This is a genomic window from Streptomyces sp. SAI-170 (genome assembly GCF_049739565.1).
Classification (GTDB): domain Bacteria; phylum Actinomycetota; class Actinomycetes; order Streptomycetales; family Streptomycetaceae; genus Streptomyces.
The window spans coordinates 2,420,001-2,650,686 of sequence record NZ_JBMGQD010000001.1; the positions used below are offsets into that span (position 1 = coordinate 2,420,001).

A 230,686-nucleotide genomic window follows, 5' to 3' on the forward strand; every position below is an offset into this window, starting at 1 on the left:
TGTCCCGCTCGTGCGGGGTGAAGCCGGGGACCTCGGCGTTCGTGGAGTCGGAGAGCAGGAGGTCGATGCCCTCCTCGCTCAGCCGCGCGAAGGCGTGCAGGTCCGTGAGGCGGTTGTCCAGCGGGAGCTGGTCCATCTTGAAGTCGCCGGTGTGGACCACCATGCCCGCGGGAGTGCGGATGGCGACGGCCAGCGCGTCCGGGATGGAGTGGTTGACCGCGACGAACTCGCAGTCGAAGGGGCCGATGCGCTCGCGCTGCCCCTCCGCCACCTCGAGGGTGTACGGGCGGATGCGGTGCTCCTGGAGCTTGGCCTCGATCAGGGCGAGGGTCAGCTTGGAGCCGATCAGCGGGATGTCCGGCTTCTCGCGCAGGAGGAAGGGGACGCCGCCGATGTGGTCCTCGTGGCCATGGGTGAGGACGATGCCCTCGATGTCGTCGAGGCGGTCCCGGATGGACGAGAAGTCCGGCAGGATCAGGTCGATTCCGGGCTGCTCCTCCTCGGGGAAGAGCACTCCGCAGTCGACGATCAGCAGGCGGCCGCCGTACTCGAAGACCGTCATGTTGCGGCCGATCTCGCCGAGGCCGCCGAGCGGGGTGACGCGCAGGCCGCCCTCGGGGAGCGGCGGGGGCGGGCCGAGTTCAGGGTGCGGATGACTCAAAAGACTCTCCTCACCACGCGCGCCACGTACCGGTGTGGCACGTGGCGCAGCGTGACGTTCGTGCAGTAGCAGTTGTTGTGGGATGCGGGCACCGGTGGCCCCGCTATTCAGTTGTGAAGCGTTTACGCGCGGTGGGGTTCCGCGAAGTCTGTTGTCAGAGCTGTACCCCGCCGGCGGCAAGATCGATCTTGAGCTGGGCAATCTCTTCCGGCGAGCACTCCACCATGGGGGCGCGCAGCGGTCCGGCGGGCAGGCCCTGGAGGGCGAGCGCGGCCTTGGTGGTCATGACGCCCTGGGTGCGGAACATGCCGGTGTAGACGGGGAGCAGCTTCTGGTGGATCTCCGTGGCCTTCTGTACGTCGCCGGAGGTGTACGCCTCGACCAGGGCGCGCAGGTCCGGGGTGACGACATGGCCGACGACGGAGACGAAGCCGACCGCGCCCACGGAGAGCAGGGGCAGGTTGAGCATGTCGTCGCCGGAGTACCAGGCGAGGCCGGAGCGGGCGATGGCCCAGCTGGCGCGGCCGAGGTCGCCCTTGGCGTCCTTGTTGGCGACGATCCGGGGGTGCTGGGCGAGCCGGACGAGGGTCTCGGTGTCGATCGGGACGCCGCTGCGGCCGGGGATGTCGTAGAGCATGACCGGCAGCTCGGTGGCGTCGGCGACGGCCGTGAAGTGCCGGTACAGGCCCTCCTGCGGGGGCTTGTTGTAGTACGGCGTGACGACGAGGAGGCCGTGGGCGCCGGTCTTCTCGGCGGCCTTGGCCAGCTCGATGCTGTGGTGGGTGTCGTTGGTGCCGACGCCGGCCACGATGTGGGCGCGGTCGCCGACCGCCTCCAGTACGGCTCGTACGAGGTCCGATTTCTCCGCGTCGCTGGTGGTCGGGGACTCGCCGGTGGTGCCGTTGACGATCAGGCCGTCGTTGCCTGCGTCCACCAGGTGGGTGGCGAGCCGCTGTGCGCCGTCGAGGTCGAGTGCGCCGTCCGCCGTGAAAGGCGTGACCATGGCGGTGAGGACCCGCCCGAAGGGGGTCTGCGGAGTGGAGGTCGGAGCCATGGGTTACACGCTACTCGTTGCTCAAGGCGCGGTCTGCCCTCGGGGGGCGGGATAAGTCATGACAAATGTGGAGCCCGGCACTGCCTGCTCGGGGGTTCAAGCAGTGCCGGGTCCGTTTGATCAGGCTAGATGAACTTCTCCAAATGCCGCAATACGGACACTTCGTGCGGCTGATCCGTACATCAGTCCCGCCCGGGGAAACCCTGTGCGTTACGGGGCGACGCGACCGTTGGCGTTGAAGGCGGCGTAGGTGAGCGGCATGAGCTTCGCCCACTCGGCCTCCATCTTCTCGCCCACCATCTCGATCTCCCGCTGCGGGAAGGACGGCACCTTCGCCAGCTCGTGCTGGGTGCGCAGGCCGAGGAAGTGCATCAGCGAGCGGGCGTTGCAGGTGGCGTACATCGAGGAGAACAGGCCGACGGGGAGGACGGCGCGGGCGACCTCGCGGGCGACGCCGGCGGCGAGCATCTCCTGGTAGGCCTCGTACGCCTGCCGGTAGGTGTCCTCCATGACGCGCCCGGTGAGCTCCTGCTGCGCCTGAGTGCCCTCGACGAATTGGTACTTGCCGGGGCGGCCCTCCTGGACCAGCTTGCGCGAGGCGTCCGGGACGTAGAAGACCGGCTGAAGCTCCCGGTAGCGGCCGGACTCCTCGTTGTAGGACCAGCCCACGCGGTGCCGCATGAACTCCCGGAAGACGAAGATCGGGGCGCTGATGAAGAAGGTCATCGAGTTGTGCTCGAAGGGGCTGCCGTGCCGGTCCCGCATGAGGTAGTTGATGAGGCCCTTGGAGCGCTCGGGGTCCTTCGTCAGCTCCTCCAGGGACTGCTCGCCGGCGGTGGAGACTCGGGCGGCCCACAGCACGTCGGAGTCGGCCGCGCTGTGCTTGACCAGCTCGACGGTGACATCACTGCGGAAGCTGGGCTTGAGGTCGTCGGCGGGGGTGTCGGTCACGGCTCGGAGGGTCCTTCCATCACTTCACTCGGGCGGCGCCCACTCTACGGGCCCCCACTGACAACAGGGCTTTCGGCCGGCCGGCCGGGCTCCGGCTGCTGGGGGCCTGCACGCGGCGGCACGCCGACCGGTTCGCTGGTCCTCGGCATGCCGGCGCCGCCCACCGCCCCCGCCGGTGGGGCGCAGCAGTCGCAGGTGTCGCAGGAGTGCTGACTCCATCGGACCCCCGAAGGTGGTCAGCGGGGAGCCGGGTCGATAGCCTCACCGGGCACAGCCCCTGCGTGGAACGAGTGAGGACCAGCCGTGCCCCTGCCCTTCCTGACGGCCGACCGTGCTTTCGAGGCAGCGGACGATGTCGCGCTGCCCTTCGACGACCGCGACCGCTGGCGGCGCCCCTACCGGCCCGGCCCCTGGCGGGTCGGCGCGGCCGCGGTGGGGCTGCTGCTGGCCTCGTACGTGCTGTTCGCGGCCGTCGTCATCGCGCTGACCGGCACGGTCGGCGGTGCCGGTGTCGTCTTCGGTTTCGCCCTGCTGATCATCGCCGCGGCGCTGCGGCTGCTGCGGATGGGCGTGTGGGTGAGCGCCCGCGGGCTGCGCCAGGTGGGTTTCTTCGTCACGCGGACGGTCGGCTGGGACAAGGTCGTCTCCGCGCGCACGGTGCAGCAGCCGGTGCGCTGGCTGGGACTGCCACGCACGGTGCAGGGGCAGGCCCTGCTCCTGGAGCGCCGGGACCGGGCCTCCTCCGACATGCCTCCGCTGCTGACCACCCACAACGCCGACTTCCTCGCCCGCTTCGAGGCCTTCGACCGGGCGGCGGACAGCGTCGAGGCATGGGCCGCGGAGTACGGGCGGAGCTGAGCCGGCCGGCGAGGTTCACACGGAAGGGGCCGGACCGCGGTGGACGCGGACCGGCCCCTTCGGCGTACGACGTTCAGACCTGGACCGGGCGGCCGTCGTGCAGGGCGATGGCGCGCTGCATGGCCTTGCGGGCGCGGGGGGTGTCGCGGGCGTCGTGGTAGGCGACGGCCAGGCGGAACCAGGTGCGCCAGTCGTCCGGGGCGGCTTCCGTCTCGGCCTTGCGGCGGGCGAAGACCTCGTCGGCGGAGTCGCGGTCGACCCGGCCGCTCGGCAGCCGCTTGAGCTCGTCGACCGGCAGGCCGCCCTCGGCGTCGAGTTCGGCGGCGAGGGCGTTGGCCCTGCGGACGAACTGGGTGTTCTTCCACAGGAACCAGACGCCGATGACCGGCAGGATCAGCACCGCCACCCCGAAGGTGACGGTCAGCAGGGTGCCGGACCGGATGAGCAGTACGCCGCGGCTGCCGACCAGGACGAAGTAGACGACCAGGACGGCGGCCGTTATGGCGTAGGAGATCTTCGCGCGCATGTCGTGCTGTCCTCGGGTCAGCCCAGGTCCAGGAAGTGCTCCAAGCCGAAGGTGAGGCCCGGAGTCGTCACCACCCGGCGGGCGCCCAGCAGGATGCCGGGCATGAAGCTGCTGTGGTGCAGCGAGTCGTGGCGGACGGTCAGGGTCTCGCCCTCGCCGCCGAGCAGGACCTCCTGGTGGGCCAGCAGGCCGCGCAGGCGGACGGAGTGGACGGGGATGCCGTCGACACTCGCGCCGCGCGCGCCGTCCAGGGCGGTCTCCGTCGCGTCCGGCGCCGGGGCGGTGCCCGCGGCGGCGCGGGCCTCGGCGATGAGCTGGGCCGTGCGCGTGGCGGTGCCGGAGGGGGCGTCGACCTTCTTCGGGTGGTGCAGTTCGACGACCTCGACGGACTCGAAGTACGGCGCGGCGATCTGCGCGAACTTCATCGTCAGGACGGCCCCGATGGAGAAGTTCGGCGCGATCAGCACGCCCGTCTGCGGGGATGCGGCCAGCCAGCCCTTGAGCCGCGCGAGACGCTCCTCGGTCCAGCCCGTCGTACCGACGACGGCGTGGATGCCGTGGCCGACGCAGTACTCGAGGTTGGCCATCACCGAGTCGGGCGTGGTCAGTTCGACGACGACCTGGGCGCCGGTCTCCGCCAGGACGTCCAGCGTGTCGCCGCGGCCGAGGGCGGCGACCAGCTCCATGTCCTCGGCGGCCTCGACCGCCCGTACCGCCTCGGAGCCGATCCGGCCCTTGGCACCGAGGACCGCCACGCGCAGCTTGCTCATGTTCCTGCTTCCCTATCGGTGGTGTTTCAGGCGACCGCGTCGTTCAGCCGGGCCGCCTGCTTGTCCTTGAGCGGGCCGATGACCGACAGCGAGGGCCGCTGTCCCAGGATGTCGCGGGCGACGGCACGGACGTCGTCCGGGGTCACCTCCGCTATCCGGGCGAGCATGTCGTCGACCGACATCTGCTCGCCCCAGCACAGCTCGCTCTTGCCGATGCGGTTCATCAGCGCGCCGGTGTCCTCCAGGCCGAGGACGGTGGAGCCGCGCAGCTGACCGATGGCGCGGTCGATCTCGTCGTCGGTCAGGCCGTGCTGGGCGACATGGTCGAGCTCGTCGCGGCAGATCTTCAGCACGTCGTGCACCTGGGACGGACGGCAGCCGGCGTAGACGCCGAACAGGCCGCAGTCGGCGAAGCCGGAGGTGTACGAGTACACGCTGTAGGCCAGGCCGCGCTTCTCGCGGACCTCCTGGAACAGCCGGGAGGACATGCCGCCGCCGAGGGCGGTGTTGAGCACGCCGAGGGCCCAGCGGCGCTCGTCGGTGCGGGCCAGGCCCGGCATGCCGAGGACGACGTGCGCCTGCTCGGTCTTGCGGGCGAGCAGTTCGACGCGGCCCGCGGTGCGGATGGTCCGCCTGCCGTCGCGCGGGGCGATGGGGCGGGCGTCGAGGTCCTTGAAGGCACCCGCCTTCTCGAAGGCCGCGCGGACCTGTCGTACGACCTTGTTGTGGTCGATGTTGCCGGCGGCGGCGACGACCAGGTGCGTGGGGTCGTAGTGCTTCTTGTAGAAGCGGCGGATGCGGTCGGCGGTGAGGGCGTTGACGGTGTCGACCGTGCCGAGGACCGGGCGGCCGAGGGCGTTGTCGCCGAACATGGTGTGCGCGAACAGGTCGTGCACACAGTCGCCCGGGTCGTCCTCGGTCATGGCGATCTCTTCGAGGATCGCGCCCCGCTCGACGTCGACGTCCTCCTCCAGGATCAGGGAGCCGGTCAGCATGTCGCAGACCACGTCGATGGCGAGCGGCAGGTCGGTGTCGAGCACGCGCGCGTAGTAGCACGTGTACTCCTTGGCCGTGAACGCGTTCATCTCGCCGCCGACGGCGTCGAGGGCGGAGGAGATGTCCAGCGCGCTGCGCTTCCGGGTGCCCTTGAAGAGCAGGTGCTCCAGGTAGTGCGTGGCGCCGTTCAGAGCCCGGGTCTCGTCGCGGGAGCCGACGTGGGCCCAGATGCCGAAGGTCGCGGAGCGGACGGAGGGCAGGGTCTCGGTGACGATGCGCAGGCCGCCCGGGAGCGTCGTCTTGCGGACGACACCGATGCCGTTGGCGCCCTTGATCAGGGTTTGGGTACGGGCGACGGCCCGCGCCTCCGAAGAGGTGCGGGCCGTCGCCTTGGAGCTCGTCGACGTCACTTGTCGGCGTCGTCCTTCTTGTCCTCGGAGCCTTCCTCGCCCTCGATCACGGGGATCAGGGAGAGCTTGCCGCGGGAGTCGATCTCGGCGATCTCGACCTGGACCTTCTGGCCCACACCGAGGACGTCCTCGACGTTCTCCACGCGCTTGCCGCCGGCCAGCTTGCGGATCTGCGAGATGTGCAGCAGACCGTCCTTGCCGGGCAGCAGGGAGACGAACGCGCCGAACGTGGTCGTCTTGACGACCGTGCCCAGGTAGCGCTCGCCGACCTCGGGCATCGTCGGGTTGGCGATGCCGTTGATCGTGGCGCGGGCGGCCTCGGCGGACGGGCCGTCGGCGGCACCGATGTAGATGGTGCCGTCGTCCTCGATCGTGATCTCGGCGCCCGTGTCCTCCTGGATCTGGTTGATCATCTTGCCCTTGGGGCCGATGACCTCACCGATCTTGTCGACCGGGATCTTCACGGTGATGATCCGCGGCGCGTTCGGGGACATCTCGTCGGGCCGGTCGATGGCCTCCATCATCACGTCGAGGATGTGGAGACGCGCGTCGCGGGCCTGCTTGAGGGCGGCGCCCAGGACGGAGGCCGGGATGCCGTCCAGCTTGGTGTCGAGCTGGAGGGCGGTGACGAACTCCTTGGTGCCGGCGACCTTGAAGTCCATGTCGCCGAAGGCGTCCTCCGCACCGAGGATGTCGGTGAGGGTGACGTAGTGCGTCTCGCCGTCGATCTCCTGGGAGATCAGACCCATGGCGATACCGGCGACCGGGGCCTTCAGCGGCACACCGGCGTTCAGCAGCGACATGGTGGAGGCGCAGACCGAGCCCATGGACGTCGAGCCGTTCGAGCTGAGCGCCTCGGAGACCTGACGGATCGCGTAGGGGAACTCCTCGCGCGTCGGCAGGACCGGGACCAGGGCGCGCTCGGCGAGGGCGCCGTGGCCGATCTCGCGGCGCTTCGGGGAGCCGACGCGGCCGGTCTCGCCGGTGGAGTACGGCGGGAAGTTGTAGTTGTGCATGTAGCGCTTGCGGGTCACCGGGGAGAGGGTGTCCAGCTGCTGCTCCATGCGGAGCATGTTCAGGGTGGTGACGCCCAGGATCTGGGTCTCGCCACGCTCGAACACCGCGGAGCCGTGGACCCGCGGGATGGCCTCGACCTCGGCGGCCAGGGTGCGGATGTCCGTCAGCCCACGGCCGTCGATGCGCTTCTTCTCCTTGATCACGCGCTCGCGGACGAGCTGCTTGGTCAGGGAGCGGTACGCGGCGGAGATCTCCTTCTCGCGGCCCTCGAACTCCGGCAGGAGCTTGGTGGCGGCGAGCTCCTTGACGCGGTCCAGCTCGGCCTCGCGCTCCTGCTTGCCGGCGATGGTGAGCGCCTGGGCGAGCTCGGAGCGGACCGCGGAGGACAGGGCCTCGAAGACGTCGTCCTTGTAGTCCAGGAAGATCGGGAACTCGGCGGTCGGCTTGGCGGCCTTCGCGGCGAGGTCGGCCTGGGCCTTGCAGAGCACCTTGATGAAGGGCTTAGCGGCGTCCAGACCGGCGGCGACGATCTCCTCGGTCGGCGCCTCGGCGCCGCCCTCGACCAGCTTGATGGTCTTCTCGGTGGCCTCGGCCTCGACCATCATGATCGCGACGTCGCCGTCCTCCAGGGTGCGACCCGCGACGACCATGTCGAAGACGGCGTCCTCGAGCTCGGTGTGCGTCGGGAACGCCACCCACTGGCCGCGGATCAGCGCGACGCGGACGCCGCCGATCGGGCCGGAGAAGGGCAGACCGGCCAGCTGCGTGGACGCGGAGGCGGCGTTGATCGCCACGACGTCGTACAGGTGGTCGGGGTTGAGCGCCATGATCGTGGCGACGACCTGGATCTCGTTGCGCAGGCCCTTCTTGAAGGACGGGCGCAGCGGGCGGTCGATCAGCCGGCAGGTGAGGATCGCGTCCTCGGAGGGACGGCCCTCGCGGCGGAAGAAGCTGCCGGGGATCTTGCCGGCGGCGTACATCCGCTCCTCGACGTCCACCGTCAGGGGGAAGAAGTCGAGCTGGTCCTTGGGCTGCTTGGAGGCGGTGGTGGCCGACAGCACCATGGTGTCGTCGTCCAGGTACGCCACGGCGGAGCCGGCGGCCTGCTTGGCCAGGCGGCCCGTCTCGAAGCGGATGGTACGGGTGCCGAAGGAGCCGTTGTCGATGACGGCCTCGGCGTAGTGGGTCTCGTTCTCCACTAGCAATTTCTCCTCGTCTTCGTCCCGGGCTGCCCGTGTGGCAGGGGGACGATGGTGGAGAAGCGCTCCGTGCGGTGCGGGCCGGTCTTCGATCGAAGCACCCGGGGCTCGCTTCCCCCCGGGGGCCACTACCGAGGACCGGCGGCGGCTAGGTGCGCTTCTCCCCTTCTTGTCGTCTCTGTTCGTCTGTCGTGCTGTGTCGTACGTAATGCGTTGTGCGTTGTGCTACCACACTACAAAGGGGCAGTGACAGTCCGCACGTTTCCGTACGTACGGCAAAGGGAGCGGTCCCGGTCTCTTCCCGGGAACCGCTCCCTTCACGGCGTCTTACTTGGCGCCGGCCGCACCGCGGCGGATGCCGAGACGGTCGACCAGCGCACGGAAGCGCTGGATGTCCTTCTTGGCCAGGTACTGCAGCAGGCGGCGGCGCTGACCGACCAGGATCAGCAGACCACGGCGGGAGTGGTGGTCGTGCTTGTGGGCCTTCAGGTGCTCCGTCAGGTCGGAGATCCGACGCGACAGCATGGCGACCTGGACCTCGGGGGAGCCGGTGTCGCCCTCCTTCTGGCCGAACTCGCTGATGATCTGCTTCTTCGTAGCGGCGTCGAGCGACACGCGTACTCCTCGATACTGTCTGAATGGCCACCGAGTGCCCCCGGTCCACATCTCGGGGGAGCTTCCGTTACTCGGGAGGCGGGGATCCGCTGAGCGCGACCTCCAGAGCGCGGCTCCGGGGGTGCGTACACATACGGCCGCCACCCAGAGTACCAGCAGGCGACGGCCGCTCTCGCCGGGGTCCCGGAACCGCTCCGCACGCGCGTGTGCGGCCACTAGGGTGACCTGCGGGATCGTTCGTACGTCGGGAAGGGGTCGCGTCGCGATGACGGAGACGGCTGAGGAGATCAAGGCGCGCAAGGAGCGGGAGCGCGACGAGCTGTACGCGCTCGACATCTCCGGCGTCGAGTGGCACAGCGCGCCGGGCACGGAGGAGCACGAGGAGCGCGTGGAGATCGCGTACCTCCCCGACGGGGCCGTGGCCATGCGCTCGTCGCTCGACCCGGACACCGTGCTGCGCTACACGGAGGCGGAGTGGCGTGCCTTCGTGCTGGGCGCGCGGGACGGGGAGTTCGATCTGGAGCCGGCGCCGGGCGAGAACGCGTAGGCGCCGAGCGGCTGCGACGCGGGGCGGGGGCCGGTCCGGGCTCCCGCCCCGCTGTCTTCACTCCTTGTTCTTCACCTTCTTGTTCTTCTTGTTGTTCTTCTTGTTGTTCTTCACTTCTTGCGCGGCGCGTCGGGTTCGATGCCGACGGCCAGCCAGACCCAGGCCTTGTCCTCGTCGGGGGCGCTCGCGGCCTTGGCGGCGAAGAAGACGCGGCCGTTCTGGACGACGATGTGGGCCAGTTCCGTCGAGGTGAGCGTCCAGGCCTCGGAGGGCAGATCGAAGTAGAGGTACGGGGTCTCGTCGCCGGTGCGCGGGTCGAGGGCGACCAGGCCCATGGGCGTGATGTGGTCGCTGCTGTCGCGCAGCGCGAGGAGCTTTCCGCCGCTCATCCGCAGGGGGTGCAGCAGGGCGTTGCGGCCGGACTCGAACTTCTGCATCGTGCGGCCGGTCTTGAGGTCGAAGCCGACGATCCAGTTGTAGTTGTGGATCGTGTCGCCCTGCTCGGCGGTGGTCAGGAAGACCTGTCCGGCGCCGACGGTGACGGTCGGGCAGTCGTCGGTGGCGAGCATGTCGGTCTCGTCGGCGCATGTGGCGACGTAGGCGTCCTTGCCGAGCGCGATGGTGCTGAGGTTCTTGCCGTGCTCGTCCAGGGCGAGGATGTCCGTGATGCCGATGTCGGCGGCGGAGACCGCGAGGACGGCGGGCCTGCTGGAGACCACCCGCACGTCGTGGATGCCCGCCTCCAGGGCGTACGTCCATCTCGTCGCCCCCGTGCCGGGGTCGACCTCGCGCGCCTTGTAGGTGATGCCGTCGTACGACCCGTCGGTCCAGCACTGCAGGCGCAGCACCAGCGTGGGGCCGCCGGCGGCGCCGTAGTGCTCGCACTTGTCGGCGGGGTCGGACTCGATGCGCCAGCGCCGCTCGCCGGTGTCCATGGCGTAGGCGTCGGTGCCGCCGCCCCAGGTGACGGCCACGATGCCGTGGACGAGGGCGACGCCCGGTGTGTCCTGGCCGCCCGCGTGCTCCGCGGTGCCCGCGCCGGTGCCGAGCTTGGAGGCCGGGATCTCGGCCTGCCAGACCTTCTTGCCGTCGTCGAGGTCGACGAAGGCGACCTGGTTGCACAGCGCGTCCGCGTCCTCGCCGGAGCGGAACAGCACGGCCGTACGGTTCTCTCCGGTGACCTGGCGGGTGACGCCGCAGAGGGGTCCGTCGAGGCGCAGCTTCCACGTCTCGTCGCCGACGGCGACGTCCTTGCCCATCGGGAAGCCGACCAGGGTGCGGTTGATGCCCTTGGCGAAGATCTTGTCCGTGGCCCAGGTGCCCGGCATCTCGTGGCGTTCGCCGGCGGCCATGTCGTCGGCGGAGAAGCGGAAGCCCATCACACCGCGCTGGTTCGCGGGCTGCTTCTCGACCGTCTCGCGCACGTCGAGCGGGCCCGCGCCGGCGGCGGCCGGTGCCTTGGGGTCGTCGCGCCCCGAGTCGTCACCGGTGCCCAGGACGAGCCAGCCGCCCACGCCGAGGGCCGCGGCCAGGACGACCGCCAGGCCGCCGCCGAGTACGCGCTTCCTTCGGCGCTTTTGCTGCTCCTGCTCCGCGGACAGCGCGGACTGGGTGTACATGGAGGGGGGCGGGCCGAAGCTCACGCGAAGAGGTCCTTGTCTGTGGGCGGTTGGGGGGTGGGCGGCGATGATCGGCTTCTACTATGCCCGGCGCCGTGCGGCGCGGCCGGGGCGGGTGCGGTGACCTGGGGCGGCGGCCCCGGAGCGGTGCGTCAGGGACGGCTCCGGGGCGGGTCGGGGGTGAGTCCGGGTCGGGTCGGGGGGTGAGGGCGGCGTCGGCGGGCAGGCTGAGACACGAGGGGCGGGTGCTCGGTGCGCGGTGCTCGGTGCTCGGGGGAGGACGGGCCTGCCGGGGTGACGTACACGGTGACTAGGCTGGGGCCGGGCGTGGCGCCAGACCCGTGGACCGGGCGTCGGCGTCCCAGGGGGAGAGCCGGTGGATCGGACGACCTCGGAAACGACCTCGAACGACATCGGAAGACGAGACATGGTCGCCCCGGCACGGCATGCGGGTGTCCGACCACACCAGGAGGAACTGTGAGCAGCGATCGGGACGGGATCCGCGGGGGCTGGGCGACGCCCGGCGACGACCAGCCCGACGCGGAGTCCGCCATCGAGACGACGGGCGAGTTCACCATCGATTACGCGCCGCCCGCCTGGTACACGCAGAACGCGTCGGCGGATTCGGCCGGTTCGGCGGGGTCGGCGGGTTCGGAGGAGCCGGCGGGTTCTGGGGCTTCGGCTGGTTCGGCCGCTTCGGCCTCTTCGGTGGGCTCGGGGGATTCCGGGGCTTCGGCTGATTCGGGGGCTTCCGCGGATTCGGCTCAGGGCGATGCCGGGGCGGAGGCTGACGCCGCTTCAGGTGGCGGGGCCGGTTCGGGGTCTGCGTTCGGCGGGGCTTCGGGGGACTGGGCCGGGGCTGCGTCCGGGGGTGGCGCCGTTTCGGGTTCCGGGTTCGGGGCGGCTTCGGTTCCGCCTGTGCCGCCGGTTCCGGGGGCACCTTTCACGCCGCCTGCGCCTGCGTCGGCTTCTACGCCTGCGCCTGCGCCCGGTGCGCCTTTTACGCCGCCTGCGCCTGCCGCGCCCGCTCCTGGGGCGCCCTTCACTCCTCCTGCGCCCGCGCCCGGTGCTGCGTTCACGCCCCCGGCGCCCGCTCCGGGAGCGTCTTTCACTCCGCCCGCGCCAGCGCCTGCGCCTGGTGCGCCGTTCACGCCGCCCGCGACTCCTGTGACGCCTCCGCCGCCGACCGGCAGCCCCATCGCCGTGCCCAAGCTGCCGGTGGGGAGCGGGTTCGAGCCGCAGCGGCCGCAGGAGGACGTCCCCGAGACGCCCGAGGTCGATGCCGCGTCCCCGAGTGCGCTGCCGAGCTTTGCCGTGAGCGGGTTCGGGGCGCGTGCCGAGGAGTCCAGGGACGCCGAGGAGACCACGGAGACCGAGTCCGGGGACTCCGGCAGCGGTGACCTGGAGAGCGGGGCCACCATGCGCTTCTCCGCCGTCGCGCTGAAGCGGGAGATCGCGGAGCGCGCGGCTGAGGTCGAGGCCGAGTCCGAGGCTCAGTCCGAGTCCGAGTCCGAGGAGAGGGACAGCCTCTCGGACGGTGATGAGGCCGAGGACAAGGTCGAGGTGGAGGCGGACTCGTCCGACACCGACACCGAGGCGGAGTCCGACCCCGACTCCGACGACTCCGCCGAGCCCGTCGACGCCGTGGACGTCGAGGATGAGGATGCCGCTCCGGCCGAGGACACCGCTGCCCCCGTGGCCGACGAGCCCGAGGACGCCGTGCCTCTGAACGTCGCCGTGGACGATGTCGAGGACGTCCAGGACACGGAGAGCACCGAGGACACCGAGGGCGCCGAGCCTTCCGACGCGGAGCCCGAGCCGGTGGACGCGGTCCCGGCCGATGCCGTACCGCAGGACGCTGAGCCGCAGGACGCTGAGCCGCAGGACGCTGAGCCGCAGGACGCCGTGACCGGCATCCCCGCCGGGGTCCCGGGCATCACGCCGCCCGAGTGGGCTCCCGCGGCGACGGAGGAGAAGGCGTCGCCGGTGGCGCCTCAGCCGTACCAGCCCTCCGCGCCCGCCCCGGCGGCTCAGTGGCCGGCTCAGCCGCAGGCGCAGCCCTCCGTGCCTCCGGCGCCCGCGCAGCCCCAGCCGGCCGCCGCCGCTCCGGCCGCACCGCAGGATCAGCCCGCCGTGCCCGCGCAGCAGCCGCCCTTCCAGCCGGAGGCTCCGCAGCCCGCGCCCGCCGCCTGGAACCAGCCGCCCGCGCCCACCGCGCCGCAGCCGCAGCCCGGCTACGGCTTCCCCCAGCCGCCCGCGCCCAACCCGCAGAGCGGCTACGGCTTCCCTCAGCCGCCGTCGCCCCAAGCCCAGCCCGGCTACGGCTTCCCGCAGCCCGGTGCCCCGGCGCCCGCGGCCCAGCAGCCGGCTCAGCAGCCCGCCCCGCAGGTACCCGCGCAGCCCGCGCCTCCTGCTCCGGCCGCGCCGCAGCCCGGGTTCGGCGTCCCGCAGCCCGGCGCCCCGCTGCCCAACGCCGCTGCGCAGCCCGGCGGTTACGGCTTCCCGCAGGCACCTGCCCCGGCGGAGGCCCCGCAGCAGCCGCAGGCACCCCAGGCCCCGCAGGCCTACGCCCAGCAGCCCTCGCCCCAGCCCCAGCCCCCGCAGCCCGACGGCGGCCAGGCGCAGCCCCCGCAGCCGCAGTACCCGCAGGCCGCCCAGCCGCTCCCCCACCAGCAGCCCGCCCCGGAGCACGGCCAGCCCGGTCAGCCCGGTCAGCACCCCCAGCCGCCGCAGCAGCCTCAGCCTCCGGTCGACCCCCGGGCCGGTGCCGCCTGGCCGCAGCCGATGCAGCACGATCAGCGGCAGCCGACCAACCCGGGTGCGGCGCCGCTGGGTTACACGGCGGCGGTCGAGCTGTCGTCGGACCGGCTGCTCAACAACAAGAAGCAGAAGGCGAAGAGCGGCCGCCCGGCTGCCGCGCCCTCGCGGTTCAAGATCGGTGGCAAGAAGGAGGAGGCCGAGCGGCAGCGCAAGCTGCAGCTGATCCGTACGCCGGTGCTGTCCTGCTACCGGATCGCGGTCATCAGCCTCAAGGGCGGTGTCGGCAAGACGACGACCACGACCGCGCTGGGCGCCACGCTCGCCAGCGAGCGGCAGGACAAGATCCTCGCGATCGACGCCAACCCGGACGCCGGTACCCTCGGGCGCCGCGTGCGGCGGGAGACCGGGGCGACGATCCGCGACCTCGTGCAGGCGATCCCGTACCTGAACTCGTACATGGACATCAGGCGGTTCACCTCCCAGGCGCCGTCCGGTCTGGAGATCATCGCCAACGACGTCGACCCGGCGGTGTCGACGACGTTCAACGACGAGGACTACCGGCGCGCGATCGACGTGCTGGGCAAGCAGTACCCGGTCATCCTCACGGACTCGGGCACCGGTCTGCTCTACAGCGCGATGCGCGGTGTGCTGGACCTCGCCGACCAGCTCATCATCATCTCGACGCCGTCCGTGGACGGTGCCTCCAGCGCCAGCACCACGCTGGACTGGCTGTCCGCGCACGGGTACGCGGACCTGGTCTCCCGGTCCATCACCGTCATCTCCGGGGTCCGTGAGACCGGCAAGATGATCAAGGTCGAGGACATCGTGGCGCACTTCGAGACGCGGTGCCGCGGGGTCGTCGTCGTGCCGTTCGACGAGCATCTGGCCGCCGGTGCGGAGGTCGACCTCGACATGATGCGGCCCAAGGTGCGGGAGTCGTACTTCAACCTCGCCGCGATGGTCGCCGAGGACTTCGTACGGCATCAGCAGTCGCACGGTCTGTGGACCAGCGACGGCAACCCGCCCCCGGTCGCCGCTCCGCCGCTGCCGGGCCAGCCCATGCCCGGGCAGCCCATGCCGGGCCAGCCCTACCCGCAGCAGCAGCCGTACCCACCGCAGCAGGCCCAGGCACCCCAGGCACCCCAGGCCCCGCAGCCGGGACAGCCCTACCAGGCCCAGCCGTACCCGGCACAGCAACCGCAGCACCCTCAGGCGCCGCAGCCCGGGCAGCAGGCGCAGCCGCCCTACGGTCAGCCGTATCCGCCGCAGCAGCCCGGCCAGCCGGGGCAGCCCTATCCGCAGGCGCCTCAGCAGCCGGGGCAGCCCTACCCGCAGGCCCCCCAGCAGCCGGGGCAGCCGCCCCAGCAGTAACCCGGTCGGCAACGCAAAGGGCGGCCGGTGCCCCGCAAGGCACCGGCCGCCCTTCGGCGTCGTAGGAGAGGCGCTCCGCAAGAGAGGCACTCCCCGCGAGAACTACTCCGCGGCGGCGATCAGCTCCCGGCACTTCTTCACATCGGCCGCCATCTGCTCCAGCAGCCCCTCCAGCGAGTCGAACTTGGCCTGGCCGCGCACGAAGGCGAGGAAGTCGACGGCGACATGGAGGCCGTACAGGTCGAGGCCGACGCGGTCGATGGCGTACGCCTCGACGGTGCGCTCGGTGCCGTCGAACTGCGGGTTCGTGCCGACGGAGATCGCGGCCGGCATGGCCTCGCCCTCGACGTGCAGCCAGCCGGCGTAGACGCCGTCGGCGGGGATGGCGGTGTGCGGGAGGGTCTCGACGTTGGCGGTGGGGAAGCCGAGCTCGCGGCCGCGCTGGGCGCCGCGCACGACGACGCCCTCGACGCGGTGCGGACGGCCGAGGATCTCCGCGGCGCCCTCGACGTCGCCCTGGCCGACCAGGCGCCGGGTCAGGGTCGAGGAGAACGGCTCGCCGCCGCCCGCCGAGCCACTGACGTACAGGTCGACGACCTCGACCTCGAAGTCGTACGTCTCACCCTGCTCGGTGAGGAAGGCGACGTCGCCGGCGGCCTTGTGGCCGAAGCGGAAGTTGGGGCCCTCGACGACGGCCTTGGCGTGCAGCTTGTCGACCAGCACCTTGGCGACGAAGTCGGCGGGCGACAGCTTGGAGAACTCGGTGGTGAAGGGGAGGATCAGCACCGCGTCCACACCCAGCGCGGCGCACAGTTCGGCGCGGCGGTGGTGCGGGGCCAGCAGCGGCGGGTGGCTGCCGGGGCGGACGACCTCGCTGGGGTGCGGGTCGAAGGTGACGAGGACACAGGGCACGCCCAGCTCGCGGGCGCGGTCCACGGCGTGCTTGATGATCAGTTGGTGACCGCGGTGGACTCCGTCGTAGGAGCCGATGGTGACGACGCTGCGCCCCCAGTCCTGGGGGATGTCCTCCAAGCCACGCCAGCGCTGCACTGTGACCGCTCCTCGAACCCGTGTCTGACTCATTACGGCTGCCTCTTATGCAGGTCTAAGGGTGCCATGCCGGGTGGCCGGTGCTCTCATCGGCGTCCGTGCTGTGACGGTTCGCACGTGGGAGCACGGGATCATGACGGGTCATGGCGGGGTCATCACGGAGTCATACGGATACGACGGCCCCCGCGATGTTCTCGATCATGCGGCGGGTGCTGGGGCCGACCATCGCCGACCACTCATGGGGGGCGTCGGTCAGCCAGCCGGTGACACGGGCGGCGAAGCCGGGCAGATGGCGGCCGAGGTCGACCAGGGCGCGGTCGTAGGCGGTGGCACCCTCGGGCGTGCGGACGAGCAGCAGGCCGACGCGGTGGACGAGGTCGCGCAGGCCGTCGCCGCCGTGTGCGGCCGCGGCGCGCAGCAGGGCGTCCAGGACGGCCGGGTCGCGCTCCCGGTCGAGGAGGAGCGCGCGCAGTTCGGTACGGAGCGGGCCGGGCGCGGCGATCACTCCGGCCAGGGCGGCCCGCACCGGAACCGGGCCGCCGTCCAGCAGCCCGGTGAGCAGCGGCAGCAGCACGGCCCGCGCCTGCGGGCCCTGGTCCAGGCGCCGGTCGGCGTACCCGGCGAGGTCCCCGGCGGTCTCCGGGCGCCGCTCGACGACCTCCCGCACCAGCGCGGCGACCCGCAGGGCCAGGCCGGGCGTGGTGGCGTCGGCGAGGGCCCGCAGGGCTTCGCCGACCTCGGACAGCGGGCAGCGCTGCTCCGTGAGGCGCTCGCGGAAGGCGGCCAGGACCGGATCCGGGTGGGTGTTGAGGGCGGCGAGCACGGCGTTCGGCGGGAGCTGGGGGTCGCCCTCGGCGAAGTGCCGCAGGGCCTCGGGGAGGTACCGGGCGCGGGTGCGGGGGTCGCGGACGAGGAGGCCGAGGGCGCCGCCGTGCAGGGTGCGGTCGGTGGGGCGGGCGAGCAGGGCGAGGGCGGCGTAGCGGAGCAGCTCGCGGTCGGCGTCGGTGTGCAGGTGCGGGGCGGTGCGCAGGCCGTAGGTGACGGCCGCGACGCGGCGCGCGGGCCGTTCGTCGTGCGCCCACCGGTCCACGGCCCGGCACACCGCCGACGGCTCCTCCTCGGCCAGAACCCCGAGCAGTTCGTCCCCGCGCCGGTGCGCGCTGTCGACGAGCGCCTCGGTGAGGTCGTCCAAAGCGCGGTGCCGATGGGTGTGCAGCAGCGCCTGCGCGGCCGTCGCGACGGTGGCGTGCGGCGTCGCGGGCAGCGGCCGCTCGTCGTCGAACCAGCGTGTCAGCTGCGGTTGTACGGCGGTGGGGTCGGCGGCGAGCAGCCTGGCCGTCGCGTCCAGGTATCGGTCCCCTCCGGGGTCGGTCTCGTGCGGGGCGGGGTCGGCGAGGACGAGGCGGCGCAGGAGGTCGAAGCGGTCGGTGTCGCCGAGCGCCAGGCCGGTCCAGAAGTCCGGCCCGAACTCCCGCGGCACGGGCCGCCCTTGGCGCCGCCGGTCCACGATCGTCTCGGCGAGCAGCCGCAGCACCGGGGTGTACGGCGTGGCGTCCGGCACGCGGGTGAGGACCTCTGCGAACAGCCGGGCGGCCCACCAGGAGTGCGGGTCGGCGTCCAGGGCGTGCGCCAACTCGGCCAGTTTCTCGGCCAGTCGGCCGCTGCCCTGCTGGCGGGCCACGAGCAGCAGGGCCTCGACGACGGGGCCGATGCGGTGGTGCGGGACCGGGACGGGGTGGGCGGTGTCCGGGGTACGGCGGTGGTGGACCAGGGCGCGCAGGGCCTCGTCGAGGTCGAGGTGCATGCCCTGGATCCAGTCGGCGAACTCCTCGTGGGCGAAGCGGTAGCCGGTGCCGGCCGGGACGAGGAGGCCCTCGGTGAGGACGGCGGACGCCCAGCCGGTGCCTCCGCCGAGCCGGGCGGGGGCGGGGCCCCACGGGAACACCGCTTCGAAGGACTCCCGGTCCAGCTCGCCCTGGCCGGGGCCGAGGCTGCGCCGGGCCGCCTCGTGGACCTGGCCGGAGACCCGGGCGGCGAGACGGCGTACGGCGGTGCCGCGCAGGCCGTTCTCGACGGCGAGACGGACGGCGACGCGCAGGCACATCAGGTCGAGCCAGCCGGCGAGGACGTCGTCGCGGTCGAGGTGGGGCGTGGGTGTGTCGGGCAGCGCGGCGCGCACCTCGGACAGCAGGCGCAGGGTGAGGGGGTGCCGGGCGTCGGCCTGCGCGAGCACGCCCTCGGGGATGCCGTAGCGGGCACGGGCCTCGCGGGCCTCGTCGGGGGTGAGGTCGCCCAGCGGCACACAGGGTGGGAGCCGCCCCGGAGCCTCGCCCCCGCCGCCCCTGCCCGTCCCGTCCCCCAGGGGCTCCGCCCCTTCCCGAGAAGCCCCGTGCAGCAGCTCTCGCGGGAACTCCGCCCCCGCCCCCTCCCAGTACTCGGCCCGGCACGCCACCACCAGCCGCGCCCCGGTCGCGCACAGCCAGTCGGCGGTGCCCCGGGTCCACTCGGGGAGGCGGTGGGCCAGGACCGGCGGCATCTCCTCGGGGCCGTCGAGCAGCAGAAGCAGCGGCCGGCCGGCGACGCGGGCGACCCGGGCGAGGCGCTCGGGGGTGAGGTCGCCGAGGTCGGCGGGCAGGGCGGGGGTCGAGGCGCGCAGGATGCGGGCGGCCCGGGTCAGCGCACGCCGTGCCGCGTCGGCGACCGAGACGTCGGAGTCCCGCAGGTCCGCGCCGCGCAGCCACAGCGTGGGCGCCGGTTCGGGTCCGCGATGCCGCCGTGCTGCGAGGGCCGCGAGTTCCGTCGTACGCCCGCTGCCGGGTGCCCCGACGAGGCCGAGAACGACGGCGGGGCCCAGGGCCGACGCGCGGTCGACGACCCGCTCCCCCGACTCCACCGGGCCGGACCCACCACTGCCACCCGGGCGGCACATGGCGAACCCAGCGGCGCCCCCGCCCTGTTCACCCGGCTCACGGTCGGCCCCGCCGAACCCCGCACCGACCCACTCCCCCGACCCAACCGGGCCGGACCCACCACTGCCACCCGGGCGGCACATGGCGAACCCAGCGGCGCCCCCGCCCTGTTCACCCGGCTCACGGTCGGCCCCGCCGAACCCCGCACCGGCCCGCTTCCCCGACTCCGCCCGGGTGAACTCCGCGAACTCCCCCGCCACGTCGGCCCGTTCGACCGGCGGCACCCCCACGTCGCCGGACGGCCCGTCGCAGCCGACCGAGGTGGCGGTGAGTTGGAGGACGCCCGCGAGGTTGAGGTCGGCGCCATAGGCGGGGACGGTGGCCGCGTTGCGGGTGAGGAGGTCGGTGAGGGCGGCGACGGGGCGTAGCGGGACGGCGAAGCCGGCCTCGCGGGGCCCGCACTGCAGGGCCGTGCCCAGGACGCCGATCACCGCGCCGGTCGTCGCGTCGAGCACGGGTCCGCCGGCCGCTCCCCCGCCCAGCCTGAGCGCGTCGCGCCCCGCCGTGCCGATCGCCAGCTCCAGGGCGTCGTCGAGGGCGTGGAAGCGGTCGGTGGCCGTGTACGTCACTGACGTGGAGCCCAGGACCCGTGCCTCGCGCCAGCGTCCCGCGGCCAGCCGCACATACGTGCCTGCGTCGATCCGGTCCCGCACGGTCACCGGGAGCGGGTCCACGCCGAGGCCGTCGGTGTGGACGAGGGCGAGGTCCAGGGCGGGCAACGGGGTCACCGCGTCGGCGCCCACGACGCACGAGCGCTGTGCCGCGGTCCGCAGCACCAGCCGGGGCAGTCCGTCCACGGCTTCATGGCTGGTGATCAGGGTGCCGTGGTGGTCGGCGAGGAACCCGATCCCGCGCGGCCGCCCGGCGAGGTCGTGCACCTGCACGAGGACGTCGTCGCGGGCGGTACCGGGAGGCGGGGGCGGCTGTCCGTCGCCGTACAGCAGCGCGGGGATGCCGGAATCGGCCGGGGTCGGCCCGGCGTCAGCGCCGCGCGGCGTGCGCGCCGTTCCCTTGCGGCGGTCGCCGTCCGCCCACGGGCCCCCTGCCGCCATGGTCGAACCTCCCCGCCTCGCACGCGTGCCCTGTTCCCGAAGGTAGGCGCGGGGTGATCAGGGGGACAGATCGCGCGGTGAACGCGCCCCCCTGCACTCCCTCGGTTCACTCCGAGCGCCTGCCCGGACGGGTGAATGGACAGGGTCGGGTGGATACACCCTAGGGGTGGGGGAACCGAGGGGGGACCGTGGAGCGGCGGCCAGAGGATGCCCCGTGATCGCCGCTCCACGGGCGGATGCCGGCCGGTGTCAGCCGAAGACCGCCAGGCTCTTCGCCTTGCCCTTGTGCGACTCGACGAGCGCCAGGAAACGGCCCTCGGGGTCGAACACGGCGACCGGCCCGGAGGCCGCGTACTCGTCCGGCATCTCCAGGCGTACGCCGTTGACGAGCAGCCGGGCGCGCCTGGCGTCGATGTCCCAGCGCCGGAACGCGGCCGCGGCGGCCTCGGCGATCGGCATCACCGTCAGCTCCTGCTGGAGCTGGTCCAGCGTCTTCGCCGTGTCCAGCTTGTACGGCCCGACGCGTGTGCGGCGCAGCGCGGTGAGGTGGCCGCCGACGCCCAGGTCGGCGCCCAGGTCCCGGGCGAGGGCGCGGATGTAGGTGCCGGAGGAGCAGGTCACCGAGACGACCAGGTCGAGGACGGGCGTGCCGTCCTCGGCGACCGCGTCGCGGACGTCGTACACCGCGAAGGACGAGATGGTGACCGGGCGGGCCGGGATCTCGAAGTCCTCGCCGTCGCGTGCCCGCTTGTAGGAGCGCACGCCGTCGATCTTGATGGCGCTGACCTTGGACGGCACCTGCATGATGTCGCCGCTGAGCCTGGCGATGCCCGCGTCGATGGCGTCCCGGGTGACCTTCGAGGCGTCGACCGACCCCGTGATCTCGCCCTCGGCATCGTCGGTGACGGTCGTCTGGCCCAGGCGGATCGTGCCCAGGTATTCCTTCTCGGTCAGCGCGAGGTGCCCGAGGAGCTTGGTCGCGCGCTCCACGCCGAGGACGAGGACGCCCGTCGCCATCGGGTCGAGCGTGCCGGCGTGGCCGACGCGGCGGGTGCGGGCGATGCCGCGCATCTTGGCGACCACGTCGTGCGAGGTGAAGCCCGACGGCTTGTCGACGATGACAAGGCCGTCGGGCGTGGTGTGCTTCTGGGTCATTCGGCGGCGTCGTCCGTCTCGTCGGCGTCGTCCGGCTTGCGGTACGGGTCCGCCCCGCCGGCGTAGTCGGCGCCGGCCGAGACCTCGCGCACCTTGGCGTCGGACTGGCGCGCCTTGTCGAGGAGGTCCTCGATGGTCTTGGCGGTGTCCGGCAGGGCGTCGGCGACGAAGGTCAGCGTCGGGGTGAACTTCACGCCCGCCGCGGCACCCACCGCGCTGCGGAGCACGCCCTTGGCGCTCTCCAGACCGGCGGCCGCCGCCTTCCGCTCCTCCTCGTCCCCGTACACGGTGTAGAAGACGGTCGCCTCCCGCAGATCCCCGGTGACCCGGGTGTCCGTGATGGTGACGTGCGAGCCGAGCCGCGGGTCCTTGATCCCGCGCTGCAGCTTCTGGGCCACTACTTCCCGGATGAGGTCCGCCAGCCTCTTGGCCCGCGCGTTGTCGGCCACTGGTCCGTCTCCTTAAAAGTTTCTTGCTTCTTGCTTCAGTCTTCGTCGCTGTGGAGCCTGCGTCGAACCGAGAGCAGCTCCACCTCGGGCCGCCCGGCGACCAGCCGCTCACAGCGGTCCAGTACGTCGCTGAGGTGCCCGGTGTCCCCCGAGACGAGCGCCAGCCCGATCTCGGCCCTGCGGTGGAGGTCCTGGTGGCCCGTCTCCGCCGCGCTCACTCCGTACTTGCGCTGGAGCTCGGCGACGATCGGACGGACCAGGGAGCGCTTCTCCTTGAGCGAGTGGACGTCGCCGAGGAGCAGATCGAAGGACAGAGTCCCCACATACATGTGTGTGTCCGGATGTCCCGCCGGTTCGGGGTACGGGCGCCGGGCCGAGAGTGCCGGCGCCGATACGGGAACCGTACACGCAACGGCCGGGGCCGATCGACGGAAATAACTTCCGCCGACCGGCCCCGGTCGCGTGTCAGGTCACGCGCGCGGCTTCTCGCGCATCTCGTACGTCGCGATGACGTCGTCGACCTTGATGTCGTTGAAGTTTCCGAGGTTGATACCACCCTCGTAGCCTTCGCGGATCTCGGTGACGTCGTCCTTGAAGCGACGCAGGCCCTCGATGTTGAGGTTCTCCGCGACGACCTTGCCGTCGCGGATGAGGCGCGCCTTGGTGTTGCGCTTGACCTCGCCCGACCGGATGAGCACACCGGCGATGTTGCCCAGCTTGGACGACTTGAAGACCTCGCGGATCTCCGCCGTGCCGAGCTCGACCTCTTCGTACTCCGGCTTGAGCATGCCCTTGAGGGCCGCCTCGATCTCCTCGATCGCCTGGTAGATGACCGAGTAGTACCGGACGTCCACGCCCTCGCGCTCGGCCATCTGCGCCGCGCGGCCGGCCGCGCGGACGTTGAAGCCGATCACGATGGCGTCGGAGCCCATCGCCAGGTCGATGTCGGACTCCGTGACCGCACCGACGCCGCGGTGCAGGACGCGGATGTCGACCTCTTCGCCGACGTCCAGCTGGAGCAGGGAGGACTCGAGGGCCTCGACGGAACCAGACGCGTCACCCTTGATGATCAGGTTCAGCTGCTGGATCTCGCCGGCCTTCAGGACCTTGTCCAGGTCCTCCAGCGAGACGCGACGCGTGCGCTTGGCGAAGGCCGCGTTGCGCTCACGGGCGGCACGCTTCTCGGCGATCTGACGGGCCGTACGGTCCTCGTCGACCACCAGGAAGTTGTCACCCGCACCCGGGACGTTGGTCAGGCCCAGGACCTGGACCGGCGTCGACGGGCCGGCCTCGGCGACGTTGTTGCCGTTGTCGTCGAGCATGGCGCGCACTCGGCCGTAGGCGTCGCCCACGACCATCGTGTCGCCGACCCGCAGCGTGCCTCGCTGGACGAGGACCGTCGCCACGGCACCGCGGCCGCGGTCGAGGCGGGACTCGATCGAGATGCCCTGCGCGTCCTGGTTCGGGTTGGCCCGCAGGTCGAGCGAGGCGTCGGCCGTGAGGATCACGGCCTCCAGCAGCGAGTCGATGTGCAGACCCTGCTTGGCGGAGATGTCGACGAACATGGTGTCGCCGCCGTACTCCTCGGCCACCAGGCCGTACTCGGTCAGCTGACCGCGCACCTTGGTCGGGTCGGCGCCCTCGACGTCGATCTTGTTGACCGCGACGACGATCGGGACGTCGGCCGCCTTGGCGTGGTTGAGCGCCTCGACCGTCTGCGGCATGACGCCGTCGTTGGCCGCGACGACCAGGATCGCGATGTCCGTCGACCGGGCACCACGGGCACGCATGGCGGTGAACGCCTCGTGACCCGGGGTGTCGATGAAGGTGATCGCGCGGTCCTCGTCGTTGACCTGGGTCGAGACCTGGTAGGCACCGATGTGCTGGGTGATGCCGCCGGCCTCGCCCGCGATGACGTTCGTCTTGCGGATGGCGTCGAGCAGTCGGGTCTTACCGTGGTCGACGTGACCCATGACGGTGACGACCGGCGGGCGGACCACCAGGTCCTCCTCGTCGCCCTCGTCCTCGCCGAACTCGATGTCGAAGGACTCGAGCAGCTCGCGGTCCTCCTCCTCCGGGCTGACGATCTGAACCTGGTAGTTCATCTCGCCCGCGAGGAGCTGGAGGGTCTCGTCGGAGACGGACTGGGTCGCGGTGACCATCTCGCCGAGGTTCATCATGACCGCGACGAGCGACGCCGGGTTGGCGTTGATCTTCTCCGCGAAGTCGGTGAGCGACGCACCGCGCGACAGGCGAATGGTCTCGCCGTTGCCGCGAGGCAGCATCACGCCGCCGACCGACGGGGCCTGCATGGCCTCGTACTCCTGGCGCCTCTGCCGCTTCGACTTACGGCCACGACGCGCGGGACCGCCGGGACGGCCGAAGGCGCCCTGCGTGCCACCACGGCCACCGGGACCACCGGGACGGCCACCGAAGCCGGGACGGCCACCGCCACCACCGGCGGGACCACCGGGACGGCCGCCGAAGCCGCCGCCACCGCCGCCACCGGGACCGGCGGGACGACCGGCGAAGCCGCCGCCACCGCCACCCGGACGGCCGGCGAAGCCGCCGCCACCGGGACGACCGCCGCCGCCACCGCCGGGACGACCGCCGCCACCGGGACCGCGGCCACCGGGGCCACCGCCGGGACGGGGGCCGGCAGCGGGACGCTGCGGCATCATGCCGGGGTTGGGACGCGGGCCGCCGGGGCCGCCGCCGGGACGGGGACCGCCCTGCGGACGCGGCATCGAGCCCGGAGTCGGGCGGGCACCGCCGGGAGCCTGCGGACGAGGACCGCCGCCCTGGGCGCCGGGCGCCTGCGGACGGGGACCGGCGCCGGGGGCACCGGGGCCGCCGGGACGCGGGCCACCCTGCGGGCGCGGAGCCTGCGGGCGGGCCATACCGGCGTTGCCGCCGGAGGTGAAGGGGTTGTTGCCCGGGCGCGGACCGGCCGGACGGGCACCGCCGGGACGCGGGGCCTGGCCACCGGGACGACGCTCACCCTGACCCGGACGGGCACCCTGGCCCTGGCCGGGAGCAGGACGGGAGCCGGGCTTCGGGCCGCCGGGACGCGCGGCCGGAGCGGCCGGGGCGGACGGGGCCTGCGCGGCGGGAGCCGGGGCGGACGGCGGAGCGGTGAACTCCGGGGCCGCCGGGGCCGGACGCGGCGCGGGCTTCGGGCCCGGCGTCGGGCGCGGGCCGGGGGCCGGCGCCGAGGCGGCCGGGGTCACCGGGGCCGCCGGGGCGGCGGGCGCCTGGGCCGCCGGGGCGGCGGGCGCCTGGGCCGCGGGCCTGGGGGCGGCCGGCCGCGGAGCAGCCGGACGTGCCGCCTGCGCCGGGGAGGGCGCGGGGGCGGGCTTGGGGGCAGCCTTCTTCGGGGCGGCGGGCTTGGCGGACTTGCCGCTGCCACCACCCTGGAAGGCGTCAGTCAGTTTGCGTACAACGGGCGCCTCGATGGTCGAGGATGCCGATCGGACGAATTCACCGAGTTCCTGGAGCTTGGCCATGACGACCTTGCTCTCCACACCGAACTCCTTGGCGAGTTCGTATACCCGGACCTTAGCCACTTCGCTCCTTTGAGGTCCGGGTTGCGGCCGGACCGTCGCTAGTTCATGGGCGTACTCATCGCGTACTCATCGAGTGCTCATCGCAATCTCGACCTGCTTTCGACTCGCGAGGTACCAGACCGCACGGGGTGTTCCGTACGGCGCTTCTTACGGTGTTGCCTCTTCGGCAACTGTCGACTGCTCGACGTATCGGCGCAACGCCTTTGTGTCGAGCGCTCCCGGGGCGCGCAGTGCCCGCGTGAACGCCCGGCGGCGTACCGCCTGGTCGAGACAGACGAGGGCGGGGTGCACATACGCACCCCGGCCGGGCAGCGTACCGCGTGGATCGGGGACGCACTCGTCCTTGATCGCCACGATGCGCAGCAGACCGGTCTTGGCCGTTCGCTCCCGGCACCCCACACAGGTGCGTTCAGGGCATGCGCGGGCGTGCGTCCGGCCAGACACAGTTAAGTCTACCTCCCCGTGCCGACCTCACCCTTTTGGGGCAAGAATCGAACGGTTGTTGTCGTGATCTCAGCGTCGTTCGGCTGGGATCTATTCCCCGGTCTGCTCGGTGTCGGGGCGGATGTCGATCCGCCAGCCGGTCAGCCGGGCCGCGAGCCGGGCGTTCTGCCCTTCCTTGCCGATCGCCAGCGACAGCTGGTAGTCCGGCACGGTCACGCGCGCGGAGCGGGCCGCCATGTCCACGACCTCGACCTTGGAGACCCGGGCCGGGGACAGGGCGTTGGCCACCATCTCCGCGGGGTCGTCCGACCAGTCGACGATGTCGATCTTCTCGCCGTTCAGCTCGCCCATGACATTGCGCACCCGGCCGCCCATGGGGCCGATGCAGGCGCCCTTGGCGTTCAGGCCCGAGCGGGTGGACCGTACGGCGATCTTGGTGCGGTGACCGGCCTCACGCGCGATGGCGGCGATCTCCACCGAACCGTCGGCGATCTCCGGCACCTCCAGGGCGAAGAGCTTCTTCACCAGGTTGGGGTGCGTACGCGAAAGAGTGACGGACGGGCCGCGCACACCCTTCGCCACCCGGACGACGTACGACCGCAGCCGCATGCCGTGCGGGTACGTCTCACCCGGCACCTGCTCCTGCACCGGCAGGATCGCCTCCAGCTTGCCGATGTCCACGAGCACGTTCTTCGGGTCGCGGCCCTGCTGGACCACACCGGTGACGATGTCGCCCTCGCGGCCGGCGTACTCGCCGAGCGTCGCGTCGTCCTCGGCGTCGCGCAGCCGCTGCAGGATCACCTGCTTGGCGGTGGTGGCGGCGATACGGCCGAACCCGGACGGGGTGTCGTCGAACTCGCGGACCTCCTGGCCCGGCTCGAGGTCCTCGGGGTCCTCCTTCGCCCACACGGTCACATGCCCGGTCTCCCGGTTGAGCTCCACGCGCGCGTGTCGGCGGCTTCCCTCGGTGCGGTGGTAGGCGATGAGGAGGGCCGATTCGATCGCCTCGACCAGCAGGGAGAAAGAGATCTCCTTCTCCCTGACCAAGCCCCGCAGGGCGCTCATGTCGATGTCCACGGCTACGCCTCCTCCTCTTCCTTCATGTCCTTCTTGTCCTTGCGGTTGAACTCGACCTGGACGCGCGCCCTGTCGAACTCGGAGAAGCCCAGCCGGCGGCTCGTGGCCTTGCGGCCCTTCACACCGGGGACCTCGACGTCCAGGCCGTCCTCGTCGACGCCGAGGATTCTCGCGATCAGCTCGCCGCCCTCGGTCAGCTGGAACTTCACGAGCCGGTCGACGGCGCGTGCGAAGTGCCGGTGCTCGGTGAGGAGGCGCTCCGCGCCGGGGGTGCCGACCTCCAGGTCGTAGGCCGCGTCACCCATCGCGTCGGTCTCGTCGAGCTTCGCCGAGAGCGCACGGCTCACATCGGCGATCGCGTCCAGGTCGGCACCCTCGTCCGAGTCGACGACCACGCGCAGCACACGCTTGCGGCCGACCGAGTCGACGGCGATCTCTTCCAGATCGAGGCCTTGGGAGGTGACGAGCGGCTCCAGAAGTTCTCGCAGCCTCTCGCTCTGGGTGGTGCTCATCCGGGTGACTCCTCGGCCGCGTGTGCTGTTGTGGGTTGGGGCGCGTGTCAGGTCAAAGGGTATCCGGTCCGGGGGTGTGTTGCCGTCCATGGGCGTTCGGGGCGCCTAGGAACTCGGGGGGCATGGTCGTCGTGCGAGTGCGGGTTGTCCGTGGTTGTTCGCGCAGTTCCCCGCGCCCCTGGCGGCATGCACCGAGGCGGTGACATGAGTTCCGGGTGGGCGCGGGTACCGTGATCACGTCCGGTCGTACGAATCCCGAGGACCACTGCCGTGCCGTTTCTGCGCAGAAGAAGCCTGCTCGCCTCCGCGGCCGGAGGCGTCCTGCTGGTCGGGTGCACCTCCGACGGCGAGGACCGGGACTCGGCCACCGGGGGGAGTCCGGCAGTGGGTGAGCGGGTACGCGTGCGTGCCGCCGCCGACAGTGCCGACCTGGTCGAGCGGTACGACGCCGTCCTCGCGGCCCATCCCGCGCTGGCCGAGCGCGTCCGGCCCTTGCGGGAGGAGACCGCGCGGCATGTGACCGCCTTCGGAGGCGTACGGCGCTCCCCGCGCCCCTCGTCGACACCGGCCCCGGTCACCCCCGAGGACGCCCTCGCCGGGCTGGCCGCCGCCGAGCGGGGGCTCGCCGACCGGCGGGCCGAGGCGTTGCTGGGGGTGCCCGGTGAGCTGGCGCGGCTGCTGGCGTCCGTGGCCGCCGCCGGAGCCGCGCACGCGTATCTGCTGACCCTGGCGCCGACGGAGGGCCACGCATGAGCCAGAAGGACGAACTGACCGCGGTGCAGGCCGCCCTGGCCGCCGAGCACGCCGCCGTCTACGGCTACGGAGTGGTCGGCGCGCGCATCGGCGAGGGCCGCCGCACCGAGGCACGCACGGCCTACGACGCCCACCGCAGCCGGCGCGACAGCCTGGGCCGCGAGGTGCGGGACCTGGGCGGTGAGCCGGTCGCGGCGGCGGCCGGGTACGCACTGCCGTTCCCGGTGAGCGACGCGGAGTCGGCGGTGCGGCTCGCCGCCGAACTGGAGGAGCGCGTGGCGGGGGTCTACTCCGACCTGGTGCGGGCGTCGACCGGCGAGCGCCGGGCCTCGGCCGCGCTGGCGCTGCGGGAGGCCGCGGTGCGCGCGGTGCGCTGGCGCGGCGGGAGCGTAGCCTTCCCTGGGCTCGCCGAGCGGTCTTCCGGGACCTCGGCCGCGCCTACGGGGTGACGGTTACGGGAAAGGACAACTCGCGCATGGCTTTCGAACCGCCGCGGCGTCTGGTCAGGGCGCTCGGTGAGAGCGCGCCGGACGGTGACGACTGGTTGGACAAGCTCCCCGAGACGCTCGACCGTGCCGTCGCGCTACGCGAGTTGACCGTGGACCGGATCCAGGTGCCCGGCGGCCGCAGCAGCCTGGTGGTGCTGGTGCGCCGGGCCGACGGGACGCCCGCGGTGCTGAAGCTGGCCCCGCCGCGCGCGCGGCCGGGCAGCGAGCGGGCCGCGCTGGCGCACTGGGCCGGACGGGGCACCGTACAACTGCTCGACGAGGACGGGACGGAAGGTGTGCTGCTGCTGGAGCGGCTGCATCCGGACGTCTCGGTGCGGTCGCTGCCGGAGGCGAAGGCGCTGCTGGAGGCGGCGGGGACGCTGCGACGGCTGTGGGTGGAACCGCCGGAGGGAGACGTCTTCGCGACGGTCGCGGAGCGGACCGGGCGGCAGGCGCGGGCCATGCGGGCGAGCGCGGACGCCGACGCCGAGCTGGTGCCGTTGGTCGACGCGGCGCTCGCGGTGCGCGAGGAGCTGCTGGAGGCGCCGCCGGAGCACCGGCTGCTGCACGGCACGTTCCGGCAGTCCAAGGTGCTCGCGGGCGAGCGGATGCCGTGGCTGGCCGTCGGGCCGGACCCGCTGGTCGGCGAGTGCGCCTTCGATCTGGCGCGGCTGGTCCGGGACCGGGTGGAGGACCTGATCGCCTCCCCGTCGGGCGCGGCGACGACCCGGCGCCGGGTGAAGCGGCTCGCGGAGTCGCTGGACGTGGACCAGGAACGGCTGCGGGGCTGGACCCTGTTCCGGGCCGTGGAGTCGGGCGTGCGGGCGCGCAGGGTGGGACGGCCGCAGGACGCCGAGCTGCTGCTGGAGTTCGCGAGCTGGCTGTGAGACACGGAAGGTGCGGGTTCCCGGACCGGGAACCCGCACCTTCTGGCTGCCTTACGCGGTGAGGCGCGCGACGGCCTCCTCGACCGTCAGCTCCTCGCGCTCGCCCGTCCTGCGGTCCTTCAGCTCGACGACGCCCTCGCCCGCGCGGCGGCCCGCGACGAGGATCTTCGGTACGCCGATCAGCTCCGAGTCGGTGAACTTCACGCCCGGGGACACCCCGGCCCGGTCGTCGACCAGGACGCGCAGGCCGGCCGCGGCCAGCTTGTCGGAGACGTCGAGGGCCAGCTCGGTCTGCAGGGCCTTGCCCGCGGCGACGACGTGGACGTCGGCCGGGGCGACCTCGGCGGGCCAGCACAGGCCCTTGTCGTCGGCGGTCTGCTCGGCGAGGGCGGCCACCGCGCGGGAGACGCCGATGCCGTAGGAGCCCATGGTGACGCGGACCGGCTTGCCGTTCTGGCCGAGGACGTCCAGCTTGAGCGCGTCGGTGTACTTGCGGCCCAGCTGGAAGATGTGGCCGATCTCGATGGCGCGGTCCAGCTTCAGGCCGGTGCCGCACTTGGGGCACGGGTCGCCGTCCTGGACGACCACGACGTCGACGTACGCGTCGACCTCGAAGTCGCGGCCCGCGACGACGTTCTTCGCGTGCATGCCCTCCTTGTTGGCGCCGGTGATCCAGGAGGTACCGGGGGCCACGCGCGGGTCGGCGAGGTACGTCACCTTGTCCAGGCCCTGCGGGCCGACGTAGCCGCGGACCAGATCGCGGCGCTCGGCGAAGTCGGCCTCGGTGACCATCTCGACGGTCGCGGGGGCGAAGTGCGCCTCGACCTTGTCCATGTCGACCTCGCGGTCGCCGGGCACGCCCACGGCGACGATCTCGCCGTCGACCTTCACCAGGAGGTTCTTCAGCGTGGCGGAGGCCGGGACGCCGAGGGAGGCGGCCAGGGTCTCGATGGTCGGGGTGTCCGGGGTGGGGATGTCCTCGGCGGCGGGCACCGCGGAGCCGTCGACCGGCTTCAGCTCGTACGTGATCGCCTCGGTGTTCGCCGCGAAGTCGCAGTTGGGGCAGTCGGCGAAGGTGTCCTCGCCGGCCTCGGCCGGGGCCAGGAACTCCTCCGACTTCGAGCCGCCCATGGCACCGGCGGTGGCGGCGCAGATGCGGTAGTCGAGGCCGAGGCGCTCGAACACGCGCTGGTAGGCCTCGCGGTGCAGGGCGTAGGACTTGGCGAGGCCCTCGTCCTCCAGGTCGAAGGAGTACGAGTCCTTCATCAGGAACTCGCGGCCGCGCAGGATGCCGGCGCGGGGGCGGGCCTCGTCGCGGAACTTCGTCTGGATCTGGTACAGGATGACCGGCAGGTCCTTGTAGGACGAGCACTGGTCCTTCACCAGCAGGGTGAAGATCTCCTCGTGGGTCGGGCCGAGGAGGTAGTCGCCGCCCTTGCGGTCGTTGAGGCGGAACAGCTCGGCGCCGTACTCGTCCCAGCGGCCGGTCGCCTCGTACGGCTCACGCGGCAGCAGCGCGGGGAGGGAGACCTCCTGGGCGCCGATGGCGTCCATCTCCTCGCGGACGATGCGCTCGACGTTGGTGAGGACCTTCTTGCCGAGGGGCAGCCAGCTCCAGATGCCGGCGGCCGTGCGGCGGACGTAGCCGGCGCGCACGAGGAGCTTGTGGCTGAGGACCTCGGCGTCCGCCGGGTCGTCGCGCAGGGTCTTCGCCATCAACTGGGACATGCGCTGGACCGGTGCGTTGGCCATGGTTCTCGTACTCCTGCCGGGTAAGGGTGATGGCTAGGAGGTTAGCCGGGGGGTGGGGGGCTGCGGAAATCGGTTAGCGGGGGCGGCGCAGCGGAAGCGGGGCGCCCATGACGGCGTACGGCTTGGGCGCGCTCGGGAAGTGGACGCGGCGGGCCAGGTCGACGTAGCCGAGGGAGTGGTAGAGGCCGCGGGCGGGGCTGTCGGTGTCGATCGCCGAGAGGATGGAGCGGGGTTCGGCAGCGCTGTCGGTGATCGTGGTGATCAGGGTCCGGCCGATGCCGCGGTTCTGGTACGCCGGGTGGACGTGGAGCTCGGTGATGACGAAGGAGTCGTCGAGCCAGGTCTCGTTGCCCTCGGCGCGGAGGTAGGGCTCCACCACGGTGGACCACCAGTGGGCGCGGTCGTTGGGCATGCCGTAGATGAACCCGACGAGCTGGCCCCGGCTGGTCGCGCCCAGCGCTCGCGCGCCCGGGTAGGTCATGTGGCGCAGGACGATCTGGCGGCGGACCGCCACCTCGTCCGCGTCCAGATCGAAGGCGACCGCTTGGACCGCGAGGGCCTCGTCGACGCGAGCGGACAGGTCCAGAGGGCCGATGGCGAGGTCCATGCCGGGGAGCCTACAGGGGTCAGAACAGCACGCTCATGAAAGCGCCGACCTCTTCGAAGCCCACCCGCTTGTACGTGCGCCTCGCCGCCGTATTGAAGTCGTTGACGTAGAGGCTGGCCACCGGGGCCACGTCCGCCAGGGCGTAGGCGAGGACCGCCGCCATGCCCGGGGCCGCGAGGCCCTTGCCGCGGTACTCGGGGGCCACCCAGACGCCCTGGATCTGGCAGGCACGGTCGGTCGCGGCGCCGATCTCCGCCTTGAACATGACCTTGCCCCGCTCGTCGAGGCGGGCGAAGGAGCGGCCGGTGCCGACGAGTTCGGCGACGCGGGCCTGGTAGAGCAGGCCGCCGTCGCCGGCGAGCGGGGAGACACCGACCTCCTCGGTGAACATGGCGACGCACGCCGGCATGATCGTCTCCATCTCGTCCTTGCGGACGCGCCGGACGTACGGGTCCGGGGTGATGTCGGCCGGCATGCGGTCGGTGACCATCAGGGGCTGGCGGGCGCGGACGTCGCGGGCCGGGCCCCAGTGCGGTTCGAGCAGCCGCCACAGCTCGGCGGTCTGCTCGGCGGGGCCGACGATCGAGGAGCAGCGGCGGCCGGACCTTCTGGCCCGGTCGCCGAAGGCCCGGAGGGCACGCGGGGTGGCGCAGATGGGGACGAGGTTGGCGCCCGCGTAGCACAGGGAGGTGAGCAGGCCGTCCTCGTACCAGCCCCACATCTCGCCGCCGAGGCGCCAGGGGTCCAGGCCGGCGACCTGGACCCGGGACGTCACGAAGGCGTTCACCACGGGTTCTCTGTCGAGGACGGCGAGTGCGGCGTCCAGGTCACTCGGTTCGAGGACCCGGGAGGTGGTCTGGGTCAACACGTGCGGGCCTCATCGTGGGGTTCTGCTGGTCTCCGCACTATAGCTGCGCGTGCTGAGCCGTGCGCCTTCCCATCTGCGGGGCTGAGCTTCGTCGGCGGGTTTCCGTGCGTCGTGGCTTGTCGCGCAGTTCCCCGCGCCCCTTGAGGGACACGTCCCCGCAGCTCCTGAAGAGGTTCAGCCCGCCACCGACACCGACGGCTCGCCGGACGGGACGCCCTCGTCCTGCATCTGTTCGGCGATCTTCATCGCTTCTTCGATGAGGGTCTCGACGATCTTGGACTCGGGGACGGTCTTGATGACCTCGCCCTTGACGAAGATCTGGCCCTTGCCGTTGCCGGAGGCGACGCCGAGGTCGGCCTCGCGGGCCTCGCCGGGGCCGTTGACGACACAGCCCATGACGGCGACGCGGAGGGGGACCTCCATGCCGGTGAGGCCGGCGGTGACCTCTTCGGCGAGCTTGTAGACGTCGACCTGGGCGCGGCCGCAGGACGGGCAGGAGACGATCTCGAGGCCGCGCTGCTTGAGGTTGAGGGACTCCAGGATCTGGTTGCCGACCTTGACCTCCTCGACCGGCGGCGCGGAGAGGGAGACGCGGATCGTGTCGCCGATGCCCTGGGACAGCAGGGCGCCGAACGCGACGGCCGACTTGATCGTGCCCTGGAAGGCCGGGCCCGCCTCGGTGACGCCGAGGTGGAGGGGGTAGTCGCACTGGGCGGCGAGCTGGCGGTAGGCCTCGATCATCACGACCGGGTCGTTGTGCTTGACCGAGATCTTGATGTCGCGGAAGTCGTGCTCCTCGAAGAGGGAGGCCTCCCACAGGGCGGACTCGACGAGGGCCTCGGGGGTGGCCTTGCCGTACTTCTGGAGCAGGCGGCGGTCGAGGGAGCCGGCGTTGACGCCGATGCGGATCGGAGTGCCGTGGTCCCGGGCGGCCTTGGCGATCTCCTTGACCTTGTCGTCGAACTGCTTGATGTTGCCGGGGTTCACACGGACCGCGGCGCAGCCCGCCTCGATCGCGGCGAAGACGTACTTCGGCTGGAAGTGGATGTCGGCGATGACCGGGATCTGCGACTTGCGCGCGATGGTGGCGAGGGCGTCGGCGTCGTCCTGCGTGGGGCAGGCGACCCGGACGATCTGGCAGCCGGACGCGGTCAGCTCCGCGATCTGCTGGAGGGTGGCGCCGATGTCGGACGTACGGGTCGTCGTCATGGACTGGACCGAGACCGGGGCGTCGCCGCCGACCGCCACGGAGCCGACCTGGATCTGCCGGCTCTTGCGGCGCTCGGCGATCTTGGTCGGAACGGACGGCATGCCGAGAGAAATCGCAGTCATCTGCTGTGCAACCCCAAGTCGTGGATCAAGGTCCGGACCCGTATCTGCGGCGGGCTCCAGGCTTCGAGATTACGGCACGCACCCCGGCCCGATCACATCCCGCCCGGCAATGCCACCCGATGGGAGGCGGCCGGACACAGAGAGTGCCCGACCGCCGTGAACCGCGGGTGTCTACGAGATGCGCACCGGGTTGACCACGTCCGCGATCAGGACCAGCACCGTGAAGCAGACGAAGATCCCGGCGACCACATAGGCGACCGGCATCAGCTTCGCCACGTCGAACGGGCCGGGGTCGGGGCGGCGCAGCACCCGGGCGGTGCCCCGGCGCAGCGACTCCCACAGGGCGCCCGCGATGTGGCCGCCGTCCAGGGGCAGCAGCGGCAGCATGTTGAACAGGAACAGCGAGAGGTTGAATCCGGCCAGCAGGAACACGAACATGGCGAGCTGCTGGGAGGCCGGGATGTCGAGCGTGGCGATCTCGCCGCCGACCCGGGCCGCGCCGACGATGCCCATCGGGGAGTCCTGCTCGCGCGGTCCGTCGCCGAAGGCGGCGTCCCACAGGGCGGGGATCTTGGAGGGCAGGGCGACGAGGGAGTCGACGGCGTCACCGACGCGGTCGCCCATCCAGGTCATGGAGTCGCCGAAGCCCAGGGTCTCGACGCCCTCGGCGGCGCTGAAGCCGAGGAAGCCGGCCTTGACGTACTCGCCCTGGACGTAGGCGCCGCTGGAGTCCTTCTTGGTGACCAGGTTGGTGGCGATCTTCGCGTGCAGGGTGACTTCCTGCCCCTTGCGGTCGACGACGATCGCCACTTCCTTGCCCGCGCTGTCGCGGATGAGGTCGGAGAGGGTGTTCCAGTCGTCGGTGCGGTGTCCGTCGAAGGCGACGATCCTGTCGCCGGCCTTCATGCCCGCGGCCTCGGCCGGGGAGGCCGGGTCGGACTTCTTGCACTCGTCGCGCTTCTCGCTCTGGGAGATCACGCACGGGGAGACCGAACTGACGGTGGTGGTCTGCTGCTGGATGCCGAAGCCCATCAGCACGGAGAGGAACAGGCCGAAGGCGAGGACGAGGTTCATGAACGGGCCCGCGAACATCACGATGACCCGCTTCCACGGCTTGCGCGTGTAGAAGAGGCGGTTCTCGTCACCCGGCTTGAGCTCCTCGAAGGCGGCCGAGCGGGCGTCCTCGATCATGCCGCGCCAGGGCGAGGTCGACCGGGCCTCCAGCTTGCCGTCGGGGCCTGGCGGGAACATGCCGATCATGCGGATGTAGCCGCCGAACGGGATCGCCTTGACGCCGTACTCGGTCTCGCCCTTCTTCCGCGACCAGATGGTCGGGCCGAAGCCGACCATGTACTGCGGCACGCGGATGCCGAACAGTTTGGCCGTGGAGAGGTGGCCCAGCTCGTGCCACGCGATCGAGAACAGCAGGCCGACCGCGAAGACCACTATGCCGAGGATGAACATCAGGGTCGTCATGCACGGGCCTCCGCCGTCTGTGCCGTCAGTTCCCGGGCTCGGGTGCGCGCCCAGGTCTCCGCTTCGAGGACGTCCGACACGGTCAGCGAAGTTCCCGCCCCCGGCGTGCCGTGCTCCTCGACGACCCGGGTGACGGTCTCCATGATCCCGTTGAAGGGCAGCGCACCGGCCCGGAAGGCCTCCACGCACTCCTCGTTGGCGGCATTGAACACCGCCGGGGCGGTCCCCGCGAGCTCGCCCACGTGCCGGGCGAGGTTCACCGACGGGAAGGCGTCATTGTCGAGCGGGAAGAACTCCCACGTCGAGGCCGTGCTCCAGTCGAAGGCGGGCGCCGCGTCGGGCACGCGCTCCGGCCAGCCCAGGCCGATGGCGATCGGGCCGCGCATGTCGGGGGGCGTGGCCTGCGCCAGGGTCGATCCGTCCGTGAACTCCACCATCGAGTGAACATACGACTGGGGGTGGACGACGACCTCAATGCGGTCGAAGGGAATGTCGTAGAGCAGGTGCGCCTCGATGACCTCCAGGCCCTTGTTGACCAGGGTCGCGGAGTTGATCGTGATCACCGGGCCCATGGCCCAGGTGGGGTGCGCGAGGGCGTCCTCGACGGTGACGTGCGCGAGCTGTTCCTTCGTACGGCCGCGGAAGGGGCCGCCGGATGCGGTGACGACGAGCTTGCGGACATCGGCGCGGGTGCCGGCGGCGAGGGCCTGGAAGAGGGCGGCGTGCTCGGAGTCGACCGGGATGATCTGGCCGGGCTTGGCGCGCTCCTTGACCAGCGGGCCGCCGACGATGAGCGACTCCTTGTTGGCGAGCGCCAGGGTGCGGCCCGCCTCCAGCGCGGCGAGGGTCGGGGCGAGGCCGATGGAGCCGGTGATGCCGTTCAGGACCGTGTGGCAGTCGGAGGCGGCCACCTCCGTGGCCGCCTGCGGTCCCGCGAGGATCTCGGGGAGCGGCTCGCCCGTGCCGTACTCGGCGGCCAGCGCCTCGCGCAGTGCCGGTACGACGTCCTCGCGGGCCACCGCGACCGTACGCACCCGCAGGCGGCGGGCCTGCTCGGCGAGCAGGGCGACCCGGCCGCCGTTGGCGGACAGGGCGGTCACCCGGAAGCGGCCGGGGTTGCGCAGGACGAGGTCGATGGCCTGCGTGCCGATCGAGCCGGTGGACCCGAGGATCACCACGTCCTTCGGCCCGTCTCCCACGACGGGGTCGTAGACGAGGTGCGGATCGGCGAGGGGGGCTGGGCTGTCGCTCATGCCCCCCATTCTTCCCGTACCCGGACCCCGGATGTGCTCAAGGGGTGCGCTCACGCCGTGGTGCGCCGGAACTTCTCCCACTGCGCGTCGACGACGTCCTGCGGTACGCCGCCGAAGTCCTCGGTCCCGAGCATGTCGGCCCGGAAGGAGAGGGTGGTCGAGCCGGAGCGGACGACCGTGAGGTAGTCGTACAGCCGGATGTCCGCGTCCTCGACGTCCTGTGTGGTGATGCGGAACGCGTACGCCTCGTCGCCGACGGCGGGCGCCTGGAGCGTCTCGACCTGCACGACCTCGGCGTCGACGAGCGCGCGCTCCTCGGTGAAGCCGTCCGCGCACTCCTCGCCCGCCTTGCCGAGCGCCTCCATGACGGCGGCCGCGTCCTGGCCGTCGTAGGAGCGCAGGTGCAGGTCGATGTCGATGCCCGGGTCGGCGGAGGGGTCCGAGACGTCACGGGCGATCTCGGCGACGGGGTCGTGCGCGGTCGCGCCCTCGGTGAGGCTGACGAGCGGCTGGCAGACCTCCGGCTGGGCGGTGTACTCGTCGCTCAGCGCGGCGACGGGCTCCTGCGCGGTGTACGCCCCGACGTCGCCCTCGGCGAGGGCGGCGGCCAGGAGCTGGGCCTCGGTGAGCGGCTTCGCGCCCGCGTCCTGCCCTGCCCCGTCGTCGCCCCCGCAGGCGGCCGTCGTCATGAGGACGGCCGCCGCGAGTGCGGCGGCCGCTCCGTGTCGTGCCCGTGTGCTGCGCATCCCCACCCCTGAGTTCACGTGCGGTTGATCAATCAGTGGCTGATTGTGCACCACACGTAAGGGTGAGGGGTGCCGGGGATTCAGCGGATCGAGCGGTGGACGTTCTCCCTCGTGGACGGGCCTGGGGTGGCGTCGGCGATCCACGGGCCGTCGTCCGAGGGGTCGAGGATTCCTTCCTCCAGCCAGGTGTAGGTGCCCGACAGGACGCCCTTGACGACCTGGCGGTCGATGTCGTCGGTGTTGGTCCACAGGCGGTCGAAGAGGGTGTCGACGCGGATGCGGGCCTGGCGGCAGAAGGTGTCGGCGAGCTGGTAGGCCTCGCGGCCGTGGTCGCCCCGGCTGCGCAGCAGCTCGGCGCGGACGCAGGCGGCGCTCATGGCGAAGAGCTCGGCGCCGATGTCGACGATCCGGGCGAGGAAGCCCTGCTTGGTCTCCATGCGGCCCTGCCAGCGGGACATGGCGTAGAAGGTGGAGCGGGCGAGTTTGCGGGCGTGCCGTTCGACGTAGCGCAGGTGGCCGGAGAGGTCGACCTCGTGGCGGAACTCGCCGTAGGAGACGGGGAGTTGACCTGCGCCCGCGACGAGTTTCGGCAGCCACTTGGCGTAGAAGACGCCCGCGTTCGCGCCTGCCTTCGCCTTGTCGGACAGGGACTTGTCGGGGTCGATGAGGTCGCCCGCGACGCTGAGGTGGGCGTCGACGGCCTCTCGGGCGATGAGCAGGTGCATGATCTCGGTGGAGCCCTCGAAGATGCGGTTGATGCGCAGGTCGCGCAGCATCTGCTCGGCCGGCACGGCGCGTTCGCCGCGGGCGCGCAGGGAGGCGGCGGTCTCGAAGCCGCGGCCGCCGCGGATCTGGACGAGTTCGTCGGCCATCAGCCAGGCCATCTCGGAGCCGTAGAGCTTGGCGAGGGCGGCCTCGATGCGGATGTCGTTGCGGTCCTCGTCGGCCATCTGGGAGGAGAGGTCCAGGACCGCCTCCAGGGCGAAGGTGGTGGCCGCGATGAAGCTGATCTTGGAGCCGACCGCTTCGTGCAGGGCGACCGGTTTGCCCCACTGCTCGCGGACCGCGGACCACTCGCGGGCGATCTTCAGGCACCACTTGCCGGCGCCCACGCACATCGCGGGCAGCGAGAGCCGGCCGGTGTTGAGGGTGGTCAGGGCGATCTTCAGTCCGGCGCCCTCGGGGCCGATGCGGTTGCCGGCGGGGACGCGGACCCGGTGGAAGCGGGTGACGCCGTTCTCGAGGCCGCGCAGGCCCATGAAGGCGTTGCGGTTCTCGACGGTGACGCCCTCGGAGGCGGACTCCACCACGAACGCCGTGATGCCGCCGGGATGCCCCTCGGACTTCGGCACCCGTGCCATGACGACGAGCAGGTCGGCGATCACGCCGTTCGTGGTCCAGAGCTTCACCCCGTCGAGGACGTACTCGCCCCCGTCGGGCACCGCCATGGTGGCCAGGCGCGCCGGGTCGGAGCCGACGTCCGGCTCGGTGAGCAGGAAGGCGGAGATGTCGGTGCGGGCACAGCGCGGCAGGAAGGTGTCCTTCTGCTCCTGGGTGCCGAAGATCTTCAGCGGCTGGGGCACGCCGATGGACTGGTGGGCGCTGAGCAGCGCGCCGACGGCCGGGCTGACGGAGCCGACCAGGGCGAGGGCCTTGTTGTAGTAGACCTGGGTGAGGCCGAGGCCGCCGTACTTCGGGTCGATCTTCATGCCGAGCGCGCCGAGTTCCTTGAGGCCGTCGACGACCTCGTCGGGGATGCGGGCGTCGCGTTCGACGACCTCCGGGTCGATCTTCGTCTCGCAGAAGTCGCGGAGCTTGGCGAGGAACTCCTCGCCGCGCTGGGCGTCGTCGTCGGCGGGAAGGGGGTGGGGGTGGATGAGGTCGAGTCGGAAGCGCCCGAGGAACAGTTCCTTGGCGAAGCTGGGCTTGCGCCAGTCCTGCTCCCGGGCCGCTTCCGCGACCTGGCGGGCCTCACGCTCGGTGACGTTGCGTGGGGGCGGTGCTGCGGACATGAGGCTCACCTCGCCGCGAAGAGGGATCAAGGGGACCGTGCGTTACCGATCGGTGCTACCGGATCGTTCGTACCCGAAAGCGGACTCCCCCACCAGTCCTCGGGCGGCCGTTCGGCCGATGCGGGCACAAAACAGCTATCGAAGCGCTTCGACTAGCTATGGACACCCACCCGGGCTGGAGCTACTGTCGAACCACCCTCACTCGCCATTGTTCACCCTGCGCACTGTCGAAGCGCTTCACAAAGCTTGGAGAGCTGGATGGTCACCCTCGCCGAGGTCGCCCAGCATGCCGGAGTGTCGGCGAGCACGGTGAGCTATGTCCTCAGCGGCAAGCGGTCCATCTCCGCCACCACCCGGCAGCGGGTCGAGCAGAGCATCCGTGAGCTGGGCTACCACCCGAACGCCGGGGCCCGCGCCCTGGCCGGCAAGCGGTCCAACATCATCGCGCTGATGATCCCGCTGCGTACGGACATGTACGTGCCGGTGATGATGGAGATCGCCATCGCGGTCGCCACCACCGCCCGCACCCATGGCTACGACGTCCTGCTGCTGACCGGCGAGGAGGGCCCCGACGCGGTGCGGCGGGTCACCGGCAGCGGGCTCGCCGACGCGATGATCCTGATGGACGTCGAGCTGGACGACGAGCGGCTGCCGCTGCTGCGCGGCACCGACCAGCCGTCCGTGCTGATCGGGCTGCCCGCCGACACCGAGGGCCTGACCTGCGTGGATCTGGACTGGACCGCGACGGGCGCGCTGTGCGTGGAGCAGCTGGCGATGCTGGGCCACCGCGACATCGCCGTCATCGGCGAGGCGCCCGCGGTCTACGAGCGGCACACCGGCTTCGCCGAACGCACCCTGGACGGACTGCGGTCCCGCGCCAAGGAGCTGGGCGTACGGCTGCTGCACCGGCCCTGCGAGGGCGGGTACGACGCGATGGGCGCCACACTCGCCCGGGTCTTCGACGAACGCCCCGGCACGACCGCCTTCGTCGTGCAGAACGAGTCGGCCGTCGAGCCGCTCCTCGCGCTGCTGCGCCAGCAGGGCCGGGCCGTGCCCGAGGACGTGTCGGTGGTCGCCGTCTGCCCCGACCAGGTCGCCACGCAGGCCTCGGTGCGGCTGACGTCCGTCGCCATCCCCGCCCAGGAGATGGGCCGGCACGCGGTGGAACGGCTGATGGCGAAGCTGGACGGGCGTGAGGGCGACGAAGTCGTGCTGATCGCGCCCGAGTTGACCGTCCGGGCGAGTTCGGGCCCGGCCCCCGCCGCTTCCTGACATCCCCGCCGCTTCCCGACACCCCCACACCCCCGCCCTCTCCGCACGTGTCCGCCCCGCCAGGTACGGGGCATCCCCATGTCCTCAGGAGTACGCCACGTGACTCAGCCTGCCGAAATCCAGCCCAAGGTCAGCCTCGCGCAGTCCTCCCCCACCGTCGGTACGTTCCGTGAGCGGGACGGGGCGCTGGAGTGGAGCGGCCGCCAGGAGACCGTGCGTGTCGAGCCCTGGGGTCCGGACGCGGTCCGGGTGCGCGCCCGGCTCGGCGGACCGGTCCTGGAGGGGCTTCCCGGGGCCCTGCTCGACGAGGCCCCGGCCACGTCGTCGAGCGTGAAGATCGAGGAGGGCCGGGGACGGCTGACCGTCGGCGCGCTCACGGTCGACATCGACGCCGAGGGCCTGATCCGCTTCCTGCGCACGGACGACTCCACCGAGCTGCTCGCCGAGGAACGCGCCCACTTCTGGTGGCCCGGACCCCGCCTCTACACGGCCGTCGGCAACGGCCACCACCGCCTGGAGCAGCGCTTCGCCGCCTACGAGGGCGAGAAGCTGTACGGCCTGGGCCAGCACCAGCACGGCCGGCTCGACCAGAAGGGTCTGGTCCTGGACCTGGTGCAGCGCAACGCCGAGGTGGGCATCCCGGTGCTGACCTCCAGCCGCGGCTACACCCTGCTGTGGAACAACCCGGCGATCGGCCGGGTGGAGCTGGCGCACAACGGCACCCGCTGGGTCGCCGACTCGGCCCGGCAGATCGACTACTGGATCACCGCGGGAGCCCCGGCCGACGCCCAGCGCCGCTACAGCGCGGCCACCGGACGTACGCCGATGCTGCCGGAGTGGGCGGCGGGCTTCTGGCAGTGCAAGCTGCGCTACCGCACGCAGGGCGAACTCCTCGCGGTGGCCAGGGAGTACAAGCGCCGCGGCCTGCCCCTGGACGTCATCGTCTGCGACTTCTTCCACTGGACGCACCTCGGCGAGTGGAAGTTCGACCCGAAGGAGTGGCCGGACCCGGCGGCGATGGTCCGGGAACTGGACGAGCTGGGCGTCAAGCTGGTGGTGAGCGTGTGGCCGTCGGTGTCGCCGCTGAGCGAGAACCACCCGGTCATGGAGCAGCGCGGCTACTTCATCGGCACCCAGTACGGTCCGCTCGCGCATGCCGACTGGCCGGACAAGGAGGTGGCGTCGACGGTCCAGGTGGCCTTCTACGACGCCACGAACCCGGACGCCCGGGAGTTCGTGTGGTCGAAGGTGCGCGACAACTACCTGCGCCCGTACGGCATCACGGCCTTCTGGCTGGACGCCTGCGAGCCCGAGCTGAAGCCCGGTTTCCCGGAGAATCTGCGCTACTGGGCGGGCCCCGGCCTGGAGGTCGGCAACCTCTACCCGGTGGAGAACGCCCGCACCTTCCACGAGGGGCTCCTCGCGGAGGGCGAGTCGGAGGTCGTCACCCTCAACCGCTCGGCGTGGGCGGGCAGTCAGCGCTACGGGGCCGCCCTGTGGTCGGGTGACATCGGCACCGACTTCGCGACGCTGCGCCGGCAGATCGCGGCCGGCCTCAACACCGCGCTGTCCGGCATCCCCTGGTGGAACACCGACATCGGCGGCTTCCACGGCGGCGACCCGGACGACCCGGCCTACCGCGAGGTGATGGTCCGCTGGTTCCAGTTCGGCGCGCTGTCCCCGCTGATGCGCCTGCACGGCTTCCGCGAGCCGGGCATGCCGCTGGGCCCGGAGATGACCGGCGGCCCGAACGAGGTGTGGTCCTACGGCGAGGAGGCCGGGGCCATCATGGAGCAGTACCTGCGGCTGCGCGAGCGGCTCAAGCCGTACGTCCTGAAGGTCATGCGGGAGGCCCACGAGGAGGGCCTGCCGGTGATGCGGCCGCTGTTCCTGGAGTTCCCCGGGGACCAGGCGGCCTGGCAGATCGACGACGCCTATCTGTTCGGCCGGGACCTGCTGGTCGCCCCGGTGCTCACCGCGGGCGCGACGGCCCGGACGGCCTACCTCCCGGCGGGCGCGCGCTGGACGGACGCCTGGACGGGTGCGACGTACGAGGGCGGTACGACGGTGACGGTCGACGCCCCGCTGGAGCGCATCCCGCTGTTCCTGCGCGACGGGGCGGAGCTGCCGATCGCCGGGTGAGACGCGTGGGGCCGGTCCCGTAGGGGAGGGACCGGCCGCACGTCCTGCTTTTCCTTGAGGTCAACTGCTGCTGACGGTCAGGTTGTCGGTGCGGAAGTCCAGTCCGCCGGACGACGAGGTGATCTCGTATCCGAACTGCACGTCACCGATGGTCTCGTTGCCGAACCAGCCCTTGGTGTCCTTGATCCACTTCAGGATCGGCAGGATGTTCACCGTGCCGGAGCTGGAGTCGGAGGTGCGCAGGAACGAGTAGACCTCGTTGGCGCCGTTGTTGCCCTTGTAGACGTTCCAGGTGTGGCCGCCGAGGCTGACGGTGCCCTGGGAGGTGCCGAGCGGGCCGACGGCGCCGTTGTAGTTGACCCACAGCATGATCTCGTGGTCGTAGTCCGTGTCCCAGATGTCGTACGACGTGTTGTACGCGCCGGAGGACGGGACCGTGACGTTGTAGCTGCTGGTCAGCGAGCCGATCGAGGTGATCGTCTTGTTGATCACCTTCTTGGCGTTGGGGTAGGACTTGATGCCGCCGGTGTTCGGGTGGTTCGCCCAGACGCCCCAGTTGGTGCCGGAGTTGGCCCAGACGCACTGGCTGCCGGCGCCGGAGCCCCAGATGTTGTTGTAGAGGGTGTAGCCGTTCAGGCTGGTGTTGCCCCACTGGTCGCAGCTGTTCCAGACGGCGGCCTGGGCGGGGGCGGCGGCGAGGCCGACCGTGGCGCCGAGCGCGAGGGCCGGGGCGAGCAGGGCGGTGAGGACCTTTCCGCGGATACGTCGTGCCATGGTGTCCCTTCCATGGGTGGGGGGAAGTGCGCGGTCACCACGGCCTCAGGCTGAGGACGTGGTCCTCTCCGGCGACGAGGTCGAGCGACAGCCCGTCGCCGGAGGGGGTTCTGAGGTCCACGCGGCAGGTGCGCGTGGGGCGGACGACGGCCCTCGCCTCGTCGCGGCTCCAGACGAGGTCGATCTCGGCGCCGAATCGCGTGCGTACGCCGTTCAGCCGGCCTTCTTCGAGGGCTTCGGGGCGGGCGGGGAGCAGCACGAGCCGGGTCGGGGTCGACTGGACGAGCGCCTCGATCAGTACTGCGGGCAGGGTGTGGGCGGCGTCCGCGTTGTAGACGTCGCGGTGCGGGTAGTGGGCGCTCATCAGGGAGGCGTGGAAGAAGTCGCCGCCGAGCACCTGGGCGAGGGCGTGGGTGACGCGTGCGGGGTCGTTGAGGCGTGCCGCGATCAGCGCGTGGTGGAGGTGGCCGTGCGCGGAGTCGTTCTCGGCGCCGCGCAGGGCGAGGGCCCGGCGGGCGGCCTCGGCCCACTCCGGGGTGTCGTAGGGGGTGATCTCCTCCAGGGGCCAGACACCGTAGAGGTGGCTGAGGTGGCGGTGGTCGTAGGTGTCGTCGAGGCCGGGCCAGGCCCATTCGGCGAGAGCGCCGTCCTCGTTGACGCGGTGGGGCGGGAGGCGGTCGGCGAGTTCACGGAGGCGTGCGGCCCGGTCCGGGTGGTAGTCGGCCGCGGTCAGCAGGGCGTGGCGGGCGGCGGAGAGGTCCATGGCCGCGTTGACGGCACCCCAGCTGCCGTTCGCGGGGCGGTTCTCGGGTGAGTAGGACGGGACGACGACGAGACGGCCGTCGCTGTCGGTCCGGGTGAGGAAGTCCTCGTAGAAGCGGGCGAGTTCGGCGAGGGCCTCGGCCGTGCGCGGGTCCTGGGCACCGCGGGTCTCGTCGTGGTCGACGAGCGGCTTGAGCAGCCAGTCGGCGCCCGCGGTCCACAGGTGCAGGGGGTACTCGCGGGAGAAGTGGTAGGCGTGGCCGGACTCACCGTCGGTGTGCGCGGGGGCGACGATGCCGCGCGCGCCGAAGACGGCTCGGGCGTTGTCCCGCCAGTCGTCGAGCTGGCTGTGGATCAGCCTGGCCTGGGCCTCGGTGACCTCGGGCAGGGCCGCCGCGGCGGCGGAGGCGGTCTGGAGGTTGAGGTTGGCGTCCGTGGTGAACGCGCCCGACCAGGCCGTGTCCCACTCGCCGGTCCACAGGCCGGTCAGGCGGGGCGGCAGCAGTCCGGAGGCGGACAGCAGGTGGTAGCGGCCCGCGGCGAAGAGGCGTTCCAGCAGGGCCGGGCTCTGCGGCCTGGTGAGCAACTCCGAGCCGGGCAGCGCCCGTTCGGCCGGGTCGGCGCCCAGGTCGAGGGTGACGCGGCTGTAGGCGGTGCGGTGCAGGGCGAGATGCCGGTCCAGGAGGGCGTCGTAGGTCTGGGGCAGGTCGCGCAGGGCGCGGAATTCCTCGATCGCGTCCAGTTCGCCGGTGTGCCGGCGCACCCGGGTGAGGAGCAGGACCGACTCGGCGCCCTCGATGTGCGTGCCGGGTGCGGCGAGGGTGGTGGTGCCGCCGGTGACCGCGGCCAGGGTCACTCCGGTGTAGGCGCGGTCGCTGCCGGGGTAGCGGGCGCGCAGGGTGAGGGCCGCGCCGTCGGGGGTGAGGTGGGCGCCGTGGCCGACGCCGAGGCCTGGGGGTACGCCCGGGAGGCGGTGGTCGAGGGCGAGGCCGAGGGTGAGGCCGGGGCCCTCGATGTGCTGGACGATCACGTCGTCGGCACGGGAGACGAAGACGCGGCTGGTCCGGTCGGGGGTGCGGGCGGTGACCTCGCCGGTGGTGAAGTCGACCTCGCGGCGGTAGCTGCCGCTGTGGGTTCCCGGCCGCTTCAGGCGCAGGGCGAAGGCGGGGTGGAAGGGCCGCACCCATTGCAAGGGGCGGCCGTCGGTGAACTCCTCGCCCGCGGTGAGGTCGCCGGCGAGCAGTCTGTCCTGGAGGGCGGGGAGTTCGGCGGCCAGCTCCGGAGGGTGGCGGTGCGTGCCGCCGCCGGGCCGGACCAGGGTGTGGTGGGTGACGATGACCCGGTCGTCGTTCGGGTCGCCGGACACGAGGGCGCCGTGGTGGCCGTTGCCGGTGAGGAAGGAGTCCTCCCAGCGGGCGGCGGGGCGTGGCTCCCAGGTGCCGTGGACAGGTGTGCCGCTCATGGCCTGAGCACCGCCACGCCGTGGCGGCCGAGGGTGATCCGGTCCGTGACCGTCTCGCCGGTCAGCAGGTCGTGGTGGGTGCCCGGCACGGTGACGGTGACCGGCTCGCGGCCGTGGTGGAGCAGGAACAGCAGCTCACCGCGGCGCACGGCCTCGACGTCGGCGGGGAGGCCGTCCAGCACCGGCCGGGCACCCGCCTCGGAGGCGATCCGCGCGAGCAGCCCGCGCAGCGCCTCCGGCTCGGGGAGGGTGGAGAGGTACCAGGCGCGGCCGTTGCGGAGAACGGCGGGCAACCCGTCGAGTTCGCCGGCCTTGTATGCGAGCGTCTCGTCCGCCTCGGCCTCCAGCTCCTCCGACCACAGCGTGCCGCGGAACCCGTCGCACTCCACGGTCTCCCCCGCGTCCAGCGGCCACCACTCGTGCAGCGTGCGGATGCCGAACAGCTCGCGCAGCCTGGCGTCCATGCCGCCGGGGCGCACCCGGTCGTCCTGGTCGGCGACGCCGGTGAGGAAGCCGCAGACGAGGGTGCCGCCCTGGGCGACGTACGCCAGGAGGTTCCCGATCGCCGTGTCGGTGAGCGCGTACGCCTGCGGGACGACGACCAGCTTGTACCGGCCGAGGTCGTGCTCGGGGTGGGCGAAGTCGGTGGTGAGGTGGGCCTGCCACAGGGCGCGGTGCCAGGCGCGCAGGACGTCGGGGTGGTCGGCCTCCGTGGACAGGCGGCCGTCCTGGGTCGCGGCCCACCAGGAGTGCCAGTCGTGCAGGATCGCGACGTCCGCGGTGATGCCGGTGCCGCTGACCTCGTGGAGCCGTCGCAGCTCGGCGCCGATCCGCTTGACCTCCTGGAAGGTACGGCCCTCCTCGCCCGCGTGGCTCACCATGCCGGAGTGGAACTTCTCCGCGCCCTGCCGGGACTGGCGCCACTGGAAGTAGCAGACGGCGTCGGCGCCGCGGGCGACGGCCTGGAGCGACCACAGGCGGTTGAGGCCCCGCGGCTTGGGGTGATTGACACCGCGCCAGTTGACGGGGCCGGCGGCCTGCTCCATCAGCATCCACGGGCCGCGGGCCTGGGAGCGGGTCATGTCCTGGACGAGCGCGCCCTGCTGGGCGCCCAGCCGGTCGCGCGGGTCGGGGTAGAGGTCGACGGAGACGACGTCCTCCTCCTCGGCCCAGCGCCAGGCGTCGACGCCGATCCACAGCGGCATGAAGTTGGTGGTCACCGGGAGGTGCGGGGTGTGCCGGCGGACGATGTCGCGCTCGGCGAGGTAGCACTCCAGGAGCATGTCGGAGGTGAAGCGCCGGAAGTCGAGCACCTGGCTCGGGTTGTTGAGGTAGTGGGCGTGACGCGGGGGCAGGATGCCGTCCCAGGTGTCGTAGCCCTGGCTCCAGAAGGCCGTGCCCCAGGCGGTGTTGAGGGCGTCGAGGGTGCCGTACCGCTCGCGCAGCCAGCGGCGGAAGGCGGCCGCGGCCTCGTCGCCGTGGTCGAAGGTGCAGTACTCGTTGTTGATGTGCCACATCGTGAGGGCGGGGTGGCTCGCGTAGCGGGCGGCGAGGTCCTCGGTGATGGCGGCGGCGTAGCGCCGGTAGGTGGCGCTGGAGTGGGAGAAGTGCTGGCGTCCGCCCCACCACTCGATACGGCCGTCCGCGTCGCGGGGCAGCGTGTCGGGGTGCAGCCGGCCCATCCAGGGCGGTGGGGCGGAGGTCGGGGTGGCCAGGACGACGCCGATGCCGGCCTCGTGCATCAGGTCCATGAGCCGGTCGAGCCAGCCGAAGTCGCGCTCGCCCGGCTGGGGTTCGAGTTTCGCCCAGGAGAAGACGCCGAGGGTGACGGAGTTGACTCCGGCGTCCTTCATCAGCCGGACGTCCTCGTGCCAGGTCTCCTCGGGCCACTGCTCGGGGTTGTAGTCGCCGCCGAAGAGGAGGCGGCCGCGGGTGGCGGTGGCGAGGGTGGCGGGGGCCGAGGTGGGTTCGGTTTCGGGTGCCGGTGTCATGCGGGGTCTCCGTACTGGATGCCGCGGCCGTTGGTGGCGAGGTAGACACGGCCGTACAGCCGGGGGTCGCCGGTGATGGCCTCGCCGGTCCAGCCCCACTGGTGGGCGTCGTCGTTGATGCGGGTCCAGGTCTTGGCCTCGTCGTCGGAGCGCAGGACGGCGGTGCCGCTCTCGGTCGAGCCGACCTGGTAGATCGCGGGGTAGCCGGCGCCGTCGGCGGCCTTGCCGAAGCCGAGGGTGTACGAGGCCCGGCAGCCGGCGACCTTCGCGAAGGAGGCGCCTTGGTCGGTCGACCGGAACAGCCCGTTCCCCTTGGCGCTCAGCCACAGGTCGCCGGACCGTCCGGGGGCCGCGACCAGCTTGAACTGACTGTCACCGGAAGGCAGTCCGGTCGCACGGGCGGTGAAGGAACGGCCACTGTCAGTGCTGGCGTATACCGTTCCTGTGTCGGTGTCGTACGCGTAGAAGAGCGTCGGGTCGGCCGGGTCGGCGACCGGCGTGGCGCCCTTCGGGAAGGAGGAGACCTCGGACCAGGTCGTGCCGTTGTCCGTCGAGCGGTGCGTGGGGTGTTTCGTGCCGTCCCAGTGCACGAAGGACCACAGCAGCGCGCTGCCGTCGGTGTTGGTGGCGATCGGCCCCGGTGCGCTACGGGCGATGTCGGGCTGGGCCGCGAAGGGCGCCCAGGTCCGCCCGCCGTCCTCGGAGTACGCGCCGTTGCCGTGGTCGCCCCAGCCGCTGCGGACGACGTACGCCGCTCTGGCCGCGGCCTGCGCGAGCCCGGTCGCCGACCCGAACACGGGGTTCGCCGCCATGCCGTCCGCCGGAGACGCCGTGAGCAGCTCGTGGTACATCACGCCGATGTCCCCCGACCCACTGAGCAGATGCGCCTCCCCGGCCGGGGGCGCGATCAGCTGCCGTACGGACGTCTCCTCCAGGCCCCGGATCTGCGGGGCCCAGCGCACCAGGTCGCGGGTGCCGTAGAGGGTGGCGCCGGTGCCGTAGACCACGTGCCTGGAGTCGTACGGGTCGACGGCCAGCGCCTGGATCCACCAGCCGAACTTGGGGCTCTTCTCGCCCCACTTGAGATAGGGGGTCTCGGACACATCGAGAACGGCGGAGTCCTTCAGGGACGTCCAGGTGCGGCCGCCGTCGGTGGTGCGGTACAGGGTGTCGACGGCCGCCCAGCGGTTGTTCGTGGACACGACGACCGTGCCGGGCCGGCGGGCGTCCACGGCGACCCCGCCGTAGCCGAAGGTGTCGGCCGACCCGTCGGGCGTGGTGCCGCCGGGCCGCACGGGCGTGACCTCGGTCCATCTCCCGCTGCCCGTGGCCAGCTTGTGCACGCTGCCGTCGGCCTGTCCGTTGGGCCCGGGTGCGTCGGCGTACGTCACATACAGCTCACGGGTGAACCGGTCGTAGGCGGCCCGGACCGGGACCTCGGCGGCGGTGCCGGAGGGCTGCCCGGGGGCGGCGGTCCAGGTGGCCCCGTCGGTGGTGCGGAACAGGTTCGGCCCGGTGCCGCCCGCGTCGCCCCACCCCGCGTACACGGCCCGGCCCGCCGCGACCAGCAGGGTGACGCCCTGCCCGGACGCGCTCGGGGTCGCCGGGAAGCCGGGGGCGGGGGCCCAGGTCGCGCCCCGGTCGGTCGACTTCAGCAGGCCGTCGTGCCGGGTGCCCAGCCACAGGGTGTCGCTCTCGCGCGGGTCGACGAGGAGCCGCTCGCCGCAGCCCCGCCCGTCCTCGTTCGCCCCGAGCTTGACCGGCAGGTCGGTCCGCGCCCAGGTCGCGCCCCGGTCCTCGGACCGCAGCACGGCGCCGTTGCCGGCCCAGGCCTGGGCGTAGGTGCCCAGGGCGAGGTAGAGCCGGTCGGGGTGCGCCGGGTCGACGGCCATCGCCTCCACCCCGAGGAGGTTCCAGTCGTCCCAGCCCAGGTGATCGGTGACCGGCGTCCAGCGGGCCCTGCGGTCGTCCCACCGGTAGGCCCCACCGATGTCCGTCCGCGCGTAGGCGAGCCCGCGCACGGCAGGGTGGAACAACACACCCGCGACGAACCCGGTCCCCCCGATGACGACGTTCCGCCACCGATAGGGGCCGGCGAGGGCGGGCGAGGCCTGGGCGGACGCCGAGAGGGGCAGCGCGGCGAGGGCAGCCGCGGCCGCACTGCCTGCAAGAACGGTTCGCCGAGACGGCCTGGACGCAAGCATGACATCCCTCGCTGTATGAGTAGGTGAAAGGGGAGGTGCCTGTTTCTAGGGGCGCGGGGAACTGCGCGACAAGCCACGACGAACCGGCACCCGCAAGACCACCGACAGCCCAACGGCGCTCACCCGCTCGGGCTTCAGCCCTTGACGGCGCCGGTCAACATGCCCTTCTTGAAATGCCGCTGCACGAACGGCGACAACACCGCCACCGGCAACAACGCCAGCACCATGACAGCCATCTGCACCGCCAGCCCCGACAGCTCACCCGTCTTGATGGCCTGCCCCAGCCCCACAGGAGCCTCCTGCTTCTGCACGAGCTGGATCATGACGTTCTGCAGCGGCATCATGTCCTGATCGTTGAGATACAGAGACGCGTTGAACCACGCGCTCCAGTACCCGACGGCGTAGAACAGGGTGATGACGGCGATCACCGCACGGGACAGCGGCATGACGATCTGCCGCAGGATGCGGAAGTCCCCCGCCCCGTCGATCCGCGCGGAGTCGATCAGTTCCTGCGAGATCCCCATGAAGAACCCGCGCAGAACAAGGATGTTGAAGACGCTCACCGCGCTCGGCAGGATCAGCGCGAGATAGGTGTCGGTCAGCCCCAGCGACTGCACCAGCAGATACGTCGGAATGAGGCCGGCGCTGAAGAACATCGTGGCCAGCAGGACCATCAGGATCCACCGGTGCCCGAGCGACCCGGTGCGCGAGAGCCCGTACGCGCACAGCACGGACACGGTCATGGAGAACAGCGTGCCGACGAGGGTGACGAGGACGCTGATGACCGCCGCGCGCGTCACCTGTCCGCCGCTCAGCAGCTCCTGGTAGGCCACGAAGGTGATGTCCTTCGGCACCATCACCAGCCCGCCGGCCTCGTCGATCGTCCTGCGCGAGGACAGGCTGGTGACGACGACGATCCACAGCGGGAACAGGATCGCGAGGCAGGCCAGCGCCAGGATCAGCCCCTTGGCCGCCAGGCCGGCCGGTGTGGGCTTCTCCTCCCACACCGGCCGGGGAGGGGCCTGCCACCAGCGGGGCGCGGCGGCGGCCTCGACGGTGGGCTTGTCGATGACGGCGGTCACTTCTTGTACACCCCCTGCTCGCCCATGAGATGGGCGACCTTGTTCGCGACGAGGACCAGGCCGAGACTGACGACGCCCTTGATGAGCCCGGCGGCGGCCGCGTAGCCGAAGTCCTGGTTGCGGACGCCGTTCCACCACACGAAGGTGTCGAGGACCTCGGACGCCCCGGGCCCGACGGCGTCGCGCTGGAGCAGGATCTGTTCGAAGCCGACGGTGAGCGCGTCGCCCACGCGCAGGACGAGCAGCAGCGCGATCACGGGGCGCAGCGCGGGCAGCGTGACGTGCCACATGCGGCGCCAGCGGTTGGCGCCGTCCATCGCGGCGGCCTCGTACAGGTCCGTCGGCACGGACGCCAGCGCGGCGAGGAAGACGATGATCCCCCAGCCGGCGTCCTTCCAGACGGACTGTGCGGTGACCAGGTACTTGAAGGTCTCCGGGTCGGTCATGATGTCGAGGCCGTCGTAGCCGTGCTGCCGCAGCAGCTGGGAGAGCAGGCCCGCACCGCCGAACAGCTGCTGGAAGACGGCGATGACCAGCACCCAGGAGAAGAAGTGCGGCAGGTAGAGGATCGCCTGGGAGACCGCCCGCAGCCGGGGCCTGACCACGCTGTTGATCAGCAGGGCGAGCAGGATCGGGATGGGGAAGTAGAGCAGCAGTTGCAGGAAGAACAGCACCAGGGTGTTGGTGACCGCGTTCCAGAAGTCCGAGTCGTCGAAGATCCGCTGGAAGTTCTCCAGGCCCACCCAGGGACTGTTCAGCATCGACACGACGCCGTTGTCGCTGATGTAGGGGTCGTAGTCCTGGAAGGCGACGATGTTGCCGAGGATCGGGACGTAGTTGAACAGCAGGACCAGGGCGACGGCCGGCAGGGTCATCAGGAGCAGCACGCGGTCGCGTCTGAGGCGGAGCCGCAGGCTCAGCTTCCCCGAGGATCGTGTCCGCCGGGGGCCGGTGGCGCGGTCGGGCGCCACCGGGTCCTTCTCGGTCGTTGCGGCCTCGGCCCTGCTCCGAGGCACCGTGCTGTGGGACACGGCTGTTCTCCCTTGCCTCAGTGCCAGGTCAGCCCGCCGCCGAGCCGTTCTCGTCGAGGATCTTCCGGTACCAGTCGCGCAGCTTGTCGCCGCCCTTGCTCTTCCAGTCGGAGACGGCCTGCTGCATGTCGCTGATCTTCTTGCGGCCGCGGACGATGTCGTCCTCCAGCTGCTCGAAGTTGCTGGAGAGGTTGGCGTAGCGGGAGGGCTCGGTGATCTGCATGCCGTAGAAGGAGGACTTCTTGGTGAAGGCGCCCATGCGCTGCTGCCATTCGACCTGGCCCCTGGCGACCTCGGGGAAGTCGGGGTGCGCGATGGTGGGAGCGGGGCTCGCGACCATCACGTAGGCGTTGAGCACCTCGTTGTTGCCCTGGTCGGTCTTGGTGGGGACGCCGCCCTTGACGGTGTAGTGGGTGCCCTCCACGCCGTAGTTGGTCATCATGTATTCCTTGGTGCCGTACGGCGCGGCGGTGACGTTGGCGACGGCCAGCACGTCACGGATCACGGACTCCGAGGCCTTCTTGTTGACGAAGGCGAAGATGCCGGCGGGCTGTTCGGCCCACAGGGTGGGGTCGCCGCCGTCGTGGCCGTACACGTCCATGCCCCAGATCTCGAACTCGGGGTTCTGGGTGGCCTGTTCGGCGGTGCGGCCCCACCACTGCGAGATGTTCTGGGCGTAGATCAGGAACTCGCCCTTGGCGAACTTGGGGCCCGGGTCGGGGGCGTTCTTGCCGAACTGGGAGTCGGGGTGGACGACTCCGGCGGCGAAGAGCTTGCGCGACCACTCCAGCGCTTCCAGGAACTCCTCGGTCTCGACGCGGTTGATCAGCTTGCCGTCGACGAGGTTCCAGCCGAGCGGCTTCTCGCTGCCGGAGAGCACGCCGAACATCTGGAACGCGGTCCACTTCATGTCCAGGCAGGCCCAGCGCTTGGCCCGGGCGTTGGTGATGTCCTTGGCGAGGGCCAGGAACTCGTCCGCGGAACGCGGGACTTCGTAGCCCTCCTTCTCGAAGATGTCGCGGCGGTAGAGGGGCACGATGCCGGTGACCGCCGGCGCCGGCTGCGGCAGGCCCAGCAGCTTGCCGCCGAAGATGGAGCGACGCCAGGCGTCCGTCGGGATGGCCGCGAGGTTCGGGAACTCCTTGACCGCGTCACCGGAGAGGTAGGGGCCGAGGTCGGCGAACTTGCTGATGATGGCGGTGGGTATGCGGCCGTTCATGTTCCAGCCGGGGACCACGACCACGTCGGGGACCTCGCTGGAGGCGAGGACCGCGCCGAGCTTCTGCTCGTAGGTGTTGCCGTCCTGGTTCTGCCAGCGTACGTCGACGCCGATGAGGTCGTTCATGCCGCGGTAGTAGGCGTTGTCCGCCTTCGGGGGCGAGCCCCAGAACGGCGACATGATGGTGACCTGGCCGCCCTTGCCGAGCTTCTTGGGCACCGAGGTCTTCAGACCGGCGATGTCGAGCTTGCCGGTGAAGCCGACGGCGGAGCCGTTCTTGGCGGGGATGTCCGGCACGACGACGTTGCTGGCGACGTAGGCCGGAAGGATCTTCTTGGCGTCCTTGCCGGAGGTGGTGCCGTCGCGGGAGCCGCCGTCGGAGCCGCCGCAGGCGGCGAGCAGCGGCATCCCCCCGGCCACCGCCACGGTGGCCACCGCGGTGGAGGCGAGGAAGCTTCTCCGGCTGGGGGCGGAGGAAGCGGCGTTCGGCGTCATTGCGTCAACCCTTCGTGGCGCACCAGGACACCCGGCGGTTCAGCCGTCGGCTGCGGTGTCTTCAGTGGAACTGGCTGAGCGGAAGCGGTTCTGCGGGCCTGCGGGCCCCTCTTCGTCGAAGCGCTTCGATGTTGCTGCGAGGTTAAGTGAACGCCGGAGGGCGCACAAGGGGCGCTCCCAAGATTCCTGCCCGGTGGGCCGCTGCACGGGAGGTCTTACGGTGCCTGGGCAGGCGGAGCCGATGCCGTGAGACGTCTTGACACCGGCCCCCGGATCGAATGAGCATCGAAGCGCTTCGAAAGGAACTCGTCGTTCCATCCCGAGGGGAACCCCAAGTGACCGCAGCCACGCCGCCCGTCCTGCCGTTCCGCGATCCGCGACTGCCGTTCGCGAAGCGCGTCGACGATCTGCTGTCGCGGCTGACGCTCGACGAGAAGGTGTCGTTCCTGCACCAGTTCGTCCCCGCGGTGGAGCGGCTCGGTGTCGCCGCGTTCCGCACCGGCCAGGAGGCGCTGCACGGGGTCGCCTGGATGGGCCCGGCGACGGTGTTCCCGCAGGCGGTGGGGCTCGGCGCGACCTGGAACGAGGACCTCGTACGCCGTGTCGGCGAGGCGGTGTCGCAGGAGGTCAGGGCGATGCGCGCCCGCGACGAACGGGTCGGCCTGAACGTGTGGGCGCCGGTGGTGAACCTGCTGCGCCACCCCCTGTGGGGCCGCAACGAGGAGGGCTACTCCGAGGACCCCAAGCTCACCTCCGCCATCGCCACCGCCTACACGCACGGCCTGCGCGGCACGGACCCGCTGTACTGGCGCACCGCCCCGGTGCTCAAGCACTGGCTGGCCCACAACAACGAGACCGCGCGGGACACCTCGTCGTCCTCGGTGCGTCCGCGGGTGCTGCACGAGTACGACCTGCGGGCCTTCCGTGAGACGGTCGAGGCGGGCGCGGTGGCCGGGGTGATGCCGGCCTACAACCTGGTCAACGGCCGCCCCAACCACGTCTCGCCGTATCTGCGCGAGCATCTGCGCGCCTGGACCGAGGAGGACCTGCTGGTCTGCTCGGATGCGGGCGCGCCCTCCAACCTGGTGGACTCCGAGCACTACTTCGACACCCACGAGGAGGCGACGGCGGCCTCGGTCCTGGCCGGCGTCGACAGCTTCACCGACCACGGCACGGACTCCTCGACGATCCTCGCCCGCGTGCGAGGAGCCCTGGAGCAGGGTCTTTTGACCGAGGCGGACATCGACACGGCCGTACGCCGCCAGCTGTCGGTCCGTTTCCGGCTCGGCGAGTTCGACGGCCCCGACGCCTACGACGCCCCGGGCGCCTTCGACACCCCCGGGCACCGCGACCTCGCCCGGGAAGCGGCCGAGCAGGCGATCGTGCTGCTGAAGAACGACGGCGTGCTGCCGCTCGCCCCCGACAGCCGGATCGCGGTCGTCGGTCTGCTCGCCGACGAGTGCAAGCTCGACTGGTACAGCGGCACGCTGATCCACCGCTCCACCCCGCTGGAGGGCCTGTACGAGCGGTTCGGCGCGGAGCGGGTGCGGTTCGCCGAGGGCGTGGACCGGGTGCTGCTCAAGGCGGCCGACGGGCGTTTCCTGCGCGTGCCGGAGGCCGTCGGGGTCGCGGAGGAGGTCCCCGGCGCCGAGGGCGCCCTGGACCCGGCGCTGCTGGCGGGCCGCACCGATCTGCCGCCGCTGACGGCCGACGCCGAGGGCACCGAACTGGCCCTCGTCGACTGGGGCGAGGGCGTGCTCACGCTGCGCGCGCCCGACGGCCGCCACCTCTCGGTCGCCGACGACGGCTTCCTGCGCGCCTCCGCCGACCAGCCCGGCGGCTGGATCGTGCAGGAGACGTTCCGGCTCGAACCCCATGGACAGGGCCACCTCCTCCGGCACCTGGGGACAGGGCGCCATGTGTCCGTCGCCGCAGACGGCGTGAAGGTTGCCGAGGAGTCCGCGCCGCACGGAGAGGTCTTCGAGCTGGTCGTCGTCGAGAGGGGCGAGGACGCCGTCGCCCGGGTCGCGGCCGACGCGGACGTGGTGGTGGTCGTCGCGGGCAACGACCCGCACATCAACGGCCGCGAGACCGAGGACCGTACGACGCTGCGGCTGCCCGGCCACCAGCGCCGGCTGCTGCGCGCCGCCCGCGCCGCCAACCCCCGCACGGTCCTGGCGCTGGTCTCCGCCTACCCCTACGCGGTCGAGCCGGGCCCCCTCGCGGCCGTGCTGTGGACCGCGCACGGCGGCCAGGCGGCGGGCACCGCGCTGGCCCGGGTGCTGGCCGGTGACGTCTCCCCCGCCGGGCGCCTGCCGCAGACCTGGTACGGCCGCGACGCCGACCTGCCGGACCTGCTCGACTACGACGTGATCGGCAGCCGCCAGACCTATCTCTACTTCGAGGGCGTGCCGCTGTTCCCGTTCGGCCACGGACTGACGTACACGACGTTCGCGTACGGCGACCTGAGCGCACGCGTCTCGGCCGACCTGGTGGAGGTGTCCTTCAGCGTCACCAACACGGGCGACAGAGCCGCCGACGAGGTCGCCCAGCTGTACGTCCGCGCGGCCGCCCCGTCGGTCGTCCGGCCGCGCCGGCAGCTGGTCGCGCACCGCAGGGTGACCCTGGCGCCCGGGGAGCGGAAGGACCTCGCATTCGCCGTGCCGCTCGCGGAGTTCGGCTTCTGGGACGTGGCCCTGGGCCAGTGGCGGGTCGAGCCGGGCCCGTACGACCTTCTGGCCGGTGCCTCCAGCGCGGACATCCGGATGCGTACGACGGTGACGCTCGACGGCGAGCCCACGGGGCCGCGCCCGGTACGCGAACGGGGCCTTCCCGCGGCCGACTTCGACGAGCAGGGCGGCACCGGGATCGTCGACCGCGGCAAGGTGTCCGGCGACGCGGTGACGGCCGTGGCGGGCGGCACGGGCGAACTCGTCTACCGCGACTGCGACTTCGGCCCCGGTGTCACCGGGGTGCGCGCCGAGGTCGCGGGCGAGGGCACGCTGGAGGTGTTCCTGGACGGCGGTCCGGTGCTGGCCGTCCTGACGCCGCAAACACCTACGTCAGGGCCGTACGACTACGTCGTCCTCGACGCGGCTCTGGTCACCGAGGGCGTCCATGACGTCCACCTCAGACTGCGCGGTCCGCTGCGGCTCGCGCATGTCGGCTTCTCCGGTTGAGGGTCCGGACGAGGCCGGCAGGTAGGCCGACGGCCTGAGCCCCCGCACAGTGGGCTCAGGCCGTCGGTGTCTGTGGATCCGGCTCAGAGGGCCAGACCGGTCAGGACCAGGACGCGCTCGTAGGTGTAGTCGTCCATGGCGTACTTGACGCCCTCGCGGCCCACACCGGACTGCTTGGCGCCGCCGTAGGGCATCTGGTCGGCGCGGTAGGAGGGGACGTCGCCGACGATGACGCCGCCGACCTCCAGGGCGCGGTGGGCGCGGAAGGCGGTCTGCAGGTCGTGGGTGAACACACCCGCCTGGAGGCCGAACTTGGAGTCGTTGACCGCGGCGAACGCCTCGGCCTCGCCGTCGACCTTGTGCAGGGTGAGGACCGGGCCGAAGACCTCCTCGGTGGCGAGGGTGACGCCCTCGGGCACATCGGCGAGCACGGTCGGGGCGACGGTGGCGCCCTCACGGGTGCCGCCGGTCAGGAGCTTGGCGCCGGCGGCGACGGCCTCGTTCACCCAGGCCTCGACGCGCTGGGCGGCGTCCTCGCTGACCAGCGGGCCGACGTCGGTGGAGTCGGCGGCCGGGTCGCCCACGCCCTGCGCCTCGACGGCCGCGACGACCTTCTCGGCCAGGCGGTCGTAGACGGAGGCGTCGGCGATCACGCGCTGCACGGAGATGCAGGACTGGCCGGCCTGGTAGTTGGAGAAGGTGGCGATCCGGGTCGCCGCCCAGTCCAGGTCCGCCTCGGAGGACCAGTCGCCGAGCACGACGGCGGCGGCGTTGCCGCCCAGCTCCAGCGTGCAGTGCTTGTGCGGCACCGACTGCTGGATGGCGTAGCCGACCTTGTCGGAACCGGTGAAGGAGATCACCGGCAGGCGCTCGTCCTGGACCAGGGCGGGCATCGACTCGTTGAGGACCGGCAGCACGGACCAGGAACCGGCCGGCAGGTCGGTCTCGGCGAGCAGCTCACCGAGGATCAGGCCGGACAGCGGGGTGGCGGGGGCCGGCTTGAGGATGATCGGCGCGCCGACCGCGATGGCCGGGGCGATCTTGTGGGCGCACAGGTTCAGCGGGAAGTTGAACGGCGCGATGCCGAGGACGACGCCCTTGGGGAAGCGGCGGGTCAGGCCCAGGCGGCCGACGCCGCCGGCGTCGGTGTCCAGGCGCTGGGCCTCGCCGCCGTTGAAGCGGCGGGCCTCCTCGGCCGCGAAGCGGAAGACGGACACGGCACGGCCGACCTCGCCGCGCGCCCACTTGATCGGCTTGCCGTTCTCGGCGGAGATCAGCTGGGCGATCTCCTCGGTGCGCTCGGCCAGCCGCTTGGAGACGTGGTCGAGGGCGGCGGCGCGTACGTGGGCCGGGGTGGCGGCGAACTCGTCGAGGACCGCGTGCGCGGCGGCGACGGCCTCCTCGACCTGGGCCTCGGTCGGGACGCTGACCTTGCCGACGAGACGGCCGTCGTACGGGTTCGTCACGTCGAAGGTGTCGGTGCCGGTGGCCTGGCGGCCGGCGAGCCAGAAGGCGTGGGTGGCGGTCATTCGAGTCCCGGCCCTTCCGCGTAGAGGTGTGCTTGTCGGCTCTACCGTAGGTGGGGGGCGTGAGCGGCGGGCTTGTCCGATTCGTAGCAGTCGGGGGTCGGCGTACGCCGGTTTGGACTTCTACTCGGGTGCGGTCGCCTTCAGCGCGAGCCACAGCTCCATCCGTACGTCCGGATCGTCCAGGGAGCGGCCGAGGATCTCCTCCACGCGCCGCATCCGGTAGCGCAGGGTGTGCCGGTGCACGCCGAGGTCGGCGGCGGCCGCGTCCCACTGGCCGTGCCGGGACAGCCAGGCCCGCAGGGAGGCGACGAGGTCGCCGCGGCCGGTGGCGTCGTGGTCGTGCAGGGCCCGCAGCAGCCCGTCGGCGAACGCCTTCACGGCGTCGTCGGCGAGCAGCGGCAGCACGGACCCGGCGGCGAGCTGCTCGTGCTCGACGAGGACGCGCCCGCGGCGGCGGGCCACGCTCAGCGCCTGCTCGGCCTGCTTGTAGGCGGCCGCCGCGGCGATCGGCCCGGCGGGCGCGGACAGTCCGACGACCAGCTCCTCCTCGTCCCCGGGCGCCTGGTCCCGTACGCCGCCCCGTGCGGCCTCGTGCTCGGCGGCGTACTCCAGGCACGCGCCCGCCGCGGCGCCCTCGTCCGCGGCCAGCACCACCAGGCGCTCTCCCTCGGGCACCACCAGCACGGCCTCGCCCGCGCGGGCGGCGGCCGACTCCACCAGCTCGGTGAGCGTGTCGAGGCGGCCCCCGGAAGGCGCCACGCTCTCGGCGAGGACGATCCGGAACGGCGCGTCCAGCAGCCCCCCGTACAGGTCACCCGCGACCGCGCGGGCATGGTCGGGTTCCCCGGCGAGCAGCATGCGCAGCACGGCCGCGCCGATCCGCTGCTCGGCGGCGTGCAGCGAGCGGGAGCGTTCGGTGGTGAGGGTGAGCAGGGCGATGGCGGAGTGGACGGCGTAGCGCTCGGCGGTGCCGAGGGCGGCAGCGGTACCGACGGCGAGGGCGGCGCGGGGGCGGCGGCCGGTGCCGATGGAGTGCAGCTCGACCCGGTCCTCGTGCTCGGGCCCGCCCACCACGGAGCTGGCGGGCGCGGGCCGCTCGCGCAGCCGCTCCACGTCGGCGGTGAGCCGGGCGGCGCGGCGGCCCGCCCAGTCCGGCGCGGCGGCCACGACCGCGCCCGAGGCGTCGTACAGCGCGGCCCACCCGTCGACCTGCGCGGCGAGCGCGCCGAGCAGCCCTTCGGGGCCCTCGCCGAGTGCCTGCTTGGTCAGTTCGCGCTGGGCGGCGAAGCCCGCGGTGACCGCCCGGTACTGGTCGGCGGCGATGGCGGCGGAGACTGCCTTGGTGATGGCGAGGAACGGGGTGCGGCGGGGCACCTCCAGCAGGGGCAGGCCCTCCTGCGCGCAGGCGTCGACGAGCGCCTTGGGGATCTCGTCGTAGTTGACGCCGACGGCGAACCCGAGCCCGACGACCCCCGCCCCGACCAGCCGCCGCACATACCGCCGCATCGCCTCGGGCTCCTCGGCGTCCAGCTTCAGCGCGGTGACCAGCAGCAGCTCGCCGCCCTCCATGTAGGGCACGGGATCGGCGAGCTCACTGACGTGCGCCCAGCGCACGGGCACGTCCAGACGGCCCTCGCCCGCCCGCACGGTCAGCTTGAGCGCGGAGTGGTGGACGAGCGAGGCGAGCGTGGGGGGCATGAGGCCTTCAGATCTAGGGGGACGCGAGCGTCCAGGAGACACGAGCGAGGCGCACGATCACTTGGCCGCCGTGTATGAACGACCACCTTCGATTCTGCCTCACCGTACGGTCCGGCCCCACCCGTGGACCCTCAGTTCCGCAGATCCACCAGCAACGGCGGCGCGTGCTCCCCCTTCACCGTCGTCAGCGACAACACGGCATGCCCCGGCGGCACCGCATGCGCCAGCTCGGACGCCGACCAGCGCTCCCGCTCGACCTGGCGGACGGTGACGGCCCGCGCGGTGGGCGCCTTGCCGGTGATCACCCGGCGCAGCATGTGCACGGCCTTGCCGGCCGGGGTCTCGGCGATGATCTGCCGGTCGGTGACGTCCCGGGCCTCGGTCCACTCCTTGCCCCACACCTCGGCGAAGTCCTGGCCGTCCCAGGGGGTGAGCCCGGACAGCGCCATCCGGCAGCCGGTGGCCCCGAGCAGCGGGCCGCGCAGCGGACGCGGTACGTCGTCGAGGGTGCGCAGGGTCAGCACGACCCCGGCGTTGGCCGACCGCAGCCGCTGGATGCCGCGCACCGCCTCGGGCGTGACGACCCCGGTGGCGTCGTCCAGCACCAGACAGGCGAACAGCGACCTGTCCTCCCGTACGGTCACGCTCGCCGTGAACTGGGCCAGCACCAGCCGGGCCAGCATCCGCGAGGCGTCGGCGTGGCCGCGCTCGGGCAGGTCGACCCGGACCCGGACGGGGTGGTCGAGGGCCTTGAGGGAGAAGGGCCGGGACTGGCCGGAGGTGTCGAAGAAGCCCGCGAAGGCGGGGCGGTCGAGCAGCGCGATCCGGTCCGTGAGAGCCCCGCCCGGGTCGCCCGGCTGCCCCGCCTGCCGCTCGCGCGCGTCCAGCTCCCGCAGCAGGGAGTCCTGTCCCTGCTCCCGCAGCGCCTCGCGCAGCTCGGCGAGGGGTCCCGGGTCGCCGTCCAGGAGCCGGCGCAGCTCGGGGACGCCGGGGAAGCGGCCGTGCACGGCCCGGAACGGCCCGAGGAGCTGGGCAAGGACGGTGGTGGCACGGCGGACCTCGTCGAGGTCCCCCACCAGCGCTTCGGCCAGTATGGCGGCCGCCTCGTCGGGGTCGCCGGTGCCGCCGTACAGGTCGAGGTCGTAGACGGAGTCCGGGTTGCCGATGCGTACGACGACGTCGAAGGCGTCGGCCGGACCCAGCCCGGCGCCCGCCGCGCCGACCGCGACGACGGCCGTGCGCCCGGCCAGCGCCTGCAGGCACAGCGACTCGGTGAGCGGCCGCGCCAGGCTCCCCGTCTTGCCGGAGCCGGCCGGGCCGACGGCGACCAGCGAGGTGCCGAGCAGATCCGGGCCGAGGCCGAGGCCGGTGCCGCGGTAGGAGTACGGGTTGCGGGGGTCGTCGGCGGTGGTGCCGAGCCGCACCTGTCCGGTGACCAGGTCGTGCCGGGCGAGCCGCGCGGGCAGGTCGCGCTCCCCGGAAGGGTGCAGACACGCGGCGGCGCCGTCCTTGAGCACGGCCCCGGTGAACGTGGCGAGGCTGAACCGGCCGGTCCGCACGCCCTGCCAGGCCCGCACGATCCGGGCGTGGTCCACGTCCCGCATCAGCCCCGTCCTGGCCTCGGCGGCCAGCCGCTCGGCGGCGTCGACGGCCCCGGCGGCCCGCAGGGCGGGCCATTCGGCGGGGTCCTGCTCGGGCGGCGGCGGGGGCGGGGTGCTCTCGCGGCGCCTGAGGTGCGGGGCGACGAGGCGCCGCCACACTTCACCCCAGCGACCGAGCCGGCCCATGCCGATGACGATCCCCAGGGCGACCACGACGTACCAGGCCCAGCCGAAGACCACCCGGCTGTACGAATTGGGGTCCGTCCATGACGTCGTCATGGCGTCCAGGGGAAGCAGCCACCAGCCGCCGAGGTATCCGTTCCACAGCAGCGACCAGATCAGCCAGCCCACCAGCAGTGCGATGACCGCCCCGCCGATCAGCTGCCGGGCCGGGATCTCCTCGGGCTCCTGCGCCGAGCGCGGCTTGTGCCCGAACCGCCACACCCCCGGCGCCGCCTCCGGCCTGGGCGTCCGCAGCCAGGTCAGGAACGCCGACCCGTCCGGCCTGGGCGGTACCGCCGGCATCGGCGGGGGCCCCGCCGGACGCGGCACCGGATTGGCCTGTGTGCCCCGTGCGTCCTGCGTGCCGTCGCCGTTCATCGCCCTTGCCCCCTGGCCAGCCGCTCGGTCCATCATCAGCGGTCAATCTAACGCCCTCCCAGGGGGAGTTCACCGGTACGCGCCAGGCGTCGCCGCCGGCCTCGCTCGCAGGGCTATGTCCATGACGGACAAGGGGCGGCCGCGAAAACGCCCACATGGAGCATGCCCACCCCTCCGCACCGGGCCTAGCCTGCGACAAAAGAAGGAAAGCGTCCGTAAAGACGTCCGTAAGACCCCACAGGAGCCCTCATGACCGCACTTCCGCAGGAGCGCCGCGTCGTCACCGCCATCCCCGGCCCGAAGTCGCAGGAGCTGCAGGCCCGCCGCCTCGCCGCGGTGGCGCAGGGCGTGGGCTCGGTGCTGCCCGTGTTCACCGCGCGCGCGGGCGGCGGCATCATCGAGGACGTCGACGGCAACCGCCTGATCGACTTCGGCTCCGGCATCGCCGTGACCTCCGTCGGCGCCTCCGCCGAGGCCGTCGTGCGCCGCGCGAGCGCCCAGCTCGCCGACTTCACCCACACCTGTTTCATGGTCACCCCCTACGAGGGCTACGTGGAGGTCGCCGAGGCCCTCGCCGAGCTCACCCCGGGTGACCACGCCAAGAAGACCGCCCTGTTCAACTCCGGCGCCGAGGCCGTCGAGAACGCCGTCAAGATCGCGCGTGCGTACACCAAGCGCCAGGCCGTCGTCGTCTTCGACCACGGCTACCACGGCCGGACGAACCTGACGATGGCGCTGACCGCGAAGAACATGCCGTACAAGCACGGCTTCGGTCCGTTCGCGCCCGAGGTCTACCGCGTGCCGGTGGCGTACGGCTACCGCTGGCCGACCGGCCCGGAGAACGCGGGCCCCGAGGCCGCCAAGCAGGCCATCGACCAGATCAGCAAGCAGGTCGGCGCCGAGAACGTCGCCGCGATCATCATCGAGCCGGTCCTCGGCGAGGGCGGCTTCATCGAGCCGGCCAAGGGCTTCCTGCCGGAGATCGTGAAGTTCGCCAACGACAACGGCATCGTGTTCGTGGCGGACGAGATCCAGTCCGGCTTCTGCCGCACCGGCCAGTGGTTCGCCTGCGAGGACGAGGGCATCGTCCCGGACCTGATCACCACCGCCAAGGGCATCGCCGGCGGTCTGCCGCTGGCCGCGGTGACCGGCCGCGCCGAGATCATGGACGCCGCCCACGCCGGCGGCCTGGGCGGTACCTACGGCGGCAACCCGGTCGCCTGCGCCGGTGCGCTCGGCTCCATCGAGACGATGAAGGAGCTGGACCTCAACGCCAAGGCGAAGAACATCGAGGCGATCATGAAGGCGCGCCTCGGCGCCATGGCCGAGAAGTTCGACATCATCGGCGACATCCGTGGCCGTGGCGCCATGATCGCCATCGAGCTGGTCAAGGACCGCGCCACCAAGGAGCCGAACCCGGAGGCGACCGCCGCGCTCGCCAAGGCCTGCCACGCCGAGGGCCTGCTGGTCCTGACCTGTGGCACCTACGGCAACGTGCTGCGCTTCCTGCCCCCGCTGGTCATCGGCGACGACCTGCTGAACGAGGGTCTGGACATCATCGAGCAGGCGTTCGCACGCATCTGAGCGACTGATCCGCACCTCTGACGGCCGCCTGCGGCAGACGTGTGAAGAACGTGTGGGGGGTGGATGGCAGGATGCTGTTCCTGCTGTCCACCCCCCACCTCCTGTCGTAGGTTCTTCCCAGATGAGAGATACACCCCGCTCGCAGGGTCCTGCGGGCGAACCCAGGCCGGGGCCTCCCCAGCTTCGACCTGGTCGTGCCCTCGCGCACACACACGGAGCCTCTGGCTCCGGATCTCCTCACCGATCGGACGGTCGCTCGCCCCAGACCCCCCGGGGCGCGCGACATTCCGATCAGTTCGGCCGTCCCGGAACCACCCCCCCTGTTCCGGGACGGCCGACCTTTTTCCTCCCCCTGCTGCTTCTTCTTCTCCTGCCCGTGCTCCTCTTCACGCTGAGCACCTGGCAGGTCGTCGCCGACGGGCCGCTGCTGCGTCTGGACGAACGCCTCAGCCGTGCCCTGGTCCACCCGGACCGCGCCTCGGAGCTCCTCGCCGACCTCGGGAGCGTGCCCGTGGCCGTCCCGGTGCTGGCGGTGGCCGCGGTGTATGCGGCCTGGCGCGCGCGTGGCTCCGGTACGGACCGTCCGTGGCTGCCGTTCGTCGCCGCGGGCCTACTGATGGCCCTGGTCCCGGCGATCGTCGTCCCCGTCAAGGAGCTGACCGACCGCCCGGGCACCTCGGCCATGCCGCCCGGCACCGGCTACTTCCCGTCCGGCCACACAGCGACGGCCGCCGTCGCCTACGGGACGGCGGCCCTGCTGCTCCTGCCGTGGCTCACGCGCGCGTACGCCCGCCGGACGGTGGTCGCGCTCGCGGCCCTCCTCGTCCTCGGCACCTCGTACGGCCTCGTCCGGCGCGGCTACCACTGGCCGCTGGACGTGGTGGCGAGCTGGTGCCTGTCGACGGCTCTGCTGACCGTGTACGTCGGCCTCGTCCTCGTCCTCAGCCGAAGTAGCCGTCGAAGGTCCGCTGGAACTCCCAGTTCGCGTACCGGTCCCAGTTGACCGACCACGTCATCAGGCCGCGCAGCGTCGGCCAGGTGCCGTGGGTGGTGTACGAGCCGCAGTTCAGCTTCTTCGTCAGGCAGTCGAGGGTCTTCACGACCTCGGCGGGAGCCACGTGTCCGTTGCCCGCGTTCACCGAGGCCGGCATGCCGATGGCGACCTGGTCGGGGCGCAGCGGCGGGAAGACGTTGTTCGGGTCGCCGGCGACCGGGAAGCCGGTGAGGAGCATGTCGGTCATGGCGATGTGGAAGTCGGCGCCGCCCATGGAGTGGTACTGGTTGTCCAGGCCCATGACCGGGCCGGAGTTGTAGTCCTGGACGTGCAGCAGCGTCAGGTCGTCGCGCAGGGCGTGGATCACCGGGAGGTACGCCCCCGCGCGCGGGTCCTGGCCGCCCCACTTGCCGGTGCCGTAGTACTGGTACCCGAGCTGCACGAAGAAGGTCTCCGGGGCCATGCTGAGGACGAACTTCGAGCCGTACTTGGCCTTCAGGGTCTTCAGGGCGGAGATCAGGTTGACGATCACCGGGGTCCTCGGGTTCCTGAAGTCGGTGTCGTCGGCGTTCAGGGACAGCGAGTGGCCCTCGAAGTCGATGTCCAGGCCGTCGAGGCCGTACTCGTCGATGATCCTCGAGACGGACGCCACGAAGGTGTCGCGGGCGGCGGTGGTGGTGAGCTGCACCTGGCCGTTCTGGCCGCCGATGGAGATCAGCACCTTCTTGCCGGCGGCCTGCCTGGCCCTGATCGCGGCCTTGAAGTCGGCGTCGCTCTCCACGTTCGGGCACTCGGTGACCGGGCAGCGGTCGAACCGTATGTCGCCGGAGGTGACGGAGGTGGGTTCGCCGAAGGCGAGGTCGATGACGTCCCAGCTGTCGGGCACGTCGGCCAGGCGGGTGTAGCCGGAGCCGTTGGCGAAGGTGGTGTGGAGGTAGCCGACCAGGGCGTGGGGCGGCAGGTCCGAGGAACCTCCGCCGCTCGGGGCGGTCGTGGCGGTGACGGTCGCCGAACGGGCGGACTCCCCGGCGTCGTTGAGGGCCGTGACCTGGAACGCGTAGGCGGTGGACGGGGTCAGGCCGGTGACCGTGGCGGAGGTGCCGGTGACGGTCTGGACTCGCGCGCCGTCGCGGTAGACCGCGTAGCTCGTGGCGCCGGTGACGGCCGTCCAGGACAGGGCGACGCCGGAGGAGGTGATCGTGCCGGTGCGCCGGCCGGTCGGGGCCGCGGGCGGCTGGGTCGGGGCCGCTCCGGGGCCGGTGAGGGAGATGTCGTCGGCGTGGTACGCGCCGGTGCCGTACCAGCCGTGGGTGTAGATCGTGACGCGCGTGGTGGACGGGCCGGTGCGGAACGTGGTCGTCAACTTCTGCCAGTCGGGGGCGGACTGGGTCCAGGCCGAGACGTCCGTCGTGCCGGTGCCGCTCGCGCCGAGGTACACGTACGCGCCGCGGACGTGGCCGGACAGCCTGTACTGAGCGTCCGGCTGCACGGTCACCGTCTGGGCGCAGCGGGCGTTGTCGCTGCCGGCCGGGGTCGCCTGCAGCGCGCGTGTGCCGCTGTGCACGGGTGAGGTGACGGTCGTACCCGCTGTGCAGGTCCAGCCGTCGAGGCCCGCCTCGAAGCCGCCGTTGCGGGCCAGGTCCGCGTCGGCCGCACGGGCGGCCGACGACAGCGCGGTGATACCGGGTACGGCCAGTGCCGTCGCCGCGACGAGAGCGACCAAGGGTCTGGTGCGGTCCACAAGTGCCTCCGGACATGGGGGAGATGGGGAGGGGTGGAGCGCGCCCAGCTTGGTCCAGACCAATTGAGTGGTCAAGACCTCCGGCGGCTAGGGCCTGTCTTCCGGATCAGGCCGGCTGCGAGGCGCTTCCGCCTCCTGGCCGGGTCGAGCGGGGTCTGGTGCGTGCAGCTGCAAGGCGGAGGAGGGCGTCGACGCGATGGGGGTCCGCCCGCTCGAGCGAAGCCGAGAGTGGGGGAGTCGGCGAGTGACGACAACGCGGCTGGGGGTCCCCCCACGCCCTTAAGGCAGTGGGGGAGTGCGTGCCAGACCCCGCGACGTCGGCATGATCCGGAAGACAGGCCCTAGCCGTCCCTGTCCCCCTCCTCCCTCGCCAGCCCCGCCGCCGCCTCGTGCATCGCCAGTTCCAGCAGCGCCGGGTCGGTGAGCGTGCCCGATCCGTCCGGCGGCACCAGCCAGCGCACCCCGCCGGTGGCGCGGCCCGGGTAGGGCACCACGATCCAGGTGCCGGCGCCGGCCGTGCGGATGCCCGTGCCGACCCAGCGGGCGGCCGTGCCCGGGGGCACCAGGAAGCCCATGCGGTTGTCGCCGAAGTCGACCAGGACCGGGCCCGGTCGGTCGAGGATGCGGGTCAGCACGTCGAGGGTGGGATAGCCCAGCTCGCCCGGCAGGATCAGCACGTCCCAGGCCTTGCCCGCGGGCAGCAGGGCGACCCCCATGGGGCTGCGTTCCCACTCCCAGCGGCAGGCGTCGGGGTCGGGTGCCACGGACGCCAGCCACTCCACCGCAGTCTTCGCGCCAGCCATGAAAAGACCTCCCTCTCGCTCGGGGACGCGGTCGCGTCATGAGGGAGAGGGAGGTCGGCGCCGAGCATTACGCGACTTCGGACAGCTTTCTCACAGAACCTCAGCTGTCGAAGCCCAGCCCCAGCCGGTCCATCGTCCGCAGCCACAGATTCCGCCGGCCGCCATGGGCGTCCGCGCGGGCCAGCGACCACTTGGTCAGGGCGATACCGGTCCAGGCGAACGGCTCCGGCGGGAACGGCAGCGGCTTGCGCCGCACCATCTCCAGCTCCGTCCGCTCGGTCCGCTCCCCCGCCAGCAGGTCCAGCATCACATCGGCGCCGAAGCGGGTCGCGCCCACCCCGAGACCGGTGAAGCCCGCCGCGTACGCCACCTTGCCCTGATGCGCGGTGCCGAAGAACGCCGAGAAGCGCGAGCAGGTGTCGATGGCCCCGCCCCACGCGTGCGTGAAGCGCAGGCCCTCCAGCTGCGGGAAGCAGGTGAAGAAGTGCTCGGCCAGCTTGGCGTAGGTCTCCGGCCGGTCGTCGTACTCGGCGCGCACCCGGCCGCCGTAGGGGTAGACCGCGTCGTAACCGCCCCACAGGATGCGGTTGTCGGCGCTGAGCCGGAAGTAGTGGAACTGGTTGGCGCTGTCCCCGAGCCCCTGCCGGCCCCGCCAGCCCACCGAGGCGAGCTGCTCCTCGCCGAGCGGCTCGGTCATCAGGGCGTAGTCGTAGACCGGCACGGTGTACGCCCGCACCCGCTTGACCAGGTTGGGGAAGATGTTCGTGCCGAGGGCGACCTGGCGGGCGCGGACCTGCCCGTAGGGGGTGGTGACCGCCATGCCGGCGCCGTACGGCTTCAACGTCAGGGCGGGCGTGTGCTCGTACACCCGCACACCGAGCTCGACGCAGGCACGCTTGAGGCCCCACACCAGCTTGGCCGGGTTGAGCATGGCCACGCCGCGGCGGTCGTACAGGCCCGCCTGGAAGGTGGGCGAGTTCACCTGCTCCCGCACCGCGTCGGCGTCCAGGAACTCGACGCCGTCGGCGAGGCCCTTTCGCTCCATCTCCTCGTACCAGTCGCGCAGTTCCCACGCCTGGTACGTCTCGGTGGCCACGTCGATCTCGCCGGTGCGCTCGAAGTCGCAGTCCAAGGAGTGGCGGGCGACCGCCTTCTCGATCTCGTCGAGGTTGCGGGCGCCCAGCTCCTCCAACTTGTGGATCTCGTCCGGCCAGCGGGTGAGCCCGTTGGGCAGACCGTGGGTGAGGGAGGCGGCGCAGAAGCCGCCGTTGCGGCCCGAGGCGGCCCAGCCCACCTCGCGGCCCTCCAGCAGTACGACGTCCCGCTGCGGGTCGCGCTCCTTGGCGAGCAGCGCGGTCCACAGCCCGCTGTAGCCGCCGCCCACGACCAGCAGGTCGCAGGTCTCGGCTCCGGTGAGGGCGGGCTCGGGGCGGGGCCTGCCGGGGTCGTCCAGCCAGTACGGGACCGGCTGGGCGTCGGAAAGTGCCTTGATCGAATTACTGCCACGGCTCATGGCGCTTGGGGCCATGATTTCAACTCCCTACGACTGCGCTTACGCCTTTTGCTTGGTGCGGCGATTGCTGATGACCATTGAGGTCAGGACGAACAGGACGGCGATGACGAACATGGCCGTGCCGATGACATTGATCTGGACGGGAGTTCCGCGCTGCGCCGAGCCCCAGACGAACATGGGGAAGGTGACGGTCGAGCCCGCGTTGAAATTGGTGATGATGAAATCGTCGAAGGACAGCGCGAAGGCGAGCAGCGCGCCCGCGGCGATTCCGGGTGCCGCGATGGGCAGCGTGACCCTGACGAAGGTCTGGAACGGGCCGGCGTAGAGATCCTGGGCGGCCTGCTCCAGCCTCGGGTCCATCGACATGACACGCGCCTTCACGGCCGTCACGACGAAGCTGAGGCAGAACATGATGTGGGCGATCAGGATCGTCCAGAAGCCCAGCTGGACGCCCATGTTGAGGAACAGGGTGAGCAGCGAGGCGGCCATGACGACCTCGGGCATCGCCATCGGCATGAAGATCAGCGAGTTGACCGCGCCGCGCGCCCGGAACCGGTAGCGGACCAGCGCGAAGGCGATCATCGTGCCGAGGGCGGTCGCGCCCAGCGTCGCCCAGAAGGCGATCTGCAGGCTGAGCGTGAGCGAGCTGCACATGCCCACCACACCGCACGGGTCGGTCCAGGCGTCGGTGGAGAATTTCTGCCACTCGTAGTTGAAGCGGCCCTTCGGGTCGTTGAAGGAGAACACCGTCACGACGACGTTGGGCAGCAGCAGATATCCGAGCGTGAAAAGGCCCGCGATGACGACGAGTTTGCTCTTGAGCCAGTTGACGAAGGCCATTTAAACCAGATCCTCCGTGCCGGACTTGCGGATGTACAGCGACACCATGACGAGGATCGCGAACATCAGGATGAAGGACAGTGCCGCCGCCGTCGGGTAGTCGAGAATCCGCAGGAACTGCGACTGGATGACGTTGCCGATCATGCGGGTGTCGGTGGAGCCGAGCAGGTCGGCGTTGACGTAGTCACCGGCGGCCGGGATGAAGGTCAGCAGGGTGCCGGAGACGACACCCGGCATCGACAGCGGGAAGGTGACCTTGCGGAAGGTGGTGGAGGGCCTGGCGTACAGGTCGTTCGCCGCCTCGTGCAGCCGGGGGTCGATGCGCTCCAGCGAGGTGTACAGCGGAAGGATCATGAACGGCAGGAAGTTGTACGTCAGACCGCACACCACCGCCAGCGGGGTGGCCAGCACACGGTCGCCCGCGGTCATGCCGAGCCAGCTGGTGACGTCCAGGACGTGCAGCGAGTTCAGCGCGCCGACCACCGGGCCGCCGTCCGCGAGGATCGTCTTCCAGGCCAGGGTGCGGATCAGGAAGCTGGTGAAGAACGGCGCGATCACCAGGATCATGATCAGGTTCCGCCAGCGGCCGGCCCGGAAGGCGATCAGATACGCCAGCGGGTAGCCGAGCAGCAGACACAGGACCGTCGCCGAGCCCGCGTACAGCACCGAGCGCAGGAACTGCGGGTAGTACTCGGTCAGCGCGTCCCAGTAGGTCGCGAAGTGCCAGGTGACCTCGTAGCCCTGCTCCAGGGAGCCGGTCTGCACGGAGGTGGACGCCTGGTAGATCATCGGCAGTGCGAAGAACACCACCAGCCAGGCCAGTCCGGGCAGCAGCAGGAGGTACGGCGTCCAGCGGCCGCGCTTGCGCGGGGGCTTCTTCTCGGGCGCCGGCGCCAGCGGCGGGGGCGCGTCGGTGAGGGTGGCTGCCATCAGACCGCCTCTTCCTCGGTGCCCGCGGAGCCCACTGTCCCAGCAAGCAGGGACTGAGCGGCGTCGAGACCGAAGGTGTGCGCCGGGCTCCAGTGCAGGACGACCTCGGCGCCGGGGACCAGCCGGGCGTCGCGGTCGACGTTCTGGACGTAGACCGCCAGCTCGGAGCAGACCGGGCTGTCGACGACGTACTGCGTGGAGACGCCGATGAAGCTCGCGTCGGCGATCGTGCCGGTGACCCGGTTGCGGCCGTCCGGGATCTCTCCGGCGTCGTCGGCGTGCGTCAGGGAGATCTTCTCGGGGCGTACGCCGACCAGCACCTTGCCGCCGGTCGTGGTGGGCGCGGAACATCGCGCCTCGGGCAGGACGAGCTTGCCGCCGCCCGCCTTCAGGACGATGTCGTCGCCGCTCCGGGAGTCGACCTCGGCCTCGATGAGGTTGGAGGTGCCGAGGAAGTTCGCGACGAAGGTGGTGCTCGGGTTCTCGTACAGGTCGGCGGGGGCGCCGAGCTGCTCGACGCGGCCCGCGTTCATCACCGCGACCTGGTCGGCCATGGTCATGGCCTCCTCCTGGTCGTGGGTGACGTGCACGAAGGTGATGCCGACCTCGGTCTGGATGCGCTTGAGCTCCAGCTGCATCTGGCGGCGCAGCTTGAGGTCGAGGGCGCCGAGGGGCTCGTCGAGGAGCAGCACCTTGGGGTGGTTGATCAGCGCGCGGGCGACCGCGACGCGCTGCTGCTGGCCACCGGAGAGCTGGTGCGGCTTCTTGCGGGCCTGCTCGCCGAGCTGGACCAGCTCCAGCATGTCGTCGACCTGCTTCTTCACGCTCTTGATGCCGCGCCGGCGCAGGCCGAAGGCGACGTTCTCGAAGATGTCGAGGTGCGGGAAGAGGGCGTAGGACTGGAAGACCGTGTTGACGGGCCGTTTGTACGGCGGCAGGTGCGTGACGTCCTGCTCGCCGAGGGAGACGGTGCCCGTGGTGGGCTCCTCCAGGCCGGCGATCATGCGCAGGGTGGTGGTCTTGCCGCAGCCGGAGGCGCCGAGGAGGGCGAAGAAGGAGCCCTGCGGCACGGTCAGGTCCAGCGGGTGCACGGCGGTGAAGCCGTTGTCGTACGTCTTGCTGATGCCCGAGAGGCGGACGTCACCGGTGTTGTCGTTCTTGTTCGTCACGTCGATCACGCCCCAGTCAGCTTCGCGAACTTCTCTTCAAAGGCCGTCTCTTCCTTCGAGCTCAGCGAGCGGAAGGCACGGGACTTCTTGGCCATGGCCTTGTCGGGGATGATCAGCGGGTTGTTCGCCGCATCCTCGTCGAGCTTCGCCAGCTCTTCCTTCACGCCGTCGACGGGACAGACGTAGTTGATGTACGCGGCGAGTTCGGCGGCCGCCTTCGGCTCGTAGTAGTAGTCGATGAGCCGTTCGGCGTTCGTCTTGTGACGGGCCTTGTTGGGGACCAGCAGGTTGTCGGTCGAGGTGATGTAGCCGCTGTCCGGGATGATGAAGTCGATGTCCGGGCTGTCCGCCTTCAGCTGGACGACGTCCCCGGCCCACGCGATACAGGCCGCGAAGTCGCCGCTGGTGAGGTCGGAGGTGTAGTCGTTGCCGGTGAAGCGGCGGATCTGGCCCTTGTCGACGGCCTTCTGCATGCGGGCGATGGCCGCGTCGAAGTCGTCGGCGGTGAAGGTGCCGGGGTCCTTGCCCATGTCGAGCAGGGTCATGCCGACGCTGTCGCGCATCTCCGACAGGAAGCCGACCCGGCCCTTGAGCTTGGGGTTGTCCAGCAGGTCGGAGACCGTCTTCACCTCGACGCCGTCCAGCGCCTTCTTGTTGTACGCGATGACGGTGGAGATGCCCTGCCATACGTAGGAGTAGGCGCGGCCCGGGTCCCAGTCGGGGGTGCGGAACTGGGAGGAGAGGTTGGCGTAGGCGTGCGGCAGATTGGCCGGGTCCAGTTTCTGGACCCACCCGAGGCGGATCAGTCGGGCCGCGAGCCAGTCGGTGACGCAGATCAGGTCGCGGCCGGTGTCCTGGCCGGCCGCGAGCTGCGGCTTGATCTTGCCGAAGAACTCGACGTTGTCGTTGATGTCCTCGGTGTACTTGACCTTGATACCGGTCCGCTCGGTGAACGCGTCGAGCGTGGGGTGGTGCTTCTCGCTCTCGTCGACGTCCATGTACTCGGTCCAGTTGGAGAAGCTGACGGTCTTCTCCTTCGCCGAGCGGTCCTCGGCGGACACGCCGCCCTGCGTGTTGCCCGCGGCGGGGATGCCGCAGGCACTGAGCGTCCCCAGACCGCCGACCGCGAGCGCGCCGCCGGCGGAGGCGCGCAGCAGGGAACGGCGGCTGAGGGAGGCCCTGCCGTTGCGGAGGCTGCGCCGCATGGCGGCCACTTGGGCCGGGGACAGGCGGTCGGGCTCGTACTGCTCCATGCGCTTGGTGCCCTTTCGGGAGGTCGTCGGCCACTGGTCGGGCGGCCTGGTTCTGCTATCGGTCCCCGAAGATCGTGCGGTGCCAGTCCTTGCGGGCGACCGCCGTGTTGTCGAACATGACGTGCTTGATCTGGGTGTACTCCTCGAACGAGTACGCCGACATGTCCTTGCCGAAGCCGGACGCCTTGTAACCGCCGTGCGGCATCTCGCTGATGATCGGGATGTGGTCGTTGACCCACACGCAGCCCGCCTTGATCTCGCGGGTGGCGCGGCCCGCCCGGTAGACGTCCCGGCTCCAGGCGGAGGCGGCGAGTCCGTACGGGGTGTCGTTGGCGAGCGCGATGCCCTCGTCGTCTGTGTCGAAGGGCAGCACGACCAGGACCGGCCCGAAGATCTCCGACTGGACGATCTCGCTGTCCTGGGCGGCGTCGGCGACGAGCGTAGGCCGGTAGTAGGCCCCCTTGGCAAGGTCCCCTTCGGGAATCTCGCCGCCGGTCACCACGCGCGCGTAGCCCCGCGCCCGGTCGACGAAGGCGGCGACCCGGTCGCGCTGCACATGGGAGACGAGCGGGCCGAGGTCGGTGCCCGGGGCGAAGGGGTCGCCGAGCCGGACGGTGTCCATGAGGGCGGCGGTGCGGGTCACGAACTCGTCGTACAGCGGGCGCTGCACATACGCGCGCGTGGCGGCGGTGCAGTCCTGCCCGGTGTTGATGAGGGCGCCCGCGACCGCGCCGTGGACGGCGGCCTCCAGGTCGGCGTCGTCGAAGACGACGAAGGGTGCCTTGCCGCCGAGCTCCAGGTGGATGCGCTTGACGGTCGCGGTGGCGACCTCGGCGACGCGCTTGCCGACCGCGGTGGAGCCGGTGAAGGAGGTCATGGCCACGTCCGGGTGGCCGACCAGGTGCTCGCCGGCCACCTTCCCGGTGCCGGTGACGACGTTGACGACGCCGTCCGGGATACCCGCCGCGGTGCACGCCTCGGCGAACAGCAGCGAGGTCAGCGGGGTGATCTCGGCGGGCTTGAGCACGATGGTGTTGCCCGCGGCGATCGCCGGGAGGATCTTCCAGGCGGCCATCTGGAGGGGGTAGTTCCAGGGGGCGATCGAGCCGACGACACCGATGGGCTCGCGCCGCACGTACGACGTGTGGTCGCCCGAGTACTCACCGGCGGACTGCCCCTGAAGGTGCCGGGCCGCGCCCGCGAAGAAGGCGGCGTTGTCGATGGTCCCGGGGACGTCGAACTCGCGGGTCAGCTTCAGCGGCTTGCCGCACTGGAGGGACTCGGCGCGGGCGAAGTCATCGGCGCGCTCGGCGAGCACCGCGGCCAGCCGGTGCAGCGCGTCGGAGCGCTCGCCCGGAGTGGCTGCCGCCCATCCGGGGAAGGCGGCCCGCGCCGCGGCGACGGCGGCGTCGACGTCGTCGGTGCCGGCCAGCTCGTAGCTGAGGACCGTCTCACCGGTGGCCGGGTCGACGACCGCGTGGGTCTCGCCCGAGGTGCCCTGGGTGAAGCGGCCCGCGATGTACTGCGCGCCGGCCGCGAACCGCTCCTGGGCCGGGAATCGTTCCGGGGTGGTGGTGCCCGGGTTGTGCATGTCGCTCTCCTCCGCCTTCCCCCCGCTGTCCACGGGGGCGGGTGGCGTAGCTCCAGCTCGATTTGAGTGCCGATCCTGACAGAGCACTGGCACTCCAACAAGGGATTCCGTTGTTGCCTTTTGGTTACGCGACGGAATCTGTCGACCAGGTGTCGAGTGGCCGACGAAAAGCGGGGACGGAGTGTCAGTGGTGCGTGCCAGACTCGCGTGCATGGAAAAGATCGATTCTCGGGATGCCCTGGTCAGGGAGGTCCGCGCGGGGGCGGGGGTCAAGTATCTGCACTTCTGGGGCCATCGTCCGCGACCCGACGGACGGGTCGGCGCGAGCTGTCTGAGCCAGTGGTGGCCGTCCCCGTTCACGGTGGACGGCACGCGGTACGCGACTGCCGAGCACTGGATGATGGCCGCCAAGGCGCGGCTGTTCGGCGACGCCGAGGCCGAGCGGCGGGCGCTGGCGGCGGAGCATCCCGCTCAGGCGAAGAAGGCCGGGCGGCTGGTGCGCGACTTCGACGAGGACGTCTGGGAGCGCGAGCGGTTCGGGATCGTCGTCGAGGGCAGCGTCCACAAGTTCGCCGCGCACGCCGATCTGCGGGAGTTCCTGCTGAACACGGGCGAGCGGGTGCTGGTGGAGGCGAGCCCGGTGGACCGCGTCTGGGGCATCGGCCTCGCGGCCGACGACGAGGCGGCCTTCGACCCGGAGCGCTGGCGGGGGCCGAATCTTCTGGGGTTCGCGCTGATGGAGGCCCGCGAGCGGCTGCGGAGCGGCTGAGCGGACGGCGACGGGGGCCGGTCGGTGACCGGCCCCCGTCGCTGTACCGCCGTCGGGTCAGGCCGCGCCGGCGGCACCCATCACGCTGGCGAACAGCAGGAAGCCGAGCAGCGGCAGCAGGACCGTGGCCACGATGCCGAGCACCAGACCGGCGGTCGCCGCACCCTTGTTGGTGGCCTCGCCGCGCTTGGCCTTGCCCCGGCCGACCGCGCCGAAGATGATCGCCAGGATGCCGAGGACGACGCCGAAGAACCACAGGAAGAACGTCAGGCTGCACACCACGCCGATGATGCCCAGCACGAGTCCGCTGGTGCCCATGCCGTTGCTCGGCTGCATCGGCATGACATAGCCGGGCGCCTGCACATAGGGCTGCGGCGCGGCCGGGTATCCCTGGCCGGGCTGCTGCGGATAGCCGTACCCCGGGCCGGACTGCTGCGGGTAGGCGTAGCCCCCGGCCGGCTGCTGCGGCGGCTGGTTGGGGGGCGGGCCGAACCCACCGGGTCCGGGCTGGCTGTTGGACATGTAAAGATCTCCCCTCGTCGTCAGTCAGGCATCGTAACGGCCCGCCTGCGACGGCATCAGATGTTCAGTGGGGCGGAGACCGACACGGAGCCGTGGGCACCGTACGAGTCGTCGTAGTCGGAGTCGTGGTCGTCGTCGTTGATGGCCGCCGTGATACCGACGATCATCAGCACGAGCACGGCGATGCCGAGGATCAGACCGATGATGCCGGTGATCAGACCGGCCTGCGCCTGACCGTGGTTGTTCGCCTCGCCGCGCTCCGCCTTGCGGCGGCCCTTGACGCCGAAGACGATCGCGAGGACACCGAGGACGATGGAGACCACGCCGTACAGGCAGAACAGACAGCAGGACAGGATGCCCAGCACCATCGCCGCGATTCCCATGCCGTTCTGCGGCGCGGGGGGCATGCCGGGCCAGCCGTAGCCCTGCGGGTAACCGGGGTATCCGTAGCCGCTGGTGGCCGGCCCCTGCGGGGCGAGGGGCGGCGGCGGGACCTGGCCGGTGTCAGCGACCGGCGGGGTGAAGCCCGCGGCGGGCATGGAGGTCACGGTGGCCTGGTCGTGCACGGAGGGCGGCCCGGCGTCGGCGGCCTTGCCGTCCGGGAACGTCCGATGCTCCGGCGGCGCCCAGGGGTCGTACCCCCCGTTCTCGCCGCCCGGCTGCGTCGCGTCCGTCATCTTCAAGCCCCCCGGGATCGATCGTCCGGGCCATGCTACGACCTCCCGGTGACACACCCCCCACCCGACCACCGTTGCCGCCCGCCGGCCGCTCCACGGCCCCTCCCGCCCCGGAGGCCGGCCCTCTGGGGGAGACCTCGGCGACCGCTTCCCGCCCCGCCTACGATGGCCCTATTCGATCAGCCGATCACCGCGCCGTACGGCCTTCGGGCCCGGCGCCCATCCCGGGAGGCCCCGTGACCGACCTGCACGCCTTCATCGCCGGACTGCCGAAGGCCGAACTCCATGTCCACCACGTCGGGTCCGCCTCCCCCCGGATCGTCGCGGAACTGGCCGCCCGCCACCCCGACTCGAAGGTGCCGACGGACCCCGAGGCCCTCGCGGACTACTTCACGTTCACGGACTTCGCGCACTTCGTGCAGGTGTACCTGTCCGTCGTGGACCTGATCCGCACCCCCGAGGACGTCCGCCTCCTCACCTTCGAGGTCGCCCGCGAACTGGCCCGCCAGCAGGTGCGCTACGCCGAGCTGACGATCACCCCGTACTCCTCCACGCGCCGCGGCATCGACGAGCGCGCGTTCATGGACGCCATCGAGGACGCCCGCAAGGCGGCGGAGGCCGAGTTCGGCACGGTGCTGCGCTGGTGCTTCGACATCCCCGGCGAGGCCGGCCTGGTCTCCGCCGAGGAGACCGTCCGCCTCGCCACCGACGACCGGCTGCGCCCGGAGGGCCTGGTCTCCTTCGGCCTCGGCGGCCCCGAGATCGGCGTACCGCGGCCGCAGTTCAAGCCGTACTTCGACCGGGCCCTCGCCGCCGGACTGCACTCCGTGCCGCACGCCGGCGAGACGACGGGGCCGGAGACGGTGTGGGACGCGCTGACCTACCTCGGCGCCGAACGGATCGGCCACGGCACCAGCTCCGCGCAGGACGAGAAGCTGCTGCGGCACCTCGCCGACCACCGCATCCCGCTGGAGGTGTGCCCGACCTCCAACATCGCCACGCGCGCTGTGGCCACCCTCGACGAGCACCCGATCAAGGAGTTCGTGCAGGCCGGTGTGCTGGTGACGATCAACTCCGACGACCCGCCGATGTTCGGCACCGACCTCAACAGCGAGTACGCGGTCGCCGCCCGCCTCCTCGGCCTCGACGAGGGCGGCGTGGCCGAGCTCGCGAAGAACGCCGTCGAGGCGTCCTTCCTGGACCCGGCCGGCAAGGCCCGGATCGCGGCCGAGATCGACACGTACACCTCCACGTGGCTGGCCTCCTGACGTCCCCTCACAATGGGCTCATGCAGAACGTGACCGCCGTGGCCCACCGCGGCGACCCCTACCGCTTCCGTGAGAACACCCTCGACTCCGTCCGCGCCGGGCTCGCGCTGGGCGCGGACGCGGTCGAGATCGACGTACGGCTCACCCGGGACGGCGTCCCGGTGCTGCTGCACGACGACACGCTCAAGCGGCTGTGGGAGCTGGACCGGCCGGTGCTCGCGCTGTCGGCGGAGGAGGTACGGGGGCTCACCGACGGCGCGGTGCCGACGCTGGCGGAGGCGCTCGCGGCGACGGACGGACACCGGGTGATGCTCGACCTGCCGGGCTCCCCCGACGTCCGGGCCGCGCTCAAGGTCGTGGACGTGGTGCGCGCGTGCGGCGCACAGGACCGCGTGTACTACTGCGCGGGCGCCCCCGCGATGCTCGCCGTGCGCGCGGCCGACAGCGCGGCCGAGATCGCGCTGACCTGGACGACGCTGGCGCCGCCGCGGGCCGCGCTGCTGGAGGCGGTGCGGCCGCGGTGGCTCAACTACCGCTTCTCGCTGGTCGACCGGGAGCTGGCCGCGCGCGTGCACCGCGACGGCTATCTGCTGTCGGTGTGGACACCGGACACCCGCCGCAGCATGCGCCGCCTCATCGACGCGGGCGTGGACTCGATCACCACGAACCGCGTCGACGTCCTGGCCCGCCTGAAGTCCGCCCCCGCACAGGCGGTCTAGCCCGCCGCGTACGCCAGCGGCGGTGCGATCGCCTGCGCGTCCGCCCCCTCCCCCACCCACAGCCGGATCAGCAGCGCGGCCGTCGCCTCCACCAGACCCGCCCGGTCCAGCCCGCCGGCGTGCACCGGCTCGCAGCCGATGTCCCGCACGAGCTGCCGTACGACGTCCAGGGCGGGCTCGTCGTCCCCGGCGAGCGGCACCGCGAGGGGGCGGCCGTCGAAGACGGGCGGCGTGCGGCGCCAGACGTCGACGTGGCAGAGGTTGAAGGCCTTGACCACGCGAACTCCGGGGGCCGCGGCGGCGATACGTTCCGCTGCCGAGGGCCCGCCCGAGGTCAGCAGGGCGAACCCGGCGCCGACGGGGTTGGTGCAGTCGATCAGCGTCCGCCCGCGCAGTGGCTCCGCGAGCCCGGCGACGAGCTGGGCCGCGGCCTCGTGGGGGACGGCCAGCAGCACCGCGTCCGTGCCGAACTCCGCGGCCTCCCGCAGCCCCGTCGGCCCGGAGCGGCCGCCGGCGAGGACCTGGTGCCCGGCACGCGCCCACTGGGTGCCGAGCGCGTCCGCCATGCCGCCGGTGCCGAGGATTCCTATGCGCATGCGCGCGTCTCCCTTGCTCGAGTCCGTTTTCCCCGACCGTAGAAGGGAGTTCAGGCACCATTCGGTACGTGACCAGCGACTCGACCTTCCTCGCCGACTGCCGTGCGCGGCTGGCCTTCGACCTGCTCGCCAACACCTGGAACTCGGTGGTGCTGTGGGCCCTGAGGGACGGCCCCCGCCGCCCCGGCGACCTGCGCGCGCGGATCGGCGGGATCAGCCAGAAGGTACTGACCGAGACTCTGCGCCGACTGGAGTTCAACGGGCTCGTGTCCCGGCGCGCGTACGGCGGCTCACCGCCGCGCGTGGAGTACGAACTGACCGGCCTGGGCCGGACCTTGCTGGCGCCGATCGACGCCTTCGGCGCCTGGGCGTTCGAGCACGGCGACGAGGTGATGGCGGCCCAGGAACGCTGGACCGAGGGGCACCCCTAGGGGGCCGCCCCGGGCGATCCCCTTGCGGGGCGGGCGAGTTGCTCGGGGTTTTCCGAGGGGCCGGTGCCCTCCTCGGTGATGATCCGCTCGGCGACGCTCTGCCGCAGGCTGATCACACAACGTCCGCACCGATCTTCCTCGGAGCCCGCCCATGCCTCTGCACCGCCGTACGACCGTCGTCGCCGCCTCTCTCGCCCTGGCCCTGGCGGCCGGCCCGCTGGCCGCCCCCGTGTTCGCCGCGTCGGACGGCCGGACACCGGCGGCCACCTGCTCGTGGACGACGGGGCCGGACACGGAGGCCCTCGCCGCCGCGCTCGCGGGGATACCGGACGACATGGTGACGGCCGCCCAGATCCGCGTGGGCGGCAAGGGGAGCTGGCACGGCGCGGCCGGGGTGCGCGATGTGCGGACCGGGGCGCCGGTGCTGGAGCACGGCCGGTTCCGGGCCGGCTCGACGACCAAGGTGGTGACCGCGTCGATCGTGCTGCAACTGGTCGCCGAGGGGCGCGTCGACCTCGACGGCACCGTGCAGGAGTATCTGCCCGGCCTGCTCACCGACGCCTTCGAGCCGATCACCGTACGGCAGTTGCTGACGTACACCAGCGGCCTCCAGCCGGGGGCGGGCTTCGGCGACACGACCGAGGAGATGTTCCCGCACCGCTTCGAGACGCTGACACCGCGGGAGGTGGTGGCGGCCGCGGTCGCCAAGGGCCCGGCGTACACGCCCGGTTCGCGGCAGACGTACGGCAACATCCACTACACCGTGCTCGGCATGCTGATCGAGAAGGTCACTGGCGACTCGTACGCCCATCAGGCGCAGGTGCGGGTCTTCCGTCCGCTGGGCATGCACGCCTCCTCCTTCCCCGCGGGCCCCGACCCGCGGGTGCACGGCCCGCACAACCGCGGCTACGAGTGGATCGACGGCGAACTGGTCGACGTCACGGAGTGGAACATGTCGGACCGCTGGGCGGCCGGCGACCTGATCTCGACGACCGCCGACCTGGAGCGGCTGCTGAAGGGCGTGTTCGGCGGCCGGGTCGTGCCGCCGGCGCTGCTGAAGGAGATGCTCACGCTCCCGGCGGTCGACGGGGCGCGGTACGGCATGGCGCTGGAGACCTTCGTGCTGGGCGGCCATCAGGTGTGGGGCAAGTCCGGCTCCCGCCCCGGCTACGCCACGGGCATCGCCGCCACGCCCGACCTGTGCCGGACGGTCGTCTTCTCCGTCAACTCCACGGAAGCACGCTCCGACGGCCTGGCCATAGCCCAGCGCTTCGCCTTCCCGGCGTTCAACCGCTGACAGGGGCGGCCGAGGGCGCGGGCGGTGCTTCCGTCAGCGCCTCCAGCCGCTTGATCCTCCGGCGTACGGCATACAGCGGGATCACTCCGAAGACGCCGAAGGACATGTCGACGACGCTCCACCAGAAGGGGATGCCGCGGATCGGTCCGCAGATCAGGGCGAGCGGGACGATGCCGGCGCAGGCGATCATCCCGGCCTCCACGACCCAGATGTTGCGGACCGGGTCGCGCAGGACGCCGTAGAAGAAGACGGCGATGACGAGGTGGGCGAAGGCGAGCCAGTCCGTGCCGTAGAGGAGGAACGGATAGTCGGCGTCGGCCCGGTCGAGACCCCGCCGCACGCGCTCGATCCACTCCGTCAGGCCCGGCAGGTGGTCCTGGACGGAGAGGGTGTGCAACAGGTCCTCGGTCCAGCGCAGTTCGTGGACCAGAGGGAACGCGGTGGCTCCGCTGAGCACCAGACAGACGACGAAGAGGGTCAGCCAGACACGGATGCCCTTCACCAGGGCGGCTCTGTCGTTCATGGGCACAGCGTAGCCCCGCTTTTGAACACGTTCAAAAGCGGGGCTGCCGTGCCGGGTCAGGCGGCCTTGAAGCGGCGCAGCCGCAGGGAGTTGCCGACCACGAAGACCGAGGAGAAGGCCATGGCCGCTCCGGCGATCATCGGGTTGAGCAGACCGGCCGCGGCGAGCGGGAGGGCGGCGACGTTGTAGGCGAAGGCCCAGAACAGGTTGGAGCGGATGGTGCCCAGGGTCTTGCGGGCGAGCCGGATGGCGTCGGCCGCGACCCGCAGGTCACCGCGGACCAGGGTCAGGTCGCCCGCCTCGATGGCGGCGTCGGTGCCGGTGCCCATGGCCAGGCCCAGGTCGGCCTGGGCGAGCGCGGCCGCGTCGTTGACGCCGTCGCCGACCATGGCGACCGAGCGGCCCTCGTCCTGCAGCCGCTTGACGACGGCGACCTTGTCCTCGGGCAGCACCTCGGCGATGACCTCGTCGATACCGACCTCGGCGGCGACCGCCTCGGCGACGGCCCGGTTGTCCCCGGTGAGCAGGATCGGGGTGAGCCCGAGGGCGCGCAGCCGCCGGACGGCCTCGGCGCTGGTGTCCTTCACCGCGTCGGCCACCTCCAGCACCGCGCGGGCCTCCCCGTCCCAGGCCACGGCGATGGCGGTCCGGCCCGCCGCCTCGGCCTCGTGCTTGGCACGCTGGAGCTCGGCGGGCAGTTCGATCGCCCACTCGGCCAGCAACCGCTCCCGGCCGACGAGGACGGCGTGGCCGTCGACGACGCCCTGGACGCCGAGTCCGGCGATGTTCGCGAAGTCCTCCGGGGCGGGCAGCGCGCCCAGCTTCTCCAGCGCTCCGGCGGCGACGGCCTGGGCGATGGGGTGCTCCGAGGCGTGTTCCAGGGCGCCGGCGAGCCGCAGCACTTCGGCCTCGTCCTCGTGGGTGTGGACGGCGAGCAGGGTCATCCTGCCGGTGGTGACGGTGCCGGTCTTGTCCAGCACGATCGTGTCGACCTTGCGGGTGCTCTCCAGCACCTCGGGGCCCTTGATCAGGATGCCGAGCTGGGCGCCGCGCCCGGTGCCCACCATGAGCGCGGTCGGCGTGGCGAGCCCGAGGGCGCAGGGGCAGGCGATGATCAGTACGGCGACCGCGGCGGTGAAGGCGGCGGTCAGTCCCTCGCCCGAGCCGAGCCAGAAGCCGAGCGTGCCGAGCGCGAGCGCGATGACGACCGGCACGAACACCCCGGAGATCCGGTCGGCCAGCCGCTGTGCGGCCGCCTTGCCGTTCTGCGCGTCCTCGACCATCTTCGCCATCCGCGCCAGCTGCGTGTCCGCCCCCACCCGGGTGGCCTCGACGACCAGCCGGCCACCGGCGTTGAGGGTGGCACCGGTGACGGGGTCCCCGACGCCGACCTCGACCGGCACGGACTCGCCGGTCAGCATCGAGGCGTCCACGGCCGAGGTGCCCTCGACGACGACACCGTCGGTGGCGATCTTCTCGCCGGGCCGCACCAGGAACCGGTCACCGGCCTTCAGGTCGCCGACGGGGATCAGCTCCTCGCGGCCGCCGCGCAGGACGGTGACCTCCTTCGCGCCCAGCTCCAGCAGCGCCTTCAGCGCGGCCCCCGCCCGGCGCTTGGACCGCGCCTCGAAGTACCGCCCGGCCAGGATGAACGCCGTCACCCCGGCCGCCGCCTCCAGGTAGATGTTCCCGGCACCGTCGGAGCGGGCGATGGTCAGCTCGAAGGGGTGCGTCATCCCGGGTGTGCCGGCGGTGCCGAGGAACAGCGCCCACAGCGACCATGCGAACGCCGCGATCGTGCCCACCGAGATCAGCGTGTCCATCGTCGCCGCACCATGGCGGGCGTTCGTCCAGGCGGCCTTGTGGAAGGGCCAGGCTGCGTACGTCACCACCGGCGCCGCGAGCGTCAGCGAGAGCCACTGCCAGTACTCGAACTGCGCCGCCGGGACCATCGCCATCACGATCACCGGCACCGCCAGCACGACCGCCGTCACCAGCCGCTGCCGCAGCGGCAGCAATTCGTCCGGCTCCGACGGCCCCCCGGCGGCCCCGCTCCCGGTCACGGCCGGCTGCGGCTCCCGCGCGGTGTAGCCGGTGGCCTCGACCGTGGCGATCAGGTCGGGCACGGTCACCTCGCCCGTGTACGTCACCTGCGCCTTCTCGGTGGCGTAGTTGACCGTGGCGGTGACGCCGTCCATGCGGTTGAGCTTCTTCTCGATCCTCGCCGCACAGGAGGCGCAGGTCATGCCGCCGATGGCGAGCTCTACCCGGCCGGCTGCGGTGGCCTCGGGGGCCGTGGTGGTCATGAGGAGTCCCTCCCGGACCGCGTTCATACCCCTGGGGGGTATCTGACTCCCACAGGTATACCCCCGGCAGGTATTTCACGCAAGACCTTGCGATACCCCTGGGGGGTATGTATGAATGGAGCTGCCGCCCGGAGCGGCAGCAGCCTCCGCCCGTACTCAGGAGCCCGAGATGAAGCCCGTAGTGAAGATCGGCGCGTTCGCCGCCGCCCTGGCCGCCACGTTCGGCACCGCCTACGGAGTCGGGAACGCCGTCGGACCGGTCTCCCCCGACGACGACGGCGGCCACGGCGCCCACGGGGAGACGGCCGCACACGCCCAGCACACCCCTGGCGCGAAGAAGCGGACGGCGACGGACGAGACACCCGGCGGCCTGCAGATCTCCGAGGGCGGCTACACCCTCGACCTGGAGACCACCCGGGTCCCGGCAGGCGGGCGGACCACCCTGCGCTTCGCCGTGCGCGGCGAGGACGGCCGCCCGGTGACCGAGTACCGGCGCGAGCACGAGAAGGAGCTGCACCTGATCGTGGCCTCGCGGGACCTCACCACGTTCCGCCATCTGCACCCGGCCCGCGCGGCCGACGGCACCTGGAGCACCACCGCGGACCTGCCCGCCGCCGGCAGCTACCGGGTCTTCGCCGACTTCACCCCGGCCGCGGGCCGGGAGAACCTGACGCTCGGCGCCGACCTCGCGGTCACGGGACCGTACGCGCCCGAGGCGCTCCCCGGGACCGGCCCGACCGCCACGGTCGACGGCTACACCGTCCGGCTCACCGGCTGGCTCGCCCCCGGCGCGGACAGCGACCTCGCCTTCGAGGTCACCCGCGACGGCAGGCCCGCCCGTCTCCAGCCCTACCTCGGCGCCTACGGCCACCTCGTCGCCCTGCGCTCCGGCGACCTGGCCTATCTGCACGTCCACCCGCACGAGGAGGCGCACGGCAGCGCCGCCTCCGGCCCCGAGGTCGCCTTCACCGCGGCCGCGCCCAGCGCCGGCGACTACCGGCTGTTCCTGGACTTCAAGGTCGGCGGCGAGGTCCGTACGGCCGCCTTCACCGTGCACGCCGGGGGCGACACCGCCGTACCGGAGGAGGAGCACGGCGACTCCGGGCACAGTCACTGAAGACACGACAAGCGCGGCCCCGGACGGATCTTCCTCCGTCCGGGGCCGCGCTTCTGTTGCGTGCGGGCGCTTACGCGTCCAGCGACGTCATCACGTGCTTGATGCGGGTGTAGTCCTCGAAGCCGTAGCCCGACAGGTCCTTGCCGTAGCCGGACTTCTTGAAGCCGCCGTGCGGCATCTCGGCGACCAGCGGGATGTGGGTGTTGATCCACACACAGCCGAAGTCGAGCTTCTTGGACATGCGCATGGCACGGCCGTGGTCCTTGGTCCACACGGAGGAGGCGAGGGCGTACTCGACGCCGTTGGCCCACTCGACGGCCTGGTCCTCGTCGGTGAAGGACTGGACGGTGATGACCGGGCCGAAGACCTCGTTCTGGACGATCTCGTCGTCCTGCTTGAGGCCCGAGACGACGGTCGGGGCGTAGAAGTAGCCCTTGTCGCCGACCTGCTGGCCGCCCGCCTCGACCTTGGCGTGGGCGGGGAGGCGCTCGATGAAGCCCGCGACCTGCTTGAGCTGGTTGGGGTTGTTCAGCGGGCCGAAGAGCACGTCCTCGTCGTCCGGCTGGCCGGTCTTCGTCTCGGCGGCGGCCTTGGCGAGGGCGGCCACGAACTCGTCGTGGATCGACTCCTGGACCAGGACGCGGGTGGCGGCCGTACAGTCCTGGCCGGCGTTGAAGAAGCCCGCGACGGAGATGTCCTCGACGGCCTTGGCGATGTCGGTGTCCTCGAAGACCACGACCGGGGCCTTGCCGCCCAGCTCCAGGTGGACGCGCTTGAGGTCCTTCGACGCCGACTCGGCGACCGACATGCCGGCGCGCACGGAGCCGGTGATGGAGGCCATCGCCGGGGTGGCGTGCTCGACCATCATGCGGCCGGTGTCGCGGTCGCCGCAGATGACGTTGAAGACGCCCTTGGGCAGGATCGAGCCGATGATGTCGGCGATCAGCACGGTGGACGCCGGGGTGGTGTCCGACGGCTTCAGCACGACGGTGTTGCCCGCGGCGATGGCCGGGGCGAACTTCCACACGGCCATCATCATCGGGTAGTTCCACGGGGCGACCTGCGCGCAGACGCCGACCGGCTCACGGCGGATGATCGAGGTCATGCCGTCCATGTACTCGCCGGCCGAGCGGCCCTCGAGCATGCGGGCCGCGCCCGCGAAGAAGCGGATCTGGTCGACCATCGGAGGGATCTCCTCCGAACGGGTGAGACCGACCGGCTTGCCGGTGTTCTCGACCTCGGCCGCGATCAGGTCCTCGGCGCGCTCCTCGAACGCGTCCGCGATCTTCAGCAGGGCCTTCTGCCGCTCGGCGGGCGTGGTGTCGCGCCATGCCGGGAACGCGGCCGCCGCGGCCGCCATGGCGGCGTCGACGTCGGCCTGCCCGGACAGCGGCGCGGTCGCGTACGCCTCGCCCGTAGCGGGGTTGACCACGTCCGTGGTCCGTCCGTCGGCGGCGTCCCGGAACTCCCCGTCGATGTAGTTGCGCAGACGACGCAGCTCGGTGCTCACTGCCGGCCCTCCTGTCGGATGTCCATTCCTTGAGATGCCCACCCTAGTCGCTCGACCCACGGTTTCAACACCCCCCAGCGCCATCAATCTGCGAAATCCGCAAGCTTCAAACTCGTAAACAACGAATTTCATCGATCTGGCCTTGCAAAACTGTCGAGTCCTCGTGCACAGTGAGGTCGTGGCCAGTCGAAGCGCAGACCAGAAGGACTCACGCGAGTCCAGGAACGGCGGCAATCCCCAGCTGGATGCCGTCTCCCTCGCCATCATCGAGCAGCTCCAGGAGGACGGCCGCCGGCCGTACGCCGCGATCGGCAAGGCCGTCGGCCTCTCCGAGGCGGCCGTGCGCCAGCGCGTCCAGAAGCTGCTCGACCAGGGCGTCATGCAGATCGTCGCCGTCACGGACCCGCTCACCGTGGGCTTCCGGCGGCAGGCGATGGTCGGCATCAACGTCGAGGGCGATGTCGAGGCGATAGCGGACGCGCTGACGGCCATGTCGGAAGTCGAGTACGTGGTGATGACCGCGGGCTCGTTCGACATCCTCGCGGAGATCGTCTGCGAGGACGACGACCACCTGCTGGACGTCATCAACAAACGCATCCGGGCCCTGTCCGGAGTGCGCTCCACCGAGAGCTTCGTCTACCTGAAGCTCAAGAAGCAGACCTACATGTGGGGAACCCGATAACCGTGAGGACCCGATAACCGTGAGCACCAAGGACCTCAGCCGAACCGCGTACGACCACCTGTGGATGCACTTCACCCGCATGTCGTCGTACGAGAACTCCCCCGTCCCGACCATCGTCCGCGGTGAGGGCACCTACATCTACGACGACAAGGGCAAGCGCTACCTCGACGGTCTCGCCGGTCTCTTCGTCGTCCAGGCCGGCCACGGCCGCACCGAACTCGCCGAGACCGCCGCCAAGCAGGCCCAGGAGCTCGCCTTCTTCCCGGTGTGGTCCTACGCCCACCCCAAGGCCGTCGAGCTGGCCGAGCGTCTCGCGAACGAGGCCCCCGGCGACCTCAACAAGGTCTTCTTCACCACCGGTGGCGGCGAGGCCGTCGAGACCGCCTGGAAGCTCGCCAAGCAGTACTTCAAGCTGGTCGGCAAGCCCACCAAGTACAAGGTCATCTCCCGCGCGGTCGCCTACCACGGCACCCCGCAGGGCGCGCTGTCCATCACCGGCCTGCCGGGCCTGAAGGCCCCCTTCGAGCCGCTGGTGCCGGGCGCGCACAAGGTGCCCAACACCAACATCTACCGCGCCCCGCTCTTCGGCGACGACCCCGAGGCCTTCGGCCGCTGGGCCGCCGACCAGATCGAGCAGCAGATCCTCTTCGAGGGCCCCGACACCGTCGCCGCGGTCTTCCTGGAGCCGGTGCAGAACGCCGGTGGCTGCTTCCCGCCGCCGCCCGGCTACTTCCAGCGCGTGCGCGAGATCTGCGACCAGTACGACGTGCTGCTCGTCTCCGACGAGGTCATCTGCGCCTTCGGCCGCCTGGGCACCACCTTCGCGTGCGACAAGTTCGGCTACGTGCCGGACATGATCACCTGCGCCAAGGGCATGACCTCGGGCTACTCCCCGATCGGCGCGTGCATCATCTCCGACCGCCTCGCCGAGCCCTTCTACAAGGGTGACAACACCTTCCTGCACGGCTACACCTTCGGCGGCCACCCGGTCTCCGCCGCTGTCGGCCTCGCCAACCTCGACCTGTTCGAGAAGGAGAAGCTGAACCAGCACGTCCTCGACAACGAGGGCAACTTCCTCTCCACGCTGCAGAAGCTGCACGACCTGCCGATCGTCGGCGACGTCCGCGGCAACGGCTTCTTCTACGGCATCGAGCTGGTGAAGGACAAGAACACCAAGGAGTCCTTCAACGACGAGGAGACCGAGCGCGTTCTGTACGGCTTCCTGTCGAAGGCGCTCTTCGACAACGGCCTGTACTGCCGTGCCGACGACCGTGGCGACCCGGTCATCCAGCTCGCCCCGCCGCTGATCTCCAACCAGGAGACCTTCGACGAGATCGAGCAGATCCTGCGCGCGACCCTGACCGAGGCCTGGACGAAGCTCTAGGCCCCCGCGGTTAGACCGATTTCCGGCCCGGGGTGCACCCGTTCGAGTGAGAACGGTGCACCCCGGGCCGCGTGCTGTCCGGCGTTCCCGATCCCGGTCCCTAGCGTGCCTGGTAACCGATCGGCCCTGTCTTCGTTCCCCCGGACGGGGGACGAGGCACGGAACTACGGATCTGAACGAAGGTGTACGCCCATGGAGGCCCCGCCGGACAACGACGTGCTCTGGGCACGGTCCCTGCACTACCAGCACAGCGACGGCTCGCCCGCGCTCAACGGTGTCTCCCTCGGCGTGCGCGAGGGCGAGATCCTGGCCGTCGGCGGCCCGCGCGGCAGCGGCAAGACCGCCCTGCTGGCCTGTCTGTCCGGCCTGGTGCCCGCGCGCCGCGGCGAGGTCTGGTTCAACAGCGTCCCCGTCCACACCATGGGTGCCCTGGCCCGCGAGCGGCTGCGCCGCGACCGCTTCTGCTGGATCGACCCGGCGCCGGTGCTGGTGCCCGAGCTGACCGTGTGGGAGAACGCCGCCCTGCCGCTGATGCTGCGCGGCACGAGCCGGCGCCGCGCCAAGACCGCCGCGCTGGAGTGGCTGGAACGCCTGGACGTGGGCGAGCGGTCGAGGAAACGCCCGCACGAGCTGACCCACGCCGAACGCCAGCGCGTCTGCATCGCCCGCGCCCTGGCCCCGGCGCCCTCGGTGCTCTTCGCCGACGAGCCGACGGCCCCGCTGCACCGCGCCGACCGCGCGCATGTGCTGCGCACCCTGACGACGGCCGCACGTTCGCACGGCATCACGGTGGTGCTGGCCACGCACGACGCGGAGACCGCGGCCCTGGCCGACCGCACGGTGTCCCTGCTCGACGGCCGCCAGGTGAAGACCGTCCACCTGCCGCCCATGGCCGAGTCGGAAGGCCGGGCCGCGTGCTCGCTCTCCGTCTGACCCGCGGCGCCCGTCCGGCCGTCCAGCTGCGCCGCCTGCTGGTGGCCGCGGCCTCGGCGGGTACGGGCTTCCTGCTGCTGTGCGCCCTCGGTCACGCCCTGTCCCACCCCGACGCGACCGGGTCCTCCCTGCTGCGTCTCGCCTGGTGCATGGTGCCACTGGCCGCGACGGTCCACTTCGCGGTGGCGGTCGCCCGCACGGACCCCGGCACCAGGCCCCGCCAGGGCCTGTCCGCGATCGGCCTGGGCCCCGCCCGTCAGATGGCCGTCTCGGCGACGACGACGGCCCTGTCGACCCTGCTCGGCTCCATGCTGGCCCTGCTGTTCTTCCTCCACCTGCGCGGCGACCTCACCGGCCTCCCCTTCGACGGCGACGCCGCCGACACCCTGGCCGCGGACCTGCCCCTGCCGCTCCCGGCGGCCCTGACCCTGCTCTCGCTCGTCCCGGTGATCGCCTCGCTGTCGGTGGCGGTCACCCTGCGCCCCCGCGAGCCGCGCCGCCCGGACGCCCCCCGCTTCTTCGGGCGCTTCGGCGCCTACGGCAAGAGCGCCGCGACGAGGGAGACCTTCGGGGCGTACGGCCGCTTCGGCGCGAGGTCGCCCGGATCGAGGAGGCCCACTCGGCCGACGGAGGGCCGGGGCGGCGGGGCGGCTGCTGCCGCGCGGGACGGCGACACCTTGTCGGGGCGGGACGGCGACGCCCCGTCGGCGCGAGCCGGAGACACCCTGTCGGCGCAGGACGGCGGCACCTCCTCGGCGCGAGCCGGAGACACCCCGTCCGTGCGGGCCGGCGGCACCCACCCCGCCCCCACCCCCGCCCTCGGTACCGATCAAGCCGACCCGCCGCACTCCGACCTCGCCACCCCCGCCCCGGCGCACAGCCCCGCCGCAGCCCACCCCCAGGCACCCGGCTCCGCCCCCGCCGCTCTGCCCTGGGGTGTCGCCACCCTCGCGGCAGGCCTGGCCGTGGAGGCCTACGCGACCCGTGCCACGGCGAGCCCCGGCCTCGCCCTGCCCGGCGGCCTCGTCGGCAACTCCCTGGGCGTCCTGATCGGCTGGACCCTCACCGCCGTAGGACTCGCCCTGGCGGGCCCGGGCCTCACGTACCTGTGCGGCAGGCTGCTGCAGGCGGTCCGTCCCGGTGCGCTGCGTCTGCTGGCAGGCCGCATCCTCATGGAGGAAGCCGTCCGCATCGGCCGCCCCTTGGGCGTGGTCTGCGCGGTGACCTCCGCCGCGTACGCCATGGGCACGCTGTACGACCCGGACGGCGCCACCATCGGCCCGCTCACCACGCTCGGCTCGCTCCTCGTGGCCGGCTGCACGCTGGCGACCCTGCTCACCGCGGCGGTGGAGGCCAAGCACGCCCGCGCCGACACCACGGCCGCCCTGCTCCGCCTCGGCGCCCCGTCGACGACCCTGCGCGCGGCCGCGGCCCTGCGCGCGGGCGCCCTGCTGGCACTGTTCGGCCCGCTCACCCTGATCGTCGCGGAACTCGCGGCCCAGCCGCTGACGCGCTGAGCCCCGTAAGCAGAAGAACAAGACGGAAAGATCGGCGGGGAGCGATGAGTTCCCCGGCGCGTCCCGGTCTACCCCCACGAAACAGCGCGACACCGTCGCGGAAGCCCGATGGGAGAGACCCGCATGTACCAGCAGATGATCTTCGTGAACCTGCCCGTGAACGACCTGGACGCCGCCAAGGCGTTCTTCACCGGGCTCGGCTACACGATCAACCCCCAGTTCAGCGACGAGAACGCGGCCTCGGTCGTGATCAGCGACACCATCGTGGCGATGCTGCTCACCAAGCCGTTCTACGCGACCTTCACGGACAAGGAGATCTCGGACGCGACGAAGACCAGCGAGGTGCTGGTGTGTCTGAGCGCGGAGAGCCGCGAGAAGGTCGACGAGCTGGTCGACAAGGCGATCGCCCTCGGCGGTACCGCGACCGGCAAGACGCAGGACATGGGCTTCATGTACGGCCGCGCCTTCGACGACCTCGACGGTCACACCTGGGAGATCATGTGGATGGACCCGGCCGCGGTGCAGGGCGAGGCCTCCGCCGACGAGGGCTACGCCCAGGGCTGAGGCCCGCCATGTCGAACACGGTGCCTAGCATGGGCGCGTGCAGACGATGCCCGCCCATGCGGCCCACCACAACGACCGCGAGATCGAGACGCTCGAGGAGTTCGACGCGACCGTCGCCGCGCGCGGCACACTCGCCGGATTCCGTGTCCAGGCCGTCGACCTGACGGACCGCACCCGCGAGCTGCTCACCACCGACACCTCCGGCGCCGTCTTCCTCGGCTGCCCGATGCGCGAGGACGCGGCCACCAAGGTCCGCGCGGACGGCGCACTGGTCTTCCCGCCGGTCCCGGACCTGCCGTTCGACCCGTACCGCGGCCAGGTCTACTCGCCCGACGAGCTGTTCGCCTCGCTCGCCGACGGCGGCTACGAGGCCACGCCCGACGCCCGCGCCTACGCGTGGTTCCAGCGCACGAAGGCCGACGGCGACATCTTCGCGTCCATGCTGCGCGCCGTCCACGACGACTCCGTCTCGGACGCGCTCGACGAACTGCTGTCCGGCGACCGGGTAGTGGGCGTCATGGGCGGCCACGCGATGGGCCGCGGCACACAGCAGTACGCCGGTGCCGCGCGGCTCGGCCGCGAGCTGGCCCGCGCCGGTTTCACGGTCGCCACCGGCGGCGGCCCGGGCGCGATGGAGGCGGCGAACCTGGGCGCGTACGCCGCCCCGTACGACGACGCCATGCTGACCGAGTCCCTCGGCATCCTGGCCGGGGCGCCGAAGTTCACGCCCTCGGTCACCGCCTGGGCGGCGGCCGCCTTCGAGGTGCGCGCCCGCTGGCCCAAGGGCGGCGGCTCGGTCGGCATCCCCACCTGGTTCTACGGCCATGAGCCGCCGAACCCCTTCGCCGCGCACATCGCCAAGTACTTCGCCAACGCCACCCGCGAGGACGGCCTGCTGGCCCGCTCCAACGCGGGCGTGGTGTTCCTGCCCGGCGCCGCCGGCACCGTACAGGAGATCTTCGACAACGCGACCCCGAACTACTACGAGTCGCGCGGTGAGCCGACGCCCATGGTGCTGGTGGACCGGGCGCACTGGACGGAGAAGCTGCCGGCCTGGCCGCTGCTGCGGTCCCTGGCCCGTGAGCGGTCGATGGACGCGCGGATCGCGCTGGTCGACCGGATCGAGGAGGCGCCGGAGGCGTTGAAGCGGCTGGGTGGCTGAAATGTCCCGGCGTTGAAACCTGTCGGCGATTAATAAGCAGGTAAAGCCAAGTCCCCTTGGTACACAGGTGCATTGACACTTCTTATGGGCCGCTTATAAACCAGTGAGCCTCAACCCCCCTCAATTGCACCTCACTTAAGGACAAACGTGTCCATAACCCCCCGTAACGCACGCCGTTCCGTGCGTGCCCTCGGTGTCGCCGCCGCTTCCGCCGCACTCGCTCTCGGTGTCGCGGGCACCGCGCTGGCCTGCGACATCAGCGAATTCTCGGCTGCCGCGGCGTGCGACGGCAGCAAGGGCGTCATCACCGTGACCGACAAGGACCCGTCCGGCGTCCTCGCCACGGTCTCGGTCTACCTGGAGAACAAGGGAGCCGACGAACGCCTCGTCGGCACCCAGGAGGTGAAGGGCTCCCGCGAGGGCACCACGATCACCTTCGCCGAGGACTGGAAGCCGAACGCGGAGTACCGCATCCACGTCCTGGCGCCGGGCTATGTCGACGAGGACATCGAGCCGAACCTCGTGACGCCGTCCACCCCCTGCAAGAAGGACGACACGCCGAAGCCCACGCCGCCGACCCCGACGCCGTCGGACACCCCTTCGGAGAGCGCCCCGGCTCCCTCCGAGTCGGCCACGCCCACGCCGTCGGCGCCCGAGAGCGAGAGCGCTCCGCCCGCGGAGACCGCCCCGGGCAACGCCCCCTCGCCCGCGGCCGGTGACTCCAACCTCGCCGAGACCGGCGCGAACTCCAACACCGGTCTGATCGCCGGCGTCGCGGCCGCCCTGGTCGTGGTCGGCGGTGGCGCGGTCTTCTTCGGCCTGCGCCGACGCGGCTCGAACAGCAGCCGCTGACGTCTCGGAGCGGGTCGCTTTCGATCAGCAGCCGCTGACCTCACAGCCTGACTCTCGGAGCAGGTCGCCCTCGATCAGCCCTCGGCTCGGTCGAGGGCGGCCCGCTCCAGCACCACGACCTCCTCCGCCTCGAACGCCACCCCCACCGCGTCCCCGACCTCCGGCGCGTCCCGCAGTGCACAGACCGCCTCGAGGCGGGGCGCGTCCTCCGGCTGGAGGTGGACCGCGACATGGGTGCCCTTGAAGGTGCGGGCGGTCACCGTGCAGCGCAGCCCGTCCGCCACGGGCACCAGCCGCACCCCGGCGGGCCGTACGAGCACGGAACGCGCGCCCTGCGGGGAGCCCTCCGGTACCGGCAGCTTGCCCCAGGGCGTGTCCGCGGCCTCTCCGGTCACGGTCGCCGCGACCACGTTGTCGAAGCCGAGGAAGCGGGCGACGAACTCGTCGGCCGGCCGCTGCCACACCTCAAGTGGCGTACCGGACTGGGCGATACGCCCGTCCCGCATGACCACGACCCGGTCGGCCAGCGCGAAGGCCTCGCCCTGGTCGTGGGTGACGGCGAGCACGGTCGTGCCCAACCGGCGGAACAGTTCCCGCAGTTCGACCACGAGCCGCTCGCGCAGCGACCGGTCGAGCTGGCCGAGCGGCTCGTCCAGCATCAGCAGCCGCGGCCTGGGGGCGAGGGCCCGGGCGAGCGCCACCCGCTGCTGCTCGCCGCCGGACAGCGCGGCCACGGCCCGCCGCGCGGCACCCGGCAGACCGACGAGGTCGAGCAACTCACCGACGCGCTCCTGCTGTTGCCGCTTGGACGCGCCGTGCATGCGCAGCCCGAAGGCGACATTGCCGCCGACGTCCCGCTGCGGGAAGAGCTGGTGGTCCTGGAACATCAGGCCCACGCCGCGCCGGTGCGCGGGCACGCCCGCCTGGTCGCGTCCGTCGAGCAGCACCCGGCCGGCGTCCAGCGGCTGCAGGCCCGCCACGGCCCGCAGCAGGGTCGACTTGCCGCTGCCGCTCGGCCCGAGCACACACACGATCTCGTGCTCGGCGACACCGAGGTCGACGCCGTCGAGCACGGCCCGCCCGCCGAACCGTACGGTCGCGTCCTCCAGGCCCAGCAGCATCAGAACTCCCCCGTCCGGTCGGTCCGCAGCCGCTCCAGGATCAGCAGGGCCACCGCGCACACCAGCATCAGAATCGTCGACAGGGCCATCGCCTGCCCATAGTTGAGGTCGCCGGGCCGGCCCAGCAGCTTGGCCACCGCGACCGGCAGGGTCGGGTTGTCCGCCCGCGCGATGAACACGGTCGCCCCGAACTCGCCCAGCGACACGGCGAAGGCGAACCCGGCGGCGACCAGCAGCGCCCGCCGCACCATCGGCAGGTCCACCTCACGCCACACCCGCCAGGGCGACGCCCCGAGCACGGCCGCGGCCTCCCGCAGCCGCGCGTCCACCGCCCGCAGCACCGGCAGCATCGTCCGTACCACGAAGGGCACGCCGACCAGCGCCTGCGCGAGCGGCACCAGCAGCCAGGAGGCCCGCAGATCCAGCGGCGGCTCGTCGAGCGCGATCAGGAAGCCGAAGCCGACGGTCACCGCGGACACCCCGAGCGGCAGCATCAGCAGCGCGTCGAACCCGCGTACGAGCCGCCCGGCGTCCCGGCGGGTCAGGGCGGCGGCGGCCAGTCCGCCGATCAGGACGGCGAAGGCGGTGGCCGCGGCCGCGTACTCCAGCGAGTTCCCGATCGCCTCGATCGGCGGGACGAGGAAGGCGCCCCCGTCCTCACGGGTCAGCGCCTTGAAGTAGCCGAAGTCCGGCGCGTCCAGCGACCGCTGCACCAGCACGGCCAGCGGCAGCACCAGCAGGACCGCGACCGTGACCAGCACCCCGGCGAGCAGTGCCCACTGCCCCGCCCCGCGCGGCCGGGCCGCGGTCACCGACGCGTCCACCAGCTTCAGAGCCGTCTCCCGCCTCCGTACGGTCCACGCGTGCACGGCGAGGATCGCGCCCACCGCGGCGAACTGGACCAGCGTGAGCACGGCGGCCGTGGTCAGGTCGAAGATCTCGGTGGTCTGCCGGTAGATCTCGACCTCCAGCGTCGAGAAGGTCGGCCCGCCGAGGATCTGGACCACGCCGAAGGACGTGAAGGTGAACAGGAACACCATCAGGGCCGCGGCCGCGACGGCCGGCCCCAGCGCGGGCAGCGTGACCGTGCGCCACGCGGCGAGACGGGACGCGCCGAGCATCCGCGCGGCCTCCTCCTGCCGCGGGTCGAGCTGGCCCCACAGCCCGCCGACGGTCCGTACGACGACCGCGTAGTTGAAGAAGACGTGCGCGAGCAGGATCGCCCACACGGTGGTGTCCAGCCGTACGCCCCACAGCTCGTCCAGCAGCCCGCCACGGCCTACGACGGCCAGGAACGCGGTGCCGACCACCACGGTCGGCAGCACGAACGGCACGGTGACCACCGCGCGCAGCACCTGCTTGCCGGGGAAGTCGAAGCGCGCGAAGACGTAGGCGCCGGGCAGCGCGATCGCCAGGGTGAGCGCGGTCGAGGCGAGCGCCTGCCAGGTGGTGAACCACAACACGTGCCGGATGCCGGGGTCGGCGAGCACCTCGCCGAGCCGCCCCAGCTGCCAGACCCCGTCGGCGTGCAGACCGCGCTCGACGATCGCGGCGACGGGGTAGGCGAAGAACAGCCCGAAGAACGCGACGGGCAGGGCCATCAGCCCGAGCCGCGCCGCGCTCCCGGTACGCCGCTTGCGGGCGGTTACTTCAGTACGAGCGAGGTCCACGACGTGACCCACTCATCCCGGTGCTCGGCGATCTTCGCCGGGTCCATGGTCTCGGGCGCCTTCGCGGCGGGTCCGTACTGGGTGAACTCGGCGGGCACCTTCGCGCTCTTGGTCACGGGGTAGACGAACATGTTCAGCGGCATGTCCTCCTGGAAGCGCTGCGAGACGAGGAAGTCGATCAGCGCCTTGCCGCCCTCGGAGTTCTTCGCGTTGGCGAGCAGGCCCGCGAACTCGATCTGCCGGAAGCAGGTGCCCTCCGCGACACCGGTGGGCGCGGTCTTCGGCCTCGGGTCGGCGAAGATCACCTCGGCGGGCGGGGAGGAGGCGTACGACACCACCAGCGGCCGGTCGGCCTTGGCCTTCTTGCCGCCGGCCGAGCCGGAGAACTCCTCGTTGTAGGCCTGCTCCCAGCCGTCGACCACCTTCACGCCGTTGGCCTTGAGCTTCTTCCAGTAGTCCGGCCAGCCGTCGTCGCCGTACTTCGCGGCCGTACCGAGCAGGAAGCCGAGGCCGGGCGAGGAGGTGGAGGCGTTCTCGGTGACGAGGAGGTTCTTGTACGCGGGCTCGACCAGGTCGTCCAGAGACGCCGGCGGGGTCAGCTTGTGGTCCGCGAAGTACTGCTTGTCGTAGTTGACGCAGATGTCGCCGAAGTCGACGGGCGTGACCCGGTGCTCGTCCTTGTCGAGCTGGTACTCGGCGCCGACCTGGTCGAGCCCCTTGGCCTCGTACGGCTGGAACAGTCCGTTGTCGAGGGCCCGGGACAGCAGGGTGTTGTCGACGCCGAAGAAGACGTCGCCCTGCGGGTTGTCCTTGGTGAGGATGGCCTTGTTGACGGCCTGGCCGGCGTCGCCGTCCTCCAGGACCTTGACCTTGTAGCCGGACTGCTTCTCGAAGGCGGCGAGGACGTCCTCGGACACCGCCCACGAGCTGTGGCTGACGAGGGTGACGGTCTTGGACCCGGATCCTTCGCTCTTGGTGTCGGAGTCGGACGATCCGCACGCGGACAGCGTGATCAGGCCGAGGCCGACGGCCGCGGCGACGAACGTCTTGGTGTGCACTGGTTTTCCTCCTGGGGCGGTCCAGGAAGAGACGCGGCCCTGCCCGGGACACCTGGGGTGCCCCGAGCAGGGCGCAACAGCTCGAGTGATGACCGAACTTCCTACCCAGAATGACCTGGGCGAGGTTCAGAGGGTCTGCGGCCCGATTGCCGCACTCTCAGCGCTGTGGCGCTCCCCTGTCGGAATATGAAGATGTTCGGGATATGAACTTGTACGGGATATGAAGTTGTACTGACGGGGTCAGACTACCGCTCGGTCGCCGCGAGCTGACCACAGGCTCCGTCGATCTCCTGACCTCGGGTGTCCCGGATGGTCACGGCCACACCATGGGCGGCGATGGCCTCGACGAACGCCTTCTCGTCCTCGGGCCGCGAGGCGGTCCACTTCGAGCCGGGCGTCGGGTTCAGCGGGATCAGGTTCACATGGACCGGCTTGCCCTTGAGCAGCCGCCCGAGGCGGTCGCCACGCCACGCCTGGTCGTTGATGTCGCGGATCAGCGCGTACTCGATGGACAGCCGGCGCCCGGACTTCTCGGTGTACTCGAACCCGGCGTCCAGGACCTCGCGCACCTTCCACCGCGTGTTCACGGGGACGAGCGTGTCGCGCAGCTCGTCGTCCGGGGCGTGCAGGGAGATCGCCAGCCGGCACTTGAAGCCCTCGTCGGCGAACCGGTGGATGGCGGGCACCAGGCCGACGGTCGACACGGTGATGCCGCGCTGCGACAGCCCGAGCCCGTCCGGCGCCGGGTCGGTGAGCGCGCGGATGGCGCCGACGACCCGCTTGTAGTTGGCGAGGGGCTCACCCATGCCCATGAAGACGATGTTGGACAGCCGGGCGGGCCCACCGGGCACCTCGCCGTCCCGCAGCGCCCGCATGCCGTCGACGATCTGGTGCACGATCTCGGCCGTCGACAGATTGCGGTCCAGCCCCGCCTGCCCGGTCGCGCAGAACGGGCAGTTCATCCCGCATCCGGCCTGCGAGCTGATGCACATGGTCACCCGGTCCGGGTAGCGCATCAGGACCGACTCGACGAGCGTCCCGTCGAACAGCCGCCACAACGTCTTGCGCGTGGTCCCCTCGTCCGTCGACAGATGCCGTACGACGGTCATCAGCTCCGGGAACAACGCCTCCCGCAGCTTCTCGCGCGACCCGGCCGGAATGTCGGTCCACTCCTGCGGGTCGTGCGCGTACCGCGCGAAGTAGTGCTGCGACAGCTGCTTGGCGCGAAACGGCTTCTCGCCGGCCTCGGCCACCGCCTCCTTGCGCTCGGCGGGCGAGAGATCGGCGAGATGCCGCGGCGGCAGCTTGGCTCCGCGCGGCGCGACAAAGGTGAGTTCTCCGGGCTTGGGCATGGTCCTACCAGTGTCGCAGATCGTTATGAGTGACCCACGACCCTGCGGTTCAGGCGCCGGTCTGCTCCAGCCGCTGCTTCAGCAGTGCCTCGTCGCGCGGCAGCTCCTTGCGGATCTGGGGGCGGACGACGAGGGGGACCAGGGCCTTGCCGAGGCCGTGGCCCTCGAAGTCGATCTCGATGGTCACGCGGGAGCGGCGTCCGTCGTCGAGCGGCTCGATCCGGCCGTGGGTGCGAGGACGTACGGGCCCTTCGATGCCGTGCAGATCCCAGCTGTACGGCGGGTCGAGCGCGTCGAACTCCACGGTCATCGGAATCTCGCGGGTGCCGATACGGCGGGTGACCCGGACCTGGGAGCCGGGGTGGAGCGGACCCGCTTCGAGCGGCTCCGCCGAGACCGCGCTCAGCTGCCATTCCGGCAGGTGGGAGGGGTCGGTGAGATAGGCGTAGGCGTCTTCGGGCGTGCAGTCGATGTCGATGGATTCGCGGATGGCGGACATGGGTGGACCCCCTTCGCGGGCGTACACCGAAATCGTCCCACCGGGTGCGGCCCGCGGCCACCGCCGGACAAGCACCGAGCCCCCGCCCGGCAACGGGCAGGGGCTCGACGACACGGACAACCGGTTCAGCCGGAGCCGACGAACAGCACCATCAGCAGCCACACCACCGGAGCGGTCGGCAGCAGCGAGTCCAGCCGGTCCATGATGCCGCCGTGCCCCGGCAGCAAGGTGCCCATGTCCTTGATGCCCAGGTCCCGCTTGATCATGGACTCGCCGAGGTCGCCCAGCGTGGCGCTGGCCGCGACCGCGAGGCCCAGCAGCAGGCCCTGCCACCAGCGGCCGTCGTCCACCAGGAAGTGCATGCACAGCGCACCGGCGACCATGGCGAAGCTCACCGCGCCGAACAGTCCCTCACGGGTCTTGCCGGGGCTGATCCGCGGAGCGAGCTTGTGCTTGCCGAAGCGCCAGCCGACCGCGTACGCCCCGGTGTCGCTGACCACCGTCAGCAGGAGGAACGTCAGCACCCGCCAGGGACCGTCGTCGGCGGCGAGCATCAACGCGACGAACGTGGCCAGGAACGGCACGTAGAACGCCGCGAAGACGCCGGCGGTGACGTCCTTGAGGTAGCCCTCGGGCGGCTCGGTCATCCGCCAGACGAGGACGGCAAGGGCGGTGAGGGCCATCGCCACCCACGCGCCCTCGGCGCCGCGGACGTACCCGGCGACGACCATCGCCGCGCCGCCCAGCGCCAGCGGCACGAGCGGCGCCTTGATCTGCTTGCGCTCCTGGAGCCGGCTGGTCAGTTCCCACAGACCGACGACCACGGCCACCGCGATCACACCGACGAACACGGCCTTGACGACGAACAGCGACGCGACGATCACCGCACCGAGCCCGACCCCGACGCCTATGGCCGCGCCCAGGTCTCGGCCCGCACTCTTCTTCTGCGGCGCGGGGGCCGGCTGCGGGGCGTCGTGCATGGGCTCCGGATTCTGCGGCACCGCCCCATAGGGCTGCGCCCGCGGCATGTCGTACGGCTGTGCCGGCGACGCGTCGTCGCGGAACAAGGGGCCGCTCAGCCGAGCGGCCCCCCGGTCGTCATCCTGGTCGCCGCCGTACGGGGGTACGGCGGATCCGTCGGGCACGATGGGCATGGGGCGAGTCTGCTGCGCCTCAGGCGCATCGTACGCGGGACCCGCCGGGGCAGCCCCATGGACATACCCCTGGCCAGGCCCCTGGCCGGACGGCTCCCAGTAGCCGGCTTGTCCGGCCCCGGGCGGCGCCCCCCAGGAAGAGTCGTTCATCAGACTTCGAGCAGCTCCGATTCCTTGTGCTTCAGGAGCTCGTCCACCTGGGCGACGTACTTCGCGGTGGTGTCGTCGAGCTCCTTCTCCGCACGACGGCCCTCGTCCTCGCCGACCTCGCCGTCCTTGATCAGCTTGTCGATGGCGTCCTTGGCCTTGCGGCGCACGGAGCGGATGGACACCTTGGCGTCCTCGCCCTTGCCCTTGGCGACCTTGATGTAGTCGCGGCGGCGCTCCTCGGTGAGCTCGGGGAACACCACACGGATGATGTTGCCGTCGTTGCTCGGGTTGACGCCCAGGTCGGAGTCACGGATGGCCTGCTCGATGTTGCGCAGCGCGCTCTTGTCGAACGGGGTGACGACGGCCATGCGCGGCTCCGGCACGGAGAACGAGGCCAGCTGGTTGATCGGCGTCGGCGCACCGTAGTAGTCGGCCACGATCTTGTTGAACATCGCCGGGTGCGCACGGCCGGTGCGGATCGCGGCGAAGTCCTCCTTGGCGACCACGACGGCCTTCTCCATCTTCTCCTCGGCCTCGAGGAGGGTCTCTTCGATCACCACTTGCTCCTGCGTGTCTTGAGTAAGGCCCGGCTGCGGTTCCTTGTCGGGGCGGCGGCCGGCTGCGTCGCGTCTTCTTCCTGCACGGTTCCCGACCGGCAGAACATTGTCCATCCCCCGGCCAGGCTCCGGAGGATTGCCCGGTCGGGCTCCGGGTGAATCCCGGTCAGGCCCGGTTGCCCTGGTCACCCACCAGCGTGCCGATCTTCTCACCCTTGACGGCGCGAGCGATATTGCCTTCGGCCAGAAGCTCGAAGACGAGGATCGGAAGCCTGTTGTCGCGGCACAGCGTGATGGCCGTGGCGTCGGCGACCTTCAGGTCGCGCGTGATGACCTCGCCGTAGCCGAGCGCGTCGAACTTCACGGCGTCCGGGTTGGTCTTGGGGTCGGAGTCGTAGACCCCGTCCACGCCGTTCTTGCCCATGAGCAGCGCCTCGGCGTCGATCTCCAGGGCGCGCTGGGCGGCGGTGGTGTCGGTGGAGAAGTACGGCATGCCCATACCGGCGCCGAAGATGACCACGCGGCCCTTCTCCAGGTGGCGCACGGCGCGCAGCGGGATGTACGGCTCGGCGACCTGGCCCATGGTGATCGCGGTCTGCACGCGGGAGTCGATGCCTTCCTTCTCCAGGAAGTCCTGGAGGGCGAGGCAGTTCATCACGGTGCCGAGCATGCCCATGTAGTCCGAGCGGGCGCGGTCCATGCCGCGCTGCTGGAGCTCGGCGCCGCGGAAGAAGTTGCCGCCGCCGATGACGACCGCGATCTCGGCGCCGTCACGCACGACGGCGGCGATCTCACGGGCGATCTTGTGTACCACGTCGGGGTCCACGCCCAGGCCCCCACCGCCGGAGAACGCCTCTCCGGACAGCTTCAGCAGATACCGGCCGCGCACTTTGCCGTCGTCGCTCTTCTGGGCCTTGGTGGTCATGGAGATCCCGCCTCTTTCACGTGTTGCACATACGAAGAAGGCCACTGCCGGTGGGGTGTGCTTCCCATGCTCGGCAATGGCCTCCTCGTCAGATCTGCTGTCGTCCGTCACACGCGCGTGCGACGGCGTACGCGGACGACTGCGGTCGACCTCGGCGGGGTTCCGCCGTCGGTCGCGCTTCGGTCCCGGTACGGACTCAGATGCCGACCTTGATGCGCGAGAAGCGCTTCAGGGTGACACCGGCCTCGTCCAGAACCTTCTGGACCGACTTCTTGTTGTCGAGCGCGTACGGCTGACCGAGCAGCGTAGCGTCCTTGAAGAAGCCGTTGACCCGACCCTCGACGATCTTGGCGATCGCGGCCTCGGGCTTGCCCTCGGCGCGGGTGGTCTCCTCGGCGATACGACGCTCGGACTCGACGACCTCGGCCGGGACGTCCTCCTTGGAGAGGTACTTCGGCGCGAAGGCGGCGATGTGCTGGGCGATGCCCTTGGCGACCTCGGCGTTCGGCTTGTCCAGCTCGACGAGGACACCGATCTGCGGGGGCAGGTCGGGCATCGTGCGGTGCATGTAGGCGAGCACGAAGCCGTCGGAGTACTGCGCGAAGCGGTCGAGGACGATCTTCTCGCCGAGGTTGGCGTTGGCCTCGTCCACGAACGCCTGGACGGTCTTGCCGGGCTCGATCTCGGAGGCGAGCAGGGCCTCCAGGTCGGCCGGGGAGGTCGCCGCGACGTGCTCGGCGATCTTGTTGGCGACGGCCTGGAACTTGTCACCCTTGGCGACGAAGTCCGTCTCGCACTTCAGCTCGACCAGGACACCGGTGGAGTTGTCGTCGGCGATGATCGAGACCACGGCGCCGTTCTCGGCGGAGCGGCCCTCGCGCTTGGCGACGCCCTTCTGGCCCTTGATGCGCAGCGCCTCGACGGCCTTCTCGACGTTGCCCTCGGCCTCGTCCAGCGCCTTCTTGCAGTCCATCATGCCGGCGCCGGTGAGCTCACGGAGCTTCTTGACGTCAGCGGCGGTGTAGTTCGCCATGAGTCTGTGAGTCTTTCTCGAAGTCTGGGTTGGATCCGCTCGGTCGCGACCCACATGTAGTCGCGGACCGCGTACCTCGTGCTGACCTACGGGTGAACGACGGGGGCGGACTTCTCCGCGCCGGAGGCGCTGCTGGATGCAGTACAGCCCCCGTCGTCAGCGCTGACGGTGTCAGGCCTGCTCGCCCTCGGCGGCCGGAGCCTCGGCGGCGGGGGCCTCGGCGGCCGGGGCCTCGGCGGCGGGAGCCTCAGCAGCGGGAGCCTCGGCGGCCTCCGCGGCGGGAGCCTCCTCGGCCTTCTTCTCGCCACCCTCGAGCAGGTCGCGCTCCCACTCGGCGAGCGGCTCGCCCGCGGCCTTCTCGCCCTTGTCACCGGTGGCGACGCGCGAGCGGGAGATGAGGCCCTCGGCGACGGCGTCGGCGATCACGCGGGTGAGCAGGGTGACGGAGCGGATCGCGTCGTCGTTGCCCGGGATCTTGTAGTCGACCTCGTCGGGGTCGCAGTTGGTGTCGAGGATGGCGACGACCGGGATGTTGAGCTTCCGGGCCTCGCCGACCGCGATGTGCTCCTTCTTGGTGTCCACGATCCAGACGGCGCTGGGCACCTTCTGCATCTCGCGGATACCACCGAGGGTCTTCTCCAGCTTGGCCTTCTCGCGCGAGAGGACCAGGAGCTCCTTCTTGGTGAGGCCGGAGGCGGCCACGTCCTCGAAGTCGATCTGCTCGAGCTCCTTCAGGCGCTGCAGACGCTTGTAGACGGTCGAGAAGTTGGTGAGCATGCCGCCCAGCCAGCGCTGGTTGACGTAGGGCATGCCGACGCGGGTGGCCTGCTCGGCGATGGCCTCCTGCGCCTGCTTCTTCGTGCCGACGAACATGACCGTGCCGCCGTGGGCGACGGTCTCCTTGACGAACTCGTAGGCGCGGTCGATGTACGACAGCGACTGGAGCAGGTCGATGATGTAGATGCCGTTGCGCTCGGTGAAGATGAAGCGCTTCATCTTCGGGTTCCAGCGACGGGTCTGGTGACCGAAGTGGACGCCGCTCTCCAGCAGCTCCCGCATCGTGACGACGGCCATGGCCGTTCTCCTCGTGTTTCTCGGTTGTGCCGCGAGTGCCGGACGGCACCCGCGCCTGACGCTCCCGATGCGCCTGCCGCGAAGGACCGAGTGGCGCGTGACACCGGTGGTTGACCCATCGGCGCCGGGGCGTGCGAAGTCGACCCGGTGGCCCGGGTCGCCATCAGAAGTGTACGGGACCGGAGAGGCAGCGGGTGACGCCGCTGTCCACAACCGGCCGTCGGTCCACAGGTCCGGGCGGGGTCGGGCGGCCGTGCGGGACGGTCGTGCCATGCGAACGAACCGATACGCAGGCCTGAGCTGGGCCGTGCTCCTGGCCTTGGCCCTGACCGTCCTCACGGTCGCGACCGTCCTCACGCGGGCCGCGCAGGCCGACGCGCCGCCGCCGACACCCGCGGCGACGGTGGATCCCGCGCCGTCGGTGGATCGGGTCCCGCCCCTGGCCCGCGCCTGGCCGGTGGGGCTACGGCCCCGGGTCCTGCGCGGCTGGCAGCCCCCGGCGACGCCCTACGGCCCCGGCCACCGCGGCGTCGACCTGGCGGCAGCGCCCGGCACCCCGGTACGGGCGGTTGCGGCGGGCGGGGTGTCCTTCGCGGGGCGGGTGGCCGGAAAGGGGGTGGTCTCGGTGGACCTGCCGGGTGGCCTGCGCACTACGTACGAACCGGTACGGGCGACCCTCCGCAAGGGCGTCGAGGTGACGCCCGGCCAGATCGTCGGCACGGTGGAACCGACGGGCTCCCATTGCACGCAGCCGTGCGTCCACTGGGGCCTCAGGAGAGGAGACACCTATCTGAACCCACTCGGCCTGCTGCCTCCATGGCTGCTGCGCGCCGGCCCGTCGAGACTGCTGCCTGTGTGGGGGGTGCCATTGCCGTGACGGCCGTCGTCCGTCCGCGGACCGTGACCGGCTGGTCGCGCAGTTCCCCGCGCCCCTGGGGAGATGCGCACGCACGCGCTGGACAGCCGCCACGGGCCTCAGCCCTGAACGCCCCTGAGCACCATCGCCACCGCAGCGTCCGCGATCACGCTCGGCTCCTCCGCCGCCCCCAGTTCGAGGCGTCGCACGGCCGCGTCCACGATGCCCTGGACGAGCATGGCCGCCAGGCGAGGCTCCGCGTGTCCCAGGTCCGCCAGCGCGGAGACGATCATCGCGACCAGGCTCCCGTGCGCGGCCCGGATCTTCTCCCGGGCGCCCGCGTCCAGCTCACTGGCCGAGATCGCCACTACGGCCCGGTGCCGCCGGTCCCCCACCAGTTCCAGCTGAGCGCGCACATACGCCTCGACCTTGCGCTGAGGGGACACCTCCCGCTCCATCGCGGCGGAAACCTCCGCCGCCCACACGGGAAAGTCGACCTCGCACAGCTCCTCGACAACGGCGGCGCGGGAGCGGAAGTACTCGTACACGGACGACCGCGCCAGCCCCGTGCGCTCGGCGAGGGCCGGGAAGGTCAGCGCCTCCGTCCCGCCCTCGGACAACAGGGAACGAGCCGCGTCCAGCAGGGCGGCTCGCTGCATCGACCGGTGCTCGGCCACGGAGGCCGCTCGAATCCTTGGCACGTCAACCACTGTACGGACGCGCCACCCGCAGCGGGAGAGACGAAGCCCGCCGGCTGTCTCACCTGCCGGGTCACCGCCCGAAGCTCGCCAGCTTCGCGCGCAGCTGGAGCACGGACTTGGTGTGGATCTGGCTGACCCGGCTCTCGGTCACGCCGAGCACGTTCCCGATCTCGGCCAGCGTGAGGCCCTCGTAGTAGTAGAGCGTGACGACCGTCTTCTCCCGGTCGGGCAGCGTGTTGATCGCCCGCGCCAGGAAGCGTCGCAGCTCCCGGTCCTCGGCCACCTCCACGGGGTTGTCGGCGGCCGTGTCCTCCAGCGTGTCCATGAAGCTGAGCCCGTCGCCGTCCTCGCCGCCGACGTGCAGCAGCTCCTCCAGCGCGACCACGTTGGCGAGCGACAACTGGCTGAAAACGGCGTGGAGTTCGTCCACGGCGATGCCCAGCTCGGCGGCCACCTCGCTCTCCGACGGGGTGCGGCGCAGGCGCGCCTCCAGGGTGGCGTAGGCGCGTTCCACATTGCGCGCCTTCTGCCGCACCGAGCGCGGGATCCAGTCCAGCGCCCGCAGCTCGTCGATCATCGCCCCGCGGATCCGGGTGATCGCGTACGTCTCGAACTTGATCTCCCGGCCGATGTCGAACTTCTCGATCGCGTCGATGAGCCCGAAGACGCCGGAGGAGACGAAGTCGGCCTGTTCCACATTGGGCGGCAGCCCCACGCTCACGCGTCCCGCCACGTATTTCACGAGCGGCGAGTAGTGCAGGATGAGCTGCTCGCGCAGCCGCTCGTCCCCGGTCGCCTTGTACGACCGCCACAGTTCGTCGAGCGTCGAGGGAGCGGGCGGCCGCACGCTGCCACCGTCGCGGGCGGCTGGGGGGACCGCCGCCGCCCGGTCGGACCCGGAGGTGTGCTGGGGCATTCGTCGCCTTGAGCCGTTCTGCCGTGAAGCTTGCGAAGTAGGGGTGCCTGGGTGAGCTGTCGGTTCGGTGTCGAGTTGCCGGTATGAGTCCCGGAACTTCGTGAGCGTAGCGTGACTGCAGTGTCGCGGTGCGCGAACAGTGGGCCGTGACCCGTGCGCAGATACGTTCCGCTGACCGCCCTGCCGAGGTAGGGCGGCCACGGGCCGTGACGGCCTCGACACGTCAACTCCGTGATTTCCCAAGGGGAGTACGGCTTCCCCCGGACGGACGAACACGCTCGGTCAGCTTCGTGGACGACCCCCGCGGACGGAGATCATCGCCTGGCGTGTCAACTTCCAGCCGTCGCCGTGTCGTTCGACGTAACCGAGTGCTCTGAGTTCGTACAGTCTCGCGATCGCGTCGTCCTCGGTCGTCTGTGCGCCGCGCGCGATCTCGTCCGGCGCGGCGGCCCGGCGGGCGGGCAGCGCGGCGAGGACACGCCGGGCGGCGGGGGCGAGCAGATCGCGTGGCAGCACCGGGCCGCGCCGCTCCGGGGCGAGCTGGCCCATGGCACCGACCAGCTCGACGACCTCGGCGGCGTCGGTGACGAGCACGGCCTCCCCGCGCAGAAGTTCGTGCACGCCGGCCGAGAGGCCGCTGGTGGCCGGCCCGGGGACGCCCATCGTGTGCCGGCCGAGCCGCGCGGCGGCCCGCGCGGTGACCAGCGAGCCGCTGCGGTGGGCGGCCTCCACGACCACGGTTCCCCTGGTCAGCGCGGCGATGACACGGTTGCGCAGGACGAATCTGCTCGGCGTCGGATGCTCACCCGGCGGCAACTCCCCCACCACCAGGCCCTGTTCCGCGATCCGGGTGATCAACTCGGTGTGTCCGCGCGGGTAGGGCCGGTCGACGCCGCAGGCCAGGACGGCGACGGTGGCGCCACCCGCGCCGAGGGCACCGCGGTGGGCGGCGCCGTCGACGCCGTAGGCACCGCCGGAGACGACGACCCAGCCGTGCTCGGCGAGGCCCGCGGCGAGGGTGACGGCCATGTGGGCGCCGTACTCGGTGCAGGCGCGGGCGCCGACGACGGCGACCGATCTCAGCGCCCACATCCGCAGACTCGGCCGCCCACGCACCCACAGCCCGATCGGCCGGGCGTCGCCCAGGTCGTCCAGCTGCCCGGGCCACTCGGTCCCGCCCGGGCACACGAACCGCACCCCGGCCTCCCGCGCGACGGCGAGATCCCGCTCGGGCTCGGCCCGCCGCGCCCGCGCCAGCAGCCCGCCCCAGCGCGTGGCACTCGCCCCCGGCAAGGCCTCCCCGCCGCTCCGCAACCGGGCCACCACCTCCCCCATGCCGACCTCTCGCAGCCACCGTCCGGCCATCTCGTCCCCCGGCTCGACGACCCGAGCGAGGAAGACCCGCTCGAGCAGTTCGTCGTCGGGCTCGTCGCTCATGCCGTCGCTCCGATGGCCATCGGCACGCCCCGCGGGACCCCGGTGCGCAGTTGCAGTGCCAGGCCGACGTCCAGGGCGGTGGGCCGGTCATGGCCGACGAGGTCCGCGACGGTCCACGCCACACGCAGCACCCGGTCGAGGCCGCGGGCGGTCAGCACGCCCCGCTCCAGACAGCGCTCGGCCTCGTCCATGGCCCCGCTCGCGGCGTACCAGCGGCTGCGCAGTTCGCGTCCGGGCACCTCGCCGTTGGTGCGCCACGGTGTGCCGGCGAGCCGGGCGGCGGCGCGCTCACGGGCCTGCCGGACTCGCCCGGCGACCACGGCCGTGAGCTCACCGCGCGCCCCACGATCGGTCAGCTCGGCCCGGGTGACGCGGTCGACCTCCACCCGGAGGTCCACCCGGTCGAGCAGCGGCCCGGAGAGCCGGGCCTGATAGCGGCGGATCGCGGAGGGCGGGCACTCGCACAGGTCGTCCGTCTGGGAGAACCGCCCGCACGGGCAGGGGTTCGCGGCGAGCACCATCAGGAACCGGGCCGGGAAACGGACGACCCCGGCGCTGCGCGCGATGACGACATGGCCCGCCTCCAGCGGCTGGCGCAGCGCGTCGAGGACCTGGCTGCTGAACTCCGGCGTCTCGTCCAGGAACAGCACGCCCCGGTGCGACAGCGACACCGCGCCCGGCCTGGCGATGCCGGGGCCGCCGCCCACCAGGGACTGCATGGTCGCCGAGTGGTGCGGGGCGCAGTAGGGGGCGACGTCGACCAGCGGCTTGCCCGCCGGCAGCAGCCCGGCCACCGAGTGCACGGCCGTGACCTCCAGGGACTCCTGCCGGGTGAGCGGGGGCAGGATGCCGGGCAGCCGTTCGGCGAGCATGGTCTTCCCGGCCCCGGGCGGCCCCTCCAGGAACAGGTGGTGCCCTCCGGCGGCGGCGACCTCCACTGCCGTGCGGGCCGAGAGCTGGCCCACGACGTCGGCCAGGTCGTGCCCCGTGTCGTGCTGGGCCGCGCCCATGCTGTGCATGCCGGTGGCCGCGCCCGTGCCGGGCATCCGGAGTCCGGCGAGCAGCGGGTCGGGGCGCCCCAGATCGTCGGGTTCCTCGTCGGGCACCGGCTCGTCCGCCAGGACGGCGATGAGCTGCCGCAGGCTCCGGACGCCGAGCACGGACACCCCGGGCACCAGGGACGCCTCCGCGGCGGCGCACTCGGGCACCACCACCTGCTCGTAGCCGGCGTCGGCGGCTGCCAGCACGGCCGGCAGCACTCCGCGCACCGGCCGTACGCGGCCGTCCAGGCCCAGTTCACCGATCATCACGATGTCGGCCAGGACTCGGGGGTCGATGCGTTCGGCCGCGCCCAACACCGCCGCCGCCACAGCAAGATCAAATCCGCTGCCGCTCTTCGGCACCGACGCCGGGCTCAACCCCACCGTCAGCTTCTTCTGCGGCCAGGCCGCGCCCGAGTTCACCACGGCCGCACGGACGCGGTCCCGGCTCTCGGTGAGGCTCTTGTCGGGGAGCCCCACGAGGGTGAACGCCGCGACGCCGGGTTCGAGGTCGGCCTGGACCTCGACGACCACGCCCTCGACGCCGACGAGGGCCACGGAACAGGTGCGTGCGAATCCCATGTCAGGCCACCCCCCGCGCGTGCTCGACGACGGGTGCGCCGCGCTGGGGCAGCAGGACGCCGACGAGGTCGATGCGGACGCCGCCCGGCGGTGCTCCTCCGTGCTGCTGGATCCAGCGCTCCGCGAGGTCCCGCAGGCGTTGCGCCTTCTCGGGGCTCACGCCGGCCATCGGATGCTCGAAGGTCCCGCCCCTGCGGGTCTTCACCTCGCACACGACCAGGACGTCCCCGTCCCGGGCCACGATGTCGATCTCCCCGGTCCTGCCGCAGCGCCAGTTGCGCTCCAGGACCGCCATACCGGTGTCGGTCAGCCGCCGTGCGGCCAGCGTCTCGCCGTACTTGCCGAGTGCACTTCGTGCGTTCATGTCGGCACCACCTCCGGCACCGACGATCGCGCAGCCCAGCCACCCCGAGTTGATCTTGGTGGACAGTCAGGTGACTGTGGAAAACTCCGTCACCCGTTCGGGTCCTGCCGCCCGAAGAGCGACCAGCCGCCGAAGAGCCACCGACCCTCAGCTGCCCGGCAGCTCCAGATCGCTCTTGTTCAGCTCCTCGATGTTCACGTCCTTGAACGTGAGCACTCGCACCTGCTTCACGAACCGAGCCGGCCGATACATGTCCCAGACCCAGGCGTCCGCCATGGACACCTCGAAGAAGACCTCACCCTGGACCGAGTGCACCTGCATCTCGTAGTCGTTGGTCAGGTAGAAACGCCGCTCGGTCTCGATCACATACTTGAACAGACCGACGACGTCGCGGTACTCCCGATAGAGCTTGAGCTCCTCCATCTCGGTCTCGTACTTCTCGAGGTCCTCGGCGCTCATGGCATGTTCCCCTTCAGCCGTGCGATCCACCCATTGTGCGCCAGTCCCGTGGGCCCCTAGACGATTTCCGTGTCAAGGGTGACGGGCCTGGCCGGGGGACCCTCGTCGAGCAGCTTGCGCAGCAGCCCGGCGAGCCTGGTCGGATACACCGTCTCATGCGTCCGGGTCAGTTCCTCGCACGCCCACCATCTGGCTCCGGCGACGCTCTGCCGCTCCAGCTCGGTCAGGGCCGCGGCCCGGGTCGCGGTCTGCGCCGTACGGGCCAGGTAGTACCACTCGTCCTGGTCCCAGCGGCGCCCCGCGAACGGGAACGAGCACCTGCGCCGCCACAGCACCGGGCCGAGCTCGACCTCGGTGATCCCGGTCTCCTCGGCGAGTTCCCGCAATGCGGCCTCTTCGCGCGTCTCGTCGCCCTCCACCCCGCCGCCGGGCGTGAACCACCAGTCGTCCGCCGGATCGCCCGGCTCATGGCCGTGCAGCAGCAGAATGCGGTCCTGCGGATCGAGCAGCACCACCCGGGCGACCTTCCGAAGCCCGCCCTCGTACGTGTCCCGAGGCGCGTCCGTCGCCTCAGCGGCCACGGCCGCCGCCTCCCACGCGCTTGGCGATCGGCCCGTACGCCGCGCCGAGCAGCACCAGTGCGGCCCCGCCGATGATCATGTAGACGATCAGCCGGTACGGCCCGGGCTCGGACAGCTCGGAGCCGAGCGCCTCGAAGCCCGTCGGGCGCTCCAGCAGGCCGTTCATGGGCCAGACGACGGCGTCGACGCGCCCGCTGACCGCCGAGCGCGCGACCGAGCCGCTCGCCGCGTCCTGGAGGTGGGCGGTGGAGTCCAGCGAGCCGTGCCGCTCGTCGCCGAGCAGGAACAGTCGGCCCTCGGGGACGGTCACCGTCGGGAAGGCGATGCTCTCCGCGGGCTCGCCCTCGGGCAGATACGGTTCGTCGATCTGCTTGCCGTTGACCGTGAGCTTGCCCTTGGTGCAGCACGCCACGGTGTCCCCGCCGACGGCGACGACCCGCTTGACCACGGGGGCGTTCGCCCAGTTGGGGTCCTTGAAGACGACGACGTCGCCACGGCGTATCTCGTCGCCGTCGACGCGCTGGGCCAGTACCCGGTCGCCCGCGTTGATCGTCGGGGTCATGGAGCCGGTGGGCACGGTGTACGGCCGGTAGACGACCGCTCCCCAGCCGAAGCCGGCGAGGAACAGCACCAGGCCCAGCGCCACCGCCAGCCCGGACAGCGTCTGCCCCGCCCGGCCGCCCGCCGCTCGGTTGTCTGTCCCGCTCCGCGGGGCCGTACGTGTCGCGCTCTCACCCATGGGTCCGCACCCTACCCGGCGGTACGGGAAGCGGTCAGCCCCTCCACCGCGACCGGGATCGCAGCGTGAGGGGCTGACGGAAGACGCGTGAGGGTCAGCTCTTGCGCCGGCGTCGCCACACGGCGATCGGCAGCACGCCCGCGAGCGCGAGGGCGGGCGGCGCGCCCGTCAGGGCCGGGGCGGCCGACGCCTGGTCGTCCAGGCCGGGCTGGTCGAAGGTGTCCGGCACCGGCAGGGTGCCCCAGCGGTTGATCGGCCAGGCCTTGACGATGGCACGGCCGACGACCTTGTCCACGGGGACCATGCCCTTGTTGGCGTCCGCCTGGTTGTAGCGCGAGTCGCGGGAGTTCTGGCGGTGGTCGCCCATCACCCAGATGAAGCCCTCGGGCACCTTCACCTTGAACCGGCCGCCGGAGGTGTCGTCGCTGCACGGGGTGTTGCCCGGGTAGACGTACGGCTCGTTCAGCGCCTTGCCGTTGACCTTCAGCGGGCCGGTGCCGGTGCACTCGACGGTGTCGCCGCCGACGCCGATGACCCGCTTGATCAGGTCCTTCTCCTCCGAGGACGGCATCAGGCCGATCCAGCTGAGGACGGTCTGCAGCGCGTTCGGGTCGGGCGTGGGCTCGCCGGCCAGCCAGTTGTCCGGGTCGTGGAAGACGACGACCTCGCCGCGCTCGGGCTCGGAGCCGAACCAGGGGGTCAGCTTGTCGACCAGCACCCGGTCGCCCTGCTGGAGGGTGTTCTGCATCGAGTCGGACGGGATCGAGAACGCCTGCACCAGGAACGTCTTGATCAGCAGCGCCAGCACCAGCGCGATACCGATCAGGATCGGCAGCTCCTTCCAGAAGGAGCGCTGCTTCCTCGCCTGCGGCTCGCCGGGCTCGCCGGGCTCGTCGCCCTGCTGTGAGTGCTCGCCCGTCACCGCGCCGTCCTCGGTCGTACCGGCGTCACTCCCTGAGTTCACGATGCTGTCCGCGGCCGGATCGGCCGCTTCCACGGGGCGTCCGCGGTGCTCCTCGCCGTCGTGTCCGGACCGTGCGCCAACCGCCACATCCCCCACGCCAACTCCTTACTCTGTGCCGCCGCCTGCGCCGTACCCGGTGCAGGCCCACCACTCCCATAACGAGCGGGAGTTCCGCAGGGCTCGGGAGCTGGGTCATTGCGTTCGGATCGTTCGGATCGTAGAGGCCAACCCTATGCGACAGCCGGGGACCCGCCGTCGACCCGGAGGCCGAGTCGGGCACGGAGGCGAAGGTTTCCGGCTCCTCCAGGCCGGTCCAGTGGCCGACGGGCCAGCCGATGACGATCGCGCGCCCCACCACCTCGTCGACGGACACGGTGCCGCCGTAGTCGGTGTCCTGGTGCGAGCGCGAGTCCGCGGAGTTGTCGCGGTGGTCGCCCATCACCCACAGCCGACCCGGCGGCACGGTGATGTCGAACTTGGATTCGGAGGGGGCGTTTCCGGGATACAGGTACTCGGTCTCGTTCAGCGCCACGCCGTTGACGGTCACCCGCCCGCGCGCGTCGCAGCACACGACATGGTCGCCGCCGACCCCGACGACCCGCTTGATCAGGTCCTTCTCGTCGTCGGAGGGCAGCAGGCCGATGAAGGTCAGTGCCTCCTTGACCTGCTTGACGACGACAGGGTCGTCCTTCTTCTGCGTGGGCTGCTCGTCCTGGAGCCAGCCGCCGGGGTCCTTGAACACCACGACGTCCCCCCGTTCGGGCTCGGAGCCGAACCAGGGGGTGAGCTTGTCGACCAGCACCCGGTCGCCGATCCGGATCGTCTGCTCCATGGAGCCGGACGGGATCACGAAGGCCTGGACGAGGAACGTCTTCAGGACGAGGGCTATGAGCACCGCCACACCGATCAGGAGCGGTATCTCCTTGATCGCCGAGCGCCTGCGGCGCCGCTTGACCTTGCGCTGCAGCTTGCGCCGCTCGGCCCGGGTCCGCCCACCGGAGGCCCTGGTGGAACCGGACGCGCGGCGGCTGCCGGTGGGCAGCAGCTCCTCGGCGGCGCTGCCGGGCGTCCCGCGCGGCTTTCCACGGTTACCCATGCGCACCCCCGGACGCGGGCACACGCGCGTACGCGGCCGGACGCTCCAGTCGCGTGAGATGGCCGACCGGCCATACGACGGACTCGGCGCGCCCGATCACCGCGGTGACGGGCACCATGCCGCCGCCCGGCGAGCCCAGATGATCGCGGGAGTCGCTGGAGGCGCTGCGGTGGTCGCCCAGCAGGAACAGCCGGCCGCCCGGCACGACGACGTCGAAGGGCACCGTGGAGGGCCGGTCACCGGGATACAGGAAGGCCGACTCGTCGACCGGCCGGCCGTTCACCTCGATCCTGCCCTCCCTGTCACAGCAGACCACGTGGTCTCCCCCCACCCCCACGACGCGTTTGATGTAGTCGGCGTCCCCGAAGTACCCGGTGCCGTCGAAGACCACGACGTCCCCCCGCTGCGGATCGGCCCCGAAACGGTACGCCAACTTATTTACGAGAACGCGGTCCCCGACCCTCAATCCCTGCTCCATCGAGCCGCTGGGGATCTGGAAGGGCTGCGCCACGAAGACGTTGACGAGCAGCAGGGACGACAGGCAGACCAGCAGGGCGAGGGTGAACCGTCCGCCGGGCAGCCAGGCGGTGATCCGCGGCAGCAACGCGAAACGCGACCGGCCCTCCGGCCCCCCGGTGTCCGAGGTCTCCTCGGATCCAGCTGGGCGGGAGGAGCGGTCGCGCTCCGTGTGCTGTGCTTCGGTGTCCATCGGGGCCAGATGCTATCCGGCCCCCATGAGAGCCCCGACGCGAGATCAGCTCTCGCGCTTCTCCTTGATCTTCGCCGCCTTGCCGCGCAGGTCGCGCAGGTAGTACAGCTTGGCGCGGCGAACGTCACCACGGGTGACGAGCTCGATCTTCTCCACGATCGGGGTGTGCACCGGGAAGGTGCGCTCGACGCCGACGGAGAAGGAGACCTTGCGGACCGTGAAGGTCTCGCGCACGCCGGAACCCTGGCGACGAATCACCACGCCCTTGAACTGCTGCACACGGGAGCGGTTGCCCTCGATGACGCGGACGTGGACGTTGACGGTGTCACCCGGGCGGAAGGCCGGGACGTCGCTGCGCAGCGACGCGGCGTCGACGGAGTCGAGCAGGTGCGACATTTCGTCTGCTTTCTTCGCTGATGCCACAGGTCATCAACGGAACCTAGATTTTCTGGCGGGAACTGTCGTGCGAGTCGGGGCGGGCGTCGTGTCCCCCTGTGGCAGGTGGGGCGCACGCCGGACGACGCACAACAGCGACCTATTCTTCCACGTCCTCGACCCGCCGCCAAAATCGGCCGTACTGCTCGCCCTCCGGGTCCGGGGCCCAGCCGAGGATGGACAGCATCTCCCGGTCCTTCTTGTCGAAGGCCTTGGGGTCGCAACGCTCGATCAGATCGGGCCGGTTGGCCGTCGTACGCCGAAGGGCCTCGTCGCGGCGCCAGCGGGCGATCTTGCCGTGGTGGCCGCTGAGCAGCACCTCGGGGATGTCCCGGCCGCGCCACAGCGGCGGCTTGGTGTAGACGGGGCCCTCCAGGAGGTTGGCCATCGCGCCGGGCGCGAAGGAGTCGTCCCGGTGCGACTCGGCGTTGCCCAGCACCCCGGGCAGCAGCCGGGCCACGGCCTCCGTGATGACCAGCACGGCCGCCTCGCCGCCGGCCAGGACGTAGTCGCCGATGGACACCTCGTAGACCGGTATCCGGGTGGCGTACTCGTCGATGACGCGCCGGTCGATGCCCTCGTACCGCGCGGGCGTGAAGATGAGCCAGGGGCGCTCGGAGAGCTCCACGGCCAGCTCCTGGGTGAACGGGCGGCCACTCGGCGTGGGCACGATCAGCGCGGGCGCGCCGGAGCCCGCCTCGTAGCCGTCGGCCAGGACGCTGTCCAGGGCGTCGCCCCACGGCTCGGTCTTCATGACCATGCCGGGACCGCCTCCGTACGGCGTGTCGTCGACCGTGTTGTGCCGGTCGTAGGTCCAGGAGCGCAGGTCGTGCAGCTGAACGTCCAGCTGACCACGCGCGCGTGCCTTGCCGACCAGGGAGACGTTCAGCGGCTCCAGGTACTCGGGGAAGATCGTGACGACGTCGAGCCGCATCAGGACTCGTCCTCCGCGGCGTCCCGGCTGGAGGCGATCTCCGCCCGCTCGTCGATCAGCCCGGGCGGCGGGTCGATGATCGCCCGCTGCTCCTCCAGGTCGATCTCGGTGACGATCTCCTGCACGAACGGGATCATCACCTCGCTGCCGTCCTCCCGCTCGACGATGAACAGGTCCTGGGAGGGCAGATGCGAGATCTCGGTGATCCGCCCCACCTCGACGCCGTCCTTCGTCACCACGTCCAGGTCCATCAGCTGGTGGTCGTAGTACTCGTCCTCTTCCTCGGGCAGCTCGTCCGGGTCGACATCGGCGATCAGCACGATGTTGCGCAGTGCCTCGGCGCCCGTCCGGTCGGTGACGCCCTCGAAGCGCAGGAGCAGCCGGCCGCTGTGGACGCGGCCGGTGGCGATGGTGAGCGGCCCGGCGGAGGCCGGGTCGGTGGCAAGGACGGCGCCCGGCGCGAGCCGCAGCTCGGGCTCGTCGGTACGTACCTCGACGGTGACCTCGCCCTTGATGCCATGGGCGCGACCGATCCGCGCGACTACCAGCTGCACGTGTACAGATCTCCTGTCAGAACGACTACGGGCCGGGGACGGCCCGGAGGCCTTCCCCGGCCCGAGCCGGATGCGGTAAGCGTCAGCGGACGTTGTCCACGTCGACGAGGTCGACACGGACACCGCGGCCACCGATGGCGCCCACGACGGTACGCAGAGCGCGTGCGGTGCGGCCGTTGCGGCCGATCACCTTGCCGAGGTCGTCCGGGTGGACCCGGACCTCGAGCACCCGCCCGCGGCGCAGGTTGCGCGAGGCGACCTGCACATCGTCAGGGTTGTCGACGATGCCCTTCACGAGGTGCTCGAGAGCCTCCTCGAGCATGCTCAGGCCTCGGCCGACTCGGAGGACTCGGCGGCAGCCTCGTCCTTCTTCTCCGCCTTCTTCTTCTGGGTGATGGCCTCACCCTTGCCCTCGTCGTCGCCACCGAGGGCCTCGAACGACGGGCGAGCCTTCTTGGGCTCGGCGACGAGCAGCGGAGCCGGGGCGGGCTCGCCCTTGAACTTCTGCCAGTCGCCGGTCTTCTTCAGGATGGCGAGAACCGGCTCGGTCGGCTGCGCGCCGACACCCAGCCAGTACGCCACACGCTCGGCGTCCACCTCCATGACCGACGGGTTGTAGGTCGGGTGGTACTTGCCGATCTCCTCGATCGCACGACCGTCACGACGGGTACGGGAGTCGGCGACGACGATGCGGTAGTGAGGCGAACGGATCTTGCCCAGACGCTTCAGCTTGATCTTGACTGCCACGGGAGTGGGTTCTCCTGGATTTGACGTGGTTGGGCACGGCGAGACTGCCGCGTGGGGTTGCGGTACCCGAGTGCCCGACGGACGCGTCAGCCGGAGGAGAGAGGGGTCCTGTGCGGCTGTCGAGTACAGCTAGCCATTGTGCCACACCCGGCGGGTCGCCTCCGACCCGAGGACGGGGCGCGCACGCGGGCACGACTGAGGGGCACCCGGCGTGGAGGTGAGAAACGCCGGGTGCCCTGGACCTCGGCCGCACCGGCAGCCACGAGATGCCGGTGATCCTGGCCGTCTTACGCCGCTCCGACCACCTCGGGAATCCGGAACGGCTTCCCGCAGCCCCCGCACACGATCGGCGCCTGGGCGAGGACGGAGGGGACCACGCGGACGTTGCGACCGCAGTCGCAGACGGCCTTGACGCGGACACCGCCGCCCGAGGAGCCGTGGCGCGCGGCCGGTCCCCGGAAGGTGCGGGAGGTGTCGGCCGAGGTCGCGGCCGTGTGGGCCTTCAGGGCCCGCTGGAGGCGCTCGATGGTCGGGCGGTAGCGCCGCTTGGCCTCGGGGTTGAGCGAGACCAGCGAGAAGCCGCTGCTCGGGTGCGGCTCCTCGGGGTGGTCCAGGCCCAGCTCCTCGGCGATCGCGAGGAATCTGCGGTTGTGGTACCGGCCGGCCCGGGAGGTGTCGCGCACTCCCCGGGCGGCGGCGATGCCGTGGACTGCCTCATGGAGCAGCCGTTCGAAGGAGAGTTCGTGACCGCACGCGGACGACGACTCCCCGATCAGGGACTCGGGCGCGGCAAGGTCCGGCAGCTCGGGGTGGTACCGCTGAATGTCGGCCCACGCCTGTGCCAGCTCTGCGGCGAGAACAGGTGGTGTCTGTGTCGTGCTCACGTAATGACAACGAGCCAGGGTCCCGCTGTGTTCCTATTCCGGGGCATCCCAAATAATTTGCACGTACCCGTCAGTTGCCGCTGATGCGTCCCGACGAGGGCGGGTGCGCCGATCTGCGGAGAAGCCACGCAGCTCCTACCAAGCCGGTGCGTAGTAACCCCTACGACCCGGCGCGTAGGGCCGTCGCCGACGCGGGCCCGCGGATGCGCAAGAGGCGTTTCGGCCGCCTCCCGGTAACTGGCCCAGCGCACGCGGCCCCAGCGACGTTACCGGGCGCGTCCGCGGCCCCCGACACCACCCCGCCCCGGCCCCAGGTTGCGGGCGCGTGAATTCTCGCCACATGCGCGGCCGGCCCCCAAGCCGGGCGACACGACCACTGGACGCCACCGCGAGCCGGGAGTTACCTGGCATACGGGGGAACAGCGAGCGCACGGCACGCGGGCCACGACAACGGGCCCGGCAGAAGACTCTCGGCGGATTGGGGCGCTTTAGATGACACCTACGCTCGTGCGGCAGCACCAGCCTCATGCGGGGGCGCGTCCCCGTGTGGACCTGCGTGCACGCGCGCGTGACTGGTCCGAGATCCAGGAGCGGATGCTGGTCCCGCTCTACGAGGCCGTCTACGAGCGACTCGACGTGGGGCCGCCGACCCGGCTGCTGGGCCTCGGCTGCGGCAGCGGCCTGGCCCTGCTGCTGGCGTCCTCGCGCGGCGCCGCCGTCACCGGTGTCGACGGCTCCTCCCCCGAACGGCTCGACCTGGCCCGGCAACGCCTGCTGCCCGGCGGCGGGTCCACGCACGCGCGCGTGGCCGCCCGGCTGGTCGAGGGCACGCCCGGGGACGCGGCCGACCCGCAGTCACCGCCGTACACCCTGGTGACCGCGTTCGAGCCGGTCGGCGGCCTGGCCGGCGACGCGGAGGGGCTCGGCGAGCTGCTCGCGGCGGCGGCCCCGCTGGCCGAGCGCGGGGCACCCGTGGTGCTGACCGGCTGGGGTCCGCCCGAGCGCTGCGCCACCGCCGGGGTGCTGCGCGCGGTCCTCGGGCCGGACGATCCCCCGCGCGGCGCCGGCGGCTGGCGTCCCGCCCTGCGCGACGACCTGGAGGAGGTCGCCCAGCGGGCCGGGCTCAGGCCGGACGGCTCGGGCCGGGTCAGCTGCGCCTTCGGGTACGCCGACCTCGACAGCGCCGTACGCGGAATGCTGTCGACGGGCCTGTTCGACGCGGCCCTCACGGCGGCCGACCGGGAGCAGGTCGACAAGGAACTGGCCGAGGCTCTGCACGCCCACCGGCGGGTGGACGGCACGGTGTGGATGCCGAACGTCTTCCGCTATCTGATCGCCCGGGTGTCCTGAACCGGCCACGGACCTCCGACAGTCCAGGCGGAAATTCGACGGTCCGGCCAGGGATCAGGCCGGCTGCGAGAGACCCCCGCGACGCCGGCGTGATCCGAACGACAGGCCCTAGATGCTCTCCTCGGTGTCCTTCGTCAGCCGGGCGACCCCCGCGATCCGGTACGCGTCCGCCTCCTCCAGGGTCTCCCGCTCCAGCAGCGCCTCCGCCAGGGCGTCCAGTTGCCCGCGGTGGTCGCGCAGCTTGCGGCAGGCCTCCTCGTAGCAGTCGTCGACGATCCGCCGCATCTCGCCGTCGATGACGTCGAGGGTCCCCGGCGCGGCCGCGAGCCCGTACGCCTGCTGGGCGTCGTTCGGCAGCGCGGACAGCCGGCCCACGCGCTCGCTCATGCCCCAGCGGGCGACCATGCCCCGCGCGATGTTGGTGACCTGCTCCAGATCGCTCTCGGCGCCGGTCGTGACGACCCCGAAGACGACCTGCTCGGCCGCCATGCCGCCGAGCGCGCCGATGATCCGGCCGCGCAGATACTCCTCCGTGTACGCGTACTTGTCCGATTCCGGCGTCGACAGCGTCACCCCGAGCGCCCTGCCGCGCGGCACGATGGTGATCTTGCGGACGGGGTCGGCACCCGGCTGGAGCATCCCCAGCAGCGCGTGTCCGCTCTCGTGGTACGCCGTCCTGCGCCGCTCCTCCAGTGGCATGACCAGCGGCCGTTCGGCTCCGAGCTGCACCTTCTCCAGCGCCTCCGACAGGTCGGACTGCGTCACCTGCTGCTGTCCGCGCTTGACGGCGAGCAGGGCCGCCTCGTTGGCGAGGTTGGCCAGCTCGGCGCCGGTCATGCCCGGGGTGGTGCGGGCGACCTGCGTGAGGTTGACGTCGTCGGCCAGCGGGATCTCGCGGGTGTGGATCTCCAGGATGGCCTCGCGGCCGCCCCGGTCCGGCGGTGAGACGTTGACGATCCGGTCGAAGCGGCCGGGCCGGGTCAGCGCCGGGTCGAGGACGTCGGCACGGTTGGTGGCCGCGATGACGATGACGCCCTCCGAGCCGGAGAAGCCGTCCATCTCGGTGAGGATCTGGTTCAGCGTCTGCTCGCGCTCGTCGTGCCCGCCCACGCTCCCCCCGCCGCCCCGCGCCCGCCCGATGGTGTCGATCTCGTCGATGAAGATGATCGACGGCGCCACCTTGCGGGCCTCCGCGAACAGCTCCCGCACCCGGGAGGCGCCCACGCCCACGATCATCTCGATGAACTCCGAGGCCGACGCCGAGAAGAACGGCACCCCCGCCTCCCCGGCGACCGCCCGCGCCAGCAGCGTCTTGCCGGTGCCGGGCGGCCCCGCGAGCAGCACCCCGCGCGGCATCTTCGCGCCCATACGGCGGTAGGCGTCCGGGTTCTTCAGGAAGTCCACGACGTCGTTGAGCTCGCCCTCGACCTCGTCGATGCCGGCCACGTCCTCGAACGTGGTGCGCCTCTCCCCCGCCTCCAGCTCGACCGGCTTCGGCGGCGGCTTGCGCCCGAACATGCCGCCCGCGCCGCCCAGCCCCTGACGCATCCGCCGCGCGATCACGATCCACACGACGATGATCAGCAGCATCGGCGCCAGCGAGATCAGCAGGTTGGCCAGAAAGCTGCGTTGCTGGACGACCGGCTCCGCCGTCACCGTGACCTTGTTCTTGCTCAGGTCCTCCCACAGCTGGTCGTCCGCGAAGGACGGGCGCTGTGTCTTGAACTTGGTGTAGCTGCCGTCGTGATCCGGTCTGTCCCGCTTCTCCTTGAGCTGCCCCTGGATCGCGTCGCCCTTGGAGTAGATCTTGCTGACGTTCCCGGCGTCCACCTGCTTGCTGAACTCCGTGTACGAGATCGTCGGCTCGTCCCCCTCGCCGAAGAACGACAGCACGAGGTTGGCGATCAGGAACACGATCAGCGCGGTGAGGGCCAGACTCCACCAGCCGCCCCGCAGCCTGCGTCCGCCCGGCGACGGCTTGGGCGGCTCCTCGGGCGTGCCCTCGGTGCGCCAGGGCTGTTCGGGGGACTTGCGCGGCGGCGCCGGGTTGGTCATATCCGGACGTTACGACAGGAAAGCCGCGGGGGCATGCGGATGTACGACGCCGGGGTGCGGCCTGCGCGAAGGGCGTCTGCGTGAACGCCTGGGGGCGCCCTCCACGACAGAGGGCGCCCCCAGAGGACGTACGACCGGACTCGGTCAGCCCATGAACTTCTTGAACTCGTCCGGCAGCTCGAAGTCCTGACCCGCCTGCTGGCCGGGCAGCCCGAAGGCACCGCCCTCGGCGGCCGCCGCGCGGCGGGCGGCCTCCTCCTGCTCCTGCTGCTTGCGCTTCATCGGGTTGCCGGAGCGCTGCTTGCCCTTGGCCTTCTTCGGCTGCTTCTTGGAGCGGCCGGGGCCGCCGCCCATGCCCGGGATGCCGGGCATACCCGGCATGCCACCGCCCTGGGCCATGCGGGACATCATCTTGCGGGCCTCGAAGAACCGCTCGACCAGGTTCTTCACCGCGCTGACCTCGACACCCGAACCGCGGGCGATACGGGCCCGGCGCGAGCCGTTGATGATCGTCGGTTCCTGGCGCTCGGCCGGGGTCATCGACTTGATGATCGCGGCGGTGCGGTCGACGTCCCGCTCGTCGATGTTGTTGATCTGGTCCTTGATCTGCCCCATGCCGGGCAGCATGCCGAGCAGCTTGCTGATGCTGCCCATCTTCCTGACCTGCTCCATCTGGGCCAGGAAGTCGTCCAGGGTGAAGTCCTGGCCCTTCTTCGACGCCAGCTTGGAGGCCATCTTGGCGGCCTCTTCCTGGCTGAACGTCTTCTCCGCCTGCTCGATCAGGGTGAGCAGGTCACCCATGTCGAGGATGCGGGAGGCCATGCGGTCCGGGTGGAACGCGTCGAAGTCGTCGAGCTTCTCGCCGTTCGACGCGAACATGATCGGCTTGCCGGTGACCTCGCGGATCGACAGCGCGGCACCACCGCGGGCGTCGCCGTCGAGCTTGGAGAGGACCACGCCGTCGAAGCCGACGCCGTCACGGAAGGCCTCGGCGGTGTTGACCGCGTCCTGGCCGATCATCGCGTCGACGACGAACAGGATCTCGTCGGGGCCGATGGCGTCGCGGATGTCCGCGGCCTGCTGCATCATCTCCTGGTCGATACCGAGGCGGCCCGCGGTGTCGACGATGACGATGTCGTGGACCTTGGACTTCGCGAAGTCGATGGAGTCCTTGGCGACCTTGACCGGGTCACCGACGCCGTTGCCCGGCTCGGGCGCGTACACGGCGACACCGGCGCGCTCGGCGACGACGCTCAGCTGGTTCACGGCGTTCGGGCGCTGGAGGTCACAGGCCACCAGCAGCGGCGAGTGGCCCTGCTCCTTCAGCCACCGGCCCAGCTTGCCCGCGAGCGTGGTCTTACCGGCACCCTGCAGACCGGCCAGCATGATCACGGTCGGCGGCTGCTTGGCGAACCTCAGCCGGCGGGTCTCGCCGCCGAGGATCCTCACCAGCTCCTCGTTGACGATCTTGAGGACCTGCTGGGCCGGGTTGAGCGCCCGCGACACGTCGGCCCCGAGCGCACGCTCCTTGACGTTCTTGATGAACGTCCGGACGACAGGCAGGGCCACGTCCGCCTCGAGGAGCGCGATCCGGATCTCGCGCGCAGTGGCGTCGATGTCCGCCTCGGAGAGCCGTCCCTTGCCGCGCAGGTTCTTGAAAGTCGCTGAGAGGCGATCGGAGAGAGTATCGAACACGGCGCTCGCGGTCCTCGGGGTCGGTGGCTGCGGATGAATCGCCCTCCAGGGTATCCCGGCGGCACAGGTCGCCGGAGCCCCCCGGTCAGCCCCGCAGCATCTCCTCCAGCTTCCGCGCCACCGACACCGCCTCCTCACCGGGCAGGGGCACGCCCTGCGGGCCGGTGACGTAGAAGGCGTCGACGGCGTTCGCGCCCAGGGTGGAGACATGCGCACTGCGCACCCGCACCCCCGCGTCCTCCAGCGCTCGCCCGATGCGGAACAGCAGGCCCGGCGCGTCCTGGGCGCGGACCTCGATCACCGTGGCCGAGTGGGACGCGGCGGAGGCGACCGTCACACGCGGGGGTGGGGCGACGACGCCCCGGCGCCTCGGATAGGCGGCGTCCCGCTCGGCGAGGCGGCCCGCCACGTCCAGGGAGCCGTCCAGGGCGCGGACGAGGTCGGCGCGCAGCCGGGCGGCCTGGGGCAGGGAGCCGTACTCGGCGGCGACGCGCCAGTTCAGCAGCAGGACCGAGCCGTCGACGCCGTCGGGCAGGTCCAGGGCGCGCAGCTCGGCCGTGCGGACGGTCAGGCGGTGCATGGCCAGGACGCCGGCCGCGGCGGGCAGCACGCCCCGCTGGTCGGGTACGGCGATCAGCAGCTCCACGCCCAGCGGCTCGGGCTCCCCTGACGGCTCCTCCCCAGGAGGCTCGGTCTGCGCGCGCAGCGCGAGCACCGGCCCGCCCGTGCGGAACGCCTCGACGGCGAGCCGCTCCTGCTCGGCGGTCGGCGCGGCCGCCTCGGGCTCCTCGGCGGCGTCCCCGGCGAGCACGGCGGCGACCCGTTTGACCAGGTCGGCCACCAGCGAGCCGCGCCAGGAGGACCAGGCGGCCGGGCCGGTGGCCAGCGCGTCGGCCTCGGTGAGCGCGTGCAGCAGCTCCAGCGTGCTCTGCGAGCCGACCGCGTCGGCGACGGCCCGCAGGGTCGCCGGGTCCTCCAGGTCGCGCCGGGTGGCGGTCTCGATGAGCAGCAGGTGGTGGCGTACGAGGGTCGCCAGGACGGCCACGTCCGCGCGGTCGAAGCCGATGCGTGCGGCGACGTCCTTGGCGATGATCTCGCCGGCCACCGAGTGGTCGCCGGGCCAGCCCTTGCCGATGTCGTGCAGCAGGGCGCCGACCAGCAGCAGGTCGGGGCGGGAGACACGGCGGGTGAACTCGGAGGCGCGGACCGCGGTCTCGATGAGGTGGCGGTCGACGGTCCACACGTGCACGGCGTTGCGCTGCGGCCTGCACCGCACGCGCTCCCAGTCCGGCAGCAGCCGGCTGACCAGCCCCTCGGCCTCCAGTGCCTCCCACACCTCGACGGTGGGGCGGCCGGAGCCGAGGAGGGTGACGAGCTGCTCGCGCGCCTCGGCGGGCCAGGGCGTCGGGAGGGGCCGTACGCCTGCGGCCATCCGGCGTACGGCGTGCAGGGAGAGCGGCAGGCCGGCCTGGGCGGCGGCGGCCGCGGCGCGCAGCGGGAGCACGGGGTCGCGGTCGGGGCGCGCGGCGCGGGCGAGCACCACCTCGCCGTCCTGCTCGACGACGCCCTCGGCCAGCGGCGACCGCTCGGCGACGGGCTTGCCGCCGCCGAGCATGGCGCGCAGCCGCGGTCGTACGGCACGGGAGCGCAGGACGCGGCCGACCTCGCGCCAGGTGACGTCACTGGCGTACGACACGACTCGGGCGGCCTCGTAGACCTGGCGCAGGAGGGTGTCGGCGTCGAGGAGGCCCAGTTCGGCGGCGACCTGGTCCTGCTCCTGGAGGGAGAGCCGGTCGGTGGCGCGGCCGGTGGCCAGGTGGAGGGCGTCGCGGACGTCGAGGAGGCGGCGGCGGGCGTCGTCGAGTCCTTCGCGCGGGGCGTCGGCGAGCCAGGAGGCGGCGACCGCGCGCAGGGCGGTGGCGTCGCGCAGCCCGCCGCGGGCCTCCTTCAGGTCCGGCTCCAGCAGGTACTGGAGCTCGCCCTGGCGTTCGGCGCGTTCGGCGCACAGTTCCTGGAGCTCGGGGAGGCGCCTGGGTGCCTGGTTCCGCCAGTCGGCGAGGACCGTCGTACGCAATCCGGCGGTGAGCCCGAGGTCTCCGGCGATGTGCCGGGCGTCGAGGAGGCCGAGCTGGACCTTCAGGTCCTCCCCGGCGGTCTTGCGTGCCTCGGCGGGGGTGCGTACGGAGTGGTCGAGGGCGAGTCCGAGGTCCCAGACCGGGTACCAGACCCGGTCGGCGAGCGCGGCGACCGCGTCGGTGTCGGAGCCGTCGTGCAGCAGGAGCAGATCGAGGTCGCTGCGCGGGGACAGCTCGCCGCGGCCGTAGCCGCCGACGGCGACGAGGGAGACGCCTCGCAGGTCCTTGGCTCCGGCGGCGAACAGTCCGGCCAGCCACTCGTCGGTGAGCTCGGCCAGGGCGGCACGGCGCGGCGGCCCGGACCGCGCCCCCTCGGTGAGGAGGCGCAGCCGGGCCGCCGCGTAGCCGCTGGGTCCCGAACCTTCTTCTTCTGTACGGATGTCCGTGTTCGTCACCCAGCGACTCCTGTTCTCGAAGTGTCAGAGCGCGTCGGGGCCGCGCTCGCCGGTCCGGACCCGTACGGCCGTCTCGACGGGGATCGACCAGACCTTGCCGTCACCGATCTTGCCGGTCCGGGCCGCCTTGACGACGACCTCGATCAGCTGCTCGGCGTCGTCGTCCTCGGCCAGCACCTCGATGCGGATCTTGGGGACGAGGTCGACGGTGTACTCGGCGCCCCGGTAGACCTCGGTGTGGCCGCGCTGCCGGCCGTAGCCGCTGGCCTCGGTGACGGTCAGGCCGTGGACCCCGAAGGCCTGGAGGGCTTCCTTGATCTCGTCGAGCCGGTGGGGCTTGACGACGGCGGTGATGAGCTTCATGCGTCCACCTTCTTGCTCGCGGCGGTCTCGGCCACAGGGGCCGGCACGGCGGTGCGGGCGGCACCGCCACCGGCGCCGCTGAAGTCGTATGCGGTCTCGGCGTGCTCGGCCTGGTCGATGCCGGCGATCTCGTCGTCCTCGGGGACCCGCATGCCGATGGTCTTGTCGAGGATGAAGGCGAGGATCGCGGAGACGACCAGGGAGTAGGCGAGGACGGCGAAGACGCCGGCGCACTGCTTCCAGAACTGCTCCAGGCCACCGCCGTAGAAGAGGCCCTCGACGTCGGACTGGCCCTTGCCGCTGGCGAAGAGACCGACGAGCAGGGAGCCGACGACGCCGCCGACCAGGTGGACGCCGACGACGTCGAGCGAGTCGTCGTAGCCGAGCTTGTACTTCAGGCCGACGGCCATGGCGCACAGCAGACCGGCGATCGCGCCGACGGCGATGGCGCCGAGCGGGGAGACCGCGCCACCGGACGGGGTGATGGCGACGAGGCCCGCGACCGCGCCGGAGGCGGCGCCCAGCGTGGTGAACGCGCCGTGGCGGATCTTCTCGTAGGCGAGCCAGGCGAGCATGGCGGCGGCGGTGGCGACCTGGGTGTTGACGAACATCAGGGAGCCGGTGCCGTCGTCGTTGCCGAGCCAGGAGCCGGCGTTGAAGCCGAACCAGCCGAACCACAGCAGACCGGCACCGAGCATGACCAGCGGGAGGCTGTGCGGGCGCATCGGGTCCTTCTTGAATCCGACGCGCTTGCCGATGACCAGGATCACGCCGAGCGCCGCGGCACCCGCGTTGATGTGGACCGCCGTACCGCCCGCGAAGTCGATCACGCCCATGTCGAAGGCCCAGCCGCCCTCGCCCCAGACCCAGTGGGCGACGGGGAAGTACACGACGGTCGCCCACAGCGTGATGAACAGCGCCCACGCGGTGAACTTCACGCGGTCGGCGAGCGCACCGCTGATCAGGGCGGGGGTGATGATCGCGAACATCAGCTGGAAGACCATGAAGACGAGGAGCGGGATGTTGTACGAACCCCACAGCTCGTTCTTGTCGACACCGCTGAGGCCGACCCAGTCGGCGTTCCAGCCGATCAGGCTGCCGGAGTCGGTGCCGAAGGCGAGGGAGAAGCCGTAGAGCACCCACAGGATGGTGACTATCCCGAGGCTGATGAAGCTCATCATCAGCATGTTCAGGGTGCTCTTGACGCGGACCATGCCTCCGTAGAAGAAGGCCAGCGCCGGCGTCATGAGCATCACCAGGGCGGAGCAGATGAGCATGAAACCTGTGTTGGCGGCAGAGAGCTCCGTCTCTGCGGCAAGCGTGATGGCTGGTGCCATCGGCGTCTCCTCGTCGTTGGTACGGCCCCGTGCGGGCGAAGCCTGAGCGGATTGAGGGGTGGGCCGGTTATGCGCCACGAGATTGGCGCAGCGCGGTTTCGGTGGAAGCCCCTCGTTGTTTCGCGGCGGTGACGAAGGCGCCGTGCGTGTTACGCGTCGGTGAATCGGCAGATCTCGGCGCGCGCGATCGTTATCGTGGCGCAACCTTCTGCGGACCCGTCCGCAAGGGGAGAACCGGCCGCGGTCGGCCTTCCGGATGACTGGCATGGGGGAGCCGAGTCGGGCAGTTCGGGAAGGCCGGCCGCGGCCGGGGTCTTTTCGGTGGTGCTCAGACCGCTTCCGCGGTCTCCGGCAGCTCGATCGCGAGCCGGTCGGTGAGGTCGACGACCTCGGCGAGATCACCGAAGTCGCGTACGGCGGTGTCGACGGTCTTTCGGATACGGGTGTTCACCCGCTCGGAACGCACCTTCTTGGCGACCTGCATGGCCTGCGCCGCCAGCACGGTGGCCTGCTCGGGCTCGCGCTGGAGCAGATGCACGGTGGCCATGCCGATGAGGTTGAGCGCATACGACCGCTGGTGCTCGCCGTCCTTCGCGAACAGGTCGACCGCCCGCTGCATCAGCGGCTCGGCGAGGGAGGCGTAGGTGGGGCTGCGGCCGGCGACATAGGCGAGGTCGCGGAAGGAGTGGCTGTTCTCGCCGTGCAGCTCGGCCTCGGAGAAGAAGCGGATCCAGTCGGGGTCCGGGTCGTCCCATTCGTCGGCCTCGGCGAAGGTGTCTTCGGCCATCCGCACTGCCCGCTTGGTCTTGCCGGGCTGGCCCATGTTGGCGTACGCGCGGGCCTCCATCGCATACAGCATCGCCTGGGTGCGCGGGCTCGCGCAGTCCCGGCTGCCGTACTGCGCGAGGTGGATCAGCTCCAGCGCGTCCTCGGGCCGCCCGAGGTGGATCATCTGGCGGCTCATGCTGGACAGGACGTACGAGCCGAGCGGCCGGTCACCGGCCTCCTTGGCGGCGTGCAGCGCGAGCACGAAGTACTTCTGGGCGGTGGGCTGGAGACCGATGTCGTACGACATCCAGCCCGCCAGTTCGGCCAGTTCGGCGGCGACCTTGAACAGCCGGCGGGTCGTCGCCTCGGGCTGCGCCTCCTGGAGCAGGTCGGTGACCTCGTGCAGCTGGCCGACGACGGCCTTGCGGCGCAGGCCTCCGCCGCACTGGGCGTCCCACTGCCGGAACATCACGGTGGTGGACTCCAGCAGGTCCAGCTCGGGCCGGGACAGCTCACCGCGCGCGCGGGTGGCGGGCGTTGACGGCTCGGCCTGTTGTGCGGCGGCCGCGGCGACGGGCACCAGCCAGCGCTGCATGGGCTCGATGAGGGCGGGGCCCGCGGACAGGGCGAGCGAGGTGCCGAGGAAGCCGCGCCGGGCGAGCATCAGGTCGCTGCGCGAGAACTCGCTGAGCAGCGCGACCGTCTGGGGGCCGGTCCAGGGCAGGTCGACGCCGACCGCGGAGGGTGACGGCCGGGCCGCGCGCAGCCCGAGGTCCTCGACGGAGACGACACAGCCGAACCGCTCGGAGAACAGCTCGGACAGGATCCGCGGGATCGGCTCACGGGGGTTCTCGCCGTCGAGCCAGCGGCGTACGCGGGAGGTGTCGGTGGAGATGTGGTTGGCACCCAACTGGCGGGCGCGGCGGTTCACTTGGCGGGCCAGTTCGCCCTTCGACCAGCCGCTGCGCACGAACCACGAGCCGAGCAGCTCATTGGGGCGCTTGTCAGCGTGCCCGCCGCTTCCGCCGTTGCCGCCCACTGGAACGCCCCCATCCCTGAAGACCGCTTGCCGCCCCTTTGCGTCAAGCCCTATCAGAATGCCCTTGGTTCGGGCTTCCCGTCCGGGAGTTCTCACCCTTCGAACGGGGAAGCGAGTTGCCTCCGGCATACCCACGAGCGCATGTGCCGCAGGGCTCGTGTACTCAAAGTAATCCTACGATCACCGGTCCAGCCATGGCGATCCCGGAATCGCCACCATTCGCCACCCCTTCGAATGAACTCACGGTGGCCTTCACAGGATTCACTTGACATAGGACAGCCGGGAGTGAGCGGAGCGATGCACACGGGGGCGCGCACCGCCGGGCGCACCACCCGGTGCACCCGAAGGCGCCACTTGCATCACGGCTCATGAGTGTCCGGCGGTCTCGTAACCACCGGTGCGTCGGACCCGTTGGAGGGGGCATGGGCTTCACGATCGGCAGCAGTCGGGGCATCCGCGACATCCGGTCCGGCACGCGTCGCCGCGGACGCTCGTCGGAGGGCACCGCCGTGGCCGAGTACACCGGACTGTGGGGCTGGGCCGTCGTCCCCGGTGCCCGGGCCGCCGCGGGTGCGTGCTCGTGCGGCCGCGACGACTGCCCCGCCCCCGGCGCGCATCCGCTGGACTTCGCCCCCGAGGTGCGGGCGGGGGCCACGCTGGACGAGGCGACCGGGGCCTGGGCGGAGTTCCCGGGTGCCGCGGTGATGCTGCCGGTCGGCCGGACGTTCGACGTCATCGAGGTCGCCGAGGCGGCCGGGCGCCGGGCTCTGGTCCGGCTGGAGCGCATGGGCCTGCCTCTCGGCCCGGTCGCCGCCACGCCCGACGGCCGCGCCCACTTCCTGGTCGCCCCCGGTGCCGCGGCCGAGCTGCCCGCGCTGCTCTACCGCATGGGCTGGGACGACCCCGGCCTCGACCTGCGCGGCCTCGGCGCGGGCGACTTCATCACCGCACCGCCCTCGGACCGCGCCGGCCTCGGCCCGGTCAGCTGGCTGCGCGCCCCCGACCTCGACTCGGCGACCCGGCCGCCGCAGGCGCGGCTGCTGCTGGGCACGCTGGCGTACGTGGCGCACCGCTCACGGGCGTGACCTGCCGGGCGGCGACAATAGCGAAGGGCCCTGCCGCATCTGCACCGTGCGACGGGGCCCTTCTCTTCTCTGCCCACCGGGCTCAGCCATCAATTGAGGAACCACGACGGCGAGCAACCACGTCCGCGAGAGCGGCGCCGGTTTAGGCGCAAAAAGGGGCTCACTCCCCGATGAGCGCGTCGACGAACGCCTCCGGCTCGAAGGGCGCCAGGTCGTCCGCACCCTCGCCGAGCCCGATGAGCTTCACGGGGACACCCAGCTCGCGCTGGACGGCCACGACGATGCCGCCCTTGGCGGTGCCGTCGAGCTTGGTGAGGACGATGCCGGTGATGTCGACGACCTCGGCGAAGACACGGGCCTGCACGAGGCCGTTCTGCCCGGTGGTGGCGTCCAGCACCAGCAGCACCTCGTCGAGCGGGGCGTGCTTCTCGACGACGCGCTTGACCTTGCCGAGCTCGTCCATGAGGCCGGTCTTGGTGTGCAGACGCCCTGCGGTGTCGATGAGGACCACGTCGACCCCCATCTCCTTGCCCTCCTTCACCGCGTCGAAGGCGACGGAAGCGGGGTCGCCCTCCTCGGGCCCGCGCACGGTGTGGGCGCCGACGCGCTCGCCCCAGGTCTGGAGCTGGTCGGCGGCGGCGGCCCGGAAGGTGTCGGCGGCGCCGAGCACGACCGTACGGCCGTCCGCGACGAGGACGCGGGCGAGCTTGCCGGTGGTGGTGGTCTTGCCGGTGCCGTTGACGCCGACGACCATCACGATGCCGGGCTTGCGGTCCTCCGGCTCGGTCTTCACGCTGCGGTCGACGTCGGTGCCGACCAGCTTCAGCAGTTCCTCGCGCAGCAGGGCGCGCAGCTCGTCGGGCGTGCGGGTGCCGAGCACCTTCACGCGCTCGCGCAGCTGCTCGACCAGCTCCTGGGTGGGCTGCACGCCGACGTCGGCGGTGAGCAGGATGTCCTCGATCTCCTCCCAGGTGTCCTCGTCGAGGTGCTCGCGCGAGAGCAGCGTGAGCAGCCCCTTGCCGAGGGCGTTCTGGGAGCGGGACAGACGGGCGCGCAGGCGCACCAGGCGCCCCGCGGTGGGCTCCGGGATCTCGATCTCGGTCGGCGGGAGCTCTTCGACGACGGGCGGTTCCTCGACGGCGGTGGCGCCGGCGCCGGGGAGGTCCACCTCCTCGATGGTGCGGCGCGGTTCCTCCCGCGGCGTCTCGGCCTCGTCGCCGACGTGCGGCTCGGCCGGAGGGGCGGTGATGTCGGGGGCGGCGGGCGGGGGCGGGGGCAGCGACTTCTTCCGTCGGCTGCCGACGACGAGCCCGCCGAGCGCGCCGAGCACGACCACGGCGATGACTACAGCAAGGATGACGATGTCCATAACGCGTCCAGTATCGGCCATGGGTCCGGATCGGACCCTCTTGTGCGTTCCTCCAACGGGTGAGCCTGCACACCCCTGGCCATCTGACACCCCGTCAGCTACGGTCCCCCTGCCGAGCCGCCGTCCGCCGAAGGGGGCCCCATGCCCGTCACGGTCGTACGCCTCAACCTGGTCGAACCGGGCGCCACCCCCGCCTCTCTCGCCGCTCGCTACCGGGCCGCCCTGGAGATGGCGGCGTACGCCGACGAGCGCGGGATCGCCACCGTGCAGACGGAGGAGCACCACGGCGTGGCGGACAACTGGCTGCCCTCGCCGTTCGCCTTCGCGGGCGCGGTCCTCGGCGCGACACGGCGGATCGCGGTCACGGTGTCGGCGGCGATCGGCCCCCTGCACGACCCCCTGCGGCTGGCCGAGGACATCGCCGTACTGGACCTGGTCGGCGGCGGCCGTCTGGTGACGGTCGCCGGGATCGGCTACCGGCCCGAGGAGTACGTGATGTTCGGCGTGGACTACACCCGCCGCGGCAAGCTGCAGGACGAACTGCTGGAGACCCTGCTGAAGGCCTGGACCGGCGAGGAGTTCATGTACCGGGGCCGTACGGTACGGGTCACCCCGCGCCCGGTGACGCGGCCGCACCCCCTGCTGCTGGTCGGCGGCTCCTCGAAGGCGGCGGCCCGCCGGGCGGCTCGCCTGGGCCTGCCGTTCTTCCCCAGCGCGCACCTGCCGGAGCTGGAGGCGTACTACAAGGAACGGCTCACCGAGTACGGCACCGAGGGCTGGACCATGATGCCCGCCGCCGAGACCCCCCTCCTGCACCTCTCCGAGGACCCCGACCGCACCTGGGCCGAGCACGGGAGCCGCTTCCTGCACGAGGCCCGCACCTACGCCTCCTGGCAGTCGGCCGACATCCGCTCGGCGGTCAGGTCGGCGGCCTCGACGGTGGAGGAACTGCGCGCGGAGGGCGTGTACCGGGTGCTCACTCCCGAGGAGTGCGTGGCGCTGGGCCATGACACCTACGTACTGCATCCGCTGGTGGGCGGGATGCCGGTGGAGGAGGGGTGGCGCAGTCTGCGGCTGTTCGCGGAGGAAGTGCTGCCGGCGCTGGGCGGCTGACCGGCGCGGATACTCGGTGGTCCCGGTGGGGCGGCCACTGATCCACTCAAGGCATGAGCCTACTGGTGGAAGTGTTCGTCCGGGAACCGGACGGGAGCATGCGGATCCTCGACGTGCCCGACGACGTCTTTCAGTCCGGCGGTTTCGAGTCCTGGCGCAGGACCGTGTGGGGCTCGGACCTGGTGCGCTCACTGGGAGCCCGCTTCCTCCCCGTCCTGGCGGAGGAGAACCTGGAGGTGGAAGCCGGTCAGGTGCCGGAGTTCCTGCGCGAGGTCGCGCTCTTGCGGGCCCATCTCGACTCGATCGCCCAGGGCACCGAGCACCCGCGGACGGTGGAGGAGCACCGGGGCCACATCGAGGTGCGCCTGCGGATCATCGAGGACAGCGCCCACAAGGCCCTGGAGATCGGCGGTGGCGTTCTGATCTGGTGAGCGGCATCTGGTGAGCGGCGCTGTGCAAGACCGCCGCCCCCGGCCCGGGGGGTGGCCGGGCCGGGGGCGGCGAAGGGACGAGGAGAGGGGCAGCGGGGACTTGGCCCTCCTCCCCGAGTTCGGGGGCCTCAGCCCATCTCCTCCAGGGACTTGCCCTTCGTCTCCTTGACGAACTTCAGGACGAAGGGGATGGAGAGCGCGGCCGAGACGGTGTAGATCACGTAGGTCGCGGACAGGTTCCAGTCGGCCAGGGACGGGAAGCTCGCGGTGATGGCCCAGTTGGCGATCCACTGCGCGGAGGCGGCCACACCGAGCGCGGCGGCGCGGATCCGGTTCGGGAACATCTCACCGAGCATGACCCAGACGACCACACCCCAGGACAGGGCGAAGAAGAGGACGAAGACGTGGGCGGCGATCAGGGCGGTCCAGCCCTGCGCGGCCGGGAGCTTGCCGTCGATCAGGTCGTAGGAGAAGGCCCAGGCCTCCAGGGCGAGGCCGATCACCATGCCGACCGAGCCGATGATGGCGAGCGGCCTCCGGCCGACGCGGTCGACGAAGATCATGGCGATCACGGTGCCGACGATGTTGATGATCGACGTCGTGAAGGAGTAGAAGAACGACTCCGTCGGGTCGACGCCGACCGACTGCCACAGCGTCGAGGAGTAGTAGAAGGCGACGTTGATGCCGACGAACTGCTGGAAGACCGACAGGCCGATACCGACCCAGACGATCGGCTTGAAGAAGAAGGAGCCGCCGAGCAGGTCCTTGAAGGAGGACTTGTGCTCGCTCTTCATGGCGTGCTCGATCTCGGCGACCCGGGCGTCGAGATCGATGTCGCCCTCCACCTCGGTGAGGATCTCGCGGGCGCGTTCGCGCTTGCCGACGGAGAGCAGGAAGCGGGGTGACTCGGGGATGGCGAAGGACAGCAGGCCGTAGAGGACGGCCGGGACGATCATGACGCCGAGCATGACCTGCCAGGCCTCCAGGCCCATCAGGCTGCCGCGCTGGTCACCGTCGGCGGCGTTGAGCAGACCCCAGTTGACCAGCTGCGAGACCGCGATGCCGATGACGATGGCGGCCTGCTGGAAGGAGCCGAGACGGCCTCGGTAGGCCGGCGGGGCGACCTCGGCGATGTAGGCGGGGCCGATGACGGAGGCCATGCCGATGGCGAAGCCGCCGACGACGCGCCAGAAGGCGAAGTCCCACAGCGAGAAGGGCAGCGCCGAGCCGACGGCGCTGACCATGAACAGCACGGAGGCGATCTGCATGACCCGGATGCGGCCGATGCGGTCGGCGATGCGGCCCGCGGTCGCGGCGCCGATGGCGCAGCCGATCAGGGCGATGGCGATGACCTGGGCCAGCCCGGCGGAGCCGATGTCGTAGCGGTCCCGGATGGCCTCGACGGCGCCGTTGATCACGGAGCTGTCGTAACCGAAGAGAAAACCGCCCATCGCGGCGGCGGCCGCGATGAAGATGACGTGCCCGAGGTGATCGGGATGAGCCGTTCCGGCTCCTGACTTGGATGCCTGCGCTGTGCTGGTCACGTTCAACTCCTCGGGCCATCGGCAGCGCTGCCGAAGGTAAAAACAACGTTGCCGAGACTATGCCTTCAAGTGTCGAAGTCAAGAGGTGCCGACTGTGACGTTTCAGCGCACGCGTGAGGGCAATGTGTTCAAGTCTTGAAGATGATCTTCAGCGGAGTCGTTGACTGATGACCTTCGACACGCCGTCGCCCTGCATGGAGACGCCGTACAGCGCATCGGCGACCTCCATCGTGCGCTTCTGGTGGGTGATCACGATCAGCTGCGAGGCCTCCTGCAGCTCCTGCATGATCCGGATCAGCCGCTGGAGGTTGGTGTCGTCCAGCGCCGCCTCGACCTCGTCCATGACGTAGAACGGGCTGGGCCGCGCCTTGAAGATCGACACCAGCAGCGCGACGGCCGTCAGCGACCGCTCACCGCCGGACAGCAGACTGAGCCGCTTGACCTTCTTGCCCGGCGGACGCGCCTCGACATCCACACCGGTGGTCAGCATGTTGTCGGGATCGGTCAGCACCAGCCGGCCCTCACCGCCGGGGAACAGCCGGCTGAAGACGCCCTCGAACTCCCGGGCGGTGTCCCGGTAGGCCTCGGTGAAGACCTGCTCGACGCGCTCGTCGACCTCCTTGACGACCTGGAGCAGATCCGCGCGGGTCTTCTTCAGGTCCTCCAGCTGCTCGCTGAGGAACTTGTGCCGTTCCTCCAGCGCCGCGAACTCCTCCAGCGCGAGCGGGTTCACCTTCCCGAGCTGCTGGTACGCCCGCTCGGCCGCCCTGAGCCGCTTCTCCTGCTCCGCGCGGACGAAGGGGCGGGGCTGGTTGCGCGGGTCCTCCGGGTCGTCGGGCAGCATCTCGCCCTCGGCGGGCGGAGAGGGCGGCACGAGCTGATGCGGGCCGTACTCGGAGACGAGCCCGGCCGGCTCCACACCCAGCTCCTCCAGCGCCTTGGTCTCCAACTGCTCGATCCGCAGCCGCTTCTCCGCGCCCAGCACCTCGCCCCGGTGCACCGAGTCCGTCAGCTTGTCCAGCTCGCCCTTGAGGTCACGGCCCTCGGCCCGCGCCGCGGTCAGCTCCTGCTCGCCCCGCGCCTTGGCGGCCTCGGCGGCGGCGCGCTCGCGCTCGGCACGGCCGAGGGACACCTCGACATGCGCCAGCAGGGTGCGCGCGCCCTGGGCCACCGCCCCCGCGACGGCCGCCTCGTGGCGCAGCCGGGCCTGCCGCTGCTCGGCACGCGCGCGTGCGTCGCGCTCCGCCCGTGCGGCGCGGTCCAGGGAGTCGGCCCGGCCGGCCAGTCCCTTCACCCGCTCCTCGTGCGTACGGACCTGGAGGCGGGCCTCCATCTCGGTCTGCCGCGCGTTGGCGCCGTCCGCGGCGAGACGGTCCCGTACCGCCGTGTCGGGCTCCTCCTCGAACGGCATCTCCTCCGCGACCGCCAGCCGCTCGGCGAGTTCCTCGACCTCCTGGAGGGCCTTTTCGAGGGCGTCCTGCGCCCGTGCGGCGGCGGCGCTGCTGCGCTCGGCCTCTCCGGCGGCGCCCCTCGCCTGTCCGGCGAGCCGGCCGAGCTGCTGGGCCACCGCCGACTTCTCGCGGTCGGCGGCCCTGCGCCGCTCGCCGAGTTCCTCCACGAGGGTGCTTGCTTCTCTACGTCGTTCGGTCGCCGTCTGCTGCTGTTGCTGGAGGGCCTCGCAGCGGGACGCCAACTCCTCCAGCTCGGCGGCGGCCTCGTCGACGGAGGCCTGGACCTCCAGGAGGCTGGGTGCGCCTGCGGAGCCGCCCTGCGCCAGGTGCGCCCCCAGCAGATCCCCGTCCTGGGTCACTGCTGTCAGCTCCGGCCGCGCGTACACCAGCTCCTCAGCGTCCTCCAGCGTCGCCACGACGACGACGCCGTGGAGGAGTTTGCGTACGGCAGGCATCAGCTCGGCGGGGCCACGGACGAAATTCGCCGCGGGCGGTGCCGGTTGCTCATCGGCCGCCGGTACGTCGTGGTTGCTCGCGCAGTTCCCCGCGCCCCTGAAGGGCGATGCCTCCGAGGCCCCCGCCAAGAGCAGGGTCGCCCTTCCCCCGTCCTGCTTGCGCAGCAATCGGATGGCCTCTGCCGCCGAGGACGGCGAGCCGACCGCGACGGCGTCTGCCGCCGCTCCCAGCGCTGCCGCCAGAGCCACCTCGTACCCCGGCGTGATCGTCAACAGTTCCGCCGCCGGGCCCAGCAGGCCGGAGAGGCGATCCCGTGCGCCCAGAAGTATTCCGGTGCCGTCCTTGCGGCGCAGGCCGAGCGACAACGCGTCCCGGCGGGCCTGGGTGGCCGCCCGCTGGCGTTCCGCCGCCGTGGCGGCCTCCCTCGCGGAGGTCAGTGCCGCCTCGGCCTCGGCCAGTCGCCGCTTGGCCTCATCGTGCTGTTCGGCCAGTTCCTCATCGCCCGCGTCGAGGGCGTCGACCTCGGCCTGGAGGGCCTCGTACTCCTCCTGGGCGGCGACGGCACGTTCGCGCGCCTCGTCGCGGGCGGCGGCGAGGCGGTCGATCTCGGCCTGGGCGGAGGCGGCACGGGAGCGGGCGGCGCTGACCTGGCCGGCGAGGCGGGCGAGGCCCTCGCGGCGGTCGGCGATGGCACGGGCCGCGTCCTTCAGGCGCCGCTCCTCGACGGCCAGTTCGCGCTCCAGCTCAGCGCGGTGCGCGACGGTGTCGTCCAGGGCGTGCTGGGCCGCCTCCAGGGCCGCCTCCAGCTCGGCCTCCTGTTCCCGGATGCGGGCGGCCTCGCGCTCCATGTCCTCGGGGTCGCGCCCGCGCCGCTCCTCGGGGGGCGCCGAGGTGGCGCTCTTGACCCGGGCGTCGGCCAGCGAGATCGTGCCGCGCACCCGCTCGGCGAGCTGGGAGAGCTCGTACCAGCTCTGCTGGGCCCGCTGGAGGCGCGGGCTGAGGCGGCGCACCTCGTCCTCCAGGAGCGCCTCGCGCTGGAGGGCCTTCTTCAGCTCCTGCTCGGCTGCTTCCTTGCGTTCCTTCAGCGCGGCCTCGTCGGCGACCTCGGCCTGGAGCGCCTGCTGCAGCCGTACGAGGTCGTCGGCGAGGAGGCGCAGGCGGGCGTCGCGCAGGTCGGCCTGGATGACGGCGGCGCGCCGGGCGACGGCGGCCTGGCGGCCGAGGGGCTTGAGCTGCCTTCTGAGCTCGTCGGTGAGGTCCTGCACACGCGCGAGGTTGGCCTGCATCGCGTCCAGCTTCCGCAGCGCCTTCTCCTTGCGCTTGCGGTGCTTCAGCACCCCCGCGGCCTCTTCGATGAAGGCCCGGCGGCCCATCGGGTCCGCGTGCAGGACGGAGTCGAGCTGGCCCTGGCCGACGATGACGTGCATCTCGCGGCCGATGCCGGAGTCGGAGAGGAGTTCCTGGATGTCGAGGAGCCGGCAGGTGTCGCCGTTGATCTGGTACTCGCTGCCGCCGTTGCGGAACATGATCCGCGTGATGGTGACCTCGGCGTACTCGATGGGCAGCGCCCCGTCGGAGTTGTCGATGGTCAGGGACACCTCGGCGCGGCCCAGCGGCGGGCGGCCGGTGGTGCCGGCGAAGATGACGTCCTCCATCTTGCCGCCGCGCAGCGACTTGGCGCCCTGCTCACCCATGACCCAGCTGAGGGCGTCCACGACATTGGACTTGCCCGACCCGTTCGGCCCGACCACGCAGGTGATACCCGGTTCGAACCGGAGCGTGGTCGCCGAGGCGAACGACTTGAACCCCCGGAGGGTCAGGGCCTTGAGGTGCACGCCGCTGGACTCTACCTTCCGGTCCCTGTCTCACTCCATGAACGCGCGGTTTCGCGGGTGAACGCCGGGGGCACACCAGACGTTGAAGAGGCTGAAAGGATGCGCGGGGGAAGAAACAAGAGGCGGGGGAAAGAAAGAAGGGACGCCGGAGGCGTCCCTTGCAAACTCTGACAACTTGAGCGGTTGGATACGGGCAGCCCAACCACCGCTTGTCGATGTGCTGCGATGCAGTGATCAGGTGAGCGCAGGCTCCGCCTGGTGTGCGTCGATGCTCTCCATGATCTCGTGGTGAGAAGCGGCAGCCGTCAGCGCGTCGTTCTCAGCCTGGATCCGTACGAGCTCCGATTCCAGGTCCTGTACACGCTGCTGGAGCCGTCGCATCTCGGCGAGGAGTCGAGGGTCGGAGCCGCCGACGTAACCGAGAAGCGCCTTTGCCATGATGGATGGTCCTCCACACTGAGTGACCGACCGATGCGGTTGGGTCGTGAGGGATTCGCACCCGCGGTGCTTGGCAGGATCAAGTGCTGCTCTGCCGTTGTTCCATGCCAAACAGCTAAGGTGCGCGGGGCTTTCAGCGTCTCACCAAAAAGTTTGACGGTCAACACGATCACGCCCCGTATTGGGGGCGACCCGGGGTCTGCGGCCGGAAAACGGCGGCGTCGCGACTCCTGCGGGGCCCTGGGGGCGTGGCGATCATCTTTCCGTGCGGAGCCTGCCAGGGCAAGGGGTTCTTGGCAACAACCAGGCGCTTTTCCCTTCGGGCGGCCTGTGGCGGAATGCCCCGGCGTGGCCTCCGGGGCCCTTTCGCGCCCGGGTTCAGCGAATGGCGAAGCCGTCGTAGCCGCCGCGCGGTGTGTCCCAGATCTCGGTGACACCGTCCACGCGCCCGGGCGTGTCGTCACCGCGGAGCCAGTCGAGGAGCCCCTCACAGCCCGTGCGCGGGCCCTCTGCGACGACCTGGACCCGGCCGTCGTCCAAATTGAGAGCAAAACCACTCAGGCCGCCGATCTCGAGCGCCTTGGCCCGCGTGAACCAGCGGAAACCCACACCTTGGACGCGTCCACGCACCCAGGCGACCATCCGTACATCCTCGCTCATGGGTGCAACCTAACCGGCCGATGTCTCTCGGCACACTTCACCCTCTTGCGCCATGCGGTACCGTCCCCACCCAATGCATCTCATATGAAACTCACCTGATCGGGTGAGTTGTGTCGACCGTTGGGGGACGCGTCGACGACAAAGATCGCAAGGACGAGGAAGGCCAGAACATGGGACGCCACCGACGCTCCGCCGCCGGCCGCGCCGCCAAGGGCCGTGCCACGGGGGTCACGCCGACGGGGAATTCCGTCGCGGGGGGCCGCGACCCGCAGCACTCGTACGGGGTCACCCCCACCGCGCCGGGCACCGCGCCCTATCTGAACCCCGAGGCGTACGCGGAGGTGTACGCCAAGAGCAACGCGTACCTCTTCGCGACCGATGACCCGGGGTCCGCGGCCGGGGCCGGAGCCGGAGGCTATGACGGGGGCGAGGACGGCACCGGGTTCACGCCGGACGACGGCTCGCGCCGCACCGGTGCCCCGCACTCCGCCACCGCCCACCGCCGCCGCAAGCGGGCCGTGACGCCGGTGAAGACCGGCCTGCTCGGTGTGTCCGCCGCGGTCGCGCTCGGCGCGGTGGCCGTCGCCACCGGTGTCCTGCCCGGCGGCGACAACTACCGGCTCGGCGGCAGCGGCTCCGACAAGGTGCAGTCCGCCGAGAGCCCCGGCAACGTCGAGACGCAGCAGGGCGGCACGTCCGGCGCCGCGACCGAGGAGGAGCCCAGCGCTCCGCGCACGACCGGCAGCAGCAGCCGGCGCTCGGCCTCCCCCAGCGCGTCCCCGTCCCCGTCCGCGTCACCTTCTGCCTCCACCTCCGCCTCTCCCTCCGCCTCCCCCTCCCGGTCGGCGACGCCGAGCAAGGCGCCGCAGCGGGAGCAGATGCAGAAGCCGAGGGCCACCCCCTCCCAGAAGCCGAGGGCGACACCGTCCGAGGAGCCCACCAAGGCCCCCGTCGAGCCGACCACCCCGGCGACGGTGTCCGCGGAGGCCGCCGCCGAGGCCGAGGTGCTCCGGCTGGTCAACGTCGAGCGCATCCAGGCCGGCTGCACCCCGCTCGCCGCCAACAGCGGGCTGAGCCAGCTGGCCCGTTCCTTCAGCGAGGACATGGCGGAGCGCGGCTTCTTCGACCACACCGACCCCGACGGCGCGACCCCCTGGGACCGCGCCGAGAAGGCCGGCATCACCGACCTCGGCGGCGAGAACATAGCCCGCGGCCAGGCCGACGCCGCAGCCGTCATGCAGGCCTGGATGAACAGCCCCGGCCACCGCGCCAACATCCTCAACTGCGACTTCAAGACCCTGGGCGTCGGTGTGCACTACGGCGAGGGCGGCCCGTGGTGGACCCAGGACTTCGGGTACTGAGCACGGCACTAACCGCCGGTTAGTGCCGTAGGCTCGACATATGACCACCATGCCCGAGAACCTGCCCTACGACGTCTTCGCCCGGGCCTGCCCCTCGCGGGGCACGCTGGAGCACGTCACGGGACGCTGGGGCGCGCTCACCCTGGGCGCGCTGCACGAGGGCTCGCTGCGCTTCAACGAGCTGCGCCGCCGGGTGGACGGCGTCAGCGAGAAGATGCTGTCGCAGACGCTGCACGCGCTGGAGCGCGACGGCCTGGTGCACCGCGAGGCCCAGCCGACGAACCCACCGCGGGTGGACTACGAGCTGACCCCGCTCGGCAGCGAGGTCGCCGAGCGGCTGCTGGGCCTGATCCACTTCGTGGAGGGCCGCATGGACGACGTGCTGGCCGCCCGCGAGCGCTACGACGCCACGCGCGGGGCCCGCTGACACTTCGGGCAGAAGTAGCTGGACCGGTTCATCCACGGCCGCCTGCGCATCGGCGTACCGCACCGCTTGCACGGCAGCCCCTCGCGGCCGTACGCGTCCAGCGACCGGTCGAAGTAGCCCGACTCTCCGTTGACGTTGACGTAGAGGCTGTCGAAGCTGGTGCCGCCGACGGCGAGGGCCGCGTTCATCACATCCCTTACGTGACCCAGGAGTTCGAGGGTGCGCGGGCGGGTGAAGCCGGCCGTGGGACGCTCGTAGTGGATGCGGGCGCGCCAAAGGGCCTCGTCCGCGTAGATGTTGCCGACGCCGCTGATCAACGACTGGTCCAGCAGGGCCCGTTTGATGGTGGTCCGCTTGCGCCGCAGAGCCAGATGGAAGGCCTCTTCGTCGAACAGCGGGTCGAGGGGGTCACGGGCGATGTGCGCGATGACGTCGGGGAGGCCGTCCTCGCCGGTGTCGTGCAACGACAGTCCGCCGAAGGTGCGTTGGTCGACGAAGCGGAGTTCCGTGCCGAGGCCGTCGGCGAAGCGGACCCGGATCCGCAGGTGCTTCTCGTCCGGCGCCTCCTGCGGCTGCACCAGCAGCTGCCCGCTCATCCCGAGATGCGCGAGCACCGCCTGCCCGGTGTCCTCCAGCGGCAGCCACAGATACTTGCCGCGGCGCCTCGCCACGCCGATGCGGTGGCCCTTGAGGCGGTGGGCGAAGTCGTCGGGTCCTGCCGTATGACGCCGCACCGCGCGCGGATGCAGCACCTCCGTCTCGGCGACGGCCCGGTGGGCGACCCAGCGCTCCAGGCCCCGCCGTACGACCTCGACCTCGGGCAACTCGGGCATGGCTCCCCCTGGAGAGAAGCGAGCGCCCGCACCCTTTCCGGGTACGGGCGCTCGGTGTTCGGTGTCGGTCAGGCGGAGGCGGACGCCTCGTCGGCGTTCGGGGCGGCAGCGTTCGCGGCTGCCTTGGCGCGCTCGTCCGCGTCGGCGCGGATGGCGCGCCACGCGGATTCCGCGGCCTGCTGCTCCGCCTCCTTCTTGCTGCGGCCGGTGCCGGTGCCGTACGAGACGCCTCCGACGCGGGCGGCAGCAGTGAAGGTCTTCTCGTGGTCCGGGCCGGTCTCCGTGACCAGGTACTCGGGGACGCCGAGGCCTTCGGTCGCGGTGAGCTCCTGGAGGGACGTCTTCCAGTCCAGGCCGGCTCCGAGGTTGGAGGACTTCTCGATCAGCGGGTCGAACAGGCGGTGCACCAGCTCCGCCGCCGAGTCCAGGCCCTGGTCGAGATAGACCGCGCCGATCACCGCTTCGAGGGTGTCGGCGAGGATGGACGCCTTGTCCCGGCCCCCCGTGCCCTCTTCACCGCGGCCGAGCCGGATGAAGGAGCCGAGGTCGAGCGTGCGGCCCACGTCCGCCAGTGCGCGCGAGTTGACCACCGCGGCCCGCAGCTTGGCCAGCTGGCCTTCGGGCAGGTCGGGGTGGGTGCGGTACAGCGTGTCCGTGACGACGAGGCCCAGGACGGAGTCCCCGAGGAACTCCAGCCGCTCGTTCGTCGGCAGACCGCCGTTCTCGTACGCGTAGGAACGGTGGGTCAGTGCTCGCACCAGAAGGGCGGACTCGACCTTGTAGCCGAGCCGCCCTTCCAGAAGCGTGTGGGACGAGGCTGTGTGGTCCGATGCGTTCTTCTTCGGCGTGGACACAGTGCCTCTCACCAGCCCGCTCAGACCGCGAGGACCTGGCGCTTGTTGTAGGTGCCGCAAGACGGGCACGCGATGTGCTGCTGCTTGGGCTCGTGGCAGCGCTCGCACGCAACCAGGGGGGTGACCGCAGCCTTCCACTGCGACCGGCGGTGGCGCGTGTTGCTGCGCGACATCTTCCGCTTCGGAACAGCCACGGCTACTTCTCCTGCTTCTCGTCGGCGCGTGCTGACTGAGGCGCGCCGCCGCTCATCTCGTCCTTATCGCCGTCTTCGATTGAATCGGCGAATCCCTGCAGTGCCGCCCAACGGATGTCGACGGCGTCGTGGTGGTGGTCCGGGTTGTCGTTCAGGCTGATTCCGCATTCGGAACACAGACCCGCACAGTCCTCCCGGCACACCGGCTGCATCGGCAGTGCGAGCACCACCGCATCGCGCAGCACGGGTTCGAGGTCGAAGAGTCCGTCCTCGATGAAGAGCCTGTCCTCGTTTTCTGCGGATTCCTCGGCGTCGTCGGTCGGTTCCGCCTTGGGGCGGCCCCGATCGTCGGCGTCAGGGTACGAGAACATCTCCTGGAAGTCCGCTTCGAGATCCATCTGAAGCGACTCCAGACACCTTACGCACTCCCCCTCGGCCTGTGCACGGGCGGTGCCTGTGACAAGCACCCCTTCCATGACCGACTCGAGCCGGAGTTCGAGCTCCACCGGGGCGCCTTCCGGCACTCCGATGACTCCCGCGATACCGAGGTCGTTGGGAGCGTCGATCGTGCGGGTGAGCCGCTGCAGCGCACCTGGACGCCGCCCCAGCTCGTGCGTGTCGAACACGAGGGGGTTGCGATGGTCGAGGCGAGCGTTGGAGGCCATTCCTGCTTTCGATCTTCTAGCTCAGAGGGACGCAGCCCTTCGGTGTTCCCGGGCAGCGCTGATCACGGACGTACTCGCGACCGAAGAGCCAGGATACTGGACCTTTCGCTCTCGGCCCAATCCGGGTGGCGGGCTACTGCCCCCGGCCCTGTTCGTACGCCCTGAGCTGCTCGGCACTGATCATGCTGGTGTCGAAGAGGCTGGTCTCGTCGAGCGCGTAGCCCGCCTGTTCGGGCTGGTGGGACTGGTGGGGCAGCTGGGCCTGCTGGGGCTCGTAGGCGGGCTGCGGAGGGGTCGCGTAGCCCTGGTAGGCGTACGGGTCCGCCTGGGCCGTCTGCTGGTAGCCGTACCGGTCCTGCTGCGGGTAGCCGCCGTAGGGGTCGGCCTGCTGCTGGTAGCCGTACACCGGCTGGGGCTGCGGCTCCGGGGCGTACTCGGGGCGCCGGGCCTGCTCCGCCGGGGCGTCCTGCTCGGCGAGGGCCGCGAGGTCGGCGAGGTAGTCGGCGTCGCTGGAGTGCTGGAGGGTGCTGGTGTCGTCGGCGAGGGCGCCGAGGTCGTCGGTGGCGATCCTGCCGTGCAGCTTCTGCCGGCCGCGGCCGACGGCCTGAAGGGTCTTGGCGAGGACCGCCTCGAAGGCGCCCAGCTTGACGTCGACATAGGCGTCGGCGTTGCGGCGCAGGGTCTCCGGGTCGTGGCTGCGCTCGGGGGCGTCCTCGTCCTCGTAGCCCTGCTCGTCCAGGCCCGGGCCGGTGCCCAGCAGCTTCTCGCGGCCGCGGCCGACCGAGCCGAGGGTCTTGGTGAGGACGACCTCGAAGTTGGCGAGCTTGGAGTCGACGTAGTCGTCGGCCTCCGCGCGGATCTCCTCGGCCTCCTGGCGGGCCTCGGTGAGGATGCGGTCGGCCTCGGCCTGGGAGCGGCGGGCGACCTCCGTGTCGGAGATCAGCGAGCCGCGCTCGGCGTGCGCCTGCTCGATGATCCGCTCGGCCTCCTGGCGGGCCCGCTCGACCATGTGCTCGCGGTCGCCGATCAGCTCCCTCGCCTGGGCGAGGGAGTCGGGCAGGGCCGCCCGTACCTCTTCGAGCATCGAGAGCAGGTCGGCGCGGTTGACCACGCACGAGGCCGACATGGGCATCGACCGGGCACTGGAGACCGCGGCGACGATCTCGTCGAGCTTCTTCTGCACGTCCACCGTGTGCTCGCCACTCTCTACAGCTGTGATGGAGACGGACGGGACGACTGTAGTCCCCTGCGTCCCATCAGGCGTCGCGCAGGCGCTCGTTGAGGGCTTCCAGGACGATCGGCGGCACCAGGTGGGACACGTCGCCGCCCCAGGTCGCGACCTCCTTGACGAGCGAGGAGGACAGGAAGCTGTAGGTGGGGTTGGTCGGCACGAACAGGGTCTCCACGCCCGAGAGGCCGTTGTTCATCTGGGCCATCTGCAGCTCGTAGTCGAAGTCGCTGACGGCGCGCAGGCCCTTGACGATGGCGGGGATGTCCCGCTCCTTGCAGTAGTCGACGAGGAGGCCGTGGAAGGCCTCGACCCGGACGTTCCCGTATTCGGCGGTGACCCGGCGGATCAGGTCGATCCGCTCCTCGATCTCGAACAGGCCCTTCTTGGCCTTGTTGATCATCACCGCGACGTACACCTCGTCGTAGAGGCGGGAGGCGCGGGAGATGATGTCGAGGTGTCCGTTGGTGATGGGGTCGAACGACCCGGGACAGACGGCGCGGCGCACTTGAGATCCCTCGCTCTCCGGTCCGGTCATCGTGCGTCTTCGCACGTAGAGGCGGCGCGACCGTACCAAAACGTTCCCTCGCCGTAACGACGGGCCCTCAGCGGCTCGAAGCCGTCGGGCCAGTGGAATTCGCCGCCTCTGGTGCTGCGCTCCACGGTGACGAGCGCTTGCTTATCGAGCCAGCCTTCCGAGCGGAGTGTGAGCAGAATCTCGCGAAGATCGTCGCCTGTGACCGCATATGGGGGGTCCAGGAACACGAGGTCGTACGGCTGTGAGGGCGCCGCCTTGATGATCTGCTCGGCCTTGCCGTGGCGCACCTCGGCGCCGGGCAGGCCGAGGCTCTTCACGTTCTCCCGGATGACGCGGGCCGCGCGGGCGTCGGCCTCGACCAGGAGGGTGTGGCCCGCGCCGCGGGAGAGGGCCTCCAGGCCGACCGCGCCGGAGCCGGCGTAGAGGTCGAGGACGCGGTCGCCGTCCAGGGGGCCGCCCAGGAGGGACTGCCAGGTGGAGAAGAGGCCTTCGCGTGCGCGGTCGGAGGTGGGGCGGGTTCCTGTCCCTGGCGGGACGGCCAGGCGGCGTCCACCTGCTGCGCCTGCGATCACGCGGGTCATCTTCGGTCCTCGGTAGGGGGTGGTTACCGATTCAGTTTGGCAGGCCGTTCGTCGTGGTTGCTCGCGCAGTTCCCCGGGCCCCTTCCAGGTACGTCCATGCTCACCCCTTTTCCAGGTACTGCTCCCTCTCCTCGTCCAGGAGGGCGTCCAGGGCGGTGCGCAGTCCCGGAAGGCCCGCCAGCTCGGGGTCCGCCGCCACCAGGGCCGCCGCCTCCTCCCGCGCCTCGGCGATGATCTCCTCGTCCTCGATGACGGCGAGGACCCGCAAGGAGGACCGCACGCCCGACTGGGCCTGGCCCAGGACGTCTCCCTCGCGGCGCTGTTCGAGGTCGATACGGGAGAGCTCGAAGCCGTCCAGCGTCGACGCGACCGCGCCCAGGCGCTGGCGGGCGGGGCTCGCCTCGGGCATCTCGGTGACCAGCAGACACAGGCCCGGCGCGGAGCCCCGGCCGACGCGGCCGCGGAGCTGGTGGAGCTGGGAGACGCCGAAGCGGTCGGCGTCCATGATCACCATGGCGGTGGCGTTGGGGACGTTGACGCCGACCTCGATCACGGTCGTGGCCACCAGGACGTCGGTGTCGCCCGCGGCGAAGCGGCGCATGACGGCGTCCTTGTCGTCGGCGGCCATACGGCCGTGCAGGACCTCCACGCGCAGGCCTTGGAGCGGGCCTCGGCGCAGTTGCTCGGCGACGTCGAGGACGGCGAGCGGGGGCCGCTTCTCGGCATCGTCCTCGGCGGACTTCTTGGCCTTCTTGGGGTGCTCCTCCTCGTCTCCGATGCGCGGGCAGACGACATACGCCTGATGGCCGTTCCCCACCTCCTCGCGGACCCGCTCCCAGGCGCGGGCGAGGAAGTGGGGCTTGTCGGCGGCCGGGACGACATGGCTGGCGATGGGTGAGCGGCCGGCCGGGAGCTGGTCGAGGACGGAGGTCTCCAGGTCGCCGAAGACGGTCATCGCGACCGTGCGCGGGATCGGCGTGGCCGTCATGACCAGCAGGTGCGGGGGCTGCTTGCCCTTGCCGCGCAGGGCGTCCCGCTGCTCCACGCCGAACCGGTGCTGCTCGTCGACCACGACCAGGCCCAGATCGTGGAACTGCACCTTGTCCTCGATCAGCGCATGCGTGCCGATCACGATCCCGGCCTCACCGGTCACGAGGTCGAGCAAGGCCTGCCGCCGGGCCGCCGTCCCCATGGACCCGGTCAGCAGCACCACCTTGGTCGCCTGCTCGGCCCCGCCCAGCATGCCGCCCTCGGCCAGCTCGCCCATCATCTCCACGACGGACCGGTGGTGCTGCTGGGCGAGCACCTCGGTGGGCGCGAGCATGGCGGCCTGGCCGCCCGCGTCGACGACGGCGAGCATGGCCCGTAGGGCGACCATCGTGTTGTGGGTGACGGTGAAGTTGTCGGTGATGTACGCGTGGCTGGGGTGCGCGACGCTGATGCACTGAACGGGCTTGCGACCCACGTGCTCCACTGCCCTGATCCCGCGCCGGAAGGTGTTGCACTTCGGCCGGGGCCGGACTCGGTCGGCCTTGCGCGAGAGTCGGAACGGGGCGTACTCGTCCGGCAGGGCCACGGAGACGTCGAACGCGTCGCGCTTGGGCAGGACTCGGGCGCGGCCGCCCAGCGAGCGCACGATCCACGCGACGTCGTCCGCGAGGCGGCGAGAGGCCGAGCAGAACGAGGTGCTCAGGCCGTCCGCGTGGATGGTGCCGTCGGTGTCCAGGAGGCCTTGCAGCAGCGCGAGGCGACTCTTGAGCGACGTGTTCTTGAACGCCTCCGGGATGAACTTGCCGTGGGACGTCACGCCCCATAGGCCGAGGTCGCGCAGGACCTGGATCACAGGATTGCGGACGCCCCCGGCCCGTTGCGCCAGCTGGATCGTGTAGTCGCAGCGGGATCCCTTCACCGGCACCAGCCGGCAGTCGGGCTCCAGGGCAGCGGCGACAGCCTCGTGGATCTCGTCGTCGGTGGTCGACAGACGCAGGTTGTGCCGGAACGAGCCGTCACCGAGGAGGACGCCGAACAGATAGGGATCCAGCGGGAGATCCGAATCGCCTCCGAGATCCACGGGGGTGGCCGCGGGGATGTACCACTTCGAGGAGCCGTTCGCCTTGAAGGTGTCCAGGCGGATCTCCCGGGTCGTCATGACCTTGGGGGGCTGGCCGCGATGCCATCCGCAGCTCGTCCCGACGATCCAGAGATGTTCGTCGTCGCATTCCACGGAGCTGCCGTCGGACAGGACCAGGCGCCAGACGTCGCGCTCTCCTTGCGGGAAGACCCCGTCGATCAGCGCGATCTCGCCGTTCGGAACGACGATCTCGTCGCCCACTTGCATGTCGCCCATCCGGCGGAAGCCGACGGGGGTGAGTACGAGCGAGTCGAGCGGCTGTGCCTTTCCCGAACCCACTTCGCCCTGGAGCAGCCGGTGCATCGGGTGTTCCGTGGCCAGGTCGTCGAAGATCTCCTTCGAGACCTTCTGCTGACCATCGGTGAGGGTGAAGGGCAGGCGGGCGTCGAAGGCGGTGAGGAGGCCGTCCGGCCTGGCCTTGCGGGCCACCGCGGGGAGTTGGGCGTCGGCGTGACGGCGGCGGGCGAGGGCCACCTGGAGGACGAAGGCCTCGTCCCACTTCAGCCGGGAGCGGGCGTCCTCGATGTCGGCCTTGGTGTGGGGGCGGTGGATCTTGAGGAGGGCCTCGGGGAGGGTCGGCAGGCCCCGGCCCTCGCGCAGGGCCTCGGGCAGCGGGTCCACGGCCTCCTGGGCGCTGGGCAGGACCGTCTGGACGGCCTTGCCGATCTTCCAGGACTCCAGCTTGGCGGTGGCGGGGTAGATCGGGATGAGTGAGCCGGCCCAGGTCTCGACCGCCTCCTCGCTGTCGCCGCGCAGCAGTTCGTAGGCGGGGTGGGCGAGTTGGAGGCGGCGGTTGAAGACGGAGACCTTGCCGGCGAACATCGCGCGGGTGCCCGGCAGGAGTTCCTTGTGGGGCTTGTGCACGCCGTTGCCGAAGAACACCAGTTGGAGCCGGCCGCTGCCGTCGGTGATCGTCACCTCCAGGCGCTGGCCCTTGCCGCGGGGCGCCTTGGCGGAGGCGAAGGTGTGCAGGCGGGCGTCGGCGACCTGGGCGACCACCGTGACGTGCTCGTCCATCGGCAGGTCGGCCAGGTGCGTGAGCTGCCCGCGCTCCTCGTATCTGCGCGGGTAGTGGTGCAGCAGATCGCCGACGGTGTGCAGGCCGAGGTGCTCGGCCATCACCTTCGCGGTGGCGGGGCCGAGCACCTTCTTCAGTGGTTCGTCCAGTGCGGGCACGAGATCCATTGCACACCACGCCACTGACAATGCCCCAAACGTGGCGGGAAACCCCTGGTCAGACGGCTCGGTGGGGCCCTAGGATGGCGCGCCCGGCCATCCCCCCGCGGTCGCCGCCTCACCGGTGCCGCCCGACCCCGCGCCGACGCCCCTCCCCCCTCCGGCGCTGCGACGATGGACTCCCAGACCTCACAGTCATCCCAGGCATCCCACTCACCTCATACGTTCCAGGTCGACCTGCGCGGTCTGGTGGACCTGCTGTCCCACCACCTCTACTCCAGCCCGAAGGTCTACCTGCGCGAACTGCTGCAGAACGCCGTGGACGCCGTCACCGCCCGGCGCGCCGAACAGCCCGACGCCCCGGCGCGGGTGCGCATCCACACCGCCGACGGCCGTCTGCGCGTGGAGGACACCGGCGTCGGGCTCACCGAGGCCGATGTGCACACGCTGCTCGCCACCATCGGCCGCAGCTCCAAGCGGGCCGACGGCATCCAGGCGGCCCGCTCCGACTTCCTGGGCCAGTTCGGCATCGGCCTGCTGGCCTGTTTCCTCGTCGCCGAGCGGATCCGCGTGGTCAGCCGCAGTGCCCGTACGCCGCAGGCCCCTCCGGTGGAGTGGACGGCGTGCGACGACGGCTCGTACACCGTGCGCACCCTGCCGGAGGAGGAGCACCGCGAACCGGGCACCACCGTGCATCTGGTGGCCCGGCCGGGCGCCGCCGAGTGGCTGGCCCCGCACAAGGTGCTCGAACTGGCGCGGGACTTCGGCTCGCTGCTGCGGTACGACGTGACGGTGGACGGCGAGGCCGTCGCCGAGCTGCCGGCGCCCTGGGACCGGGAGCACGCCTCGCCCGCCGCCCGCCGGGTGGCGCTGAGCCGGCACTGCCACGGGCTGTTCGGGTTCACGCCGCTGGACACGATCGACCTGTCGGTGCCGCTGGCCGGGCTGCGCGGGGTGGCGTACGTGCTGCCGGCCGCGGTGAGCCCGGCGCAGCGGGCGCGGCACCGGGTCCACCTCAAAGGCATGCTGCTGACCGAGCGGGCCGAACAGCTGCTGCCGGACTGGGCGTTCTTCGTGCGCTGTGTGCTCGACACGGACAGCCTGCGGCCCACCGCCTCGCGCGAGGCGCTGTACGAGGACGAGACCCTGGCCGCCGTGCGCGAGGCGCTCGGTGAGCGGATCCGGGCGTGGCTGCGGGACCTCGCGGCGGGCGATCCCGAGCGGCTGGGGGCGTTCCTGCGCGTGCACCACCTGGGGGTGCGGTCGCTGGCGCGGCACGACGGCGAGATGCTGCGGACGATGCTGCCGTGGCTGCCGTTCGAGACGACGGACGGGGAGTTGTCGCTGGAGGAGTTCGCGCAGCGGCACCCGGTGGTGCACTTCACGCGGTCGGTCGAGGAGTTCCGGCAGGTCGCCCCGATCGCTGCCGCGCAGGGCATCGGAGTCGTCAACGGCGGTTACACGTACGACTGCGAGCTGGTGGAGGCGCTGCCGTCGGTACGTCCAGGCACGGTGGTCGCCGAGCTGGACGCCGACACGGTGACCGCGCATCTGGACTCGGTCGATCCGGCGCAGGAGCTGGCGCTGTCGGACTTCCTGGCGGCCGCGCGGGCGGTGCTCGACCCGCTGGACTGCGATGTCGCGCTGCGGGCCTTCCACCCGGTGTCGGTGCCCGCGCTGCACTTCGACGACCGGGCCGCCCAACACGAGCGGGAGCGGGCCGAGGCCGAGGCACAGGCGGACGAGCTGTGGGCCGGGATCCTCGGCTCGCTGCGCGGCGGTGCCCCCCGCGCGCGTCTGGTGCTCAACCATCTCAACCCGCTGGTGCGGCGCATCGGTTCGCTGAAGGAGACGGGCCTGATCGGCACCGCCGTCCAGTCCCTGTACGGCCAGGCGCTGCTGATGGCGCAGCGCCCGCTCAGGCCGGCCGACTCGGCGCTGCTGAACCAGGCGTTCATCGGCCTGCTGGAGTGGGCCACCCACGAGGAAGGCGGCCGGTGATGACCGACGTCACGGACTTCGGTTCGCTGCGGCTGGCGATGGCGGAGAACGCCGGTCAGCCGGAGGGGCCGGCCCGCAACCGGCGGGCGGAGCAACTGGTGCGGGACGCCGAGCGGCTGGGCATACCGGCCGCGCTGGTCGAGGCGCTCGTGCACCACGTGCGCGTGGGCAACTACAGCTCCGAGAAGGACCGGCTGTTCGTGCCGTTCACCCGGCTGCTGGGCCTGTGGGACGAGCATCCTGAGCACTTCGGCGAGGAGGAGATCCACGCCCTGCACTGGTTCTTCAAGTGGATGTCGTCCGGGATGCTCGACCAGCCGCAGATCCCGCTCGCGTCGATGGAGAAGTGGCTCGGCGAGATGGAGCGCCGCTACCGCCTGGCCGGGTACTCCGACCGCGCGGTGCGCGGTGCCGAGCTGTGGGTGGCCGCGCACGTCGGGGACACCGGGCGGGCCGAGCGGGCGTTCGCGGCATGGCTCGCCGCCGACCGCGACGAGATGGCCGACTGCCACGCGTGCGAGCTGAACGGGCAGGGCTGGTGGCATGCGCAGCGGGGCCGGGACGAGGAGGCTCTCGAGCTGTGGCGGCCGGTCCTGGAGGGCGAGTTCGCCTGTGCGCACGAGCCGCACAGCGTGCTCGCGTCCTCGCTGCTGCCGCTGCTGCGGCTGGGCCGGGCCGAGGAGGCGCGGGCGAACCATCTGCGCGGGATCAGGCTGGTGCGGCCGATGGAGAGCATGCGGGCCTCGTACGCCGACCATGTGGAGTTCTGCGCGCTGACGGGCAACGAGGCACGCGGCCTGGAGCTGCTGGCGGAGCGCCCGGGGCACTTCCTGGGCGCCGGGAATCCCAGCAGCAGGATGGAGTACCTGGGCGTGGTCGCCCTGCTGATGGACCGGCTGACCGCGCTCGGTCTGGGCGAGCGCGCGGTTCCCGGGCCTCCCGGCCGGGAGTGGACCGCGCGCGAACTCGGCGGGCACGCGCGCGAGGAGGCACTGTCCCTGGCGGCGCGTTTCGACGAGCGCAACGGCACCTCGTACGTCGGTGAGCGCCTGCGCACGCGGATGGACCGGGAGCCGCTGCTGGACCGTCTGCCGCTCGGCGTGCGGACGACGCCCTCCGCGCCCACGCGCGTGCCGCCGACGACGCCGCCCGCACCCGATGCCGACCCGGCCACGCTGCTGGCCCGGGCCCGGCGGCTGTCGGAGACGCTCCAGCCGAACGCCGTGGAGGCGTGGGCGGCTGCCGCGCGGGCCGCGCGGGGGCTGGAGCTGACGGTCCGCGACCGCGCGGAGATCGCCGACCACGAGGCGATGGGGCTCGGCCCCGAGGGCGCGGCGCTGTTCGAGCGGGCGGCCGAGCTGTACGCCGAGGAGGGCGACAGGGGCGAGTCCCTCGCGGCACGCACGCGTGCGGCGTACGTCCGCGCCCTGGGCGGCGACGTCGAGGGCGCCCTGGCCGCCGTGGCCGACCCCTACGAGCAGGTGCTCGCCCTCTACGCCGAGGACGGGACCGGCGTACGGCAGACGGCCTCGGTCGTGATGGGCCGGGCCCGCGTGCTGATGCGCCGGGTCCAGGAGGCCGTGGAGCGCGGTGAGGCCGCGTCGGAGGCTCTCGGTGCGGCCCGTGACGCCGTGCGGGAGGTGCTCGCGCTGGTCGACGGGCACGGCGGCGGCGACGTACGGCTGGCGGCGCGGGCGGCCGAGGCGCGGGCGATGCTGGCGGACCTCGCGGCGCACGCCGGTGAGCCGCGCGAGGCGGTGGCGCTGTTCGGGCGGGCCGCGGCGGAGTTCGTGGCGGCGGGCCTGCCGTGGTTCGCGGTGGAGTACGAGGCCCGGCTGGCCATGCTGGCCCATCACCTGGGGGACGTCGAGCAGACCGAGCGGGCTCTGCGGGCGGCCCTGGAGCACGGCGGGTCCCATCTGGAGCCCCCGGGGCGGGCTCAGCTGCACCTGCAGCTCGCGGAGGTGCTCGGCGGGCGGGACGAGCCCGGAAAGGCCGCCGAGCAGGCCCTGGAGGCCGTCCACTGGGCCGACGCGGCGGGTGACGCGGCGTTCGCCGCCTGGGCGCGGCAGATGCTCGGCGGGTTCCTGCTGCGGCAGGCGCGCTGGGCTGAGGCGGCCGAGGTGCTGGAGTCGGCGCTGGCGGACCTGTCGGCGGACACCCACGGCGACGGCGCGGTCGTCCAGACCCAGTGGTGGCTCGGCGACGCCCTGAGCGAGCTGGGCGAGCACCGGGCGGCCGCGGAGCTGCGGCTCAAGGCGGCCGAGATCGCCCGGCACTGGCCCGAGCAGCAGGACCACGCCACCCTCGCCCATCTGGCCGGTGAGGCGCTCGGCGCCGCGGACCTGCCCGCCGAGGCCGACCGGGCCTACGCCCGCGCGGGCGACCTGTGGCGCGAGCTGGGCGACCCGCACGGCCTGGTCCGCTCCCTGCGCGCCCGCGCGTGGCTGGCGCTGCGCGCGGAGGACGGGGCGGACCGGGCGGCCGACCTGATGGAGGCGGCCGTACAGGAGTGCGCGACGGCTCTCGACGCGGCGGCCGGTGAGGAGGACCGGGCGCTGCTGGCCGCGGAACTGGGGCATACGCACCACCAGTTCGGGGGCCTGCTGGCGCGCATCGCCGAGGAGCAGGAGGAACGAGGGGAGCAGCAGGAGGGGCAGGACACCGGGGCCGGCTTCGAAGCGGCCCTGGCACGGCTCCTGGAGGCCGTCGCGGTCTTCTCCGCGCTGGGCGAGGACGCCGTACACGCGCGTACGGACGCCGAACTCGCCGCAGGCCGGCTCGCGCTGGACCTCGGCCGTCCCGCGGAGGCGGAGGCACACGCGGGTGCCGTGCTGGCCGCGTACGCCGAGCTGACCGACGGCTCGGAGGACGTGGCGCGAGTGCGGGTCGTGGAGGCCGGCCGGCTGCTGCGGCTCGCGCGGGAGCGGGCCTGAGTTACTCCACGCCGTCTGAGCTACTCCACGCCGATGAGCAGCAGCGCGCCCTGCCGTCCGCCCCGGTACACCACCGTGTCGACGGCGAGGTACGACTCCCGCACCCGCGCCTCCAGGCGCTCGGCGATGTCGCCGGGCGCCTCGTCGCCGAGGACGAGGGTGACCAGCTCGCCGCCGGCCGACAGCATCCGGTCCAGGACGGTCCGCGCGGTCTCGGTCACCTCGGAGCCGATCACCGCCACGTCGCCGTCGATCAGCCCGAGCACGTCGCCGGCCTGGCAGATCCCGGCGCTGGTCCAGGACCGGTGCTCGGCGACGGTGACCTCGGCGTAACGGGTCGCGCCCGCGGCGGACGTCATGGCCACGACGTCCTCGTCGAAGCGGCGGTCCGGCTCGTGCACGGCCAGCGCGGCGATGCCCTGCACCGCCGAGCGGGTCGGGATCAGAGCCACGCGCACGCCCTCCGCGCGGGCCTGCTCGGCCGCGGCCGCGGCGGTGTGCCGCAGCTCGGCGTCGTTGGGCAGCAGCACGACCTCGCGCGCGTGGGCCCGTCGTACGGCCTGGACGAGCTCTCCGCTCGCGGGCGGCTCCCCGGGGCGCGCGAGCACGGCGGTCGCGCCGGCCTCGGTGTACAGGCCGGCCAGGCCCTCGCCGGGGACGACGGCCACCACGGCACGCTGGGCGCGCTCCACGGGAGGGCGCTCGCCGCGCGTGGTGTGGACGTCGCCGAGCCCGAAGTGGGTGATCCGGATCCGGTACGGCCGTCCGGCCTCGACACCCGCCTCGACGGCGGCCCCGGCGTCGTCCACATGCACATGGACGTTCCACAGGCCGTCGCCGCCGACCACCACCAGGGAGTCCCCCAGCGCGTCCAGCCGGTCCCGCAGCCGCGCCACGGCCTCGTCGTCGGCCTCCAGCAGGTAGATCACCTCGAAGGCGGGGCCGCCGTCCTGCGGCCCGTCGTGGCACGCCACAGCCTCGCCGGCCGCCACACGCGTGTGCTCCCCCTCCGCCGGAGATGCCTCCACGCGCGTGTGCGTGCTCAGCGTCTCTCCCGTGAAGGTCTCCAGCAGCGCGCCGAGGACCGCCACCAGCCCGCGCCCTCCGGCGTCCACCACTCCGGCCCGCTCCAGGACGGCGAGCTGTCCCGGGGTGGCGGCGAGGGCCGCCCGTGCGCCGTCGTAGGCGGCCCGGGCCACCTTCCCGCAGTCGCCCTCGGCCCCGGCGGCCGCGTCGGCGGCGGCGGAGGCGACGGTCAGGATCGTGCCCTCCACGGGGTGGGCGACGGCCTGACGGGCGGAGTCGGCGGCCTGGCGCAGGGCGAGGCCGAGACCGGGTCCGTCGGTGTGAGGTGTGCCACCGTCGGCGGCGAGCACCTGGGCCATGCCGCGCAGCAGCTGGGCGAGGATCGTCCCGGAGTTCCCGCGCGCCCCGATGAGCGCGCCGTGGGCCATCGCACCGAGGGCGTCCGCGAGGGAGGGGCCGGCCGGGCCGCCGTGGCCCGCCGCGTGGCCGTCGAAGACCGCCTCGACCGCGGCGGCGGCGGACTCGAGGGTCAGATAGAGGTTGGTGCCGGTGTCGCCGTCCGCCACGGGATAGACATTGATCGCGTCGATCTCCTCGCGCGCCTGCCCGAGCGCCCGCAGCGCGCGTCCGCACCAGGTGCGTACCGCGAGAGCATCGAAGAATGTCTGCGGCACCTGCGCCACCTGCGCCTCCTTGGACTGCTGACGTGGACGCAGCGTAGACCCCGGGCCGGTGCCGGACGGCAGAGGGCCGGGAGCGGGGCGCTGAGCAGCCATGGTAGTTTCGTTGAGCGGGAGCAGCCGTTGTATGCTGCTCCGGTTGCCCGATCCACATCGGGCTATTCCCCCTGGCAGCGCCACTCCAGATCCTGTGATCTTGATCCCGGCATGCCGGGATCAACCGTAAGTGCATCTGAAGTCTTTGGAGTGACCCGTGGCTGCCAACTGCGACGTCTGCGGCAAGGGGCCGGGCTTCGGCAACAACATCTCGCACTCGCACCGCCGTACGTCCCGCCGCTGGAACCCGAACATCCAGCGTGTGCGTACCGTGGTCGGCGGGACGCCGAAGCGCGTGAACGCCTGCACCTCGTGCATCAAGGCCGGCAAGGTCTCGCGCTGACGCTCAGCTGAGCGCGCGGCCACCCCGGTTCGCTGCACAGAGCCGGTCCACCTCCGGGTGGGCCGGCTTTTTGCCGTACCCGCGGACAGGTAACCCACGCGCAGGTACCCCCGCGCAGGTCAGCCCCTGAACCGCCAGCCGTGATCCACCGGCCCGATCCCGCCGCCCAGCGCGAACCCGGCGGCGATGGCCCCGGTGACGTACTCCTTGGCCGCCGCCACCGCCTCCGGCACGGTCAGCCCCTTGGCGAGCCCGGAGGCGATCGCGGAGGCGAGGGTGCAGCCCGTGCCGTGGGTGTGCCGGTTGTCGTGCCGGGGCGCCCGCAGCCAGTGCTCGGCGGACCCGTCCGTGAGGAGATCGACCGCGTCCCCGGACAGATGCCCGCCCTTGATCAGCACCCAGCGGGGCCCGTACTCCAGCACGGCCGCCGCGGCCCGTCGCAGATCGTCCTCGGACTCGACATGGACGCCTGTGAGTTGGGCCACCTCGTCGAGGTTCGGGGTCGCCACGGTCGCGGCCGGGAGCAGCTTGGTGCGGACCGACTCCAGCGCGGAGGCGGCCAGCAGCGCGTCCCCGTGCTTGGAGACGCCGACCGGGTCGACCACGGCCGGCGCGTCCGTGCTGGAGATCAACTCGGCGACCGCCTCGACCAGTTCGGCCGAGGCGAGCATGCCGGTCTTCACGGCGTCCACGCCGATGTCGTCCACGACGCTGCGGTACTGCGCCCGTACGGCCGCCACGGGCAGCTCCCAGGCCCCCTGCACGCCCAGGGAGTTCTGCGCGGTCACGGCGGTGATCACGCTCATGCCGTGCACGCCGTGGGCGAGCATCGTCTTCAGGTCGGCCTGGATGCCCGCGCCCCCGCCGGAGTCCGAGCCCGCCACCGTCAGCACGCGCGGGATCATGACTCCAGGTCCCCGAAGTGGTCCCAGCCGCCCTTGCTCGTCCAGGGCGCCCCGTCGACGGTCACCTGGGGCAGCGCGGACGGGTTGAGCACCTCGCCGATGACCTTCCAGCGGGCGGGCAGCTTCACGTCCGGCGGGAAGGTCGCCACGATCGCGTGGTCCTCTCCCCCGGCCAGCACCCACTGCATCGGGTCGACGCCGACGGCCTGCCCGATGTCGTTCATCTGCGAGGGCACGTCGATCGCCCCGGAGCGGATGTCGATACGGACCTTGCTGGCCTCCGCGATGTGCCCGAGGTCGGCGATCAGCCCGTCGCTCACGTCGCACATGGCGGTCGCGCCGAGCCCGGCCGCGGCGGGGCCCGCGTGGTACGGCGGCTCCGGACGGCGGTGGGCCTCCACGAAGGCGCGCGGCGAGCGGAAACCCCGGCTGAGCACGGCGTAGCCGGCCGCGGACCAGCCGAGCCAGCCCGTCACCGCGACGAGGTCGCCGGGCTGGGCGCCGGCCCGGGTGACGGGCTCCTGGTTGCGCAGATCGCCGAGCGCGGTGATCGACACCATGATCGTGTCGCCGCGTACGACATCACCGCCGACCACGGCCGCGCCCGCGACCTGGCACTCGTCGCGCAGGCCGTCCATCAGCTCGCTCGGCCAGGTGACCGGGAGTTCGGCGGGTACGACGAGACCGAGCAGCAGGGCCGTCGGTACGGCGCCCATGGCGGCGATGTCCGCGAGGTTCTGCGCGGCGGCCTTGCGGCCGACGTCGTAGGCCGTGGACCAGTCGCGGCGGAAGTGCCGGCCCTCCAGCAGGATGTCGGTGCTGGCCACGACCCTGCGGTCGGGCGCGGCCACCACCGCGGCGTCGTCGCCGGGACCGACCCGGACCGCCGGGGTCGTGGTGAGACGGGAGGTGAGCTCCCTGATGAGCCCGAACTCCCCGAGCTCACCAACAGTGCCCTTCATCGGCCTTTCGCCCCTTCTGTCCCTGTCCGTGCCCGGTCGCGAGCCGTCTGCGTCCTCGATACGGTCATGCTGACCGTGCTCGATACAGTCATGACGACGTCAACTTCTGTCGTGCCTGCACCCCGGCGCGCGAGCTCCGGTTCCCGCAGGTCTCCCCGCGGCGAGCGGCGACGCGATACCGTGGCGTTCCTTTTCCCCACATGATCCTCGTGGCCGCCCTGGAGGTTCCGTGGTACAGGCGTACATCCTGATCCAGACGGAGGTCGGCAAGGCGTCGACCGTCGCCGAGACGATCAGCAAGATCCCTGGTGTGATCCAGGCCGAGGACGTGACGGGTCCCTACGACGTCATCGTGCGCGCCCAGGCCGACACCGTCGACGACCTGGGCCGCATGGTGGTCGCCAAGGTCCAGCAAGTGGACGGCATCACCCGCACCCTGACCTGCCCGGTCGTCCATCTGTAGCCCCCGTCTACCCTTGGCCGGTGCACTCTTTCCGTCACCGGCCCCGCTCTGTCGTCGGGCTGCCCGCACTCGCCCTGCTGTTCGCCGCCGTGGGCTGCTCCTCAGGGGACGACAGCGCGTCCACGGCGGTTCCCAGCCCTGGCCCCGCGGTCGCTGAGCTGTGTCGGAAGCTGGATGCTGCGCTGCCCGACGAGGTCGGCGGTGTGGGCCGGGAGGATCCCTCGCCGGCGTCTGCGCTGACCGCGGGCTGGGGTGACGACCCGGCGATCATACTGCGGTGCGGGGTGGCCCAGCCGCCGAAGATGGTTTCCCCCGAGGTGGCCGAGGGGCGCGACCCCGATGCCGTTCCCGGTGGGGTGGAGGGTGTCGACTGGCTGATGGAGAAGCGGGACGGGGGGTGCGTACCGCTTCACCACGGCGAATCGGGAGGCCTATGTGGAGGTCGTCGTACCTCAGGGTGTCGACAGTTCCGCTGTGTTGATCGACTTGGCTTCCGCCATCAAGAAGACCGTGCCGTGGAAAGAAGGCTACGAAGCGCCGTAGGGGTGCGGGTTGTGCGCGGCTGACCGTCGCCCGTGGTTGCTCGCACAGTTCCCCGCGCCCCTGGGTCCCTTCAGCGAAGCCCGGTCGACCTGCGCAGGGCCGCCTGGATCAGGTTGTCCACCAGCTCCGGGTACGAGATCCCGCTCGCCTGCCACATCTGCGGGTACATCGAGATGGGCGTGAAGCCGGGCATCGTGTTGATCTCGTTGATCACGAACTCGCCGTCCTCGGTGAGGAAGAAGTCCGCGCGGACCAGGCCCTCGCAGGAAGCGGCGTCGAAGGCGTCCACCGCGAGGCGCTGGACCTCGGCGGTCTCCTCCGGCGTCAGAGGCGCCGGGACGATGCCCGGGGTGGAGTCGATGTACTTGGCGTCGAAGTCGTAGTAGGCGTGGGCGTCCGGCGGGGGGATCTCGGCCGGTGCGGAGGCACGCGGGCCGTCCTCGAACTCCAGGACGCCGCACTCGATCTCCCGGCCGCGCAGGGCCGCCTCGACGAGGATCTTGGGGTCGTGGCGCTGGGCCTCGGCGATGGCCTCGTCCAGGCCGGAGAGGTCGTCGACCTTGGTGATGCCGATGGAGGAGCCGGCGCGGGCGGGCTTCACGAACAGGGGCCAGCCGTGCTCGCCGGCGAAGTCGACGATCTTCTTGCGGGCGGCCGACTCGTCCTGCTGCCACTCGCGGGGGCGGATCACCACGTACGGGCCGACCTTGAGCCCGAAGGAGGTGAACACCCGCTTCATGTACTCCTTGTCCTGGCCGACGGCCGAGGCGAGCACGCCCGAGCCGACGTAGGGGACGCCGGAGAGCTCCAGGAGGCCCTGGAGGGTGCCGTCCTCGCCGTAGGGGCCGTGCAGGACGGGGAAGACCACGTCGACCTCGCCGAGGGCCTTGGGCACCGAGCCGGGCTCGCTGTAGACGACCTCGCGGTTCGCGGGGTCGACGGGGAGCACCACACCGCCATCCCCGGACTCGGCCAGCTCCTCGACGCTGGGCGTACGGCGGTCGGTGATCGCCATGCGCTCCGGCGCGTCGGCGGTCAGCGCCCAGCGGCCGTCCCGGGTGATGCCGATCGGCAGGACCTCGTACTTCGTCCGGTCGACTGCCTTCAGGACGGCGCCGGCCGTGACCACGGAGATCCCGTGTTCGGAGCTGCGGCCGCCGAACACGACGGCGACCCGCGGCTTGCGGGACGACTGCTCAGGGTTCTGGGGGAGGTTCTCGGTGCTCATAACGCGATGAGCGTACCCGCCCGTAGGGGTCGAGTCAGCGTCCGGCGCCCCCCTTCGCTCAGCGTCGCTCGGGCTTCGCGCTGCGCGACATCAGCTCCTTCAGGGCGACCACCGGAGGCTTGCCCTCGTGGACGATCCCGACGACCGTCTCGGTGATGGGCATGTCGACGCCGTGCCTGCGGGCCAGATCCAGCACGGACTGGCAGGACTTGACGCCCTCGGCGGTCTGCTTGGTGACGGCGATGGTCTCCTGCAGGGTCATGCCCTTGCCGAGGTTGGTGCCGAAGGTGTGGTTGCGGGACAGCGGCGAGGAGCAGGTGGCCACCAGGTCGCCGAGGCCCGCGAGTCCGGAGAAGGTGAGCGGGTCGGCGCCCATCGCCAGGCCCAGCCGGGTCGTCTCGGCGAGACCGCGGGTGATGAGCGAGCCCTTGGCGTTGTCGCCGAGGCCCATGCCGTCGGCGATGCCCACCGCGAGGCCGATGACGTTCTTCACGGCGCCGCCCAGCTCACAGCCGACGACGTCGGTGTTGGTGTACGGGCGGAAGTACGGGGTGTGGCAGGCGGCCTGGAGCCGCTGCGCGACCGACTCGTCGGTGCAGGCGACCACGGAGGCGGCCGGCATACGGGCGACGATCTCCCGGGCGAGGTTGGGTCCGGTGACGACGGCGATACGGTCGGCGCCGACCTTGGCGACGTCGTCGATCACCTCGCTCATCCGCATGGCGGAGCCGAGTTCGACGCCCTTCATCAGGGAGACCAGGATCGTGTCCGGGGCGAGCAGCGGGGTCCACTCGGCGAGGTTGCCGCGCAGGGTCTGCGACGGCACGGACAGGACCGTGAAGTCGGCGCCCGCGGCGGCCTCGGCGGGGTCGGTGGTGGCCCGCAGGTTCGCCGGGAGTTCGACGCCCGGGAAGTAGTCCGGGTTGACCCGGGTGGAGTTGATCGCCTCGGCGACCTCGGGGCGGCGCGCCCACAGGGTGACCTCGCAGCCCGCGTCGGCGAGCACCATGCCGAACGCCGTACCCCATGAACCGGCGCTGAAGACAGCCGCCTTGACCGGCTTGACCGGGTTGCTCACGTGCCCTGCCCCTCTGCCTGCCTGCCCTGGTTCTGCGCCTGGGTGCGACGCCGCTGCTCGATCCGCTCGCGGCGCGGGTCGTAGGGCGTCTCGGGCGCCTTCTCGCCGCGGATCTCCTCCAGCTGGCGGGTGATCGCGGCCATGATGACCTCGGTGGCCTCCTTCAGGACGTCCGCGGTCATCTCGCGGTCGTAGAAGGGCGTGAGGTCCACCGGCGGGCCCGCGAGGACGCGGTGCGTCTTGCGCGGCAGGAGGTTGGGCTTCTTCGCGTACGGCGGCAGCAGTTCGTTGCAGCCCCACTGGGCCACCGGGATCACCGGGCACTTGGTCTGCAGGGCGACGCGGGCGGCGCCGGTCTTGCCGGTCATGGGCCAGCCGTCGGGGTCGCGGGTGAGGGTGCCCTCGGGGTAGAAGGCGACGCATTCGCCGCGGTGCACGGCGTCGATCGCGGCGCGGAAGGCGCTGAGCGCGTCGGTGCTCTCCCGGTAGACGGGGATCTGTCCGGTGCCGCGCATCGCGGCGCCGACGAATCCCTTCTTGAAAAGGCCGCTCTTCGCCAGGAATCGCGGAACCCGTCCGGTGTTGTACTGGTAGTGCGCGTACCCGAAGGGGTCGACGTGCGAATTGTGGTTCACGACGGTGATAAATCCGCCCTCGGCCGGAATGTTCTCCATTCCACGCCAGTCCCGCTTGAGCAGAACCACCAGCGGTGGTTTGCAGATCACCGCGGCGAAGCGGTACCAGAAGCCGATTCTGCGGCGGGGCACGCGAGCACCTTCCTCTAGGGCCTGGGGGGCCGCACAAGTGTCGCCCCAGGCCGCCGGTCTGTCGAGAACACCGTACGCCCCGCCGCCGGAACCGCCAGATGGGACCGGGGGAACCGCCGTGCGGGCCCAGGGGAGAATGTTCCCGACTAGGGAGGGACGGAAGCGCGTGCTGTGGACGTTGGTCATTCCCCTGAAACCCCTGACGCTGGCCAAGAGCAGGCTCGCGGACACCGCCGGCGCCGGGGTGCGGCCGGGGCTGGCGCTCGCGTTCGCACAGGACACCGTGGCAGCCGCGCTGGCCTGCGTCGCGGTGCGGGATGTGGCGGTCGTCACGGACGACGCGCTGGCCGCGCGGGAGCTGGCGGCGCTGGGGGCGCGCATCGTCCCCGACGAGCCGCGCGCGGGCCTGAACGCCGCGCTGGCGCACGGCGAGGAGGTCGTCCGCGGTTCGCGCCCCCAAAGCCCGCTGGCGGCCCTCAATGCCGATCTTCCGGCTCTTCGCCCGGAGGAATTGGCGCGGGTGCTGGACGCGGCGACGCAATTCCCGCGCGCTTTTCTCCCGGACGCCGCCGAAATCGGCACGACCCTCCTCGCGGCCGCCCCGGGCCGGGATCTGCTGCCCGCATTCGGCCCGGATTCCCGGGCCCGCCATCGCGCGTCCGGCGCCACGGAACTCACGCCGCCCGCGGTGGATTCCGTACGACAGGACGTGGACACCGGTGACGATCTGCGCGCGGCGCTCGCGCTCGGGGTCGGCCCCCGTACGGCGGCGGCGGCCGAGCGGCTGACGTCGCCCGGGCAGTAGGCTGCGGGCATGCACGCGACCGCATACACGTACGACGCCGAGACGCGCAGCGGACAGGTGCTGCTCGACGACGGCACGCCGGTTCCGTTCGACACGGCCGCGTTCGACGCGGGCGGGCTGCGACTGCTGCGCCCGGGGCAGCGGGTGCGGATCGAGACCGAGGGCGAGGGCACGGCCCGCAAGATCACTCTGGTGACCCTGCAGACGTTCTGAACAGGCCTTAGGGCCTTCTGAACAGGCCTTATAGCGCTGCGGACACGCCGCGGGCCGGGCTCCCGAGGGAGTCCGGCCCGGCGCGTGAGTGCCCTGTGCCGTCGCTTACTTGCGCGTGGCGGTCTTCTTGGCGGTGGTCTTGCGCGCCGTCGACTTCTTGGCGGGCGCCTTCTTGGCGGTGACCTTCTTCGCCGGGGCCTTCTTGGCCGTCGCCTTCTTGGCGGTGGTCTTCTTGGCCGCGGTGGTCTTCGCGGTCGTGGTGGTCTTCTTGGCGGGGGCCTTCTTCGCCGTGGTCTTCTTCGCGGCCGCCGTGGTCTTCTTGGCGGTCGTCTTCTTCGCCGTGGTCTTCTTGGCGGCGGCGGTCTTGGTGGTCGCCTTCTTCGCGGCGGCCTTCTTCACGGTCGCGGAAGCTCCGCCGGTCAGGCTGCCCTTGGGTGCCTTCTTGACGGCGACGTCGTTCTTCGGGAGCTTCTTCGAGCCGCTGACCAGGTCCTTGAAGCCCTGTCCGGCGCGGAAGCGCGGGACCGACGTCTTCTTGACCCGAACCCGCTCGCCGGTCTGGGGGTTGCGGGCGTAGCGGGCCGGACGCTCGACCTTCTCGAACGAACCGAAGCCGGTGACCGAGACCCGGTCACCCGCGACCGTGGCACGGACGATGGCGTCCAGGACCGCGTCGACAGCGTCGGCGGCCTGCTGGCGGCCGCCCAGCTTGTCGGCAATCGCTTCTACGAGCTGCGCCTTGTTCACGTCTTCCCCTTCGGAGACATCGCCAGAACGAAAGTGTTCAAGCTTTTTCGCACGTTAGGCAGATATATACCGCAAATCAAACACGAAACGGGCTTATCACCCTTGTGCCGCAACGGACTCGACCGCACCGGGGTTGTTCAGCGGTCCTCTTCGGGCAGACGCCCCGCATCGAGGTCCGCGGTGAACCGCTCCAGACGCCTTGTCGCATCGGCGAGATCGTGCTTGGCCGCGGCCGTAATGACCAGCAGCTTCCGGGCCAGCGCCATCCGTACGCCCTCCGGGACTTGCAGTGCGCGCACTCTTGCGTGCGCTTCCTTGAGTTGGTTCGCGACCGCCGCATAGAGCTCGAGTTGGCCGTCGTGTTCCATGCACAGATTGTGCCATCTGGGGCGAGTTGTCGCCTGCTCGGGGGGCAACTGCCACGCCGAAAGGCTGTCCGAACTCCCGCCGCCGTCACGGTCCGACGGCTCGCCTACCCCGGCAATCAGCCTTGTAACCAGGGAAGTTGGCCCGCCGGGCGACGACGGGCACGACTGTGCGAGCGCGAAAACAGCTGTACCCCCGATCGGGGCGATCGGGGGTACAGCGGGGGTTGTGGGTGGCCGGAATTCGACCCCCGTCAGGGGGTGCGGCTCAGACCTGGAGCGTCCGCGGCTTGTACGCGGGGCGCTCCGCCTCGTACGTGGCGATGTCCGCCTCGTTCTGCAGGGTGATGGAGATGTCGTCCAGGCCGTTCAGCAGCCGCCAGCGGGAGTTCTCGTCCAGCTCGAAGGAGGCGGTGATGCCCTCGGCGCGCACCTCGCGGGCCTGCAGGTCGACCGTGATCTCGGCCTGCGGGTCCTTCTCCGTGAGCTCCTGCAGCGCGTCCACGATCTTCTGCTCCAGAACCACCGTGAGCAGGCCGTTCTTCAGCGAGTTGCCGCGGAAGATGTCGGCGAAGCGCGAGGAGATCACGGCCTTGAAGCCGTAGTTCTGCAGCGCCCAGACGGCGTGCTCACGGGAGGAGCCGGTGCCGAAGTCGGGGCCGGCGACCAGCACGGTCGCACCCTGCCGCTCGGGCCGGTTGAGCACGAACTCCGGGTCCTTGCGCCAGGCCTCGAACAGACCGTCCTCGAAGCCGTCCCGGGTCACCTTCTTGAGCCAGTGAGCAGGGATGATCTGGTCGGTGTCGACGTTGGAGCGGCGCAGCGGGACGGCCCGGCCGGTGTGCGTGGTGAATGCTTCCATGGCTGATCAGACTCCAGCGGGCGTACGGGTCTCGGCGTCGGACAGGTCGGCCGGGGAGGCCAGGTGGCCCAGGACGGCCGTGGCGGCCGCGACCTGCGGCGACACCAGGTGGGTACGCCCGCCCTTGCCCTGCCGGCCCTCGAAGTTGCGGTTGGAGGTGGACGCGGAGCGCTCACCGGGGGCCAGCTGGTCGGGGTTCATGCCCAGGCACATCGAGCAGCCCGCGTGCCGCCACTCGGCGCCGGCCTCCTTGAAGACCACGTCCAGACCCTCGGAGACGGCCTGCAGACCGACCCGCGCGGAGCCGGGGACCACCAGCATCCGTACGCCGTCGGCGACTTTGCGGCCCTTGAGCAGATCGGCCGCGGCCCGCAGGTCCTCGATGCGGCCGTTGGTGCAGGAGCCTACGAAGACGGTGTCCACCTTGATGGAGCGCAGCGGCTGACCGGCCTCCAACCCCATGTACTCCAGGGCCTTTTCGGCGGCGAGGCGCTCCGATGCGTCTTCGTACGAAGCCGGGTCGGGGACGTTCGCCGAAAGCGGCGAGCCCTGCCCGGGGTTGGTGCCCCAGGTGACGAACGGCGACAGCTCGGCGGCCTCGATGACCACCTCGGCGTCGAACTCGGCGTCGTCGTCGGTGCGCAGCGTCTTCCAGTACTCGACGGCCGCGTCCCAGTCGGCGCCCTCGGGGGCGTGCGGGCGGCCCTTGAGGTAGGCGAAGGTGGTCTCGTCGGGGGCGATCATGCCCGCGCGGGCGCCGGCCTCGATCGACATGTTGCAGATGGTCATCCGGGCCTCCATCGAGAGCTTCTCGATGGCCTCGCCGCGGTACTCCAGGATGTAGCCCTGGCCGCCGCCCGTGCCGATCTTGGCGATGATCGCCAGGATCAGGTCCTTGGCGGTGACGCCGTCGGGCAGCTCGCCGTTGACCGTGATCGCCATGGTCTTCGGGCGGGCCAGCGGCAGCGTCTGGGTGGCCAGCACGTGCTCGACCTGCGAGGTGCCGATGCCGAAGGCCAGCGCGCCGAAGGCGCCGTGCGTGGAGGTGTGCGAGTCACCGCAGACGACCGTGGTGCCGGGCTGGGTCAGGCCCAGCTGCGGGCCCACGACGTGGACGACGCCCTGCTCGACGTCGCCCAGCGGGTGCAGGCGCACCCCGAACTCGGCGCAGTTCTTGCGCAGCGTCTCCAGCTGGGCGCGGGAGACCGGGTCCGCGATGGGCTTGTCGATGTCGAGGGTCGGGGTGTTGTGGTCCTCGGTGGCGATGGTCAGGTCGAGACGGCGCACCGTGCGGCCGCTCTTGCGGAGGCCGTCGAAGGCCTGCGGGCTGGTCACCTCGTGCAGCAGGTGCAGATCGATGTAGAGGAGGTCGGGCTCGCCCTCGGCGCGCCGGACGACGTGGTCGTCCCAGACCTTCTCCGCGAGTGTCCTACCCATCGCTTTCCCTCCGGCCGGCAAAGGTGCGCCGGCCCAACTAGAGATCTTTGAGGAGACGGCGCCCGCACCCCTGATCCGGGCACTCGCCGCCAGGCCCGTTGGTCCGCGGGCCGCTGTGCATCAAGGGTCGCGCGTTCCGGAGAAAATTGAACTTGCGTTTCACAGAGTGAGACGCGAGTATCGTTGCATGGACAACAGTAGCGGCGTCGGCGTTCTGGACAAGGCGGCCCTCGTCCTGAGCGCTCTGGAGTCCGGTCCGGCCACCCTCGCGGGTCTGGTCGCGGCCACCGGACTGGCACGACCCACAGCTCACCGCCTGGCTGTGGCTCTGGAACACCACCGCATGGTGGCACGCGACATGCAGGGCCGGTTCATCCTCGGCCCGCGCCTGGCAGAACTGGCCGCGGCGGCCGGCGAGGACCGTCTCCTCGCGACGGCCGGCCCGGTGCTCACCCACCTCCGTGACGTCACGGGCGAGAGCGCGCAGCTCTATCGCCGCCAGGGCGACATGCGCATCTGCGTCGCCGCGGCGGAGCGCCTGTCCGGACTGCGGGACACCGTCCCGGTCGGCTCGACGCTCACGATGAAGGCCGGTTCCTCGGCGCAGATCCTCATGGCCTGGGAGGAGCCCGAGCGCCTGCACCGCGGCCTGCAGGGCGCCCGCTTCACGGCGACGGCCCTGTCGGGCGTACGCCGCCGCGGCTGGGCCCAGTCGATCGGCGAGCGCGAGCCGGGCGTGGCCTCGGTCTCCGCGCCCGTACGAGGCCCCTCCAACCGCGTCGTGGCCGCGGTGTCCGTCTCGGGCCCCATCGAGCGCCTGACCCGCCACCCGGGCCGTATGCACGCCCAGGCCGTCATCGACGCGGCAGCCCGCCTCTCGGAGGCCCTGCGCCGCACGGGCTGACAGCAACAAGAAAGCGCCGCAGGGACGAGGCGGCCTCAACGCCGCGGCGGCTTCGTCCCTTCGCACTCCCTCAGGGGCACGTCCTCAGGGGCGCGGGGCTGTATCAATGTGCGGCTCCGCCGCGTGGGCGCGACCAGCCACAACCGGCCCGCAGCCGCCCGCGAACAGCCGCCGTACGGCGCTCAGGCGGCCTTCTCGCCCCCCGACCGATGAGCGAACCGATCCTTCGCGTACCGCCCCCGCTCAGCGAGCGGCACCTGCCCATGCGCATCCGCCAGCCCGAACGCCGGCATGTCCCCGTAGATCGCCTCGTAGGACCCTTCAGGCACGACATACGCCTCGTGCCAGATCCCGACGTGCCCCCGCACCTTCCCCTTGCGGTCCATGCCGTTGACCCGCGTCCAGACCTTGCGGTGAAACGCATCCGCCGCGCTCGCGTACTCGTACAGCTTCGCCTTCGACTCCCAGTACTGCACGACGTAGTACGTCCGCGGCGAAGCCGTCAGCAGCACCCGCGACAGCAGCCCCCGCCCCGGCTCCTTCTTCAGTTCCGCCAGCATCCGGAACATCGCGAGCATCACCGGGAGCCACTGGTGCACCGCCCAGAACCTGTTGATCCGCATCCCTATCAGCAGGACGATCACGTCCCCCCGAGCATCCGCGGTCGTCAGCCGCATAGCGCGGCCCGTCGCCTTCTCCGTGTCCGCCATGCTTGGATAGTGCCGCTACCCAATGAAAGGCGCAAGACATGCGGCTCGCCGAATTGAGCAACCGCAGCGGTGTCGCCACCGCGACGATCAAGTACTACCTGCGCGAGGGCCTGTTGCCGCCCGGCCGCCAGATCAACGCGACCACGGCGGAGTACGACGAGACGCACCTGCGCCGGCTGCGCCTGGTGCGGGCGCTGATCCAGGTCGGCAAGGTCCCGGTGGCCAACGCCCGGGAGGTGCTCAAGCACGTCGACGACGACTCCCTGGGCCGCACCATCCGGCTGGGCGCGGCCCTGTGGGAGCTTCCGCAGGACCCGGAGCCGGACGCGGAGGACGAGTTCGTCCGGGCCGCGCAGCAGGAGGTCGCCGCGCTCCTGGACCGGCTCGGCTGGGACAACGCCAAGCAGCTCTCGAGCATCTCCCCCGCGTACCGCTCGCTGGTGACGGGGGTGGCCGCGTTCCGCCGGCTCGGCTACGACTGGGGGGCCGAACAGCTCGCGCCGTACGCCGAGTTGATGCACCGGACGGCCGTGCTGGACATGGACAACATGGAGACGTACCCGTCGGACGCGGAGCGGGTGGAGTTCGCCGTGCTGGGGGCCATCCTCAACGAGCCGGTGCTGCAGGCGCTGCACCGGCTGGCGCAGGAGGAGGAGTCGACGCGGCGGTACGGCTTCGAGTGAACGCCTAAGGGGCCCCCGCCGAAGCGGAGGCCCCTTGGGACTCGTACCCCCGACCGGATTCGAACCGGCGCTACCGCCTTGAGAGGGCGGCGTGCTAGGCCGCTACACAACGGGGGCGTGGACACTGCACGCGTTTAATACTGCAACGCCGCAGGCCCGAGCTGGTCTACCTGGACTCGAACCAAGACTAACTGAACCAGAATCAGTCGTGCTGCCAATTACACCATAGACCAATGTGGTTTAGACCAGTCAGTACCCCCGACCGGATTCGAACCGGCGCTACCGCCTTGAGAGGGCGGCGTGCTAGGCCGCTACACAACGGGGGCCCTAGCGATCCTGACATCGAGATCAGCGGGAGCTACCCTGACTGTCCTCGCGGGAAGGATCTGTACCCCCGACCGGATTCGAACCGGCGCTACTGCCTTGAGAGGGCAGCGTGCTAGGCCGCTACACAACGGGGGCTTTGCAGATGAGCTCTGCGAGCTGGCCTACCTGGACTCGAACCAAGACTAACTGAACCAGAATCAGTCGTGCTGCCAATTACACCATAGGCCACTGGAACTCAAGCCCCTGAGGGGATCTCGTTCTAGTTCGCTCCTCGGGGCTTCGGCCTCTCGGCCCGCGCCCCTCGGCGCAGAAAGAACATTACCCGAAGGTGTCCGGGGCTCCAAAACGGGTATCGGCGCCGAGGAGCGCGGGGAGTTCGGAGAGGGTCCCGATCCGGTGTCCGCCACGGGGTGCGGAGGCGGTCACGGCCCCGCCCTCCCGGTCGATCCAGACGGAGAGCAGCCCCGCCTCGGCGGCCCCGCGCCCGTCGATCTCCGGGTGGTCGCCGACGTACGCGACCTCGTGCGCAGGCAACGACAGGGCCTCGCAGGCGGCGAGGAACGCGGCGGCCTCCGGCTTGGAGACGCCCAGCTCGGCGGCGCACAGGATCGACTCGAAGCGGCCGTGGAGGCCGAGCACGCGCAGCTTGCGGTCCTGGACGGTCAGGCTGGAGTTGGACAGCACGCCGTGCCGGTAGCCGGCGGCGAGGGCGTCCAGGACCGGAACCACGTCCGGGAACACGGCCCAGGCGGCCTCGTAGTGGCGGAGGTACCGCTCGAACCAGGCGTCCGCCTCCGCGTCGCTCAGCTCCTCCCCCAGGAACACTCGCACCCGGTCCCTGCGCTGTCCCTGGAAGGTCGTCTCACCTGCCGAGAACCGCGCCCATTGCGCATCCGTGACCTCCCGCCACCGCGTGATGGCCTGCTCAGGCGTCCCGTACCCCTCCATCAGGCCCTCGGCGACCAGATGGGCCCGCATACCCTCCCGGTCCGCGGTCGAGTAGTCGAAAAGGGTGTCGTCCACGTCCCAGACCACGGCTCGGATGCTCATGGACCGACCGTAACGCGGGGGACCTGTTCGCGGGGCGGATACGAGGAAGGGGGCGACTGGCACACTGCGGGGGCATGAGCGAACGCCGCGTCCAGTTCACCGTCGAGGCCCGTGCGACGTACGACACACTGCCCGCCGCGCGCCGGGCCCAGCTCGACCGGGCGGTGCGGGTCCTGGCCCGCGACCCGTTCCGCAGGGCCGCCTCCGCGCCCATCGGCCCGGACGAGCACGTGCGCCGGGCCTACGTGGGGCCGGGCCTCATAATGGAGTACGCGGTGGCCGGCGCGGTCCTGGCGGTCGTCGCGGTGGAGGCGTTCGAGGAGAGCGCCTACCTGATCGACTCGGACTGAGGCGAGATGCCCGAGGGGCGGCACCCGGGCTCCCGGGTGCCGCCCCTCGGCATATGTGACTTACGCCGCCAGCTTCGCCAGGGCCGCGTCGATGCGGGTCAGCGTCGTGTCCTTGCCCAGGATCTCCAGGGACTCGAAGAGGGGCAGGCCGACCGTGCGGCCGGTGACGGCGACGCGGACGGGGGCCTGGGCCTTGCCGAGCTTGAGGCCGTGGGCCTCGCCGGCGGCCAGGACGGCCTCCTTGAGGGACTCGGGCGACGTCCAGTCCGCCGCTTCCAGCTTCTCGCGGGCCGTGCGCAGCAGGGCGTCCGAGCCCTCCTTCATCGCCTTGGTCCACGAAGCCTCGTCGGAGACCGGCTCGGGCAGGAAGAGGAAGTCGACGTTGTCGGTGATCTCCGACAGGACCTTCAGGCGGGTCTGCGCGTGCGGGGCGATGGCCTGCCACTTGGCCTCGTCGAAGTCCTCCGGGGCCCAGGGGGCGAAGGGGGCCTTCAGCCAGGGGGCGCAGCGCTCGGTGAAGTCCTTCACATCGAGCATGCGGATGTGGTCGCCGTTGATCGCCTCGCACTTCTTCAGGTCGAAGCGCGCCGGGTTGGGGTTCACGTCCTTGATGTCGAAGGCCGCGACCATCTCCTCGATCGAGAAGACGTCCCGGTCGGCGGAGAGCGACCAGCCGAGCAGGGAGAGGTAGTTGAGCAGGCCCTCGGGCAGGAAGCCCTGCTCGCGGTAGAGGTTCAGGGACGCCTGCGGGTCGCGCTTGGAGAGCTTCTTGTTGCCCTCGCCCATCACGTACGGCAGGTGGCCGAAGGACGGGATCTCCTTGGCGATGCCCAGCTCGATCAGCGCCTTGTAGAGGGCGATCTGGCGGGGGGTGGAGGAGAGCAGGTCCTCGCCGCGCAGGACGTGGGTGATCTCCATCAGCGCGTCGTCGACCGGGTTCACGAGCGTGTAGAGCGGGGCTCCGTTGGCTCGTACGATCCCGTAGTCCGGGACGTTCTCCGGCGTGAAGGTCAGCTCGCCGCGGACCAGGTCGGTGAAGGTGATCGTCTCGTCGGGCATGCGGAAGCGGACGATCGGGGCGCGGCCCTCGGCCCGGTACTGCTCGACCTGCTCGGCGGTCAGCTCGCGGCAGTGGCCGTCGTAGCCGGACGGCTTGCCGGCGGCGCGGGCGGCCTCGCGGCGGGTGTCCAGCTCCTCCTGGGAGCAGTAGCAGTGGTAGGCGTGGCCGCCGTCCAGGAGCTTCTGCGCGACGTCCTTGTAGAGGTCCATGCGCTGCGACTGGCGGTAGGGCGCGTGCGGGCCGCCGACCTCGGGGCCCTCGTCCCAGTCGAAGCCCAGCCAGCGCATCGCGTCGAGCAGCTGGTTGTAGGACTCCTCGGAGTCGCGGGCCGCGTCGGTGTCCTCGATGCGGAAGACCAGGGTGCCCTGGTGGTGACGCGCGAAGGCCCAGTTGAACAGGGCGGTGCGGACCAGGCCCACATGCGGGTTACCGGTGGGCGAAGGGCAGAAACGTACACGGACTGCTGGGGCAGATGCGCTAGCCACGCTTGACAACCTTGTTGGTGAGAGTGCCGATGCCTTCGATGGTGACGGCGACCTCGTCGCCGACAGCCAGGGGGCCGACCCCCGCGGGGGTGCCCGTGAGGATGACGTCGCCGGGCAGCAGCGTCATGGCCTCGGTGATGTTGACGATCAGGTCCTCGACCGAGTGGATCATCTCGCTCGTCCGGCCGAGCTGGCGCTGGTCGCCGTTGACCGTGAGCTGGATGGTGAGGTCGCTCGGGTCGAGGTCGGTCTCCACCCAGGGGCCGAGCGGGCAGGAGGTGTCGAAGCCCTTGGCCCGGGCCCACTGCTTCTCGCGCTTCTGGACGTCACGGGCGGTGATGTCGTTGGCGCAGGTGTAGCCGAAGATCACGTCCTTGACGCGTTCGCGCGGGACCTCGCGGCACATACGGCCGATGACGACGGCCAGCTCGGCCTCGTGGTGGAGGTCCTCGGAGAAGGACGGGTACTGGATCGCGTCGCCCGAGCCGATCACGGACGTGGCGGGCTTGAAGAAGGCGAACGGGTCCTCGGGCACCTCGTTGCCCAGCTCGCGCGCGTGCTCGGCGTAGTTGCGGCCGAAGGCCACGACCTTGTTGGGGAGCACCGGCGGCAGCAGCCGGACCTTGCTCAGCGGCACCTTCGTACCGGAGAGCTCGAAGTCCGCGAACGGGATGCCCTTGATGATGTCGAGGACGAGCTCGTCCTGCTTCTCACCCTCGACCGCGCCGAAGGCGACGTTCCCGTCGATGGAGAACCTGGCGATGCGCACGGGTTGCTTGGCCCCTTGACTGAGAGCGGCTGGATCTGACGCTCCAGGCTAACGCGGCAGGCGGCGGCTGCCGCGCCCATATACGCCCGAGGGCGCCGCGGACCGGGTGGTCCGCGGCGCCCTCGGGTCTACAGGGGTGCTCGAGCCGTGCTCGACCCGAACGGTCGGCGTGCGCCGTGCGTATTACTCTGCGGAGGCGGCGGCCGTGGCCGGGAGCTCCATCAGGATCGTGCGCCGGGGGTTGGCGGTCTGCGCGGGGAGTTCGACGGAGTGCTCCAGGCGCTCCGGGGTCTGCAGTTCGTCGGCGTCCGTCAGGTGCGCCAGCGTGGTGCGCCGCGGGTTGGCGAGGCGGAACAGCGTCGTCGTCTTCACGGTTGTCCGGATCCTGTCGTGTGGCTGGTTGTCAGAGCGTTACCTGTTGTAAAGCGTCAGGCTAAACATCCGATTCCCTGCTGAACGCGTGAAGAGCCCATGATCCCCGTGTGAGTTTGCTCACGAATCGACACTCAAACCGGTCAATTCAGGCCCGCAACTCATGCCCACGAAACGGACATTGCACCCCTGAAGCTGCCATTCCGCTCCTGATCATGGCGACTGGGACACGACGGCCCTCTCGGCGAATCGCCCGCCTATGTCCGTTATACGGGAGGCGTCGGTGTACGGCTCGTGACCTGACCCTCACAGCCCGTCACGGAAGTCGCGGCCTGGCCTACGGGCCTTGTTGGAGATCCTGCACTGTGCTGGAATTCCTCGGACCGCCGCGGGATCGAACCGGCGCGCAGGGGCGCACACAGCGCCGAGTGGCGGTGAGAAGGGGGAAGCCAGCGCCGGTCACTCACGACCATCCGGGGACGTATTCAGGGCGTCCCCGACGACGCCGACACCGTTCTTCCGTTCACTCGGAAGGGCGCCTGGTCCAGAGGTTGCGACGCTAGTGCAGGGACGTTTCAAGAGGGATGGCAGCGCTTCGGCGGAGCCGGAGCCGCATGGCGGGACGGGCCCCAAGGCCGTCGGCTCCTCGCCCCAGCACGCCCAGAACCAGGGCCCGACGTCGTCCGACGCAGACCGCTCGGGGCGTCCCGGCGGGTCCGCACCGTCGGCCGCGCCCACCCCGTCCGTGAAGCCGCCGACGGGCCCGACCGGCCCCGGCCCCCGAATAGCGCTGCGCAACTGGCGCATCTCCACCCGACTGGTCTCGCTGCTCGCGCTCCCCGTGGTCGCCGCGACCACCCTCGGTGCCCTGCGCATCAACCAGTCGATGGACGACATGCAGCAGCTCGACAACATGCGGCTGCTGACGGACATGACCAAGCAGGCCACCGAGCTCGCCGCCGCCCTCCAGGAGGAGCGCGACCGGTCGGCCGGCCCGCTGGCGCACGACTCCACGGCCAACGACCTGACGATCAAGGGCTACCGGACCAAGACGGACCGGGCCATGGACAACTTCGTCAACGCCTCCGAGGAGATCGACGCCGCCGCCAAGGACGGCAACCTCCAGGGCGTGCGCGACACCCTCGTGGGTCTCGTCGGCGAACTCGGCAACGTCGCCAAGATCCGCTCCAAGGCCTACGAGTCCGAACGCAACTCCACCCAGACGGTGGAGGCCTACCACCGCCTGATCACCCACCTGCTCGACCTCTCCCAGGACATGGCGGAGGCCACCAGCAACCCGGAGATGATCAAGCGGACGCGTACGCTGGCGGCCTTCTCCTCCGCCAAGGAGTACGCGTCGATCCAGCGCGCCGTCCTGGCCGCCGCCCTCCCGGCGAACAACAAGAGCGACGGTGACCTCTCCGAGAACGACCGCCTCTACGGCCAGTCGGCCCTGGAGAGCGAGGAGTCCGAGCTCGCGAGCTTCCGCAGCATCTACGGCACCGAGGACGCCGCGGAGACGCTCAAGCCCATCGAAGAGGGCAACGCGACCATCAAGGACGCCGACCTCTACGCCGACCGCGCCTTCGGCCGGATCGACGGCATCGACGGCCTGGGCCGCCGCTCCTACCTGGACTGGGTGGACGACAGCTCGGCGAAGATCGAGCAGATGCGCAAGATCGAGACCCAGCTGCTCGACGACATGGAGCAGAAGGCCCGTGAGCTGCGCAGCGAGTCCGAGCAGGAAGCGATCATCTCGGGTGCGCTGATCCTGCTCGTGCTCGGCGTGTCCCTCGTCGGCGCCTTCGTCGTGGCCCGCTCCATGATCCGCTCGCTGCGCCGACTGCAGGAGACCGCCACCAAGGTCGCCCAGGACCGGCTGCCCGAGCTGGTCAAGCAGCTGTCCGAGTCCGACCCGCAGGACGTCGACACGTCCGTGGAGTCGGTCGGTGTGCACTCCCGTGACGAGATCGGCCAGGTGGCCGCGGCCTTCGACGACGTGCACCGCGAGGCGGTCCGTCTCGCCGCCGAGCAGGCCCTGCTGCGGGGCAACGTCAACGCGATGTTCACCAACCTCTCGCGCCGCTCCCAGGGTCTGATCCAGCGCCAGCTGTCGCTGATCTCCGAGCTGGAGTCCCGCGAGCGGCCGACCCCGACCAGCTGGCCTCGCTGTTCAAGCTGGACCACCTCGCCACCCGTATGCGCCGTAACGGCGAGAACCTCCTCGTCCTCGCGGGTGAGGAGCCCGGCCGGCGCTGGACCCGCCCGGTCCCGCTGGTCGACGTGCTCCGCGCCGCCGCGTCCGAGGTGGAGCAGTACGAGCGCATCGAGCTGGCCTCCGTGCCGACCACGCAGGTCGCCGGCCGGGTCGTCAACGACCTCGTGCACCTGCTCGCCGAGCTGCTCGAGAACGCGACCTCGTTCTCCTCGCCGCAGACCAAGGTCAAGGTCACCGGTCACGCGCTGCCCGACGGCCGCGTGCTGATCGAGATCCACGACACCGGTATCGGCCTGTCCCCCGAGGACCTCGCCGCGATCAACGAGCGGCTCGCGCAGCCGCCGACCGTGGACGTCTCCGTCTCCCGCCGCATGGGTCTGTTCGTGGTCGGCCGTCTGTCGCAGCGCCACGGCATCCGTATCCAGCTCCGCCCGTCCGACTCCGGTGGTACGACCGCGCTGGTCATGCTGCCCGTCGATGTCGCCCAGGGCGGCAAGAAGCCTCAGCCCAAGGCCGGTCAGGGCCCGGGTGTCGGCGGTCCGGCCGCGGCTCAGGCCGCCGCCGGCGCGGCCGCGGCCCGGCGCCAGAACGGCGGCGCACTCGGTGGCGGTGCCCCCGCCGCCGGTGGCGGGCTGCTCGGCGCCGGCCAGGGTCCGCGCGCCGCGCTGCCCGGCCGTGACGGCGCCCTTCCGGGTACGCCCGGTGGTGCGCGTGGCCCGCAGGGTCCGAACGCCCCGCAGGGTCCCGGCAACCAGCAGGCTCCGGCCGGTCAGCAGATGCCCGGTCAGCAGGCCCCCGGTGGCCGGCAGGGCCGTCCGGCTCCGGCGCAGGCCGGCTTCGGTCAGGCGCCCGCGGGCGGTCAGGGCCGGCCGCAGCAGGGCCAGGACGCCTTCGGCGGTGCGCGCGGCCAGCAGGGTCAGGACGCCTTCGGTGGCCCGCGCGGCCAGCAGGGCCAGGGCCAGAACCCGGGCCAGGGCCAGGGTCAGGACGCCTTCGGCGGTCCCCGTGGCGGGGCGACCCCGCAGCACGGCGACGCGGGCGCCGAGCAGGGCGGCTCGCGCCGCCGCCGGCCCCAGCTGCCGCCGCAGGGCGGTGCCCGGCCCGAGCTGCCCGGCGGTTCCGCGCCGCAGCAGCGGCCGGCCTGGAGCGACGACAACGCGCAGCCGCCGGTCTCCCGTGCCTCGCTGGACGCCCCGCGCGGCCACGAGGAGTCCGACCTCGACCGCACGGGCCGTATGCCCCGGATCGACGACCTGCAGGGTCCCGGGTCCACCGCGGAGATGCCGGCGATTCCGCGGGCCGACGAGCGTCAGGGTCTGCCGCCCGGTTCCGCCGACTACGGCCGCCCGGATGCCAACTCTCCGCAGGACACCGGCCAGTTCCCGGCGCCGCAGGGCTACCAGAACGGCTCGACCGGTCAGTTCCCGGCCCCGCAGAACCCGGCCGCGACCGGCCAGTACCCGGCCCAGCAGGGCTACGACAACGGCTCCACCGGCCAGTTCGCCGCTCCGCAGGGCTACCAGAACGGCTCCACGGGCCAGTTCCCGGCCCCGCAGGGGTACGACGGCAACTCCACGGGCCAGTTCGAGCGTCCCCAGCAGGGCGGTGCCGAGGCCCGGCGCCCGGCCGCCCCGCAGCGTCCGCAAGCGCAGCGGCCCGCCGCGCGCCCGGAGCCGGAGGCCCTGCCGCCGGCGCCGAGCCCGGGTGACGGCCGTACGCCGCTGTACGACACGCTGGAGACCAACTGGTTCCGCCAGGAGCGCCAGGGCGAGCAGGGCGCGGCTCCGGCCGCCCCGCAGCAGCCGCAGGCCGCCGCTCCGGCGCCGGCCCCCCAGCGTCCCGCAGCCACCGCCTGGCGCAGCTCGCCGAACGACGACCTCGTCCGGCAGGCCGAGCGCGTCCGGCAGCCGGCCGCGGGCGGCATCACGACGTCCGGCCTTCCGCGCCGGGTACCCCGGGCGAACCTCGTCCCGGGTACGGCTCAGCAGCAACAGCACCAAGCCGGTCCGCAGGTCTCGCGTGCGCCTGACGACGTGCGCGGGCGGCTGACCAATCTCCGCAGGGGCATCGCTCAGGGTCGTCAGGCCGGTACCGGCCAGACCGGCAGCTTCCCCAGCCCCTCTCACCAGCAGGAGCGTTAGTTGAGCCAGATGAGCCAGGCGGCACAGAACCTCAACTGGTTGATCACCAACTTCGTGGACAACACCCCCGGGGTGTCCCACACGGTCGTGGTGTCCGCCGACGGCCTGCTGCTGGCCATGTCGGAGGGGTTCCCGCGGGACCGCGCCGACCAGCTGGCGGCCGTCGCGTCGGGACTCACCTCGCTGACGGCCGGGGCCTCCCGGATCTTCGAGGGCGGCAACGTGGCGCAGACGGTCGTCGAGATGGAGCGAGGATTCCTCTTCCTCATGTCCGTCTCGGACGGCTCGTCGCTCGCCGTGCTCGCCCACCCCGAGTGCGACATCGGCCTGGTGGGCTACGAGATGGCGCTCCTCGTCGATCGCGCGGGAGCGGTCCTCACGCCCGACCTGCGCGCCGAGCTCCAAGGCAGTCTGCTTCACTGATCACCCCGAGATCCACCTGCCTCACCAAATCACCGTTCGGCCGACACAATCCCCCCACCGGCCCTGCTCAGACGGCACGACCGACCGAGACTTGCTGTCCCGCCCGGAGGATTCATGACCCCGCCCACCGCCTCTCATGATCCGTACGCAGACGATCCGTACGGTGACGAGGGCGACCAGCCGCTGGTTAGGCCGTACGCGATGACCGGCGGCCGGACCCGGCCGCGCTACCAGCTCGCCATCGAGGCGCTGATCAGCACGACGGCCGACCCGGCAGCGCTGATGGGGCTCCTTCCGGAGCACCAGCGCATCTGCCATCTGTGCCGTGAGGTGAAGTCGGTCGCGGAGGTCTCGGCCCTGCTGTCCATGCCGCTCGGTGTGGCCCGGATCCTCGTGGCCGACCTCGCCGAGGCCGGCCTGATCGCCATCCACCAGCCGGGTGGCGACGAAACCACCGGTGCGCCGGACGTGACACTGCTCGAAAGGGTGCTCAGTGGACTTCGCAAGCTCTAGCGGCGGTCCGGTCTCCACCGGACGGTCCACCACCTCCGCGAAGATCGTGGTGGCGGGTGGCTTCGGCGTGGGCAAGACCACGTTCGTCGGCGCCGTCTCGGAGATCAATCCGCTGCGCACGGAGGCCGTGATGACGTCCGCGAGCGCGGGCATCGACGACCTCACCCACACCGGGGACAAGACGACCACCACGGTCGCCATGGACTTCGGCCGTATCACCCTGGACCAGGATCTGATCCTGTACCTGTTCGGTACGCCCGGTCAGGACCGGTTCTGGTTCATGTGGGACGACCTGGTGCGCGGCGCGATCGGCGCTGTCGTCCTGGTCGACACCCGGCGCCTGGCGGACTGCTTCCCGGCGGTGGACTACTTCGAGAACAGCGGGCTGCCGTTCGTGGTGGCGCTCAACGGGTTCGACGGCCACCAGCCGTACCACCCGGAGGAGGTCCGCGAGGCCCTGCAGATCGGCCCCGACACCCCGATCATCACCACCGACGCGCGGCACCGCGCGGATGCGAAGTCCGCGCTGATCACGCTGGTGGAGCACGCGCTGATGGCCCGCCTGCGGTAGGAGCCAAATCTGCCGTGCGCACGGCAGTTGTACAACGGTTGTCGTAGACGCTCCGGAGCCGGCTGTGGCTTTTGACACGGCCGGCTCCGGTGTTCATAACGTTTCGGCAGAGGAATCGGCATACGCCACCACGCGTCGCGGTCGGCCGGTCTCGCTGCGCTCACGAAAGCCCCGTCTTTTGACGGGGCTCGCTCTTTATGACCGTTTTATCTGGCCCTTACAAGATCCCGATCCGGTGCTTCCCCATGTTTGGAACTGCACTGGTTGACGTGCTGGAATGCCTGAACTGCCCATTAGTCAAAGACGTACTCCGTGGTCGATGACGAACCGGGCTCTGAGACACTGCGGCACGACGTAGGTGCCCGCCGCCGAGAGGTTGTTGGTCGAGTGAGGCGAAGCAAGAACGGTCCCGAGCCGCCCGCGCGGGGCAACTTCACCCCGCCGCCGCGCGGTGCGGCGCCCGCCCCCGTGCCCGGCTCGGAGCCCGCGGCCGCCCCCGTCGAGAGCGGCGGCCGGCTGTCCCCGCGCAACTGGCGGGTGCCGACCCGGCTGAACGCGATCCTGCTCATACCCGTGCTGGTCGGCCTCGTCATGGGCGGCTTCCAGGTGAAGAGCTCGATCGACACCTGGCAGCAGGCCGAGGACGCCGAGAAGGTGGCGCTGCTCGTGCGCGCCGCCGACGAGTACGGCCAGGCCCTCCTCGACGAGCGCGACCTGAGCGCGCCCGACCTGCTCGCCGGCAAGGGCGTCACCGACGACGTCGAGAAGCTGCGGGCCGCCACCGACGCGGCCAAGCAGAACTTCGACGAGGCGGCCCAGGACCTTCCGCAGACGGCCTCGCTGAAGCGCCGTATGGAGCTGTTCGAGTCCAACGAGAGCAAGCTCGACGCGCTGCGCAAGGCCGCCTACACCGAGGCCATGGACCCGGTGAAGACCGAGGAGGGCTACGTCGCCGTCCAGCACGGTCTGATGGAGTTCGCCAACGAGCTGAACCTCGGCACCGGCAACATCACCAGCTACGGCCGTACCGTGTACGCCGTCTCGCTCGCCAAGGCCGCCGCCTCGCTGCAGCGCTCGATCGGCACGCACCTGCTGCTGCGCCCGAGCGACAAGCCCGAGGTGGCCACCCAGCAGCGCGTCTCGCTGGTCTCCTACCGCTACCTCGAGGGCATCGCGGTCAACGAGTTCGTCTCCGGCGCCACCCAGGGTGACGTCGACCGGCTCGACGAGGTCATGGCCGAGCAGCGCAAGGCCGTCGGTGACAAGGGCACCGCGGTCGACGCCGGCCAGACCTCCTCCACGCAGGGCGGCGCCTACTCCGCCATGCCCGCCGCCGACCGCATGGTCCAGGGCATCGCCTCCGGCGCCTTCAGCGCCGAGCAGCTGGCGGAGAAGGGCGTCACCGTCCAGACCTGGATGGGCGCCTCCACCGCGAAGTTCGAGGGCTACAACACGGTCGAGACCGAGCTCGTGGACAAGGCCGTGGACGAGGCCCAGGTCATCGCCGACGACGCCAAGCAGGACGCCTTCGTCACCGGTGGCATCGTCGTCGTGGCCCTGCTCGCCGCGTTCATCCTGGCCGGCATGGTCGCCCGCCAGATGAGCCGCGCGATGCGCCAGCTGCGCAACGCCGCCTTCGGTATCGCCGAGCAGCGTCTGCCGATGCTGGTCGACCAGCTCTCGCGCACCGACCCCGGCCGTGTCGACACCCGGGTCGCGCCCATTCCGATCACGACCACGGACGAGATCGGCGAGGTCGCCCGTGCCTTCGACCAGGTCCACCGCGAAGCGGTCCGCCTCGCCGCCGAGCAGGCCCTGCTGCGGGGCAACATCAACGCGATCTTCACCAACCTGTCGCGCCGCAACCAGTCGCTGATCGAGGGCCAGCTGACCCTGATCACCGACCTGGAGAACAACGAGGCCGACCCGGACCAGCTGGAGAACCTCTTCCGGCTGGACCACCTCGCGACCCGTATGCGCCGTAACGGCGAGAACCTCCTGGTCCTCGCCGGCGAGGAACCCGGCCGCCGCTGGGACCAGCCGGTCCCGCTGGTGGACGTGCTGCGCGCCGCCTCCTCCGAGGTGGAGCAGTACGAGCGCATCGAGCTGTCCGGCGTCCCCGAGGCCGACATCCACGGCCGCGCGGTCACCGACCTCGTGCACCTGCTCGCTGAGCTCCTGGAGAACGCGACGACGTTCTCCTCGCCGCAGACCAAGGTCCGCGTCACCGCGACCCGTCTGCCCGACGGCCGTGTGATGGTCGAGATCCACGACAAGGGCATCGGCCTCACGGCCGAGGACTTCGCGGACATCAACCACAAGCTGGCGAACCCGCCGACCGTGGACGCCGCGATCTCCCAGCGCATGGGCCTGTTCGTGGTCGGCCGGCTGTCCGACCGGCACGGCATCCGGGTCCAGCTGCGCCCCTCGGGCGAGCAGGCCGGTACGACGTCGCTGGTCATGCTGCCGGACGCGATCACGCACGGTGGTGGTGGCGAGCAGGCGATGGAGCGCGACGAGTTCACCGTCTCGCAGATCATCCCGGAGCAGCAGTTCCGCGGCGAGGACTTCGGCGGGCAGCAGGCCCAGCCGATGCGCACGGCCGCCGAGCTCGGCTTCGACGACAGCCGCTACACCGAGGTCCCCGACGACATCCGCGAGCTGGACCCGGTGGGCCGCTCCCTGATGCGCGAGGAGCGCCGCGCGGCCCTGGAGGCCCAGACGCACGGCCAGCAGCCGTCGCAGGACTCCGACGAGTCGTCGTACGACGAGTTCACCGGTCACGGCTACGCGGGCGGCCAGAACGGCTACCCGGACGAGTCCGGCGCGTACGGCCGTCAGACGTCGTACGAGGAGCAGCAGCAGCCCGCGTACGACGAGCAGTACTACGCGCCCAACGGCGGTCTGCCGCAGGGCGACGGTTTCTCGTCCCCCGGCGGCTACCCCGAGCCGGGCTATGCGGAGGGCGGCCAGGAGCAGCACGCGACGGTGCCCCCCGCCGGCCAGGACACCTTCTCCGGCTACCAGGAGCAGTCCTACCAGGCGGACTGGCAGCAGCAGGACGGCTACCAGAACGGCTACCCGGACCAGTACGCTCCGCAAGCGGAATCGACGCAGGCCGCTGACGCGAGTGAGCGGGACCGCGTAGGCTTCGACCGTCCGGATGCGGCTTCCTCCACCGGGCACGCGCTGACCGACGCCGGACTTCCGCGCCGCGGGTCCACCGGCTCCACCGACGCCGGGCTCCCCCGTCGCGGGGCCACGGGCGGCAGCGCGAACGGCGCTCGGCCCGCGGACCGGGAAGCTCCGGCCTCCGCGCCGGAGAGCAACGGCGACACCTGGCGCTCGGCGAACGACGAGCGCTGGCAGCAGGCCGCGCAGCTGAGGAAGCCCAAGGCGGGCGGGGTCACCTCCTCCGGCCTGCCGAGGCGGGTGCCCAAGGCCAATCTGGTCGAAGGCACCGCGGAATCGACCCCGCAGGGCGGCCCACAGGTCTCCCGCGCCCCCGAGGACGTCCGGGGCAGGCTGAGCAACCTGCGCCGGGGTGTCCAGCGGGGACGCAGCGCAGGAAGTGAAACGAACGGCCAGGGCTTCGGTCCTGACAGCACCTACAACCAGGAGCGTTAGTGTGAGCCCGATGAGCCAGGCGGCACAGAACCTGAACTGGTTGATCACCAACTTCGTGGACAACACCCCTGGGGTGTCCCACACCGTGGTGGTCTCCGCCGACGGACTCCTTCTGGCGATGTCCGAAGGCTTCCCCCGCGACCGCGCCGACCAGCTCGCGGCCGTCGCCTCCGGTCTGACCTCGCTGACCGCCGGTGCCTCGCGCATCTTCGAGGGCGGCAGCGTGAACCAGACGGTTGTGGAGATGGAGCGGGGATTCCTCTTCATCATGTCCATTTCCGATGGTTCCTCGCTCGCGGTGCTGGCCCACCCGGAAGCGGACATCGGCCTCATTGGGTACGAGATGGCCCTTCTGGTGGACCGCGCGGGCACCGTACTGACCCCGGACCTGCGGGCGGAGCTCCAGGGGAGCCTGCTCAACTGACAGACGGACGGTGCGTTTTCGCCTCCCGAGACCGTAAGGTTTCGGGACGCGGCTCCACAGGTATGGGTGCCCGGCACAGTCGGAGGAGGAAGAAGTGGCAACACCCCCAGGCGGTTCATCGGGTAACTGGTCGTACGACCCTGCCCAGGGTCACGGCGACGGTTCCCAGAACCGGTACGACTTCCCCTCCACCCCGGGCCACCGGCAGCCGTACGTCCCGCAGGGCCCCGGCCCCTCGCCGTACGACCAGCCGCAGGCACCGCGCATCCAGCCCGTGCAGCCGCAGCGACGTGCCCCTGAGCCGGCGCCCGCCGGGGCGTCGAACAACCCCCTGGTGCGTCCGTACGCCATGACGGGCGGCCGCACCAGGCCGCGGTACCAGCTCGCCATCGAGGCGCTGGTGCACACCACCGCGGCTCCGCACCAGATGCAGGGCCAGCTGCCCGAGCATCAGCGGATCTGCAATCTGTGCCGGGAGATCAAGTCGGTGGCCGAGATCTCGGCCCTGCTCACGATCCCCCTCGGCGTGGCCAGGATCCTCGTCGCCGACTTGGCGGAGGCGGGCCTGGTCGCCATCCATCAGCCAGGCGGCGCCGAGAACGCCGGCGGCCAGCCAGACGTGACACTGCTCGAAAGGGTGCTCAGTGGACTTCGCAAGCTCTAGCGGCGGTCCTTCCCGCTCCACCACCTCCGCGAAGATCGTGGTGGCGGGCGGCTTCGGCGTGGGCAAGACCACGTTCGTCGGCGCCGTCTCGGAGATCAACCCGCTGCGCACAGAGGCCGTCATGACGTCCGCGTCGGCCGGCATCGACGACCTCACCCACACCGGGGACAAGACGACCACCACGGTCGCCATGGACTTCGGCCGCATCACCCTCGACCAGGACCTGATCCTGTACCTCTTCGGTACGCCCGGCCAGGACCGGTTCTGGTTCATGTGGGACGACCTGGTACGCGGTGCGATCGGTGCGGTGGTGCTCGTGGACACCCGGCGCCTCGCCGACTGCTTCCCGGCCGTCGACTACTTCGAGAACAGCGGGTTGCCGTTCGTCATCGCCCTCAACGGCTTCGACGGGAACCAGCCGTACCAGCCGGAGGAGGTCCGCGAGGCCCTCCAGATCGGGCCGGACACCCCGATCATCACGACCGACGCGCGGCATCGGGCGGATGCCAAGTCGACGCTGATCACGCTGGTGGAGCATGCGCTGATGGCTCGGCTTCGGTAAGAGGCTTTACTGGATCGGCTATTGAGCTGCCGTGGACGGTTGTATGCCGTCTGCGGCAGCTCTTTGGTTGCTCGCGCCCGCGCGGCGGAGCCGCATATCGATACAGCCCCGCGCCCCTAAAAACAACAGCAGGGCCCCTCTCTTTTCGAGAGGGGCCCTGCTGTTTGTCTGTCCGGCTCAGCGCCAGCTGTGCGGGGCTCGGAAGCCCGGCTCGCGCTCAAGGCGGCGCCAGCCGGCTTTTGCGCGGCCGCGGTGGGCCGGGGCGGGGGTCGGCTGGGCGGCGGCGCGGGCGAGGAGGATGGCCGTCAGGGCGGCCACTTCCTCGGGCTCGGCGTGGCCCTTCTCGACGCGGATGTCAGGGAGGTTCATGGGTGTCAGTCTCCGTGGATGAGGTTTCCGCAGCGGGACGGCGGATGGTCCGTCGGGTTACTGCGGGGGGTTGCCGTGCTTGCGGGACGGCAGGTCGGCGTGCTTCGTGTGGAGCATCGCCAGGGACCGGATGAGCACCTCGCGGGTCTCGGCCGGGTCGATGACGTCGTCCACGAGGCCGCGCTCGGCCGCGTAGTACGGGTGCATCAGCTCGGCCTTGTACTCCTTGACCATCTTCTGCCGCATGGCCTCGGGGTCCTCGGCGTCGGCGATCTGCCGCCGGAAGATGACGTTGGCGGCACCCTCGGCGCCCATCACGGCGATCTCGTTCGTGGGCCACGCGTAGGTGAGGTCGGCACCGATGGACTGGCTGTCCATGACGATGTACGCACCTCCGTACGCCTTGCGCAGGATCAGGGAGATCCTCGGCACGGTGGCGTTGCAGTAGGCGTAGAGGAGCTTGGCGCCGTGCCGGATGATTCCACCGTGCTCCTGGTCCACACCAGGGAGAAAGCCGGGCACGTCCAGAAGAGTGACGATCGGGATGTTGAAGGCGTCGCACATCTGGACGAAGCGCGCGGCCTTTTCCGACGCCTCGATGTCCAGGACACCGGCGAGGCTCTGCGGCTGGTTGGCGACGATGCCGACGACCTGGCCGTCGAGCCGGGCCAGGGCGCAGATGATGTTGCGGGCCCAGCGCTCGTGGACCTCCAGGTACTCGCCGTCGTCGACGATCTCCTCGATGACCTTGGTCATGTCGTACGGCCGGTTGCCGTCGGCCGGGACGAGGTCGAGCAGGACGTCCGAGCGGCGGTCCGGCGCGTCCGCGGACTCCGCGCGCGGCGGGTTCTCGCGGTTGTTCTGCGGCAGGAGCGAGAGGAGGTAGCGCACCTCGGCGATGCACGTCTCCTCGTCGTCGTAGGCGAAGTGGCACACGCCTGAGGTCTCGGCGTGGACGTCGGCGCCGCCGAGGCCGTTCTGCGTGATCTCCTCGCCGGTCACCGCCTTGACCACGTCGGGGCCGGTGATGAACATCTGCGAGGTCTCGCGGACCATGAACACGAAGTCCGTCAGGGCCGGCGAGTAGGCCGCGCCGCCCGCGCACGGGCCGAGCATCACCGAGATCTGGGGGATGACACCGCTGGCCCGGGTGTTGCGCTGGAAGATGCCACCGTAGCCGGCGAGGGCGCTGACGCCCTCCTGGATACGGGCGCCCGCGCCGTCGTTGAGGGACACGAGCGGGGCGCCGGCCGCGATGGCCATGTCCATGATCTTGTGGATCTTCGTGGCGTGGGCCTCGCCCAGCGCGCCGCCGAAGATCCGGAAGTCGTGCGCGTACACGAAGACCGTCCGGCCCTCGACCGTGCCCCAGCCAGTGATGACACCGTCGGTGTACGGCTTCTTCGCCTCCAGACCGAAGCCCTGGGCGCGGTGCCGGCGCAGCTGCTCGACCTCCCGGAAGGAGCCGGGGTCCAGGAGCAGCTCGATGCGCTCCCGCGCGGTCAGCTTGCCCTTGGCATGCTGTGCCGCCGTCGCCTTCTCGCTCGGTCCGGCCACCGCCTGCGCACGGATCTCGTGCAGCTCGGCGACCCGCCCGCGCGCGTCGGTGGGCTCACCCGTCGTCTCTTCCAAAACGGTCATGTAGTGACCTTACGAAGCCCACCAAGGATTGCGAGCCGTCGACTCTGTACAGTCTCCGGCCCGTTTTCCTGGTGCGACTGAACAGAACCGTAGGTCCATGCAGGCGTTTCGACTGCTCAGAGGGCATAGGGGCTGTAGGGGTCCGACAAAAACAGTTAGGGGTGTCGCCGATCACCACGGTAGGCCATCCGCAGGACGTCCCGGATCGACCCTGCCGAAGATGTTGAACTTTGAACGGAATAGGTCTACCGTCGTTCTCGTTGAGCTCGTTGAACATTCAACAGCTTCCGTCCCCCTCAAGGAGCACACCATGGGCATCTTCGGCCGCAAGGACAGCGACAGCGCCACGACCGCCACCGCCGCCCCGGTGAACCCGGACCTGGCCGCGCTGACCGGCGACTACACCATCGACGCCTCGCACACCACGCTCGGCTTCGTCGCCCGGCACGCGATGGTGACCAACGTCAAGGGCAAGTTCCTCGACTTCTCCGGCTCGCTGCACCTCGACGGCACCGACCCGGCCCGGTCCTCCGCCTCGCTCGACGTCAAGATGGACAGCATCGACACCGGCAACGCCGACCGCGACGGTCACCTGAAGAGCGCCGACTTCTTCAGGACCGACGAGTTCCCGACGATGACCTTCCGCTCCACCAAGGCCGAGGCCCTCGGCGGGGACGACTACCGCATCACCGGCGACCTGTCGATCCTCGGTGTCACCCGGCCGCTCACCATCGACCTGGAGTTCAACGGCGCGGCGAAGGACCCGTTCGGCAACGAGCGTGTCGGCTTCGAGGGCAAGGCCGAGATCCTGCGCTCCGAGTGGGGCCTGACCTGGAACGCGGCGCTGGAGACGGGTGGCGTCCTCGTGTCCGACAAGATCAAGCTGAACTTCGACATCTCGGCGATCAAGAACGCCTGACGCCCGGACCGCACTGAGCGCGCCCGCCCTCATCCCCTCACCGGGGAGGGCGGGCGCTCGGCGTTTCAGAACCCCGCCCCCGAAGTCCCCTCCCCCACCGAAGTCCCCGCCCCCGCCTCCGCCTCCGCCTCCGCCGAAGTCGCCTCCCCCGAAGCCGCCGCCGAAGTCACCGGTGTCGAAGTCCCCGCCGGAGACGTCGCCGCCCTCGTAACCGCCGCCGCCGAAGTCGCCGTACCCGGAGCCGTAGTCGGTGGCGTACGCCGGGGTCGCCATGGCGCTGCCGAGCATGGTGCCGATGAGCAGGCCGGGCAGCAGGCCGCCGCCGAAGTAGCCGCCGGCCCAGGGGCCGTAGGCGGGACCGGCGTCCCAGTAGGGGCGACGGCCGGAGACGGTGTCCACCTCACGGACGAGGGGATCGCGGCCGTCGGCGAGTCGGGCCTGGTCGGCGGCGCAGACCGGGACCTGCCGGGTCGCGCCGGCCTGGGGCGTCCACTCCACGTCCGCCACCGAGGGGCCGTGCCGCGGATCGAAGAAGCAGGGCGGCCTGCGCTCGGGCAGCGGCCTGCCCTCGCGGCGGGCCGCGAGCCGGGCCAGCGAGAAGCGGCCGTCCTCCAGCGCCTGCGTCACCGCGCGCACGTCCTCCGGCCTGCGGGCCTGTTCCATCAGGCGTTTCGCCTGCTCGTAGGAGTCCAGGGCATGGGAGTAGTCCTCGCGCATGGCGTCGTCGGCGCCGGGTTCGGCAGGCTGGAAGTCGAGGCGGTCCAGTTCCTCGCCGTACGCGGTGATGTCCTCGTCGACGACGACCCGCAGCTTCTCCAGCGCCTCGCGCTGGGCCTGTTCGTGCCGGCGCCGGTTGCGGCGGACCAGGGTGTAGGCGCCCGCGCCGCCCGCCGCGAGAACCACGCCGAGGGTGACGAGCGTGCCGGTCGAGGCCCCGCCCCGGTCACCGGAGTCCCAGCTCGACGGCGCCGAGCCGCCCATGTTGGCCACGGCCCGGTCGGTGAAGTCGCTCAGCTGGGTGGCGGGATCGTCCACGCCCTGGACGCTCTGGACGAGATTCGCCACGGCGCCGCGCGGCAGGACGGAGGAGTCGGCGCGGGCGTCGAAGCGGTCGCCGACGCGGATCGCGTACAGGCCGGTGATCCCGGTGGCGGTCCGCAGATCCCGGAACAGCGTCCCGGTGGGCTGGTCGGCGGGCAGGACCGCGACGAACACCGGCTTGTCGGCATCCTCGATCCTCTTGACCAGGGCCTCCGCGTCGGAGTCGGAGAGCTGGTCCTGGGCCCCGGGGGCGACGTACACCGGGCTCTCGCGGAGAGCCGCGGCGATCGTCGACACATCGGTGGCCGCACCGGCGGGCGGGGCGCCCGCCGTCAGCAGAGTCAGGACGGCGAACGCCAGCGCGATCAGCAGACCGGCGGGCCCTCGGGCCGTGGGCACGACCTTCATACCTCGAAGCTACCCGAAGATGCCCGAAGGGACCCGAACCGGTCATATTTCCCTGCGGTCAGGCCGCCCGGTAGGCGGCCGCCAGCTTCGTCACGGCCGCGCCGTAGCGCCCGGTGAGCGCCAGGTGCTCCGCCTCCGCGAAGGGCTTCGCGAGCGCGGCGGTGATGTGCTGTCCGGCCTTGGCCTGCACGATCAGCCGGGCCTTGGCGACCAGCGCGCGGCCGGCCTCGTCCGCCCCGGCCCGCTCGGCCGCGGCAGCCGCCACCCCGAGGGCCTTCAGGGTCGCGGCTCCGCCGCCGGGCACCTTGGTGCCGGTGGTCAGGCCCCACCCGTAGGGGTACTGCGGGTCGTACGCCGCGTCCCCGACGTTGATCGGCAGCTGCGCCTCGGACTTCGGCCAGGTGACGGGGAGCTGCCCGGTGAACGGCCGCCGCCCGTACAGCACGTCCGCGACTCCGGCGCCCTCGGTGCCCGGCAGCCAGGACGCCACCAGCGCGTCGATGCTTCCCAGCCGGTCGCCGACCAGCTGCGGACGCCCGGACACGATCAGCACCGCGCACTTCATCGCCGCGCACACCTTGTCGACCGCGGCCCGGTCGGCGGCGGACAGCTCCAGGTCGTGGCCGTTGCCGACATCGCCCATGCCCTCGGCGTACGGGGTCTCCCCCACGACGACCACACCGACGTCGTGGCCGGCGGTCGGGGCCGAGGCGTCCTTGGACCAGGTGACATCCCCTCCGGCCTCGCGCAGTCCCTCCAGGACGGTCGTGCCCGGGGTGATGTCTCCGGACGCGCCCTGCCAGGTGATGGTCCAGCCGCCGGTCTGGTTGCCGATGTCGTCGGCGTCGGACCCGGCGACGTACACCTTCTGGCTCTTCTTGAGCGGCAGCAGGCCGCCGTCGTTCTTCAGCAGCACCTGCGACTTCGCCGCCGCCTCCCGGGCGACCGCGCGGTGCGCGGCCGAGCCGATGGCCGCGGCGCCGGACGTGTCGGCGTACGGCTTCTCGAACAGCCCCAGCCGGAACTTCTGCGTGAGGATGCGGGCCACGGCGTCGTCGATGCGCGACTCGGCGATCCGTCCGGCGCGGACCTCGGCGACCAGTGTCGTACGGAAGTCCTTGTAGGCGTACGGCACCATGATCATGTCGAGGCCGGCGTTGACGGACGTCCGCACGTCCGAGGCGAGGTCGCCGGGGATCTGGTCGATGGCGGCCCAGTCGCTGATGACGAAGCCCTCGAAGCCCATACGGTCCTTCAGGACGCCGTTGATCATGTCGGCGCGGGCGTGCATCTTGACCGGTCCGCGGCCGTCGCCGATCAGGTCGAGGGAGGAGTAGGAGGGCATGACCGAGCCGACTCCGCGGTCGACCGCGTCCTGGTAGGGGGCCAGATGCACGGCCTCCAGTTCCTCGCGGGTGACCTTGGTGACGCCCTGGTCGATGGTGTAGCTGCCGGTGGTGGAGGAGCCGTAGGCGGTGCCGCCGTCGCCGACGAAGTGCTTGGCGGTGGCCAGCACCTTGTCGTCCCGGTCCAGGTCCTCGCCGTTCGCGCGGCCCTGCAGGCCCTGGATCACCGTCTCCATCGACTCGACGAGCGCGGGGTCCTCGCCGAAGGACTCGTACGACCGGCCCCACCGCTCGTCGCGGGTCACGCACAGACAGGGGGCGAAGTCCCAGGGCACGCCGGTGGCGCGGACCTCGGCGGCGGTCACCGCGCCCGTGCGGCGGGCGAGTTCGGGGTCACGGGCCGCGCCGATGCCGATGTTGTGCGGCATGACGGTGGCGCCGACCAGGTTGTTGTGGCCGTGCACCGCGTCCACGCCGTAGATGAGGGGGATCTGGAACCGGGTCGCCTGCGCCCGCAGCTGGAACCCGTCGATCATCCTGGCCCATGCCTCGGCCGTGTTGGGCGTCGGCGTGGAGCCGCCGCCGGAGAGCAGCGAGCCGAGGGCCTGCGCGGCGATGTCCCCCGGGTCGGCGGCGACCGCGCCGCGCTCGGCCTGGGTCATCTGGCCGGCCTTCTCCTCCAGGGACATCCGGGACAGCAGATCGGCGACGCGCCGCTTCACCGGGAGCTTCGGGTTCAGATACGGCAGCCCGTGCGCGTCGATGACGACCTGCGGGTTCTCGGCGGGAGCCTTGGCGCCGGTGACGGTGAGCGCGACCGGGACGGTCTCGGCGTGCTCGGCGGAGTCGTCGTGGAGGGTGGAGACGCGCAGGGTCCGGGTGGTGCCGGAGGGGGTGCCGGCGGGGAAGGTGACGGTCCCGGAGGCCGCCGTGAAGTCCTTGCCGGGCTCGGCGGTGCCGCTTGGGCCGGTCTCGTAGGCGACGGTCACCGGCTCGTCGATGGGGGTGCCCCCGATGGTGCCGAGGGTGAGTCCGATGGTGGCGGTGCCGCCCTCCTCGACGGGGTGCACGGCGGCGTCGGTGGTGACGGACACCCGCCTGGACTGGTCGGCGCGGCCGTAGAGTTCGACGCCGTCGAGGGCGAACTCGCCCTTCAGGCCCACCGGGAGGGTGAGGGCGTAGCCCCAGGTCTCGGTGAGCCCGAGGATCTGGTCGATGCCGCCGACGGGCTGGTAGTCCGTGCGGTACGTGAACGCGGTGAAGGGCAGCTCGATCTGCTTCCAGCCGGTGAAGTCGTCGGCGAAGGACGTCGTCCACAGCTCGGAGGCCTCGCCGTTCGCGCCGCCGTCCTTCAGCTCGAAGGCGATGCTCCGGCCCGTGCCGTGCCCCTCCCACCACAGGCGTACGCCCTTGTGGGCGGACCAGTCGTGGGCGGGCTCGGCGAAGGCGAAGTCGTGGGTGAAGCCGCCCCAGCCGCTGATGTCGTACGTCCCGGAGAGCACCTTGTCGCCCTCGGGGGCGTCGGGGCGGGCCCGAAGCGTGAGGGCGGGGTGGTCGTCGGTGTCGCTGCCCCAGGTGAAGAGGCCACCGGCGGGGGGATCGGCGAAGGGGACCTCGCCCTCGAAGCGGTCGACGGGTACGGGGGCGGGGTCGTCGGCGGCCTGGGCGGCGCCGGCCACCACAGGGAGCAGACCGGTGAGCAGGGTGGCGCAGGCGAGCAGGGCGGTTCTTCGCATGGAACGGTCCCTCGACTCTCGTCACGGCTTAGATCACGGCGTGAGTTAACTGGTGAAGTGAGGCGCCGTCAAGACTTCACGCCAGAACTGATACCCGCGTAACCAGCGGCCGGATCTGGGGTGTTGTCGTTTCGAGTAATGAACGCGTGAGCCCTTGACGGGGTGGCGGAGCCGTCATTTACTCACGGCTCGCACGCCTCCCCACCCCACTTCCAGAAGGGCGGCGCACCATGAGGAGATCCATCGGGCTGCTGCTGGCCGGGCTGCTGACGACGGCCGGTCTCACGGCGGCGGCCGGTTCTACGGCGACCCCGGCGCAGGCCGCCGGCGAGCAGGTCACCGTATGGCTGACGACCACGGACGACTCCGGCGGACGGCATGTGGTCCGCGGGCTCCAGCCGCAGACGCCGTTCGCCTTCCAGGCCGGCGCGGGCGGGGCCGGCGAGAACATCACCGTCGACGAGAACACCCGCTACCAGACCTTCACCGGCGGCGGCGCGTCCTTCACCGACACCGCCGCCTGGCTGATGGACGGCAGCGGGGCCCTGTCGCAGGCGACCCGTGACGACACCATGCGCAAGCTGTTCTCGCCGACGGAGGGCATCGGGCTGTCGTTCCTGCGCAACCCCATGGGCGCCTCCGACCTCGCGCGCTTCGGCTACACCTACGACGACGTCCCCGCGGGCCGGACGGACCCCGACCTGTCGGAATTCACCCTCGCCCATGACCTTCAGGACGTGGTCCCGCTGACCCGGCAGGCCCGGCAGCTCAACCCCGCGCTGACGGTGATGGCCTCGCCGTGGACCGCGCCGGCCTGGATGAAGGACAGCGGGCAGCTCAACGGGGGCTGGCTGAAGGCGGAGTACTACGGGGCCTACGCGGACTACTTCGTGAAGTACGTCCAGGGGTACCGGGACCAGGGCGTCCCGATCTCCTACGTGACCGCGCAGAACGAGCCGACCTGCTGCTCGGGCTACCCGTCGATGAGCTGGAACGCCTCGGGGCTGGCCTACTTCACGAAGAACGAGCTGCTCCCGAAGCTCGCCGCGGCAGGGCTGTCCACCAAAGTCCTGGCCCACGACTGGAACTGGTCCGACTACGACGCCTACGCCGCCCAGACGGTGAACGACCCGGCGGTCCGCTCCCACCCGAACTTCGGCGGTATCGCCTGGCACGGCTACGGCGGTGACGTCGCCAAGCAGAGCGCCGTGCACGACCAGTACCCGCAGCTGGACGCCTTCGGCACCGAGCACTCGGGCGGCACCTGGATCGCGCACCAGCAGCGCGAGGACATGATGAACATCATCGACTACACCCGCAACTGGGCGAAGTCGGTGACGAAGTGGTCCCTGGCCGTGGACCAGAACATGGGCCCGCACAACGGCGGTTGCGGCGTCTGCACGGGCCTGGTGACGGTCCACAACGGCGACGCGCGGCACGGCCAGGTCGACCTCACCGTCGAGTACTACACGATGGGCCACCTCACGAAGTTCGTCCGCCCGGGCGCCCAGCGGATCGCCTCGACGGCGTCCACCGCGGTCCCGAACGTGGCCTGGCGCAACCCGGACGGCTCCAAGGCGCTGATCGCGTACAACGACTCGACGTCGGCCCGTACGGTGACGGTCAACTGGGGCGGCCAGCACGCGACTTACTCGCTGCCCGGCCGCACCTCCGCGACGTTCACCTGGACGGGCAGCCAGTCCGGGAGCGGCGACACGACCGGGTCCTTCGTCGGCCTGGCGGGCAAGTGCCTCGACGTGGCCGGCGGTTCCAGCGCGAACGGCACGGCCGTGCAGCTGTACGACTGCAACGGCACGTCGGCCCAGCGCTGGACCGTCCGCGCGGACGGTTCCGTCCAGGCCCTCGGCAAGTGCCTGGACGTCACGGGCGGCTCCGTGTCCGACGGGGCGAAGGTCCAGCTGTACGACTGCAACGGCACGGGAGCCCAGCGCTGGTCCTACAACGCCTCGACGGGCGACGTGGTGAACCTCGCCGCGAACAAGTGCCTGGACGTCACGGACAACTCCCCGGCGAACGGGGCGCGCGGGCCCAGATCTGGTCCTGCACGGGGGCCGCCAACCAGAAGTGGGCCCTGCGCTAGAAGGGACAGCCGGCGTCACTCCGCCGGCTGTACTCCCGCCCGCAGCAGGCCGTACGTGTAGGCGTCCTCCAGGGCCTGCCAGGAGGCCGCGATGACGTTGTCGGCCACGCCCACGGTGGACCACTCGCCGGTGCCGTCGCTGGTGGAGATGAGGACCCTCGTCGTGGACTGGGTGCCGTGGACGCCCTCCAGGATGCGGACCTTGTAGTCCACGAGCTCCAGCTTGGCGAGCTGCGGGTAGATCTTCTCCAGGGCGATCCTGAGGGCGCGGTCGAGGGCGTTGACGGGGCCGTTGCCCTCGGCCGTGGAGACGAGGCGTTCGCCCTTGGCCCAGAGTTTGACGGTGGCCTCGTTGGCGTGGGTGCCGTCGGGGCGGTCCTCGACGATGGCGCGCCAGGACTCGACCTCGAAGTAGCGCAGGGGCCGGCCGCCCTGCACCTCGGTGCGCAGCAGGAGTTCGAAGCTGGCGTCGGCCGCCTCGTAGGTGTAGCCCTTGAGTTCGCGCTCCTTGACCCGCTCGACGACACGGGCCACCAGCTCGCGGTCGCCGCCCAGGTCGATGCCCAGTTCCTTGCCCTTGAGCTCCACGGAGGCGCGGCCGGCCATGTCGGAGACCAGCATGCGCATGGTGTTGCCGACCTGCTCGGGGTCGATGTGCTGGTAGAGGTCCGGGTCGACCTTGATGGCCGAGGCGTGCAGGCCGGCCTTGTGGGCGAAGGCCGAGACGCCCACGTAGGGCTGGTGCGTGGAGGGGGTGAGGTTGACGACCTCCGCGATGGCGTGCGAGATCCGCGTCATCTCCCGCAGCCGGCCCTCCGGCAGCACCTTCTTGCCGTACTTCAGCTCCAGGGCCGCGACGACCGGGAAGAGGTTGGCGTTGCCGACGCGCTCGCCGTAGCCGTTGGCCGTGCACTGGACGTGGGTCGCGCCCGCGTCCACCGCGGCCAGGGTGTTCGCCACGGCGCAGCCCGTGTCGTCCTGGGCGTGGATGCCGAGGCGGGCGCCGGTGTCGGCGAGGACCGTGGAGACGATGGCCTGGATCTGGGCGGGGAGCATGCCGCCGTTGGTGTCGCACAGGACGACGACGTCGGCGCCCGCCTCCGACGCCGTGCGGACGACCGACTTGGCGTACTCGGGGTTCGCGCGGTAGCCGTCGAAGAAGTGCTCGCAGTCGACGAAGACCCGGCGGCCCTGCTCCTTGAGGTACGAGACCGTGTCGCGGACCATGTCCAGGTTCTCGTCCAGCGTCGTGCGCAGGGCCAGTTCCACATGGCGGTCGTGGGACTTGGCGACCAGGGTGATCACCGGGGCGCCGGAGTCGAGGAGGGCCCTGACCTGCGGGTCCTCGGAGGCCGTGGTGCCCGCGCGGCGCGTCGAGCCGAAGGCGACCAGCTGGGCGTGCCGGAAGTCGATCTCCTGCTGGGCGCGGGCGAAGAACTCGGTGTCGCGCGGGTTCGCGCCCGGCCAGCCACCCTCGATGAAGCCGACGCCGAACTCGTCCAGGTGCCGTGCGATGGCCAGCTTGTCGGCGACGGTGAGGTTGATGCCCTCCCGCTGGGCGCCGTCGCGCAGGGTGGTGTCGAAGACGTGGAACGAGTCGTCGAGCTCGCTGGTTGCCGAATCGGTCGCGGTCATGATCTCAAGGCTCCTGTTGTGGATCTTCGGTCTTACCGGAATGACCGGCTCCACCGTCCCCCCAATGGTCCCTCGCGCTGTGCTCTCCGGCTGCGGGTGGGCCAGAAAAGCGAAAAACCCCTCGCGGGTGCGAGAGGTCTGCGCGCGGGTCGAGGACGACGGTGTCCGCCCGTACCTGGTCGTACGAAGGCGGTCACTGCGGACCGGCGCGCCTGCTGCCAATAATCATGGCGAACGAGAGCACGGGGGCAGTCTGGCACAGACCGCCCCCGCATACCGGGGGTGTCTCAATATGCGAGCTCAGGCGTCCACCAGCAGCACCTCGGCCAGGAACTCCCGCACATGGCCGAGGATCAGGTCCCGGTCCGTGCCGCGCAGGCCGATGGCCACGTGGATGGCGAAGCCGTCGAGCAGGGCGCGCAGCCGCGCCGCGAAGCGGTCGGGGTCCAGGGGACGGAACTCGCCGCGCGAGATGCCCTCGGCGACCAGCGCCACCAGGTCGCGGTGCCAGACGCCCTCGATCTCCGACTGGCGGTCGCGCGCGGCCTCCTCGGCGTTCTGCGAGCGGTTCCACACCTCCAGCCACAGCGTCCAGTGCGGGTCGCGGTGGCCGTCGGGGACGTACAGGTCGACATAGGCGTCGAGGCGTTCACGGGCGCTCGCCGGGCGGGCCAGCAGGCGGCGGCGTTCGTCGCCGAGGCGGCTCTCGCTCCACTCCAGGGTCTGCAGCAGCAGTTCGTCCTTGGAGTGGAAGTAGTAGAGGAGATGGCCGCTGCTCATGCCGACCTCGCGGCCGAGCGCCGCCATGGTGAGCTTCTCCAGACCGCGCTCGGCGATCATCTCCATGGCGGCGGCCAGTACCTCCTCGCGGGGCGGGGCCGGGGTACGGCGGCGGGAGGTCACGCGGCGGCCTCCACGCGGACGGCGTCGGGGACGAGCCGGGTCTCGTAGCCGCCGCTGCAGTCGGCAGCCGCGACGGCGACCTCCGCCCCGCAGGAGCAGACGCGGTTGACGCCGTGATGGGGGCTCGGGCCGCAGCAGCCGCCCCACCGGGACTCGTCCGGGTGGAGAGCGAGTTCCACGACGTCGAGAGGGTGCAGAACGTACGTGCCACGCGGCCCGTCGGACACCAGTTCACCCCGCTCGTCGGACATCCACATGCCGCCCGGCACGATCCCGTCGTAGTCGTCCCCCTGGTACGGCACGAAGGGCGCGCCGAACGGCAGGGGGTCGACCACGTACGTTCCCCGCGGGACGCTCGGCGGGCCGTGCCGTCGTCCGTCCGCGTCGGGCAGGCCGTCCCAGCCGGGATACTCGGGCATCTCGTCGAGCCGCCGGACGGGCTCGGTCAGCCGCCGGCCGCAGGCCGCGCAGAGCAGTACGTTCACCCGTATGTTCTACCTGACGCGTGCTACCCGACGGTCACCTTGGGCTGCTGCTGGGTGATGCAGTGGATGCCGCCGCCGCCCGCGAAGATCGCCCGGGCGTCGACCAGGGTCACCGTCCGCTCGGGGAACAGCCGGCGGAAGATGCCGGCCGCGATCTCGTCGTTCGGGTCGTCGAAGCCGCACAGCACGACGCCGCCGTTGCACAGGTAGTGGTTGATGTAGGAGTAGTCGACCCAGTCGCCCTCCTCGTCGCGCAGGACGGTGGGCGCGGGGATCTCGACGACCTCCAGGGTGCGGCCCCGGGCGTCGGTCTGGCCGCGCAGGATGTCGACGTAGAGCTGGGAGCGGGCGTGGTCGGGGTGCGCGGGGTTCTTCTGGCTGTGCACGACGACCGTGCCGGGCTTCGCGAAGGCCGCGACGATGTCGACGTGGCCCTGGGTGCCGTACATGCCGTAGTCGCCGGCGAGGCCGTGCGGGAGCCAGATGGCCTTGGTGGTGCCGAGCTTGGCGTGGATCTCCGCCTCGACCTGCTCACGGGTCCAGTCGGGGTTGCGCCCGGAGCCGAGCTGCACGGTGTCGGTCAGCAGGACGGTGCCCTCGCCGTCGACGTGGATGGCGCCGCCCTCGTTGACCAGCGGCGACGGCAGTACGGGGACCCCGGTGAGGTCGGCGACATGCCGGGCGATCTTGGAGTCGTGCTCCCAGCGGGCCCAGTCCTGGCCGCCCCAGCCGTTGAACACCCAGTCCACGGCGGCCAGCCGGCCCTCGGCGTCCTTCACGAAGGTGGGGCCGATGTCGCGCATCCAGGCGTCGTCGAGCTCGCGCTCCACCAGGTCGATGTCCGGGCCGAGCAGCTCGCGGGCGGAGTCGCCCTGGCCGGGGCCGTGCACCACCGTCACGGGCTCGAAGCGGCGTACCGCGCGGGCCACGGACGCCCAGGCCGCGCGGGCCTCGGCCAGTTCCTCGGCGTTGGTGAAGGTCGGGTTGGGGCCCGGCCAGGCCATCCAGGTGCGCTCGTGCGGGTCCCATTCGGCGGGCATGCGGTAGGTCATGGAGACGTCCTAATCAGAGGAAGTAGAGGCGGTTGAGGGAGACGGAGTCGGCCGGGTCCGAGCGCAGCGGCTCCCCGTCCAGCGTCACAAGGCCCGTGCGCTGGTCGACGTCCACCTGTCCGGTACGGGAGTTCAGCCGCAGGTCGGCCGGGCCGATGCCGCGCGTGCCGCGTACGGCGACCCTGCGGCGGCGCGTCGGCATGGTGTCGTTGCCCTGGTCGAGGGCGGCCTGGGCGACGAAGGCCACGGAGATGTCGGCGGGGGTCGCGCCGAAAGCACCGAACTGCGGCCCGAGGACCAGAGGTTCGCAGGTGTCGGTGGCCGCGTTGGGATCGCCGACGACGCCGTACGCCGGGAAGCCGGACTTCAGCACCAGCTGCGGCTTGGCGCCGAAGTACTCCGGGCGCCACAGCACGATGTCGGCGAGCTTGCCGACCTCGATGGAGCCGACCTCGTGGGCGAGGCCGTGGGCGATGGCCGGGTTGATGGTCAGCTTGGCCATGTAGCGCAGCACGCGCTCGTTGTCGTGGCCGACGCCGGGGTCGCCGAGCTCGGCCTTCATCTTGCCGGCCATGGCGAACGTACGGCGGACGGTCTCGCCGGCGCGGCCCATGCCCTGTGCGTCGGAGGAGGTGATGCCGATCGCGCCCAGGTCGTGCAGGACGTCCTCGGCGCCCATGGTCCCGGCGCGGATGCGGTCGCGGGCCATGGCGGCGTCGCCGGGCAGGTCGGTCTTCAGGTCGTGGACCGAGACGATCATGCCGTAGTGCTCGGCGACCGCGTCCCGGCCGAAGGGCAGGGTGGGGTTGGTGGAGGAGCCGATGACGTTCGGCACGCCCGCCATCTTCAGGACGTTCGGGACGTGTCCGCCGCCGCAGCCCTCGATGTGGAAGGCGTGGATGGTCCGGCCTTCGAGCACCTTCAGCGTGTCCTCGACCGAGAGGCACTCGTTCAAGCCGTCGCTGTGCAGGGCCACTTGGACGTCGTGCTCCTCGGCGACGCGCAGGGCGGTGTCCAACGCCCTGGTGTGCGCGCCCATGTCCTCGTGCACCTTGAAGCCGGACGCGCCGCCCTCGGCGAGGGCCTCGACCAGGGGCGCCTCGTGGGAGGACGAACCCCGGCCGAGGAAGCCGATGTTGACGGGCCAGGCGTCGAAGGCGTTGAAGGCGTGCTTCAGCGCCCAGGGGGAGTTGACGCCGACGCCCCACACCGGGCCGAACTCCTGGCCGATGACCGTGGTGACGCCGGAGGCGAGCGATGCCTCCATGATGCGCGGCGACAGCAGGTGGACATGGGTGTCGACGGCTCCGGCGGTGGCGATGAGGCCCTCGCCGGAGACGATGGAGGTGCCGGTGCCGACGACGACGTCGACGCCGTCGAGGGTGTCGGGGTTGCCGGCCCGGCCGATCCCGCAGATGCGGCCCTCGCGGATGCCGATGGAGACCTTGCGGATGCCTTGCGCGGCGTCGATGACGACGACGTTGCTGATGACGACGTCACAGGTCTCGCGGACGGCGGCGGCCTTGAGGTGCAGTCCGTCGCGGGCGGTCTTGCCGAAGCCGGCCAGGAACTCGTCGCCGTACTTCTGGGCGTCGGACTCGACCTTCACGGTCAGGCCGGAGTCGCCGAGACGGATGCGATCGCCGGCGCGGGGGCCGTGCGTGGCGGCGTACTCGTACGGGGTGAGACGACGGGCTTCGGCGGGGTGCCCTCCGGGTCGGCTCATCGGTTGACCTCCTCGACTGGAACTCCCAGGTATCCGCAGGCGGCTGCCCGGCGCAGCGCCTCCTCGCGCGCTCCCGGCGCGTCCAGCGGTCCGTCGACGAGCCCGGCGAAGCCGATCGCGATCCGGTCGCCGCCGATCGGCAGGAGACCCACCTCGGCGCTCTCGCCGGGCCCGAAGCGCACGGACGATCCGGCGGGCACGGCGAGCCGCATGCCGTAGGCCTTCTCGCGGACGAAGTCCAGGCGCGGGTTGGCCTCGAAGAAGTGGAAGTGCGAGGTGACCGAGACGGGCACGCGCGCGGTGTTGGTGACGGTGAGCCGGACGACGGGCTCGGGGTCGGCGTGTTCGGGTCCGGGCAGCAGCGCGCCGGGGGCCTCGGCGCCGAGTCCGCCGCCGATCGGGTCGGTGACCACCGCGAGCCGGGAGCCGTCGTCGAAGACGGCCTCGACGTGCACCTCGGTGACGACGTCGGCGACGCCGGGCAGCACGTCGTCGGGGCCGAGCACGGCGCGGGCGGCCTCGATGGCCTCGGCCAGCCGCCTGCCGTCGCGGGCGGCCTCGCAGACGGTGTCCGCGATGAGGGCGGTCGCCTCCGGGACGTTGAGCCGCAGGCCACGGGCCCTGCGGGCGCGGGCCAGCTCGGCGGCTCCGAAGAGCAGCAGCCGGTCACGTTCCGTGGGGGTCAGTCTCATGACGCGGGCACCTCCTTGCCTTCCACAGGTTAGAGCACCACTCTAAACACGAGATTCCCACGACGGAAACATTGACGTAGGACCTTCGAGAACGTCACATTGAACGCCGCTCAAAACTACAAGGTGGCTGATCAAAGGAGACCCGCCCATGCCGATGGAACAGCACGGAGTGGACACCATCCCCGACGAGGAACGCACCAGCGGTCCGCGTGACCTCGTCTCGATCCTGCTCGGGTCGAATCTCTGTCTCGGAGTGATCGTCTTCGGCTGGCTGCCGCCGTCCTTCGGGCTCGGCTGGTGGGCTTCGGTCAGCTCCATCGTGGTCGGCACGCTGGTCGGCACGGCCTTCACCGCGCCGCTCGCGCTCATCTCGCTGCGCACGGCCACCAACCTCTCGACGTCCTCCGGCGCCCAGTTCGGGGTGCGCGGCCGGCTGGTCGGCTCGGTGGTCGGGCTGCTGCTGGCCCTCGGCTACACCGCGCTGACCGTGTGGATCGGCGGCGACGTGACCGTCACCGTGCTCGGCCGGCTGATCGGCCTGCCCGCGAACGACCTGTCGTACGTCCTGATCTACGGCCTGCTCGCCGCGGCCACCGTCGCGGGCGCGGTCTACGGCTACAAGGTCCTGCTGGCGATGTCCCGCATCCTCGCCGTGGGCATGACGGCCCTGCTGATCCTCGGCGTGATCGCGTACGCCCCGGACTTCTCGACGGGCGCGCTGCCGGAGGCCGGCGGCTATCTGCTGGGCGGGTTCTGGCCGACCTGGCTGCTGGCCGCGGTCGCCGCGGGCCTGTCGGGCCCGGTCGCCTTCATCACCCTGCTCGGCGACTACACCCGCTACATCTCCCCCGCCCGCCACTCCTCGCGCAAGGTGCTGCGCGCGACCTGGCTCGGGCTGATCCTCGGCCTGCTGGTGCCGCAGCTCTTCGGCACCTTCACCTCGTACGCCGCCAAGGCCGCCCTCGACTACGCCGGGCCGCTCGCCGCGACCGCCCCCGCCTGGTACCTGCTGCCGCTGCTGATCGCCGCCTCGGCCGGGTCGGTCGGCAACGCGGGCCTGATGCTCTACTCGATGGGCCTCGACCTCGACGCGATCCTGCCCCGGCTGTCGCGAGCCAAGGCCACCTGTGTGGTCGCGGTGGTCGCCACGGTCTCCGTGTTCCTCGGCCACTACTTCTCCGACACGCAGTCCGCGATGACCTCCTTCGTGCTGCTGCTCACCGCGATCGGCACGCCGTGGGCGGTCATCACCCTCATCGGCTTCGTCCGCTGTCGCGGCGAGTACGACGCCGACGCCCTACAGGTCTTCAACCGCCGCGCGAAGGGCGGGATCTACTGGTTCTGCGGCGGCTGGAACATCGCGGCGACCGTGTCCTGGGCCCTGGGCGCCGTGGTCGGCTGTCTCGCCGTGGCGCTGCCGTCGTACGAGGGTCCGCTGCTGGCGCTGACCGGCGGGGTGGACTGCAGCTTCCTGCTGTCGGGGGCGGTCGGCGGTCTGGCCTACCTGCTGCTGACATGGTCGGCGCCGGTGAGCCGCCCGGCGGTCGCGGACGAGGCGGAGCCGCAGCGCGCGCCCGCGATATGAGCAGCCGCGGCCCGGGCGACTCGCCCCGGGCCGCACGCTCACTCTCCCGTACGGCATCCCGTACGGCTTCCCGTACGACGGTGAGGGCCGGACCCGGCGTCCTCGCCCGGTCCGGCCCTCACCGGGTGCTGCCGGTGATCAGGCCAGCTGGTGCATCCAGCCGTGCTTGTCCTCGGCCGTGCCGCGCTGGATGTCGAGCAGCGCCTGACGCAGCCTCAGGGTGACCTCGCCGGGCTCGCCGCCGGACTGCTGCCACTCGGCGCCGTCGGTCTTGACCGTGCCGACCGGCGTGATGACGGCGGCCGTGCCGCAGGCGAAGACCTCGGTGAGGGTGCCGTTCTCGGAGTCGCGGCGCCACTGGTCGAGGGAGACGCGGCCCTCCTCGGCCTGGTAGCCGAGGTCGCGGGCGACGGTGAGGAGGGAGTCGCGGGTGACGCCCTCCAGGATGGAGCCGGTGAGGGACGGGGTGACGATCTTGTCGCCGTACACGAAGTACAGGTTCATGCCGCCGAGTTCCTCGACCCACTGGTGCTCGACCGCGTCGAGGTAGCAGACCTGGTCGCAGCCCTTGGCGGCGGCCTCGGCCTGGGCGAGCAGGGACGCGGCGTAGTTGCCGCCCGTCTTGGCGTCGCCCATGCCACCGGGGACGGCGCGGACGCGGTCCTGCGAGACCCAGATGGAGACCGGCTTCACGCCGCCGGGGAAGTACGCGCCGGCCGGGGAGGCGATGACCAGGAAGAGGTACTCGTTGGCGGGCTTCACACCGAGGCCGACCTCGGTCGCGATCATGAAGGGGCGCAGGTAGAGGGACTCCTCACCGCCGTGCGCCGGGACCCAGGCCCGGTCCTGGCGGACGAGGACGTCACAGGCCTCGATGAAGGTCTCCACGGGCAGCTCGGGCATGCCGAGGCGGCGGGCGGAGGACTGGAAGCGCTGCGCGTTCTTCTCGGGGCGGAAGGTGGCGACGCTGCCGTCGGGGCGGCGGTAGGCCTTGAGGCCCTCGAAGATCTCCTGGGCGTAGTGCAGGACGGTCGTGGCCGGGTCGAGCGAGAGCGGCGCGTACGGCACGAGCTGACCGTCGTGCCAGCCGCGGCCTTCCGTCCACTTGATGGTCACCATGTGGTCGGTGAAGTGGCGGCCGAACCCGGGGTTGGCCAGGATGGCCTCCCGCTCCGCGCTGGAGAGCGGGTGGGCGGAGGGCTTCAGCTCGATCGTGGGCGTCGTCATGAGTGGTTGTCCTTCACCGGTTGTAGTGACGGGCCGCGCTCCCGCCCGAACGGCCGTTTCCGGCCTGCGCAAGGACCGTTTCCGGCCAGTGCTAGGACGTCCGAGCTTTCCCTCATTCCGCGGCTCCGCGTTCGATTATCGCGCGCGGGGTGCTGCGGGAGAAAACGGCGTGGGTGCGGCCCAGGCCTGATGGTGTCACCCGGCGGGGGGCATGCGGAAGCCGCCGGGTGCGGATGCGACCCGGCGGCTTCGACTTGTGCTGCGCCTTCTGCGAGCGTCGAGTCCGGGGTCAGCCGGCTACTCGTACGGCGAGCGCGTCGCCGATCTCGGTGGTGGAGCGGGCCGGCTTGCCGACGCGCTCGGCCAGGTCGGCGGCGACGGCCTCCTCGATGCGGGCGGCCTCGGCGTCGTGGCCGAGGTGGCGCAGCAGGAGGGCGACGGACAGGACGGTGGCCGTGGGGTCGGCCTTGCCCTGGCCCGCGATGTCCGGGGCCGAGCCGTGGACCGGCTCGAACATCGACGGGAACTCGCCGGAGGGGTTGATGTTGCCGGAGGCCGCCACGCCGATGCCGCCGGAGACGGCCGCGGCGAGGTCGGTGATGATGTCGCCGAACAGGTTGTCGGTGACGATGACGTCGAACCGCTCCGGCTGGGTGACCAGGTAGATGGTCGCGGCGTCGACGTGCATGTACTCGGTGGTGACCTCGGGGAACTCCTCGGCCACCTTGTTGAAGATGTTGGTCCACAGGTGACCGGCGAAGGTCAGCACGTTGTTCTTGTGGATCAGCGCGAGCTTCTTGCGCGGGCGGGCCTGGGCGCGGGCGAAGGCGTCCCGGACGACACGCTCCACACCGAAGGCCGTGTTCACCGACACCTCGGTGGCGACCTCGTGGGGCGTGCCCTTGCGGATGGTGCCGCCGTTGCCGGTGTACGGGCCCTCGGTGCCCTCGCGGACGACGACGAAGTCGATCTCCGGCTGGCCGGCCAGCGGCGTGGCCACGCCGGGCAGCAGCTTGGAGGGCCGGAGGTTGACGTGGTGGTCGAAGGCGAAGCGGAGCTTGAGCAGGAAGCCGCGCTCCAGGACGCCGGACGGCACCGACGGGTCGCCGATCGCGCCGAGCAGGATCGCGTCGTGCTGCTTGAGGGCGTCGAGGTCGGCGTCGGTGAGGGTCTCACCGGTGGCGTGGTAGCGCCGGGCGCCGAAGTCGTAGTCCTTGGTCTCCAGCTTCACGTCCTCCGGGAGGACGGCGGAGAGGACCTTCAGACCTTCGGCCACTACCTCCTGGCCGATGCCGTCACCGGGGATCACTGCGAGATCGAGGATGCGAGAACTTGCCGACATGGAGGTGACCCTACTCTTCGTCCCATGCAATGACACACGCTGTCCGGCATCTGGACATTCGCACGAGAGCCAAACGAGCGACAACGTCATCTCGTCGTACTACGTTCACCCATGTGTCGCAGCACTGTCGGGGTCCGCTGGGAAGTTCTTCGTCATGGAGACACCGGACTTCGGCATCCCGGAGCGACTGGCCCGCCGGATGAGCATGGCGGAGCAGCACGAGTATCTGCGCACCAAGCTGACGCGGCGTCGGACGCTGGTGACCGCGGGCGCGGTGGCGAGCGGCCTGCTGACCGGGTGCGCGGGCGCGCAGGACCGGCCCGCGGGCACGGTGGCGACACCGACCCGCCCGGCCACGACCGCCGCCGCGGCACCGGGCGCCGCGCTCGTGCCGTTCGGCCGCCATCTGGCCCTCGGCGCGGACCCGCGCACCCAGATGCGGATCTCCTGGCAGGTCCCGGCCGCGGTGCGCAAGCCGTACGTACGGATCGGGGCGCGGCCCGACGCGCTGGGGCCGCGCATCGAGGCGGAGCTGCGGCATCTGCACACGCCGGCGATGGGCGACGTACGGCCCGAGGTCGAGCAGTACTACGTGCACGCCGCGCTGGACGACCTGCTGCCGGGCACGACGTACTACTACGGCGTCGGGCACGAGGGCCTCGATCCGGCCGACCCGCGTCTGCGGGCCGCTGTGGCCTCCTTCCGTACGGCGCCGGTGCGCCCCAGGTCCTTCGTCTTCACCGCCTTCGGCGACCAGGGGGTCGGTGAGGGGGCGGCGGCCCTCGACCGGCAGCTGGTGGGCGTGCAGCCGGCCTTCCATCTGCATGCGGGCGACATCTGCTACGCCGACGCCAACGGCAGGGGGACCGTGGCGGACCGCTACGACGCGGCGTTCTGGGACCGGTTCTTCCAGCAGAACGAGCCGGTCGCGCGCTCGGTTCCCTGGATGGTGACGACCGGCAACCACGACATGGAGGCCTGGTACTCGCCGGAGGGGTACGGCGGTCAGCTCGCCCGGTTCTCCCTGCCGGACAGCGGCTTCGACCCGCGCCTGGCGCCGGGCGTGTACACGTTCACCTACGGCAACGTCGGTGTGGTGGCGCTCGACGCGAACGAGGTGTCGTACGAGATACCGGCCAACTTCGGTTACAGCGAGGGCCGGCAGACGGCGTGGCTGGACCGCACGCTGCGCAGGCTGCGGGCGTCCGACGAGGTGGACTTCGTCGTCGTGTACTTCCACCACTGCGCCTACTCCACCTCCGCGCACGCCTCCGACGGCGGGGTGCGCGCGGCGTGGCTGCCGCTGTTCGCGCGGCACCGGGTGGACCTGGTGATCAACGGCCACAACCACGTCTACGAGCGCACCGACGCCATCCGGGACGGCGAGGTCGGCCGGCGTGTGCCGGTCGGCGGCTCGACGCACCCGGAGCGGGACGGGACCGTCTATGTGACCGCCGGCGGCGGCGGGCGTGACCCGTACGGTTTCCCGGCGGGCGCGCAGGTCAGCTACGAGGGACATGTGCACGACGCCGAGTCCGTGGAGACGTTCCAGTGGACCCGGTCACGGCAGCGCGACCCGGAGACCGTGGAGTGGTCCCGCGTGCGCTACCGGGGGTTCTCCTACCTCTCGGTGGAGGCGGTGAGCGGCCCGGCACCGCGGCTGAAGGTGTCGGCGCGGACGCACACGGGTGAGCGGATCGACCATTTCGAGGTGCGGCGCGGGCGCTAGGCCCCGTCCGTGGGGCTGCGGTGCCCGCGCCGCACCTCGCGCGGGTGCGGCTCCCGGCGTCTTGGTGGTGCGGTCGGCTCGGCGGTCGGCTCAGGGGCCGACCCGGCGGTCGCTCGGCGGTCGGCTCAGTGGCCGGTCGCGCCGCCGTTGTCGCGGCGGTCGAGGGCGCGCTGGAGGGCGGCGGCGGCCTGCTGGCGGTCGGTCTCGTTCGGACGGGAGACGTGGCGGACTCGGCGGCGGACGGTCGTCTCGGCCATGGGAAATCGACTCCTTCGGAAGACCGGAGTGCATGAGGGGGTTACGAGACGCCGGAAGGGGCGGGGAGCACCGGCCGCAGGGGTTGCCTGCACGGGGCCCGGCTCACGACCGCCATTCGCTTGATCGAGCGAGACGTTCGGCTTCTACAAAGCTAAGGGAGGAGCTCGCTCGTGTCTCCACAATTACTCGGACTTCCTACTATCTGAGACGGCGACCCTCGGACGCAGCGCGCGCAGCTCGCGGACGAGGGCACGGACGGCTGCGGTGCCGGCGAGCTCGGGGGTGGTGACGTAGCCGACCTGGCGGGTGGGGCGCCGCGGACCGAGATCGGTGATCTGAAGGGTGAGCGGTGCTCCGGTGAGGGAGAGCGCGGGCATGACGGCCATACCGAGACCACTGCTCACCATCGAGAGCACCGCTCCGTCGTCCTCGGCACGCACGGTCGCGGGCGGGAGCCACTCCTGGGCGGCCCACCACTCACGGGTGTAGGAGGTGCAGTTCTCCGTCCAGTCGACCAGCGGCAGCGACCGCGGGTCGGGGTGCCCCGCCGGGTGCACCAGGGAGTACGGCTCCTCCAGCAGCACATCGCCGACCAGCTCCGGCGGGATCGGCGAGCTGGTGCCGATCGTGGCGATCCCGATGTCGACCCGCCCCGCGGCCACCTCCCCCGCCGTGCCCGGCCCGACCTCGCGTACGACGGTCACGCTCGCCTCGATGCCGGGGTACCGCGCGGTCAGCCGCTCCAGCGCGGGCGGCAGCAGATGCAGGGCCGCGCTGCGGAACGCGGCGATGCGCAGCGGGCCCGCCGGCGGGCCGGACTCCCCGGCACCGGCTCCGCGCGTCTCGGCGACCAGCACCTGGAGCATCCGCAGCACCCGGCGCCCGTGCGCCACGGCCCGCTCCCCCGCGGCGGTGGGCCGCGCCCCGTGCCGGCCCCGCTCGAACAGCACCACGCCCAGCTTGCGTTCCATGCCGCGCACCGCGTGCGACACCGCGGACTGGGTGGACCCGAGGCGTACGGCCGCGGCGGAGAAGCCGCCCTCCTCGGCGACGGCCACGAGGGTGCGCAGCTCCTGGGGTGCGAGGTCGACGGTGTGTGCGAGGTCGACGGTGTTCACGCGGGTGCTCCCACCTGCTGCTATGAGGGCGATTCATGGACCGGCCGGTCCCATGAGCGCAACCCCCTGCCCCACGTCGGCATTCCTTCCTACGGTCCCTGTCATGAACGACATCGCGCTCACCGTCCAGCAGACCGCCCGCCCGACGGGCTTCCCCACCGCGGACCACTTCCGGTTCGTCGAGTCGCCGGTCCCCGAGCCCCGGCCGGGCACAGCCGTGGTGGAGAACGTGCTGTGGTCGGTCGACCCGTACCACCGCGAGATGATGGACGGCGACTTCGCGCTGGACGCCCCGCTGGAGGGCCGCACGCTCGGCCGGGTCGTCGCCTCGCGCGAACCGTCCCTGCGCGAGGGCGAGATCGTCTTCCACCGGCAGGGCTGGCGCACGCACGCCGTGGTCACGCCCGACGAGGTCCGGCGCATCCCGCTGCACGAGGGCGTAACGCTGACGGCGTACCTGAGCGTGCTCGGCGGCACGGGCCTGACGGCGTACATCGGGCTCACCCGGATCGCCGAACTGCGCGAGGGGCAGGACGTGTTCGTGTCCGGCGCGGCCGGCGGGGTCGGCACGGCCACCGGCCGCTTCGCCCGGCTGCTGGGCGCGGGCCGGCTGATCGGCAGCGCGGGCACACCGGAGAAGGTCCGCCATCTGACCGAACAGGTCGGCTACGACGTCGCGTTCGACTACCACGACGGCCCGGTCGCCGACCTGCTGGCGAAGGCCGCCCCAGGCGGGATCGACGTCTTCGTCGACAACGTCGGCGGCGAGCACCTCGGCGCCGCGATCGGCGCGCTGCGCGAGCGCGGGCGGGTGGTGCGGGTGGGCACGATCAGCCAGTACAACACCCCTGCCGCCCCGCCCGTGGTCTTCAACCACGCCGATGTGGTGGAGAAGCGCCTGCGCATCGAGGGCTTCCTGGTGAGCGACTACCGCGAGCAGCAGGAGGAGCTGTACGAGTTCGCCGTACCGCATCTGCGCAGTGGGGCGCTCTCGCTCGACGAGACGGTCGTGGACGGGTTCGAGCGGATCGTGGAGGCGTTCCTGCTGATGCTGCGGGGCGGGAACACGGGGAAGATCCTGGTGCGGGCGGCGTGAGTCACAGCACGTCGCCGTCGCGCCAGTCGAAGAGCAGCTCGGTGTGCGGCCCCGCGGGGGCGGGCCAGACGTAGGTGGAGCCCTCCTCCTCGGGCAGCCGGACCGGTCCGTCCGGCCCCAGCGCGCCGACCGGGCCGGACCAGGCGCACCAGCCGCGGGCCTCGTACAGCAGGGCGCCCTCGTCGCTCGCGGAGAGGGCGCCCAGATCGTAGGCGCGGGTGAGGACGCCCTCCAGCGCGTCCATCACCCGGCCGCCGAGCCCGGTGCGCCGCACGTCCCGGCGTACGGCGACCCCCTCGACGTAGCCGACGCGCAGCCAGCGTCCGCCGAGCCGGGCCCGGCGCATGACCACCGCACCGTGGGCGGCGATTCCCCGCTCGTCATAGGCGAGGGCGTGCATGCCGCCGAGGGTGTGGTCCCAGTCCTCGGCGGAGAAGTCGCCGTCGAAACAGTCGTACAACAGGGCGCGGACGGCGAGGAGTTCGGCGGGAGCGAGCTGGGCCGTGTGGGCGATGCGCAGGGTCATACGGGCATTGTCAGGCGTGCCGCATCCATACGTTGGGCTCGCGGTACACCCCGTGGTCGGCTGCCTTGTCGAGCCGCAGCACGCTCAGCCCGCCGGGGATCACGTACTCGGCGGTCAGCGGCAGGTCGAGGCCGGTCCACTCCTTCCACTCCGCGACCGTGCCGGTCATGATCTGCGACTCCGGTGCGGGGGCGAGGAGTCGGGCGCCGAGGCGTTCGTGCGTGCGGATCCAGGGGTCGACGTGGGTGTCGTCGGTGCGGCGCCAGCGCATGAAGTCCTCGATGGGCATGAGCGGGAACTGCTCCTTCGACGTGGGGCGGACGGGCGCCACGACCTTGCCGAGCCCGGCCTCCCGCGCGGTGCGGCGCAGCGCCATGAGCGTCTCGCCGGCCAGCCCGCGCCCCCGCAGAGACGGGTGGACGACGGCCCCGCAGATCACCAACGTGTCCGGCTCCAGGCCCTGTTCACGCCCCTCGACCGCCCGCACGAGAGCGTCGGTGTAGCCGCCGGGCAGTCCGTCGACGGTGCCGTCCCAGCGCAGCGGCACGCCCCATCCGGCGGCCACGGGTAGGTCGCGCTCGTCGACGAGCATCAGCTCGAACTCGGCGAAGTACTCCCTGACCCGGCCTATGTAGCGCTTCACCACCCGGTCGGCCGTGATGAACGCCGGGAAGCCCTCGCTGAACAGCTCCGCGAGCTGCTCTTCCTGCCACTCGCGCGCGTCGGCGCGCTCGATCTTGAGTGTCACGGGCTGTTCTTAGCACACACCACCGCAACCTAACCACTCAATGACACTTGACTGGTTAGGCGCGGTCGCACCATGATGCCGTCATGACCACTCACCGGGTTCACCACCGCACCACGACCGTCCGCGGCCACGAGGTGTACTACCGCGAGGCCGGCCCCGAGGACGCGCCGGTGCTGCTGCTCCTGCACGGCTTCCCCAGCAGCTCGCACATGTTCCGGGACCTCATCCCGCTGCTCGCCGGCCGCTACCGGGTGATCGCGCCGGACCACATCGGGTTCGGGCGTTCGGCGCGGCCGGACGCGTCTCATTTCTCGTACACGTTCGCCGAACTGGCCCGGATCACCAACGAGTTCACCGAGCAGCTCGGGCTGAAGCGGTTCGCGCTGTACGTCCAGGACTACGGCGCCCCGATCGGGCTGCGGCTCGCGCTCGCGCATCCGGACCGGGTGAGCGCGATCGTCACGCAGAACGGCAACGCCTACGAGGAGGGGCTCGGCGCCGAGGCCTGGGCGCCGGTGAAGGCGCTGATCGCGGAGCGCACGCCCGAGACGGAGGCGCCGGTGCGGGAGATCTACTCCCTGGACGGCATCAAGTGGCAGTACCTGCACGGCGTTCCGGAGCGGCTGAGGGAGCTGGTCGGTCCGGACGCCTACGAGCGGGACGCGGCCGACATCGCCCGCCCGGGCCAGACGGAGATCCAGCTCGACCTGATCTCCGACTACGGCTCCAACTTCGCCCTCTACCCGGCCTTCCAGGAGTACTTCCGCACCAGCCGGGTGCCCCTGCTGGCGGTCTGGGGCGGCCATGACGAGATCTTCGTCCCGGCGGGCGCCCTCGCCTTCCAGCGGGACCTCCCGGAGGCCGAGGTGCATCTGCTGCCCACCGGCCACTTCGCCCTGGAGACGCACGCGGACCAGATCGCGGGCCTGATCGACGACTTCCTCGGCAGGACCCTGCCGGCGGCTCGCCCACACGACTGATCCTCCCCGCGGCGCCGGACATGCGGCCGCCGTGAGGGGAACAGGTGACGTCATGAACGACACGGAGAAGGTGTTTCTCGAAGGCGGCCCGGACGATCTTCCCGAGCGGATCGTGCCGGTCCCCAGCCCCGGCCCGGACGTGAAGATCGAGCTGCGCAACGGCTACGAACACTTCCGGCCCACGTCCCGCGAGGCCGACACACCGGAGGGCAGCCTGCCGGTGTACGAGTGGTGGGAGCGGACCGAGATGGCCGGCTGAGGGGCGTTGTCAGTGGTGGGCCCTACGGTGATCGCATGGGCTACCACCTGCATCTGATCGCGGTCCCCGAGGCCGAGCTGCGCGAGGACGGCGTCTGGCTCGCCGAGCTGTTCGACGCGTCCTGGGACAGCGAGGAGAAGTCGCCGGACGCCGTCGAGATGGTGATCCAGAAGGACTTCTTCACCCTGGACCATCTCGTCTGCGGGGCCGAGAAGCATGACATCGGCCCCTGGCTGCCCGCCTCGCTGCTCATATTCGGCGGGCGGCCCGTGTACCACCCGACGTATCCGGACCCCTATGTGCTGCTCACGCCCGAGGAAGTGCGCGTGGGCGCGGAGTTCCTCAAGGCCACGGCCTTCGAGGACCTGTGGGCCGTGAGCGGCGCCGAGCTGTCGGGGTCCTGGGGGTGGCCCGAGGAGAAGGTCGCGGAGGTGCTCGCCCAGTACTACGGGGATCTGCGCGACACGTATGTGCGGGCAGCGGCCGAGGGCCGGGCCATGGCGAAGAACTTCGCCTTCTGACCCGGCCCTCGAAAGGGGGTGCCGCCTGGGAGTCAGCCCATGTGCGGGTAGGTGTAGTCGGTCGGCGGGACCAGCGTCTCCTTGATGGCGCGGGTCAGCGTCCAGCGCATCAGGTTCTGCGGGGCACCGGCCTTGTCGTTGGTGCCGGAGGCGCGGCCGCCACCGAAGGGCTGCTGGCCGACGACGGCACCGGTCGACTTGTCGTTGATGTAGAAGTTGCCGGCCGCGTAGCGCAGCTTGTCCATCGTGTACGCGGTGGCCGCGCGGTCGCTGGAGATGACCGAGCCGGTGAGGGCGTAGTCGGAGGCGGACTCCATCTGGGTCAGCATCTCGTCGTACTTGTCGTCCTCGTAGACGTGCACGGCGAGGATCGGGCCGAAGTACTCGGTCGTGAAGACCTCGTTCTTCGGGTCGCTGCACTCGATGACGGTCGGGCGGACGAAGTAGCCGACCGAGTCGTCGTAGGAGCCGCCCGCGACGATGGTGCAGGCCGGGTCCTGCTTGGCGCGGTCGATGGCGGCCTTGTTCTTGGCGAAGGCGCGCTCGTCGATGACGGCGCCGATGAAGTTCGACAGGTCGGTGACGTCACCCATGGTGAGGTAGTCGACCTCGGCGGCGAACTCCTCCTTGAAGCCGGAGTTCCAGATGGAGGCCGGGACGTAGGCGCGGGAGGTCGCCGAGCACTTCTGGCCCTGGTACTCGAAGGCGCCACGGGTCAGGGCGGTCTTCAGGATCGCGCGGTCGGCGCTCGGGTGGGCGACGACGAAGTCCTTGCCGCCGGTCTCGCCGACCAGGCGCGGGTAGGAGCGGTACTTCTCGATGTTGGTGCCGACCGTCTTCCACAGGTACTGGAAGGTCTTGGTCGAGCCGGTGAAGTGGATGCCGGCCAGGTCGCGGTGCTCGAGGGCGACCTTGGAGACCTCGATGCCGTCGCCGGTGACGAGGTTGATGACGCCCTTGGGCAGACCGGCCTCCTCCAGCAGCTGCATCAGCAGCACGGCGGCGTGGGTCTGCGTCGGGGACGGCTTCCAGACGACCACGTTGCCCATCAGGGCCGGGGCGGTCGGCAGGTTGCCCGCGATGGCCGTGAAGTTGAACGGCGTGATCGCGTAGACGAAGCCCTCCAGCGGGCGGTGGTCCAGGCGGTTCCACACGCCCGGGGAGTTCGCCGGGGGCTGCTCGGCCAGGATCTGGCGGGCGTAGGCGACGTTGAAGCGCCAGAAGTCCACCAGCTCGCAGGGGGTGTCGATCTCGGCCTGCTGGGCGGTCTTGGACTGGCCCAGCATGGTGGAGGCGGCCAGCGTCTCGCGCCACGGACCGGCCAGCAGCTCGGCCGCGCGCAGGATGATCGCCGCGCGGTCGTCGAAGGACATCGCGCGCCAGGCCGGGGCGGCCGCGAGGGCGGCGTCGATGGCGTCCTGCGCGTCCGCCTGCGTGGCGTTGCGGTAGGTGCCGATGACGGCCTTGTGGTTGTGCGGCTGGACGACCTGGAAGACCTCTCCGCCGCCCATCCGCTTCTCACCGCCGATGGTGCAGGGCAGGTCGATCGGGTTCTCGGCCAGCTCCTTGAGCTTGACCTCCAGCCGGGCGCGCTCGGGCGAGCCGGGGGCGTAGCCGTGCACCGGCTCGTTGACGGGGGTGGGGACCTGGGTCACAGCGTCCATGAGATCCGTAACTCCTTGTACGTGAGCGGGTGTTCGGGTTCAGCCCTTGGAGAGCATGCTGCGGACGAAGAACCGCAGGTCGGCCGGCTTCTCGGCGAGCCTCCGCATGCTGTGCCTACCCGGGGGACAACCCCCGGACCCCCGGCCGAAGCTGCGGCGCAGCCATGTTGCGTCAGCCACGGGTGATCATGCTCCTCAGGAAGAAGCGCAGGTTGGCCGGCTTCTCGGCGAGCCTCCGCATGAAGTAGCCGTACCAGTCGGTGCCGTAGGCGGTGTAGACGCGCATGCGGTGGCCCTCGGCGGCCAGGCGCAGGTGCTCGTCGCCGCGGATGCCGTACAGCATCTGGAACTCGTACTCGTCGAGCTTGCGGCCGGCCTTGCGGGCGAGTTCCTGGCCGATGGAGATCAGGCGCGGGTCGTGGGACCCGATCATCGGGTAGCCCTCGCCCTCCATCAGGGTCCGCAGGATGCGCACGTAGGCCTTGTCGATCTCGTGCTTCTGCTGGTAGGCGACCTCGGCGGGCTCCTTGTAGGCGCCCTTCACGAGGCGGACGCGGCTGCCGTTCGCGGCGAGGCGGCGGGCGTCGGCCTCGGTGCGGAACAGGTAGGCCTGGATGACGCAGCCGGTCTGCGGGAAGTCCTTCCGCAGCTCGTCGTGGATCGCGAACATCGAGTCGAGGGTGGTGTGGTCCTCGGCGTCCAGGGTGACCGTGGTGCCGATCGCGGCGGCGGCCTCGACGACCGGGCGGACATTGGCGAGGGCCAGTTCATGGCCGCCGTCCAGCGCCTGGCCGAACATCGACAGCTTGACGGACATCTCCACGCGCTCGCCCAGCCCCAGGTCCTTGAGGTGGTCGATCAGCGCCAGATAGGCGTCCCGGGCGGCGCCGGCCTGCTCCGGGGTGGTGATGTCCTCGCCGACGACGTCCATCGTCAGCTCCAGGCCCTTGGCCGTGAGGTCCTCGATGATCGGGACGATGTCGTCCACGGTCTCACCGGGGATGAACCGGTCGACGACCTGCTTGGTGACCGGGGCCGCCGAGATCAGGCGTCGCATCCGGTCGCTGCGCGACGCGGCGAGAATCACGGGACCCAGCACGGGGAACCTCCACAAACCAGCAGAAACAGGCCGTAGCCCTACGAGTCGGGTACGGCACGGAGAACCACCGTGAAACCTAAGGATTGCTCCGATCCTCTGCCATCGACAGCTGTCACGCATCCGTGCCGCAGATCTCAGACAGATGTATGAAGGGCTCGCTGAATTGCGGCAGAATGCCCAGGTGACGTCCGAATACAAGGCGGACTACCAGGAGCTGGTCGACGAGATCTCCGAGCTCCTTGGCGTTCCGGCGACCCTGGAGAACCGCGACTTCGAGCTGATCGCCTTCGGCGCGTACGACGACGAGGGCGACCTCGACCCGTCCGCACTGGACCCGGTCCGCACCCGCTCGATCCTGACCCGGCGCTCCACGGCGGCGGTGCGGGAGTGGTTCGAGGGCTTCGGCATCACCCGGGCGACCGCCCCGGTGCGCATCCCGCCGACGCCCGAGGCGGGCGTCTACCGCGGGCGGATCTGCCTCCCGGCACGCCACCGGGGTGTCGTTCTCGGGTACGTCTGGCTGCTGGACGACGATCCGGGCCCCACGGACGCCCAGCTCGGCGCGGCGATGGAGGTGGCCGCGCGGATCGGCGCGCTGCTCGCGGACGAGGCGCAGCACGGCGCCGACCTGACCCGGGAGTTCCGCGCCGTGCTGACCGCCGAGCGGGGCTGGCAGCAGGACATGGCGGTGGCGGCGCTGCGGACGGCCCTGGGGCCGCGCGGGGAGGGCCCGCACACCGTGGTCTGCGTCGCACCCTGGCCGTCGGCCGACCCCGACGACGCGCCCTCGGCCCGTACGGTGCCGCATGCGACGGCCCTGTGCACGGTGCCGTGGGGTACGACAGGGCAGTGCCTCGCACTGCTGGTGCGGCTGCGCTCGGCGGACGTGCATGTCCCGGCGCTGACGGCGGCCTCGCGGCTGCTGCGGGAGGGGGCCCGCGCGGCCGGGGTCGGCGAGATCCGCACCGGGCTCGCCGAGCTGGGCACGTCCTGGCAGGAGGCGTCGGCCGCGGCCCGGGCCGCGCTCGCCGAGCCCCGCCTCGGCCCGGTCGCCGAGTGGTCCCGGATCGGCTCCTACCGGCTGCTGACCTCGCTGCCCGCGGGCTCCGCGCACGATCCGGCGGTCGCCCCGCTGCTCTCCCCCGCCCAGCGGGAGCTCGCCCGCACCGCCGAGGTCTACCTCGACCACGCGGGCCAGGCCGGCCGCACGGCCGCCGCGCTGGGCATCCACCGGCAGACCCTCTACTACCGCCTGTCCAGGGTGGAACAGCTGACGGGGCTGGATCTGGACGACGGGGAGCACCGGCTGCTGCTGCACATGGCGTTGAAGGCGGCGCGGCTGTAGAGCCCCGGCATGCGCGCACCCCCGAGGGAATTGTTGAAAACGATTGTCATCATGCTACGGTCGGCACACTTCCTCTCTTGACCACCCCTTTACCCGGAGGGTTCCGTGCGCCTGCCCGCCCGCCGACTGCTTCTCCTCGCCGGCGTCTCCGCCATACTCACCGGCTGCTTCTCCGGCTCGCCGGAGACGGACGGGGACGGCAGGCGCATCCGCGTGGCGATGATGCAGCCCCCGCGCTCGGGGCTCTCCCCGCTCACCGACGACGCGTTCAAGCTGTCGCGATGGTCGACCGCCGAGACGCTGGTGAAGCTGGACGCGGACGGCGACGCGCTGCCCGCACTCGCCACGAAGTGGCGGCAGTCCGGCCGCAGTTGGACCTTCGAGATACGCGAGGGCGTCACCTTCCACGACGGCACGAAGCTGGACGCCGAGGCCGTCGTACGGTCCCTCACCCGGGCCGCGACCGCCTCCCCCAAGCCGCGCATCCTCGACGGTGTCGAGCTGACGGCTCACGGGAACGGACACACCGTCACCGTCACCACCGCCACGCAGGACCCCCTCGTCCCGCAGCGGCTCAGCTCCCCGCAGCTGTCGATCCTCGCCGCGAAGGCCTACCGCGGGAAGACGGTGGACCCGGTCGGCGCGGGCACCGGCCCGTTCGAGCTGACCGAGGTGAACGGCACCTCCTCCGCGTCCCTCGACCGCTATCCCGGCTACTGGGGCGACAAGGCGAAGGCCCCCGGCATCGATGTGCGGTTCGTCCCCGACGGCACCGCCCGCGCGGCCGCCCTGCGCAGCGGTGAGGCCGACATCGTCGAGGCCGTGCCCGTGTCGCAGGCGGCGCTGGTGGACGAGGACCTGATCACCGAGGTGCCGATGCCGCGCACCAACACGCTGTACCTCAACACCTCCGACGGCCCCTTCGCCGACCCCGCGGTCCGGGCCGCCGCCCGCGAGGCGATCGACGCCGAGTCCCTCGTGCGGGGCGTGTACGAGGGCCGCGCCGATGTCGCCGAGGGGCTGCTGGGCCCGGCACTGCCCTGGGCGGACGATCTGCGTACGCCGGTGAAGCGGGCCAAGTCCCGTGCGCCGCAGGGCGCTTCGATCACGCTCGGCACCTTCACCGACCGCGCCGAGCTGCCCGAGGTCGCCGCCGCGCTGCAACAGCAGCTCCAGAAGGCCGGGTTCCGGGTGAAGCTGGACGTGCGGGAGTACGCCAACATCGAGTCCGACGCGCTGGCGGGCGAGTTCGACGCCTTCGTCCTGTCCCGGGCGACCGTCCTGGACTCCGGCGACCCGGCCGCCTACCTCTACAGCGACTTCGCCTCCGACGGCTCCTTCAACATCTCCCAGCTCGCGGACCGTTCGGTGGACGCCGAGCTGCGCAGGGCGGGCGCCACGGCAACCGGCGACGCCCGGCGCGCCACCGTCATCGCCGCCGAGGCCGCGGTGCTGGCCACCGACGCGGCCGTGCCGATGCTGCACGAGCGGGTGATCCAGGGCGACGCGGCCGGGGTCGTCGACGCCGCCCACGACCCGCGCGAGCGGGAGCTGGTCACCGCCGCCACCTACGTCAGGTGAGGCCGGCCGCCGCCGGGACGACCCGGCTGCTGTGTCTCGCCGGCGTCGTCACCGCCGTAGGGCTGCTGCCCTGGCTGTCCGGGCGGAACCCGGCGCTGACCGTGCTGCGCGCCCGGTCCGCCGAGCAGGAGCCGACGCGCGAGGCTCTGGACGCCGTACGACGTGATCTCGGGCTGGGTGCCGGGCCGTTGCACCTGCTCGGGGACTGGGCGGGCGGGCTGCTGCGCGGGGACCTGGGGACCTCGTGGGTGTCGCACACCGAGGTGGGGCCGTCGGTGGCGGCCGGGCTGCAGGTGTCGCTGGGGCTGATGGGCGCGGCGCTCGCGGTGGCGTTGCTGCCGGCCGCGGCCCTGGTCGCGCCGGTGCTGGTGCGGGGGCGCGGCTCGGCCGGGGCGGGGGCCGCGATGCTGGCGGCCGTGCCCGAGTTCCTGCTGGCCACGGTCGCGCTGCTGGTGTGCGGGGTGTGGCTGGGGTGGCTGCCGACGTCCGGCTGGCAGGGGCCGGAGCATCTGGTGCTGCCCGCGGTCGCGCTGGGCGTTCCCGCGGGCGGTCTGCTGGGGCGGCTGGTCGCGGACGCGCTGCCCGCCGTGCTCGACGAGCGGTGGGTGGAGCTGTGGCGGGGCGCGGGCGTGAGCCGGGCGCGGGTCGCGTGGGCCGCGCTGCGGCGTGTGGTGCCGCCGCTGGTGCCGCAGTTCGGGATGGCGGCCGTGGGGCTGACCGGGGGCGCGGTCGCGGTGGAGACGGTGTTCGCGGTGCCGGGCATCGGACGTACGGCGCTGGGGGCGGCCAAGTCGCAGGACCTGCCGCTGCTCCAGGGGTCGGTGCTGGCGCTGTTGCTGCTCGGGCTGGTCGCGGGCGTGGCGGCGGCGTTCACACGGCGGGCGCTGCTGGGGCCCGCGCTGCGTGACGCCTCCCTCACACTGCCGACGGCCCGTCCGGTCCGTACACACCCGGCGATCCCGTTGACCCTGTTCACACTGCTCGCGGTGACGATCGGCTGGGGCCTGCTGCGCGACCCGTACGCCGTGCACACCACCGCCCGGCTCGCCGCGCCCTCCTGGGCGCACCCTCTGGGCACGGACGGACTCGGCCGCGATGTGCTGGCCCGGCTCGGGCACGGCGCCGCGTCGACCGTCGGCACGGCGACCGCGGTGTGCCTGCTCAGCCTGCTGGTCGCGCTCGCGCTCGGTTTCCTGCCCGGGGTCGCGGCGGGCGCGGCGGACATCGCCAACGCGCTGCCGCCGGTGATCGTCGGCATCCTGGTCGCGGCCGCCGCCGGGCCCGGCACCGGCGGGGCCGCTCTCGCCGTCGCCCTGATCTCGTGGCCTCCCCTCGCCGCGCACGCCGCCGCGCTGGTGCAGGAGGTGCGGTCGTCGGGGTTTCTCACGGCCCAACGCGCCCTCGGCGCACCGCGGTCGTGGATTCTGACCCGGCATGTGCTGCCGTCCGTCGCGGCGCCCGTCGCCCGGCACGCCCTGCTGCGGCTGCCCGGCATCGCGCTCGCCCTGGCTTCCCTCGGCTTCCTGGGCCTGGGGGCGCAACCGCCCGCGCCGGAGTGGGGGCTGCTGCTCGACGAGTCCCGCGCCTATGTCGAACGCGCCCCCTGGGCTGCCCTCGCCCCGGCGGTCGCACTCGCGCTGCTGGCGGGGCTGGCGGTGTCGGGGGCGGCGTACGCGCAGGGGCGGGCGGCGTACGACCAGGGGCGGCGCACGGTCGCGTCCGCCGTCCGGAAGGAGGCCCCCGTTGGTATCTGAGTCCCCCGTCCGGAAGGAGACCCCGGTGGAGTCTGAGTCCCCCGTCCGGAAGGAGACTCCCGGTGGAGTCTGAGTCCCCTCGGTCCGAGCCGCTGCTCTCGGTGCGCGGGCTGCGGATCGCCTTCGCCGGGGTGGAGGTCGTACGCGGCCTCTCCTTCGACGTACGCCCCCGCGAAGTCCTCGCGCTGGTGGGCGAGTCGGGCGCGGGCAAGTCGCTGACCGCCCGTGCGCTGCTCGGGATGCTGCCGGCCGGGGCGGCCGTGACCGGGAGCGTGCTGCCGGACCTGTCCGCCGCACGGGGCCGCCGTATCGCGCTCGTGCCGCAGGACGCGCTGTCCGCCCTCTCCCCCGTGCACCCCGTCGGGGATCAACTCGCCGCCGCCGTACGGTCCGTGCGACGTGTATCGCGCGGACAGGCGCGGGCCGCCGCGGTGGCCGCGCTCGACCGGGTCGGCATCCCGGACGCGGCCCGCCGGGCGCGTGCGTATCCGCACGAGTACTCCGGCGGCATGCGACAGCGGGCCGTCATCGCCATGGCGACCGTGAACGAGCCGGACGTCCTCGTCGCCGACGAGCCCACCACCGCCCTGGACGCCGACCGCCGGGAGCTGGTGCTGCGGGTGCTGGCCGAGCAGCGGGAGGCCGTCGGGGCGTCCCTGGTGCTGGTGACGCACGACATGGAGGCGGTGCGCGGGCACGCCGACCGGATGCTGGTGATGTACGCGGGCCGGGCCGTCGAACTCGGCCCCGCGGGGCAGGTGTTGAAGCGGCCCCTGGCCCCCTACACGGCCGGACTGCTGGCCTCGTTGCCGCGCCCGGACGGGCCCCGGCTGCGCCGCCTGCCCACCCTGCCGGGCACCCCGCCCGCGCCGGGCACCCTCCCGCGGGGCTGCGCCTTCGCGCCGCGCTGCGCCCTGGCCGACGACCGCTGCCGGGCCGAGGAACCGGAGCCGCGAGAGGCGGAGGGCCGGCAGGTCGCCTGCCATCGCCTGGCCGACGTACTTCAGGAGCACCCCGTATGAGCCACGCCCTGCTCGACGTCCGCGGCCTCGTCGTGCGCTACGGCCCCGTCACCGCCGTGGACGGCGTCTCCTTCCGCCTGGAGACGGGCGAGACCCTGGCCCTGGACGGCCCCTCCGGCTGCGGCAAGTCCTCCACCGCGCTCGCGGCGCTGCTGCTGCGCCGCCCCGATTCCGGTGAAGTGCGCTTCGAGGGCCGGGAGTTGACGGCGCTCACCGAGCGCGAGCTGCGCCCGCTGCGGCGGCGTATGCAACCGGTCTTCCAGGACCCGTACGGCTCCCTGAACCCCAGGCGGCCGGTCCGCGAGGCGATCGCGGAGCCGCTGCGGCTGCACGGCGGCTGGTCGGCGGCGACCGGCCCCGCCCGGGTGGCCGAGCTGCTCGACCGGGTCGGTCTGGACCCGGCGTACGGCGACCGGCGGCCGCACGAGCTGTCCGGCGGGCAGTGCCAGCGCGTCGGCATCGCCCGTGCGCTGGCCTGTGAGCCACGGCTGCTGGTGCTCGACGAGCCGGTGTCGGCGCTGGACCCTTCCGTCCGGGCCGGGGTGCTCAACCTGCTCGCCGACCTGCGCGACGACCTCGGTCTCGGCTACCTGTTCATCTGCCACGACCCGGCGGTCGTACGGCACTTCGCGGACCGGGTGCTGACCATGCGGGACGGGCGGCTCAGCCCTTCGTAGCCGCGGCGACCATCTGGCGCAGCCCCTCGGCGAGCTGCTCGCCGCTGGGCGCGGTCTTGGGGTCGAAGGTCCACTGGGCGATGAGGCCGGTCATGAGGGTCACATAGAACATGCCGAGGGTGTCGGCGGTCTCGTCCGAGACGTCCTCCTCGCTGCCGCCCATGAGCATCGGGACGAAGCCGCGTCCGGCCTCGCGCTGGGCGCGCGCCAACTGGTCGCGCACCTCGGGGAGCGTGTCGCCCATGACCACGATCTCCATGCTGAGGCGCCAGATGGATCCGGGCTCCCGCATGGTGGCGATGACGTTCGACCACACCTCCTGGAAGCGCTCGACGGACCCGGGCCGCGAGCTCATGACGGCACCGCCGCCCTGGAAGGCGTCGCCCATCCCCTCGACCAGCGACACATAGGCCTGCGCGAGCAGCGCGTCCTTCGAGCCGTAGTGGTAGCCGATCGAGGCCAGATTGGTCCCCGACTCCTTGACGATGTCGCGCGCCGTCGTGCGCGCGAACCCCTTCTGCAACAGGCAGCGCTTGGCGCCTTCGAGCAGATCCTCACGGTGTCCCATGCAGGTCAGCTTAGCCCCCGATCCATACAACCGTCCCATACGCATGACTTATACATTCGTTCTAGACAGGCGTTTATGACGCCTGTACATTGCTCCTCATGACGAACCCGATGAACACGTCTCCTCTCAACTCCCGTGCCGGGCGGCGCGAATGGACCGCCCTGGCCGTGCTGATGCTGCCGCTGCTGCTGGTGTCGATGGACGTCTCCGTCCTCTACTTCGCGATCCCGTCCATCGGCGCCGACCTGGAGCCCACCGCCACCCAGCAGCTGTGGATCTTCGACATCTACGGGTTCGTCCTGGCCGGCCTGCTGATGACGATGGGCTCGCTCGGCGACCGCATCGGCCGCCGCCGGCTGCTCCTGATGGGCGCGGCCGCCTTCGGCACGGCCTCCCTGGTCGCGGCGTACGCCAACAGCGCCGAGACGCTGATCGCGGCTCGCGCGGTCCTCGGCATCGGCGGCGCGACCCTGATGCCGTCGACGATGGCCCTGCTGCGCACGATGTTCACCGACCCCGGCCAGCGTGCGAAGGCCATCGGGGTGTGGTCCGGCGTGATGACCGGCGGCATCGCCCTCGGCTCGGTGATGAGCGGCCTGCTGGTGGAGTACTTCTGGTGGGGCTCGGTGTTCCTGGTCAACCTGCCCGCGATGGTGCTGCTGCTGGTCCTCGGCCCGATCCTGCTGCCGGAGTCCAAGGACCCCGCGCCCGGCCGCTTCGACTGGCTGAGCATCCCGCTGTCCATGGCCGCGGTACTGCCTGTGATCTACGGCCTGAAGGAGATCGCGGCCGAGGGCTGGTCCGTCCGCTACGTCGTCTCGATCACGGTCGGCCTGCTGTTCGCCGCGCTCTTCGTGCACCGGCTGCGCACCACGGCCTCGCCGATGATCGACCCCGCGCTGTTCCAGGGCCGCGGCTTCGCGCCGTCCGTCGTCCTGAACCTGCTGTCCACGTTCGCGATGATGGGCTCGGCGTTCTTCACCACGCAGTACCTGCAGTCGGTGCTCGACAAGAGCGCGCTGGAGGCGGCCCTGTGGGCGCTGCTGCCGTCGGTGCCGATCGGCGCGGCCGCACCGGTGGCCACCATGCTGGTGCAGAAGGGCGTCGATCGCGCCTACGTCGTGACGGCGGGCTTCGCGATCGGCGCGGGCGGCTACGGGCTGCTGGCCTTCGCCGGCACGGACTCGATGCCGCTGGTGCTCACGGCGTGCGGAGTGCTTGCCGTCGGGATCGTCACCGTGATGGCCCAGATCACCGACCTCGCACTGGGCGCGGCCCCCGTGGAGCGGGCGGGTTCCGCCTCCTCGCTGCTGGAGACGGGCGCGGAGTTCGGCGGCGCCCTCGGTATGGCGGTGCTCGGCTCCGTCGGCACCGCGGTCTACCGCTCCGAGATGCCCGACTCGGCGCCGGAGGTCGCCCGCGAGACCCTGGGCGGGGCGCTGGCCGTCGCCGACCGGGTCCCGGGGCTGGCCACCGCCGCTCGGGAGGCCTTCACCAGCGGGATGCAGGCCGCGTCGATCGCGGCGGTGGTGCTGCTGATCGCCGCCGCGGGACTGGCGGCGGTGTCGCTGCGGGGGATCTCCGTGCGGGAGGCTCCGGCGGAGGACCGCGAGACGGTCTCGGTCTGAGACACGAGAACGCCGGTCGGGCTGAGAGAGACTCTCAGCCCGACCGGCGTTCTACGCTCGTCTCTCGGCCGACTGTGTCGGGGGGCTGGGGGCGGAGCCCCCAGTGGCGTCAGACCAGGTTGACCGAGCGGGCCGACGTGGCGCCGATCTCCGTGGCCAGCTCCGCCAGCACCCCGGAGGGCACCGTGTCGTCGACGGTCAGCACGGCGAGGGCCTCGCCGCCGACGGCCGCGCGGGCGACCTGCATGCCGGCGATGTTGATGCCCGCCTCGCCGAGGATGCGGCCGACGGTGCCGACGACACCGGGACGGTCCTCGTAGCGCAGGACGACCATGTGGTCGGCGAGCGCCAGGTCCACGTCGTAGTCGCCGACGGCGACGATCTTCTGCAGGTGCTTCGGGCCGGCCAGCGTGCCGGACACCGACACCTCCTCGCCGGTGCCGAGGGTGCCGCGCACGGTGACGACGTTGCGGTGGTCCGGGGACTCCGAGCTGGTCGTCAGGCGCACCTCGACACCGCGCTCCTGCGCGAACAGCGGGGCGTTGACGTAGGAGACCGTCTCGTCGACGACGTCCTCGAAGACGCCCTTGAGCGCGGACAGCTCCAGCACCTTCACGTCGTACTGCGTGATCTCGCCGTAGACCTCGACGTCGAGGCGGACGGCCACCTCGCCCGCGAGGGCGGTGAAGATGCGGCCGAGGCGCTCGGCGAGCGGCAGGCCCGGCTTGACGTCCTCGGCGATGACACCGCCCTGGACGTTCACCGCGTCCGGGACCAGCTCACCGGCGAGCGCGAGACGCACCGAGCGGGCGACGGCGATGCCGGCCTTCTCCTGCGCCTCGTCGGTGGAGGCACCGAGGTGCGGGGTGCAGACGACCTGGTCGAGCTCGAAGAGCGGGGAGTCCGTGCAGGGCTCCTTCGCGTACACGTCGAGGCCGGCACCGGCGACCCGGCCCTCCTTCAGCGCCGAGAACAGCGCCGCCTCGTCGACGATCCCACCGCGCGCGGCGTTGACGATCCGCACGCTCGGCTTGACCTTGTGCAGTGCCTCGTCACCGATGAGACCGAGGGTCTCGGGGGTCTTGGGCAGGTGGACGGTGATGAAGTCCGAGACCTCGAGCAGCTCGTCGAGGGAGAGGACCTTCACGCCCATCTGCGCGGCGCGCGCGGGCTGCACGTAGGGGTCGTAGGCGACGACCTTCATACCGAACGCCGACATGCGCTGCGCGACGAGCGCGCCGATGCGGCCGAGGCCGACGACACCGAGGGTCTTCTCGGCGAGCTCGACGCCCGTGTACTTGCTGCGCTTCCACTCGCCGTTCTTCAGCGCGGTGTTGGCCTGCGGGATGTGGCGCGCGGTGGCCAGCAGCAGACCGCAGGCCAGCTCGGCGGCGGTGACGATGTTGGAGGTCGGGGCGTTGACGACCATCACGCCGGCCTTGGTGGCGGCGGAGACGTCGACGTTGTCCAGGCCGACACCGGCTCGTGCGACGACCTTCAGCTTGTTCGCGGCGGCGATCGCCTCGGCGTCGACCTTGGTGGCCGAGCGGATCAGGATCGCGTCGACATCGGCGATGGCGGGCAGCAGCTCGGCGCGGTCGGCGCCGTTGCAGTGCCGGATCTCGAAGTCGGGTCCGAGTGCGTCGACGGTCGCGGGCGACAGCTCTTCAGCGATGAGTACGACAGGTTTCGAGCTCACGTGAGTCCTCACAAGTCCAATGCATGCGGACGGCCGTCCCGACGGCCGCAGGCGGTGGAGGGGCTAGCCGCGTGGAAGACGCACGACGCTGTGGGCCTGAACGCGTATGTTCCTCAGAAGTGTAGTGGCGCCACGCCGTGCGTTCTTCGCCTCTACGGAAGGATCACCCGTCCGTGGCTGGACGGGTTGGACAACGGGGCCGGAGCGACTGCTCCGGCCCCGCCGTCAGGAGGCTTTAGGCCTCCTCGTTCACCCAGCTCATCAGCTTGCGCAGCTGCTTGCCGGTGGTCTCCAGCAGGTGCTCGGAGTCCTGGTCCTTGTACTCGTTGTACTTCTTCAGACCGCCGTGGTACTCGTCCATCCAGTTCTGGGCGAACGTGCCGTCCTGGATCTCGGCGAGGACCTGCTTCATCTCGGCCTTGGTGGCGTCGGTGATGATGCGCGGGCCGGTGACGTAGTCGCCCCACTCGGCCGTCTCGGAGACGGACCAGCGCATCTTCTCCAGGCCGCCCTCGTACATGAGGTCGACGATCAGCTTCAGCTCGTGCAGGCACTCGAAGTAGGCGATCTCCGGCTGGTAGCCCGCCTCGACCAGGGTCTCGAAGCCGGCCTTGACCAGGGCGGAGGTGCCACCGCACAGCACGGCCTGCTCACCGAACAGGTCGGTCTCGGTCTCCTCGGTGAAGGTCGTCTTGATGACACCGGCACGGGTGCCGCCGATGGCCTTGGCGTACGACAGGGCCAGCGCGAAGGCGTTGCCGGTGGCGTCCTGCTCCACCGCGGCGATCGCGGGGACGCCGCGGCCCTCCTCGTACTGGCGGCGGACCAGGTGACCCGGGCCCTTCGGGGCGACCAGGGCGACGTCCACGCCGGCCGGGGGCTTGATGAAGCCGAAGCGGATGTTGAAGCCGTGGGCGAAGAACAGCGCCTTGCCGTCCTTCAGGTTCGGAGCGATGGACTCCTCGTAGACCTGGGCCTGGATCGGGTCCGGGATGAGGATCATGATGACGTCGGCCTCGGCGGCGGCCTCGGCGGGGGTCACCACGCGCAGGCCCTGCTCCTCGGCCTTGGCCTTGGACTTGGAGCCCTCGTGCAGACCGACACGCACGTCGACACCGGAGTCGCGCAGCGACAGGGCGTGGGCGTGGCCCTGGGAGCCGTACCCGATGACCGCGACCTTGCGGCCCTGGATGATGGACAGGTCGGCGTCGGCGTCGTAGAACAGCTCGGCCACTTTGGGTTCTCTCCTTGGGTGCAGGTGTTGCGTCCCACCGTATGACGGCGGGGGGAAGGGAAGTTTCGGGGTCTCGGTATACGGGCGGCCGCGTGTCGCCGGCCGCCCGTTCCGTTGCTTACGCCGACCGGTCGAGGGCGCGCAGCGACCGGTCCGTGATCGAGCGGGAGCCGCGGCCGATCGCGATGGTGCCGGACTGGACCAGCTCCTTGATGCCGAAGGGCTCCAGCATCTTCAGCATGGCGGACAGCTTGTCGCTGGATCCGGTGGCCTCGATGGTGACGGCCTCCGGGGAGACGTCGACGGTCTTGGCGCGGAACAGCTGGACGATCTCGACGATCTGCGAGCGCGTCTCGTTGTCGGCACGCACCTTCACCAGAACGAGTTCGCGCTGAACGGCCTGCGCGGGCTCGAGTTCGACGATCTTCAGCACGTTGACGAGCTTGTTGAGCTGCTTGGTCACCTGCTCCAGCGGCAGGTCCTCGACGTTCACCACGATGGTGATGCGGGAGATGTCGGGGTGCTCGGTGACGCCGACCGCGAGGGAGTCGATGTTGAAGCCGCGGCGGGAGAACAGGGCGGCGATCCTGGCCAGGATGCCCGGGGTGTTCTCCACCAGCACGGAGAGCGTGTGCTTGGACATGATCTTTTACGTCTCTCTCGCTCAGTCGTCTTCGTTGTCGCCGAAGTCGGGGCGGACGTCCCGGGCGGCCATGATCTCGTCGTTGGAGGTTCCGGCGGCGACCATCGGCCACACCATGGCGTCCTCGTGGACGATGAAGTCGATGACGACCGGGCGGTCGTTGATCGAGTTCGCCTCCTCGATGACCTTGTCCAGGTCCTCCGGGCGCTCGCAGCGGATCGCGTAGCAGCCCATGGCCTCCGACAGCTTCACGAAGTCGGGGACGCGGGTGCCGCGGGCGTCGGGGTTGACGTCCTCCGGGCCGGAGTGCAGGACGGTGTTGGAGTAGCGCTGGTTGTAGAACAGCGTCTGCCACTGGCGGACCATCCCGAGGGCGCCGTTGTTGATGACGGCGACCTTGATCGGGATGTTGTTCAGGGCGCAGGTGGTGAGCTCCTGATTGGTCATCTGGAAGCAGCCGTCGCCGTCGATCGCCCAGACGGTCTGCTCCGGCGCGCCGGCCTTGGCGCCCATGGCGGCCGGGACGGCGTAGCCCATCGTTCCGGCGCCGCCGGAGTTGAGCCAGGTGGCGGGCTTGTCGTACTGGATGAAGTGCGCGGCCCACATCTGGTGCTGGCCGACGCCCGCCGCGAAGATCGTGCCCTCCGGGGCGAGTTGGCCGATCCGCTCGATGACCGCCTGCGGGGACAGCGAGCCGTCCTCGGGCTGGTCGTAGCCGAGCGGGTAGGTGTCGCGCCAGCGGCTGAGGTCCTTCCACCAGGCGGTGTAGTCGCCCTTGTTGCCGTCGCTGTGCTCCTTCTGCACGGCCTGGATCAGGTCGGCGATGACCTCGCGGGCGTCACCGACGATCGGCACGTCGGCGGCGCGGTTCTTGCCGATCTCCGCGGGGTCGATGTCGGCGTGGACGATCTTGGCGTACGGGGCGAAGCTGTCCAGCTTGCCGGTGACGCGGTCGTCGAAGCGGGCTCCGAGGGCGACGATCAGGTCGGCCTTCTGCAGCGCGGTGACGGCGGTGACCGCACCGTGCATGCCCGGCATCCCCACGTGCAGCGGGTGGCTGTCGGGGAATGCGCCGAGCGCCATCAGGGTGGTGGTGACGGGCGCTCCGGTGAGTTCGGCGAGGACCTTCAGCTCGGCCGTGGCCTGGGCCTTGAGGACGCCGCCGCCGACGTAGAGGACGGGCCGCTTGGCGGCGGTGATCAGCTTGGCGGCCTCGCGGATCTGCTTGGCGTGCGGCTTGGTCACCGGGCGGTAGCCGGGCAGGTCCATGGTGGGCGGCCAGGAGAAGGTGGTCTTCGCCTGGAGGGCGTCCTTGGCGATGTCGACCAGGACCGGGCCGGGGCGGCCGGTGGAGGCGATGTGGAAGGCCTGCGCGATGATCCGCGGGATGTCCTCGGCCTTGGTGACCAGGAAGTTGTGCTTGGTGATCGGCATGGTGATGCCGACGATGTCCGCCTCCTGGAAGGCGTCCGTGCCGATCGCCTTGGAGGCCACCTGCCCGGTGATCGCCACGAGCGGCACCGAGTCCATGTGGGCGTCCGCGATCGGGGTGACCAGGTTGGTCGCGCCGGGTCCCGAGGTGGCCATGCAGACGCCGACCTTGCCGGTGGCCTGCGCGTAGCCGGTGGCCGCGTGGCCTGCGCCCTGCTCGTGACGGACCAGGACGTGGCGCACCCGGGTCGAGTCCATCAGCGGGTCGTACGCGGGAAGGATCGCACCGCCGGGAATGCCGAATACCGTGTCGGCGCCGACCTCCTCGAGAGAGCGGATGAGGGACTGCGCACCCGTGACGTGCTCGGGGGCGGACTGCTGTCCTCCGGATCGGGGCCGCGGCTGCGGATGGTGGGCCCCGGTGGCCTGCTCGGTCATCGGCATTCTCTTCTCGATGCTGAGGGTTTTTGCGAGGTTCGTGCGACTTGCGGCTGTTGTACAGGGCGTCCTGTGCAACAAAAAACCCCTCGTGCCATAAGGCAAGCGAGGGGAGCGCGCCGGGTGGGTCTGCCGGGAGTCCGGGTCGGTCCGGACGTCACCAGCTTCAGCCGACGCGCTTTCCAAGTACGAGAATTCGGGTGCGCATGGCACTGACCCTCCCCCCGGCGCGCACCTACTGTCAAGTGGGTGGGACGGGAGTCTCATTATGTGAGCGCAGGGCCGTCCCGCCACCGAAGATGGTGGTCACGCCCGAGGTCACTCCCGAGGTCACGCCGGTGGTCACGCCCTCGTAGCCGCGGCCGACCCCGCCCGCGAACGCGGGTTCGGCCGGGCCGTGCGGCACCGGGAAATGGCCGGAAGTGAGCGCCCGGCGCAGCCGGTACTCGTCCAGCGCCCCGGAGAAGGCCATGCCCTGTCCGTGCGTACAGCCCATCGCGCGCAGGGCGACGACCTGTTCCGGCAGGTCCACCCCGTCGGCGACCGACTGGAGCCCGAGATCACCCGCGATACGCAGCAGCCCGCCGGTGATCTTGTGCAGCCGCGCGGACTCGACGACACCCTCGACGAGACTGCGGTCCAGCTTCAGTATGTCGACGGGCAGCCGCCGAAGGGCGGTGATCGCCGCGAATCCATTGCTGAACCCGTCGAGCGCGACCCGTACGCCGAGCCGTCTGAGGGCGCTCAGGCGCCGCTCCAGCTCGTCCAGGGCGACTCTGGGGTCGGGGTCGGACAGTTCGATCACCAGCGCGCCCGAGGGCAGCCCGTGCCGGGTCAGCAGCGCCTCGACCGAGCCGAGCGGCAGGGAGCGGTCCAGCAGCCTGCGGGCGCTCATCCGGACGACGACGGGCACGGCGAGGCCGGTCGCGGCGCGCTCGGCGGCCTGCTCGACGGCCTCCTGG

General features: G+C 71.4%; 195 protein-coding genes, 5 tRNA genes and 5 pseudogenes (2 of these 205 only partly in view). 64 read left to right on the forward strand and 141 right to left on the reverse strand.

The window, feature by feature from the left end; genetic code table 11:
* The 3 genes from RKD23_RS10610 to thyX all read right to left on the reverse strand — a co-directional run.
* Positions 1-661 carry the beginning of a ribonuclease J gene (locus RKD23_RS10610; protein ID WP_424853465.1) on the reverse strand. Its footprint begins 1,025 nt before the window's first position, so the window shows 661 of its 1,686 coding nt (coding positions 1-661); the start codon lies at positions 659-661; its stop codon lies beyond the left edge, outside the window.
* 154 nt (positions 662-815) lie between these two features.
* A complete protein-coding gene (dapA, locus tag RKD23_RS10615) occupies positions 816-1,715 on the reverse strand; it encodes a 4-hydroxy-tetrahydrodipicolinate synthase (protein WP_404046633.1) in 900 nt (299 codons plus the stop codon).
* A gap of 210 nt (positions 1,716-1,925) precedes the next feature.
* On the reverse strand, positions 1,926-2,666 hold the full coding sequence (thyX, locus tag RKD23_RS10620) for an FAD-dependent thymidylate synthase (RefSeq protein ID WP_424853466.1): 741 nt from the start codon (positions 2,664-2,666) through the stop codon (positions 1,926-1,928).
* A gap of 303 nt (positions 2,667-2,969) precedes the next feature.
* On the opposite strand from thyX, the gene RKD23_RS10625 reads away from it, so the two are divergent.
* Positions 2,970-3,524 carry a hypothetical protein gene (locus tag RKD23_RS10625; RefSeq protein ID WP_424853467.1) on the forward strand — a complete coding sequence of 185 codons (555 nt, stop codon included), beginning with the start codon at positions 2,970-2,972 and terminating at the stop codon, positions 3,522-3,524.
* 73 nt (positions 3,525-3,597) lie between these two features.
* On the opposite strand, the gene RKD23_RS10630 is transcribed toward RKD23_RS10625, so the two are convergent.
* The 5 genes from RKD23_RS10630 to rpsO all read right to left on the reverse strand — a co-directional run bounded on the left by RKD23_RS10630 (position 3,598) and on the right by rpsO (position 9,057).
* Positions 3,598-4,050 (reverse strand): hypothetical protein, encoded by a 453-nt coding sequence (locus RKD23_RS10630; protein WP_424853468.1) that lies wholly within the window; start codon positions 4,048-4,050, stop codon positions 3,598-3,600.
* Positions 4,051-4,067: 17 nt separating this feature from the next.
* Positions 4,068-4,820 (reverse strand): 4-hydroxy-tetrahydrodipicolinate reductase, encoded by a 753-nt coding sequence (gene dapB / locus RKD23_RS10635; protein ID WP_424853469.1) that lies wholly within the window; start codon positions 4,818-4,820, stop codon positions 4,068-4,070.
* Positions 4,821-4,846: 26 nt separating this feature from the next.
* Entirely contained in the window at positions 4,847-6,226 is a 1,380-nt protein-coding gene (locus RKD23_RS10640; protein ID WP_424853470.1) for a M16 family metallopeptidase, read from the reverse strand.
* Complete coding sequence (locus RKD23_RS10645) at positions 6,223-8,442, reverse strand: polyribonucleotide nucleotidyltransferase (RefSeq protein ID WP_424853471.1); 2,220 nt, start codon at positions 8,440-8,442, stop codon at positions 6,223-6,225. The genes RKD23_RS10640 and RKD23_RS10645 overlap by 4 nt, the downstream gene beginning before the upstream one ends.
* Before the next feature lie 327 nt (positions 8,443-8,769).
* Positions 8,770-9,057 (reverse strand): 30S ribosomal protein S15, encoded by a 288-nt coding sequence (gene rpsO / locus RKD23_RS10650; protein WP_404046612.1) that lies wholly within the window; start codon positions 9,055-9,057, stop codon positions 8,770-8,772.
* 265 nt (positions 9,058-9,322) lie between these two features.
* On the opposite strand from rpsO, the gene RKD23_RS10655 reads away from it, so the two are divergent.
* Complete coding sequence (locus tag RKD23_RS10655) at positions 9,323-9,604, forward strand: DUF397 domain-containing protein (RefSeq protein ID WP_404046609.1); 282 nt, start codon at positions 9,323-9,325, stop codon at positions 9,602-9,604.
* A 110-nt stretch (positions 9,605-9,714) separates the two neighbouring features.
* On the opposite strand, the gene RKD23_RS10660 is transcribed toward RKD23_RS10655, so the two are convergent.
* Positions 9,715-11,247 carry a PQQ-binding-like beta-propeller repeat protein gene (locus RKD23_RS10660; protein WP_424853472.1) on the reverse strand — a complete coding sequence of 511 codons (1,533 nt, stop codon included), beginning with the start codon at positions 11,245-11,247 and terminating at the stop codon, positions 9,715-9,717.
* Between the two features lie 453 nt (positions 11,248-11,700).
* On the opposite strand from RKD23_RS10660, the pseudogene RKD23_RS10665 reads away from it, so the two are divergent.
* Both RKD23_RS10665 and RKD23_RS10670 read left to right on the forward strand, forming a co-directional pair.
* Positions 11,701-11,829: pseudogene (locus RKD23_RS10665) on the forward strand (SCO5717 family growth-regulating ATPase); the annotation flags it as partial.
* Positions 11,830-12,426: 597 nt separating this feature from the next.
* A complete protein-coding gene (locus RKD23_RS10670; protein ID WP_424858212.1) occupies positions 12,427-15,354 on the forward strand; it encodes an AAA family ATPase in 2,928 nt (975 codons plus the stop codon).
* A gap of 102 nt (positions 15,355-15,456) precedes the next feature.
* Here the strand turns inward: RKD23_RS10670 and RKD23_RS10675 are convergent, their stop codons facing one another.
* The 9 genes from RKD23_RS10675 to rimP all read right to left on the reverse strand — a co-directional run bounded on the left by RKD23_RS10675 (position 15,457) and on the right by rimP (position 27,628).
* A complete protein-coding gene (locus RKD23_RS10675; protein WP_404046603.1) occupies positions 15,457-16,404 on the reverse strand; it encodes a bifunctional riboflavin kinase/FAD synthetase in 948 nt (315 codons plus the stop codon).
* 163 nt (positions 16,405-16,567) lie between these two features.
* A complete protein-coding gene (locus tag RKD23_RS10680) occupies positions 16,568-20,425 on the reverse strand; it encodes a serine protease (RefSeq protein ID WP_424853473.1) in 3,858 nt (1,285 codons plus the stop codon).
* A 249-nt stretch (positions 20,426-20,674) separates the two neighbouring features.
* Positions 20,675-21,580 carry a tRNA pseudouridine(55) synthase TruB gene (gene truB / locus RKD23_RS10685; protein WP_424853474.1) on the reverse strand — a complete coding sequence of 302 codons (906 nt, stop codon included), beginning with the start codon at positions 21,578-21,580 and terminating at the stop codon, positions 20,675-20,677.
* Complete coding sequence (gene rbfA / locus RKD23_RS10690) at positions 21,577-22,029, reverse strand: 30S ribosome-binding factor RbfA (RefSeq protein ID WP_424853475.1); 453 nt, start codon at positions 22,027-22,029, stop codon at positions 21,577-21,579. Before rbfA ends, truB begins: the two co-directional genes overlap by 4 nt.
* Positions 22,030-22,064: 35 nt before the next feature.
* Positions 22,065-22,358 carry a DUF503 domain-containing protein gene (locus RKD23_RS10695; RefSeq protein WP_399652029.1) on the reverse strand — a complete coding sequence of 98 codons (294 nt, stop codon included), beginning with the start codon at positions 22,356-22,358 and terminating at the stop codon, positions 22,065-22,067.
* Positions 22,359-22,499: 141 nt separating this feature from the next.
* Complete coding sequence (gene infB / locus RKD23_RS10700) at positions 22,500-25,595, reverse strand: translation initiation factor IF-2 (protein WP_424853476.1); 3,096 nt, start codon at positions 25,593-25,595, stop codon at positions 22,500-22,502.
* A gap of 147 nt (positions 25,596-25,742) precedes the next feature.
* A complete protein-coding gene (locus tag RKD23_RS10705) occupies positions 25,743-26,039 on the reverse strand; it encodes a YlxR family protein (RefSeq protein WP_404046592.1) in 297 nt (98 codons plus the stop codon).
* A gap of 90 nt (positions 26,040-26,129) precedes the next feature.
* A complete protein-coding gene (gene nusA, locus RKD23_RS10710; RefSeq protein WP_424853477.1) occupies positions 26,130-27,116 on the reverse strand; it encodes a transcription termination factor NusA in 987 nt (328 codons plus the stop codon).
* A 2-nt stretch (positions 27,117-27,118) separates the two neighbouring features.
* A complete protein-coding gene (gene rimP, locus RKD23_RS10715) occupies positions 27,119-27,628 on the reverse strand; it encodes a ribosome maturation factor RimP (RefSeq protein WP_404046587.1) in 510 nt (169 codons plus the stop codon).
* A gap of 270 nt (positions 27,629-27,898) precedes the next feature.
* Here rimP and RKD23_RS10720 point away from each other — a divergent pair, with 270 nt between their 5' ends.
* From RKD23_RS10720 to RKD23_RS10730, 3 genes are read left to right on the forward strand one after another with little or no spacing between them, the layout of a single operon-like run.
* Positions 27,899-28,381 carry a hypothetical protein gene (locus RKD23_RS10720; RefSeq protein WP_424853478.1) on the forward strand — a complete coding sequence of 161 codons (483 nt, stop codon included), beginning with the start codon at positions 27,899-27,901 and terminating at the stop codon, positions 28,379-28,381.
* Entirely contained in the window at positions 28,378-28,830 is a 453-nt protein-coding gene (locus RKD23_RS10725; RefSeq protein WP_424853479.1) for a ferritin-like domain-containing protein, read from the forward strand. The genes RKD23_RS10720 and RKD23_RS10725 overlap by 4 nt, the downstream gene beginning before the upstream one ends.
* Before the next feature lie 26 nt (positions 28,831-28,856).
* Positions 28,857-29,756, forward strand: a complete 900-nt coding sequence (locus RKD23_RS10730; RefSeq protein WP_424853480.1) for an aminoglycoside phosphotransferase family protein — start codon at positions 28,857-28,859, stop codon at positions 29,754-29,756.
* A gap of 51 nt (positions 29,757-29,807) precedes the next feature.
* On the opposite strand, the gene RKD23_RS10735 is transcribed toward RKD23_RS10730, so the two are convergent.
* The 8 genes from RKD23_RS10735 to RKD23_RS10770 all read right to left on the reverse strand — a co-directional run bounded on the left by RKD23_RS10735 (position 29,808) and on the right by RKD23_RS10770 (position 39,802).
* On the reverse strand, positions 29,808-31,508 hold the full coding sequence (locus tag RKD23_RS10735; protein ID WP_424853481.1) for a proline--tRNA ligase: 1,701 nt from the start codon (positions 31,506-31,508) through the stop codon (positions 29,808-29,810).
* Positions 31,509-31,581: 73 nt separating this feature from the next.
* Complete coding sequence (locus RKD23_RS10740) at positions 31,582-32,115, reverse strand: GNAT family N-acetyltransferase (protein WP_424853482.1); 534 nt, start codon at positions 32,113-32,115, stop codon at positions 31,582-31,584.
* Between the two features lie 19 nt (positions 32,116-32,134).
* Entirely contained in the window at positions 32,135-32,983 is an 849-nt protein-coding gene (locus tag RKD23_RS10745; RefSeq protein ID WP_424853483.1) for a GNAT family N-acetyltransferase, read from the reverse strand.
* A gap of 174 nt (positions 32,984-33,157) precedes the next feature.
* Complete coding sequence (gene ispG, locus RKD23_RS10750) at positions 33,158-34,315, reverse strand: flavodoxin-dependent (E)-4-hydroxy-3-methylbut-2-enyl-diphosphate synthase (protein ID WP_424853484.1); 1,158 nt, start codon at positions 34,313-34,315, stop codon at positions 33,158-33,160.
* A 171-nt stretch (positions 34,316-34,486) separates the two neighbouring features.
* Positions 34,487-35,779, reverse strand: coding sequence for a M50 family metallopeptidase (locus RKD23_RS10755; RefSeq protein WP_424858213.1), 1,293 nt, complete (start codon positions 35,777-35,779; stop codon positions 34,487-34,489).
* 8 nt (positions 35,780-35,787) lie between these two features.
* Positions 35,788-37,044 (reverse strand): 1-deoxy-D-xylulose-5-phosphate reductoisomerase, encoded by a 1,257-nt coding sequence (dxr, locus tag RKD23_RS10760; protein WP_424853485.1) that lies wholly within the window; start codon positions 37,042-37,044, stop codon positions 35,788-35,790.
* A gap of 50 nt (positions 37,045-37,094) precedes the next feature.
* Entirely contained in the window at positions 37,095-37,790 is a 696-nt protein-coding gene (locus tag RKD23_RS10765) for a hypothetical protein (RefSeq protein WP_424853486.1), read from the reverse strand.
* Between the two features lie 80 nt (positions 37,791-37,870).
* On the reverse strand, positions 37,871-39,802 hold the full coding sequence (locus RKD23_RS10770) for an acyl-CoA dehydrogenase family protein (protein ID WP_424853487.1): 1,932 nt from the start codon (positions 39,800-39,802) through the stop codon (positions 37,871-37,873).
* Positions 39,803-40,060: 258 nt separating this feature from the next.
* Between RKD23_RS10770 and RKD23_RS10775 the strand changes: the two genes are divergently transcribed.
* Both RKD23_RS10775 and RKD23_RS10780 read left to right on the forward strand, forming a co-directional pair.
* Positions 40,061-41,074: a LacI family DNA-binding transcriptional regulator gene (locus RKD23_RS10775; RefSeq protein WP_424853488.1), complete on the forward strand. Its 1,014-nt coding sequence runs from the start codon at positions 40,061-40,063 to the stop codon at positions 41,072-41,074.
* Between the two features lie 99 nt (positions 41,075-41,173).
* Positions 41,174-43,216 (forward strand): TIM-barrel domain-containing protein, encoded by a 2,043-nt coding sequence (locus tag RKD23_RS10780; protein ID WP_424853489.1) that lies wholly within the window; start codon positions 41,174-41,176, stop codon positions 43,214-43,216.
* Positions 43,217-43,276: 60 nt separating this feature from the next.
* On the opposite strand, the gene RKD23_RS10785 is transcribed toward RKD23_RS10780, so the two are convergent.
* From RKD23_RS10785 to RKD23_RS10815, 7 genes are all read right to left on the reverse strand, one after another.
* Positions 43,277-43,990 (reverse strand): glycoside hydrolase family 12 protein, encoded by a 714-nt coding sequence (locus RKD23_RS10785; RefSeq protein WP_424853490.1) that lies wholly within the window; start codon positions 43,988-43,990, stop codon positions 43,277-43,279.
* Positions 43,991-44,024: 34 nt separating this feature from the next.
* Positions 44,025-46,214 (reverse strand): glycosyl hydrolase family 95 catalytic domain-containing protein, encoded by a 2,190-nt coding sequence (locus RKD23_RS10790; protein ID WP_424853491.1) that lies wholly within the window; start codon positions 46,212-46,214, stop codon positions 44,025-44,027.
* Entirely contained in the window at positions 46,211-48,205 is a 1,995-nt protein-coding gene (locus tag RKD23_RS10795; protein WP_424853492.1) for a beta-galactosidase, read from the reverse strand. Before RKD23_RS10795 ends, RKD23_RS10790 begins: the two co-directional genes overlap by 4 nt.
* Positions 48,202-50,409 (reverse strand): 1,4-beta-glucanase, encoded by a 2,208-nt coding sequence (locus RKD23_RS10800; protein ID WP_424853493.1) that lies wholly within the window; start codon positions 50,407-50,409, stop codon positions 48,202-48,204. Before RKD23_RS10800 ends, RKD23_RS10795 begins: the two co-directional genes overlap by 4 nt.
* A 134-nt stretch (positions 50,410-50,543) precedes the next feature.
* The gene (locus tag RKD23_RS10805) at positions 50,544-51,491 is read right to left on the reverse strand and encodes a carbohydrate ABC transporter permease (protein WP_424853494.1); all 948 of its coding nucleotides are present in this window, start codon (positions 51,489-51,491) and stop codon (positions 50,544-50,546) included.
* A complete protein-coding gene (locus RKD23_RS10810; RefSeq protein WP_424853495.1) occupies positions 51,488-52,522 on the reverse strand; it encodes an ABC transporter permease in 1,035 nt (344 codons plus the stop codon). The genes RKD23_RS10805 and RKD23_RS10810 overlap by 4 nt, the downstream gene beginning before the upstream one ends.
* Positions 52,523-52,550: 28 nt before the next feature.
* A complete protein-coding gene (locus RKD23_RS10815) occupies positions 52,551-54,236 on the reverse strand; it encodes an extracellular solute-binding protein (RefSeq protein ID WP_424853496.1) in 1,686 nt (561 codons plus the stop codon).
* 335 nt (positions 54,237-54,571) lie between these two features.
* On the opposite strand from RKD23_RS10815, the gene RKD23_RS10820 reads away from it, so the two are divergent.
* Positions 54,572-57,415 carry a glycoside hydrolase family 3 C-terminal domain-containing protein gene (locus RKD23_RS10820; protein ID WP_424853497.1) on the forward strand — a complete coding sequence of 948 codons (2,844 nt, stop codon included), beginning with the start codon at positions 54,572-54,574 and terminating at the stop codon, positions 57,413-57,415.
* An 83-nt stretch (positions 57,416-57,498) separates the two neighbouring features.
* Here the strand turns inward: RKD23_RS10820 and RKD23_RS10825 are convergent, their stop codons facing one another.
* The 3 genes from RKD23_RS10825 to RKD23_RS10835 form a co-directional block, all read right to left on the reverse strand.
* Entirely contained in the window at positions 57,499-58,944 is a 1,446-nt protein-coding gene (locus tag RKD23_RS10825) for an aldehyde dehydrogenase family protein (RefSeq protein ID WP_404046528.1), read from the reverse strand.
* 120 nt (positions 58,945-59,064) lie between these two features.
* On the reverse strand, positions 59,065-60,642 hold the full coding sequence (locus RKD23_RS10830; RefSeq protein WP_424853498.1) for a PucR family transcriptional regulator: 1,578 nt from the start codon (positions 60,640-60,642) through the stop codon (positions 59,065-59,067).
* 131 nt (positions 60,643-60,773) lie between these two features.
* Positions 60,774-62,843 carry an ATP-binding protein gene (locus RKD23_RS10835; protein ID WP_424853499.1) on the reverse strand — a complete coding sequence of 690 codons (2,070 nt, stop codon included), beginning with the start codon at positions 62,841-62,843 and terminating at the stop codon, positions 60,774-60,776.
* 249 nt (positions 62,844-63,092) lie between these two features.
* On the opposite strand from RKD23_RS10835, the gene gabT reads away from it, so the two are divergent.
* Together gabT and RKD23_RS10845 are read left to right on the forward strand one after the other, a co-directional pair.
* Positions 63,093-64,427 (forward strand): 4-aminobutyrate--2-oxoglutarate transaminase, encoded by a 1,335-nt coding sequence (gene gabT / locus RKD23_RS10840; protein ID WP_424853500.1) that lies wholly within the window; start codon positions 63,093-63,095, stop codon positions 64,425-64,427.
* Positions 64,428-64,548: 121 nt separating this feature from the next.
* On the forward strand, positions 64,549-65,430 hold the full coding sequence (locus RKD23_RS10845) for a phosphatase PAP2 family protein (RefSeq protein ID WP_424853501.1): 882 nt from the start codon (positions 64,549-64,551) through the stop codon (positions 65,428-65,430).
* Here RKD23_RS10845 and RKD23_RS10850 read toward each other — a convergent pair.
* The 8 genes from RKD23_RS10850 to RKD23_RS10885 all read right to left on the reverse strand — a co-directional run bounded on the left by RKD23_RS10850 (position 65,369) and on the right by RKD23_RS10885 (position 75,261).
* Positions 65,369-67,162 carry a chitinase gene (locus RKD23_RS10850; RefSeq protein ID WP_424853502.1) on the reverse strand — a complete coding sequence of 598 codons (1,794 nt, stop codon included), beginning with the start codon at positions 67,160-67,162 and terminating at the stop codon, positions 65,369-65,371. The genes RKD23_RS10845 and RKD23_RS10850 overlap by 62 nt on opposite strands.
* Positions 67,163-67,503: 341 nt before the next feature.
* Positions 67,504-67,965 (reverse strand): hypothetical protein, encoded by a 462-nt coding sequence (locus tag RKD23_RS10855; RefSeq protein WP_424853503.1) that lies wholly within the window; start codon positions 67,963-67,965, stop codon positions 67,504-67,506.
* A gap of 100 nt (positions 67,966-68,065) precedes the next feature.
* The gene (locus tag RKD23_RS10860; protein WP_424853504.1) at positions 68,066-69,493 is read right to left on the reverse strand and encodes an NAD(P)/FAD-dependent oxidoreductase; all 1,428 of its coding nucleotides are present in this window, start codon (positions 69,491-69,493) and stop codon (positions 68,066-68,068) included.
* Between the two features lie 24 nt (positions 69,494-69,517).
* Entirely contained in the window at positions 69,518-70,318 is an 801-nt protein-coding gene (locus RKD23_RS10865; protein WP_424853505.1) for an ABC transporter permease, read from the reverse strand.
* Positions 70,319-71,248, reverse strand: a complete 930-nt coding sequence (locus RKD23_RS10870; RefSeq protein WP_404046506.1) for an ABC transporter permease — start codon at positions 71,246-71,248, stop codon at positions 70,319-70,321. It abuts the gene before it with no gap.
* Positions 71,248-72,426, reverse strand: coding sequence for an ABC transporter ATP-binding protein (locus RKD23_RS10875; protein ID WP_424853506.1), 1,179 nt, complete (start codon positions 72,424-72,426; stop codon positions 71,248-71,250). Before RKD23_RS10875 ends, RKD23_RS10870 begins: the two co-directional genes overlap by 1 nt.
* Complete coding sequence (locus tag RKD23_RS10880) at positions 72,423-73,670, reverse strand: polyamine ABC transporter substrate-binding protein (RefSeq protein ID WP_424853507.1); 1,248 nt, start codon at positions 73,668-73,670, stop codon at positions 72,423-72,425. The genes RKD23_RS10875 and RKD23_RS10880 overlap by 4 nt, the downstream gene beginning before the upstream one ends.
* Before the next feature lie 55 nt (positions 73,671-73,725).
* Positions 73,726-75,261 carry a gamma-aminobutyraldehyde dehydrogenase gene (locus tag RKD23_RS10885; RefSeq protein WP_424853508.1) on the reverse strand — a complete coding sequence of 512 codons (1,536 nt, stop codon included), beginning with the start codon at positions 75,259-75,261 and terminating at the stop codon, positions 73,726-73,728.
* A gap of 211 nt (positions 75,262-75,472) precedes the next feature.
* Here RKD23_RS10885 and RKD23_RS10890 point away from each other — a divergent pair, with 211 nt between their 5' ends.
* Positions 75,473-76,030, forward strand: a complete 558-nt coding sequence (locus RKD23_RS10890; RefSeq protein ID WP_424853509.1) for an NADAR family protein — start codon at positions 75,473-75,475, stop codon at positions 76,028-76,030.
* A 57-nt stretch (positions 76,031-76,087) separates the two neighbouring features.
* Here RKD23_RS10890 and RKD23_RS10895 read toward each other — a convergent pair whose 3' ends face one another.
* Both RKD23_RS10895 and RKD23_RS10900 read right to left on the reverse strand, forming a co-directional pair.
* Entirely contained in the window at positions 76,088-76,552 is a 465-nt protein-coding gene (locus tag RKD23_RS10895) for a DUF4190 domain-containing protein (RefSeq protein ID WP_424853510.1), read from the reverse strand.
* Positions 76,553-76,608: 56 nt separating this feature from the next.
* Positions 76,609-77,229, reverse strand: a complete 621-nt coding sequence (locus RKD23_RS10900; RefSeq protein WP_424853511.1) for a DUF4190 domain-containing protein — start codon at positions 77,227-77,229, stop codon at positions 76,609-76,611.
* Between the two features lie 236 nt (positions 77,230-77,465).
* Here RKD23_RS10900 and RKD23_RS10905 point away from each other — a divergent pair, with 236 nt between their 5' ends.
* Together RKD23_RS10905 and RKD23_RS10910 are read left to right on the forward strand one after the other, a co-directional pair.
* Positions 77,466-78,497, forward strand: coding sequence for an adenosine deaminase (locus tag RKD23_RS10905; RefSeq protein WP_424853512.1), 1,032 nt, complete (start codon positions 77,466-77,468; stop codon positions 78,495-78,497).
* A gap of 20 nt (positions 78,498-78,517) precedes the next feature.
* Positions 78,518-79,216 carry a glycerophosphodiester phosphodiesterase gene (locus RKD23_RS10910; RefSeq protein WP_424853513.1) on the forward strand — a complete coding sequence of 233 codons (699 nt, stop codon included), beginning with the start codon at positions 78,518-78,520 and terminating at the stop codon, positions 79,214-79,216.
* Here the strand turns inward: RKD23_RS10910 and RKD23_RS10915 are convergent.
* Entirely contained in the window at positions 79,213-79,812 is a 600-nt protein-coding gene (locus tag RKD23_RS10915) for an NADPH-dependent F420 reductase (protein ID WP_424853514.1), read from the reverse strand. The genes RKD23_RS10910 and RKD23_RS10915 overlap by 4 nt on opposite strands.
* Before the next feature lie 68 nt (positions 79,813-79,880).
* Here RKD23_RS10915 and RKD23_RS10920 point away from each other — a divergent pair, with 68 nt between their 5' ends.
* The gene (locus RKD23_RS10920; RefSeq protein WP_424853515.1) at positions 79,881-80,243 is read left to right on the forward strand and encodes a winged helix-turn-helix transcriptional regulator; all 363 of its coding nucleotides are present in this window, start codon (positions 79,881-79,883) and stop codon (positions 80,241-80,243) included.
* 151 nt (positions 80,244-80,394) lie between these two features.
* On the forward strand, positions 80,395-81,540 hold the full coding sequence (locus RKD23_RS10925; RefSeq protein ID WP_424853516.1) for a serine hydrolase domain-containing protein: 1,146 nt from the start codon (positions 80,395-80,397) through the stop codon (positions 81,538-81,540).
* On the opposite strand, the gene RKD23_RS10930 is transcribed toward RKD23_RS10925, so the two are convergent.
* Both RKD23_RS10930 and RKD23_RS10935 read right to left on the reverse strand, forming a co-directional pair.
* Complete coding sequence (locus tag RKD23_RS10930) at positions 81,530-82,063, reverse strand: hypothetical protein (RefSeq protein ID WP_424853517.1); 534 nt, start codon at positions 82,061-82,063, stop codon at positions 81,530-81,532. The genes RKD23_RS10925 and RKD23_RS10930 overlap by 11 nt on opposite strands.
* A gap of 56 nt (positions 82,064-82,119) precedes the next feature.
* Entirely contained in the window at positions 82,120-84,369 is a 2,250-nt protein-coding gene (locus tag RKD23_RS10935; protein ID WP_424853518.1) for a heavy metal translocating P-type ATPase, read from the reverse strand.
* Between the two features lie 169 nt (positions 84,370-84,538).
* Between RKD23_RS10935 and RKD23_RS10940 the strand changes: the two genes are divergently transcribed.
* Positions 84,539-85,486 carry a hypothetical protein gene (locus RKD23_RS10940; RefSeq protein ID WP_424853519.1) on the forward strand — a complete coding sequence of 316 codons (948 nt, stop codon included), beginning with the start codon at positions 84,539-84,541 and terminating at the stop codon, positions 85,484-85,486.
* Positions 85,487-85,556: 70 nt separating this feature from the next.
* On the opposite strand, the gene RKD23_RS10945 is transcribed toward RKD23_RS10940, so the two are convergent.
* Positions 85,557-86,996 (reverse strand): gamma-aminobutyraldehyde dehydrogenase, encoded by a 1,440-nt coding sequence (locus RKD23_RS10945; RefSeq protein ID WP_424853520.1) that lies wholly within the window; start codon positions 86,994-86,996, stop codon positions 85,557-85,559.
* Positions 86,997-87,159: 163 nt separating this feature from the next.
* Between RKD23_RS10945 and RKD23_RS10950 the strand changes: the two genes are divergently transcribed.
* The 7 genes from RKD23_RS10950 (at position 87,160) to RKD23_RS10980 (ending at position 94,090) form a co-directional block, all read left to right on the forward strand.
* Positions 87,160-87,678, forward strand: coding sequence for an Lrp/AsnC family transcriptional regulator (locus RKD23_RS10950; RefSeq protein ID WP_404046464.1), 519 nt, complete (start codon positions 87,160-87,162; stop codon positions 87,676-87,678).
* A 19-nt stretch (positions 87,679-87,697) separates the two neighbouring features.
* Complete coding sequence (locus RKD23_RS10955; RefSeq protein ID WP_424853521.1) at positions 87,698-89,062, forward strand: aspartate aminotransferase family protein; 1,365 nt, start codon at positions 87,698-87,700, stop codon at positions 89,060-89,062.
* A 192-nt stretch (positions 89,063-89,254) separates the two neighbouring features.
* Positions 89,255-89,995: an ABC transporter ATP-binding protein gene (locus tag RKD23_RS10960; protein ID WP_404046459.1), complete on the forward strand. Its 741-nt coding sequence runs from the start codon at positions 89,255-89,257 to the stop codon at positions 89,993-89,995.
* Positions 89,977-91,512, forward strand: a complete 1,536-nt coding sequence (locus RKD23_RS10965; protein WP_424853522.1) for a hypothetical protein — start codon at positions 89,977-89,979, stop codon at positions 91,510-91,512. Before RKD23_RS10960 ends, RKD23_RS10965 begins: the two co-directional genes overlap by 19 nt.
* Positions 91,513-91,635: 123 nt before the next feature.
* On the forward strand, positions 91,636-92,076 hold the full coding sequence (locus tag RKD23_RS10970; RefSeq protein ID WP_424858214.1) for a VOC family protein: 441 nt from the start codon (positions 91,636-91,638) through the stop codon (positions 92,074-92,076).
* Between the two features lie 37 nt (positions 92,077-92,113).
* Entirely contained in the window at positions 92,114-93,238 is a 1,125-nt protein-coding gene (locus RKD23_RS10975) for an LOG family protein (RefSeq protein ID WP_424853523.1), read from the forward strand.
* Positions 93,239-93,385: 147 nt separating this feature from the next.
* Positions 93,386-94,090 (forward strand): LAETG motif-containing sortase-dependent surface protein, encoded by a 705-nt coding sequence (locus RKD23_RS10980; RefSeq protein WP_424853524.1) that lies wholly within the window; start codon positions 93,386-93,388, stop codon positions 94,088-94,090.
* A gap of 74 nt (positions 94,091-94,164) precedes the next feature.
* Here RKD23_RS10980 and RKD23_RS10985 read toward each other — a convergent pair whose 3' ends face one another.
* The 10 genes from RKD23_RS10985 to rpsB form a co-directional block, all read right to left on the reverse strand.
* A complete protein-coding gene (locus tag RKD23_RS10985; RefSeq protein WP_424853525.1) occupies positions 94,165-95,211 on the reverse strand; it encodes an ABC transporter ATP-binding protein in 1,047 nt (348 codons plus the stop codon).
* Positions 95,211-96,881, reverse strand: coding sequence for an ABC transporter permease (locus RKD23_RS10990; protein ID WP_424853526.1), 1,671 nt, complete (start codon positions 96,879-96,881; stop codon positions 95,211-95,213). Before RKD23_RS10990 ends, RKD23_RS10985 begins: the two co-directional genes overlap by 1 nt.
* The gene (locus RKD23_RS10995; protein WP_424853527.1) at positions 96,857-97,939 is read right to left on the reverse strand and encodes a thiamine ABC transporter substrate-binding protein; all 1,083 of its coding nucleotides are present in this window, start codon (positions 97,937-97,939) and stop codon (positions 96,857-96,859) included. The genes RKD23_RS10990 and RKD23_RS10995 overlap by 25 nt, the downstream gene beginning before the upstream one ends.
* Positions 97,940-98,184: 245 nt before the next feature.
* The gene (gene rlmN / locus RKD23_RS11000) at positions 98,185-99,291 is read right to left on the reverse strand and encodes a 23S rRNA (adenine(2503)-C(2))-methyltransferase RlmN (RefSeq protein ID WP_404046436.1); all 1,107 of its coding nucleotides are present in this window, start codon (positions 99,289-99,291) and stop codon (positions 98,185-98,187) included.
* Between the two features lie 49 nt (positions 99,292-99,340).
* Positions 99,341-99,790, reverse strand: a complete 450-nt coding sequence (locus RKD23_RS11005; RefSeq protein WP_424853528.1) for an SRPBCC family protein — start codon at positions 99,788-99,790, stop codon at positions 99,341-99,343.
* A gap of 125 nt (positions 99,791-99,915) precedes the next feature.
* A complete protein-coding gene (locus RKD23_RS11010) occupies positions 99,916-101,094 on the reverse strand; it encodes a phosphatidate cytidylyltransferase (RefSeq protein WP_424853529.1) in 1,179 nt (392 codons plus the stop codon).
* A complete protein-coding gene (frr, locus tag RKD23_RS11015; protein WP_404046430.1) occupies positions 101,094-101,651 on the reverse strand; it encodes a ribosome recycling factor in 558 nt (185 codons plus the stop codon). Before frr ends, RKD23_RS11010 begins: the two co-directional genes overlap by 1 nt.
* 166 nt (positions 101,652-101,817) lie before the next feature.
* Positions 101,818-102,576, reverse strand: a complete 759-nt coding sequence (pyrH, locus tag RKD23_RS11020) for a UMP kinase (RefSeq protein WP_424853530.1) — start codon at positions 102,574-102,576, stop codon at positions 101,818-101,820.
* A gap of 196 nt (positions 102,577-102,772) precedes the next feature.
* On the reverse strand, positions 102,773-103,609 hold the full coding sequence (gene tsf, locus RKD23_RS11025) for a translation elongation factor Ts (protein WP_404046425.1): 837 nt from the start codon (positions 103,607-103,609) through the stop codon (positions 102,773-102,775).
* A gap of 171 nt (positions 103,610-103,780) precedes the next feature.
* Positions 103,781-104,683 (reverse strand): 30S ribosomal protein S2, encoded by a 903-nt coding sequence (rpsB, locus tag RKD23_RS11030; RefSeq protein WP_424853531.1) that lies wholly within the window; start codon positions 104,681-104,683, stop codon positions 103,781-103,783.
* Between the two features lie 271 nt (positions 104,684-104,954).
* Between rpsB and RKD23_RS11035 the strand changes: the two genes are divergently transcribed.
* Positions 104,955-105,560, forward strand: a complete 606-nt coding sequence (locus tag RKD23_RS11035; RefSeq protein ID WP_424853532.1) for a M23 family metallopeptidase — start codon at positions 104,955-104,957, stop codon at positions 105,558-105,560.
* Between the two features lie 98 nt (positions 105,561-105,658).
* Here the strand turns inward: RKD23_RS11035 and RKD23_RS11040 are convergent, their stop codons facing one another.
* From RKD23_RS11040 to RKD23_RS11120, 17 genes are all read right to left on the reverse strand, one after another.
* Positions 105,659-106,216 (reverse strand): TetR/AcrR family transcriptional regulator, encoded by a 558-nt coding sequence (locus RKD23_RS11040; protein ID WP_424858215.1) that lies wholly within the window; start codon positions 106,214-106,216, stop codon positions 105,659-105,661.
* A 94-nt stretch (positions 106,217-106,310) separates the two neighbouring features.
* Entirely contained in the window at positions 106,311-107,156 is an 846-nt protein-coding gene (gene whiG, locus RKD23_RS11045; RefSeq protein ID WP_424853533.1) for an RNA polymerase sigma factor WhiG, read from the reverse strand.
* A 282-nt stretch (positions 107,157-107,438) separates the two neighbouring features.
* The gene (gene dprA, locus RKD23_RS11050) at positions 107,439-108,593 is read right to left on the reverse strand and encodes a DNA-processing protein DprA (RefSeq protein ID WP_424853534.1); all 1,155 of its coding nucleotides are present in this window, start codon (positions 108,591-108,593) and stop codon (positions 107,439-107,441) included.
* Positions 108,590-110,215: a YifB family Mg chelatase-like AAA ATPase gene (locus RKD23_RS11055; RefSeq protein ID WP_424853535.1), complete on the reverse strand. Its 1,626-nt coding sequence runs from the start codon at positions 110,213-110,215 to the stop codon at positions 108,590-108,592. The genes dprA and RKD23_RS11055 overlap by 4 nt, the downstream gene beginning before the upstream one ends.
* 1 nt (position 110,216) lies before the next feature.
* Positions 110,217-110,579, reverse strand: a complete 363-nt coding sequence (locus RKD23_RS11060; RefSeq protein WP_424853536.1) for a YraN family protein — start codon at positions 110,577-110,579, stop codon at positions 110,217-110,219.
* Positions 110,580-110,726: 147 nt separating this feature from the next.
* Positions 110,727-111,038 (reverse strand): DUF2469 domain-containing protein, encoded by a 312-nt coding sequence (locus RKD23_RS11065; RefSeq protein WP_424853537.1) that lies wholly within the window; start codon positions 111,036-111,038, stop codon positions 110,727-110,729.
* 56 nt (positions 111,039-111,094) lie between these two features.
* The gene (locus RKD23_RS11070) at positions 111,095-111,619 is read right to left on the reverse strand and encodes an NUDIX hydrolase (RefSeq protein ID WP_424853538.1); all 525 of its coding nucleotides are present in this window, start codon (positions 111,617-111,619) and stop codon (positions 111,095-111,097) included.
* Positions 111,609-112,358 (reverse strand): signal peptidase I, encoded by a 750-nt coding sequence (lepB, locus tag RKD23_RS11075; protein WP_424853539.1) that lies wholly within the window; start codon positions 112,356-112,358, stop codon positions 111,609-111,611. The genes RKD23_RS11070 and lepB (RKD23_RS11075) overlap by 11 nt, the downstream gene beginning before the upstream one ends.
* A gap of 94 nt (positions 112,359-112,452) precedes the next feature.
* On the reverse strand, positions 112,453-113,418 hold the full coding sequence (gene lepB / locus RKD23_RS11080) for a signal peptidase I (protein WP_424853540.1): 966 nt from the start codon (positions 113,416-113,418) through the stop codon (positions 112,453-112,455).
* Positions 113,306-114,418 (reverse strand): signal peptidase I, encoded by a 1,113-nt coding sequence (gene lepB, locus RKD23_RS11085; protein ID WP_424853541.1) that lies wholly within the window; start codon positions 114,416-114,418, stop codon positions 113,306-113,308. The genes lepB (RKD23_RS11080) and lepB (RKD23_RS11085) overlap by 113 nt, the downstream gene beginning before the upstream one ends.
* Positions 114,411-115,127 (reverse strand): signal peptidase I, encoded by a 717-nt coding sequence (gene lepB, locus RKD23_RS11090; protein WP_424853542.1) that lies wholly within the window; start codon positions 115,125-115,127, stop codon positions 114,411-114,413. Before lepB (RKD23_RS11090) ends, lepB (RKD23_RS11085) begins: the two co-directional genes overlap by 8 nt.
* Positions 115,128-115,172: 45 nt before the next feature.
* Complete coding sequence (gene rplS, locus RKD23_RS11095; RefSeq protein ID WP_103781700.1) at positions 115,173-115,523, reverse strand: 50S ribosomal protein L19; 351 nt, start codon at positions 115,521-115,523, stop codon at positions 115,173-115,175.
* A gap of 139 nt (positions 115,524-115,662) precedes the next feature.
* A complete protein-coding gene (trmD, locus tag RKD23_RS11100) occupies positions 115,663-116,496 on the reverse strand; it encodes a tRNA (guanosine(37)-N1)-methyltransferase TrmD (protein WP_424853543.1) in 834 nt (277 codons plus the stop codon).
* Complete coding sequence (rimM, locus tag RKD23_RS11105) at positions 116,496-117,050, reverse strand: ribosome maturation factor RimM (RefSeq protein ID WP_424853544.1); 555 nt, start codon at positions 117,048-117,050, stop codon at positions 116,496-116,498. Before rimM ends, trmD begins: the two co-directional genes overlap by 1 nt.
* An 82-nt stretch (positions 117,051-117,132) precedes the next feature.
* The gene (locus RKD23_RS11110) at positions 117,133-117,372 is read right to left on the reverse strand and encodes an RNA-binding protein (protein WP_029385578.1); all 240 of its coding nucleotides are present in this window, start codon (positions 117,370-117,372) and stop codon (positions 117,133-117,135) included.
* Positions 117,373-117,374: 2 nt separating this feature from the next.
* Positions 117,375-117,797, reverse strand: a complete 423-nt coding sequence (rpsP, locus tag RKD23_RS11115; RefSeq protein ID WP_404046392.1) for a 30S ribosomal protein S16 — start codon at positions 117,795-117,797, stop codon at positions 117,375-117,377.
* Between the two features lie 287 nt (positions 117,798-118,084).
* The gene (locus RKD23_RS11120) at positions 118,085-118,681 is read right to left on the reverse strand and encodes a hypothetical protein (protein ID WP_404046390.1); all 597 of its coding nucleotides are present in this window, start codon (positions 118,679-118,681) and stop codon (positions 118,085-118,087) included.
* A gap of 492 nt (positions 118,682-119,173) precedes the next feature.
* On the opposite strand from RKD23_RS11120, the gene RKD23_RS11125 reads away from it, so the two are divergent.
* Positions 119,174-120,031 (forward strand): SAM-dependent methyltransferase, encoded by an 858-nt coding sequence (locus tag RKD23_RS11125; protein ID WP_424853545.1) that lies wholly within the window; start codon positions 119,174-119,176, stop codon positions 120,029-120,031.
* Between the two features lie 108 nt (positions 120,032-120,139).
* Here the strand turns inward: RKD23_RS11125 and ftsH are convergent, their stop codons facing one another.
* From ftsH to RKD23_RS11155, 6 genes are all read right to left on the reverse strand, one after another.
* The gene (gene ftsH / locus RKD23_RS11130; protein ID WP_424853546.1) at positions 120,140-122,086 is read right to left on the reverse strand and encodes an ATP-dependent zinc metalloprotease FtsH; all 1,947 of its coding nucleotides are present in this window, start codon (positions 122,084-122,086) and stop codon (positions 120,140-120,142) included.
* Between the two features lie 144 nt (positions 122,087-122,230).
* On the reverse strand, positions 122,231-123,781 hold the full coding sequence (gene ffh / locus RKD23_RS11135) for a signal recognition particle protein (RefSeq protein ID WP_424853547.1): 1,551 nt from the start codon (positions 123,779-123,781) through the stop codon (positions 122,231-122,233).
* An 85-nt stretch (positions 123,782-123,866) separates the two neighbouring features.
* A complete protein-coding gene (locus tag RKD23_RS11140) occupies positions 123,867-126,311 on the reverse strand; it encodes a [protein-PII] uridylyltransferase (protein WP_424853548.1) in 2,445 nt (814 codons plus the stop codon).
* Positions 126,312-126,335: 24 nt separating this feature from the next.
* Positions 126,336-126,674 carry a P-II family nitrogen regulator gene (locus tag RKD23_RS11145; protein WP_133046785.1) on the reverse strand — a complete coding sequence of 113 codons (339 nt, stop codon included), beginning with the start codon at positions 126,672-126,674 and terminating at the stop codon, positions 126,336-126,338.
* Complete coding sequence (locus RKD23_RS11150; protein ID WP_424853549.1) at positions 126,671-128,011, reverse strand: ammonium transporter; 1,341 nt, start codon at positions 128,009-128,011, stop codon at positions 126,671-126,673. The genes RKD23_RS11145 and RKD23_RS11150 overlap by 4 nt, the downstream gene beginning before the upstream one ends.
* 328 nt (positions 128,012-128,339) lie before the next feature.
* On the reverse strand, positions 128,340-129,818 hold the full coding sequence (locus RKD23_RS11155; protein ID WP_404046374.1) for a hypothetical protein: 1,479 nt from the start codon (positions 129,816-129,818) through the stop codon (positions 128,340-128,342).
* Between the two features lie 422 nt (positions 129,819-130,240).
* Between RKD23_RS11155 and RKD23_RS11160 the strand changes: the two genes are divergently transcribed.
* Positions 130,241-130,903 carry a bifunctional DNA primase/polymerase gene (locus RKD23_RS11160; protein WP_424853550.1) on the forward strand — a complete coding sequence of 221 codons (663 nt, stop codon included), beginning with the start codon at positions 130,241-130,243 and terminating at the stop codon, positions 130,901-130,903.
* A gap of 160 nt (positions 130,904-131,063) precedes the next feature.
* Here the strand turns inward: RKD23_RS11160 and ftsY are convergent, their stop codons facing one another.
* On the reverse strand, positions 131,064-132,272 hold the full coding sequence (gene ftsY / locus RKD23_RS11165; protein WP_424853551.1) for a signal recognition particle-docking protein FtsY: 1,209 nt from the start codon (positions 132,270-132,272) through the stop codon (positions 131,064-131,066).
* Positions 132,273-132,413: 141 nt separating this feature from the next.
* On the opposite strand from ftsY, the gene RKD23_RS11170 reads away from it, so the two are divergent.
* Both RKD23_RS11170 and RKD23_RS11175 read left to right on the forward strand, forming a co-directional pair.
* A complete protein-coding gene (locus RKD23_RS11170; protein WP_424853552.1) occupies positions 132,414-133,385 on the forward strand; it encodes an LLM class flavin-dependent oxidoreductase in 972 nt (323 codons plus the stop codon).
* Between the two features lie 53 nt (positions 133,386-133,438).
* On the forward strand, positions 133,439-133,816 hold the full coding sequence (locus RKD23_RS11175; RefSeq protein ID WP_424853553.1) for a hypothetical protein: 378 nt from the start codon (positions 133,439-133,441) through the stop codon (positions 133,814-133,816).
* A gap of 128 nt (positions 133,817-133,944) precedes the next feature.
* Here RKD23_RS11175 and RKD23_RS11180 read toward each other — a convergent pair whose 3' ends face one another.
* The 4 genes from RKD23_RS11180 to RKD23_RS11195 all read right to left on the reverse strand — a co-directional run bounded on the left by RKD23_RS11180 (position 133,945) and on the right by RKD23_RS11195 (position 140,200).
* The gene (locus tag RKD23_RS11180) at positions 133,945-135,360 is read right to left on the reverse strand and encodes a sugar porter family MFS transporter (RefSeq protein ID WP_424853554.1); all 1,416 of its coding nucleotides are present in this window, start codon (positions 135,358-135,360) and stop codon (positions 133,945-133,947) included.
* Between the two features lie 148 nt (positions 135,361-135,508).
* Positions 135,509-139,102: a chromosome segregation protein SMC gene (smc, locus tag RKD23_RS11185; RefSeq protein ID WP_424853555.1), complete on the reverse strand. Its 3,594-nt coding sequence runs from the start codon at positions 139,100-139,102 to the stop codon at positions 135,509-135,511.
* Positions 139,103-139,336: 234 nt separating this feature from the next.
* Positions 139,337-139,540, reverse strand: a complete 204-nt coding sequence (locus tag RKD23_RS11190; RefSeq protein WP_351837238.1) for a hypothetical protein — start codon at positions 139,538-139,540, stop codon at positions 139,337-139,339.
* 378 nt (positions 139,541-139,918) lie between these two features.
* Positions 139,919-140,200, reverse strand: a complete 282-nt coding sequence (locus RKD23_RS11195) for an acylphosphatase (protein ID WP_424853556.1) — start codon at positions 140,198-140,200, stop codon at positions 139,919-139,921.
* Positions 140,201-140,370: 170 nt separating this feature from the next.
* Here RKD23_RS11195 and RKD23_RS11200 point away from each other — a divergent pair, with 170 nt between their 5' ends.
* Positions 140,371-141,561 (forward strand): CAP domain-containing protein, encoded by a 1,191-nt coding sequence (locus tag RKD23_RS11200; RefSeq protein ID WP_424853557.1) that lies wholly within the window; start codon positions 140,371-140,373, stop codon positions 141,559-141,561.
* A gap of 40 nt (positions 141,562-141,601) precedes the next feature.
* Positions 141,602-141,988: a winged helix-turn-helix transcriptional regulator gene (locus RKD23_RS11205; RefSeq protein WP_424853558.1), complete on the forward strand. Its 387-nt coding sequence runs from the start codon at positions 141,602-141,604 to the stop codon at positions 141,986-141,988.
* Here the strand turns inward: RKD23_RS11205 and mutM are convergent.
* The 8 genes from mutM to RKD23_RS11245 form a co-directional block, all read right to left on the reverse strand.
* Complete coding sequence (gene mutM, locus RKD23_RS11210; protein WP_424853559.1) at positions 141,961-142,821, reverse strand: bifunctional DNA-formamidopyrimidine glycosylase/DNA-(apurinic or apyrimidinic site) lyase; 861 nt, start codon at positions 142,819-142,821, stop codon at positions 141,961-141,963. The genes RKD23_RS11205 and mutM overlap by 28 nt on opposite strands.
* A gap of 68 nt (positions 142,822-142,889) precedes the next feature.
* Positions 142,890-143,687, reverse strand: coding sequence for a ribonuclease III (gene rnc / locus RKD23_RS11215; protein WP_424853560.1), 798 nt, complete (start codon positions 143,685-143,687; stop codon positions 142,890-142,892).
* Positions 143,688-143,695: 8 nt separating this feature from the next.
* Positions 143,696-143,869 (reverse strand): 50S ribosomal protein L32, encoded by a 174-nt coding sequence (gene rpmF / locus RKD23_RS11220; protein ID WP_086575354.1) that lies wholly within the window; start codon positions 143,867-143,869, stop codon positions 143,696-143,698.
* A gap of 2 nt (positions 143,870-143,871) precedes the next feature.
* Positions 143,872-144,534 (reverse strand): YceD family protein, encoded by a 663-nt coding sequence (locus RKD23_RS11225; protein WP_424853561.1) that lies wholly within the window; start codon positions 144,532-144,534, stop codon positions 143,872-143,874.
* 133 nt (positions 144,535-144,667) lie between these two features.
* On the reverse strand, positions 144,668-145,723 hold the full coding sequence (locus RKD23_RS11230; RefSeq protein WP_424853562.1) for a cell division initiation protein: 1,056 nt from the start codon (positions 145,721-145,723) through the stop codon (positions 144,668-144,670).
* Positions 145,724-145,790: 67 nt separating this feature from the next.
* The gene (gene coaD / locus RKD23_RS11235; RefSeq protein WP_404046648.1) at positions 145,791-146,270 is read right to left on the reverse strand and encodes a pantetheine-phosphate adenylyltransferase; all 480 of its coding nucleotides are present in this window, start codon (positions 146,268-146,270) and stop codon (positions 145,791-145,793) included.
* A 26-nt stretch (positions 146,271-146,296) separates the two neighbouring features.
* Positions 146,297-146,881 carry a 16S rRNA (guanine(966)-N(2))-methyltransferase RsmD gene (rsmD, locus tag RKD23_RS11240; protein ID WP_424853563.1) on the reverse strand — a complete coding sequence of 195 codons (585 nt, stop codon included), beginning with the start codon at positions 146,879-146,881 and terminating at the stop codon, positions 146,297-146,299.
* A 100-nt stretch (positions 146,882-146,981) separates the two neighbouring features.
* On the reverse strand, positions 146,982-150,197 hold the full coding sequence (locus RKD23_RS11245) for a helicase-related protein (RefSeq protein ID WP_424853564.1): 3,216 nt from the start codon (positions 150,195-150,197) through the stop codon (positions 146,982-146,984).
* A 165-nt stretch (positions 150,198-150,362) separates the two neighbouring features.
* On the opposite strand from RKD23_RS11245, the gene RKD23_RS11250 reads away from it, so the two are divergent.
* Positions 150,363-152,189: an HSP90 family protein gene (locus RKD23_RS11250; RefSeq protein WP_424853565.1), complete on the forward strand. Its 1,827-nt coding sequence runs from the start codon at positions 150,363-150,365 to the stop codon at positions 152,187-152,189.
* Positions 152,189-155,125 carry a tetratricopeptide repeat protein gene (locus RKD23_RS11255; protein WP_424853566.1) on the forward strand — a complete coding sequence of 979 codons (2,937 nt, stop codon included), beginning with the start codon at positions 152,189-152,191 and terminating at the stop codon, positions 155,123-155,125. The genes RKD23_RS11250 and RKD23_RS11255 overlap by 1 nt, the downstream gene beginning before the upstream one ends.
* 20 nt (positions 155,126-155,145) lie before the next feature.
* Here the strand turns inward: RKD23_RS11255 and RKD23_RS11260 are convergent, their stop codons facing one another.
* Entirely contained in the window at positions 155,146-156,834 is a 1,689-nt protein-coding gene (locus RKD23_RS11260; protein ID WP_424853567.1) for a DAK2 domain-containing protein, read from the reverse strand.
* Between the two features lie 250 nt (positions 156,835-157,084).
* Between RKD23_RS11260 and rpmB the strand changes: the two genes are divergently transcribed.
* Positions 157,085-157,270 (forward strand): 50S ribosomal protein L28, encoded by a 186-nt coding sequence (gene rpmB / locus RKD23_RS11265; RefSeq protein ID WP_003993230.1) that lies wholly within the window; start codon positions 157,085-157,087, stop codon positions 157,268-157,270.
* Positions 157,271-157,389: 119 nt separating this feature from the next.
* Here the strand turns inward: rpmB and thiD are convergent, their stop codons facing one another.
* Positions 157,390-158,175, reverse strand: a complete 786-nt coding sequence (thiD, locus tag RKD23_RS11270) for a bifunctional hydroxymethylpyrimidine kinase/phosphomethylpyrimidine kinase (RefSeq protein ID WP_424853568.1) — start codon at positions 158,173-158,175, stop codon at positions 157,390-157,392.
* On the reverse strand, positions 158,172-159,137 hold the full coding sequence (locus RKD23_RS11275; protein ID WP_404046301.1) for a thiamine-phosphate kinase: 966 nt from the start codon (positions 159,135-159,137) through the stop codon (positions 158,172-158,174). The genes thiD and RKD23_RS11275 overlap by 4 nt, the downstream gene beginning before the upstream one ends.
* 229 nt (positions 159,138-159,366) lie before the next feature.
* On the opposite strand from RKD23_RS11275, the gene RKD23_RS11280 reads away from it, so the two are divergent.
* Both RKD23_RS11280 and RKD23_RS11285 read left to right on the forward strand, forming a co-directional pair.
* Positions 159,367-159,600 (forward strand): Lrp/AsnC family transcriptional regulator, encoded by a 234-nt coding sequence (locus tag RKD23_RS11280; RefSeq protein WP_003997603.1) that lies wholly within the window; start codon positions 159,367-159,369, stop codon positions 159,598-159,600.
* Between the two features lie 20 nt (positions 159,601-159,620).
* A pseudogene (locus tag RKD23_RS11285) lies at positions 159,621-160,143 on the forward strand (DUF3515 domain-containing protein).
* 70 nt (positions 160,144-160,213) lie between these two features.
* Here RKD23_RS11285 and RKD23_RS11290 read toward each other — a convergent pair.
* The 3 genes from RKD23_RS11290 to RKD23_RS11300 are packed head-to-tail and all read right to left on the reverse strand — an operon-like array spanning position 160,214 to position 163,216.
* Entirely contained in the window at positions 160,214-161,371 is a 1,158-nt protein-coding gene (locus RKD23_RS11290) for a D-alanine--D-alanine ligase family protein (RefSeq protein WP_424853569.1), read from the reverse strand.
* Positions 161,372-161,429: 58 nt separating this feature from the next.
* On the reverse strand, positions 161,430-162,449 hold the full coding sequence (locus RKD23_RS11295) for an NAD(P)H-dependent glycerol-3-phosphate dehydrogenase (RefSeq protein WP_424853570.1): 1,020 nt from the start codon (positions 162,447-162,449) through the stop codon (positions 161,430-161,432).
* On the reverse strand, positions 162,446-163,216 hold the full coding sequence (locus RKD23_RS11300) for a lysophospholipid acyltransferase family protein (RefSeq protein WP_424853571.1): 771 nt from the start codon (positions 163,214-163,216) through the stop codon (positions 162,446-162,448). The genes RKD23_RS11295 and RKD23_RS11300 overlap by 4 nt, the downstream gene beginning before the upstream one ends.
* A gap of 166 nt (positions 163,217-163,382) precedes the next feature.
* Between RKD23_RS11300 and cofC the strand changes: the two genes are divergently transcribed.
* Together cofC and RKD23_RS11310 are read left to right on the forward strand one after the other, a co-directional pair.
* A complete protein-coding gene (gene cofC, locus RKD23_RS11305) occupies positions 163,383-164,021 on the forward strand; it encodes a 2-phospho-L-lactate guanylyltransferase (RefSeq protein ID WP_424853572.1) in 639 nt (212 codons plus the stop codon).
* Positions 164,022-164,030: 9 nt separating this feature from the next.
* Positions 164,031-164,234: a hypothetical protein gene (locus RKD23_RS11310; RefSeq protein ID WP_404046286.1), complete on the forward strand. Its 204-nt coding sequence runs from the start codon at positions 164,031-164,033 to the stop codon at positions 164,232-164,234.
* 105 nt (positions 164,235-164,339) lie between these two features.
* Here the strand turns inward: RKD23_RS11310 and RKD23_RS11315 are convergent, their stop codons facing one another.
* From RKD23_RS11315 to leuC, 4 genes are all read right to left on the reverse strand, one after another.
* Complete coding sequence (locus tag RKD23_RS11315) at positions 164,340-164,981, reverse strand: HU family DNA-binding protein (protein ID WP_404046283.1); 642 nt, start codon at positions 164,979-164,981, stop codon at positions 164,340-164,342.
* Positions 164,982-165,118: 137 nt separating this feature from the next.
* Positions 165,119-165,349, reverse strand: coding sequence for a hypothetical protein (locus RKD23_RS11320; protein WP_404046280.1), 231 nt, complete (start codon positions 165,347-165,349; stop codon positions 165,119-165,121).
* A gap of 265 nt (positions 165,350-165,614) precedes the next feature.
* Entirely contained in the window at positions 165,615-166,208 is a 594-nt protein-coding gene (leuD, locus tag RKD23_RS11325; RefSeq protein ID WP_424853573.1) for a 3-isopropylmalate dehydratase small subunit, read from the reverse strand.
* Positions 166,209-166,214: 6 nt separating this feature from the next.
* Positions 166,215-167,645 carry a 3-isopropylmalate dehydratase large subunit gene (gene leuC / locus RKD23_RS11330; RefSeq protein ID WP_424853574.1) on the reverse strand — a complete coding sequence of 477 codons (1,431 nt, stop codon included), beginning with the start codon at positions 167,643-167,645 and terminating at the stop codon, positions 166,215-166,217.
* A 187-nt stretch (positions 167,646-167,832) separates the two neighbouring features.
* Here leuC and ndgR point away from each other — a divergent pair, with 187 nt between their 5' ends.
* Positions 167,833-168,549, forward strand: a complete 717-nt coding sequence (gene ndgR / locus RKD23_RS11335; RefSeq protein WP_015036427.1) for an IclR family transcriptional regulator NdgR — start codon at positions 167,833-167,835, stop codon at positions 168,547-168,549.
* A 182-nt stretch (positions 168,550-168,731) separates the two neighbouring features.
* Here ndgR and RKD23_RS11340 read toward each other — a convergent pair whose 3' ends face one another.
* A complete protein-coding gene (locus RKD23_RS11340; RefSeq protein ID WP_424858216.1) occupies positions 168,732-169,226 on the reverse strand; it encodes a DUF4188 domain-containing protein in 495 nt (164 codons plus the stop codon).
* Between the two features lie 71 nt (positions 169,227-169,297).
* Between RKD23_RS11340 and RKD23_RS11345 the strand changes: the two genes are divergently transcribed.
* Positions 169,298-169,942, forward strand: coding sequence for a MerR family transcriptional regulator (locus RKD23_RS11345; RefSeq protein WP_424853575.1), 645 nt, complete (start codon positions 169,298-169,300; stop codon positions 169,940-169,942).
* A gap of 44 nt (positions 169,943-169,986) precedes the next feature.
* Here RKD23_RS11345 and RKD23_RS11350 read toward each other — a convergent pair.
* The 6 genes from RKD23_RS11350 to RKD23_RS11375 all read right to left on the reverse strand — a co-directional run bounded on the left by RKD23_RS11350 (position 169,987) and on the right by RKD23_RS11375 (position 171,319).
* Positions 169,987-170,059: transfer RNA gene (locus RKD23_RS11350), tRNA-Glu, on the reverse strand.
* A 44-nt stretch (positions 170,060-170,103) separates the two neighbouring features.
* Positions 170,104-170,175 (reverse strand) — tRNA-Gln (locus RKD23_RS11355).
* A 20-nt stretch (positions 170,176-170,195) separates the two neighbouring features.
* Positions 170,196-170,268 (reverse strand) — tRNA-Glu (locus tag RKD23_RS11360).
* Positions 170,269-170,331: 63 nt separating this feature from the next.
* Positions 170,332-170,404, reverse strand: a tRNA-Glu gene (locus tag RKD23_RS11365).
* A 21-nt stretch (positions 170,405-170,425) separates the two neighbouring features.
* A tRNA-Gln gene (locus RKD23_RS11370) sits at positions 170,426-170,497 on the reverse strand.
* A 90-nt stretch (positions 170,498-170,587) separates the two neighbouring features.
* The gene (locus tag RKD23_RS11375) at positions 170,588-171,319 is read right to left on the reverse strand and encodes an HAD family hydrolase (RefSeq protein WP_424853576.1); all 732 of its coding nucleotides are present in this window, start codon (positions 171,317-171,319) and stop codon (positions 170,588-170,590) included.
* 74 nt (positions 171,320-171,393) lie between these two features.
* Between RKD23_RS11375 and RKD23_RS11380 the strand changes: the two genes are divergently transcribed.
* Positions 171,394-171,669, forward strand: coding sequence for a hypothetical protein (locus RKD23_RS11380; RefSeq protein ID WP_424853577.1), 276 nt, complete (start codon positions 171,394-171,396; stop codon positions 171,667-171,669).
* A gap of 60 nt (positions 171,670-171,729) precedes the next feature.
* Here the strand turns inward: RKD23_RS11380 and gltX are convergent, their stop codons facing one another.
* The 3 genes from gltX to RKD23_RS11395 all read right to left on the reverse strand — a co-directional run bounded on the left by gltX (position 171,730) and on the right by RKD23_RS11395 (position 174,355).
* Positions 171,730-173,214 (reverse strand): glutamate--tRNA ligase, encoded by a 1,485-nt coding sequence (gltX, locus tag RKD23_RS11385; protein WP_424853578.1) that lies wholly within the window; start codon positions 173,212-173,214, stop codon positions 171,730-171,732.
* Entirely contained in the window at positions 173,207-173,983 is a 777-nt protein-coding gene (locus tag RKD23_RS11390; RefSeq protein WP_424853579.1) for a fumarylacetoacetate hydrolase family protein, read from the reverse strand. The genes gltX and RKD23_RS11390 overlap by 8 nt, the downstream gene beginning before the upstream one ends.
* Positions 173,984-174,166: 183 nt before the next feature.
* Positions 174,167-174,355: a hypothetical protein gene (locus RKD23_RS11395; RefSeq protein WP_424853580.1), complete on the reverse strand. Its 189-nt coding sequence runs from the start codon at positions 174,353-174,355 to the stop codon at positions 174,167-174,169.
* A 562-nt stretch (positions 174,356-174,917) separates the two neighbouring features.
* Here RKD23_RS11395 and RKD23_RS11400 point away from each other — a divergent pair.
* The 8 genes and pseudogenes from RKD23_RS11400 (at position 174,918) to RKD23_RS11435 (ending at position 185,498) form a co-directional block, all read left to right on the forward strand.
* Positions 174,918-178,714, forward strand: a pseudogene (locus tag RKD23_RS11400) (nitrate- and nitrite sensing domain-containing protein).
* 9 nt (positions 178,715-178,723) lie between these two features.
* Entirely contained in the window at positions 178,724-179,137 is a 414-nt protein-coding gene (locus RKD23_RS11405) for a roadblock/LC7 domain-containing protein (protein WP_003973453.1), read from the forward strand.
* A gap of 114 nt (positions 179,138-179,251) precedes the next feature.
* Positions 179,252-179,650 carry a DUF742 domain-containing protein gene (locus RKD23_RS11410; protein WP_424853581.1) on the forward strand — a complete coding sequence of 133 codons (399 nt, stop codon included), beginning with the start codon at positions 179,252-179,254 and terminating at the stop codon, positions 179,648-179,650.
* Positions 179,631-180,221 carry a GTP-binding protein gene (locus RKD23_RS11415; RefSeq protein WP_399652336.1) on the forward strand — a complete coding sequence of 197 codons (591 nt, stop codon included), beginning with the start codon at positions 179,631-179,633 and terminating at the stop codon, positions 180,219-180,221. Before RKD23_RS11410 ends, RKD23_RS11415 begins: the two co-directional genes overlap by 20 nt.
* A 387-nt stretch (positions 180,222-180,608) precedes the next feature.
* The gene (locus RKD23_RS11420; protein ID WP_424853582.1) at positions 180,609-183,848 is read left to right on the forward strand and encodes a nitrate- and nitrite sensing domain-containing protein; all 3,240 of its coding nucleotides are present in this window, start codon (positions 180,609-180,611) and stop codon (positions 183,846-183,848) included.
* A gap of 10 nt (positions 183,849-183,858) precedes the next feature.
* Positions 183,859-184,272 (forward strand): roadblock/LC7 domain-containing protein, encoded by a 414-nt coding sequence (locus RKD23_RS11425; RefSeq protein ID WP_004983065.1) that lies wholly within the window; start codon positions 183,859-183,861, stop codon positions 184,270-184,272.
* Positions 184,273-184,366: 94 nt separating this feature from the next.
* On the forward strand, positions 184,367-184,936 hold the full coding sequence (locus RKD23_RS11430) for a DUF742 domain-containing protein (protein ID WP_424853583.1): 570 nt from the start codon (positions 184,367-184,369) through the stop codon (positions 184,934-184,936).
* Entirely contained in the window at positions 184,917-185,498 is a 582-nt protein-coding gene (locus RKD23_RS11435) for a GTP-binding protein (protein ID WP_424853584.1), read from the forward strand. Before RKD23_RS11430 ends, RKD23_RS11435 begins: the two co-directional genes overlap by 20 nt.
* 177 nt (positions 185,499-185,675) lie before the next feature.
* On the opposite strand, the gene RKD23_RS11440 is transcribed toward RKD23_RS11435, so the two are convergent.
* Both RKD23_RS11440 and RKD23_RS11445 read right to left on the reverse strand, forming a co-directional pair.
* The gene (locus tag RKD23_RS11440; RefSeq protein WP_404046250.1) at positions 185,676-185,867 is read right to left on the reverse strand and encodes an acyl-CoA carboxylase subunit epsilon; all 192 of its coding nucleotides are present in this window, start codon (positions 185,865-185,867) and stop codon (positions 185,676-185,678) included.
* Positions 185,868-185,924: 57 nt separating this feature from the next.
* Positions 185,925-187,508: an acyl-CoA carboxylase subunit beta gene (locus tag RKD23_RS11445; RefSeq protein WP_404046247.1), complete on the reverse strand. Its 1,584-nt coding sequence runs from the start codon at positions 187,506-187,508 to the stop codon at positions 185,925-185,927.
* A 310-nt stretch (positions 187,509-187,818) separates the two neighbouring features.
* On the opposite strand from RKD23_RS11445, the gene RKD23_RS11450 reads away from it, so the two are divergent.
* Positions 187,819-188,427, forward strand: a complete 609-nt coding sequence (locus RKD23_RS11450) for a YceI family protein (protein ID WP_424858217.1) — start codon at positions 187,819-187,821, stop codon at positions 188,425-188,427.
* 84 nt (positions 188,428-188,511) lie between these two features.
* On the opposite strand, the pseudogene RKD23_RS11455 reads toward RKD23_RS11450, so the two are convergent.
* Both RKD23_RS11455 and RKD23_RS11460 read right to left on the reverse strand, forming a co-directional pair.
* Positions 188,512-189,876: pseudogene (locus RKD23_RS11455) on the reverse strand (hypothetical protein); the annotation flags it as partial.
* Positions 189,877-189,934: 58 nt separating this feature from the next.
* Positions 189,935-192,958: a glycoside hydrolase family 3 protein gene (locus RKD23_RS11460; protein WP_424853585.1), complete on the reverse strand. Its 3,024-nt coding sequence runs from the start codon at positions 192,956-192,958 to the stop codon at positions 189,935-189,937.
* Between the two features lie 230 nt (positions 192,959-193,188).
* Here RKD23_RS11460 and RKD23_RS11465 point away from each other — a divergent pair.
* Positions 193,189-195,059 (forward strand): annotated as a pseudogene (locus RKD23_RS11465) (ricin-type beta-trefoil lectin domain protein).
* Between the two features lie 15 nt (positions 195,060-195,074).
* On the opposite strand, the gene cimA reads toward RKD23_RS11465, so the two are convergent.
* The 6 genes from cimA to ureA all read right to left on the reverse strand — a co-directional run bounded on the left by cimA (position 195,075) and on the right by ureA (position 201,552).
* Positions 195,075-196,694, reverse strand: coding sequence for a citramalate synthase (gene cimA, locus RKD23_RS11470; RefSeq protein ID WP_424853586.1), 1,620 nt, complete (start codon positions 196,692-196,694; stop codon positions 195,075-195,077).
* Positions 196,695-196,994: 300 nt separating this feature from the next.
* Positions 196,995-197,540: a TetR/AcrR family transcriptional regulator gene (locus RKD23_RS11475; RefSeq protein WP_404046642.1), complete on the reverse strand. Its 546-nt coding sequence runs from the start codon at positions 197,538-197,540 to the stop codon at positions 196,995-196,997.
* A 53-nt stretch (positions 197,541-197,593) separates the two neighbouring features.
* Positions 197,594-198,082, reverse strand: a complete 489-nt coding sequence (locus RKD23_RS11480) for a hypothetical protein (protein ID WP_424853587.1) — start codon at positions 198,080-198,082, stop codon at positions 197,594-197,596.
* A gap of 23 nt (positions 198,083-198,105) precedes the next feature.
* Positions 198,106-199,134: an agmatine deiminase family protein gene (locus RKD23_RS11485; RefSeq protein WP_424853588.1), complete on the reverse strand. Its 1,029-nt coding sequence runs from the start codon at positions 199,132-199,134 to the stop codon at positions 198,106-198,108.
* Positions 199,135-199,147: 13 nt separating this feature from the next.
* A complete protein-coding gene (locus tag RKD23_RS11490) occupies positions 199,148-200,860 on the reverse strand; it encodes an urease subunit alpha (RefSeq protein ID WP_424853589.1) in 1,713 nt (570 codons plus the stop codon).
* A complete protein-coding gene (gene ureA / locus RKD23_RS11495) occupies positions 200,857-201,552 on the reverse strand; it encodes an urease subunit gamma (RefSeq protein WP_424853590.1) in 696 nt (231 codons plus the stop codon). The genes RKD23_RS11490 and ureA overlap by 4 nt, the downstream gene beginning before the upstream one ends.
* A gap of 148 nt (positions 201,553-201,700) precedes the next feature.
* Between ureA and RKD23_RS11500 the strand changes: the two genes are divergently transcribed.
* Positions 201,701-203,137: a cytosine permease gene (locus RKD23_RS11500; RefSeq protein ID WP_424853591.1), complete on the forward strand. Its 1,437-nt coding sequence runs from the start codon at positions 201,701-201,703 to the stop codon at positions 203,135-203,137.
* A 138-nt stretch (positions 203,138-203,275) separates the two neighbouring features.
* Here RKD23_RS11500 and RKD23_RS11505 read toward each other — a convergent pair whose 3' ends face one another.
* Both RKD23_RS11505 and RKD23_RS11510 read right to left on the reverse strand, forming a co-directional pair.
* Positions 203,276-204,364, reverse strand: coding sequence for a branched-chain amino acid aminotransferase (locus tag RKD23_RS11505; protein ID WP_424853592.1), 1,089 nt, complete (start codon positions 204,362-204,364; stop codon positions 203,276-203,278).
* A 289-nt stretch (positions 204,365-204,653) separates the two neighbouring features.
* Positions 204,654-205,706, reverse strand: a complete 1,053-nt coding sequence (locus RKD23_RS11510; protein WP_404046215.1) for a 3-isopropylmalate dehydrogenase — start codon at positions 205,704-205,706, stop codon at positions 204,654-204,656.
* A gap of 154 nt (positions 205,707-205,860) precedes the next feature.
* On the opposite strand from RKD23_RS11510, the gene RKD23_RS11515 reads away from it, so the two are divergent.
* A complete protein-coding gene (locus tag RKD23_RS11515) occupies positions 205,861-207,435 on the forward strand; it encodes a purple acid phosphatase family protein (protein WP_424853593.1) in 1,575 nt (524 codons plus the stop codon).
* A 125-nt stretch (positions 207,436-207,560) separates the two neighbouring features.
* Here RKD23_RS11515 and RKD23_RS11520 read toward each other — a convergent pair whose 3' ends face one another.
* Positions 207,561-207,692 (reverse strand): hypothetical protein, encoded by a 132-nt coding sequence (locus RKD23_RS11520; RefSeq protein ID WP_404046209.1) that lies wholly within the window; start codon positions 207,690-207,692, stop codon positions 207,561-207,563.
* A 183-nt stretch (positions 207,693-207,875) separates the two neighbouring features.
* A complete protein-coding gene (locus tag RKD23_RS11525) occupies positions 207,876-208,811 on the reverse strand; it encodes a LysR family transcriptional regulator (RefSeq protein ID WP_424853594.1) in 936 nt (311 codons plus the stop codon).
* Between the two features lie 103 nt (positions 208,812-208,914).
* On the opposite strand from RKD23_RS11525, the gene RKD23_RS11530 reads away from it, so the two are divergent.
* A complete protein-coding gene (locus RKD23_RS11530; RefSeq protein WP_424853595.1) occupies positions 208,915-209,907 on the forward strand; it encodes an NADP-dependent oxidoreductase in 993 nt (330 codons plus the stop codon).
* Position 209,908: 1 nt separating this feature from the next.
* Here RKD23_RS11530 and RKD23_RS11535 read toward each other — a convergent pair whose 3' ends face one another.
* On the reverse strand, positions 209,909-210,433 hold the full coding sequence (locus RKD23_RS11535) for a GNAT family N-acetyltransferase (RefSeq protein ID WP_424853596.1): 525 nt from the start codon (positions 210,431-210,433) through the stop codon (positions 209,909-209,911).
* Positions 210,434-210,443: 10 nt separating this feature from the next.
* Positions 210,444-211,181: a GNAT family N-acetyltransferase gene (locus RKD23_RS11540; RefSeq protein ID WP_424853597.1), complete on the reverse strand. Its 738-nt coding sequence runs from the start codon at positions 211,179-211,181 to the stop codon at positions 210,444-210,446.
* A gap of 83 nt (positions 211,182-211,264) precedes the next feature.
* Here RKD23_RS11540 and RKD23_RS11545 point away from each other — a divergent pair, with 83 nt between their 5' ends.
* From RKD23_RS11545 to RKD23_RS11555, 3 genes are read left to right on the forward strand one after another with little or no spacing between them, the layout of a single operon-like run.
* Positions 211,265-212,161 carry an alpha/beta fold hydrolase gene (locus tag RKD23_RS11545; protein WP_424853598.1) on the forward strand — a complete coding sequence of 299 codons (897 nt, stop codon included), beginning with the start codon at positions 211,265-211,267 and terminating at the stop codon, positions 212,159-212,161.
* 52 nt (positions 212,162-212,213) lie between these two features.
* Positions 212,214-212,420: a DUF5988 family protein gene (locus tag RKD23_RS11550; RefSeq protein WP_404046193.1), complete on the forward strand. Its 207-nt coding sequence runs from the start codon at positions 212,214-212,216 to the stop codon at positions 212,418-212,420.
* A gap of 35 nt (positions 212,421-212,455) precedes the next feature.
* The gene (locus RKD23_RS11555) at positions 212,456-212,941 is read left to right on the forward strand and encodes a DUF1877 family protein (protein ID WP_424853599.1); all 486 of its coding nucleotides are present in this window, start codon (positions 212,456-212,458) and stop codon (positions 212,939-212,941) included.
* A 32-nt stretch (positions 212,942-212,973) separates the two neighbouring features.
* Here RKD23_RS11555 and pruA read toward each other — a convergent pair whose 3' ends face one another.
* Genes pruA through RKD23_RS11570 form a run of 3 tightly spaced genes read right to left on the reverse strand, consistent with a single transcriptional unit; the run spans position 212,974 to position 215,704 of the window.
* Positions 212,974-214,605 (reverse strand): L-glutamate gamma-semialdehyde dehydrogenase, encoded by a 1,632-nt coding sequence (gene pruA, locus RKD23_RS11560; RefSeq protein ID WP_424853600.1) that lies wholly within the window; start codon positions 214,603-214,605, stop codon positions 212,974-212,976.
* Positions 214,606-214,644: 39 nt separating this feature from the next.
* A complete protein-coding gene (locus RKD23_RS11565) occupies positions 214,645-214,785 on the reverse strand; it encodes a hypothetical protein (RefSeq protein WP_424853601.1) in 141 nt (46 codons plus the stop codon).
* Positions 214,778-215,704 (reverse strand): proline dehydrogenase family protein, encoded by a 927-nt coding sequence (locus RKD23_RS11570; RefSeq protein ID WP_424853602.1) that lies wholly within the window; start codon positions 215,702-215,704, stop codon positions 214,778-214,780. Before RKD23_RS11570 ends, RKD23_RS11565 begins: the two co-directional genes overlap by 8 nt.
* 142 nt (positions 215,705-215,846) lie before the next feature.
* Here RKD23_RS11570 and RKD23_RS11575 point away from each other — a divergent pair, with 142 nt between their 5' ends.
* The 5 genes from RKD23_RS11575 (at position 215,847) to RKD23_RS11595 (ending at position 222,083) form a co-directional block, all read left to right on the forward strand.
* Positions 215,847-217,049 carry a PucR family transcriptional regulator gene (locus tag RKD23_RS11575; protein ID WP_424853603.1) on the forward strand — a complete coding sequence of 401 codons (1,203 nt, stop codon included), beginning with the start codon at positions 215,847-215,849 and terminating at the stop codon, positions 217,047-217,049.
* A 105-nt stretch (positions 217,050-217,154) separates the two neighbouring features.
* Positions 217,155-218,630, forward strand: coding sequence for an ABC transporter substrate-binding protein (locus RKD23_RS11580; protein ID WP_424853604.1), 1,476 nt, complete (start codon positions 217,155-217,157; stop codon positions 218,628-218,630).
* Positions 218,627-220,384 (forward strand): ABC transporter permease subunit, encoded by a 1,758-nt coding sequence (locus RKD23_RS11585; protein ID WP_424853605.1) that lies wholly within the window; start codon positions 218,627-218,629, stop codon positions 220,382-220,384. Before RKD23_RS11580 ends, RKD23_RS11585 begins: the two co-directional genes overlap by 4 nt.
* Before the next feature lie 62 nt (positions 220,385-220,446).
* Positions 220,447-221,406, forward strand: a complete 960-nt coding sequence (locus RKD23_RS11590; protein ID WP_424853606.1) for an ABC transporter ATP-binding protein — start codon at positions 220,447-220,449, stop codon at positions 221,404-221,406.
* On the forward strand, positions 221,403-222,083 hold the full coding sequence (locus RKD23_RS11595) for an ABC transporter ATP-binding protein (protein WP_424853607.1): 681 nt from the start codon (positions 221,403-221,405) through the stop codon (positions 222,081-222,083). The genes RKD23_RS11590 and RKD23_RS11595 overlap by 4 nt, the downstream gene beginning before the upstream one ends.
* Here RKD23_RS11595 and RKD23_RS11600 read toward each other — a convergent pair.
* Entirely contained in the window at positions 222,070-222,651 is a 582-nt protein-coding gene (locus RKD23_RS11600; protein ID WP_424853608.1) for a TetR/AcrR family transcriptional regulator, read from the reverse strand. The two genes, RKD23_RS11595 and RKD23_RS11600, sit on opposite strands and share 14 nt — an antisense overlap.
* Before the next feature lie 98 nt (positions 222,652-222,749).
* Between RKD23_RS11600 and RKD23_RS11605 the strand changes: the two genes are divergently transcribed.
* The gene (locus RKD23_RS11605) at positions 222,750-224,279 is read left to right on the forward strand and encodes an MFS transporter (protein ID WP_424853609.1); all 1,530 of its coding nucleotides are present in this window, start codon (positions 222,750-222,752) and stop codon (positions 224,277-224,279) included.
* Positions 224,280-224,388: 109 nt separating this feature from the next.
* Here the strand turns inward: RKD23_RS11605 and serA are convergent, their stop codons facing one another.
* The 5 genes from serA to RKD23_RS11630 form a co-directional block, all read right to left on the reverse strand.
* Positions 224,389-225,978, reverse strand: coding sequence for a phosphoglycerate dehydrogenase (gene serA / locus RKD23_RS11610; RefSeq protein ID WP_404046164.1), 1,590 nt, complete (start codon positions 225,976-225,978; stop codon positions 224,389-224,391).
* Between the two features lie 235 nt (positions 225,979-226,213).
* A complete protein-coding gene (ilvC, locus tag RKD23_RS11615) occupies positions 226,214-227,212 on the reverse strand; it encodes a ketol-acid reductoisomerase (RefSeq protein ID WP_404046162.1) in 999 nt (332 codons plus the stop codon).
* Between the two features lie 118 nt (positions 227,213-227,330).
* Positions 227,331-227,855, reverse strand: coding sequence for an acetolactate synthase small subunit (gene ilvN / locus RKD23_RS11620; protein ID WP_424853610.1), 525 nt, complete (start codon positions 227,853-227,855; stop codon positions 227,331-227,333).
* 21 nt (positions 227,856-227,876) lie between these two features.
* On the reverse strand, positions 227,877-229,724 hold the full coding sequence (locus tag RKD23_RS11625) for an acetolactate synthase large subunit (RefSeq protein WP_424853611.1): 1,848 nt from the start codon (positions 229,722-229,724) through the stop codon (positions 227,877-227,879).
* 241 nt (positions 229,725-229,965) lie between these two features.
* Positions 229,966-230,686, reverse strand: the 3' end of a protein-coding gene (locus tag RKD23_RS11630) for a putative bifunctional diguanylate cyclase/phosphodiesterase (protein WP_424853612.1). It continues 2,282 nt past the right edge of the window; only the last 721 of its 3,003 coding nucleotides appear in the window; its start codon lies off the right edge, out of view; the stop codon is at positions 229,966-229,968.

Bases quoted from the DNA above. Each gene is read 5' to 3' on its own strand.
- cimA (WP_424853586.1), bottom strand. From the start codon at position 196,694: ATGACCGCGACCGATTCGGCAACCAGCGAGCTCGACGACTCGTTCCAC.
- RKD23_RS10765 (WP_424853486.1), bottom strand. From the start codon at position 37,790: ATGCGCAGCACACGGGCACGACACGGAGCGGCCGCCGCACTCGCGGCG.
- RKD23_RS10910 (WP_424853513.1), top strand. From the start codon at position 78,518: ATGCAGAACGTGACCGCCGTGGCCCACCGCGGCGACCCCTACCGCTTC.
- RKD23_RS11625 (WP_424853611.1), bottom strand. From the start codon at position 229,724: ATGACCGAGCAGGCCACCGGGGCCCACCATCCGCAGCCGCGGCCCCGA.
- RKD23_RS11600 (WP_424853608.1), bottom strand. From the start codon at position 222,651: ATGGGACACCGTGAGGATCTGCTCGAAGGCGCCAAGCGCTGCCTGTTG.
- RKD23_RS11010 (WP_424853529.1), bottom strand. From the start codon at position 101,094: ATGAACGACTCTTCCTGGGGGGCGCCGCCCGGGGCCGGACAAGCCGGC.
- RKD23_RS11190 (WP_351837238.1), bottom strand. From the start codon at position 139,540: ATGGCAAAGGCGCTTCTCGGTTACGTCGGCGGCTCCGACCCTCGACTC.
- RKD23_RS10815 (WP_424853496.1), bottom strand. From the start codon at position 54,236: ATGACGCCGAACGCCGCTTCCTCCGCCCCCAGCCGGAGAAGCTTCCTC.
- RKD23_RS10895 (WP_424853510.1), bottom strand. From the start codon at position 76,552: ATGTCCAACAGCCAGCCCGGACCCGGTGGGTTCGGCCCGCCCCCCAAC.
- RKD23_RS11340 (WP_424858216.1), bottom strand. From the start codon at position 169,226: ATGCGGCTGACGACCGCGGATGCTCGGGGGGACGTGATCGTCCTGCTG.
- RKD23_RS11545 (WP_424853598.1), top strand. From the start codon at position 211,265: ATGACCACTCACCGGGTTCACCACCGCACCACGACCGTCCGCGGCCAC.
- RKD23_RS11320 (WP_404046280.1), bottom strand. From the start codon at position 165,349: ATGGAACACGACGGCCAACTCGAGCTCTATGCGGCGGTCGCGAACCAA.
- RKD23_RS11425 (WP_004983065.1), top strand. From the start codon at position 183,859: ATGAGCCAGGCGGCACAGAACCTGAACTGGTTGATCACCAACTTCGTG.
- RKD23_RS10900 (WP_424853511.1), bottom strand. From the start codon at position 77,229: ATGACGGACGCGACGCAGCCGGGCGGCGAGAACGGGGGGTACGACCCC.
- RKD23_RS11275 (WP_404046301.1), bottom strand. From the start codon at position 159,137: ATGAAGGGCACTGTTGGTGAGCTCGGGGAGTTCGGGCTCATCAGGGAG.
- RKD23_RS10680 (WP_424853473.1), bottom strand. From the start codon at position 20,425: ATGGCGGCAGGGGGCCCGTGGGCGGACGGCGACCGCCGCAAGGGAACG.
- RKD23_RS10755 (WP_424858213.1), bottom strand. From the start codon at position 35,779: ATGTTCATCCTCGGCATAGTGGTCTTCGCGGTCGGCCTGCTGTTCTCG.
- RKD23_RS10785 (WP_424853490.1), bottom strand. From the start codon at position 43,990: ATGGCACGACGTATCCGCGGAAAGGTCCTCACCGCCCTGCTCGCCCCG.
- truB (WP_424853474.1), bottom strand. From the start codon at position 21,580: ATGACCCAGAAGCACACCACGCCCGACGGCCTTGTCATCGTCGACAAG.
- dprA (WP_424853534.1), bottom strand. From the start codon at position 108,593: ATGAGCGACGAGCCCGACGACGAACTGCTCGAGCGGGTCTTCCTCGCT.
- RKD23_RS11380 (WP_424853577.1), top strand. From the start codon at position 171,394: ATGAGCGAACGCCGCGTCCAGTTCACCGTCGAGGCCCGTGCGACGTAC.
- RKD23_RS11575 (WP_424853603.1), top strand. From the start codon at position 215,847: ATGTATGAAGGGCTCGCTGAATTGCGGCAGAATGCCCAGGTGACGTCC.
- RKD23_RS11550 (WP_404046193.1), top strand. From the start codon at position 212,214: ATGAACGACACGGAGAAGGTGTTTCTCGAAGGCGGCCCGGACGATCTT.
- RKD23_RS11245 (WP_424853564.1), bottom strand. From the start codon at position 150,197: ATGGATCTCGTGCCCGCACTGGACGAACCACTGAAGAAGGTGCTCGGC.
- ftsH (WP_424853546.1), bottom strand. From the start codon at position 122,086: ATGACCAACCCGGCGCCGCCGCGCAAGTCCCCCGAACAGCCCTGGCGC.
- ftsY (WP_424853551.1), bottom strand. From the start codon at position 132,272: ATGGACATCGTCATCCTTGCTGTAGTCATCGCCGTGGTCGTGCTCGGC.
- RKD23_RS10740 (WP_424853482.1), bottom strand. From the start codon at position 32,115: ATGGACCTCGCCATCGGCCCTCTGGACCTGTCCGCTCGCGTCGACGAG.
- RKD23_RS10800 (WP_424853493.1), bottom strand. From the start codon at position 50,409: ATGCTTGCGTCCAGGCCGTCTCGGCGAACCGTTCTTGCAGGCAGTGCG.
- RKD23_RS10855 (WP_424853503.1), bottom strand. From the start codon at position 67,965: ATGGCTGGCGCGAAGACTGCGGTGGAGTGGCTGGCGTCCGTGGCACCC.
- RKD23_RS11250 (WP_424853565.1), top strand. From the start codon at position 150,363: ATGGACTCCCAGACCTCACAGTCATCCCAGGCATCCCACTCACCTCAT.
- RKD23_RS11500 (WP_424853591.1), top strand. From the start codon at position 201,701: ATGCCGATGGAACAGCACGGAGTGGACACCATCCCCGACGAGGAACGC.
- RKD23_RS10940 (WP_424853519.1), top strand. From the start codon at position 84,539: ATGAAGCCCGTAGTGAAGATCGGCGCGTTCGCCGCCGCCCTGGCCGCC.
- RKD23_RS11530 (WP_424853595.1), top strand. From the start codon at position 208,915: ATGAACGACATCGCGCTCACCGTCCAGCAGACCGCCCGCCCGACGGGC.
- pruA (WP_424853600.1), bottom strand. From the start codon at position 214,605: ATGGACGCTGTGACCCAGGTCCCCACCCCCGTCAACGAGCCGGTGCAC.
- RKD23_RS10970 (WP_424858214.1), top strand. From the start codon at position 91,636: ATGTACCAGCAGATGATCTTCGTGAACCTGCCCGTGAACGACCTGGAC.
- RKD23_RS11485 (WP_424853588.1), bottom strand. From the start codon at position 199,134: ATGACCTACCGCATGCCCGCCGAATGGGACCCGCACGAGCGCACCTGG.
- trmD (WP_424853543.1), bottom strand. From the start codon at position 116,496: ATGCGGCTCGACGTCGTCACGATCTTCCCCGAGTACCTGGAGCCGCTG.
- RKD23_RS10915 (WP_424853514.1), bottom strand. From the start codon at position 79,812: ATGCGCATAGGAATCCTCGGCACCGGCGGCATGGCGGACGCGCTCGGC.
- RKD23_RS10860 (WP_424853504.1), bottom strand. From the start codon at position 69,493: ATGGCCCCAAGCGCCATGAGCCGTGGCAGTAATTCGATCAAGGCACTT.
- RKD23_RS10935 (WP_424853518.1), bottom strand. From the start codon at position 84,369: ATGACCACCACGGCCCCCGAGGCCACCGCAGCCGGCCGGGTAGAGCTC.
- RKD23_RS11195 (WP_424853556.1), bottom strand. From the start codon at position 140,200: ATGAGCGAGGATGTACGGATGGTCGCCTGGGTGCGTGGACGCGTCCAA.
- RKD23_RS11060 (WP_424853536.1), bottom strand. From the start codon at position 110,579: ATGAACGCACGAAGTGCACTCGGCAAGTACGGCGAGACGCTGGCCGCA.
- lepB (WP_424853542.1), bottom strand. From the start codon at position 115,127: ATGGACACCGAAGCACAGCACACGGAGCGCGACCGCTCCTCCCGCCCA.
- RKD23_RS10885 (WP_424853508.1), bottom strand. From the start codon at position 75,261: ATGCACAACCCGGGCACCACCACCCCGGAACGATTCCCGGCCCAGGAG.
- RKD23_RS11510 (WP_404046215.1), bottom strand. From the start codon at position 205,706: ATGTCGGCAAGTTCTCGCATCCTCGATCTCGCAGTGATCCCCGGTGAC.
- RKD23_RS10960 (WP_404046459.1), top strand. From the start codon at position 89,255: ATGGAGGCCCCGCCGGACAACGACGTGCTCTGGGCACGGTCCCTGCAC.
- thiD (WP_424853568.1), bottom strand. From the start codon at position 158,175: ATGATCCCGCGCGTGCTGACGGTGGCGGGCTCGGACTCCGGCGGGGGC.
- RKD23_RS10830 (WP_424853498.1), bottom strand. From the start codon at position 60,642: ATGCCCCCCACGCTCGCCTCGCTCGTCCACCACTCCGCGCTCAAGCTG.
- RKD23_RS11520 (WP_404046209.1), bottom strand. From the start codon at position 207,692: ATGGCCGAGACGACCGTCCGCCGCCGAGTCCGCCACGTCTCCCGTCCG.
- RKD23_RS11065 (WP_424853537.1), bottom strand. From the start codon at position 111,038: ATGAGCGCCGAGGACCTCGAGAAGTACGAGACCGAGATGGAGGAGCTC.
- dxr (WP_424853485.1), bottom strand. From the start codon at position 37,044: ATGAGCGACAGCCCAGCCCCCCTCGCCGATCCGCACCTCGTCTACGAC.
- RKD23_RS11440 (WP_404046250.1), bottom strand. From the start codon at position 185,867: ATGAACCTCCCTGACATCCGCGTCGAGAAGGGCCACGCCGAGCCCGAG.
- dapB (WP_424853469.1), bottom strand. From the start codon at position 4,820: ATGAGCAAGCTGCGCGTGGCGGTCCTCGGTGCCAAGGGCCGGATCGGC.
- leuC (WP_424853574.1), bottom strand. From the start codon at position 167,645: ATGGGTAGGACACTCGCGGAGAAGGTCTGGGACGACCACGTCGTCCGG.
- RKD23_RS11410 (WP_424853581.1), top strand. From the start codon at position 179,252: ATGACCCCGCCCACCGCCTCTCATGATCCGTACGCAGACGATCCGTAC.
- RKD23_RS10985 (WP_424853525.1), bottom strand. From the start codon at position 95,211: ATGCTGCTGGGCCTGGAGGACGCGACCGTACGGTTCGGCGGGCGGGCC.
- RKD23_RS11595 (WP_424853607.1), top strand. From the start codon at position 221,403: ATGAGCCACGCCCTGCTCGACGTCCGCGGCCTCGTCGTGCGCTACGGC.
- RKD23_RS10725 (WP_424853479.1), top strand. From the start codon at position 28,378: ATGAGCCAGAAGGACGAACTGACCGCGGTGCAGGCCGCCCTGGCCGCC.
- ilvN (WP_424853610.1), bottom strand. From the start codon at position 227,855: ATGTCCAAGCACACGCTCTCCGTGCTGGTGGAGAACACCCCGGGCATC.
- RKD23_RS11475 (WP_404046642.1), bottom strand. From the start codon at position 197,540: ATGGAGATGATCGCCGAGCGCGGTCTGGAGAAGCTCACCATGGCGGCG.
- RKD23_RS10825 (WP_404046528.1), bottom strand. From the start codon at position 58,944: ATGACCGCCACCCACGCCTTCTGGCTCGCCGGCCGCCAGGCCACCGGC.
- RKD23_RS11125 (WP_424853545.1), top strand. From the start codon at position 119,174: ATGACACCTACGCTCGTGCGGCAGCACCAGCCTCATGCGGGGGCGCGT.
- RKD23_RS10925 (WP_424853516.1), top strand. From the start codon at position 80,395: ATGCCTCTGCACCGCCGTACGACCGTCGTCGCCGCCTCTCTCGCCCTG.
- RKD23_RS10795 (WP_424853492.1), bottom strand. From the start codon at position 48,205: ATGACACCGGCACCCGAAACCGAACCCACCTCGGCCCCCGCCACCCTC.
- RKD23_RS11605 (WP_424853609.1), top strand. From the start codon at position 222,750: ATGACGAACCCGATGAACACGTCTCCTCTCAACTCCCGTGCCGGGCGG.
- RKD23_RS10770 (WP_424853487.1), bottom strand. From the start codon at position 39,802: ATGTCCGCAGCACCGCCCCCACGCAACGTCACCGAGCGTGAGGCCCGC.
- ureA (WP_424853590.1), bottom strand. From the start codon at position 201,552: ATGAGACTGACCCCCACGGAACGTGACCGGCTGCTGCTCTTCGGAGCC.
- dapA (WP_404046633.1), bottom strand. From the start codon at position 1,715: ATGGCTCCGACCTCCACTCCGCAGACCCCCTTCGGGCGGGTCCTCACC.
- pyrH (WP_424853530.1), bottom strand. From the start codon at position 102,576: ATGACCACCAAGGCCCAGAAGAGCGACGACGGCAAAGTGCGCGGCCGG.
- RKD23_RS11225 (WP_424853561.1), bottom strand. From the start codon at position 144,534: ATGGCCTCCAACGCTCGCCTCGACCATCGCAACCCCCTCGTGTTCGAC.
- RKD23_RS11110 (WP_029385578.1), bottom strand. From the start codon at position 117,372: ATGCTCGAGGAGGCTCTCGAGCACCTCGTGAAGGGCATCGTCGACAAC.
- ndgR (WP_015036427.1), top strand. From the start codon at position 167,833: ATGGACAACAGTAGCGGCGTCGGCGTTCTGGACAAGGCGGCCCTCGTC.
- RKD23_RS10695 (WP_399652029.1), bottom strand. From the start codon at position 22,358: ATGTATGTGGGGACTCTGTCCTTCGATCTGCTCCTCGGCGACGTCCAC.
- RKD23_RS11255 (WP_424853566.1), top strand. From the start codon at position 152,189: ATGACCGACGTCACGGACTTCGGTTCGCTGCGGCTGGCGATGGCGGAG.
- RKD23_RS11205 (WP_424853558.1), top strand. From the start codon at position 141,602: ATGACCACCATGCCCGAGAACCTGCCCTACGACGTCTTCGCCCGGGCC.
- RKD23_RS10775 (WP_424853488.1), top strand. From the start codon at position 40,061: ATGGTCACCCTCGCCGAGGTCGCCCAGCATGCCGGAGTGTCGGCGAGC.
- RKD23_RS11490 (WP_424853589.1), bottom strand. From the start codon at position 200,860: ATGAGCCGACCCGGAGGGCACCCCGCCGAAGCCCGTCGTCTCACCCCG.
- RKD23_RS11515 (WP_424853593.1), top strand. From the start codon at position 205,861: ATGGAGACACCGGACTTCGGCATCCCGGAGCGACTGGCCCGCCGGATG.
- mutM (WP_424853559.1), bottom strand. From the start codon at position 142,821: ATGCCCGAGTTGCCCGAGGTCGAGGTCGTACGGCGGGGCCTGGAGCGC.
- rpsB (WP_424853531.1), bottom strand. From the start codon at position 104,683: ATGGCCGTCGTCACGATGCGGGAGCTGCTGGAGAGCGGCGTCCACTTC.
- RKD23_RS11145 (WP_133046785.1), bottom strand. From the start codon at position 126,674: ATGAAGCTCATCACCGCCGTCGTCAAGCCCCACCGGCTCGACGAGATC.
- RKD23_RS11445 (WP_404046247.1), bottom strand. From the start codon at position 187,508: ATGACCGTTTTGGAAGAGACGACGGGTGAGCCCACCGACGCGCGCGGG.
- RKD23_RS11345 (WP_424853575.1), top strand. From the start codon at position 169,298: ATGCGGCTCGCCGAATTGAGCAACCGCAGCGGTGTCGCCACCGCGACG.
- tsf (WP_404046425.1), bottom strand. From the start codon at position 103,609: ATGGCGAACTACACCGCCGCTGACGTCAAGAAGCTCCGTGAGCTCACC.
- RKD23_RS10880 (WP_424853507.1), bottom strand. From the start codon at position 73,670: ATGGAGCAGTACGAGCCCGACCGCCTGTCCCCGGCCCAAGTGGCCGCC.
- RKD23_RS10630 (WP_424853468.1), bottom strand. From the start codon at position 4,050: ATGCGCGCGAAGATCTCCTACGCCATAACGGCCGCCGTCCTGGTCGTC.
- RKD23_RS11505 (WP_424853592.1), bottom strand. From the start codon at position 204,364: ATGACGACGCCCACGATCGAGCTGAAGCCCTCCGCCCACCCGCTCTCC.
- RKD23_RS11460 (WP_424853585.1), bottom strand. From the start codon at position 192,958: ATGCGAAGAACCGCCCTGCTCGCCTGCGCCACCCTGCTCACCGGTCTG.
- RKD23_RS11290 (WP_424853569.1), bottom strand. From the start codon at position 161,371: ATGAGCACCGAGAACCTCCCCCAGAACCCTGAGCAGTCGTCCCGCAAG.
- whiG (WP_424853533.1), bottom strand. From the start codon at position 107,156: ATGCCCCAGCACACCTCCGGGTCCGACCGGGCGGCGGCGGTCCCCCCA.
- RKD23_RS10865 (WP_424853505.1), bottom strand. From the start codon at position 70,318: ATGGCCTTCGTCAACTGGCTCAAGAGCAAACTCGTCGTCATCGCGGGC.
- RKD23_RS10730 (WP_424853480.1), top strand. From the start codon at position 28,857: ATGGCTTTCGAACCGCCGCGGCGTCTGGTCAGGGCGCTCGGTGAGAGC.
- RKD23_RS11310 (WP_404046286.1), top strand. From the start codon at position 164,031: ATGCACGCGACCGCATACACGTACGACGCCGAGACGCGCAGCGGACAG.
- lepB (WP_424853541.1), bottom strand. From the start codon at position 114,418: ATGGGTAACCGTGGAAAGCCGCGCGGGACGCCCGGCAGCGCCGCCGAG.
- rsmD (WP_424853563.1), bottom strand. From the start codon at position 146,881: ATGACCCGCGTGATCGCAGGCGCAGCAGGTGGACGCCGCCTGGCCGTC.
- RKD23_RS10655 (WP_404046609.1), top strand. From the start codon at position 9,323: ATGACGGAGACGGCTGAGGAGATCAAGGCGCGCAAGGAGCGGGAGCGC.
- ispG (WP_424853484.1), bottom strand. From the start codon at position 34,315: ATGACTGCGATTTCTCTCGGCATGCCGTCCGTTCCGACCAAGATCGCC.
- RKD23_RS11175 (WP_424853553.1), top strand. From the start codon at position 133,439: ATGAGCCTACTGGTGGAAGTGTTCGTCCGGGAACCGGACGGGAGCATG.
- lepB (WP_424853539.1), bottom strand. From the start codon at position 112,358: ATGGGTGAGAGCGCGACACGTACGGCCCCGCGGAGCGGGACAGACAAC.
- rimP (WP_404046587.1), bottom strand. From the start codon at position 27,628: ATGAGCACCACCCAGAGCGAGAGGCTGCGAGAACTTCTGGAGCCGCTC.
- rlmN (WP_404046436.1), bottom strand. From the start codon at position 99,291: ATGCCCAAGCCCGGAGAACTCACCTTTGTCGCGCCGCGCGGAGCCAAG.
- RKD23_RS10835 (WP_424853499.1), bottom strand. From the start codon at position 62,843: ATGAACGGCGACGGCACGCAGGACGCACGGGGCACACAGGCCAATCCG.
- RKD23_RS11160 (WP_424853550.1), top strand. From the start codon at position 130,241: ATGGGCTTCACGATCGGCAGCAGTCGGGGCATCCGCGACATCCGGTCC.
- RKD23_RS11535 (WP_424853596.1), bottom strand. From the start codon at position 210,433: ATGACCCTGCGCATCGCCCACACGGCCCAGCTCGCTCCCGCCGAACTC.
- RKD23_RS10735 (WP_424853481.1), bottom strand. From the start codon at position 31,508: ATGGCCAACGCACCGGTCCAGCGCATGTCCCAGTTGATGGCGAAGACC.
- RKD23_RS11375 (WP_424853576.1), bottom strand. From the start codon at position 171,319: ATGAGCATCCGAGCCGTGGTCTGGGACGTGGACGACACCCTTTTCGAC.
- RKD23_RS10890 (WP_424853509.1), top strand. From the start codon at position 75,473: ATGGAAAAGATCGATTCTCGGGATGCCCTGGTCAGGGAGGTCCGCGCG.
- RKD23_RS10790 (WP_424853491.1), bottom strand. From the start codon at position 46,214: ATGAGCGGCACACCTGTCCACGGCACCTGGGAGCCACGCCCCGCCGCC.
- RKD23_RS11450 (WP_424858217.1), top strand. From the start codon at position 187,819: ATGGGCATCTTCGGCCGCAAGGACAGCGACAGCGCCACGACCGCCACC.
- RKD23_RS11150 (WP_424853549.1), bottom strand. From the start codon at position 128,011: ATGGCACCAGCCATCACGCTTGCCGCAGAGACGGAGCTCTCTGCCGCC.
- RKD23_RS11055 (WP_424853535.1), bottom strand. From the start codon at position 110,215: ATGGGATTCGCACGCACCTGTTCCGTGGCCCTCGTCGGCGTCGAGGGC.
- rplS (WP_103781700.1), bottom strand. From the start codon at position 115,523: ATGTCGCACCTGCTCGACTCCGTCGACGCCGCGTCGCTGCGCAGCGAC.
- RKD23_RS11405 (WP_003973453.1), top strand. From the start codon at position 178,724: ATGAGCCAGGCGGCACAGAACCTCAACTGGTTGATCACCAACTTCGTG.
- RKD23_RS10870 (WP_404046506.1), bottom strand. From the start codon at position 71,248: ATGGCAGCCACCCTCACCGACGCGCCCCCGCCGCTGGCGCCGGCGCCC.
- RKD23_RS10845 (WP_424853501.1), top strand. From the start codon at position 64,549: ATGAGAGATACACCCCGCTCGCAGGGTCCTGCGGGCGAACCCAGGCCG.
- gabT (WP_424853500.1), top strand. From the start codon at position 63,093: ATGACCGCACTTCCGCAGGAGCGCCGCGTCGTCACCGCCATCCCCGGC.
- RKD23_RS11555 (WP_424853599.1), top strand. From the start codon at position 212,456: ATGGGCTACCACCTGCATCTGATCGCGGTCCCCGAGGCCGAGCTGCGC.
- leuD (WP_424853573.1), bottom strand. From the start codon at position 166,208: ATGGAAGCATTCACCACGCACACCGGCCGGGCCGTCCCGCTGCGCCGC.
- RKD23_RS11035 (WP_424853532.1), top strand. From the start codon at position 104,955: ATGCGAACGAACCGATACGCAGGCCTGAGCTGGGCCGTGCTCCTGGCC.
- RKD23_RS11005 (WP_424853528.1), bottom strand. From the start codon at position 99,790: ATGTCCGCCATCCGCGAATCCATCGACATCGACTGCACGCCCGAAGAC.
- RKD23_RS10930 (WP_424853517.1), bottom strand. From the start codon at position 82,063: ATGAACGACAGAGCCGCCCTGGTGAAGGGCATCCGTGTCTGGCTGACC.
- RKD23_RS11170 (WP_424853552.1), top strand. From the start codon at position 132,414: ATGCCCGTCACGGTCGTACGCCTCAACCTGGTCGAACCGGGCGCCACC.
- RKD23_RS11200 (WP_424853557.1), top strand. From the start codon at position 140,371: ATGGGACGCCACCGACGCTCCGCCGCCGGCCGCGCCGCCAAGGGCCGT.